Genomic DNA, 183371 nt, shown 5'->3' with positions numbered 1-183371 from the left:
TCAAGGAACGGACGCTTCCTTTGTACTCACCCTCTCGGGCTTTCCTCCGGGCGCTTCCCTTCGGTGTTTCATTTTGTCTTGCTGTTCTTGCTGTCTTGCGTTTCCGACTCTATCAGACTCTTTCGTGTCCGATTTCCTCGGTGCCTTTCCGGTTCCCGCTCCGGCCTTTCGGCTTTCGCGTTTCCCTTTCCGGCGGGTCCGACTTTATCAGAGATTCTAAGTCGGAATACCCCCGCCCTCTTCGGGTTGCTCCAGACACGTGAGCGCCGGGTGCTTCCCTCTCAGGCGGAGACGTAAACGTACTGGAGCGGGGCGCCCCGATGCAAATCGAGGCGCCCCGCTCCTAGTTCACGCAGTGCCGGGGTCAGACCTCGACGACGACGGGAAGGATCATCGGGCGTCGGCGGTAGTTGTCCGAGACCCACTTGCCCAGCGTGCGGCGGATGAGTTGCTGCAGCTGGTGGGGCTCGACGACGCCGTCCTGGGCCGACTTCTCGAGGACCTCCTGGACCCTCGGCATCACGGCGGAGAAGGCCGAGTCGTCGATGCCGGAGCCGCGGGCCTGGATGTGCGGGCCCCCGGTGATCTTGCCGGTACTGGAGTCCACCACCACGAAGACCGAGATGATGCCCTCGTCCCCGAGGATCCTGCGGTCCTTCAGCGCGGGCTCGCCGACGTCACCTACGGAGAGGCCGTCCACGTAGACGTATCCCGCCTGGACCTTGCCGACGATCTTGGCCTTGCCCTCGACGAGGTCGACGACGACGCCGTCCTCGGCGATCACGATGCGGTCGTGCGGGACGCCGGTGAGGGCGCCGAGCTCGGCGTTGGCGCGCAGATGGCGCCATTCGCCGTGGACCGGCATCAGGTTCTTGGGCTTGCAGATGTTGTAGAAGTACAGGAGCTCGCCGGCCGACGCGTGGCCGGAGACGTGCACCTTCGCGTTGCCCTTGTGGACGACGTTCGCTCCCCAGCGGGTCAGGCCGTTGATCACGCGGTAGACCGCGTTCTCGTTGCCGGGGATGAGCGACGAAGCCAGGATCACCGTGTCGCCCTGGACGATGCGGATCTGGTGGTCGCGGTTGGCCATCCGGGAAAGGGCGGCCATCGGTTCACCCTGCGAGCCCGTGCAGACGAGCACGACCTCGTGGTCCGGCAGGTCGTCGAGCGTCTTGACGTCGACCACCAGGCCCGGCGGGACCTTGAGGTAGCCGAGGTCGCGGGCGATGCCCATGTTGCGGACCATGGAGCGGCCGACGAAGGCGACCCTGCGGCCGTACTCGTGGGCTGCGTCCAGGATCTGCTGGATGCGGTGCACGTGGCTGGCGAAGCTCGCCACGATGATCCGCTTCTGGGCGCCGGCGAAGACGCCCCGGATCACGTTCGAGATGTCGCGCTCCGGCGGCACGAAGCCCGGGACCTCGGCGTTCGTCGAGTCGGAGAGGAGGAGGTCGATGCCTTCCTCGCTCAGCCGTGCGAACGCGTGCAGGTCCGTGAGGCGGCCGTCCATCGGCAGCTGGTCCATCTTGAAGTCGCCGGTGGCGACCACCATGCCCGCGGGCGTGCGGACGGCGACGGCCAGGGCGTCCGGGATGGAGTGGTTGACCGCGACGAACTCGCAGTCGAACGGGCCGAGGCGCTCGCGGTCGCCCTCGACGACCTCCAGCGTGTACGGACGGATCCGGTGCTCCTGGAGCTTCGCCTCGATGAGCGCGAGGGTCAGCTTGGAGCCGATCAGCGGGATGTCCGGCTTCTCGCGGAGGAGATAGGGGACACCGCCGATGTGGTCCTCGTGGCCGTGCGTGAGCACGATGCCGTCGATGTCGTCGAGGCGGTCCCTGATGGACGTGAAGTCCGGCAGGATCAGGTCGATTCCGGGCTGCTCCTCCTCGGGGAAGAGCACTCCGCAGTCGACGATCAGCAGGCGGCCGCCGTACTCGAAGACGGTCATGTTGCGGCCGATTTCGCCGAGGCCGCCGAGCGGGGTGACCCGCAGGCCGCCCTTCGGGAGCTTCGGCGGGGCGCCGAGTTCAGGATGCGGATGACTCAAAAGACTCTCCTCACCACACGCGCCACGTACCTCCGGGGCACGTGGCGCGCATGACGTTCGTGCAGTAGCAGTTGTTTGGGGTGGGTGCGGGACGGTGTCCCGCGGTGTTTCGCGTATTCAGTTGTGAAGTCTGTGGTTAGAGCTGTACCCCGCCGGCGGCGAGATCGATCTTGAGTTGCGCGGTCTCGTCGGGCGACAGTTCGACCAGGGGCAGCCGCAGCGGTCCCGCGGGGCGGCCCTGGAGGGTGAGCGCCGCCTTCGTGGTGATCACACCCTGCGTACGGAACATGCCGGTGAAGACCGGGAGCAGCTTCTGGTGGATCTCGGTGGCCTTCTGTACGTCACCCGTGGAGTACGCGTCGATCATCGCGCGCAGCTCCGGGGTGACCACGTGGCTGACGACGGAGACGAAGCCGCAGGCGCCGACGGAGAGCAGCGGGAGGTTCAGCATGTCGTCGCCGGAGTACCAGGCGAGGCCGGAGCGGGCGATGGCCCAGCTGGCGCGGCCGAGGTCGCCCTTGGCGTCCTTGTTGGCGACGATCCGGGGGTGGTGGGCGAGACGGACGATCGTCTCGGTGTTGATCGGTACGCCGCTGCGGCCGGGGATGTCGTAGAGCATGACGGGCAGCTCGGTGCTGTCGGCGATCGCGGTGAAGTGCCGGAGGAGGCCCTCCTGCGGGGGCTTGTTGTAGTACGGCGTGACCGTCAGGAGGCCGGTGGCGCCGACACGCTCGGCGTCGCGGGCGAGCTCGATGCTGTGGCGGGTGTCGTTCGTGCCGACGCCGGCGACGACGTGGGCTCGGTCTCCGACTGCTTCTACTACGGCTCGTACGAGCTCGGCTTTCTCCGCATTGCTGGTGGTCGGGGACTCGCCCGTGGTGCCGTTGATGACGAGGCCGTCGTTGCCTGCGTCCACCAGATGGGCGGCGAGCCGCTGCGCGCCGTCGAGGTCGAGTGCGCCGTCCGCCGTAAAGGGCGTGACCATAGCGGTGAGGACCCTGCCGAAGGGGGTCTGCGGAGTGGAGGTCGGAGCCATGGGTAACACGCTACTCGCTGCTCAGCGCGTGGTCCCCCCTCGGGGGATGTGTGCGGACCTGACAAGTGCGGAGCCCGGCACTGCCTGCTCGGGGGTTCAAGCAGTGCCGGGTCCGTTTGATCAGGCTAGATGAACTTCTCGAAATGCCGCAATACGGACACCTCGCTCAGCCCACCCGTACATCAGTGCCTTACGGAGCCACGCGCCCGTTGGCGTTGAAGGCCGCGTGCGTGAGGGGCATGAGCTTGGCCCAGTGCTCCTCCATCTTCTCGCCGACCATCTCGATCTCCCGCTGCGGGAAGGACGGGACCTTGGCGAGCTCGTGCTGCGTGCGCAGGCCGAGGAAGTGCATCAGCGAACGGGCGTTGCACGTCGCGTACATCGACGAGAAGAGGCCGACCGGCAGGACCGCGCGGGCGACTTCACGCGCGACGCCGGCGGCGAGCATCTCCTGATACGCCTCGTACGCCTGGCGGTAGGAGTCCTCCATGACGCGGCCCGTGAGTTCCTGCTGGGCCTGGGTGCCCTCCACGAAGACGTACTTCCCGGGGCGGCCTTCCTGGACCAGCTTGCGGGACTCGTCGGGGACGTAGAACGTGGGCTGGAGCTCCCTGTAGCGGCCCGATTCCTCGTTGTACGACCAGCCGACGCGGTGCCGCATGAACTCGCGGAAGACGAAGATGGGGGCGCTGATGAAGAACGTCATGGAGTTGTGCTCGAAGGGGCTGCCGTGGCGGTCCCGCATCAGATAATTGATCAAGCCCTTGGAGCGCTCGGGGTCCTTCTGGAGCTCCTCCAGGGACTGCTCGCCGGCAGTGGAGACACGGGCGGCCCACAGGACGTCGGAGTCGGTCGCGGCATGCTTCACCAACTCGACGGTGACCTCGCTGCGGAAGCTGGGCTTGAGGTCTTCGGTGGGGGTCTCGCTCACTGGCGGGGTCCTTCCATGTGCATCACTCGGGCGGCGCCCACTCTATGGCCCGGCACTGACAATCGGCCGTTCGGTGGCCCGTCACGACAATCTTCGGCGAATTTGGCGAAACCGGGCACCAATTGGGTCTTTCGAGCGTCTGACTGGACAACAGAGTTAAGTTCGAGTCGCCTGAGGAGAAACGCACCCCATGTTCCGTCGGCGCGAGCCCGTACCGTTCGCCTTCATCGCCGAAGCCGACAAGTTTCGCAGCAACGTCACTCCCCCGCCCCGAGAGCGCCCCTCGGCCTCTCAGATCGTGGGCCGCACCCTGATCGGCCTGGTCGTGGCCGCCGGACTCGCAGGTTCCCTGCTGGTCGGCATGCCTGCCCTCTCCCCTGATCAGGCCCCCGGGCACACCCAGCAGTCCGAGGCCTCGGACGGTCGATGACGACCGTCGCGGTCCATGCGTACTCCGCCACCGCCCGAATGGCGTGGAGGTACCCCCTTGGACCCCCAAGGGTGGTCGGCGTGAGCAGGGCTCGGTAGCCTCACCGGGCACAGCCCGTGCGTGGATCGAGTGAGGATTCAGTCGTGCCCCTGCCCTTCCTGACGGCGGACCGCGCCTTTGACGAGACGGCCGACGACGCCGCGCTGCCGTTCGACGACCGCGACCACTGGCGCCGGCCCTACCGGCCGGGGCCGTGGCGGGTGGGGGCGGCGGCGCTGCTCCTGCTGCTCGCCTCGTTCGTGCTCGTCGCCGCCGTGATCATCGCGTTCGCGGACTCAGTGGCGGGTGCGGCGGTCTGTGCGGGGCTCGCGGTGGCGATCATCGCGGGCGCGCTGCGGCTGCTGCGGATGGGTACCTGGGTGAGCGCGCACGGGCTGCGCCGGGTGGCGTTCCTGACGACGCAGACCGTGCCGTGGGCGCAGGTCGCGACCGTGCGCACGACGCAGCAGCCCGTGCGGTGGATGGGTCTGCCCCGCACCGTGCAGGGCCAGGCACTCATCCTCGTACGGCGGGACGAGCAGGCCGGCGGGCAGCAGCCGCTGCTCACCGACCGCAACGCCGACTTCATGGCCCGGCACGAGGCCTTCAACCGGGCGGCCGACTCCATCGAGGTATGGGCCGACGAGTACCGGCGCACTGCCTGAGCCGGACGTGCAGGCTTGAGCCGCATGTGCAGAGCTTGGGCCGGACGTGCAGTGCAGGCCTGAGCCGGACGTGCAGGGCCTGACACCCGGCGTACAGGCCTGAGCCGGGCGGGCAGGCTTGAGCCAGACGTGCAGTGCTGCAGCCGGCGTACAGGCCGGAAGGGCGGACGTGCAGGGGCCTCACACTCGGCGTACGGGCCTGAGCCGGGCGGGCAGGCTTGAGCCGCATGTGCAGAGCTTGGGCCGGACGTGCAGGGCTTGAGACCCGGCGTACGAGCCTGAGCCGGACGCGCGGAGCCTGAACCCGGCGTACAGGCCGGAAGACCGGACCTGCAGGTCCCAGGGGCCCGGTGTGCAGAGCCCGAGCCCGGCGTGCGCGGTCCGAGCCCGGCGTGTGCAGTCTGAACCCGGCGGGCGTGGTCCGAGCCCAGCGTGCCCGGTCTGAGCCCGGCTTGCGCTGGGTGAGTTAGATGTTCGCCGGTCTGCCCGAGTGCAGCGCGATCGCGCGCTGCATCGCCTTTCGCGCGCGCGGAGTGTCCCTGGCGTCGTGATAGGCGACGGCCAAGCGGAACCAGCAGCGCCAGTCGTCCGGCGCGTCCTCGGTCTCGGCCTTGCGCCTGGCGAACACCTCGTCGGCCGAGTCGCGGTCGATGCGGCCGCCGGGCGTGCGCTTCAACTCGTCCACCGGCAGGCCGCCTTCGGCCTCGAGCTCGGCGGCGAGCCGGTTGGCACGCCGGACGAACTGGGTGTTCTTCCAGAGGAACCAGACGCCGATGAACGGCAGGATCAGTACCGCGACACCGAAGGTGACGGTGAGCGCGGTGCCGTGCTGGAGCAGGAGCACGCCGCGGCTGCCGACCAGGACGAAGTAGACGACCAGGACGGCAGCCGTGACGGCGTAAGTGATCTTTGCTCGCATGAGGGTCAGCCGGCCCGCGTCAGTTCAGATCCAGGAAGTGTTCCAGGCCGAACGTCAGGCCCGGCGTGCTCACCACACGGCGTACGCCGAGCAGAATGCCCGGCATGAAGCTGCTGTGGTGCAGCGAGTCGTGCCGGACGGTGAGGGTCTCGCCCTCGCCGCCGAGCAGCACCTCCTGGTGGGCCAGGAGGCCGCGCAGGCGCACGGAGTGCACCGGCACGCCGTCGACGTCCGCGCCGCGGGCGCCGTCGAGCGCGGTCGCCGTGGCGTCCGGCTGCGGGGCGCTGCCCGCCTCCCTGCGCGCCTCGGCGATGAGCTGGGCGGTGCGCGTGGCGGTACCGCTGGGGGCGTCGGCCTTGTTCGGGTGGTGCAGCTCGACGACCTCGACGGACTCGAAGTACGGCGCCGCGATCTGCGCGAACTTCATGGTGAGGACCGCGCCGATGGAGAAGTTCGGGGCGATCAGAACGCCCGTCTCCGGGGATGCGGCCAGCGCGGTCTCCAGCTGCGCGACGCGGTCGTCCGTCCAGCCCGTCGTACCGACCACGGCGTGGATCCCGTGCCGTACGCAGAAGTCCAGGTTGCCCATCACCGAGTCGGGGTTGGTCAGTTCGACCACGACCCGGGCGCCGGTCTCCACCAGCGTGTCCAGCGAGTCGCCCCGGCCGAGGGCGGCGACCAGTTCCAGGTCGTCGGCGGCTTCGACGGCCCGGACGGCCTCGGAGCCGATCCGGCCCTTGGCTCCGATGACCGCCACGCGCAGCTTGCTCATGTGCCTGATTCCTTAAGGGAGTTAGAAGACCGCTAAGGGCTTAGGAGACCGCTTCGTGCAGGCGGGCGGCCTGCTTGTCCTTGAGCGGACCGATGGCCGACAGCGAAGGACGGTGGCCGAGCACATCGCGGGCGACCTCGCGGACGTCGTCCGGGGTGACCGCCGCGATCTTGGCCAGCATGTCGTCGACGGACATCTGCTCGCCCCAGCACAGCTCGCTCTTGCCGATACGGTTCATCAGCGCGCCGGTGTCCTCCAGACCGAGGACGGTGGAGCCCGCGAGCTGGCCGATCGCGCGGCTGATCTCGTCGTCGCTCAGGCCGTTCTCCGCGACCTGGTCGAGTTCGTCGCGGCAGATCTTCAGCACGTCGTGCACCTGGCTCGGGCGGCAGCCCGCGTACACGCCGAAGAGGCCGGTGTCGGCGAAGCCCGACGTGTACGAGTACACGCTGTAGGCCAGGCCGCGCTTCTCCCGGACTTCCTGGAAGAGGCGGGAGGACATGCCGCCGCCGAGCGCGGTGTTCAGGACGCCCATGGCCCAGCGGCGCTCGTCGGTGCGGGCGAGGCCCGGCATGCCGAGGATGACGTGGGCCTGCTCGGTCTTGCGGTTGATGACCTCGACGCGGCCCGCCGTGCGCAGGGCGCGGGAGCCCTGGCGCGGGACGACCGGCGTCGCGTCGGTGCGATGGAGGGCGCCCGCCTTCTCGAAGGCGGCGCGGACCTGGCGTACGACCTTGTTGTGGTCGACGTTGCCCGCGGCGGCGACCACCAGGTGGGTCGGGTCGTAGTGCTTCTTGTAGAAGCGGCGGATCCGGTCCGCGGTGAGGGCGTTGACCGTCTCCTCGGTGCCCAGGACGGGGCGGCCGAGGGGGGTGTCGCCGAGCATCGTGTGCGCGAACAGGTCGTGCACGCAGTCGCCCGGGTCGTCCTCGGTCATCGCGATCTCTTCGAGGATGACGCCGCGCTCGGCGTCGACGTCCTCCTGGAGGATCAGGGAGCCCGTCAGCATGTCGCAGACGACGTCGATGGCGAGCGGCAGGTCGGTGTCGAGCACGCGCGCGTAGTAGCACGTGTACTCCTTGGCCGTGAACGCGTTCATCTCGCCGCCGACCGCGTCGAGCGCGGCCGAGATGTCGAGGGCGCTGCGCTTCTTGGTGCCCTTGAAGAGCAGGTGCTCCAAGTAGTGCGTGGCGCCGTTCAGGGACGGCGTCTCGTCACGGGAACCGACGTTCGCCCAGATCCCGAAGGTCGCGGAACGTACGGAGGGCAGGGTTTCGGTGACGACGCGGAGGCCGCCCGGCAGCGTCGTACGGCGGACCGTGCCGATGCCGTCCTTGCCCTTGAGGAGGGTTTGGGTACGGGCGACGGCCCGCCCCTCCGAAGAGGGGCGGGCCGTCGTCGTGGTGCTACGCGACGTCACTTGTCGGTGTCGTCCTTCTGGTCGGCGGCGTTCTCGTCGGCCTCTTCGCCCTCGACCACGGGGATGAGGGAGAGCTTGCCGCGGGAGTCGATCTCGGCGATCTCGACCTGGACCTTCTGGCCCACACCGAGGACGTCCTCGACGTTCTCCACGCGCTTGCCGCCGGCGAGCTTGCGGATCTGCGAGATGTGCAGCAGACCGTCCTTGCCCGGGAGCAGGGAGACGAACGCACCGAAGGTCGTCGTCTTCACGACGGTGCCCAGGTAGCGCTCGCCGACCTCCGGCATGGTCGGGTTGGCGATGCCGTTGATCGTGGCGCGGGCGGCCTCGGCGGCCGGGCCGTCGGCGGCACCGATGTAGATGGTGCCGTCGTCCTCGATCGTGATGTCGGCGCCGGTGTCCTCCTGGATCTGGTTGATCATCTTGCCCTTCGGGCCGATGACCTCACCGATCTTGTCCACCGGGATCTTGACGGTGATGATGCGCGGCGCGTTCGGGGACATCTCGTCCGGAACGTCGATCGCCTCGTTCATCACGTCGAGGATGTGCAGACGCGCGTCGCGGGCCTGCTTCAGCGCGGCGGCCAGGACCGAGGCGGGGATGCCGTCGAGCTTGGTGTCGAGCTGGAGCGCGGTCACGAACTGCTTCGTACCGGCGACCTTGAAGTCCATGTCACCGAACGCGTCCTCCGCACCGAGGATGTCGGTGAGGGCGACGTAGTGCGTCTGGCCGTCGATCTCCTGGGAGATCAGACCCATGGCGATACCGGCGACGGCGGCCTTCAGCGGCACACCGGCGTTCAGCAGCGACATCGTCGAGGCGCAGACCGAGCCCATGGACGTCGAGCCGTTCGAACCGAGGGCCTCGGAGACCTGACGGATCGCGTACGGGAACTCCTCGCGCGTGGGGAGCACCGGCACGATCGCGCGCTCGGCGAGCGCGCCGTGGCCGATCTCGCGGCGCTTGGGCGAACCGACGCGGCCGGTCTCGCCGACCGAGTACGGCGGGAAGTTGTAGTTGTGCATGTAGCGCTTGCGCGTCACCGGGGAGAGGGTGTCGAGCTGCTGCTCCATGCGGAGCATGTTGAGGGTGGTGACGCCCAGGATCTGGGTCTCGCCACGCTCGAACAGCGCCGAGCCGTGCACGCGCGGGATGGCCTCGACCTCGGCGGCGAGCGTACGGATGTCCGTGACGCCGCGGCCGTCGATGCGGACCTTGTCCTTGATGACGCGCTCGCGGACGAGCTTCTTGGTCAGCGCGCGGTAGGCACCGGAGATCTCCTTCTCGCGGCCCTCGAACTGCGGGAGCAGCTTCTCGGAGGCGATCTCCTTGACGCGGTCCAGCTCGGCCTCGCGGTCCTGCTTGCCGGCGATGGTGAGCGCCTGGGCGAGCTCGGTCTTGACCGCGGCGGTCAGGGCCTCGAGGACGTCGTCCTCGTAGTCCAGGAAGACCGGGAACTCGCCGGTGGGCTTGGCGGCCTTGGCGGCGAGGTCCGACTGGGCCTTGCAGAGGGCCTTGATGAAGGGCTTCGCGGCTTCCAGACCGGCGGCGACGACCTCTTCGGTCGGGGCCTCGGCGCCGTCCTTCACCAGCTGGACGGTCTTCTCGGTGGCCTCGGCCTCGACCATCATGATCGCGACGTCGCCGTCCTCGAGGACGCGACCGGCGACCACCATGTCGAAGACGGCGTCCTCGAGCTCGGTGTGCGTCGGGAAGGCGACCCACTGGCCCTTGATGAGCGCCACGCGCGTGCCGCCGATCGGGCCCGAGAAGGGCAGGCCGGCCAGCTGCGTGGAGCAGGAGGCGGCGTTGATCGCGACCACGTCGTACAGGTGGTCGGGGTTGAGCGCCATGATCGTCTCGACGATCTGGATCTCGTTGCGCAGGCCCTTCTTGAAGGAAGGACGCAGCGGGCGGTCGATCAGGCGGCAGGTCAGGATCGCGTCCTCGGAGGGACGGCCCTCACGCCGGAAGAACGAACCGGGGATCTTGCCGGCGGCGTACTGCCGCTCCTCGACGTCCACCGTGAGGGGGAAGAAGTCGAGCTGGTCCTTGGGCCGCTTGGAAGCGGTGGTGGCCGACAGCACCATGGTGTCGTCGTCCAGGTACGCGACGGCGGAGCCTGCGGCCTGCTTGGCCAGGCGGCCCGTCTCGAAGCGGATGGTGCGGGTGCCGAAAGTGCCGTTGTCGATAACAGCCTCGGCGTAGTGGGTCTCGTTCTCCACTAGCGTTTTCTCCGTTACTTGTCGTCTTTCGTCCCCTGGCCCGTGTGGCACGGGGACTGTGGTGGAGAAGCGCTCCTACTGGTGCGGGCCGGTCTTCGATCGAAGCTCCCGGGTCGTACGCGATCGCTCGATGCTCGGGCTTTCGCTGTACCCCGGGGGCCACTACCGAGGACCGGCGGCGGCTTTCCCTGAGGTGCGCTTCTCCTCGTTCGGTGCGACGTCGTCTCGTCGCCATGTGCGACGCCGTTACGTCTGTGAGCCGTGCAGTCCGATTCTGCCCGGCCCGGTATGAGCGCGCGTATCACCTTGTGTGCGGCGCGCTGTGTATGTCGTTGTGTATGTCGTTGTGCGACCAGCCTACAAAGCGCCGGTGACACTTCGCACGTAGAGCATGCGCACCGCGGTGCGGATTGCGCATACAGCAAAGGGAGCGGTCCCCTCTTGCGTGGGAACCGCCCCCTTCACGATGACTTACTTGGCGCCCGCCGCACCGCGACGGATGCCCAGCCGGTCCACCAGCGCACGGAAGCGCTTGATGTCCTTCTTGGCCAGGTACTGCAGCAGACGGCGACGCTGGCCGACCAGGATCAGCAGACCACGACGGGAGTGGTGGTCGTGCTTGTGCGTCTTGAGGTGCTCGGTCAGGTCCGAGATACGGCGCGAGAGCATGGCGACCTGGACCTCGGGGGAGCCGGTGTCGCCCTCCTTCTGGCCGAACTCGGTCATGATCTGCTTCTTCGTAGCGGCGTCGAGCGACACGCTTACTCCTCGTAGTCTTTACGTGGCCACCGAGTGCCCCTGGTCTAAGTCTCAGGGGAGCTTCCGTTACTCGGGAGGCGAGGTCCGCTGGGCGCTGTCTCCAGGTCCTCGTCAGAGGGGGTCCGGGGACGCGTACACATACGGCCGCTACACAGGGTACCAGTCGGCGCAGGCCGACCCCTCCGCCTCAGGCGCCTTCGATTCCCAGGGCGCCGAAGGCCATCCCCTTCCAGGGGCCGCCGCTCTCCTCGGTCAGCTCCCTCGGGGCGAAGAACACCCGGCCGTGCTCCACGATGAGCTCGGTCTTCTGCGGGTCTTCCATGATGCCGCGGTCCGGCATGCCGAAGAGCAGGTACGGGGTCTCCTTGCCGGTACGCGGATCAAGGCTCACCACGGCGGCAGGTGAGATGCCGTCGTCGCTCGGCCGGAACGCGAGCAGCTTGTCGCCGCTCATGCGCACGGGGTACATCGGGCGGCCGGGCTTCGAGTCGAACTTCTTGACGGTCTTTCCCGTGCGGAGGTCGTACGAGACGATCCAGTCGTCGTCCTCAAGGCCGGCCCCGGCCGTCGCGAGGAACAGTTGATCGCGTCCGACCACGATCGAGTCACACGTCTCCACGGCGCCGAAGAGCGGCTTGTAGCAGTTGTCGACGAAACGGTCTTCGGGCATGTCGATGGTGGTCTGGTAATCGCCCTTGTCATCGAGGGTGATCAGATCCGTCACGGCGATGTCACCGGCCGCGACGGCGAGCACAGCGGGCTCGGACGAGACCAGGTAGACGCGCTGCACCCCGCGAGCCACCTTGTACGTCCACTCCGACTTGCCGGTCCGGGGCTTCACCTTCTGGACCTTGAACTGGGGATCCGCTTCGTCCCCGCACCGGACCAGGGCGAGCAGGTCGCGTCCGCCCGCGAAGCCGAGGTCCTCGCACTTACCGGCGCCCGGACTCGACCACAGCTGCTGCCCGCGCTTCATGTCGTACGCGACCGATCCGTAGCTCCACGCCACCGCGACCGTGCCGCGCGTCATGGTCACGTTGGTGTTCGGCGCGTAGGCCTTCTTGGCGTCGGGCAGCTTGACCTGCCACAGCTTCTTGCCGGTGTTGAGGTCGATGAAGGCGAGCTGGCTGCAGGAGGACTCGTCGACGGCCTCGGCGTCTTTGTCCTTGGGCTTCTTGTCCTCCTTGGACTTCTTGTCCCTCTTGGACTTCTTACCCTTGTCCTTCTTGTCTTTCTTGTCCTTCTTCGACTTGGACTTCTTGTCCTTGTCTTTGTCCTTGCTCTTGCCCTTGTCGGCGTCGCCCTCGGTGTCCTTGCCCGGGCGCTCCTGAAGGAGGACAGCCGTACGTCCGTCGACGGTGACGTGACGCGTGGTGTCGCATATCGGGCCGGACAACTCGGTGGACCAGTCCTCCTCGAACGTGCCGAACTTGAAGCCCTTGAGCGTGTTGCCGACTCCCCTGACGAAGTTCTTGTCCGTCGCCCACGCGCCGGGCGCGTAGACGGTCGACTTGAACCTCTTCTTGAACTCCTTCTCGTTGTACTCGACGGCAAGGCGGCTCTCGGGAGTACGGGGCGTCTTCTCGACGGTGTCCCGGATGTCGTCCGGTGCCTGCCGGGCGGCCGTGGGCTTGTCCGGCTGCTCCGGATCGTCGTCGGCGACCGCCCAGAAGACACCGCCGACCAGGCAGAGGACGACCGCCAACACGACGGCCAGCACCCTCATACGACGCTTCTTGTTCGCCCTGTCCGCGGAGAGCGCGGACTGGGTGAAGGGCGATGGGGACGGGCCATAGCTCATGCTGGGTGCCTTTCTTGCACAGGGCCGCACAGGCTCAACAGGGGTCAACAGGGGTCAACTGATCGCTGAGCGCGCCTCATTGAACATCACCGGTACGACACATCGTGGTTCAGGATGCGCGAGCAGCCGGAACTCCTGGTGACAGCGTCATTGCGCTGCGTACGACCCGGCCGCCAAGTAGTCTGGTCAAACGGTTGGTTCGCTCATGTGGAAGGGGCCGCTGCACCATGGCCGAGGCACTGGACGAGGACGTCAAGGCTCGCAAGGAACGCGAGAAGAACGAGCTTTACGCTCTCAATATCTCCGGCGTGGAGTGGCACAGCGCCCCCGGCACCGAAGCGCACGAGGAGCGGGTCGAGATCGCGTACCTGCCGGACGGCGCCGTGGCCATGCGCTCGTCGATCGAGCCCGAGACGGTGCTGCGGTACACGGAGGCGGAGTGGCGGGCCTTCGTGCTCGGCGCCAGGGACGGGGAGTTCGACCTGGAGCCTGCGCCGGGGGCGGGCGAGGGCGAGGGCGGCGGCCGGGACGGGGGCTGACCGAGCCCCGGGGGTGCGTTCGCGCTAGAGCGCGAGCGGAGCTGCCACCGCCTCTACCGCTTCGCGCCCTCGATGCCGATGACCAGCCACGACCACTCCTTCTTCTTCTCGGCACTGGGCCCGGTCGCACGCCTGCTGCCGAAGAAGAGCCGCCCGTTCTGGACCACCACGTCGCTCAGTTCGAGACCGGCGAGTGTCCACCCCTCCACGGGCAGCCCGAAGAAGAAGTACGGGGTCTCCTTGCCGGTCCGCGGATTCAGGCTCACCACCCCCATGGGCGTGATGTGGTCGCTGCTTTCCCGGTACGCGAGGAGCTGGTCACCGCTCATCCTGAGGGGGTAGAGCAGCTGGCCGCTCCCCGATTCGAACTTCTTGACGGTCTTTCCCGTCGCTAGGTCGAACGACACGATGCGGTTCGCGTTGTCGATCATGTCGCCGTGCGGATCCTCGCGGCTCGTGACGAAGACCTGGTCGTTGCCGACCACCGTCGAGGGGCAGTCGTCGACCGCGTTGAAGCCGGTCGCGGTCGAGCAGTTGACGACATAGCGGCCGCCTTCGAGCCGGATGGTCGCGCGTCGCTTTCCGCGGTCGTCGAGCGAGACCAGGTGCGTCACGTCGTTGTCGCCTGCGGAGAGGCCGATGACCGCGGGCTCGGCGGACAGCAGATTGACTCCCTTCACGCCATCGGCGACGTGGTACGTCCACTTCGCGTAGCCGGTACGCGGATTCAGCTGCTGCACCTGGTACGTCACGCTCTTGCGGTGGACGCAGTTCAGCACCATGAGCAGACCTCGCCCGCCCGCCAGACCATGGTGCTCGCAGCCCGAGACCCGGGTCTTCTTCCACAGGCGGTCCCCTGTGTCCATGTCGTACGCCGCCGAGCCGTTGCCCCAGGTCACGGCGACGGTGCCACGCGTCATCGACACGCTCGTCGGGTCCTGCCCGAAAATGGTCTTCGACGTCGGGAACTTCTTGTCCCAGACCTTCTCGCCCGTGTCGATGTCGACGAAGGCCACCTGCTCGCAGGGTGCCTCGGGGTCATTCTTGGATCTGTGGAGTACCGCGATGCGGGCTTCCACGGTCACGTGACGAGTGAGCCCGCAGATGGGTCCGGCGAGGGGCGTACGCCAGGTCTCGTCTCCCGTGGAGGCATCCTTGCCGATCTTGAATCCGACGAGCGTTCTGTTGATGCCTTTGGCGAGGATCTTGTCCGTCGCCCACGTGCCCGGCGTCTCGTACTCTTCGCCGGGACTCATGTCGTCGACGGAGAACCGGAAGGCCATTTGGCCCCTGGTGGTCGCGGGCGCCCTTTCGACCGTCTCCCTGACGTCGAGCCGGCTCTGGGGTGCGGCTTCCGGCTTGCCGTCATCGGGTGTCGCACCACCTGACCCGAGCCAGAGGTAACCGCCGCCGGCGCACAGCGCCACGACGACAACGGCCGCCACGAAGCCGACCAGCCGCTTCCGACGCTTCTTGCGGGCTCCGTCCGCCGCCAGCGCGGACTGGGTGAAGGAGGAGGGCGGCGGGCCGAAGCTCACGTCGTGAGGTCCTTGTCTTGTCTGTGTTTGTGGGGGCCGCAGGGGGTTGCGGGGGGGTGCAGGGGTACGGCGCGGTGCGGACGCCGGAGAGGGGCGCGAAGCAGATGATCGTACGTCGGCTTGCGGACCGTTGATCCACCGCGAGGGCGCGACCGCCGTCAACACGCGTCTATGTGGCGGGTGTTCTGCTTTGCTCTGGTCCGCTCGGGCCCGCTCTGGCCCGCTCTGCTCGCCAGGCTTTCCGTCCGCTGCTTTCCATCCCGGGAGCGCGCGTACGAGCCGGGGGCGTGGATCACTTGTCGCCTGTTGAGCTATTTGTCCGTCACGGTTTGGGATGCGGGGATCACTCCTGTGGGGAGCGTGATGGAAAGGACAGTATTCGTGGGGTGGGCTGCCCTGCCGTGCTGGTGCTTTTGGTGATTAGGCTGGTACTGGACGCGACGTCAGAACCCGGGAGTGGGTCGTGCGCGTCCACCACGGGGAGAGCCATGGCGGATCGGACGACAGAAACGGTCGCCCTCCCACCACGGCACGAGGGTGCTCGACCACATCAGGAGGCATTGTGAACAGCGATCGGGACGAGATCCGCGGGGGCTGGGACACACCCGTCGATGATCAGTCCGACGCGGAGTCCGCTGCCGAGACGACGGGCGAGTTCACCATCGACTACGCCCCTCCTGCCTGGTATACGCAGAATGCGTCCGGCAGTGCGGGGGAGACTCCTTCGGCTTCGCCTGCCGCGCCCGCGTCGCCGCCGGTCTCTTCGCCGCCGGTCTTTACTCCGCCGGTTTCTTCGCCGCCGGTCTCTGCGCCTGCCTCACCGCCTGCGGATTCTGCTGAACCTGCCGCGCCGCCCGTTGCTCCTGAGCCGCCGGCTCCGCCGGTCGGGCTGCCTACCGCTGTGCCGAAGCTTCCTGTGGGGAGCGGGTTCCAACCTCAGACGGGTTGGGCATCGCCGGTTGCTCCCTCGTCGGAGTCGGCTCCCTCGCCGGATTCCTCGTCGGAGTCTGCTTCCTCGTCGGCTCCGGCGGCTTCCGAGGGTTCGGCGCCTTCCGGGGGTGCTGCTGACTGGGGTAGTGCCGTTGCCGGTGTTGCTTCCTCCGTCCATGTGACCGGTGTTGTTCCTAAGCCTGAGGTTGCGCCGGAGAAGGCTGAAGTCGCGCCCGATCCGGAACCCGAGCCCGAGCATCGCGCTGCGGTCGAGCCCCTTGCCGACAGCAGTGGTGATCTGGAGAGCGGCGCCACCATGCGGTTCTCCGCCGTCGCCCTGAAGCGGGAGATCGAGGAGCGGGCCGCCGCGGAGGCTTCGCGGGACGACGCCGGGGAGGACGAGGCGGAGGGGGCCTCGGATGCCGGTGCGTCCGGTGAGGCCGGTGCGTCCGATGCGTCCGATGCGTCCAGTGAGGAAGGGCATGTTGCGGCGTCTGACGCGGGTGCGTTTGGGCTTGGTGATGAGCCGCTTGCGGCTCGTCCCGAGGGCGATGCCGATTCCGATTCCGGTGCTGACGCCGACGCCGAAGCGTCTTTCGACGAACAGGGCTCGGGTGAAGATGCTTCGGCCGACTCTGCCGGGGATGTGAGCTTCCGCGCCGGCGATCACGACTCGGACCTCGACGACTCCGACTCGGCCGATGCTGCGGACGACGACATTCGTGATGCCGTTCCGCACGACGCTGCTCCTGAAGACGCCGGCCCCGAAGACGCGCCGCAGGATGCAGTGCCTGCTGCGCCCGTCGACGAAGTGCAGGACTCCGTTCCGCCGTCCTGGACTCCGCCGCCCGCGCCGCACGGTGGGCTTCCGCCGCTGCCGCCCGCCTTCCAGCCAGCCGCGCCTACGTCCGCGCCGCAGTGGCCCGACCCTGTGCAGGCCTCCACGCCGCCTGCCGCGGAGCCGACGCCTGCCGCCGAGCCCGTACAACCGCCCGTTCAGCCGCCGGTGCCGCAGCAGGCCGAGCCCGCTCCTGCGCCTGCCCCTGCGCCCGCACCCGCCCCGGCCCCCGCGCCCGTTCAGCCGCAGGCTCCTCAGATGACGCCTCCGGCGTGGCCATCGCCCACTGGGCCGGTGGCTCCCTCGTCGGCCGCGCCTGCGCCCGCTGCCGATGCTCCGGTACCGCCCGGTGCGTACGGATTCCCGCAGGCCGGTGCGCCTGCTCCGGCCCCGGAACCGGCTCCTGCTCCTGCTCCTACTCCTGCTCCCGTGGCGCCGGCTCCGGCTCCCGGTCCCGTTGCCCCGCCGCAGCAGGGCAGTTACGGGTTTCCCCAGCAGGGTGGCGCGCCCGTTCCGCCGGGCGGCGGTTACGGGTTCCCGCAGCAAGGCGCTCCCGCTCCGGGCAACCCCAACTCCACTGCTCCTCAGGGAAGTTATGGGTTCCCCCAGCCGCCCGCGCCGCAGGCCCAGCAGCCGCTTCCGCCCGCCGTTGCGCAGCAGCCGGCACCGCAAGCCGCTGCCCAGCCCCCTGCTCCCGTACAGCAACAGCAACAGCAACAGCAACAGCAACAGCAACAACAGCCTCATCAGCCGCTTCCGGCTCAGCAGCAGCCCCCGCAGGCCCAGCAGCCTCAGGCGCCCGTCGACCCCCGTACCGGTGCCGCCTGGCCGCAGGCCGTGCAGCACGATCAGCGGGAGCGGACCAACCCCGGAGCGCCCCTCGGTTACACCGCCGCAGTCGAGCTCTCCTCCGACCGCCTGCTGCGCAACACGAAGCCGAAGGCCAAGAGCAGCCGGCCCGCTTCCGGCGGGTCGCGCTTCAAGCTCGGCGGGAAGAAGGAAGAGGCCGAGCGGCAGCGGAAGTTGGAGCTGATCCGGACTCCGGTTCTGTCGTGCTACCGGATTGCCGTCATCAGCCTCAAGGGCGGGGTGGGAAAGACCACCACCACTACCGCGCTCGGCTCGACGCTTGCCACCGAGCGGCAGGACAAGATCCTCGCCATCGACGCCAACCCCGACGCCGGTACGCTCGGGCGCCGCGTGCGGCGCGAGACCGGGGCCACCATTCGTGACCTCGTCCAGGCGATCCCGTACCTCAACTCGTACATGGACATCCGGCGCTTCACCTCGCAGGCCGCGTCCGGGCTCGAGATCATCGCCAACGACGTCGACCCGGCCGTCTCGACCACGTTCAACGACGAGGACTACCGGCGCGCCATCGATGTGCTGGGGAAGCAGTACCCGATCATCCTGACCGACTCCGGTACGGGGCTGCTCTACAGCGCCATGCGGGGGGTCCTCGACCTCGCCGATCAGCTGATCATCATTTCTACGCCGTCCGTGGACGGCGCCAGCAGCGCGTCCACGACCTTGGACTGGTTGTCGGCCCATGGGTACGCCGATCTTGTCTCGCGGTCGATCACCGTCATCTCCGGGGTGCGTGAGACCGGGAAGATGATCAAGGTGGACGACATCGTGTCGCACTTCGAGACGCGGTGCCGTGGGGTTGTCGTCATCCCCTTCGACGAGCACCTTGCCGCCGGTGCCGAGGTCGACCTCGACATGATGCGGCCGAAGGTGCGGGAGGCGTACTTCAATCTCTCCGCGATGGTCGCGGAGGACTTTGTACGGGCCCAGCAGCAGCAAGGGCTCTGGACTTCGGACGGCAACCCGCCTCCGGTCGTGGCTCCGCCTCTGCCCGGCCAGGGGGCCTATCCCGGTCAGGGGGGCTACCCCGGTCAGCAGGCCTATCCCGGCCAGCAGGCCTATCCCGGCCAGCAGGCGCCTGCACCCGGGCAGCAGCCTTACCCCGGCCAGGCACATGGGCAAGCACCGTATCCGGGACAGGGACAGGGACAGGGACAGGGACCGGTGCCCGGGCAGGCGCCGCAGCAGCCGTACGTTCCCCAGCAGCAGCAGCCGCAGCAACAACCTCCGCAGCAGCAGCCTCAGCCGGGTGCGCAGCCGTATCCGCAGCAGCCGGGGGCCCCGCAGGGTTGGCAGAACGCGGCTCCTCCGCAGGGTCCTGCCCCCGCCGCTCCCGCTGCTCCCGCCACCCCCGCCCCCGCCCCCGGACAGCCCTTCCAGGCCCCTCAGGGGCAGCCTCAGGGCGAGCAGGCGCCGCCGCCCGTTCAGCCCGGCCAGCCATTCCAGCCCGGGGCGCCGTATCAGCCGCCGCAGCCGCAGCCTCAGCCTCCGGCGCCGGAAGCGCCGCAGCAGTAGCCTCCGACTGTTCCACCTCCGCCTGTACCAACTGGGCCCGCACCGATCCTGGTGCGGGCCCAGTCCCGTTCCCCGGCGCCCCGCGGTCTCCACCGACGAACAGGCTTTCCCACGCACCCACGCACCCACGCCCCCACCAACCCGGTTACCCGCAGTCATCCCGGCCCCACGAGAGCCCCCGCTCCCACCTGCCCCTCCCCCCACCATCACCCCCCGACCAGCCACGCGTCACAGGTCTTGACCAATGCGGATGAAATACGGGTCAACTCGTTATTTCCGCAGGCCACATGGGGTTCACCTGCCGTTGACTGACCCAGACTGGCGCTGGTAAACACACACATCAACCAGCTGGCGTTACTTGATCAACTAGCCATCTCTGCGCGAGCGATGACGCGAGGTCACCGACCCATGGATACACAAGATCAGCACGGCAGAACACGGTCACACCGGTCTCACCCCACCTCTCAGTCCACCTCTCAGCCCACCCACGAGGTACCTCCGAAGTCACCACCCCGCCGCCGGCTCCTCCTGGCCGCCGGCGCCGCAGCCGGAGCCCTCGCCCTCACCGCGGGTCTCGCCTCCCCCCTCAACCCGGCGCCCCAACAGGCCGAGGCCAAGGCGGACGGCAAGAAAACCCTCACCGTCGCGGTGGCCCAGAGCGTCGACTCGCTCAGCCCCTTCCTCGCCCAGCGGCTGCTCAGCACCAGCATCATCCGCCTCACGAACGAGTACCTGACGAACTACGACGCCAAGGACAACCACGCCATCCCCGGCTTCGCCACCAAGTGGGAGCCCTCCGCGGACAAGCTGACCTGGACGTACACCATCCGGGACAACTCGAAGTGGTCGGACGGCAAGAAGGCGACCGCCGAGGACGCGGCCTGGACGTTCAACAAGCTGATGTCCAAGGAAGGCACCGCCACCGCCAACTCCGGCTTCGTCGCCAACTTCAAGAAGGTGACCGCGCCCAGCCCCACCAAGCTGGTCGTCGAGCTGAAGAAACCGCAGGCCACCATGGCCGCCCTCGACGTGCCGATCGTCCCCAAGCACGTGTGGGAGAAGGTCGGCGACATCAGTAAGTACAACAACGACGAGTCCTTCCCCATCGTCGGCAACGGCCCCTTCGTCCTCACCGACTACAAGACCGACCAGTACGTGAAGCTGAAGGCCAACAAGGACTTCTGGCGCGGCGCGCCCAAGTTCGACGAGCTGGTCTTCAAGACGTACAAGGACCAGGACGCGGCCGTCGCGGCGCTCAAGAAGGGCGAGGTCTCCTTCGTGGCCGGCCAGCCCGCCCTCACTCCGGCGCAGGCTTCCGAGCTCAAGGGCACGGAGAACGTCAAGGTGAACGAGGGGCCGGGCCGGCGCTTCTTCGCGCTCGCCACCAACCCGGGCGCCCAGACCCGCGACCGCGAGAAGTTCGGTGACGGCCACAAGGCCCTCCTGGACAAGAAGGTCCGCCAGGCGCTCTTCCTCTCCGTGGACCGTGAGGCGCTGGTCGACAAGGTCTTCCAGGGGCAGGCCGTCGAGGGCGAGGGGTACATCCCGCCGCGCTTCTCCGAGTACGCGTGGAAGCCCTCCGCCGACCAGAAGCTGTCGTACGACCCCAAGAAGGCGGCCCAACTCCTCGACGAGGCGGGCTACAAGAAGAACGGCGACGGCAAGCGCGTCGGCAAGGACGGCAAGCCGCTCGACTTCCGCATCCTGTGTCACGCCACCGACCCGAACGACAAGGCCGTGGGGAAGTATCTGAAGGAGTGGTGGGGTGATCTTGGCATCGGGCTCAAGGTCAACTGCCTCGACGATGTGTCGGTGCCCTGGTACGCGGGTGAGTACGATCTCGCGTTCGACGGCTGGTCGGTCAACCCCGACCCGGACTTCGTCCTCGGCATCCACTCCTGCGCCGCGCTCCCGGTGAAGGCCAAGGAGAGCGCCGCGACCGACAACTTCATCTGCGACAAGAAATACGACGAGCTGTACAACAAGCAGCTCGCCGAGTACGACCCGGCCAAGCGCGCCGAGACCGTCAAGGAAATGCAGTCCTGGCTCTACGACTCCGGGTACATGAACATCCTGGCGTACCCGAACGCCGTAGAGGCCTACCGCACCGACCAGATCAAGTCCATCACCACCATGCCGACGGCCGCCGGCAACATCTACGGTCAGGACGGTTACTGGTCCTGGTGGTCAGCGGTGCCCGCAGATGGGAAGAGTTCCTCCAAGGACGGAAGCTCGACCGGTGTCATCATCGGTATCGCCGCCGCCGCGGTGGTGCTCGTCGGCGGAGGAGTCCTGTTCGCCCTGCGCCGCCGTTCGACCGCAGAGGACCGCGAGTAACGCATGACCGCTGACAGCAATCCCGCACTGCTCGACACCGAGGGCGCCGCGGCGACCGACGATCCGGCCTTCGCCGGGCCGTCGGCCCGCGGCCCCCGGGCCCGCGACACCCGCGCCTATCTCCTGTACGTGGCGGGCAAGCTGGGCGGCGCCGCCGTCTCGCTGTTCGCCGTCCTCGTCACCAGCTTCTTCCTCTTCCGCCTCATCCCGGGTGACCCGGTGAAGCAGATGACCGGCGGAAAGCGCGTATCGGCCGAACAGCTGGACGCGATGCGCAAGGAGTTCGGCCTCGACCAGCCGGTCATGACGCAGTTCTTCGACTACTGCGGCAAGGCTCTGACCGGCGACTTCGGCACCTCGTACCAGTTCCACACACCCGTGATGGACAAGATCACCGACGCGCTGCCCGCGACGCTCCTGCTCACCGGCACCGCGTTCGTCCTCTACACCCTCATCGGCATCTGGCTCGGCACCCGCACGGCCTGGCGCAACGGGCAGCTCGGGGACCGCGTCCACACCGGCCTCGCCCTCACCCTCTACTCCGTGCCGTCCTTCTGGCTCGGGCTTCTCCTCATCATCACCTTCTCGGTCGGCGTGGGTCCCATTCCGGGGCTGTTCCCGACCGGCGGGCTCGAATCCGGTGGCGAGACGGGTGTCGCGTACGTCATCGACGTCGCGCACCACATGGTGCTGCCCGTCATCACCCTGGTGGCGGTCGGGTACGCGCAGACGCTCCTCGTGATGCGGTCGTCCCTGCTCGACGAGATGGGGAGCGACTATCTGACGACGGCGCGGGCCAAGGGGCTGCGGGACGATCTCGTACGGCGGCGCCATGCCGTCCCCAACGCGATGCTGCCCACGGTCACGCTGATGTTCGTGAACCTCGGCACGGTGGTGGCGGGCGCGATCCTCGTCGAGACCGTCTTCTCCTGGCCGGGCCTCGGCGGGCTCTTCTACGCCGCGCTCAGCGTGCCCGACCTGCCCCTCGTGCAGGGCCTGTTCTTCGTCTTCTCCGCCGCGGTGATCCTGATGAACACGCTGGCCGACGTGATCTATCCGTTGCTCGATCCCCGGGTGGGCCGATGACGACCGAATCCGCACCGACCACCCCCGAGAGCGCTCCCCAGGCCGCTCCGCAGAAGAGCGCGCGGGCCCTCGCCCGCGCCCGCAGGCGGCATTCGGCCGCCCGCTTCTGGCGCGAGTTCCGCACCCACAGGGCCGGTCTCTTCGGCCTGGCCGCACTCGTCGTCATCGCGCTCGTCGCCGTCTTCGCGCCGCTCCTCGTCGGCTCGGACGCGCAGAGCGTGACCGACGCGCCGGGCAAGCCCATGGAGTCCCCGAGCGGCGAATTCCCGCTCGGCACCGACCAGTTCGGGCGTGATCTGCTCGGCCTCCTGGTGTACGGGGCGCGCATGTCGCTGACCGTCGGGCTGCTCGCCGCCGTCCTCTCGGTGACCATCGGCACTCTGGTGGGGATCACCGCGGGGCACTTCAAGGGCTGGTACTCCACCGTCATCATGCGCGTCACCGACTGGTTCCTCGTGATGCCGACGCTGGTGCTCGCCATCGCGCTCGCCGCGGTGCTGTCCGGTTCCATCTGGACGATCATCCTGGCGATCGGCGTGACGACCTGGCCGACGACCGCGCGGCTCGTCCGCGCCCAGACCCTGGCGGTGGAGTCGCGCCCGTACATCGAGCGCGCACAGGCCCTCGGCGGCGGCCACGGTCACATCATGTCCCGGCACGTCCTGCCCAACGTGATGCCGCTGGTCCTCGCCCAGACGACCCTCGTCATCTCCAGCGCCATCCTCACCGAGGCGACGCTCGCGTTCCTGGGCCTGGGCGATCCCACCGGCGTCTCCTGGGGCGGACTGCTCCAGGACGCGCGCGAGGCGGGCGCGGTCAGCGCGGGCGACTGGTGGTATCTCGCCCCGCCCGGACTCGCCATCGCCGTCGTTGCCCTGGCGTTCACGCTGTGCGGGCGCGCCGTGGAGTCCGTGCTCAACCCCAGGCTGGGGGTCTCCCGTTGAGCAGTACGACCGAAGTGACGGAGACCGAAGTGAGCGAACAGCGCCTGCTCGACGTAAGAAACCTCGAAGTGACGTACGCGTCCGGGGCTGCCGCCGTGCGCGGCGTGAATCTGTCGGTGGACGCGGGCCAGAAGCTCGGCGTCGCCGGCGAGTCCGGCTGCGGGAAGTCGACGCTCGCGCTCGCGCTGCTGCGGCTGCTGCCCGCGGGCACGAAGGTGACGGGCGAGGTCCTGCTCGACGGCGAGGACGTCCTCGCCATGAAGTGGGGCCAGGTCCGCGCGGTCCGCTGGGCGGGCGCGTCGATCGTGTTCCAGGGCGCGATGCACTCGCTCAACGCCGTGCACCGCATCGGGGACCAGATCACCGAGCCGATCCTGCTGCACAAGAAGGCGACACCGGCGGGCGCGAGGAAGAAGGCCGGTGAACTGCTCGAACAGGTGGGTCTGCCTGCTGCCCGCGCGCAGGCGTACCCGCATGAGCTGTCGGGCGGTCAGCGCCAGCGCGTGATGATCGCGATGGCGCTCGCCTGCGACCCGCGCCTGATCATCGCCGACGAGCCGACGACGGCCCTGGACGTGATGATCCAGGCGCAGATCCTGCGCCTGATCGAGCAGCTGGTGGCCGAGCAGGACCTGGGCCTGATCATGATCAGCCATGACCTCGCGGTGCTCTCCGACACCTGCGACCGGCTCGCGGTGATGTACGCGGGCCGCGTCGTCGAGGAGGGCCCGGCCTCCGAGGTCTACGAGAACGCACGGCACCCGTACGGAAAGGCCCTCTCGGCAGCCTTTCCCCGTATCGGCGACGCGACGTCCCGTTTCGCGCCGCGCGGCCTGCCCGGCGACCCGCCCGACCCGTCCGCCCTCCCCACCGGCTGCACGTTCCACCCGCGCTGCCCGGTCGCCCTGGACTCCTGCACGACGGAGGACCAGGCGCTGCGCGACGCGGGCCCCCGGCACCGCGCGGCCTGCGTGCACGCCGGCGCGCAGCTTCCCGCGCAGCCGACCTCGGCACCGGCGACGGCGGAGCGGACGCCGTGAACCCCCGTCGAGACCCCGACGGGCCCCGACGAGCGCCGTGGAGCCCCGCCGATCCCGCCGATCCCGCCGAGCCCCGTCAGATCACGCACAGAGGAGCAGCGACGCATGACCACCGGTGAGCCCCTCCTTTCGGCTGATCCCCTGCTGTCGGCGGGCGACCTGCACATCACGTTCCCCGGCCGCCGCGGCGCGCCGCCCGCGCGGGCCGTGGACGGTGTCGACCTCGACATCAAGCCGGGCGAGATCGTGGCCCTGGTCGGCGAGTCGGGCTGCGGCAAGACGACCCTGGCCCGTTCCCTGCTCGGCCTGGTGTCCCCCACGTCCGGCAAGGTGACCTTCGGCGGCAAGCCGCTCGATTACGCGGGCCGCGCCCTGAAGGCGTACCGCAAGCGCGTGCAGCTGGTCCTCCAGGACCCCAGCGGCTCCCTGAATCCGCGCCACACGGTGTACGAGGCCGTGGCGGAGGGGCTGCGCATCCACGGCTACGGGGGTGACGAGCGGGCCGCGGTCGCCGATGCCCTGTCACGGGCCGGTCTGCGGCCTCCCGAGCGGTTTTTCCTGCGTTATCCGCACGAGCTGTCGGGCGGCCAGCGCCAGCGCGTCGTCATCGCGGGCGCGCTCGTCCTGGAGCCCGAACTGATCGTCGCGGACGAGCCGGTGGCCTCGCTCGACGCGTCCGTACGCGGCGAGATCCTGGCCCTGCTGCTCAAGCTCCGCGAGGAACTCGGCCTTTCCGCGCTCGTGGTGACGCACGACCTCGGCCTTGCGTGGAACATCGCCGATCGCGTCGCGGTGATGTACCTGGGCCGGATCGTGGAGACGGGGACGGTGGAAGAGGTCCTGACGTCGCCTCAGCATCCGTACACCCAGGCGCTTTTGTCGGTGCTTCCGGAGGCGCCGGGCGATCCGGTGGTCCTTACGGGCGAGCCGCCGGACCCGTCCCGCATCCCCGGCGGCTGCCGTTTCCACGCCCGCTGCCAGGTGCTCGCGTCGGGCGAGGCGGAGCGGGCGGGGGTGGCGGAACGCTGCCGGACGGAGGACTTGCCGGTGCTGTCCGGCGGGGGTGCGACGCAGGTGGCTTGCCACTGGGCGGCGGCACGCCTGAGTCCGTCCGGCGTCTGATCGAGGTCGCACGTTTCCCGGACGAACGCCGGGGACGAACGCAGACGAAGACGAAAAAAGTGGCGAATCGTTACCTCTTGCACGTACGGGTGACCAGGCGCCTATCGGGCGTGAGCGGTGGGGAGTTACAGATCGGTTCGGTTCGACCACGGACCGTGAGCAACTCACCGAAATGAAGGAGATTTCCATGCGCCGTTCCGCCGCCGTCATCCTCGGGGCCGTCGCACTGCTGGGGGCCCTCGCCGCGCCGGCGAGCGCCATCCCGGACCCCGTGGGGACCGTCGACTGCCTGACGCACTCGGCCGGTGACGTCACCTCGCTCGTCGATCCGGCGAGCCCCGGCCTCCCCTCCGAGGTGCCGGGCGCGGCGTGCCTCGCCCCGTGATCCGGCCGGTCTGACACACCCGCCTCGTCACGTACTTGCGCGGTCGCTCGGGCCGCGCAAGTACGGCACGGGCACGAGCGGCCCGCCGTGGATCAGCCCCACCTGTACCCGTCACCGAAGTTGAGGGTGTGCTCGAGCACGTCCTCCATCGGGTCGTCGATCTGGCCGGTGCTGATCAGCGAAACGCTGGGCCCGTTGTGCGAATGGTGGTTCGTCTCGTCGGCGTGCGCCGTGCCGGAGCACAGGACGGACGGCACTGCCGCCACCGCCGCGATCAGCGCCCAGCGGGAAGTGGTCTGGACCCAACTGCCGTTCACTGCGGCCTCCTTGGACCATGCGAGTGCGGGCCGCCGATCGCGTCCCGCTCGCCGTGCGTAACCGCGGCGCGGGCCGAGAAGTCACCGACGATCATACGAAAGGGTCGTCGGACGTCATGGCCCACGCGTCGCCCGTGTGGGCTAGCGGCCAAGCCGGCCTCCTCGGCCTCTGGCCCACCCGCCGGAAGAACCCGGCAAGGAACCGGACACCGGAAGAAAGCAGAGATCGCATGCGTCATCGCCGCGCCCTGGCCTTCACCCTGCTCGCAGCCCTCGCCCTGTCCGTCACCGCGGTCACCGCATCGGCATCGGCATCGGCGGCGCAGCACAGGGGGCCCCGCGCCACCCCGCTGCCGCCGGTCGAGTCGCTGATCACCGAGGGAGTCACGGTCGAAGGCCCGCTGGTCAACAGCATCAACCTGCCGCAGCTCCGCTAGGCGGGGCAGGCGGGACAGGCGGGACAGGCGGGAGGCGCTACTTCGGAGCGGCCTCGATCAGCTCGCGGGAGCGCTTCACGTCGTCCGCGATGGCGACCAGCAACTCGTCGATGGACTCGAACTTCGCCTGGCCGCGCACGAAGGCCAGGAAGTCGACGGCGACGTGCAGCCCGTACAGGTCGAGGCCGACGCGGTCGATCGCGTACGCCTCGACCGTCCGCTCCGTCCCGTCGAACTGCGGGTTCGTCCCGACGGAGATCGCCGCGGGCATCGCCTCGCCCTGGGCGTGCAGCCACCCCGCGTAGACGCCGTCGGCGGGGATCGCGGTGTGCGGCAGCGTCTCCACGTTGGCGGTGGGGAAGCCCAGTTCGCGCCCGCGCTGCGCACCTCGTACGACAACGCCCTCGACGCGGTGCGGACGGCCGAGGATCTCCGCCGCGCCCTTCACGTCGCCCTCGGCGACCAGGCGCCGGGTGAGGGTCGAGGAGAAGGGCTCGCCGCCTCCTGCCTCACCGCTCACGAACAGGTCGATGACGTCGACCTCGTAGTCGTACGTCGCGCCGAGCTCGGTCAGGAAGGCGACGTTGCCCGCGGCCTTGTGGCCGAAGCGGAAGTTGGGGCCCTCGACGACCAGGCGGGCGTGCAACTTGTCGACCAGGACCTTCACGACGAAGTCGGCGGGCGACAGCTTCGAGAACTCCGTGGTGAACGGCAGGATGAGAAGCGCGTCCACGCCGAGGTCGGCCATGAGTTCGGCGCGCCGGTGGTGCGGGGCGAGCAGCGGCGGGTGGCTGCCCGGGCGCACGACCTCGGACGGGTGCGGGTCGAAGGTGACGACCACGGCGGGCACGCCGAGCTCACGGGCGCGTGCCACCGCACGGCCGATGATCAGCTGGTGTCCGCGGTGTACGCCGTCGTAGGAACCGATGGTGACGACGCTGCGCCCCCAGTCCTGGGGGATGTCCTCCAAGCCACGCCAGCGCTGCACTGTCTTTGCTCCTCGCCGAACCTGTGTACGTCTGGGTACGTCCCATTGCCGATTGCGCAGGTCTAAGACTGCCATGCCCGCGCGATCGGGATCGCATCGGAGGGGGTGGCGGGGGTCACGCCGGGACGCGCGTTCCGGCGAGGTTCTCGATCATGCGGCGGGAGCTCGGGCCGACGAGCGCGGACCAGTCCTGCGGCGCCGCGCACATCCATCGGGCGACCAGGGCGGAGAAGCCCGGCACCGAGCGGGCCAGCTCGACCAGGCGCCGGTCGAAGCAGGTCGCGCCCTCCGGGGTACGGACGAGCAGCAGACCGGTGCGGTGCACGAGGTCGCGGACCCGTGCGTTGTCGTCGCCGTCGCCGTCGTCGCCGCCCACCACGGCGCAGAGCACGGCGTCGAGGACTTCGGGCTCCCGCTCCCGGTCGAGCAGCACGTCCAGGAGCTCGGCCCGCAGGGCGCGTGAGGTGTCGGTGCCGGGGGCGGCGACGGCCGCTGCGAGCGCGGCCCGTACGGGAGGCGGGCGGTGCCGCAGCAGGTCGGTGACCAGCGGCAGGAGAACCGCGCGTACGCCGGGCCCCTGCTCGAACCGCACGTCGAGGTAGCCGGCCACGTGCCCCGCCAGATCGGGGCGCAGCTCGAGGACGTCCCGTACGAGATCGGCCACCCGCCGTGCGAGCACGGGCGCCATCACGTCGGCCAAGGCCCGCAGCACCTCTCCCGGTGCGGGGCCAGGGCCGTACAGCCGGGTCCGGAAAGCTGCCAGTACCTGCTCCGGGTGGGTGTCCAGGGCGACGACGAGCGCGCTCGCGGGCAGCCGCGGGTCGCCGGCGGTGAAGCGCTTCAGGGCGGGCGGCAGGTGGCGTGCGCGGGTCTGCGGGTCCTGTACGAGGAGGGCGAGGGCTGCGCCGTGCAGGGTGTCGTCACAGGTGCGGGCGAGCAGGGCGGAGGCGGTGTACCTCAGGAGCCTGCGGTCGGCGTCCGTGGCGGCGTGCGGGGCGGCCCGCAGGCCGTAGGCGACGGCGGCGACGTGGCGTGCGGGGCGCTCGTCGTGGACCCAGCGGTCGACGGCCCGGCAGACGGCCGATGGCTCCTCCTCCGCGAGTGCGGCGAGCAGTTCGTCGGCGCGGGGGTGCGCGCAGTCGACGAGGATCTCGATGAGGTCGTCGATGGCGCGGTGTCGGTGGGTGTGGAGCAGGGCCTGTGCCGCCGACGCGACGGTGGCGTCGGGGGTGGCTTCGAGGGGGCGTTCGTCGCTGAACCACCGGGTCAGTTGTGGTTGCACCCTGGCGGGGTTCTCCGCCAGGAGCTCGGCGACCGCGTCCAGGCAGCGCCGCCCCTGCGGAGGGCCGGGCGGCGGGTCGTGGATCACTGCCGTGCGGAGCAGGTCGAAGCGGTCTGCGTCGGTGAGGGGCAGGCCGAGCCAGAACTCGGCGGGGTAGCTGCGCTGTTGGGCCAGTTCTTCGAGCAGCCCGAGGTAGGGGCGGGCGTCGCCCACCCGCGAGAGGGTCTCCCTGACGAGGTGATCGGCCCACCACCGAGCGTCGCCCTGCGCCGCCTCTGCCACCGGCGGCGCGGGATGGACGCCCGTATCATCCGGCCTGTCGGCGCCGGGCCCTTGGGGTTGTGCCCGCTCTTCCCCGCGCTCTCGGCTCTGCTCGGGGAGGAGAGGCCCCGAACGCCCTGCGGCACGCCTGGCCACGGCGTGGGTGCCCGGCCTCTCGCCGGAGGTGCCCGCCGCTGTGCCCGCGCCGCCGGGTGCCGATGGGGCGGGCGCCGGGCATGGCGCGGTGAACCTCGCCAAGTCCCTCAGCCGAGCCTCCAGTTCCCCGGGCCCCCGCTGTCGCCCCAGGAACAGCAGGGCCTGGATCACGGGCCCGATCCGATGCCGGGGCACCGGCAGGGCCGCCTCCGGCACCGCCTCACGGTGCCGGTGCACCAGCGACCACAGTGCCCCGTCCACGTCCAGATGCGTTCCCTGTATCCAGTCCGCGAGCTCCTCGTGCGCGAAGCGGTACCCGTCGCCGGCGGGGACGAGCAGCCCCTCCGTGAGGACCGCGGAGGCCCATCCCGTCCCCCACGGGAACACGTCCTCGAAAGCCGCCCGGTCGAGCTCCCCCTGCCCGGGCCCCAGCGACCGCCGGGCAGCCTCGTGCACCTGCCCGGACACTTGCGCCGCAAGGCGCCGTACGGCCGCGCCCCGGAGTCCGTTCGCCGCAGCGAGTCGCACCGCGACGCGCAGGCACAGCACGTCGACGTAGGCCGCGAAGATCTCCTCGCGGTCCGGGCACCCCGGCGGCGGCTCGTCCGGCAGTGCCGCCCGCACCTCGGCGAGCAGCCGCAGGGCGAGGGGATGCCGTGCGTCGGCCGCGGCGAGGGCTCCGTCCGGGATGCCGTACCGCGCGCGGGCGATCCGGGCCTGGCGCTCCGGGAGATCCCCCAGCCGCAAGCGCTCCGCGAGCAGCGAAGCCGGAAAGTGCGCCCCGGCCTGTTCCCAGTACTCCGCCCGGCAGCCCACCACGAGGCGCGCGCCCGTCTCCCGCAGCCACTCGGCCGTGCCGCTGCTCCACTCCGCGAGGCGGTGCGCGAGGACCGGCGGCATCTCCTCGGGACCGTCGAGCAGCAGCAACAGCGCCCGGCCCTCGTCCCGCACGAGCCGCGCGACCCGCCCGGCCGAGATGTCACCGAGCCCGTCATCCGCTTCGGGGAGCGAGCCGTCCGAGGCCTCCAGGATCCGGCCCGCCCGCGCAAGGGCCCGCTCCACCGCGTCGCCCACGCCCGTGTCCGTGCCCTGGAGGTCGGCGCCGCGCAGCCATAGCGTGGGGGCGGGTTCGGTGCCTCGCGCGCGGCTCGCGGCCAGGGCGGCGAGTTCCGTCGTCCGGCCGGTGCCGGGGTTGCCGACGAGGGCGAGCACCTGGGCGGGCCCGTCCGCGAAATCGGTCAACTCCCGTGTGATGTCCGGGCGTTCGACCGGTTCGAGCAAGGCGGGACGCGGCCCGTCGGAGCCCACCGAGGTCGCCGCCAGATGCAGCGCCCCCGCGAGGTTCAGATCGCAGCCGTACGCGGGGACGGTCGCCGCGTTACGTGCCAGGAGCTCGGCGAGCGGCCCTCCCGGATCGGCGGCGGCGGCCTTCAGCAGCGGCACGGCGAACCCCGCCGCACTGTGCTCGCCGTGCAGCGCGGTCCCGAGGACGGCGAGCACGGCGCCGGACGCGATGTCGACGACCGGGCCGCCCGCGGCCCCGCCGCCGAGCCGCAGCGCATCCGCGCCGTCCGTGCCGATCGCCAGCTCCATGGCGTCGTCGAGCAGATGGAAGCGGTCCGTCGCGGTGTACGTCACCGGCGCCGGGCCGAGGACCCGTGCCTCGCGCCTGCCGCGCGCGACGAGGTGTACGTAGGTGCCGACGGGAACGGCGTCGCGGACCGTGACGGGCAGCGGCCGCAGGCCGAGCCCCTCCGTGCGTACGAGGGCCAGATCCGTTTCGGGCAGGGCCACCACGGCGTCGGCGCTCGCCACGCAGACGCGCTCCCCCGCCGCGTGCAGCACGAGCCGCGCGAGACCGTCGACGGCTTCATGGCTGGTGATCACCGTGCCGTGGTCGTCGGCGGCGAATCCCATCCCCCGCGGGCGCCCGGCCAGATCGCAGATCCGCACCAGGGCACGGTCGAGCGCCGTCGGGTCACTTTGTCCCGCCATGCCCGAACCTCCCGCGAACGCCCCGTTCTACTGACCGTAGGTCGGCGGTGATCAGCAGGACAGAACGCGTCGCGAACGCGCCCCCTTCCGCTCCCTCGGTTCACTCCGAGCGCCCACCTGATGGGGTGAATCGGCAGGGCCCGATGGATACAACTTGAGATGGGGGGAGTTGCCGTGGAGCGGCGCACCGCCACACGCACAGCTGTCCGCCGCTCCACGGCGAAGACGATGATGCGCGAACGGGCCGGTCCGTTCGAGACGACGGACCGGCCCTGACGAACGGCGAAACGGCTCAGGCGAAGACGGCCAGGCTCTTGGCCTTGCCCTTCAGCTCCTCGGCCAGGACCAGGAACCGCCCCCGCGGATCGAAGACGGCGACGGCACCGACCCCGGCGTACTCCTCCGGCATCTCTATCCGTACGCCGTTGAGCAGCAGCTTCGCCCGCCGGTCGTCCACGTCCCAGCGCGGGAACGCGGCAGCGGCGGCGTCGGCCACCGGCATCACCGTCAGCTCCTCCTGGAGCTGGTCGATGGTCTTGGCGGCGTCCAGCTTGTACGGCCCGACGCGCGTGCGCCGCAGCGCCGTCAGATGGCCGCCGACCCCGAGGTCCGCACCCAGGTCGCGGGCCAGAGCGCGGATGTACGTCCCCGACGAGCAGACCACCGACACGACCAGGTCGAGTACGGGGGTGCCGTCCTCGGCCACGGCGTCCCTGACGTCGTACACCGTGAAGGCGGAGATCTTCACCGGCCGGGCGGGGATCTCGAAGTCCTCGCCCTCGCGCGCCCTGGTGTACGACCGCTTGCCGTCGATCTTGATGGCGCTGACCTTCGACGGCACCTGCATGATGTCGCCGGAGAGCTTGGCGATACCCGCGTCGATGGCGTCCCGCTTGACGGCGGAGGCATCGGCCGACGAGGTCAGCTCTCCCTCGGCGTCGTCCGTGACCGTGTTCTGGCCGAGCCGGATCGTGCCGAGATACTCCTTCTCCGTCAGCGCGAGGTGGCCGAGGAGCTTGGTCGCCCGCTCGACCCCGAGGACGAGAACGCCCGTCGCCATGGGGTCGAGGGTGCCCGCGTGGCCGACGCGGCGGGTCTTGGCGATCCCGCGCATCTTGGCCACCACGTCGTGCGAAGTGAAGCCGGACGGCTTGTCGACGATGACAAGTCCGTCCGGCGTCTTGTTGCCGGTGTTGCTCATGCGCGGGCGTCGCCGTCCGTTTCGTCGTCGGACTCGTCCTCGGGCTTGCGGTACGGGTCGGCCCCGCCGGCGAACTCGGCGCCCGCGGACACCTCGCGCACCTTCTCGTCCGAGAGCCGGGCCTTGTCGAGGAGGTCCTCGATGGCCCTGGCGTTGTCCGGCAGCGCGTCCGCCACGAAGGTGAGGCTCGGGGTGAACTTCACACCCGCTGCCGCGCCGACCGCCGAACGGAGGACGCCCTTGGCGCTCTCCAGACCGGCCGCGGCCGAAGCGCGGTCCTCGTCGTCCCCGTAGACCGTGTAGAAGACGGTCGCCTCCCGCAGGTCACCCGTGACCCGGGTGTCCGTGATGGTCACATGCGTACCGAGCCGCGGGTCCTTGATCCCGCGCTGCAGCTTCTGGGCAACCACCTCTCGGATGAGGTCCGCCAGCCTTTTCGCCCGCGCGTTGTCGGCCACTGCTCCGTCTCCTTCTTCGCCTTGCTGTGCAATCAGTCTTCGTCGCCGTGGAGCCTGCGTCGAACGGAGAGCAGCTCCACCTCGGGACGGGCGGCGACCATCCGCTCGCACCGGTCCAGTACGTCGGTGAGGTGCCCCGTCTCCCCGGAGACCAGCGCCAGGCCGATCTCGGCCCTGCGATGGAGGTCCTGGTTCCCCGTCTCCGCCGCGCTCACCGCGTACTTGCGGATGAGTTCGGCGACGATGGGGCGGACGACGGAGCGTTTCTCCTTCAGCGAGCGAACGTCGCCGAGGAGCAGATCGAAGGACAGAGTCCCCACATACATGTGTGTCCGGATGTCCCGCCGGTTCGGGATCGCGCCCCGCCAACCACTTGGCAGGGACACAAGAACCGTACACGGAACGGCCGGGGCCGATCGACGGGATTTACCTCCCCTCGACCGGCCCCGGTTCGAGCTGTCGTGATCAGCCTCGCGGCTTCTCGCGCATCTCGTACGTCGCGATGACGTCGTCGATCTTGATGTCGTTGAAGTTGCCGAGGTTGATACCGCCCTCGAACCCTTCGCGGATCTCGGTGACGTCGTCCTTGAAGCGGCGCAGACCGGAGATGTTGAGACCCTCCGCGATGACCTTGCCGTCGCGGATGAGGCGCGCCTTGGTGTTGCGCTTGACCTCGCCCGACCGGACCAGAACACCGGCGATGTTGCCCAGCTTGGACGAGCGGAAGATCTCGCGGATCTCCGCCGTACCGAGCTCGACCTCTTCGTACTCCGGCTTGAGCATGCCCTTGAGGGCCGCTTCGATCTCTTCGATCGCCTGGTAGATGACCGAGTAGTACCGAACGTCCACACCTTCGCGGTCGGCCATCTGCGCGGCACGACCGGCCGCACGGACGTTGAAGCCGATCACGATCGCGTCGGAGCCGGTCGCCAGGTCGATGTCCGACTCGGTGACCGCACCCACGCCGCGGTGCAGGACGCGGATGTCGACCTCTTCGCCGACGTCGAGCTGGAGCAGCGAGGACTCGAGAGCCTCCACCGAACCGGACGCGTCGCCCTTGATGATGAGGTTGAGTTCCTGCACCAGACCGGCCTTGAGGGCCTCGTCCAGGTTCTCCAGGGAGAACCGCACACCCTTGCGGGCGAAGCGGACGTTGCGCTCACGGGCGGCGCGCTTCTCGGCGATCTGACGGGCCGTACGGTCCTCGTCGACGACCAGGAAGTTGTCGCCGGCGCCCGGCACGTTGGTGAGACCGAGGACGAGGACCGGGGTCGAGGGACCCGCCTCGCTCACGTTCTCGCCCTTGTCGTCGAGCATCGCGCGGACTCGGCCGTACGCGTCGCCGACCACCATCGTGTCACCGACGCGGAGGGTACCGCGCTGGACCAAGACGGTCGCGACGGCGCCGCGGCCCTTGTCCAGGTGGGACTCGATCGCAATACCCTGCGCGTCCTGCTCCGGGTTGGCCCGCAGGTCGAGCGAGGCGTCCGCGGTCAGGACCACGGCCTCCAGGAGGGACTCGATGTTCAGTCCCTGCTTGGCGGAGATGTCGACGAACATCGTGTCGCCGCCGTACTCCTCGGCCACCAGACCGAACTCGGTGAGCTGACCGCGCACCTTGGTCGGGTCGGCACCCTCGACGTCGATCTTGTTGACCGCGACCACGATCGGCACGTCGGCCGCCTTGGCGTGGTTCAGCGCCTCGATCGTCTGCGGCATCACACCGTCGTTGGCCGCGACCACGAGGATCGCGATGTCGGTGGACTTCGCACCACGGGCACGCATGGCGGTGAACGCCTCGTGACCGGGGGTGTCGATGAAGGTGATCTTGCGGTCTTCGCCGTTGACCTCGGAAGAGACCTGGTAGGCACCGATGTGCTGCGTGATGCCGCCGGCCTCGCCCGCGATGACGTTCGTCTTGCGGATGGCGTCGAGCAGTCGGGTCTTTCCGTGGTCGACGTGACCCATGACGGTGACGACCGGCGGACGCGCCATGAGCGCTTCCTCGCCGCCCTCGTCCTCGCCGAACTCGATGTCGAAGGACTCGAGCAGCTCGCGGTCCTCCTCCTCGGGGCTGACGATCTCGAGGACGAAGTTCATCTCGTCCGCGAGGAGCTTCAGCGTCTCGTCCGGCACGGACTGCGTGGCCGTGACCATCTCGCCGAGGTTCATCATCACGCCGACGAGCGACGCCGGGTTGGCGTTGATCTTCTCGGCGAAGTCGGTCAGCGAGGCGCCACGGGACAGGCGGACCGCCTGGCCGTTGCCGCGCGGCAGCATGACGCCGCCGACCGACGGGGCCTGCATCGACTCGTACTCCTGGCGCCTCTGCCGCTTCGACTTGCGACCACGACGGGCGGGCCCGCCGGGACGGCCGAAGGCACCCTGCGTGCCACCACGGGCACCGGGACCGCCGGGACGACCACCGAAGCCGGGACGACCGCCGCCGCCACCGGGACGACCGGCGAAACCGCCGCCACCGCCACCGGGACCGCCGGGACGGCCTGCGAAGCCGCCGCCACCGCCACCGGGACGACCGGCGAAGCCGCCGCCGCCACCGGGACGACCGCCGCCGCCACCGCCGGGACGACCGCCACCGCCGGGACCACGGCCACCGCCGGGGCCACCACCGGGACGCGGGCCCGCGGCGGGACGCTGCGGCATCATGCCCGGGTTCGGACGGTTACCGCCGCCACCGGGGGCGCCGCCGGGACGCGGGGCACCACCCTGCGGGCGAGGCATGCCGCCGGGCGTGGGGCGAGCGCCGCCCTGGCCCTGCGGACGGGGAGCACCCTGGCCGCCGCCCTGGCCCTGCGGACGCGGGGCGCCGCCGGGACCACCGGGGCCGCCCTGGCCGCCGGGGCGCGGGGCGCCGCCCGGACGGGGCGCCTGCGGGCGCGCCATGCCGGTGGAGCCACCAGAGGTGAAGGGGTTGTTGCCGGGACGCGGTCCGGCCGGACGGCCACCGGGGCGCGGGGCGCCACCCTGGCCGCCGGGACGCGGGGCGCCCTGACGGTTGTCGCCGCGGTCACCACGACCGCCCTGGCCCTGCCCCTGGCCGGGGGCCGGACGGCCACCGGGCTTGGGGGCACCCGGGCGAGCGCCCGGACGCGGGCCTGCCGGCGCCGAGGAGGCAGCCGGGGCGGCCGGCGGAGCGGTGAACTCCGGGGCGGCCGGAGCCGGGGTGACCGGCGCGGCGGGCGCGGCGGGGGCAGCCGGAGCCGCCGGGGCCGGCTTGGGCGTCGGCGGCTTGGGGCCCGGACGCGGCCCGGGCGTCGCCGGGGACGCGGGCTTGTCGGCCGCGGCGGGCTTGGCCGGGGCCGGCTTGGGCGCGGCCGGACCCGGACGGGCGGCCTGCGCGGGAGAGGGAGACGCCGGGCCCGAGGGGGCCGGCGGCTTGGGGGCGGCCTGCTTGCGCGGCGCCCCGGGCTTGGCGGCGGACTTGCCGTTGCCACCGCCCGTGTTCAATGCGTCAGTCAGTTTGCGTACAACGGGCGCCTCGATCGTCGAGGACGCCGAACGTACGAATTCACCGAGTTCTTGGAGCTTGGCCATGACGACCTTGCTCTCTACGCCGAACTCCTTGGCGAGCTCGTATACCCGGACCTTAGCCACTTCGCTCCTTTTAGGTCCGGGTTACGCCGGACCGTCGCTACTTCATGGGCGTACTCATCGCGTGCTCATCGAGTGCTCATCGCAATCTCGACCTACTTCCAACTCGCGGAATACCAGGGTCGCGCGGGGTTCCGCGCGACCTTCCTTACGGTGTTGCCTGCTGGGCAACTGTCTCGACGGCTCGGCGCAAGTCCGCCGTGTCGAGCGGGCCCGGGGCCCGGAAGGCCCTCGGGAACGCTCTGCGTCGGACCGCCAGGTCGAGACAGACCGGAACGGGGTGGATATACGCACCCCGGCCGGGCAGCGTACCGCTTGGATCGGGGGCGCAAGCGCCCTCTTTCGCCACGATGCGCAGCAGATCGCTCTTGGCCGCTCGCTCCCGGCACCCCACACAGGTGCGTTCAGGGCATGCGCGGGCTTGCGTCCGGCCAGACACGATTAAGTCTACCTCCCCGCACCGACCTCACCCCTTTGGGGCAAAAATCGAACGGCTGTTGTCTTGATCAGTACGCGATCAGTGCGCGATCAGCACCCCGATCAGGCCTCCGGGGAGTCCTGCGGCTGCTCGGTGTCCGGGCGGATGTCGATGCGCCAGCCCGTGAGCCGTGCGGCGAGACGGGCGTTCTGGCCCTCCTTGCCGATGGCGAGGGACAGCTGGTAGTCCGGCACCGTCACCCGTGCGGAACGGGCCTGGAGGTCGACGACCTCCACCTTGCTGACCCGAGCCGGGGACAGCGCGTGGGCGACCATCTCGGCCGGGTCGTCGGACCAGTCCACAATGTCGATCTTCTCGCCGTTGAGCTCGGCCATGACGTTGCGCACACGCTGGCCCATCGGACCGATGCAGGCGCCCTTGGCGTTGAGGCCCGAGCGGGTCGAGCGCACCGCGATCTTGGTGCGGTGCCCGGCCTCGCGGGCGATGGCCGAGATCTCGACCGACCCGTCGGCGATCTCCGGCACCTCGAGCGCGAAGAGCTTCTTGACGAGGTTGGGGTGCGTACGGGAAAGCGTGACCGAGGGGCCGCGGACGCCCTTCGCCACCCGGACGACGTACGAACGAAGGCGCAGGCCGTGGCCGTACTCCTCGCCGGGGACCTGCTCCTGCACGGGCAGGATGGCCTCGAGCTTGCCGATGTCGACGAGCACGTTCTTCGGGTCGCGGCCCTGCTGGACGACGCCGGTGACGATGTCGCCCTCACGGCCCGCGTACTCGCCGAGGGTGGCGTCGTCCTGGGCGTCGCGCAGGCGCTGCAGGATGACCTGCTTGGCGGTCGTCGCGGCGATGCGGCCGAAGTCGGAGGGGGTGTCGTCGAACTCCTTGGCCTCCTGGCCCTCTTCGAGGTCCGCCGGGTCCTCCGTCGCCCACACCGTCACATGGCCGCTGTCGCGGTCCAGCTTCACGCGGGCGCGACGGAAGCTGCCGTCGGTGCGGTGGTAGGCGATGAGGAGGGCCGACTCGATCGCCTCGACCAGCAGGTCGAAGGAAATCTCCTTCTCCCGGACCAGACCCCGCAGGGCACTCATGTCGATGTCCACGGCTACGCCTCCTCTTCCTTCTTGTCCTTGCGGTTGAACTCGACCTCGACGCGCGCCTTGGCGATCTCGTCGAAGGCGAGCCTGCGGGCGGTGGGCTTGCGCCCCTTCACGCCCGGTACTTCAAGATCCACGCCTTCGTCGTCCACCTCGAGGATGCGGGCGATCAGCTCGCCGCCCTCCGTCAGCTGGAACTTCACCAGGCGGCCGACGGCACGCAGGTAGTGGCGGTGCTCCGACAGCGGGCGCTCGGCGCCGGGGGAGCCGACTTCGAGGGTGTACTCCCCGTCGCCCATCGCGTCGCTCTCGTCGAGCTTCTCGGAGAGTTCGCGGCTGATCTCGGCGATCTGGTCCAGGTCCACGCCGTCGTCAGAATCGATCACGACTCGCAGCACCCGCTTGCGTCCGACCGAGGCCACTTCGATCTCTTCGAGATCCAGTTCCTTCGAGCTGACGAGCGGTTCCAGCAGTTCTCGCAGCCTCTCGCTCTGGGTGGTGCTCATCCGGGTGACTCCTCGGCCGCGTGTGCTGTTGTGGGATCGTCGTGTGTCAGGTCAAAGGGTATCCGGTCCCGAGGGGTGTTGCCGCCCGCTGTCCGCCCGCCGACCGCCTGTCGCCCGCCCGCCGTCCGCCCGCTGCCGGGATGCCGGTCACCCGGCTTCGAGCCGCTCACGAGTACGAGGCCCGGCCGAAGGTACGGTGATCACCGGGCTCCCGCCCGGCTTCGCCCGCCCACCTTCTGACTGCCTGCCTTTCTGGCCTTCCTGCCGAGGACGTCTGCTGTGCCGTCGTATCCCACCCCCTCGCACGCCCGCCCGGGCCCGCGCCGGAGGAGTCTGCTGACCGGGGCCGCCGCCGGAGCGGCCGGGGCCGTGCTGCTCTCGGGCTGCTCCGACTCCGACTCCGCGGACGCCGCCGAACGCTCGTCCGCCGCCGCGCGGCTCCGTGCCCGCGCCGCCGGGGACAGCAAGGACCTGCTCGGACGGTACGACGCCGTCCTCGCCGCGCATCCCGGCCTGGCCGGGCGGCTCGATCCGCTGCGGTCGGAGGTGAAGCGGCACGCCGCGGCCCTCGCCGAGGGGGCCGCTCCCCCGCCTTCGCCGTCCGGTTCGCCCGCCGCCTCCGGCTCTCCCGCGCCGAAGGCGTCCGTCCCGAAGGACGAGAAGGACGCCGTGCGGGACCTCGCCGAGGCCGAGCGCGAGCTCGCGAAGCAGCGCGGGCACGCGCTGCTCGACGCGCCCGCGGAGCTGGCGAGGCTGCTCGCGTCGGTGGCCGCCGCGGGCGCGGCGCACGCGTACCTGCTGACGGAGGGCGACAAGTGAGCGATTCCAAGGACGAGTTGCGGGCGGTACAGGCGGCACTCGGCGCCGAGCACGCCGCCGTGTACGGCTTCGGTGTCGTCGGCGGCCGGATCGGCGAGGCGCGCAGGGCCGAGGCGCGCACGGCGTACGACGCCCATCGCGCCCGGCGCGACGAGCTGCAGCGCGCCGTGCGCGACCTGGGCGGCGAGCCCGAGGCGTCGGCTGCCGCCTACGCGCTGCCGTTCGCGGTGCCGGACTCGGCGGCGGCCGCACGGCTCGCGGCGCAGCTTGAGGAGCGGGTCGCGGGGGTCTACTCGGATCTCGTACGCGCTTCCACGGGTGCCCGGCGCGGGCGGGCGGCCGAGGCGCTGCGGGAGGCGGCGGTCCGTGCGGCGCGGTGGCGCGGGGGGAGCGTAGCCTTCCCTGGTCTCGCCGAGCGTGCCGCCACTCCTGGCTCCTCGGCACCCAAGGCCTAACCCGCTCAGGAAGGGAACACCTCGCGTATGGCTCTCGAACCGCCCCAGCGTCTGGTCACCGCTCTCGGTGAGACGGCGCAGGACGGCGACGACTGGCTGGCGAAGCTGCCCGAGGCGGCTGAACAGGCCGTCTCCCTACGCGAGTTGACCGTCGAGCGGGTCCACGTGCCCGGCGGGCGCAGCAGCCTCGTCATCCTCGTGCGCCTCGCCGACGACACGCCCGCCGTTCTGAAGCTGGTGCCGCCGAGGTCGCGGCCGGAGAGCGAGCGGGCCGCGCTGGCGCACTGGAACGGGTTCGGTGCCGTACGGCTCCTGGACCCCTCCGCTGCGGACGGGGCCCTCCTCCTCGAACGGCTGCACCGCGATGTGTCGGTCCGTTCGCTGCCCGAGGCCAAGGCTCTGCTCGAAGCGGCGGGCACGCTGCGGCGGCTGTGGGTGGAACCGCCCACGGACCACCGTTTCGAGACGGTCACCGAGCGGACGGGACGGCAGGCCGACGCGATGCGGGCCGCTGCCGATGGGGAGGTGGCGCCGCTGGTGGACGCGGCGCTCTCCGCCCGGGAGGAGCTGCTCGCCGGGGATGTGGAGGTGCGGCTGCTGCACGGCACGTTCCGGCAGAGCAAGGTTCTGCAGGGTGACCGGGTGCCGTGGCTGGCCGTGGGCCCCGACCCGGTGGTCGGGGAGCCCGCCTTCGACCTGGCGCGCCTCGTACGCGACCGCGTCGAGGACCTGATCGCCTCGCCCTCGGGGGCGTCGATCACCCGCCGCCGGGTGAAGAAGCTGGCCGAGTCTCTGGACGTGGATCAGGAGCGGCTGCGGGGGTGGACCTTGTTCCGGGCCGTGGAGTCCGGGGTGCGGGCCCGCCGGGTGGGGCGTGAGCAGGATGCGGAGCTGTTGCTGGAGTTCGCGGGGTGGCTGTAGGCGCCTTCTTCTGGCGCGGGGGCCTTTTGCGTACCCCGATCACCGGCTTCGCCGAGTTCGTCCTCAAACGTCGGACGGGCTGAAATCATTCAGCCCGTCCGACGTTTCAGCAGTGCATGCGTCAGGCAGTCAGGCGCGCGATCGCCTCTGCCACCGTCAGCTCCTCGCGCTCCCCGGTCCGCCGGTCCTTCAGCTCCACCACACCCTCGGCAGAGCGACGACCCGCCACCAGGATGGTGGGGACACCGATCAGCTCCGCGTCCGTGAACTTCACGCCGGGCGAGACGCCTGCGCGGTCGTCGACCAGGACCCGTACACCCGCCGCGTTCAGCTGCTCGGAGACGTCGAGGGCCAGCTCCGTCTGGAGCGCCTTGCCCGCGGCCACCACGTGGACGTCGGCGGGGGCGATCTCCTTGGGCCAGCACAGACCCTTCTCGTCCGCCGTCTGCTCGGCGAGCGCCGCCACCGCGCGCGAGACGCCGATGCCGTACGAGCCCATGGTCACGCGGACCGGCTTGCCCTGCTGGCCGAGGACGTCCAGCTGGAAGGCGTCGGCGAACTTGCGGCCCAGCTGGAAGATGTGGCCGATCTCGATGGCGCGGTCCAGCTTCAGTCCCGTGCCGCACTTGGGGCAGGGGTCGCCCTCCTCGACGACCACGACGTCGAGGTATTCGTCGACCTCGAAGTCACGGCCCGCGACGACGTTCTTCGCGTGCGTGTTGACCTTGTTCGCGCCGGTGATCCAGGCCGTGCCGGCCGCCACTCGCGGGTCGGCGATGTAGCGGACCTTCTCCAGGCCCTGCGGGCCGACGTAGCCGCGTACGAGATCGTCGCGGCCCTCGAAGTCCTCGGCCGTCACCAGTTCCACGACGGCGGGCGACAGGTGCTCGCCGAGCTTGCCGAGGTCGACCTCGCGGTCGCCGGGGACGCCCACGGCGACGATCTCGCCGTCGACCTTGACCAGGAGGTTCTTCAGGGTCGCGGACGCGGGCACGCCCAGGTGCGCCGCGAGCGTCTCGATGGTCGGGGTGTCGGGGGTGTCCAGGTCCTCGACGGGGCCGTGCGCGGAGCCGTCAACCGGCGCGGCGACGAAGGACACGGCCTCGGTGTTGGCCGCGTAGTCGCACGCGGGGCAGTCCACGAACGTGTCCTCACCGGCCGGCGCGGGCGCCAGGAACTCCTCGGATGCCGAGCCGCCCATCGCGCCGGAGACGGCGGAGACGATGCGGTGGTCGAGGCCGAGACGCTCGAAGATCTTGATGTACGCGGCGCGGTGCAGGTCGTACGAGGCGGCGAGGCCCTCATCCGTCGTGTCGAAGGAGTACGAGTCCTTCATCTGGAACTCGCGGCCACGGAGCACACCGGCGCGGGGGCGGGCCTCGTCGCGGTACTTCGTCTGGATCTGGTAGAGGATCACCGGCAGGTCCTTGTAGGACGAGCACTGGTCCTTGACGATCTGGGTGAAGATCTCCTCGTGCGTGGGACCGAGGAGGTAGTCCGCGCCCTTGCGGTCCTTGAGGCGGAAGAGCAGGTCGCCGTACTCGTCGTAGCGGCCCGTCGCGTCGTACGACTCCTTGGGCAGGAGCGCGGGCAGGAGGACTTCCTGGGCGCCGATGGCGTCCATCTCCTCGCGCACGACGTGGGTGATGTTCTCCAGGACCTTCTTGCCGAGCGGCAGCCAGGACCAGATGCCTGCGGCGGTGCGGCGGACGTATCCGGCCCGGACGAGGAGCTTGTGGTTGAGCGTCTCTGCGTCCGCCGGGTCGTCGCGCAGTGTCTTGATCATCAATCGGGACATGCGCTGGACCTGGGCCATGGTGAACTCCTGCGTGGAAAGGTTGATGAGCAGGAGGTTACGCGTGGCCCGGGCGCGGGCGGAAATCGGTTAGGTTCCCGGCCGCCTCAGCGGCAGGGGCGCACCCATCACCGCGTACGGCCTGGAGGCGCTGGGGAACTGGACGTTGCGGGCCAGATCCGTGTACCCGAGGGAGCGGTAGAGGCCGCGTGCGGGGCTCTCCGTGTCGATGGCGGAGAGGATCGAGCGGGGCTGGTGGACGGCGTCCGTGATGGTGGTGATCAGTGTGCGGCCGACTCCGCGATTCTGGTGGCCGGGCTGCACGTGGAGCTCGGTGATCACGAAGGAGTCGTCGAGCCATTCGTCCAGGCCACCGGCCCGCAGATACGGCTCGACGACCGTGGACCACCAGTGGCCGCGGTCGTTGGGCATGCCGTAGACGAACCCGACGAGCCGTCCCTCGGGGGTGGTGGCGCCCAGCGCGCGGGCGCCGGGGTAGGTGATGTGCCGCAGCACGATCTGCCGCCGTACGGACACCTCGTCGTCGCTGAGCCCGAAGGCATGGGCCTGCACCCGCAGCGCTTCGTCCACGTGCGTGGCGAGGTCCAGGGGCCCGATCACGACGTCGTCAGTCATGCGCCGAACTTTAACTCGCGGACGTGGGTACGTGAGGGGCGCGGTGCGGGTCGCCGGAGTCGCGGCGGGGCTTGAAGAGGGGAGCTAGAACAGGACACTCATGAACGCCCCGACCTCCTGGAACCCGACCCGGCGGTACGCCGCCCTGGCCGCGGTGTTGAAGTCGTTGACGTAGAGGCTGACGACCGGGGAGACGTCCGCGAGGGCGTAGCGCAGGACGGCTGCCATGCCGGGCGCCGCGTAGCCCTGGCCGCGGTACTCGGGGGCCACCCAGACGCCCTGCACCTGGCAGGCCTGCGCCGTGGCCGCGCCGATCTCGGCCTTGAAGATGACCTTGCCGTCGCGGTCGAGGCGCGCGAAGGAGCGGCCGGCGCCCACCAGTTCGGCGACGCGGGCCTGGTAGAGCAGGCCGCCGTCGCCGGCGAGGGGCGAGATGCCGACCTCCTCGGTGAACATCGCCACGCACGCGGGCATGATCGTCTCCATCTCGTCCTTGCGGACGCGACGGACGTACGGATCGGGTTCGATGTCCGCCGGGAGCCGGTCTGTGACCATCAGGGGCTGCTGGGCGCGGACTTCGCGGGCGGGGCCCCAGGAGGGTTCGAGGAGGCGCCAGAGCTGGGCGGTGGGCTCGGCGGGGCCGACTATGGACGAGCAGCGGCGGCCTGCCCTGCGGGCGCGGTCCGCGAAGGCGCGGATCGCTCGCGGGGTCGCGCAGATCGGGACGAGGTTCGCGCCCGCATAGCAGAGCGACTCCAGCATTCCGTCCTGGTACCAGCCCCACATCTCGCCGCCGAGCCGCCAGGGGTCGAGGCCCGCGACCCGGACCCGGGAGGTCACGAAGGCGTTGGCCACCGGCTCGCGGTCGAGCACGGCGAGCGCGGCGTCCAGGTCACTCGGTTCAAGGACCCTGGTGGTGGTCTGAGTCAACACGTGCGGGGGCCTCACCATGACAGTCTGCTGATCTCCTCCGCACTGTACCTGGCGGGGGCGCCTTGTGCGGTCTGCCTTTCGCCCCCTGGGACCTCGCCTTGCCCGAGGGGGCGCCTTGCCTGGCCGGGGGGTGCCGCCTTGCTTGGCCGGGGGGGGTGCCGCCTTGCCTGGCGGGGGGCCGTCGCCCTGCCTGGCGGGGGGCCGTCGCCCTGCCTGGCGGGGGGCCGTCGCCCTGCCTGGTGAGGGCCGTCGCCTTGCCTGGCGGGGGGCCGTCGCCCTGCCTGGTGAGGGCCGTCGCCTTGCCTGGCTGGGGCTCTCCATGGCTGGGCGGGGGGGGCCTTGCCGCGGGCGGGGGGTGCCTTGCCACGGAGTGGTCGTTCGGGAGCGTGGTGGGCGTAGAGGTTGGGGTGGGAGGGGACAGGGGCTCTCGGGGGCGGCAACGCGCGGGCCCCGCCACCGGATAGTGGCGGGGCCCGGAGATCGCGGTTCGAGCCGAGCGCAGCGGACTAGCCGGCGACGGCCACAGTCGGCTCCCCGGAGGGAATCCCGTCCTTCTCCATCTGCTCGGCGATCTTCATCGCCTCTTCGATGAGGGTCTCCACGATCTTCGACTCGGGGACGGTCTTGATGACCTCGCCCTTGACGAAGATCTGCCCCTTGCCGTTGCCGGACGCGACGCCGAGATCCGCCTCGCGGGCCTCGCCGGGGCCGTTCACGACGCAGCCCATGACGGCCACGCGGAGGGGCACCTCCATGCCGTCCAGGCCCGCGGTGACCTCCTCGGCCAGCTTGTACACGTCGACCTGGGCGCGACCGCAGGACGGGCAGGAGACGATCTCCAGGCGGCGCGGCTTGAGGTTGAGGGACTCCAGGATCTGGATGCCGACCTTGATCTCCTCCACCGGCGGGGCCGAGAGCGAGACGCGGATCGTGTCGCCGATGCCCTCGGAGAGCAGCGCGCCGAAGGCGACCGCCGACTTGATCGTGCCCTGGAAGGCGGGGCCCGCCTCGGTCACGCCGAGGTGCAGGGGGTAGTCGCAGGCGGCGGCGAGCTGGCGGTAGGCGTTGACCATGACCACCGGGTCGTTGTGCTTGACCGAGATCTTGATGTCCCGGAAGCCGTGCTCCTCGAAGAGGGACGCCTCCCAGAGGGCGGACTCGACGAGCGCCTCCGGGGTGGCCTTGCCGTACTTCTTGAGGAGGCGCGCGTCCAGGGAGCCCGCGTTGACGCCGATCCGGATCGGGGTACCCGCGTCGTTCGCGGCCCGCGCGATCTCCTTGACCTTGTCGTCGAACTGCTTGATGTTGCCCGGGTTCACACGGACAGCGGCGCAGCCCGCGTCGATCGCCGCGAAGACGTACTTCGGCTGGAAGTGGATGTCGGCGATCACCGGGATCTGCGACTTCCGCGCGATGGTCGCGAGGGCGTCCGCGTCGTCCTGCGTCGGACACGCGACCCGCACGATCTGGCAGCCGGACGCGGTCAGCTCCGCGATCTGCTGCAGCGTCGCCCCGATGTCGGACGTACGCGTCGTCGTCATCGACTGCACCGACACCGGTGCGTCCCCGCCGACGGCGACCGTACCGACCTGGATCTTGCGGCTGACCCTGCGGTCGGCGAGCTTGGTCGGTACGGACGGGATTCCGAGAGAAACGGCAGTCATCTGGCGTGCATCCCCAAGGTGTGGATCAAGGTCCCGAGATCGGCGGGCTCCAGGCTTCGAGATTACGGCACCCCGCGGGGCCCGAGCACATCCCGTCCCCAAGTCCACCCAATGGTGGGCGACCGGACACATAGAGTGCCCGGCCGCCTCAAATTTCGCGTTACTAGGAAATTCTCACCGGGTTAACTACGTCCGCGATCAGCACGAGGATCGTGAAGCAGATGAAGATCCCGGCCACCACATAAGCGACCGGCATCAGTTTCGCGACGTCGAAGGGGCCCGGGTCGGGCCGCTTCAGGAGCTTGGCCGCCTTGCGGCGGACCGACTCCCACAGGGCCCCGGCGATGTGCCCGCCGTCGAGCGGCAGAAGCGGCAGCATGTTGAACAGGAACAGGGAGAGGTTGAAGCCCGCGACCAGGAACAGCATCATCGCGACCTGGTTCTCCGGCGGGATGTCCAGGGTGAAGACCTCGCCGCCCACCCGGGCCGCACCGACGACGCCCATCGGGGAGTCCTGCTTGCGGTCGCCGTCCCCGAAGGCCGCGTCCCACAGGTCGGGCACCTTGGACGGCAGGGCGATGAGCGACTCGACGCCGTTCTCCATCATGTCGCCCATACGGTTCACGGAGTCGCCGAAGCCCTGTTTGACGATGCCGGTGGCGGGGGTGAAGCCGAGGAAGCCCGCGTAGACGTACTTCCCCTCGACGTAGCCGCCGTCGCCGTCCGTCTTGCTGACCTGGTTCTTGATGAGGTTCGCGTGCAGGTCGACCTGCTTGCCGTCGCGCTCGACCGTGATGGTGGCCGGGCCGATGGTCTCGCGGATCTGCCCCTGGAGCGTGGACCAGTCGTCGACGGGCTTCCCCTGGAAGCCCACGATCTTGTCGCCGAGCTTGAGCCCCGCGGCCTTGGCGGGCGCGGCCGTGTCGCCCTTCTCGCACTTGGTGCGGTTCTCGCTCTGCTGGATGACGCAGTCGGACACCTTGCCGACCGTCGTCGTCTGGGTGCTGATGCCGAACGTCATCATCACGCCGAGGAAGATCGCCACGGCGAGGATGAGGTTCATGAACGGGCCCGCGAACATCACGATCACGCGCTTCCACGGCTTGCGCGTGTAGAAGAGGCGGGTCTCGTCGCCGGGCTTGAGCTCCTCGAAGGCGGCCGACCGGGCGTCCTCGATCATGCCGCGCCAGGGCGAGGTGGACCGCGCCTCCAGGCGGCCGTCCGGTCCCGGCGGGAACATGCCGATCATGCGGATGTAGCCGCCGAGGGGAATGGCCTTGATGCCGTACTCGGTGTCGCCCTTCTTGCGCGAGAAGATCGTCGGGCCGAAGCCGACCATGTACTGCGGCACGCGGATGCCGAACAGCTTGGCGGTCGACAGGTGGCCCAGCTCGTGCCAGGCGATCGAGAACAGCAGCCCGACCGCGAAGACGACTATGCCGAGGATCATCATCAAGGTCGTCATGCGCGGGCCTCCGCGGTCGCCTTCGCCGTCAGTTCACGTGCCCGGGCGCGCGCCCGGGTCTCCGCTTCGAGGACGTCCGCGACGGTCAGGGAAGTTCCCGGAGCCGCGCTGCCGGGGTCGCCGTGTTCGGCGACGACCTTCGTCACGGTCTCCATGATCCCGTTGAACGGCAGGGCGCCGTTCAAGAACGCGTCCACGCACTCCTCGTTGGCGGCATTGAACACCGCCGGGGCCGTGCCCGCGAGCTTCCCCACGTGCCGGGCGAGCCCGACCGACGGAAAAGCGTCGGTGTCGAGGGGGAAGAACTCCCAGCTCGACGCCTTCGTCCAGTCGAAGGCGGGAGCGGCGTCCGGCACGCGCTCGGGCCAGCCGAGACCGATGGCGATCGGGCCGCGCATGTCGGGCGGCGTGGCCTGGGCCAGCGTCGATCCGTCGGTGAACTCGACCATGGAGTGCACGTAGGACTGCGGGTGGACGACGACCTCGATGTGCTCGAAGGGGATGTCGTAGAGGAGGTGGGCCTCGATGACTTCCAGGCCCTTGTTGACGAGCGTCGCGGAGTTGACGGTGATGACCGGGCCCATGGCCCAGGTGGGGTGCGCGAGCGCGTCCTCGCGTGTGACGTTCGCGAGGTCGGCCTTCGTACGTCCCCGGAACGGGCCGCCGGAGGCCGTGACGACCAGCTTGCGCACGTCGGCGCGGGTGCCGGCGGCGAGCGCCTGGAAGAGGGCGGCGTGCTCGGAGTCGACGGGGATGATCTGCCCCGGCTTGGCGAGCGCCTTCACCAGCGGGCCGCCGACGATCAGCGACTCCTTGTTGGCGAGGGCGAGCGTGCGGCCCGCTTCGAGCGCGGCGAGGGTGGGCGCGAGACCGATGGAGCCGGTGATTCCGTTCAGAACGGTGTGGCAATCCGAACCCGCGAGCTGCGTGGCCGCGTCGGGCCCGGCGAGGATCTCGGGCAGCGGCTCGCTGCCGTACTGCCCCTTCAGCGCCTCGCGCAGCGCCGGTACGACGTCCTCGCGGGCCACCGCGACGGTCCGCACCCGCAGCTGCCTGGCCTGCTCGGCGAGCAGCGCGACGCGCCCGCCCGCCGCGGAGAGCGCCGTGACGCGGAAGCGGCGGGGGTTGCGCAGGACGAGGTCGATGGCCTGGGTGCCGATCGACCCGGTCGAGCCGAGGATGACGATGTCCCGCGGACCGTCCGTCACGACGGGGTCGAAGACGAGATGCGGGTCGGCGAGGGGGGCTGGGCTGTCGCTCATCCCCCCATTCTTGCCTGGGCGGCGGCGTGCGGGGACACTGCGCCCCGATCCGGTGGGCCCGGGGCGTGTTCCGGGGCGTTCCCCGCGGCGGGGAACGCCCCGGAAAACCGTCAGCGGATCGGCCGGTGGACGTTCTCCTTCGTACTCGCACCCGGTGTCGCGTCGGCGATCCAGGGGCCTTCGCCGCTGGGGTCGACGACGCCGGCTTCCAGCCAGGTGTACGTGCCGGACAGCACGCCCTTGACCACCTTGCGGTCGATGTCGTCCGTGTTGACCCACAGCCGGTCGAAGAGCTCGTCGACGCGGATGCGGGACTGGCGGCAGAACGTGTCGGCCAGCTGATAGGCCTCGCGGCCGTGGTCCTCCGTCGTCCGCAGGAGTTCGGCGCGTACACACGCCGCGCTCATCGCGAAGAGTTCGGCGCCGATGTCGACGACGCGCCCCAGGAAGCCCTGCTTGGTCTCCATCTTTCCCTGCCAGCGCGACATGGCGTAGAACGTCGAGCGGGCCAGTTTGCGGGCGTTGCGCTCCACGTAGCGCAGGTGCGGGGAGAGGTCCGCGTGGCCGCCGGGGTGGAACTCCGCGTACGAGCGCGGGAGCTGGCCGGGGCCCGTGACCAGCTTCGGCAGCCAGCGGGCGTAGAAGCCGCCTGCCCTCGCGCCCGCCTTCGCCTTGTCGGAGAGGGATTTGTCCGGGTCGATCAGGTCGCCGGCCACCTTCAGGTGCGCGTCCACGGCCTCGCGGGCGATCAGCAGGTGCATGATCTCCGTCGAGCCCTCGAAGATGCGGTTGATGCGCAGGTCGCGCAGGACCTGTTCCGCCGGGACCGCGCGTTCGCCGCGGGCCGCGAGGGACTCGGCGGTCTCGAAGCCGCGGCCGCCGCGGATCTGCACCAGCTCGTCCGCGATCAGACAGCCCATCTCGGAGCCGTACAGCTTGGCGAGCGCCGCCTCGATGCGGATGTCGTTGCGGTCCTCGTCGGCCATCTGCGAGGAGAGGTCCAGTACGGCTTCGAGGGCGAAGGTCGTCGCCGCGATGAAGGAGATCTTCGCGCCGACCGCCTCGTGCAGCGCGACCGGCTTGCCCCACTGCTCGCGCGCGCCCGACCACTCGCGGGCGATCTTCAGGCACCACTTGCCCGCGCCGACGCACATCGCGGGCAGCGAGAGTCGTCCGGTGTTCAGGGTCGTCAGGGCGATCTTCAGGCCCGCGCCCTCCGGGCCGATGCGGTGCGCGGCGGGGACGCGGACCTGGTGGAAGCGGGTCACGCCGTTCTCCAGGCCGCGCAGGCCCATGAAGGCGTTGCGGTTCTCGACGGTGACGCCCTCGGCCGCGGCCTCCACCACGAAGGCCGTGATGCCGCCCTTGTGGCCGTCGGACTTCGGTACGCGCGCCATGACGACCAGGAGGTCGGCGACGACGCCGTTCGTGGTCCACAGCTTCACGCCGTCCAGGACGTAGTCGTCGCCGTCGGGCACCGCCATGGTCGCCAGGCGCGCCGGGTCGGAGCCGACGTCCGGCTCGGTCAGCAGGAACGCGCTGATGTCCGTGCGGGCGCAGCGCGGCAGGAACTCGTCCTTCTGCTCCTGAGTGCCGAACTGCTTGAGCGGCTGGGGTACACCGATCGACTGGTGGGCGGAGAGCAGCGCGCCGATGGAGGGGCTGGCCGAGCCGACGAGGGCCAGGGCCTTGTTGTAGTACACCTGCGTGAGGCCGAGGCCGCCGTACTTCTTGTCGATCTTCATGCCGAGCGCGCCGAGTTCCTTGAGGCCGTTGATCACCTCGTCGGGGATCTTCGCCTCGCGCTCGATGCGCGCCGAGTCGATCTTCGTCTCGCAGAAGTCGCGGAGTTCGGCCAGGAACTCCTCGCTGCGTCGGGCGTCCTCGTCGGCGGGCATCGGATGCGGGTGGATCAGGTCGAGACGGAAGCGGCCGAGGAAGAGTTCCTTGGCGAAGCTGGGCTTGCGCCAGTCCTGTTCGCGGGCGGCCTCGGCGACCTGCCGGGCCTCGCGTTCGCTGACGGACGCCCCGGGAAGGGGTGTGGGTTGTGCGGGCATTGAGGAGCTCACCTCGCCGCGGAGTGGGGCCGATCGGCTCCGATTGACCCGATCTTGACCCGGTCGGTTACTGACTGGTGCTACTCGATCGTATGGATCGTATGTACCCGATTCGTCCGGAGCCCACCAGTCCTCGCGCAGCGTTCGGCGCACGCCGTCCCCCGTACGCGAGAACGGCCGGAGCCCCCGCACAGTGGGCTCCGGCCGTCCGGTTCGAGGCTGACCCGCTTACAGGTCCAGGCCCGTCATGACCATGACCCGCTCGTAGGTGTAGTCGTCCATCGCGAAGCGGACGCCCTCGCGGCCCACGCCGGACTGCTTGACGCCGCCGTACGGCATCTGGTCGGCGCGGTAGGAGGGCGCGTCGCCGATGACCACGCCGCCCACCTCCAGGGCGCGGTGCGCGCGGAAGGCGGTCTGCAGGTCGTGCGTGAAGACGCCCGCCTGGAGGCCGTACTTGGAGTCGTTGACGGCGGCGAACGCCTCCGCCTCGCCGTCCACCTTCTTGATGGTGAGGACCGGGCCGAAGACCTCCTCGACGGCGATCGTCACGTCGGCCGGTACGTCGGCGAGGACGGTCGGCGCGTACGAGGCGCCGTCCCGCTTGCCGCCCGCGAGCAGCTTGGCGCCCGCCTGGACGGCCTCGTCGACCCAGGACTCGACGCGCTTGGCGGCATCCTCGTTGACGAGCGGGCCGACGTCGGTCTGCGGGTCGGACGGGTCGCCGGTGTTCTGCGCCTCGATGGCCGCGAGCACGCGCGGCACGAGCCGGTCGTACACGGAGGCGTCGGCGATGACGCGCTGCACCGAGATGCAGGACTGGCCGCCCTGGTAGTTGGAGAAGGTCGCGATGCGCGAGGCGGCCCAGTCGAGGTCCTCGTCGGAGGAGAAGTCGGCGAGGACGACGGCCGCGCCGTTTCCGCCGAGCTCCAGGGTGCAGTGCTTGCGCGGCACCGAGTCCAGGATCGCGTAGCCGACCTTCTCCGAGCCGGTGAAGGAGATGACGGGAAGGCGCTCGTCCTGGACGAGGGCCGGCATCTTCTCGTTGGCGACCGGCAGGATCGACCAGGAGCCCGCGGGCAGCTCGGTCTCGGCGAGCAGCTCGCCGATGAGCAGGCCGGAGAGCGGGGTCGCGGGCGCCGGCTTGAGGATGATCGGCGTGCCGGACGCGATGGCCGGGGCGATCTTGTGGGCGCAGAGGTTCAGCGGGAAGTTGAACGGCGCGATGCCGAGGACGACACCCTTCGGGAAGCGGCGGGTGAAGGCGAGACGCCCCTGGCCACCGGCGTCGGTGTCCAGGCGCTGGGCCTCGCCGCCGTTGAACCGGCGGGCCTCCTCCGAGGCGAACCGGAAGACGGAGACGGCACGGCCGACCTCGCCGCGGGCCCACTTGATCGGCTTGCCGTTCTCGGCGGAGATGAGCTGGGCGATCTCCTCCGTGCGCTCCACGAGCCTGCGGCTCACGTGGTCGAGGGCGGCGGCCCGCACGTGCGCCGGGGTCGCGGCGAACTCGTCGCGCACGGCGTAGGCGGCGGCGACGGCTTCCTCCACCTGGGCATCGGTCGGCACGGCAGCCTTGCCGACGGTCCGCCCGTCCCAGGGCGAAGTGACGTCGAGGGTGGTCTCACCGGTGGTCTGGCGACCGGCGAGCCAGAAGGCGTGGATGGAAGTCATGTCGATTCCCGGCCCTTCCGCGAAGGTGTGTCTTGGGGGGTACGTTCCCCACCGTAGAGGCGGCACGGGCACGGGACGTTTGTCCGACTCGGAGTACTGCCTTCCGGGGCCACGCCTCTTTGGCAGGGGCGCATTTCGTACGTGTCTCCTGCGAACCCCGCGATTACTCCGTGCCGCTCGACGTCGCCTTCAGGGAGAGCCACAGCTCCATGCGGACGTCCGGGTCGTCCAGGGAGCGGCCGAGGATCTCCTCGACCCTGCGCATGCGGTAGCGCAGGGTGTGGCGGTGGACGCCCAGATCGGCCGCCGCCGCGTCCCACTGGCCGTGCCGGGAGAGCCAGGCGCGCAGGGAGGCGATCAGGTCGCCGCGGCCGGTGGCGTCGTGTTCGAACAGGGCGCGCAGCAGACCGTCGGCGAAGGCGCGCACCGCGTCGTCGGCGAGCAGCGGCAGGACGGAACCTGCCGCCAGGTCCTCGTGCTCGACCAGGGCGCGGCCCCGGCGCCGGGCGATGGAGAGCGCCTGGTCGGCCTGCTTGTAGGCGGTGGCCGCCGCGATCGGTCCGGCGGGCGCGGAGAGGCCGAGGAGGAGATCCGCCGCCCCCTCGCCCGCGCCGCCCTCGGCGGGCACCTCGGAGCGCCCGGCCTCCAGCGTCTGCGCGTAGGCGACGCACGCGGCCGCGCCCGCGCCGCCGTCCACGACGAGCAGCACGAGCCGTTCGCCGTAGGGGACGACGAGGAGGGCCTCGCCCGCGCGCGCGGCGGCTGACTCGACGGCGTCGGTGAGCCCGGCGAACGGGTCGCTCTCCTCCGGCGCGGAGGCGGGCACTTCCGCGACCACCAGGCGGAACGGCGCGTCGAGCAGGCTGCCGTACAACTCCCCCGCCACCGTGCGGGCGTGCTCCGGCTCCCCGGCGAGCAGCATCCGGAGCACGGCGGAGCCGACCCTGGCCTCGGCGGCCTGGAGCGAGCGGTTGCGCTCCGTGGTGAGGGTGAGGAGCGCTATGGCGGAGTGCAGCGCGTACCGCTCGGCGGTGCCGAGGGTGGACGCCGTGCCGACGGCGAGCGCGGCGCGGGGGCGGCGGCCCGTGCCGATCGAGTGCAGTTCGACCCGGTCCTCGGCGCCCGCGACGACCGCGCTCGCGGGGGCGGCCCGGTCACGCAGCCGTTCGACGTCGGAGACGAGCCGGGCCGCGCGGCGCGCCGCCCACTCGGGCGCCGTGGCGACGACGGCGCCGGACGCGTCGTACAGCGCGGCCCAGCCGTCCACCTGCGCGGCGAGCGCGCCGAGCAGTCCCTCGGGGCCGTCGCTCAGCGCCTGCTTGGTCAGCTCGCGCTGGGCCGCGAAGCCCGCGGTCACCGCGCGGTACTGGTCGGCGGCGATGGCGGCGGACACGGCCTTGCTGATGGCGAGGAACGGTGTGCGCCGGGGCACCTCGAGGAGCGGGAACCCTTCGTCCGCGGCGGCGGCGACCAGGGCTTCCGGGATGTCCTTGTAGTGCACGCCGACCGCGAATCCGAGCCCGACGACGCCCGCCGCCGCGAGCCGCTTCACGTAGCGGCGCATGGCCTCCGGGTCCTCCGCGTCCAGCTTGAGCGCGGTGATCATGAGGAGCTCGCCGCCCTCCATGTAGGGCACGGGGTCGGTGAGCTCACTTGCGTGCGCCCAGCGCACGGGCGCGTCCAGATGTTCCTCACCCGCGCGCACGGTGAGCTTCAGCGCGGAGTGATGGACGAGGGAGGCGAGCGAGGGCGGCATGGGACCTTCAGGTCGGGTCAGCAGGTCAGGGGCGGCAGGTCTGGCCGCGGCGGTGAGGCACGCGTCCCGGTCGGCCAATGCATCCCGGACGAGATGTGGATCTTTTGGCCGGTACGTATGAACGACCTGTGCCGATTCTGCCTCACCGTACGGTACGTACGGGACCGAATACCCCGTACCCAGATCTTGCCGCGGCCCCTGCGGCTACCCCCGGAGATCCACGAGCAGCGGCGGCGCGTGCTCCCCCCGCACATCGGTCAACGAAAGCACCGCATGCCCCGCGGGCACCCCGTGCGCCAGTTCGGAGGCTGACCATCGCTCGCGCTCGACCTGGCGGACGGTGACGGCGTCCCTCGTCACGGCCTTGCCCGTGACGAGTTTGCGCAGGGCGTGCAGGGCGCGTGTCATCGGCTGATCGGCGAAGACCGCGTGCTGGGCGACCTCGCGGGTCTCGATCCACGAGGTGCCCCACGCCTCCGCGAAGCGTCTGCCGTCCCAGGTGGTGACGCCGGAGAAGGCCATACGGCAGCCGACGGTCGCGTACAGCGGCCCTTGCAGTGGCTCGGGTACGTCACTGACGGTACGCAGGGCCAGCACGACTCCCGCGTTCACGGACCGCAGGCGCTGGATGCCCTGGACCGTCTCGTCGGTCACCGCCCGGGTGGCGTCGTCGAGGACCAGGCAGACGAAGTGCTCGCGGTCGGCGCGGGTGTGCGCCACGGAGTTGAACTGGGCCAGGAGGAGACGGGTGAGCAGTCGCGAAGCCTCTGCGTGCCCGCGCTCGGGCAGGTCGATACGTACGCGCATGGGGTGGTGCGTCAGCGCGCGCAGGGAGAACGGGCTGTCGCTGCCCGCGTCGAAGAAATCGGCGAAGGCCGGACGGTCGAGCAGGGCGAGCCGGTCGGCGAGCGCCGGAGCCGGGTCGGCCGCGCTGCCCTGCTGCCGGGCCCGTGCGTCGAGTTCGCGCCGCATCGCGGCATGGTCGTCCGACGCGAGGGCCTCGCGCAGTTCCGCCAGGGCGGAGGGCACGCCTTCGAGCAGTTCGCGCAGGGCGGGCACCGAGGGGAAACGGCCGTACGCCGCCCAATAGGGGCCGAGCAGCCGGGCCAGCGTCGTCGACGCGCGGCGGCTGTCGACGGCGGCGAGGTCTCCGACGAGCCCCTCGGCCAGGAAGGACGCGGCCTCGTCCGGGTCCGACGTGCCGGCGTAGAGGTCGAGGTCGTGCACGGACGCCGGGTCGCCGATCTTGACGACGACGTCATAGGCGTCGTCACCGCCGAGCGGTGTGCCGGCCGCGCAGACCGCGACGACCGCGCACTGGCCGGTGAGCGCTTGCAGCGAGAGGGATTCCACGACCGGCCGGACGAGCCGGTCGGTCTTGCCCGAACCGGACGGGCCGACCGCCAGGAGCGAGGTGCCGAGGGCGGCGGGCTCCAGGGCGATGCCGGCGCCGCGGCTGTCGGCGGGGTTGCGCTCCTCGGGCACGCACCGTCCGATGCGGACCTGCCCGACGAGCAGGTCGTGGGTCCCCGTGCGGGAGGGCAGGTCCCGCGCGCCGGAGGGGTGCGTCCAGGCGGCGCCGGCCTGCCGCAGCACGGTCTCGTCGAACACGTCGCGCAGCGCGGGGTCCCCGCTCGCCGTGCTCCACATCCGGCGCACCCGCACACAGTCGACGTCGTTCATCTGCCCGCTCAGGACCGCGGCGGACAGCACGTCCGCCGCCTTGTCCCGGCCCGCTCCCCTGAGCTCGGGCCACTGGGCCCGCGATGCCACGGGCGCGGGCTGCCGGGGAGGCGAGGGAACCAGACCGTTCCCGGCCGGCCGGGGGCGGGCGAGCCAGGTGCGCAGAAGTCCCACCCAGTCCCCCAGTTTCGCGAACGGCCAGAGCACCGCCCCGGTGATCAGCACGTACAGCCCGTACGTGACGATCTCGTTCGCGAAGATCTCGTAGCCGCCCGAGAACAGCGCGATCAGCGCCATCGCGCCGGTGAAGATCGGCAGGGGGTCCCAGGAGACCCCGGGGAAGGCCTCGGGCCAGACGAACATCAGCACGATGAGCGCACCCGCCGCGGCACGCAGCGCACGGCTGGGCTGCTCCCTGCGGCTGATGAGGTGCCGGAACGCCTCGGCCCAGTTCCCGAGGCGGCCGACTCCGTAGACCAGCAGCACGAAGACCACGCTGCTGATGGCCGTCAGGGCTTCGTTGCCCTGCCACTTCCACTCGATCGGGTCGATGGTCCCCGAGTGGAACCAGCCTTCCGGCGTGAGCAGCCAGATCAGCGGCCTCTGGTAGGGGATGTCCTGCTGCCGCCACAGCGACCAGACGAACAGCCCGATCGCCAGAGAGATCAGCAACCCCGCCAGGAGGCCGCGGTCCATCCGCCGGTCTTCCTCATCGTCCGGCGGCGGAACATGCCGGAACCTCCAGATGCCGAGCCCCGCCTCGGGCCGCGGCGCCGACAGCCAGTCGGCGACGGCCGACAGGGCACCGGGCGGCCGGCGCGGCACCGGCGGCAGCCCGGCGGGCACCGGCGGCGGAGCGTGCGCCGGACGCGGCACGGGGGTGGCATGAGTGCCGTACGCGTCCTGCGTGCCGTCGGAATCCATGATCCTTGCCCCCTGGACTGCCGTTCTCCTGGTTCGCGGCTCAATCTAGTGCCCCCACAGGGGGAGTTCATCGGATACGCGCCCGGGACCTGCGGGAACACCTCGCTCCCCGGAGACCCCCGCACGGGACGAAAGCCGCACCCCGCCCGACCGCCGCTATATCCACCGCGGACAACCGCCACGCCGAACAACTCCCCCGTGGAACATGCCCGCCCCCTTGCTCCGCCCCTAACCTGCGAAGAAAGCAAGCATTCGAGCGTCCGCCTCGCCCCACCCCCAGGAGCACCCCATGACCGCACTTCCGCAGGAGCGCCGCGTCGTCACCGCCATCCCCGGGCCGAAGTCCCGGGAGCTTCAGGCCCGCCGTACCGCCACGGTCGCCGGTGGTGTGGGTTCCGTGCTGCCCGTCTTCGCTGCGCGCGCGGGGGGCGGCATCATCGAGGACGTCGACGGCAACCGCTTCATCGACTTCGGTTCCGGCATCGCCGTGACGTCCGTCGGTGCCAGCGCCGAGGCCGTCGTACGCCGTGCGACCGCGCAGCTCGCCGACTTCACGCACACCTGTTTCATGGTCACGCCCTACGAGGGGTACGTCGCCGTCGCCGAGCAGCTCGCCGAGCTGACGCCGGGTGACCACGAGAAGAAGTCCGCGCTCTTCAACTCCGGCGCCGAGGCCGTCGAGAACGCCGTCAAGATCGCCCGCGCGCACACCAAGCGCCAGGCCGTCGTCGTCTTCGACCACGGCTACCACGGCCGTACGAACCTCACGATGGCGCTGACCGCCAAGAACATGCCGTACAAGAACGGCTTCGGTCCGTTCGCGCCCGAGGTCTATCGCGTCCCGGTGGCGTACGGCTACCGCTGGCCCACGGGCGAGGAGAACGCCGGGCCCGAGGCCGCCAAGCAGGCCATCGACATGATCAGCAAGCAGGTCGGCGCGGAGAACGTCGCCGCGATCATCATCGAGCCGGTGCTCGGCGAGGGCGGCTTCATCGAGCCCGCGAAGGGCTTCCTGCCCGAGATCGTGAAGTTCGCCAACGACAACGGCATCGTCTTCGTCGCGGACGAGATCCAGTCCGGCTTCTGCCGTACGGGCCAGTGGTTCGCGTGCGAGGACGAGGGCATCGTCCCGGACCTCATCACGACCGCCAAGGGCATCGCGGGCGGTCTGCCGCTCGCCGCCGTCACGGGCCGCGCCGAGATCATGGACGCCGCGCACTCCGGCGGCCTCGGCGGCACCTACGGCGGCAACCCGGTGGCCTGCGCCGGTGCGCTCGGGGCCATCGAGACGATGAAGGAGCTCGACCTCAACGGCAAGGCGAAGGCCATCGAGGCGACGATGAAGGCCCGCCTGAACGCCATCGCGGAGAAGTACGAGATCGTCGGCGACGTCCGCGGCCGTGGCGCGATGATCGCCATCGAGCTGGTCAAGGACCGCGCCACCAAGGAGCCCAACCCCGAGGCGACGGCCGCGCTCGCCAAGGCCTGCCACGCCGAGGGCCTGCTCGTCCTGACCTGCGGCACGTACGGCAACGTCCTGCGCTTCCTGCCGCCGCTCGTCATCGGCGAGGACCTCCTGACCGAGGGTCTCGACATCATCGAGGCCGCGTTCGCGCGCATCTGACCGCACTTTCGGTGCCGCCTGCCGGAGCCGGGATCGCCCCGAAAAATCGGGATGATCCCGGCTCCGCATGTGTCGGCACATGCCCCTGACGCGTGCGTACCGCAGCTGGTGCAGGACCGGTGACCTGGGGTTACCGTCAGGGCGTGTGAAGAACGTGTGCGGGCCCCATGACGGGTTGCCGTTCCGCCTGTCGGACGGGTCGCCACCTGACGTACGGTTTCTGCAGATGAGAGAAACACCCCGCCCACAGGGGACTGTGGGCGACACCGGGACGGAGCCTCCCCAGCCCCGTCTTGGTCGTGCCCTCGCGCACACACCCGGAGCTTCTGGCTCCGGAACTCCTCACCGATCGGATGCCCGCCCGCCCCATACCCCCCGGGGCGTGCGGAACACCGGTCAGGACGGCCGCCTCGGAACTACCCCCCCTGTTCCGGGGCGGCCGACCACTTTCTTCCTCGGCCTTCTCGGCCTCTGCGCGCTTCTCTTCGCGCTCGTCACCTGGCAGGTCGCCGCCGACGGTCCCCTGCGCGACGCGGACGAGCGACTCGGCCCCTGGATCACCGGCAGCCGCCTCCCGGACGGCGCGGCCGAATTCCTCGCCGATCTGGGCGGCGTCTCCCTGGCGGTGCCGGTCCTCGCCGTGGCCATCGCCTACGCGGCTTGGCGCGGCCACCGAGCGGGCACGTACCGCTGGTGGCTCGCCCCGCTGGTCGCCGCCGTGGCCATGGCGGCCGTCCCGGCGCTCGTGATCCCGCTGAAGGAGCTCTTCGACCGCACCGGCCCGCCCGGCATGGACGGCAGCGGCTACTACCCCTCGGGCCACACCGCCACCGCCATGGTCGCCTACGGCGGGGCAGCGCTGCTCCTGCTGCCGTACCTGCGCGGCACGTACGCCCGGCGTGAACTGGTCATCGCGTGCGCGCTGTTGAACTTCGGGGTCGGGCTCGGCCTGGTGCGCCGCGGGTACCACTGGCCGCTGGACGTCGTGGCCAGCTGGTGTCTGTTCGGGATCGTGCTCCAGGTGATGGTGCTGGTGGTGGCGCGGTACGGGCACCGCGCCACCGAAGAGGACACGCGGTACGGACACCGCGCCACCTAAGCGAACAGCTGATCCAGACCGAACGGGTCGGCAGGTTGTCAGGTTGTCAGGGTCTCATCAACAATTACTCCTCGTCCCGCGGCGCCAGCTGCGCCGCCGCCTCGTGCATCGCGAGTTCGAGCAGCGCCGGATCCGTCAGCGTGCCCGACCCGTCGGGCGGCACGAGCCAGCGGACGCCGCCCGTGGAGCGCCCCGGGTAAGGGACCACGATCCAGGTGCCGCGGCCCGCGCCGCGCACGCCCGTGCCGACCCAGCGGGCGACGGTGCCCGCCGGGACGAAGAAGCCCATGCGGGAGTCGCCGAAGTCCGCGAGCACCGGGCCGGGGCGGTCGATGCAGCGGGTCAGCACGTCGAGCGTCGGATAGCCGAGTTCGCCCGGCAGGATCAGTACGTCCCAGAGCCTGCCGGCGGGAAGGAGTGCCACGCCGAGGGGATTTCGCTCCCACTCCCAGCGGCAGGCATCCGGATCCGGCGCCACCGACACGAGCCACTCGACGGCCGACTTCGCCCCGGGGTCAGTCATGGGGGAACCTCCCTCTCTTGTGCAACAGCTGTGCCTGACACGGGAGAGAGGGGGTTCGGTCGGAAGCGTTACGCGGGTTCGGAGAACTTGTTGACGAAGAGTCGACAGAGGCAGCCGTCCGGGCCCCGCGGCACGTCCGTCAGCTGTCGAAACCCAGGCCAAGCTTGTCCATCGTCTTCAGCCACAGGTTGCGCCTGCCGCCGTTCTCGTCCGCACGGGCCAGGGACCACTTCGTCAGGGCGACGCCCGTCCAGGCGAACGGCTCGGGCGGGAACGGCAGCGGTTTCGTGCGCACCATCTCCAGGGACGTACGTTCCGTGCGCTCGCCGGAGAGCAGGTCCAGCATGACGTCGGCGCCGAACCGGGTGGCCCCGACACCGAGCCCGGTGTAGCCCGCCGCGTACGCGACGCGCCCCCCGTGCGCCGTGCCGAAGAACGCCGAGAAGCGCGAGCACGTGTCGATCGCGCCGCCCCACGCGTGCGTGAACCGGACCCCCTCCAACTGCGGGAAGCAGGTGAAGAAGTGGCCCGCCAGCTTCGCGTACGTCTCGGGGCGGTCGTCGTGCTCGGCACGCAGCTTGCCGCCGAACGGATAGATCGCGTCGTAACCGCCCCACAGGATGCGGTTGTCGGCGGAGAGCCGGAAGTAGTGGAACTGGTTGGCGCTGTCCCCGAGTCCCTGGCGGTTCTTCCAGCCGATCGCGGCCAGCTGCTCCTCGGTCAGCGGCTCCGTCATCAGCGCGTAGTCGTAGACCGGGACGGTGTACGCGCGCACGCGCTTGACCAGCGAAGGGAAGATGTTCGTGGCGAGCGCGACCTGGCGTGCGCGGATCCGGCCGTACGGGGTGCGCACGGCCATCCCCGCGCCGGACGAGACGAGTCGGAGCGCCGGCGTGTGCTCGTAGACGCGCACGCCCTTCTCCAGGCAGGCGCGCTTGAGGCCCCAGGCGAGCTTCGCCGGGTTGAGCAGGGCGACGCCCTCGCGGTCCCAGAGGCCGCCGAGGAAGGTCGGCGAGTCGACGTGGGCGCGCACGGCGTCCGCGTCGAGCAGTTCGGAGCCGCCCGCGAGGCCGTGCCGCGCCGTCTCCTCGTACATCTCGCGCAGTTCGGTGAGCTGGTGCGGCTGGGTGGCCACGTCGATCTCGCCGGTGCGCTCGAAGTCGCAGTCGATGGAGTAGCGCTTGACGGCCGCCTCGATCTCGTCGAGGTTGCGGGCGCCGAGTTCCTCCAGCTTCGCGATCTCGCCGGGCCAGCGGGAGAGGCCGTTCGCGAGGCCGTGCGTGAGGGACGCGGCGCAGAAGCCGCCGTTGCGGCCGGAGGCGGCCCAGCCCGCCTCCCGGCCCTCGACAAGGACCACATCGCGGTCCGGGTCGCGTTCCTTGGCGATCAGTGCGGTCCACAGTCCGCTGTAGCCGCCCCCGACGACAAGGAGGTCGCACTGCTCGTCGGCGGTGAGGGCGGGCTCGGCGCGGGGCCTGCCGGGGTCGTCGAGCCAGTACGAGACCGGCTGGGCGTCCGAGAGCGACTTGGTCCAACGGGTCATGGCGCTTGGGGCCATGATTTCCAACTCCTTCAGAGATCAGAAAAGCGTGCGTGGCTTTATGCCGACTGCTTGTTGCGGCGCTTGGAGACGATCATTCCGCCGAGCACCAGGACGACGGCGACGAGGAACATCGCCGTGCCGATCACATTGATCTGAACGGGAGTACCGCGCTGTGCCGATCCCCAGACGAACATGGGGAACGTCACGGTCGAGCCCGCGTTGAAATTCGTGATGATGAAATCGTCGAAGGAGAGCGCGAAGGCGAGCAGCGCGCCCGCCGCGATACCGGGTGCGGCGATCGGCAGCGTGACCCGGACGAAGGTCTGCACGGGCCCCGCGTAAAGGTCCTGTGCGGCCTGTTCGAGGCGCGGGTCCATGGACATCACGCGCGCCTTGACGGCGGTCACCACGAAGCTGAGGCAGAACATGATGTGGGCGATGAGAATCGTCCAGAAGCCGAGCTGCGCGCCCATGTTGAGGAAGAGCGTGAGCAGCGAGGCGGCCATCACGACCTCGGGCATCGCCATCGGCAGGAAGATCAGCGAGCTGACCGCGCCGCGCGCCCGGAAGCGGTAGCGCACGAGCGCGAAGGCGATCATCGTGCCGAGCACGGTCGCGCCGATCGTCGCCCAGGCGGCGATCTGCAGGCTCAGGCTGAGCGAGCCGCACATGTCGGCGACGCCGCACGGGTCCTTCCAGGCGTCGAGCGAGAAGTCCTGCCAGGCGTAATTGAAGCGCCCCTTCGGTTTGTTGAAGGAGAACACCGTCACGACGACGTTCGGCAGCAGCAGATACGCGAGCGTCAGCAGACCCGCGATGACGACGAATTTGCCGCTCAGCCAGCGGAAGAAGGCAGCCATCAGACGAGATCCTCCGTCCCGGACTTACGGATGTAGAAAGTGACCATCACGAGGATCGCCGCCATCAGGATGAAGGAGAGCGCCGCGGCCGTCGGGTAATCCAGAATGCGCAGGAACTGCGTCTGGATGACGTTTCCGACCATGCGGGTGTCGGTGGAGCCGAGCAGATCCGCGTTGACGTAATCGCCCGCCGCCGGAATGAAGGTGAGCAGCGTTCCGGAGACGACGCCCGGCATGGACAGCGGGAAGGTCACCTTGCGGAAGGTCGTGGACGGCCTCGCGTAGAGGTCGCCCGCCGCTTCGTGCAGCCGGCCGTCGATGCGCTCCAGGGAGGTGTAGAGCGGCAGGATCATGAACGGCAGGAAGTTGTACGTGAGTCCGCAGATCACCGCGAGCGGTGTGGCGAGGACCCGGTCGCCTTCCGTGACCCCCAGCCAGCTGGTGACGTCCAGGACGTGCAGCGAGTTCAGGGCGCCCACGACGGGGCCACCGTCCGCGAGGATCGTCTTCCACGCCAGCGTACGGATGAGGAAGCTGGTGAAGAACGGCGCGATGACCAGGACCAGGATGAGGTTGCGCCAGCGGCCCGCGCGGAACGCGATGAGATACGCGAGCGGATAGCCGAGCAGCAGACACAGGATCGTGGCGGAGCCCGCGTACATCACCGAGCGCAGGAACTGCGGCCAGTAGTCGCTCAGCGCGTCCCAGTAGGTCGCGAAGTGCCAGGTGACCTTGAAGCCGTCTTCCAGGGAGCCGGTCTGGACGGACGTCGACGCCTGGTAGACCAGCGGCAGCGCGAAGAAGACGACCAGCCAGAGGATGCCGGGCAGCAGCAGCCAGTAGGGGACGAGGCGGCCTCGCCTGCGGGCCTTGCGGGGCGGCGCGTCCGGCTCTTTCGTCGGCGGCGCGTCGGTGAGGGTGGTCGTCATGCGGAGGCGTCCTCCTCGACCTTCTCGACGCCCGCTTCGATGTCCTGGGCGGCGTCCAGGCCGAAGGTGTGCGCCGGGTTCCAGTGCAGGACGACGTCGACGCCGGGGACCAGGCGGGTGTCGCGCTCGATGTTCTGGGCGTAGACCTCGAACGCGTCGCAGACCGGGCTGTGGACGACGTACTGCGTCGATACGCCGATGAAGCTGCTGTCGGCGATGCGGCCCGTGATCCGGTTGCGCCCCTCGGGGATCTGCCCGGCGTCGTCGGCGTGCGTGAGGGAGATCTTCTCGGGGCGCACGCCGAGGATGACCTTGCCGCCCGTGGTGGTGGGCGCCGTACATCGCTCGGCGGGCAGCGTGAGCTTGCCGTCGCCCGCCTTGAGGGTGAGGTCGTCGCCGCTGCGGCCCGCGATCTCCGCCGCTATGAAGTTCGACGTGCCGAGGAAGTTGGCGACGAAGGTGGTGCGGGGGTTCTCGTAGAGGTCGGCGGGGGCGCCGAGCTGTTCGACCCGGCCCGCGTTCATCACCGCGACCTGGTCGGCCATCGTCATGGCCTCTTCCTGGTCGTGCGTGACGTGGATGAAGGTGATGCCCACCTCGGTCTGGATGCGCTTGAGTTCGAGCTGCATCTGGCGGCGCAGCTTGAGGTCGAGGGCGCCGAGCGGCTCGTCCAGGAGCAGCACCTTGGGGTGGTTGATCAGGGCGCGGGCCACGGCGACGCGCTGCTGCTGGCCGCCGGAGAGCTGGTGCGGCTTCTTGCGGGCCTGCTCGCCGAGCTGGACGAGGTCGAGCATCTCGCCGACCTGGCCCTTCACCGACTTGATGCCGCGCCTGCGCAGGCCGAAGGCGACGTTCTCGAAGATGTCGAGGTGCGGGAAGAGCGCGTACGACTGGAAAACCGTGTTGACCGGCCGCTTGTACGGCGGCAGTGCCGTGACGTCCTGCTCGCCCAAGTGCACGGTGCCCGAGCTGGGCTCCTCCAGGCCCGCGATCATGCGGAGCGTGGTGGTCTTGCCACAGCCGGACGCGCCGAGCAGCGCGAAGAAGGAGCCCTGCGGCACGGTGAGGTCGAGGGGGCGGACGGCGGTGAAGGAGCCGTACGTCTTGCTGATCCCGGTGAGGCGGACGTCGCCGCCGTGTTCTTGAGCAGAGGTCATGGTGGGGTCCAGGGAAGTCGAGGGGAGGAACGGAGGCGCCCCTTCAGGGGCGCGGGGCGGTGACATATGCGGCTCCGCCGCGTGGGCGCGATCAGCCACGCAGGGCCCGCAGATTCAAACGGCCGCGGTCCAGCGCAGCCCTACGCACCGGTCAGCTTGGCGAACTTCTCCTCGTACGCCGTCTCTTCCTTCGGCGTCAGCGAGCGGAACCCGTGGGACTTCGCGGCCATCTCCTTGTCCGGCAGGATCAGCGAGTTCGCGGCGGCTTCCTTGTCGAGCTTCGCCAGCTCGGGGCGCACACCGTCCACGGGACAGACGTAGTTGATGTACGCGGCGAGGCGCGCGGCGGGCTCGGGCTCGTAGTAGTAGTCGATGAGCCGTTCGGCGTTGCGCTTGTGGCGCGCCTTGTTCGGGACGAGCAGGTTGTCCGTGGACGTGATGTAGCCCTGGTCGGGGATGTGGAAGGCGATGTCGGGGTTGTCGGCCTGGAGCTGCACGATGTCGCCCGCCCAGCCGAGGCACGCGGCGATGTCGCCCTTGTCGAGGTCAGAGGTGTAGTCGTTGCCCGTGAAGCGGCGGATCTGCTTCTTGTCGACGGCCTTCTGGAGCCGGGCGATGGCCGCGTCGAAGTCGTTGTCGGTGAACTTCGCCGGGTCCTTGTCCATGTCGATCAGCGTCATGCCGACGGTGTCGCGCATCTCGGAGAGGAATCCGACGCGCCCCTTTAGCTTGGGGTTGTCCAGGAGCTGCGACACCGAGGTGATGTCCTCGCCGTCGGTCGCCTTCTTGTTGTACGCGATGACCGTGGAGATGCCGGTCCAGGGGTACGAGTAGGCCCGCCCGGGGTCCCAGTCCGGGTTGCGGAACTGGGCGGCCAGGTTGGTGTACGCGTGCGGCAGGTTGGCCGGGTCGAGCTTCTGGACCCAGCCGAAGCGGATGAGCCGGGCCGCGAGCCAGTCCGTGACGCAGATGAGGTCGCGCCCGGTTTCCTGGCCCGCCGCGAGCTGCGGCTTGATCTTCCCGAAGAACTCGACGTTGTCGTTGATGTCCTCGGTGTACTTGACCTTGATCCCGGTGCGCTTGGTGAACGCGTCCAGGGTGGGGCGGCGCTGGTCGTCGTCGACGTCCATGTACTCGGTCCAGTTGGAGAAGTTGATCTGCTTCTCGTCGGCCGAGTGGTCGTCGGACGAGACCTCTCCCTGGCTCTTGCTCGCCGCCGGGATGCCGCAGGCACCGAGAGTGCCGAGGCCGCCGACCGCGAACGCGCCGCCGGCGGAGGCGCGCAGCAGGGAGCGGCGGGTGAGGGAGGCCCTGCCGTTCCTGAAGCTGCGGCGCATGGCGGCCAGTCGGGCCGGGGAGAGGGGATCCCCCGCCGCCCGAACGGAGTCGAGAGCTTGAGGGAGGTCGGGCTCGTACTGCTCCATACGCTTGATCGCCCTTTCGGGAGGAGGCCGCTGGTCGGGCGGCTGCTGGCTATCGGTCCCCGAAGACAGTGCGGTGCCAGTCCTTGCGGACCACCGCGGTGTTGTCGAACATGACGTGCTTGACCTGCGTGTACTCCTCGAAGGAGTAGGCGGACATGTCCTTTCCGTAGCCCGACGCCTTGTATCCGCCGTGCGGCATCTCGCTGAGGATGGGGATGTGGTCGTTGACCCACACGCAGCCCGCCTTGATCTCTCGGGTCGCCCGGTTGGCACGGAACACGTCGCGGCTCCAGGCCGAGGCGGCGAGACCGTACGGAGTGTCGTTCGCGAGCCGGATGCCTTCGTCGTCGGAGTCGAACGGCAGCACCACGAGCACGGGCCCGAAGACCTCGGACTGCACGATCTCGCTGTCCTGCGCGGCGTCCGCGATGAGGGTGGGCTTGTAGAAGGCGCCGGGGTGGTCGAGCGCCTCGCCGCCGGTGACCACGCGCGCGTAGGAGCGTGCCCGGTCGACGAAACCGGCGACGCGGTCGCGGTGGACGTGCGAGATGAGCGGGCCGAGGTCGGTGTCATCGGCGAAGGGGTCACCGAGCCGCACGCTCTCCATGAGCGCGGCGACGCCGTCCACGAAGGCGTCGTACAGGGGACGTTGCACGTACGCGCGCGTGGCGGCCGTGCAGTCCTGCCCGGTGTTGATGAGCGCTCCGGCGACCGCGCCGTGCACGGCGGCCTCCAGGTCGGCGTCGTCGAAGACGACGAAGGGCGCCTTGCCGCCGAGCTCCAGGTGCAGCCGCTTGACGGTGGAGGTGGCGATCTCGGCGACGCGCTTGCCGACGCCGGTGGACCCGGTGAAGGAGGTCATGGCGACGTCGGGGTGCCCGACGAGCCGCTCTCCGGCGTCCCGCCCCGCCCCGCTGACGATGTTGACGACACCGTCCGGGATGCCTGCCTCGGTCGCGGCCCGCGCGAAGAGCAGCGAGGTGAAGGGGGTGAGTTCGGCGGGCTTGAGGACGATCGTGTTGCCCGCGGCGATGGCGGGAAGCACCTTCCAGGCGGCCATCTGGAGGGGGTAGTTCCAGGGCGCGATGGAGCCGACGACACCGATGGGCTCTCGCCGTACGTACGAGGTGTGGTCGCCGGAGTACTCACCGGCCGACTGGCCTTGGAGGTGCCGGGCGGCGCCCGCGAAGAAGGCGGCGTTGTCGACGGTGCCGGGGACGTCGAACTCCCGGCTGAGCTTGATGGGCTTGCCGCACTGGAGCGACTCGGCCTGCGCGAACTCCTCCGCGCGTGCCGCCAGTACGGCGGCGAATCGGTGCATGGCGTCGGAGCGCTCGCCGGGGGTCGCGCCCGCCCATGCGGGGAAGGCGCGCGCGGCGGCGGCGACAGCGGCGTCGACGTCCTTCTCGCCCGCGAGTTCGTATCGGTGGATCTCGTTGCCGGTGGCCGGGTCGACGACGGCGTGGGTGCGGCCCGATGTGCCCTCGGTCAGCCGTCCGGCGATGTACTGCGCGCCGTCCGCGAAATGGTCCTGCGCCTGGAAGTTGTGCATGACGCTCTCCTCCGCCGTCGCCCCTCCGTCCCGGGAGGTCGGCGTAGCTCCAGATCGATTTGAGTGCCGATCCTGACAGAGCAGTGGGGCTCCAACAAGTGATTCCGTTGTTGCCTTTTGGTTACGCGACGGAATCTGTCGACCAGGTGTCGAGTTGTCCTGGAAAACCCAGGACGGAATGTCAGTGGTGCGTGCCAGACTCGCGTGCATGACGAAGATCGACTCGGTGAACACGCTGGTCGCGGCGGTGCAGTCGGGCGAGCGGGTGAAGTATCTGCACTTCTGGGGCCACCGGCCGCGGCAGGACGGGACGCTGGGTTCGAGCTGCCTGAGCCAGTGGTGGCCGTCGCCGTTCACCGTGGACGGAGTGGAGTACGGGACGGCCGAGCACTGGATGATGGCCGCCAAGGCCCGCCTTTTCTCGGACGCGGAGGCGCAGGCGGCGGTCCTCGCCGCACGGACACCCGCCGAGGCGAAGAAGGCGGGACGTCTGGTGCGGGGCTTCGACGAGGCGACGTGGGAGCGGGAGCGCTTCGGCATCGTGGTCGAGGGCAGCGTCCACAAGTTCGCGTCGAGTGACGCCCTCCGCTCGTTCCTGGCGGGCACGGGGTCGCGGGTCCTGGTGGAGGCGAGCCCGGTGGACCGCGTCTGGGGGATAGGCCTGGCGGCCGACGACGAGCGCGCCGGGGTGCCCGAGAAGTGGCGGGGCCCGAACCTTCTCGGCTTCGCTTTGATGGAGGCGCGGGAGCGGTTGCGTCAGGCCTGAGCGGCCGGGGCCTTTCTTGACCGGCCCGGGGCTATCACGCCCGCCGCCCGGTCAGGGCTCGACGACGAACGACGCCGAGTAGCTGCCGCCGTCCCGCGAAGCCCCGTCCTCCTCGAACGCGTCGTCCGGCACGAGGACGAGCACCACCATCAGGGCCACGCCCAGGACGATGCCCGCTGCGCCGCAGATGATCCCGGCCAGCGCCTGGCCGGGGTTCGTCGCCTCGCCGCGCTTCGCCCTGCCGCGCCCGATCGCCCCGAAGATGATCGCGAGGATGCCCAGCACGATCGCCAGGGGCCACAGGCAGAAGCCGGCGGCCGCGATGATCCCGAGTACGAGCGCGGTCACGCCCATCCCGTTGGCGGGCGCCATCGGCATCGCGGCCCAGCCGTAACCGGGCGGCCCCTGCCCCTGGTAGCCCGGATTACCGGGGTATCCGGGATAACCGGGATAGCCCTGCGGGCCCGGCGCGCCCGCACCGCCCTGATAACCGCCGGGGTAACCGGGATAGCCGTAGGGCACCTGCCCCGGCCCCTCGGGCCCGATCGGAGGCGGCGGCACCGGCTCGCCCTGTCCCCCGGCATCGGCCGGAGGCGCGAACGGCCCCGGGCCCGGACCCGGTCCCGGCCCCGGTTGCGGCCCCACCCCCGAAGCCGGCGTCGACCGCTGATGCACGGACGGCGGAGCCCACGGGTCCCGCCCCTCGGACGTGCCCGGTTCGCCCGAATCCTGGGACATGCCGCGTCACCTCTTTCGTACGTTCCGTCATGCTACGGCCACCGCCCGCGCCGAAGGCCCGCGGCCTAGGATGATCCCGAGTTACCCGATCAGCCGATCAATTCCGTTCCTGGGGAGGAAACCGTGACCGACCTGCACAGCGCCCGTGAGCCACGCGACCCGCATGCCTTCATCGCCGGACTGCCCAAGGCGGAACTGCATGTGCACCACGTCGGTTCGGCATCTCCCCGCATCGTCTCGGCCCTCTCCGCCCGGCACCCCGACTCCGCGGTGCCCACGGACGTGGAGGCCCTCGCCGACTTCTTCACGTTCACGGACTTCGCCCACTTCATCCAGGTGTACCTCTCGGTCGTGGAGCTGATCCGCACCCCGGACGACGTACGCCTGCTCACGTACGAGATCGCCCGCGACATGGCCCGGCAGAACATCCGTTATGCCGAGCTGACCGTCACCCCGTACAGCTCCGTGCGCCGCGGCATCGACGACCGCGCCTTCATGGACGCCATCGAGGACGCCCGCAAGTCCGCCGAGGCGGACCTCGGTGTCGTCCTGCGCTGGTGCTTCGACATCCCCGGCGAGGCGGGCCTCGAATCCGCCGAGGAGACGCTGCGGCTCGCGATCACCGACAAGCTGCGCCCCGAGGGCCTGGTCTCCTTCGGGCTCGGCGGGCCCGAGATCGGCGTGCCGCGCCCGCAGTTCAAGCCGTACTTCGACCGCGCGATCGCGGCGGGCCTGCACTCCGTACCGCACGCGGGCGAGACCACCGGGCCCGGCACCATCTGGGACGCCCTGACCGACCTGCGCGCCGAGCGCATCGGCCACGGCACAAGCGCCGCACAGGACCCGAAGCTGCTCGCCCACCTCGCCGAGCACCGCATCCCGCTGGAGGTCTGCCCGACGTCGAACATCGCGACCCGCGCCGTCGCGAACCTCGACGAGCACCCCATCAAGCAGTTCGTCGCCGCCGGAATCCCGGTCACCGTCAACTCCGACGACCCGCCCATGTTCGGCACGGACCTCAACAACGAGTACGCGGTCGCCGCCCGCCTCCTCGACCTCGACGAGCGGGGCATCGCGGACCTGGCGAAGAACGCGGTGGAGGCCTCGTTCCTCGACCCCGCGGGCAAGTCGCGGCTCGTCGCCGAGATCGACACGTACACGCGGACCTGGCTCGCTCCCTGAGGACGGCACCACAATGGGGCCATGCGCACCGTGACAGCCGTGGCCCACCGAGGCGATCCCTACCGCTTCCGCGAGAACACCCTCCCGTCCCTGCGCTCCGCGTTCGGCAGGGGCGCGGACGCGGTGGAGATCGACGTCCGCCTCAGCCGTGACGGCGTCCCCGTCCTGTTGCACGACGCGACCCTCAAACGCCTGTGGGAGATCGACCGCCCCCTCGACACGCTCTCCGCGGACGAGGTGCGCGGCCTCACCGAAGGCGGCGTACCCACTCTGGAAGAGGCCATCGCGGCGACCGAGGGCCAACGCCTGATGCTGGACCTGCCCGGTGCGACTCCCCGGTCCGTACGCGCGATCGTCGGTGCCGTCGCCGACTGCGGGGCGGCGGATCGGACGTACTACAGCGCGGGCGCCCGGACGCTGCTCGCGGTGCGCGCGGCCGACCCCGCCGCCGAACTCGCGCTGACCTGGACGACGCTCGCCCCGCCGCGCCCCGCCGTCCTCGACGCGATCAAGCCCCGCTGGCTCAACTACCGCTTCTCGCTCCTGAACCGCGCCCTGGTGGACCGGGTACGGCGCCAAGGTCTGCTCGTCTCGGCCTGGACCCCGGACACGCCGCGCTCGATGCGCCGTCTCCTCGACATCGGCGTCGACTCGATCACGACCAACCGCGTCGACACGCTGCACGTCCTGCGCACGCGGTGACGGCGGGACGCCCCGCGCACGCGGTAACGGCGGGGCGCCCTCTCGTGGCCGGGCGCCCCCCTCAACTAGCTTGTGGTGCATGGGGAACAGCGACGACGACAGGCGGGAGGAACCGCTCTTCGTGTACGAGCGCGACGAGCGGGGTTATCGCGGCCACCGCCTGAATCCACGCCATCCGGTAGGCCTCATGCTGACCATCGCCCTCTTGGTCGGCATCGTTCTCGTCATCCTGCTCATGGCGAGGTGACCGCCTCTGCACGCGGCATCCCGGCGGCATACGCCAGCGGCGGCGCGATCGCCTGCGCGTCCGCCCCCTCCCCCACCCAGAGGCCGATGAGCAGCGCCGCCGTCGCCTCGACGAGACCGGCACGCTCCAGGCCGCCCGCGGCGAACGGCTCGCAGCCGGCGTCCTTCACCAGCTCCCGTACGACGTCCAGCGCGCTCTCGTCGTCCCCGCACACCGGCACCGCGAGCGGACGGCCGTCGAAGACCGGCGGGTCCATCCGCCATACGTCCTCGTGGCAGAGGTTGAACGCCTTGACGACCCGGGCCGCGGGCGCCGCGTCCGCGAGCCGCCGCGCTGCCGATGGACCGCCCTCGGTGAGCAGGACGAAGCCGGGGCCCACCGGGTTGGAGCAGTCGATCAGCACCCGTCCGTGCAGGGCGTCCCCGAGTTGCCCGGCCACGGCCGCCCCCGCCTCGTACGGCACGGCGAGCAGCACCGCGTCCCCGAACCCGGCCGCCGCACGTGCGGTCCCGTGCCCCGCCGCTCCCATCCGCGCGGCGAGCGCCGCCGCACGCCCCTCGTCCCGCCCGCCGATCAGCACCTCGTGCCCCGCGCGCACCCAGTGCGTGCCGAGCGCGTCCGCCATGCTGCCCGTGCCGATGATGCCTATCCGCATGCGCGTCTCCCTCACGTCCCACTCGTCCTGCTCGTCCCACTCGTACGGCTCGCCCGGTACCTCGGTCACCGGGGAACAGGGACGACAGTAGGAAAGCGCTCGGGCACCATTCGGTACGTGACGACGAACGACGATCTGCTCGCGGACTGCCGCGCCCGACTCGCCTTCGACCTGCTGGCCAACACCTGGAACGCCGTGGTGCTCTGGGCCCTGCGGCACGGGCCGTGCCGCCCCGGTGAACTGCGCGCCCGGATCGGCGGCATCAGCCCCAAGATCCTCACCGAGACGCTGCGCCGCCTGGAGTACAACGGCCTCGTCTCGCGGCAGCCGTACGCCGAGTCACCGCCCCGCGTCGAGTACGAACTCACCGCCTTGGGGCGTACGTTGCTCGACCCGATCGAGGCCTTCGGCGCGTGGGCCTTCGACCACGGCGACGAGGTGATGGCGGCCCGGGAGCAGGCGGACGGCCCACCCGACGACCCCCGCCCTACCCAGTGAACCAGGGAGCGCCTAGGCGACACCCGTCATGCTCGCGAACACCGTGACGTTGTTGGCGTAGTAGTGCCGGTCCGCGTCGAACTCGCCGCCGCAGGTGATCAGTCGCAGTCCCGCGTGGTCGATGTTCTTGTACACCTCCAGGGTGGGGAACTTCTTCTTCGGGTACTCCTCGACGCGGTCCGCGGTGAAGGTGGCCGTCTTCCCGTCCTCGCGGGCAACCTCGATGGTGTCCCCCGCCTTCATCGTCTTCAGGCCCTTGAAGACCGCGTCCGCGCCGTTCCAGGTCACGTGCCCCGCAATCACCGCCGGGCCGCGGGAGCCGGGGGCGGGGCCCGGTTCGTACCAGCCCGCCAGGTCGGGGTTCTCCGGCGTCGTCATCGCCCCGTCCTTGTTCTGCCCCAGCGTCTCCAGCTCGCTCGACACTCCCAGGGAGGGGATGGAGACCCGCTGGGGCGCGGACCGGGCCAGGTCCATGGCTTTCGCGTCCTGGCCCGCCCCCGATCCCGCCTCCGGCTCCGAACCCGCCCCCGCATCCGCCTCCGGCTCGGCGTTCGGGGCGCTCCGGGCCGGCGGCGGGTCCTGCGACGCTGCGGTGCCGCCGCCGTCCTCGCCCGCGCACGCGGTGAGCAGCAGAGCCGCCGCGACGGCGGCGATCACGGGGGCATGCCGCGTCCCCGCCCGAAGGGCCGGGCGGCGGCTCACGCGGCATCCCCGGTCTTCACGACCGCGGGAACGGGCGTCGGCCGCATCCGCCGCCGCGCGACGACCAGCACACCGGCGGCCGTCAGCGCCGCCGCCCCGGCGGTACCGATCACGGCCCCGGACGACGGACCGTCCGGGGCTGCGCCGCCCCCTGTCTCGACCCCGCCGACCGGCACGGATCCGACGGCCGCGCCCTTGACCACACCGCAGTTGGTCGGAGCGGTGGCCTCCTGGGGGAGCTTCGGGTCGAGCTCGCTCTTGCCCGCGCCCTCGAAGTCGTACTTGCCGTTGTCGTTGGGGTCGATGCCGTGCTGCACGATGTGCAGGTCCTTGATGTGATCGACCACGTCCTGCCCGACGGTGATGGTCCGCTTGTACGAGACCTTCCCCTGCGCGTCGGCCACGGGCATCCGGTCGACGGCGAGGCCGCTGCCCTCGTCGGTGCCCCCGGATTCGGTCAGCGAGATGTTGATGTCCCCGTAGTGGACGGTGGCCTCGGTGTTGTCGAGGATGCCGTCTTTGTTGGTGTCGTCGCCATTGTCGGGGCACTGGAAGTCGTGCCCGTCGGTGGAACCGTGCAGGTGCTGCGCCGACGGCTGTCCCGGCACCATCCCCTCGGACTTGATCCATACGGTCAGCGCGTTGCCGCGCAGGCTGAGGAGGGCCGTTCCCGTGGCCCCGGAGTCGTTCAGCGGAGCGAGGTCGATCTGGTAGGCCGGGGTGTCCGCCGCGAACACCGGGGACGAGACGGCCACGGTGAGAAGGACGGCGGGCAGAGCGGCGAGCGCCGCGAGCAGGCCGGTTCGCTTGGGCATCACGTTCGTTCCTTTTCATCGCGAGCCATGCAGTTACCCATGAAACGCAAGGCGGCTCGTGGGTGTTCAAATGAAGCCCGGTGATCAAGGAGGCCTGGCCGTGGCGGCCGAGTGGGACTGGACGAGCGGCGAGGGCCTGTTGGGCATGGACGACCCCGCCGAGTGGGACGCGGCGTACGAACGCGGGGAGAGCGGGCTCGGCACGGCCGCGATCGGGCTGGCCTTCCACTGCTCGCTGGAGGAGGCATCGCCCCGCATCCTCAGGGCGATGCGCCTTGCGGACCGCGGCCAGCGCGGGTTCGCGTACACCGCGGCGGGCACGGCGGCGCGGCTCAACGGCGAGCTGACGCCGGAGCTGTACGCCGCGCTGCGCGCGGAAGGCCACGGCGGTTTCGCGCAGTCGGCCGTCGACGACACCCTCGACTACGTGCCGTTCCGGAAGCTGCCCCTGTGGTTCAAATGGCGGGCGCTCGCGTCAAAGGCGGAGGACAAGCTGAAGACATGGCGGCTGCACGTCACGTACGCGGCCGAGGACACCCGCAAGGCCCTGCGCCGACGCCGCTCCTGAACGGCGGCGCCCGACGACAGCCTGTCCAAAGCCCCGCGATCCGTCCAAAGGCCCGGGACCCGTCCAAAGGTCCCGGACCCGTCTAAAGGCCCGCGATCGCGTTCCACCGCTTCGCGAACTCCGTCCGCTCCTTCGACGTGATGTCCCGCGCGATCGCCAGCCGCTTCCGCATCGCGTCGTCCGGGAAGATCAGCGGGTCGTCGGCGAGCGCGGCGAGCTCCTTGTCCTCGGACGAGGCGAGGACGTCGCGCGCGGCCGGTACGGGGCAGACGTAGTTGACCCAGGCCGCGAGCTCGGCGGCCACCTCGGGGTCGTAGTAGTGGTCGATGAGCCGTTCCGCGCTCTGCTTGTGCCGGGCCAGGTTGGGGATCATCAGGGACTCGGCCCACAGCTCGGCCCCCTCCTGCGGCACCACGAACTCGATGTCCGGGTCGTCCGCCTGGAGCTGGATGACGTCACCGCTGTAGGCCTGGCAGGCAAGGACGTCGCCGCTGGAGAGGTCCTTGATGTAGTCGTTGCCGGTGAAGCGGCGGATGTGCTGGGCGGCGACCAGCTTCTCCACCCGGTCGCACATCCGGTGGAAGTCGTCGGCCTTCCACTTGGTGATGTCGACGCCGTCGCCCTGCATGAGCAGCGCGAACGACTCGTCGAGCCCGGAGAGCAGCGTGACCCGGCCCTTGAGATCGTCGTCCCACAGGTCGGATACGTGCTTGATCTCCCGGCCCAGCCTGCGCTTGTTGTACGCGATGCCGGTGATGCCGGACTGCCAGGGCACCGTGTTCTTGCGGCCGGGGTCGAAACCGGGCGAACGCAGCAGCGGATCGAGGTACTTGGTGACGTTCGGCTGCCGGGCGCGGTCCATCTCCTGCACCCAGCCCAGCCGCACGAAGCGCGCGCACATCCAGTCGCTGATGACGATGAGGTCGCGGCCGGTCTCCTGGTGGTTCATCAGGGACGGGCTGATCTTGCCGAAGAACTCGTCGTTGTCGTTGATCTCCTCCGTGTAGCGGACGTCGATGCCGGTCCGCTTCTCGAAGGCGTCGAGCGTGGGCCGCTTCGTCGAGTCATCGTCGTCGGTGTCGATGTAGAGCGGCCAGTTGGCGAAGGCCAGCGTCCTGTCCTGCCGCGAGCGGTCCCTCGCTCCGCGCTCTCCGGGCCCGATGTAAGCGGCGGGCACCCCGCACGCCGTGAGCGCACCGGCGGCCGCCCCGCCGCCGACGGCTCGCAGCAGGGACCGTCGGGAGACCGGCCGGCGGGAGAACGTCCGGCGGGAGACTGAAGAGGCTGCTCTGGGGTTCGCTCGCACCCCGGCAGCATGCGCCCGCGTGTCACGTACGGGCAATGGACGCTGCGTCGAGCCGAACGTACGGGAAGCGACACCCTGTCGATCACCCGGCGGGCGGGACCGGGGAGTTGAGACGCGACCGCCCCCGCGTACACGAGGTACGCGGGGGCGGAACGGGAACGGGAACGGAAACCGCGGACCTCAGCCCTCGATCGACGTCATCACGTGCTTGATGCGCGTGTAGTCGTCGAAGCCGTACGCCGAGAGGTCCTTGCCGTAGCCGGACTTCTTGAAGCCGCCGTGCGGCATCTCCGCGACCAGCGGGATGTGCGTGTTGATCCAGACGCAGCCGAAGTCCAGGACCTTGGACATGCGCATGGCGCGCGCGTGGTTCTGCGTCCAGACCGAGGAGGCCAGGGCGTAGTCCACGCCGTTCGCGTACGACACGGCCTGCGCCTCGTCCGTGAAGGACTGGACGGTGATGACCGGGCCGAAGACCTCGTTCTGGATGATCTCGTCGTCCTGCTTGAGGCCGGAGACGACGGTCGGGGCGTAGAAGAAGCCCTTCTCGCCGACGCGCTGACCGCCCGCCTCGACCTTGGCGTGCGCCGGAAGGCGGTCGATGAAGCCGGAGACCTGCTTCAGCTGGTTGGCGTTGTTGAGCGGGCCGTAGAGCACGTCCTCGTCGTCCGGCTGACCGGTCTTCGTGTCGGCGGCGGCCTTGGCGAGCGCCGTCACGAACTCGTCGTGGATGGACTCGTGGACGAGCACGCGCGTGGCGGCCGTACAGTCCTGGCCCGCGTTGAAGAAGCCCGCCATCGAGATGTCCTCGACGGCCTTGGCGATGTCGGCGTCCTCGAAGACGACGACCGGCGCCTTGCCGCCCAGCTCCAGGTGGACCCGCTTGAGGTCCTTGGAGGCGGACTCGGCGACCTGCATGCCGGCGCGCACGGAGCCGGTGATGGAGGCCATCGCCGGGGTGTGGTGCTCGACCATCGCGCGGCCGGTGTCACGGTCGCCGCAGACGACGTTGAAGACGCCCTTGGGGACGATCGAGCCGATGATCTCGGCCATCAGGACGGTCGACGCGGGGGTCGTGTCCGAGGGCTTGAGGACGACGGTGTTGCCCGCGGCGAGCGCCGGGGCGAACTTCCATACGCCCATCATCATCGGGTAGTTCCACGGCGCGACCTGCGCGCAGACACCGATCGGCTCGCGGCGGATGATGGAGGTCAGACCCTCCATGTACTCGCCGGCCGCGCGGCCTTCGAGCATCCGGGCCGCGCCCGCGAAGAAGCGGATCTGGTCGACCATGGGCGGGATTTCCTCGGACCGCGTGAGGCCGGTCGGCTTGCCCGTGTTCTCGACCTCGGCGGCGATGAGCTCCTCGGCCCGCTCCTCGAACGCGTCGGCGATCTTCAGCAGGGCCTTCTGGCGCTCGGCGGGCGTCAGGTCACGCCAGGCGGGGAACGCGCGGGCAGCCGCCTCCATGGCGGCGTCGACGTCGGCCTGCCCGGACAGGGGCGCGGTTGCGTAGGACTCGCCGTTGGCGGGGTTGACCACTTCGGTGGTCCGGCCGTCGGCGGCGTCCCGGAATTCTCCGTCGATGTAGTTACGCAGGCGGCGCAGCTCGGTGGTCACTTCCGGCCCTCCAGTCAGATGTCCAGTGGATGAGACACCCACCCTAGTCGGTGTACCGACGCTTTCAACATACCCGGAGGCCCTTAGCTGCGAAATCCGTGACTATTGAAGCTTCAGACAACGAATTTCATCGATCTGACCTTGCGGAACTGTCGAGTCCTGTGCACCATGGGGTCGTGGCCAGTCGCAGCGCAGATTCCAGTAGTTCCCGGCACGGGAACAGCTCTTCTCCCATCGACGCCGTCTCCCTGGCGATCATCGAACAGCTTCAGGAGGACGGACGCCGTCCGTACGCCGCCATCGGCAAGGCCGTGGGCCTGTCCGAAGCGGCCGTGCGCCAGCGCGTCCAGAAGCTGCTCGACCAGGGCGTGATGCAGATCGTCGCCGTCACGGACCCGCTCACCGTGGGCTTCCGGCGCCAGGCGATGGTCGGCATAAACGTCGAGGGTGATCTGGATCCGGTCGCGGAGGCGCTGACGGCCATGGCCGAGTGTGAGTACGTGGTGATGACCGCGGGCTCCTTCGACCTGATGGTGGAGGTCGTCTGCGAGGACGACGACCACCTTCTCGAAGTGATCAACAAGCGCATCCGCGCCCTCCCCGGCGTGCGCTCCACCGAGAGCTTCGTCTATCTGAAGCTCAAGAAGCAGACCTATATGTGGGGAACCCGATAGCCGTGAGCAAGGACCTCAGCCAGACCGCGTACGACCACTTGTGGATGCACTTCACCCGCATGTCGGACTACGAGAACGCACCCGTGCCCACCATCGTGCGTGGCGAAGGCACCTACATCTACGACGACAAGGGCAAGAAGTACCTCGACGGCCTCTCCGGCCTGTTCGTGGTCAACGCCGGTCACGGTCGTCACGAGCTCGCCGAGACGGCCTACAAGCAGGCGCAGGAGCTGGCCTTCTTCCCGGTGTGGAGCTACGCCCACCCGAAGGCCGTCGAGCTGGCGGAACGTTTGGCCGACTACGCGCCCGGCGACCTCAACAAGGTCTTCTTCACCACCGGTGGCGGCGAGGCCGTCGAGACCGCGTGGAAGCTGGCGAAGCAGTACCACAAGCTCACCGGCAACCACACGAAGTACAAGGTCATCTCGCGCGCGGTCGCCTACCACGGCACCCCGCAGGGCGCCCTGTCCATCACCGGCCTGCCCGCGCTCAAGGCCCCCTTCGAGCCGCTGGTCCCCGGCGCGCACAAGGTGCCGAACACGAACATCTACCGCGCCCCGATCCACGGCGACGATCCGGAGGCCTTCGGCCGCTGGGCCGCCGACCAGATCGAGCAGGAGATCCTCTTCGAGGGCCCCGAGACGGTCGCCGCCGTGTTCCTGGAGCCGGTGCAGAACGCCGGTGGCTGCTTCCCGCCGCCGCCCGGCTACTTCCAGCGCGTGCGCGAGATCTGCGACAAGTACGACGTGCTGCTCGTCTCGGACGAGGTCATCTGCGCCTTCGGCCGCCTCGGCACGATGTTCGCCTGCGACAAGTTCGGCTACGTCCCGGACATGATCACCTGCGCCAAGGGCATGACGTCGGGCTACTCCCCGATCGGCGCCTGCATCATCTCGGACAAGCTCGCCGAGCCGTTCTACAAGGGCGGCAACACCTTCCTGCACGGCTACACCTTCGGCGGCCACCCGGTCTCGGCCGCGGTCGGCCTCGCCAACCTCGACATCTTCGAGAAGGAGCAGCTCAACCAGCACGTCCTCGACAACGAGGACGCGTTCTACCAGACGCTGCGCAAGCTGCACGACCTGCCGATCGTCGGCGACGTCCGCGGCAACGGCTTCTTCTACGGCATCGAGCTCGTGAAGGACAAGGCCACCAAGGAGACGTTCAACGACGAGGAGACCGAGCGCGTCCTGTACGGCTTCCTCTCCAAGGCGCTGTACGAGAACGGCCTGTACTGCCGCGCCGACGACCGCGGTGACCCGGTCGTCCAGCTCGCCCCGCCGCTGATCTCCACGCAGGAGACCTTCGACGAGATCGAGGGCATCCTGCGCCAGGTCCTCACGGAGGCGTGGACGAAGCTCTGAGCCACGCCGGAAGCTCCGAGCGACATCATGTGATCGCGTGATCGAGTGATCAACAGTGGCCCGGGGGCGCCCGTTCGAGTGAGACGGGCGCCCCCGGGCCGCGTCGTTTCCAGGCAGCGCGGCCCGGATCCCTAGCGTGCCCAGTGACCGATCGGCCCCGCCTTCGTTCCCCCGTACGGGGGAGGCAAACTGATCTGAACCGAGGTGTACGTGATGGTGGCCCCGCCGGACAACGACGTGTTGTGGGCACGCGCCCTGCACGTCACACACAACGGCTCGCCCGCGCTCACCGGCGTGTCGCTGGGCGTGCGCGAGGGCGAGATCCTCGCCGTCACCGGCCCGCGCGGCAGCGGCAAAACGACTCTGCTGCGCTGCCTCTGCGGCCAGCTCCTGCCCGAGCAGGGCGAGGTCTGGTTCAACAGCACGCCGGTGCACACGATGACCCCGGTGGTCCGCGAGCGCCTGCGCCGTGACCGCTTCGGGTGGATCGACCCGGAGCCGCACCTCGTGCCCGAGCTCACGGCCGGGGAGAACGTCGCGCTGCCGCTCATGCTGCGCGGCGCCTCGCACCGCGAGTCCAAGGCGAGTGCCCGGGAGTGGCTCGACCGCCTCGACATCGGCGACTGCGCCCGCAAGCGGCCGCACGCGCTCCTCCAGGCCCAGCGCCAGCGCGTCGCCATCGCCCGGGCCCTGGTCACGATGCCTTCCGTGATCTTCGCCGACGAGCCGACCGCGCCGCTGCACCGCGCCGACCGCGCCCACGTCCTTCGTACGCTGACGACCGCGGCCCGCTCGCACGGCATCACGGTCGTGCTCGCCTCGCACGACGCGGAGGTCGCCGCCCTCGCCGACCGCACGCTCACGCTGCTCGACGGACGACGCGTGAACACGGTGCATCTGCCGGGCGTGAAAGAGACAGAAAAGACAGCAGAGAGAGCAGAGACAACCGAGACAGCCGAGACGGACGAGCCCGGTGCGGACGGGCCCGGGGCCGACGAGCCCGGTGCGGCGGCCGGCCCCGCCCGGAGCGCCGGTTCCGGGGGCGACTCCGACGACGCGGAAGGCCGGGCCGCGTGCTCGCTCTCCGTCTAGCCCGCGGCGCCCGCCCCCTGGTCCAGCTGCGCAGGCTGCTCGTCGCCGCGGCGTCGGCCGGCACGGGCTTCCTGCTGCTGTGCACGCTGGGGTACGCGATGGGACACCCGGACGCCTCCGGCGGGGCCCTGCTGCGGCTCGCCTGGTGCGTGGCGCCGATCGCCGCCACCGTCTACTTCGCCGTCACCGTCGCGCGCACCGACCCGGCGACCAAACCGCGCTCCGGGCTCTCTGCGGTGGGTCTCGGCCCGGCCAAGCTCTCGGTGCTCGCCGCGATCTCCACGGCCGTGGCGTGCACGCTCGGCTCGATGGTGGCGCTCCTGGTCTTCCTGCACCTGCGCGGCGATCTGACGGGCCTGCCCTTCGACGGCGCCGCGTCCGAACTGCTCGCCGCCGACCAGCCGTTGCCCGTCGCCGCGGCACTCACCCTGCTCGCCGTGGTCCCGCTCACTGCGACCGCCGCCAGCGCGGCCGTACTGCGACCCCGGACCGCGAAGCCCGCCAAACCCGACAGGGAGCAGGACGAACCGGCGCGGTGGTACACGCGGGCGGCGCCCGGCTCGCCGCCGAGCGGGCTTCCCTGGGGGATCGCCCTCCTGGCGGCGGGCCTCGCCGTCGAGGGGTACGCGAGCCGTTCCGCCGGCACGTCGGACCTCACGCTGCCGGGCGGCCTGGCCGGCAGCCCCGCGGGCGTGCTCGCCGGGTGGGCGCTCACGGCGGTCGGCCTCGCGCTCGCCGGGCCCGGCCTCACGTATCTGTGCGGGCGCGTCCTTCAGGCGGCACGGCCCGGCGCGATGCGGCTGCTTGCCGGGCGCGGGCTGCAGGAGGAGGCGCGGCGGATCGGGCGGCCGCTCGGGGTGCTCTGCGCGGTGGGCTCCGGGGCCTACGCGGCGCTCACCCTCTACGCCGGTGACCGCCCCGCCATCGGCCCGCTGACGACGCTCGGCGCGCTGCTCGTCGCGGGGTGCGCGGTGCTGACGCTGGTCACGGTCACGATCGAGGCCAAGCACGCGCGCGCGGACACGACCTCCGCGCTGCTCCAGCTCGGGGCGCCGGCAGCCATGCTGCGCGGCACCGCGGCGCTGCGGGCAGGCACGCTCGCCGTCGTGATCGGGCCGCTGACCTGGGTCGTGGCGGAGTTGGCCGCGCTGCCGCTCGCGAAGTAAGCACCTTTCTCCGCAAGCGGTCAGGGCCTCGCCCCGAACACGCGGGAACACACGGGAACACACGGGAACACGCGGAAAAAATATCCGCGACCGGCGATGAGTTCTGCGTCGAACGTACGTCTACCCCTCCGTAAGGCACGGAACGCACGCGCCACGCAGAACTCACCGCATCGGGAGACGACTCATGTACCAGCAGATGATCTTCGTGAACCTCGCCGTGAACGACGTCGACAGCTCGAAGAAGTTCTTCACGGAGCTCGGCTACACCCTCAACCCGCAGTTCTCGTCGGACGACTGCGCCTGCGTGGTGATCAGCGAGACGATCGTCGCGATGATGCTGAGCAAGAAGCACTACCAGCAGTTCACCGAGAAGCAGATCGCCGACTCGAAGACGACGAGCGAGACGCTGCTCTGTCTGAGCGCCGAGAGCCGCGAGAAGGTCGACGAGCTGGTCGACAAGGCCGTGGCGGCCGGTGGCACCGCGGGCAAGACGCAGGACTACGGCATGATGTACGGCCGCGCCTTCGACGACCTGGACGGCCACACCTGGGAAATCATGTGGATGGACCCGTCCGAGGTGCAGGGCTGAGGACTGTCGGCGTGGGCTGCGGCCCGGCGCCCGGCGCGACCTGCTTAGCATGGGCGGATGCAGCCGACTCCCGAACCCGCATCCGCCGCCACGCCGTCGCCCCGCCTTCCGGGCGGTGAGCGTGAGATCGAGTCGCTCGCGGAGTTCGACGAGCTCGCCGCGCACGGCTCGCTCGCCGGATGCCGGTTCCAGGCGATAGACCTGACGGGCCGTACGGCCGCGCTGCGGGACCGCGACGCCACGGGCGCGGTGTTCCTCGGCTGCGCGATGGAGCAGGACGCGGTGGACGCGGTGCGGGGGGCCGGGGCGCTGGTGTTCCCGCCCGTACCGGGCCTGCCGTTCAACCCCTACCGCGGCCTCCTCTACACCCCCGACGAACTGTTCGCTGGCCTCGCCGAGAGCGGGTACGAGGCGACTCCCGACGCCCGCGCGTACGCCTGGTTCCAGGAGACCAAGGCCGACGGCGACGTCTTCTCCTCGATGCTCCGCGCGATCCACGACGACTCGGTCTCGGACGCCCTCGACGAACTGCTGGTCAGCGCGCGGGTGGTGGGCGTGATGGGCGGCCATGCGATGGCGCGCGGCACGGAGGAGTACGAGGGTGCGGCGCGGCTCGGCCGCACGCTCGCCCGCGCCGGGTTCACGGTCGCCACCGGCGGCGGCCCCGGCGCGATGGAGGCGGCGAACCTGGGGGCGTACGCGTCCGTCTTCCGCGACGAGATGCTGGACGAGGCGCTCGAACTCCTCGCCAAGGCCCCCTCCTTCACCCCCTCGGTCACCGAGTGGGCGCGGGCCGCCTTCGACGTACGTGAGCGCTGGCCGTCCGGCGGCGCGTCGGTGGGCATCCCCACGTGGTTCTACGGCCACGAGCCGCCGAACGCCTTCGCCACCCACCTGGCCAAGTACTTCGCCAACGCCACCCGCGAGGACGGCCTGCTCGCACGCTCGAACGCGGGCATAGTGTTCCTCCCTGGCGCGGCGGGCACGCTCCAGGAAATCTTCGACGCGGCAACCCCGAACTACTACGAGTCCCGCGGCGAACCCACCCCGATGATCCTGGTGAACCACACCCACTGGACGACCCACCTCCCGGCCTGGCCCTTGCTCCAGGCACTGGCCTGGGGCCGCTCGATGGAATCAAGGATCGCCCTGGTGGAAAACGTGGAGGACGCCCCGGCAGCACTGGCATCATGCTCATCCGCGACCTGACGGGCATCAGCCCGTCCGGCGCTTGAGGACGAACTCGGCGAAGCCGGTGATGACGGTACGCACAAGGCCCCTGCCCCAAGCCGGCCCACCCCCAGCCCGTCCGGCGCTTGAGGACGAACTCGGCGAAGCCGGTGACGACGGTACCCACAAGGCCCCTGCCCCAAGCCGGCCCACCCCCAGCCCGTCCGGCGCTTGAGGACGAACTCGGCGAAGCCGGTGACGACGGTACCCACAAGGCCCCTGCCCCAAGCCGGCCCACCCCCAGCCCGTCCGGCGCTTGAGGACGAACTCGGCGAAGCCGGTGATGACGGTACCTACAAGGCCCCTGCGCCGAGCGGGTTTTCGGGAAGGGGCGGGGTTGGGGAGAACTCACCCGAACGACGCCCGCTCCAACCAAAACTCCAGCACCCCCCGCTCCCCCAAAACCTCGACGCCCCCACCGTCCAACCCCCGCCGCCGATAAAACGCAAGCAGCACCTCAGTCAACGGCCCCCGAAGCGCAACAGTCGCCTTCTCATGCCCCCGCCGCCACACAAACCCATCCTCACGGAACTCAATCACCCACTCGGCATTCAGCCCCGCAGGCGCATCAGTCGCATGCAGATGAATACTCCGCCCCGCCCCCCGCAACTCGGCAGCCCCGTCCCCCGGCTCAGTACGCTGCACGAACTGCACGATCTCCAGCCACTCGTCAATCGCATCGGCGGCAACCTCCGGCGCGACCTCGTACGCAACCCCCGCGGCGATAGCCGCGTCCGCCCGGTGAATCGCCAACTCATGCGTCATACGCCGCGCCCAGAACCCGGCATTCCGCGGTTCGGCCCAGGTCCACACCGGAGTCCCGGCACTCACGCCGGCCAGCGTCTCCCGCGCAAGCCCGGCGGTCTCGGCCAGCCAGGCGTCGAGCGCGGCGGGATCGTCCCCCTCGGGCCCGCGGATGCCGGGAACATCCTCCTCCGGGATGTCCTCCGTGGCCCGGGCGGCGACCAGCCGCTCCACCCAGCGCACAGCACCGCCGGTATGGCGGGCGAGGTACCCGAGAGTCCACTCCGGGCAGGTCGGCACAGTGACCGAAAGATCGGCCCCGGCCAGGGCCGCCCGCAACTGCCCCATCTGCTCACCGATTTCGGCGCAGTAGCGGTCGTACGACAAGGAACCCGCACCCGCACCCGCACCCGCACCCGCACCCGCACCCGAAGACATCATGGGCCGCACCTTAGATCGACCACGCCCCAAGGGCACCCGAGTTTCGCCCCGCCCAACTCCCGGCGACGGCGACGGCGACCGGCAACCGGCAACCGGCAACCTCAGCCCAGAAGCACGACATCCCCCGCGTCAAACGCGACCCCCACGGTCTCCCCCACCCCCGGCGCGTCCCGCAACGCACAGGCCGCCTCAAGCCGCGGCCCCACCCGGGGCTCCAGATGAACGGCGACGTGAGTCCCCCGGAAGGTCCGCGCGGTCACCGCGCACGGCACCCCCTCAGCAACGGGAACGAGCCGCACCCCGGCCGGCCGCACAAGAAGCCGGCAAGGCCCGTCCTCCGCCCCGTCCGGCACCGGAACCTTGCCCCAGACAGTGTCCGCCACCTCACCGGCGACCGTCGCGTCGACGACATTGTCGAAGCCCAGGAACCGCGCCACGAACTCGTCGGCCGGATGCCGCCAGACCTCCAGCGGCGTACCGGACTGGGCGATCCGCCCGTCCCGCATCACCACGACCCGGTCCGCGAGCGCGAACGCCTCGCCCTGGTCGTGCGTGACCGCCAGCACCGTCGTACCCAACTCGTCGAAGAGCTGCCGGAGTTCGACGACAAGGCGTTCGCGCAGCGAGCGGTCGAGCTGCCCCAGCGGCTCGTCGAGCATGAGCAGGCGCGGCCTCGGCGCGAGCGCTCGCGCGAGAGCGACCCGCTGCTGCTCCCCGCCCGAGAGCGAGGCGACGGCCCGCCGCTGCGCTCCCGGCAGGCCCACGAGGTCGAGCAACTCGGCCACCCGGTCGGCCTGTTCGCCCCGCGACACCCCGTGCATACGCAGCCCGAACGCGACATTGCCCGCCACGTCGCGCTGCGGAAACAGCTGATGGTCCTGGAACATCAGGCCGACCCCGCGCTTGTGGGCCGGTACGCCCCGCTGATCGCGGCCGTCGAGCAGCACCTGCCCGGCATCGAGTTCCTGGAGCCCGGCGACCGCACGCAGCAGCGTGGACTTACCGCTGCCGCTCGGCCCGAGCACGCACACGATCTCGTGCCGCGCGACGTCAAGGCCGACCCCGTCGAGAACGGCCCGCGCCCCGAACCGCACGGTCGCATCGGCCAACGTCAACAGCCCCGGCACAGCGCCGGCACCCGCACCCGCAGCCGCACCTACTCCCACGCCCACGCCCATCAGAACTCCCCAGTCGTGCGATCGGTACGGAGCCGTTCGAGCAGCAGCAGCGACACCGCGCACACCACCATCAAGATCGTCGAAAGTGCCATCGCCTGCCCGTAGTTGAGCTCGCCCGCCCGCCCGAGGAGCCGTGCCACGGCGACCGGAAGCGTCGGGTTGTCCGGCCGCGCGATGAAGACGGTCGCGCCGAACTCCCCCAGGGACACGGCGAAGGCGAACCCGGCGGCGATGAGCAGCGCCCGCCGCACCATCGGCAGGTCGACCTCCCGCCACGCCCGCAGCGGCGACGCCCCGAGCACGGCAGCCGCCTCGCGCAGGCGTCCGTCCACCGCGCGCAGGACGGGAAGCATGGTGCGTACGACGAAGGGCACGCCCACCAGGGCCTGCGCGAGCGGCACCAGGATCCACGTGGACCGCAGGTCGAGCGGCGGCTTGTCCAGCGTGATCAGGAACCCGAAGCCGACCGTCACCGCGGAAACGCCTAGCGGCAGCATCAGGAGCGCGTCGAAACCGCGCACCAGGCGGCCGGCCTTCCGCGTGAGCGCCGCCGCCGCGAGCCCGCCGATCACCAGGGCGATGGCGGTGGCTGCGAGCGCGTACTGGAGCGAGTTCCAGACCGCCTCGATCGGCGGGACGAGGAAGGCACCGCCGTCCGCCGACGTCAGCTCGCGGTAGTAGGTGAATCCGTAACCGCCCGGACCGCTCAGCGACCGCTCGATCAGCACCCCGAGCGGCAGCAGTATCAGTACGGCGATCGTCAGCATGACCCCGGCGAGCAACGACCGCTGCCCGGCGCCGCGCGGCCGCCGGGCCACGGCGGCGGCGTCCACCAACCGCAACGCGCTCTCCCGCCGGCGCACGGTCCACGCGTGCACGGCGAGGATCAGGCCGACCGCGGCGAACTGCACGAGCGTCAGGACGGCGGCCGTCGGCAGGTCGAGGAGCTGGGCGGTCTGCCGGTAGATCTCGACTTCGAGCGTCGAGTACGCGGGTCCGCCGAGGATCTGCACGACGCCGAAGGAGGTGAACGTGAAGAGAAAGACCATGAGGGACGCCGCGGCGACCGCGGGCCCGAGCGCGGGCAGCGTCACCGTCCGCCAGGCGGTCCACCGCGAGGCGCCGAGCATCCGCGCGGCCTCTTCCTGGCGCGGGTCGAGCTGCGACCAGAGCCCGCCGACCGTCCGTACGACGACGGCGTAGTTGAAGAAGACATGCGCGAGCAGAATCGCCCACACGGTCGTGTCGAGCCGCACGCCCCACATCTCGTCGAGCAGACCGCCCCGTCCGAGCAGTGCGAGAAAGGCGGTACCGACGACCACGGTCGGCAGCACGAACGGCACCGTGACGACCGCCCGCAGCACTTGCTTGCCCCTGAACTCGAAGCGCGCGAAGACGTACGCGCCGGGCAGCGCGATCAGCAGCGTGAGCGCGGTCGAGGCGAGCGCCTGCCAGGTGGTGAACCACAGCACGTGCCGGACGTCGGACTGCGCGACGACGTCCGCGATCCGCCCGAACTGCCACTGCCCGCCCACCTTCAGGCCGCGCGCGACGATGGCGGCGACCGGGTAGGCGAAGAAGAGCGCGAAGAACGCGACGGGCACGGCCATCAGACCGAGCCGCGCCGCGTTCCCGCGCGACAGCCCCTTACGGGGCTTGCCTACTTCAGTACGAGCGAGGTCCACGACTTGACCCACTGCTCGCGATTGTCGGCGATCTTCTTCGGCTCCATGGTCTCGGGCTCGTCGATCGTCACGCCGTGCTCGACGAAGAGCCGGGGCAGCTCGACGTTCTCGCGCACCGGGTTCACGAACATGTTCAGCGGCATGTCCTCCTGGAAGTCACCGCTGATCAGGAAGTCGAGCAGCGCCTTGCCGCCCTTCTCGTTCTTGGCGTTGCTCAGCAGCCCCGCGTACTCGACCTGCCGGAAGCAGGTGCCGGTCGCGACTCCGGTGGGCGCCTCCTTGGGCTGCGGCTTGGCGTAGAGGACCTCGACGGGCGGGGAGGAGGCGTACGAGACGACGAGCGGCCGGTCTCCCTTGGCCTTCTTCCCTCCGGCGGAACCGGAGAACTCCTCGTTGTAGGCCTGCTCCCAGCCGTCGACGACCTTGACGCCGTTGGCCTTGAGCTTCTTCCAGTAGCTTTCCCAGCCCCCGTCGCCGTACTGGGCGGCGCTGCCGAGCAGGAAGCCGAGGCCGGGCGACGAGGTCGCGGCGTTCTCGGTGACCAGCAGATTCTTGTAGGCGGGCTTGGCCAAGTCGTCGAAGGACTTCGGCGGGTCGAGCTTCTTGTCGGCGAAGTACTTCTTGTCGTAGTTGACGCAGATGTCGCCGCTGTCGACGGGCGTGACGCGATGCTTGCCCTGGTCGGCGCGGAACTGCGAGGCAACCTGATCCGAGCCCTTGGCCTCGTACGACTGGAAGAGTCCGTTGTCGAGCGCGCGCGAGAGGAGGGTGTTGTCGACGCCGAAGAAGACGTCTCCCTGCGGGTTGTCCTTCGACAGGATCGCCTTGTTCACGGCGGCCCCGGCGTCCCCGTCCTTGAGAACGTTGACCTTGTACCCGGAGCTCTTCTCGAACGCCTTCAGTACGTCCTTGGAGACGTTGAAGGAGTCATGGCTGACCAGCGTGACGCTCTTGGAATCGGTCTCGCCGCCACTGCCCGACGAGTCGCCGCAGGCGGAGAGCGTGACGGCTCCGAGGCCGACCGCGACCGCGATGACGGTGATCTTCTTGATGTTGCTCACTGAGTTCAACTGAGTTCATTCCTCCTGGAGTGACCAGGAAGAGACGCGGCCCTGCCCGCGGACCAGACCGGACCAGAACGGATCGGGCCGGTTCGCGGGCAGGGCGCAACAGCTTGAGTGATGTCCGAACTTCCTACCCGGAATGACCCGGGCAAGGTTCAGAGGGTCTGCGGCCAACCTGTCCTTGGTGCCGCACTCTCAGCGCTGTGGCGCTCCCCTGTCGGAATATGAAGATGTGTTTTCGGGCGATGAAGGTGCATACAAGCCAGATTCAGACGAGCCCTCCAGCCCTCCAGCCCTCCAGCCCTGACCAGACTAACGCTCAGCCGCCGCGAGCTGCCCGCATGCCCCGTCGATCTCCTGCCCACGGGTGTCACGAACCGTGACAGGCACCCCATGAGCGGCGATGGCATCCACGAAGGCCTTCTCGTCCTCGGGCCGCGACGCCGTCCACTTCGAGCCCGGGGTGGGGTTCAGCGGGATCAGGTTCACGTGCACGGGCTTGTTCCTGAGCAGCCGCCCGAGCCGGTCACCACGCCAGGCGTGGTCGTTGATGTCCCGGATCAGCGCGTACTCGATGGAGAGGCGGCGGCCCGACTTGGCGGCGTACTCCCATCCCGCGTCGAGGACCTCGCGTACGTTCCACCGCGTATTGACGGGTACGAGGGTGTCGCGGAGTTCGTCGTCGGGGGCGTGCAGCGAGATGGCGAGCCGGCACTTGAAGCCCTCGTCGGCGAACCGGTGGATGGCGGGCACGAGACCGACGGTCGATACGGTGATGCCGCGCTGGGAGAGCCCCACACCGTCCGGCTCGGGATCGGTCAGCCTGCGAATGGCCCCGGTGACCCGGTTGTAGTTGGCGAGCGGCTCACCCATCCCCATGAAAACGATGTTGGAGAGCCGGGCGGGCCCGCCGGGAATCTCGCCGTCCCTGAGCGCACGCATCCCGTCGACGATCTGATGCACGATCTCGGCGGTCGACAGATTCCGGTCGAGACCGGCCTGCCCCGTCGCACAGAACGGGCAGTTCATGCCGCATCCGGCCTGCGACGAGATACACATGGTCACGCGGTCGGGATAACGCATGAGCACGGACTCGACGAGCGTCCCGTCGAAGAGCCGCCACAGCGTCTTGCGCGTCGTGTCGTCGTCACAGCTGATGTGCCGCACCACGGACATCAGCTCGGGAAGCAGCGCCTCCTGCAGTTTCCCGCGCGCACCGGCAGGGATGTCGGTCCACTGCTCCGGTTCGTGCGCATACCGCGCGAAGTAGTGCTGCGACAGCTGCTTGGCACGAAACGGCTTCTCGCCGAGAGCGGCAACGGCTTCCTTGCGCTCGGCGGGCGTGAGGTCGGCGATATGCCGCGGCGGCTTCTTGGCTCCGCGGGGCGCGACAAAGGTGAGTTCTCCGGGTACAGGCATGGTCCATCCAGTGTCGCAGACGCTTGGACCCCGGCCAGGTCACCGCGTATGGGTGGGGGCCGTTGCCGGTCGTCATTGGTCGCTGTGGGCCCCCCTTGGACGGCCCACAGACGGCCCGGCGATCCCTCGGCTGACCTGCGAAAACGACCCGACATCCTGCCCGATCCACCGACCGGATACCGATCTCGGTGTGCTGGAGTAGTGCCGATTCCGCTCCTCTGCCGCAGCAACGCTGGCAGTCTCAGTCGATGACTCGGACGAAAGAGGGCTGAGGTATGGATGCGGACTGGTGGGCACGAGGTATCGCCATCGGCGCTGCGGGTGCAGCAACCACCAACGTGATCTTTACGGGGCTGACATATCGGCGTGTCCGCCCCAAGGTGAAAGTCCGGCTCTTTCGCACCGGTCTGAGGACAGGTACGGACAGGGGCCCAGACGCTAGCGAGTACCAGTTCGTCCTGAGGTTCACTAACGACGGCACGACTCCGGTATCGGTGGAGCGTATCGAGTTGGTGTCGTACCCCAGGTGGTTCCGCACCAAGTCCTTTACACACGTCAAGAGCAAGAGGTTCGAGGCTTCCGATCCTGAGCGGCCCTTGGTTCCCGCCGTCGATGGCACTACGGCTCGGTTCTATCTACCCATGGGACGCTTGACGAGCGAGGAGCTCAAGTACCTCAGATTTCAGGTGCTGCTGTCCAACGGTGACATAACCATCAGCCCCAAGGTAAAGACGATTGCCTGACGCGTAGATGCAGCCGACAGCCACCCCCAAGAGCCCCAGTTCGCTAGCTGAGACGGATGATTCGGCCGCTCTCTTCGCGTGGCTCCGTTGCATGCTGTCCCTTTTCGAGCTCGACACCACTCTGATTGGCCAGGGCTGTGCGCCTTGGCCAGATGCGAGCCAATCACGTTCACCTCACTGCCTAGGTGCGTTGCTCGTCCCGGCTGGTTGCTGCGGAGGCTCCGTCGACGGGGATATTCCCTGCCTCATTGCGTCAAGAGTCTCTCTAGGGTTACTCAACTTCTTACTACCCCACATTGCGGCAGGACCCAGCAGGAAGATTAGCGCAGCCGGTATTACAGCACTAGCCGGAGCACCCAAAGATATGGCGATGCCGGTGAAAAGAGCAGCGACAGTTGCGCCCCCAAAGACGATCGTCGCATCCGTTCTCCGAGCCTCGGACTCAAGCTCCTCGGAGGATGGAGGCGCATAAGCGGGTAGGTCATGTTCATCCAGTAGGGCAAGCCAGCGGTCATCAGCCATTCGTTCGAGGATGATGAAAAGCTGTTTGACTAGGTCAGGTATGGCTTGCGTTCCCTCTCTCAAGATTCTTTCGTTATAGACATCCAAGGCGGCACCAACTCTGGCAGTATGCTCAAAAAGTTGCTTCTTTCGGTGGCTACTGAAGCCCACGGCGTCAGTTTCACCGAAGCGAGTAAGCGCTCGATTAAGCCTCTGATTCCGCCTATCTAGGGTGAGTAGCGAAACTCTGCCCTCGTACGCCCTTAGACATCTATCTATCGCAAAACAGCATTCATGGAATGCTATTCTGTAACTCTCCTCCCTGATTGCACCCCTCGCCCTCTTGAGCTCACTTAGGCACCACTGGATCGAAAAGGCAAAGAGCGCTACTGCGACATAAAAGCCGGAGCGATCCCCTATCTTTTCGAATTCCCTTTCGTAGGCCTCTCGAATAAATGGAGACGCCTCCCTTATGGCCAATGCACATAGAGCTATGGGCACATAGAAGGCACTAGTCACAAACAGCATTGCAAGTCCATTGCGCGCCGCAGCGCCATCGCGTTCCATCCTTTTCAGTTTCTTCCCAGAGATGGAGAAGCGAATTCCGAAGGTTCGACTACTGATTCGGACCATGGAGGGAAGATCCAGGCCCCAGAATAGAGGCATGAAAGGGATCGCGAAAAGTTTCCCTTTTGGGATGGCGCTAGAGCGGGACATTATGCCGACTGTCCTGCTCAGTGATCTCGCCGCGATCAGAGCTCCGATCGCGAGGACTGCACAGCTTGACGTGAATTGCAACCAGTTCCAGAAGCCCATCATCCCACCCGTTGTGTCCGTGACCTGCGCATGATCCCAGAACCGATTGCCTCGCCGGACCAGATTCGAGGAAGTGCCTGACGACTAAGGCGGATCGCCCAGTCGTAACGACCGAGCCGTCGGGATCGGGACTGGGGCGTCATAGCGCCCCTTGGTAGACCACAAGTCCGATTGCTCCGTGCGACCCGGACAGACTGTCCGGGTCTTTCCCGCTCAGGCCCATCAAGCTCGTACTCGGGTTGCGAGGCGGCGAGAACGTCTACCCGCCGCGTGACCAGTTCTGTAACGTGAAACACGCCCCTACTGACAGCAGGAGGCAGCACCCCAATGCGTGGTCTTGGAGATCACCTCAGCATCGGTGAACGAATCGCGTTTTACCGGAAGCGTCGCGGCTACACGCAAGAGGTGCTGGCCGGACTGGTGGGCCGTAGCACTGACTGGCTCGCGAAGGCAGAGACCGGCCGCAGGAAGCCGCCGCGCATCGACATGCTCGCGGAACTGGCGCGCATCCTGCGCGTGCCGCTCAGTGACCTGCTCGGACAGACCCTCCTGGCGGAGGACGAGAAGCACCAGGACGACGTACCGGCCGTGCGGGATGCCCTCATGAGCCCCCGGCGACTCTCGCGCCTGCTTTTCGGGCCAGAGGTGGACGTTCAGCTCCCCACCCCCGCCCCCGTGGCCGTGCGTGTGGAGCAAGCGTGGAACGACTACCAGGGCGGGCGACTCGGCAGCGTGATCGCGGCGCTTCCGGCGCTTCTTCAGACGGCGCAGGAGCTAGAGGACCGTGCGGGCCGCCGGGGCGAGGACCGCCGCGACTGCTGGGCGGTCTCTGCCCGTACGCATCACCTAGCGGCCACGACGCTCGCGAAGGTCGGCGAGTCCGACGTTTCTTGGTTGGCCGCCGAGCGCGCAATGCGAGCGGCGGACGAGTCCGACGACCCCCTGGTCCTCGCCTCAGCCGCACGGTCCGGCACACACGCGCTGCTCGCCAACGGCCGTTACGAGGCCGCGATGGAACTGGGCCACACTACGGCGACGTGGTTGGCCTCGCAGGTGGCGGAGAGCGACCCCTCTGCACTGAGCTTGCTCGGGATGATCCACCTGCGGGCGGCCGTCGCGGCGGCTCGGCACCAGGACCGGCCGACGGCAACCCGCCTGTTGGACCGCGCCGAGGACCTCGCCGACGACCTCGGTTCGGACGAGAACTACTGGCAAACCGGCTTCGGGCCACGAACGTGATCCTGCACCGCCTGTCCATCGAGCTTGGCCTGGACAACGTGTCGTACGTCGTGGAGAACGGTCGGATCGATGTGGACCACATGCCGCAAGAGCGCAGCGTCTCGCATCGCATCGACTACAGCCGCGCTCTCTCGCTCGCCGGACGCGCTGCGTACAGCCGAACGCACGGCGCCGCAGCTCGTGCGGAACAATCCCAGAGTGCGCGAAGAGTGGCTGACCAACATCGAAGCTGACATGTCCCGCGGCAACTACACGGACCCCGCCGCCGCCCGAATCACCTTCAAGCAGTACGCCGAACGCTGGATTGCCGCTCAGTCCACGGACGTGTCGTCGCGGACCACCACGGAGACACGTATTCGGCTCCACGCCATCCCGTACCTCGGTTCACGGCCGCTGTCATCGTTCCGGCCGAGTCACATTCGTACATGGGTACGTCAGTTGGAAGACTCTGGGCTTGCATCGTCTTATCGACGCGGCATCTTCGCGAACGTATCCGCGGTCCTGACCGCTGCCGTCGACGATGGGCTCATGCCCCGGAACCCCTGCCGGGCCAGTTCGGTGACAGCCCCGAAGCCGGGCGGAGAACGAGTCACCCCCTGGTCCGCGGAGCAGGTGTTCGCCGTCCGCGAGGCTCTGCCGACGCGCTTCCAAACCATGGTGGATCTCGGCGCGGGGTGCGGTCTGCGCCAGGGCGAAATCTTCGGCCTGCCCGTCGACGCCGTGGGGTTCCTTACGGGGTGGCTGCACGTCGGCCTGCAAATCAAGGTCGTGAAGGGACGGGCGTTCTTCGGGAAGCCCAAGAACAACAAGCTGCGTGACGTGCCGCTCCCCAATTCAGTCGGTCAGGCGCTCACCCAGCACATGCAGAGCCATCCGCCCGTGAACGTCACGCTCCCGTGGATGAGGCCCGACGGCCCGCCCGTCACCAAGCGGCTGATCTTCACGGGACCTCAGGGCAACCACGTCTACCGGAGCAACTTCAACATCAGTCCGTGGAAGCCCGCGCTCCTCGCGGCCGGACTCATCGCCAAGCCAGACGACGGTGGCCCGCTGCCGTCCGCACGCGAGCACGGGATGCACGCACTACGGCACTTCTATGCGTCAGTGCTTCTGGACGCGGGCGACAACATCAAGGCACTGAGCAAGTACCTCGGACACGAGGACCCGGGGTTCACGCTGAGGGTCTACACGCACCTGATGCCGAGCAGCGAGTCCCGGACGCGAAAGGCAATCGACACCCTCTACAAGAGCGCCAGCGAAGGCGATGAGGCCCAGGCAGCGTAGAGGTGCAGGGGTGGGAAGAGTGCGGTGGCACGTGCCTCCTCTGCACTCTCCCCGCGAAGTTCTCCGGGCTTCGCTATGCAGTGAGCAGCCCCACGAGAACAATGCACCCATGGGCGTTTGGGGGACGTTGCTCGCGACCGCCGTCGGTGCTGCCATCGCGCTACTGGGGCAACGCCTCATGAAGCGTGCCGAGGACAGAGTGCGTCTGTCGGAGGTCCTCATGGAGCAATGCGCCTTGATCGCTGCCTCTGTAACAGACTTCGAGGATCGCATTTGGGAGGAGCGGGTCCTTGGCATGGATGATCGCGTCAGCGGCTACGACCTCCCCGCCCACGTGCTGGCGTCTGTTCGGCTACGGATCCTCACTCGGGACGCTGCCTTGCTTGCGGCGCTCGCCGAGTTGGACACGGCCGGCAAGGAGCTGGGGAGCTACTGGAGGCAGGGGCATGTGGCCGATGAGACGTACGCCCGGCTGTGGGAACGGCACCACAAGGCCATACCAGCGTTCATCAATGCGAGCGGCGAGGCGGTCCGCCGCCGCCTCGCATCAGGCTAGCTTCGCGCCCGCTCACGGCCCAGGCACGGCCCAGCGAGCAGCAATAGGCCCCCTACCGGAACCAAACGCGCAGGTAGGGGGCATATCTGCGATCCTCGCAACCCAGTTCTCCGGGTACAGGCATGGTCCATCCAGTGTCGCAGACGCTTGGACCCCGGCCGCCTCACTGCCTACGCACCAATCACCCCCACCCCCGACGAGCCTCCCCGCGCGAGGCTCCCCCGCACGCCCCCCGCAGGCCAGCCGCATAGACTCGAACATGTGAGCGACCTCCCGCCTGACCTGCCGCGCCTCCGCACGTTGCGGACCTGGCATGCCATGTGGGTACAGCGGCTCGATCAGGCGATCAAGGATGCCGAGCGGCGTGAGGCCGAGCGGGCGCGTGGTGAGCGGGCGCGGCCGCCGGTTCCGGACTGGCTCGTCGAGCAGGGGCTTGACGGGCGCGCCCCGGTGTACGTGCACGTCGGCGGCTGCCACATGGCGGGCAAGCGATCACGCGGCGTCAGCCGGGACCAGGCCCGCCAAGCCCTCTACGAGCGGATCGACGCCTGCCCGCACTGCCGCCCCGACACCGAGCTCGGCGTACTGGAGTGAGTTACGCCGGCTCCAGGTCGGCGTGCAGCAGATTGTGGTCCGAGTACTCGGTGAGACTCACTTCGTGCCCGCGCGGGACGAAACCGCGCAGGAAGACGTAGTCGAACTTGCTGTACCAGTCGGTGGTCACGTCGCAGCTGCCGGTGGCCGCGGGGCCGCACTCGGGGTCCACGTCCGCGGCCAGGTCCCACATCCCGGACAGCTCCGGGGCGCCGGGCATCGCGTTGAAGTCGCCGAGCACGATCGTGCGGTCGTGCCGGGCCACCTCCTTGGCGAGGACATCGACCTGCGCCGCCCGGAACTCCGCCTGCTGCCGCTGGGCGAGGTGCGTGTTGAAGACCCGGACGGGGCGGCCGTCCACCTCGGTGGTGACGGCCATGTACCCGCGGTCCTCGGACCCGCCGTCGGGATACTCCACGTTCACCCGGTCCTTCATCGGCGCCGCCGAGAGGATCGCCTGGCCGAATCCCCCGGGGTTCCACGGCACCCCTCCGCAGCGGCTCCAACTCTGCAGCACCGATCCGTACTCGACGTGATAGTCGAGCCCGTACAGGTACTGGAGATAGTCCCGGATCCGCTCCACGTCACGCACGCACGCCTCCTGCAATCCGACCACCTGGGGCGCGTACGAGGCGATGTCCGCGGCCCGGCCGGCGTTGCTGCCGGATTCGTTGCAGGGATTGCAGATGTTCCACGTCATGACCCGGTTCGGCACGAAGTCCTCGGGGGCGTCGGCCGGCAGTGTCTTGGCCACGTAGGAGCCGCCCGGCGTACTGGGGCCGAGGATCGCCATGCAGGCCAAGATCATGCCGCCCGCGAGAAACCGCGCGCCTGTTCCGGACACCGTCGCCTCCTCAAGGCCCTCAGGATGGGGACACGGCAGCACTCACGGTCTCCCCGCACGGTACGAGGCTATGGGACGGGCCGTAAGCGGCACATGAGGTGCCTGCATCTCGTCGCACTGCATGGCATCGCACCGGGATCTCGTCGCATACGAAGAGGGGCCCGCCGCCCCTGTGGACGACGAGCCCCTCACGTACGGATCAGGTGCGGCTGTGCCGAACCGCGTACTCCTGCGCGCCCGCGCCTCAGCCCGACCCCACGAAGACGACAAGCAGCAGCCACACCACCGGCGCGGTCGGCAGCAGCGAGTCGAGGCGGTCCATGATGCCGCCGTGCCCTGGCAGCAGCGTGCCCATGTCCTTGATGCCGAGGTCACGCTTGATCATGGATTCCCCGAGATCGCCGAGGGTCGCGCTCACGGCGACCGCGAGGCCGATGAGCAGCCCCTGCCACCACGTGCCGCCGTCTATCAGGAACTCCATGCACAGCGCACCCGCCGCCATCGCGAACGTCACCGCGCCGACCAGGCCCTCGCGGGTCTTGCCGGGGCTGATGCGCGGAGCCAGCTTGTGCTTGCCGAAGCGCCAGCCGATCGCGTACGCCCCGGTGTCGCTGACCACGGTCAGGAGCAGGAACGTGAGCACCCGCCGCGGACCGTCGTCCGCGGTGAGCATCATCGCCACGAACGTGGCGAGGAACGGGACGTAGAACGCCGCGAAGACGCCCGCCGTGACGTCCTTGAGGTAGCCCTCGGGCGGCTCGGTCATCCGCCAGACGAGCACCGCGAGCGCGGTGAGCGCCACGGCGACCCAGGCGCCCTCGGGCCCGCGGACATATCCGGCGACGACCATCGCGGCGCCGCCCACCGCGAGCGGGACCAGCGGCGCCTTGATGCCCTTGCGCTCCTGAAGCCGCGAAGTGAGCTCCCAGAGACCGACCACCACGGCGACCGCTATGACGCCGACGAACACGGCCTTCACGATGAAGAGCGACGCGATGATCACCACGCCGAGCCCCACGCCGACTCCTATGGCCGCGCCGAGGTCACGGCCCGCGCTCTTCTTCTGCGGCGCTTGAGGCGCACGCGGCGCCTCAGGGGCGGGCTGTGATGCTGCGCTGGGCATGGGCTCCTGGGGTACGTCAGGCACGTCAGGCATGTCGGGCACGATGGGCATGGGCCGCGTCTCTGCTGGATACAGGGCGTCATGCGCATCGTACGCGGGACCTGCCGGAGCAGCCCCCTGAGCAGCTTGAGCCGGTCCCTCGTCGGGCGGCCCCCAGTACCCGGCTCTGGGAGGCGCCCCCCGGGAAGAGTCGTTCACGGATCGGATTCCTCAGTCCTCAGACTTCGAGCCCTCAGACCTCGAGCAGCTCGGCTTCCTTGTGCTTGAGCAGCTCGTCCACCTGGGCGACGTACTTCGCGGTGGTGTCGTCGAGCTCCTTCTCCGCGCGCCGGCCCTCGTCCTCGCCGATGTCGCCGTCCTTGATCGCCTTGTCGATCGCTTCCTTGGCCTTGCGGCGGACGGAGCGGATCGAGATCTTGGAGTCCTCGGCCTTGGTCTTGGCGACCTTGATGTACTCCTTGCGGCGGTCCTGCGTCAGCTCGGGGAACGTCACCCGGATGATGTTGCCGTCATTGCTGGGGTTGACGCCGAGGTCGGAGTCGCGGATCGCCTGCTCGATGTTGCGCAGCGCGCTCTTGTCGAACGGGGTCACCACGGCCATCCGCGGCTCGGGCACCGAGAACGAGGCCAGCTGATTGATCGGCGTAAGGGCGCCGTAGTAGTCGGCCACGATCTTGTTGAACATCGCCGGGTGCGCACGGCCTGTGCGAATCGCGGCGAAGTCCTCCTTGGCGACCACGACGGCCTTCTCCATCTTCTCCTCGGCCTCGAGGAGGGTCTCTTCGATCACCACTTGCTCCTGCGTGTTGTGAGTGGGCTGGGGGCGCCCCCACACGGTGAAGTAGGGGGAGTCCATGGGGTGTCGGCTGCGTCGCGTCTCTTTCCCTGCACCGTGTCCGACCGGCAGGGCTTTGTCCATCCCTCAGGGGCCCCGGGGGGCGTCCCCGGGGTCAGGCGCGGGTGCCCTCGTCGCCCACGAGTGTGCCGATCTTCTCACCCTTGACGGCACGGGCGATATTGCCTGCGGAGAGCAACTCGAAGACCAGGATGGGCAGCTTGTTGTCGCGGCACAGCGTGATCGCGGTCATGTCGGCGACCTTCAGGTCGCGGGTGATGACCTCGCCGTAGCCGAGCGCGTCGTACTTCACCGCGTCCGGATTGGTCTTGGGATCGGAGTCGTAGACCCCGTCGACGCCGTTCTTGCCCATGAGCAGGGCCTCGGCGTCGATCTCCAGGGCGCGCTGCGCGGCCGTCGTGTCGGTGGAGAAGTACGGCATGCCCATACCGGCTCCGAAGATGACCACGCGGCCCTTCTCCAGGTGCCGCACGGCGCGCAGCGGGATGTACGGCTCCGCGACCTGGCCCATCGTGATGGCGGTCTGCACGCGGCACTCGATGCCTTCCTTCTCCAGGAAGTCCTGGAGGGCAAGGCAGTTCATGACGGTGCCGAGCATGCCCATGTAGTCGGAGCGGGCGCGGTCCATGCCGCGCTGCTGCAGCTCCGCGCCGCGGAAGAAGTTGCCGCCGCCGATGACGGCCGCGATCTGGGCGCCGTCGCGGACGACCGCGGCGATCTCCTTGGCGATCGCGTGCACCACGTCGGGGTCGACGCCAAGGCCGCCCCCACCGGCGAATGCCTCACCGGAGAGCTTCAGCAGGAAACGACCGGGGACTTTATCGTCGCCGCTGTTTGTGTCGGCCTTGGTGGTCATGGAGTTCTCGCTTCTTTTTGCTCGGCGCACATACGAAGAAGGCCATTGCCGGCGGGGTGTCGTTCGCATCCCATGCTCGGCAATGGCCTCCTCGTCAGATCCTGCGGTCGTACGTCGCGTACCGGGTGTGTACGCGGGCGACCGCTGTCGACCCTAGCGGGGTCTACCGTCGATCGCGGTACGGACTCAGATGCCGACCTTGATGCGCGAGAAGCGCTTCAGGGTGACACCGGCCTCGTCCAGGACCTTCTGGACGGACTTCTTGTTGTCGAGAGCGTACGGCTGGCCGAGGAGGGTGGCCTCCTTGAAGAAGCCGTTGACGCGACCCTCGACGATCTTGGGCAGCGCGGCCTCGGGCTTGCCCTCGGCGCGGGTGGTCTCCTCGGCGACGCGGCGCTCGGACTCGACGACCTCGGCCGGAACGTCCTCACGGGAGAGGTACTTCGGCGCGAAGGCGGCGATGTGCTGCGCGATGCCCTTGGCGAGGTCGGCGTCGGCCTTGTCCAGCTCGACCAGAACACCGATCTGCGGGGGCAGGTCGGGCATGGTGCGGTGCATGTACGCGGTCACGAAGGTGCCCGAGAACTGCGCGAAGCGGTCCAGGACGATCTTCTCGCCGAGGTTGGCGTTGGCCTCGTCGACGTACGCCTGGACGGTCTTGCCGGCCTCGATCTCGGAGGCGAGCAGCGCGGCGATGTCGGCGGGCGACGTCTTGGCGATGTGCTCGGCCAGCGAGTTCGCGACGGCCTGGAACTTCTCGCCCTTGGCGACGAAGTCCGTCTCGCACTTCAGCTCGACGATCACGCCGGAGGTGTTGTCGTCGGCGATGAGGGAAACCACGGCGCCGTTCTCGGCGGAGCGGCCCTCGCGCTTGGCGACGCCCTTCTGGCCCTTGATGCGCAGGGCCTCGACGGCCTTGTCGACGCTGCCGTCGGCCTCGTCGAGCGCCTTCTTGCAGTCCATCATGCCGGCGCCCGTGAGCTCGCGGAGCTTCTTGACGTCAGCGGCGGTGTAGTTCGCCATGATCCTGAAATTCTCTTTCGGAGGTCTGAAAGATCTACGGGTGAACGGCGGGGGCCTGTTGGGCCCCCGCCGTCAACTACCGAACCTGTGAAGGTCAGGCCTGCTCGGTCTCCGCGGCGGGGGCCTCGGCCTCAGCAGCGGCCGGGGCGTCGGCCTGCTCGGCGTCGGCGGCCTTCTCCGTCTCGGCGGACTTCTGAACCTCGGCCTCGGCCTCGGCGGCCTTCGGCTCGTCAGCCTTCTTCTCGCCCTCGAGCAGGTCGCGCTCCCACTCGGCGAGGGGCTCACCGGCGGCCTTCTCGCCCGGCTTCTGGTCGCCCGTGGCGACGCCGGAACGGGCGATGAGGCCCTCGGCGACGGCGTCGGCGATCACGCGGGTGAGCAGGGTGACGGAGCGGATCGCGTCGTCGTTGCCCGGGATCTTGTAGTCGACCTCGTCGGGGTCACAGTTGGTGTCGAGGATGGCGACGACCGGGATGTTGAGCTTCCGGGCCTCGCCGACCGCGATGTGCTCCTTCTTGGTGTCCACGATCCAGACGGCGCTGGGCACCTTGGACATCTCGCGGATACCGCCGAGGGTCTTCTCCAGCTTGGCCTTCTCGCGGGAGAGGACGAGCAGCTCCTTCTTGGTGAGGCCGGACGCGGCCACATCCTCGAAGTCGATCTGCTCGAGCTCCTTCAGGCGCTGCAGGCGCTTGTAGACGGTCGAGAAGTTGGTGAGCATGCCGCCCAGCCAGCGCTGGTTCACGTAGGGCATGCCGACGCGGGTCGCCTGCTCGGCGATGGCCTCCTGCGCCTGCTTCTTCGTGCCGACGAACATGACCGTTCCGCCGTGGGCGACGGTCTCCTTGACGAACTCGTAGGCGCGGTCGATGTACGACAGCGACTGGAGCAGGTCGATGATGTAGATGCCGTTGCGCTCCGTGAAGATGAAGCGCTTCATCTTCGGGTTCCAACGACGGGTCTGGTGACCGAAGTGGACGCCGCTTTCCAGCAGCTCCCGCATCGTGACGACGGCCATGGCCGTACTCCTTGGTGTTCTCGGTTGTGCCGCGTCCGCCGGATGGCGGTCGCGCCTGACGCCCGCGATGCGCCGTGCCGCAGAGGACCGAGAGGCGCTGGCACCTGGCTTTTGATGGCCTGGTGTCGGGGCGTGCGAAGTCGACCCGGTGACCCGGATCGCCACAAGAAGTGTACGGGACCCGCGAGGCAGCGGGTGACGCCGCTGTCCACAAGCGGCTGGTCATCCACAGATCCGGGCCATGATCCCTGCGGAGGGGCCCGGCGCGGGACGGTTCTGGCATGTCTCACATGCGAAGAAGCCAGGTCCTCGTGCTGCTGACCGTGGCACTGATCATCACGGCGGTCCTGCCCGCGGGTACCGCCGGTGCCGCCGGGGAGCCGGTGCCGAAGGTGGGCGGCGGGTGGCCCGTGGGGGTGCGGCCCGCCGTCGTACGGGGCTGGGAGCCTCCGGCGACGGAGTACGGCCGGGGGCACCGGGGTGTGGACCTCGCGGCGCCGCCGGGCGCCGTGGTCCGGGCGGTGGCTCCGGGCAGGGTCTCCTTCGCGGGCCGGGTGGCGGGCCGCGGTGTGATCGCGGTCGAACTGACGGGCACGGGAGATCCGCCTTTGCGCACTACGTACGGGCCGGTGCGGGCCACGGTCGAGAAGGGCGCCGAGGTGGTGACGGGCGAGGCCCTCGGGGTACTGGAACTCCCCCCGGTACCGGCCCACTGTCCGAGCAGCTGCCTGCACTGGGGCCTGCTCCGGTCCGACACGTACCTGGACCCGCTTTCGCTGCTGCCGCCGTGGCTGCTGAACCGCGGGGCACCGCGCCTGCTCCCGGTGATCGACGTGCCACTGCTGCGACTGCTCCCCTGGTGGCCGGCCACCCGACCGAACGCCACATCGAGGCCAGGCCCCGACACCCGAGGCCCGGCCCCGGAGCGCCATATTGACCGCAGCCCCGGTGAAGGCGGGCTCAGCCCCGTACGCCCCGCAGCGCCATGGTGACCGCAGCCTCGGTGATGGCGGTCGGGTCCTCCGCGGCGCCCAGTTCGATGCGCCGCACGGCCGCGTCCACGACGCCCTGCAGCAGCATCGCCGCGAGCCGCGGCTCCGCGTGGCCGAGCTCGGTCAGGGCCTCGCCGATCATGGCGACGAGCCCGCCGTGCGCGGCGCGGATCTTCTCCCGCGCCCCCGCGTCCAGCTCGGCCGCGGAGATCGCGACGACGGCCCGGTGGCGCCGGTCGCCGACCAGAGCCAGCTGCCGGCGCACATACGCCTCGACCTTGCCCTCGGCGGACTCGGCCCGCTCCATCGCCGCCGAGACCTCCGCCGCCCAGACGGGGAAGTCGACCTCGCACAGCTCCTCGACGACCGCGGCACGCGACCGGAAGTACTCGTACACGGATGACCGCGCGAGCCCCGTGCGCTCGGCGAGGGCGGGGAAGGTCAACGCCTCCGTACCGCCCTCGGACAGCAGGGACCGCGCTGCGTCCAGCAGGGCGCCGCGCTGCATCGACCGGTGCTCGGCCACAGAGGCCGCTCGAATCCTTGGCACGCACTCCACTCTACGGATGTGACCACCAGGACGGGAGTCGACGGGGAGCCGAACCACCTCGCGGAACTCCGGACGCCCGCCCGCGGCGCCGGCCCGCGGCAGGGACGATTCAGCGCGCTCAGCGGCCGAAACTCGCCAGCTTCGCCCGCAGCTGAAGCACCGATTTCGTGTGGATCTGGCTCACCCGGCTCTCCGTCACGCCGAGCACGTTGCCGATCTCGGCGAGCGTGAGACCTTCGTAGTAGTAGAGGGTGACGACGGTCTTCTCGCGCTCGGGAAGCGTATTGATGGCGCGCGCGAGCAGCCGCCGGAGCTCGCGGTCCTCGGCGACCTCCACGGGGTCGTCGGCCGCGGTGTCCTCGAGCGTGTCCATCAGGCTCAGCCGGTTACCGCCCTCGCCGCCGACGTGCAGCAGCTCCTCCAGGGCCACCACGTTCGCCAGCGACAACTGGCTGAAAACAGCGTGCAGTTCCTCCAGCGCGACCCCCATCTCCCGGGCGACCTCGCTCTCCGACGGCGTACGCCTCAACTGCGCCTCGAGCGTGGCGTAGGCCCGCTCGACGTTGCGCGCCTTCTGCCGCACGGACCGGGGAATCCAGTCGAGCGCCCGCAGTTCGTCGATCATCGCGCCGCGAATGCGGGTGATCGCGTATGTCTCGAACTTGATGGACCGCTCGATGTCGAACTTCTCGATCGCGTCGATCAGGCCGAACACCCCGGACGAGACGAAGTCGGCCTGCTCGACATTGGGCGGAAGCCCCACGCTGACCCGGCCCGCGACGTACTTCACCAGTGGCGAGTAGTGCAGGATCAACTGCTCGCGCAGCCGCCCGTCGCCCGTCTCTTTGTACGACCGCCACAGCTCGTCCAGCGACGAGGGCGCGGGGGGCCGCTCCCGCTCGCCGCTACGGGCGGCGGGGGGAGCTGCCGCCCGGTCGGACCCTGAGGTGTGCTGGGGCATTCGTCGCCTTGAGCCGTTCTGCCGTGAACTGGTGGAGTCGTGCGAGCCGATGGATTCGCCCGCACCCGCGTGGTGGTGAGCTTGCGTGAAGTGAATGAGGTTGTCCGTCTGCTTGCCTGTGGTTGCGTGTGGCTGCCTGTCCGCGTCGGAATCCTTGTGAGCGTAGCGTGACTGGAGTGTCGCAGTGTGCGAACAGTAGGGGATGCCGCGCACGCAGATACGTTCCGCTGGGCCTCCCACCGAGCTCTTCCCGTTGCCCTCCGTGATGGCCGCGAGGCCTCAACTCCACGTTCTTGCAAGGCCATCAGGAGTTCATCCAGACGGCCGAACACGCTCGGTCACGGTCCTCCCCCTTCCGGGAAGACCGACACGTTCGCCTGGCGTGTCAACTGCCAGCCGTCGCCGTGTCGTTCGACGAACCCGAGAGAGCGCAACTCGTACAACCGACCGACTGCTTCGTCGACCACCGTGCCCGCGCCGAGGGCGATCTCCCGGACCGACGCACTCCCGCGGGCAGGCAGCGCCGCCAGGACACGCGCGGCGTCCGCGGAGAGCAGGTCGCGCGGCACGAGAGGTCCGCGCCGCTCCGGGGCCAGCTCGCCCATGTCACCCACGAGCTCGACGATCTCCGCCGCGTCGGTCACCAGCACGCCGTCGCCCCGCAGCAGTTCATGCACTCCCGCCGAGAGCCCGCTGGTCGCGGGGCCGGGCACTCCCATGGTGAACCGGCCGAGATCCCGCGCACTGCGCGCCGTGGCGAGCGCCCCACTGCGATACGCGGCCTCGACGACCACGCAGCCCCTGGTCAGAGCGGCGATCACCCGGTTCCGGAGGATGAATCTGCTCGGCGTCGGATGATCACCCGGCGGTAACTCCCCGACCAGCAGACCCTGTTCCGCGATCCTCCTGATCAACTCGGCGTGTCCCCGCGGATAGGCCCGGTCGACCCCGCACGCGAGCACCGCGACCGTGGCCCCACCGGCCCCCAGGGCACCCCGGTGCGCGGCCCCGTCCACTCCATAGGCGCCGCCCGACACGACCACCCACCCCCGCTCGGCAAGCCCCGCCCCGAGCCCGGCCGCCATATGCGCCCCGTACTCCGTGCAGGCCCGCGCGCCGACCACGGCCACCGACCGGAGCGCCCATATCCGCAGGCTGGGCCGCCCCCGCACCCAAAGCCCCACCGGCCGCGCGTCCCCCAGGTCGTCCAGCTGAACGGGCCACTCAGCCTCCCCCGGACACACGAACCGCACCCCCGCGTCCCGCGCCACCGCCAGATCCTGTCCGGGCCGCACCTTCCCGGCCCGCGCCCGCAGCCCTTCCCACCGCACCGGCGTCACCCCCTCCAGGCGCTCCTCCCCGGCGCTCAGCCGCCGCATCACTTCGGCGGCCCCCACCTCCCGCAGCCACCGCCCTGCCACCTCGTCCCCCGGTTCGAGGATCCGGGTCAGAGCGACCCGCGCGAAACGCTCCTCCTCCGTCGGAGTCATGTCAGCGCCCCGATCGCCGTAGGCACACCCCGCGCCACCCCCGTACGCAATTGCAGTGCAAGGGCGACATCCTGCGCGGCGGGCCGGTCACGTCCTGCGAGGTCCGCGACGGTCCAGGCGACCCGCAGAACCCGGTCGAGCCCGCGGGCGGTCAGGAAGCCGCGCTCCAGGTCGAGTTCGGCGGCGTCCAGGGCGCCCCGTTCGGCGGGCCATCGCGTGCGCAGCGAGTGTCCGGGCACTTCGCTGTTCGTCCGCCACCCGGTGCCCGTCAGCCTGGCCGCCGCTCTCTCCCGCGCGACGCGCACCCGGTCGGCGACCGTCTGCGTGGAGTCTCCCCGCGTGCCGAACCCGGCCAGTTCCGACCGCGTGACCGGCTCCACCTGCACCTTCAGGTCGATCCTGTCGAGCAGCGGGCCCGAGAGCCGCGCTTGGTAGCGGCGGACGGCGGAGGCCGGGCATTCGCAGCCGTCGCCCAGGAGCGTGTGCCGACCGCAGGGGCAGGGGTTGGCCGCGAGCACCATCAGGAATTTCGCGGGCAGTCGCACCACGCCGGCGCTTCGGGCGATCACCACATGGCCCGCTTCCAAGGGCTGGCGCAGGGAATCCAGGGTCTGGCTGCTGAACTCCGGCGCCTCGTCGAGAAACAGCACGCCGCGATGGGCCAGCGAGACCGCCCCCGGCCGCGCGATCCCCTTGCCGCCGCCCACGAGCGACTGCATCGTCGCCGAGTGGTGCGGCGCGCAGTACGGCGCGGTGTCGACCAGGGGTCTGCCCGGTGGCAGCATGCCCGCCACGGAGTGGACGGCCGTCACTTCCAGGGACTCCTCCCTGGTCAGCCGGGGCAGGATCGCAGGCAGCCGCTCCGCGAGCATGGTCTTGCCCGCTCCCGGCGGGCCCTGCAAGAACAGATGGTGCCCGCCCGCCGCCGCGATCTCCACGGCGGTCCTGGCCGCTGCCTGTCCGACGACGTCGGCAAGGTCCAGGGCTCGGGCGTCCTCCGAACAGCCGCTGAGCCCCGTGCCCACGCCGGTCCCCGGCACGCAGAGTCCCGCGAGCAGCGGGTCGGGCCGGCCCGGCTCTGCCGGCTCTTCCTCCGGCACCGGTTCATCGGTCAGCACGGCGATCAGCTGCCGCAGGCTGCGCACCCCGAGCACCGAGACGCCCGGCACCAGTGCGGCCTCGGCCGCCGTGCACTCCGGGACGACGACCTGCTCGTAGCCCGCGTCCGCCGCCGCGAGGACCGCGGGAAGCACTCCCCGGACCGGTCGCACCCGCCCGTCGAGTCCCAGCTCGCCGATCATCACGATGTCGGTGAGGGTCCGCGGATCGATGCGCTCCGCCGCGCCGAGCACGGCACAGGCCACCGCGAGATCGAAGCCGCTGCCTCCCTTGGGCACCGACGCCGGGCTGAGGCCGACGGTGAGCTTCTTCTGGGGCCATTCACCGCCCGAGTTCACCACCGCGGCCCTGACCCGGTCCCTGCTCTCCGTCAGGCTCTTGTCCGGGAGCCCGACCAGCGTGAACGCGGCGACACCGGGCTCCAGATCCGCCTGGACCTCGACGACCACACCCTCGACGCCCACCAGCGCCACGGAGCACGTACGCGCGAACCCCATCAGGCCACCCCCCGCGCGTGCTCCACGACAGGGGCGCCACGGCGCGGGACCAGCACGCCGACGAGGTCGATCCGCACCCCGCCCGGCGGCGGTCCGCCGCGTTCCTCGATCCAGCGTTCGGCCAGGCGCCGCAGCCGCTCCGCCTTGGTCCTGCTCACGGCCGCCATCGGATGCTGGAAGACCGCGGAGCCCACGAAGCCCGCCCTGCGCGTCTTGACCTCACAGACGACCAGCGCTTCGCCGTCCATGGCCACGATGTCGATCTCGCCGGTTCTGCCGCCGCGCCAGTTGCGCTCCAGAACCGTCATTCCGGCTTCGCTCAGCCGCCGCGCGGCCAGATCTTCGCCGTACCGCCCGAGTGCCCCTTGTGCGTTCATGCCGGCACCACCTCCGACACCCACCCTGGGGCTCACCCCCGAGCGGTGTGGATCTTGGTGGACGGCTCATCCGTTGTGGACAACTCGCTCACCCGTGACGGTGAACGCGGCGGTGAACGCGGCGATGAACCCAGTGGCGCCCAGGCGGTGGACTCAGCCTCCCGGCAGTTCGAGATCGTTCTTGTTGAGCTCCTCGATATTCACGTCCTTGAACGTCAGGACGCGCACCTGCTTCACGAACCGTGCGGGCCTGTACATGTCCCACACCCAGGCGTCCGCCATGGACACCTCGAAGAAAACCTCACCCTGGACCGAGTGCACCTGCATCTCGTAGTCATTGGTGAGATAGAAGCGCCGTTCGGTCTCGATCACATATTTGAACAGACCGACGACATCGCGGTACTCCCGGTAGAGCTTCAGCTCCATCTCGGTCTCGTACTTCTCGAGGTCCTCGGCGCTCATGGCATGTTCCCCTTCAGCCGTGCGTCCCCCTATTGTGCGTCAGCCCCTGGAGCCTCTACGCGATTTCCGCGTCGAGGATCTCGGGCCGGCTCGGGGGACCCTCGTCGAGCAGCCGGCGAAGCAACTCGGCGAGCCTGGTCGGATACACCGTCTCATGTGCCTCGGTCAGTTCCCGGCACGTCCACCAACGCGCTCCCGCGACAGTCCGCTGTTCCAGCTCCGTCAGCCCCGTCGCCCGCGTGGACGTCTGTGACGTACGCGCGAGGAAGTACCGCTCGTCCTGGTCCCAGCGCCGTCCGGCGAAGGGGAACGAGCAGAACCGCTGCCACAGGGCGGGACCGAGTTCGACCTCGGTGATGCCCGTCTCTTCCATGAGTTCACGCAGCGCGGCCTGTTCATGCGTCTCGTCGCCCTCCAGACCTCCGCCCGGCGTGAACCACCAGTCGTTCGCCGGGTCCTCCGGCTCATGGCCGTGCAGCAGCAGGATCCGGTCCCGCGGGTCGAGCAGCACCACCCGCGCGACCTTGCGCGGCGCCGTCGGCCGGGGCTCAGCCGGCATGAGCGGTCGCTCCGGAGTCCTCGCGGCCGGACGGACGCTCGCGCCCGCGCCCGAACCGCTTGGCCACCGGGCCGTACGCCGCGCCGCCCAGGACGAGGACGGCCCCGGCGACCACCGCCCACACCATGAGCCGCACGGGCCCGGGGTCGGAGATGCCGCCCTGCATGTCCGCGAAGCCCTCGGGGCGCTCCAGCGTCCCGAACCTGTCCATCGGCCAGGCCACCGCGTCGACCCGGCCCTCCACCGCGCCGCGCGGCACGGAGCCGTGGTTGGAGTCACCCAGGTGCACGCTGGAGTCCAGGGAGCCGCTGCGCTCGTCGCCGAGCAGGAAGAGGTTGCCCTCGGGAACCGTGGTGGCCGGGATGCCGGTGGCCGCGGCGCCCTCGCCCTTGAGCAGATACGGTTCTGCGACGGGCTTGCCGTTGACCATCAGCTTGCCGTCCGTGCAGCAGGAGATCCGGTCACCGCCGACGCCGACCACGCGCTTGACCATCGGCAGGTCGCCCCAGCTCGCCTGGCGGAAGACGACGACGTCGCCCCGGCGCACGTCGCTGCCGTCCATCCGCTCCGCAAGCACCCGGTCGCCCGCGCCGATCGTCGGCGTCATCGACCCGGTGGGAACGGTGTACGGCTGGTACACGACGGCGCCCCAGACGAAGCCTCCCAGGAAGAGCACACAGCCGAGGGCCACGGCGATGCCCGACAGCACGCTGCCGAGCCGTCCGTGGCCCTCGTCCGTACGTTGTGTCCTGCTCATCCCAGTGCTCCCCCATATCGGAGACGACCCCGCGCCCCCGACGAGCGGGAGCGCGGAAGATCAGCGATCTGGGACGGCACCCTACCCGGCGGTACCTCCGCCAGAAACCCTCGCGGCCCGGGCAGCGGCCACCGTGAGACGGCGCCTGCGCCAGAGCACGACAGGAACCGCACCCGCGAGCCCGAGGGCGGCGGGCGCCGCGCTCATCGCGGCGTTGATGCCCTGCTGGTCGAAGGTGTCCGGCTTGGGCAGCGTCGCCCAGCGGGTGGGCGGCCAGGCGATCACGATGGCGCGGCCCACGACGTTGTCCGCGGGGACGGCGCCGCCGCCGGGCTGGTTCTGGTGGTAACGGGAGTCCAGCGAGTTCTGCCGGTGGTCGCCCATGACCCAGATTTTGCCTGCCGGAACGGTGATCTTGAACTGTCCGCCCTGGTCGTCGACCGTGCAGGGGGTGTTGCCCTCGAAGACGTACGGCTCGTTCAGCGCCTTGCCGTTGACCTTCACCGGGCCTGTGCCCTTGCACTCGACCGTGTCGCCACCGACCGCGATGACCCGCTTGATCAGGTCCTTCTCGTCGGCGGACGGCATCAGGCCGACCCAGCCGAGTACTCGCTGAATGGCGTTCGGGTCGGGCGTCGGCTCACCGTCCAGCCAGTGGCCGGGGTCCCTGAAGACGACGACCTCGCCGCGCTCGGGCTCCGAGCCGAACCACGGGGTCAGCTTGTCGACCAGTACGCGGTCGCCCTTCTGGAGCGTGTTCTGCATCGAGTCCGAGGGAATCGAGAACGCCTGCACCAGGAAGGTCTTGATCACAAGCGCCAGGATCAGGGCGATGCCGATGAGGAGCGGCAGTTCCTTCCAGAAGGAGCGGGGCTTCTTCGCCCCCTTGGCCCGCTTTCCGTCCTGCTCGTCGGGTGCGGGCGTGGCGCCCGCGGGGTCACTCCCGGGGCTCACGCCGTCCGCTGCGGCCTCTGCCTCGGGCTCGTCCGAACGCCCTGGCTGCTCCTCGGGCCCACCGTGTCCGGACCGTGCGCCGACCGCCACATCCCCCACATCCACTCCTCAGTCCGTGCCGCTGCCCGCTCCTGATGCGATGCAGGCCCACCACTCCCATAACGAGCGGGAGTTCCGCAGGGGTCGGGAGTCCGGTCAATCCGTATCGATCGCCGGTAGCCACCCTATGCGACAGCCCGATGGCGTCGACCGACCCCGCACGCGCGTCGGGCACGGACGCGTACGTATCGGGCTCCTCCAGCTTGCGCCAGTGGTCGAAAGGCCAGGCGATGACGAGCGCGCGCCCCACCACGCTGTCCTCCGACACGGTGCCGCTGAACTTCTCGGTCCGGTGGAAACGGGAGTCGGCCGAGTCCGAGCGGTGGTCGCCCATGACGAAGAAGCGCCCTTCGGGGACCTTCACCTCGAACTCGAATGACGACGGCTCGTCACCCGGATTGAGGTAGGGCTCGGTGAGCGGGACGCCGTTGACCGTGAGTTTCTTGTTCTTGTCACAGCACTTCACGGTGTCGCCGCCGACGCCGACCACGCGCTTGATCAGATCCCGTTCGTCGTCGGAGGGCAGCAGTCCGATGAAGGACAGGCCTTCCTTGATCTGCTTGACGCCTACGGGGTCGTCCTTCTTCTTGGTGCGTTCGTCCTTGAGCCAGTTGCCGGGGTCCTCGAAGACGATGACATCGCCGCGCTCGGGCTTGGCACCGAACCACGGGGTGAGCTTGTCGACGAGGACGCGGTCACCGACCTTGATCGTCTGTTCCATCGAACCCGAGGGGATCACGAAGGCCTGCACCAAGAAGGTCTTCAGGACCAGGGCTATGAGCAGCGCGACGCCTATGAGGAGAGGTATCTCCTTGATCGCCGAGCGCCTCCTGCGCCGCTTGACCTTCTTCGCGAGCTTGCGCCGCTCGGCCCTTCCGGGCAGTACGGGGCCGCTGGTGGGCCGGGATCCGGTGGGCAGCCTGGTGTCGGCCCGGTGACTGGCCTCGCGCGTACGTCCGCGGTTACCCATGGGCGCCGCCTGGTGCCGGCACGCGCGCGTAGCCGTCCGGACGCTCCAGAGAGGTCCAGTGGCCGACGGGCCAGGCGATCCAGTCGGCTCTGCCGATCACCGAGTCGACGGGGATCATGCCGCCGCCGGGCTGGCCGAGGCGGTCGCGGGAGTCACTGGAGTGGCTTCGGTGGTCGCCGAGGAGGAACAGGCTGTCTTCGGGGACGACCGCGACGAAAGGCACTTTCGAGGGGGCGTCCCCCGGGTACAGGTACGGCTCGTCGACGGGCTCGCCGTTCACCTTGATCCTCCCCCGCTTGTCGCAGCAGACCACCCGGTCTCCCCCCACCCCCGCGACCCGCTTGATGTAGTCGGCATCTCCGAAGTAACCGCTGCCGTCGAAGACGACCGCGTCACCTCGCTGCGGCTCGGAACCGAAACGGTACGCCAACTTGTTGACGAGTACCCGGTCTCCGACCCGGAATGCGGGCTCCATGGAGCCGCTGGGGATCTGGAAAGGCTGCATCACGAAGGTGCTGACGACCAGCAGGGACACCATGCAGAGCAGCAATGTCAGAGTGATTCTGCCGCCGGGCAGCCGGGAGACCAACGACATAAAAGCGGAGCGCGACCGGTCCTCCGTCCCCGCGGACTCCCCGTCGCTCTCGGCGCTCGGGGAATCGGTGGGTGGGGAGGAGCGGTCGCGCTCCGTGTGCTGTGCTTCGGTGTCCATCGGGGCCAGATGCTATCCGGCCCCGCTGTGGACCCGCGCGCTAGCTCAGTTGTCGCGCTTCTCCTTGATCTTCGCGGCCTTGCCGCGCAGCTCACGGAGGTAGTACAGCTTCGCGCGACGCACGGCGCCGCGGCTGACGAGCTCGATCTTCTCGACGATCGGGGTGTGCACCGGGAAGGTGCGCTCCACGCCGACGGAGAACGAGACCTTGCGGACCGTGAAGGTCTCGCGCACGCCGGCACCCTGGCGGCGGATGACTACGCCCTTGAACTGCTGCACACGGGAGCGGTTGCCCTCGATGACGCGCACGTGGACGTTGACGGTGTCACCGGGACGGAAGGCCGGGATGTCGGTGCGCAGCGAAGCGCTGTCGACGGAGTCGAGCAGGTTAGCCATGATCGTCTGCTTTCTTCACTGATGCCACAGGTCATCAGCGGGAAGGTCGTGATGAGGATTCGATAGCTGATCGCGTCGGGCGGGCGTCGTTCCCCCTGTGGCAGGGGCGCACGCTGGACGTACAGCAGCGACCTATTGTTCCACGGCGTCGGGGTCTCGCCCAAATCGGCCGTCGGGCCCCGGCCGCCACCCCAGGATCGAGAGCATCTCGCGGTCCTTCTTGTCGAAGGCCGCGGGGTCGCAGCGCTCGATCAGGTCGGGCCTGTTGCGGACCGTGCGCCGCAGCGCCTCGTCCCTGCGCCAGCGCGCGATCTTGCCGTGATGGCCGCTGATCAGGACGTCCGGGATGCCGTGCCCGCGCCACTCGGGGGGCTTGGTGTAGACGGGCCCTTCGAGGAGGTTCGCCATGGCTCCGGGGGCGAAGGAGTCGTCGCGGTGGGACTCGGCGTTGCCGAGGACTCCGGGCAGGAGCCGGGCCACGGCCTCGGTGACGACCAGGACGGCCGCCTCGCCGCCGGCGAGGACGTAGTCGCCGATCGAGACTTCGTAGACGGGCATCCGGGTCGCGTACTCGTCCACGACGCGGCGGTCGATGCCTTCGTAGCGCGCGGGCGTGAAGACCAGCCAGGGCCGCTCGGAGAGCTCCACGGCCAGTTCCTGGGTGAAGGGCCGGCCACTGGGCGTGGGGACGACCAGGACGGGCCCGTGGGCCCCTGCCTCGTACCCCTCGGCGAGCACGTCGTCGAGGGCCGCACCCCAGGGGTCGGTCTTCATGACCATGCCGGGGCCGCCGCCGTAGGGGGTGTCGTCGACCGTGTTGTGCCGGTCGTACGTCCACTGCCTGAGGTCGTGCACGTTCACGTCGAGCTGTCCACGCGCGCGTGCCTTGCCGACGAGGGAGACGTTCAGGGGGTCCAGGTACTCGGGGAAGATCGTGACGACGTCGAGCCGCATCAGGCCTCGTCCCCCGAGGGAGCCTCGTCGTCCCTGGCGGAAACGATCTCCGCGCGGTCGTCGATCAGGCCGGGCGGCGGGTCGATGACCGCCCGCTGCTCCTCCAGGTCGATCTCGGTGACGATCTCCTCCACGAAGGGGATCATCACCTCGCTGCCGTCGGGCCGCTCGACGATGAACAGGTCCTGCGAGGGCAGGTGCGAGATCTCCGTGATGCGGCCGACCTCGAGCCCGTCCTTGGTGACGACGTCGAGGTCCATGAGCTGGTGGTCGTAGTACTCGTCCTCGTCCTCCGGAAGCTCTTCCGGATCGACCTCCGCGATCAGCAGCGTGTTGCGCAGCGCCTCGGCGCCCGTGCGGTCACGTACGCCCTCGAAGCGCAGCAGCAGGCGGCCGCTGTGCACCCGGCCGGTCTCGATGGTCAGCGGCCCCGTGGAGGCGGGGTCGGTGGCGAGGACGGCGCCGGGGCCGAGGCGCAGTTCCGGCTCGTCCGTACGGACCTCGACGGTGACCTCACCCTTGATGCCGTGGGCGCGGCCGATCCGCGCGACTACCAGCTGCACTGCTCTCTCCTGTGTCTGCGGACGACTACGGGCCGGGGTGGGCGCAGAAGCCCTCCCCGGCCCGTGCCGGTGCTACCTGTGGTTCAGTGAACCTGGTCCACGTCGACGAGGTCGACGCGGACACCGCGGCCGCCGATGGCGCCCACGACGGTCCGCAGAGCGCGCGCGGTGCGGCCGTTGCGGCCGATCACCTTGCCGAGGTCTTCCGGGTGGACCCGGACCTCGAGCACGCGCCCGCGGCGCAGGTTGCGCGAGGCGACCTGCACGTCGTCGGGGTTGTCGACGATGCCCTTCACGAGGTGCTCGAGAGCCTCCTCGAGCATGCTCAGGCCTCGGTCGACTCGGCAGACTCGGCCTTGGCCTCGTCCGCCTTCTTGTCGGCCTTCTTCGCCTTCTGGGTGATGGCCTCACCCTTGGCGTCGTCGCCCTCGAGGCCCTTGGTGAAGGCCTCGAACGCGGCGCGCTTGTCCTTGGGCTCCGCGACGAGCAGCGGCGCCGGGGCCGGCAGGCCCTTGTGCTTCTGCCAGTCACCGGTGAGCTTCAGGATCGCCATGACCGGCTCGGTCGGCTGGGCGCCGACGGAGAGCCAGTACTGCGCGCGCTCCGAGTCGACCTCGATGCGCGAGGGGTTCTGCACCGGGTGGTACAGGCCGATCTCCTCGATGGCCCGGCCGTCACGGCGGGTACGGGAGTCGGCGACGACGATGCGGTAGTGAGGCGAACGGATCTTGCCCAGACGCTTCAGCTTGATCTTGACTGCCACTGGAGTGGTGTCTCCTGGTCTTGACGTGGTTGGGCACAACGAGATGCCACGTGGGGTTGCGGTACTCGGGGTGCCCGATGGACGCGTCAGCCGGAGGCGAGAGGGTTCCTATGCGGCTGTCGAGTACAGCTAGCCATTGTGCCATACGTCGCCGGGGCGTCCGCACCCAGTCCGGGCGCCCCGACCGGCACACTTCCAGCTCAGCCTGTCAGCGGGCGGCGACGCCGACCACTTCCGGGATGCGGAAGGGTTTCCCGCAGCCGCCGCAGACGATGGGCGCCTGGGCGAGCACCGAGGGGACCACGCGGACGTTGCGCCCGCAGTCGCAGACCGCCTTGACGCGGACGCCGCCCCCGGACGAGCCGTGCCGGGCGGCCGGGCCCCGGAAGCTGCGTGCCGTGTCGGCGGCGGTCGCCGCGGTGTGCGCCTTGAGGGCGCGCTGGAGCCGCTCGATCGTCGGGCGGTAGCGCTTCCTGGCCTCGGGGTTGAGCGTGACCAGCGAGAAGCCGCTGCTGGGATGCGGCTCGTCGGGATGGTCGAGACCCAGCTCCTCGGCGATCGCGAGGAATCTGCGGTTGTGGTAACGGCCCGCGCGTGAGGTGTCGCGTACGCCGCGTGACGCGGCGATGCCATGGACTGCCTCATGGAGCAGTCGCTCGAAGGAGAGCTCGGCGCCGCAGGCGGACGACGACTCTCCGATCAGGGATTCGGGCGCGGCAAGATCGGGCAGCTCGGGGTGGTGCCGCTGAATATCGGCCCACGCCTGTGCCAGCTCTGCGGCGAGAACAGGTGGTGTCGTGCTCACGTCGTGAACAACGAGCAGGGATGCCCGGGGGTTCCATTCCGGGGCATCCCAAATAATTTGCACGTACCCGTCAGTTGCCATTGATGTGCCATTGATGCGTCCGGACGAGGGCGGGTGCGCTGATCTGCGCAGAAGCCTCGCAGCTCGTGGCAAGCCGGTACGTAGTAGCGCGTACGCCCGCCCGTCTCCCGCCACCACCCTCAACCGAGGCCCTGCGGGCCACCCTTCCGTCTCGGCGCGTAGCGGAACTCCTCGCGCCGGAGCTCGTGTCGCACGGGCAGGCGTACGAGCCGAGAACAAGCGCCCCGGTACCGGAGGCGCGTTCGTCAGTAGGCGCGGGCCACCACAGCGACGTTACCGGGGGTCTCGTCGGCGTCGGGCACCGCCCCGTCCTCCGTGACCAGACACCGTACGGACACGGAGTGCTCGGCGAGCTTCGCCTCGCCCTCCGGGCCGAGCGCGGCCCACGGGACGCGGGCCCAGCCGCCGGCGGCCGTGGCCTCCACGGCCTGCTCGACGGTGCTGACGTCCGAGGTGCGCGACTCCCGGCGCTCGCGGGCCTGGTCGAGGAGCAGCCGCTGGTCCTCTTCGAGGACGGCGGGCAGCAGCTCCGCCAGGGAGCCGATCGCCACCGGCTCCTTGCCGCCCCTGATGCGGCGGGCCAGCATCGCGGTGCCCTCGGCCAGGTCGCGCGGGCCGACCTCGACGCGGACGGGCACTCCCTTGAGTTCCCAGTCGACCGCGCGGCGCCCGAAGGGGACGTCCGTGCGGTCGTCGACCCGGACGCGCACGCCCGCGGCCTCCAGGCGGGCGCCGATCTCGCGGACCTCGGCGAGCACCGCCTCGTCGTCCTTGACGGCCAGGACGACGGCCTGGACCGGGGCGAGGCGCGGCGGAACCCGCAGGCCGCTGTCGTCGCCGTGCATCATCACCAGGGCGCCGATCATTCGTGTCGTACTGCCCCAGGAGGTCTGCCAGACGAGCTCCTGCTTGCCCTCCCTGGACAGGTACCGGGTGTCGAAGGCCTTGGCGAAGTTCTGGCCCAGCTCGTGGCTGGTGCCGAGCTGGAGTGCCTTGCCGTCGCCCATCATGCCTTCGAGCGTGAGGGTGTTGATCGCGCCCGCGAAGCGCTCCGCTGCGGTCTTGCGGCCCAGTACGAAGTCCATCGCGAGTACGTCCCGCATGAAGGCTCCGTAGACGTCCCGGTGGATGCGGGCCGCGAAGTCGCGTGCGTCCTCGTACGTCGCGTGCGCCGTGTGCCCCTCCTGCCAGAGGAACTCCGACGTCCGCAGGAAGAGCCGGGGCCGCAGTTCCCAGCGGACCACGTTCGCCCACTGGTTGATCAGGAGCGGCAGGTCGCGGTAGCTCTGCACCCACTTGGAGAAGTACTCGTTGACGATCGTCTCGGAGGTGGGGCGCACGACGACCGGCTCTTCGAGCTCCTTGCCTCCGCCGTGCGTGACGACGGCCAGTTCGGGGGCGAAACCTTCGACGTGCTCGGCCTCCCTGGTCAGGTACGACTGAGGGATGAGCAGCGGGAAGTACGCGTTCTGGGTACCCGTCTCCTTGATGCGCGCGTCCATGTCCTGCTGCATGCGTTCCCACAGGCCGTAGCCGTACGGCCGGATCACCATGGTGCCGCGCACCGGGCCGTTGTCGGCCAGCTCGGCCTTGTTGATCAGATCCTGGTACCAGCGCGGGAAGTCTTCCGCCCGGGGCGTGAGAACAGGTGCCTTGGCCATGGCGCGCATGGTACGGCGGGCCTCCGGAGCGAGTGAATTGAATTACTCCGGGGGGCGCACGACGGTGGCACGCAAGCATTGCCCGACAACCTCTGGACGTCACGACGGATGCGCAGTTCTCTGGCATACGGGGGGAGTGCGAGCGCACTGCACGGGGGCGGACGAACCGTTTGAATACGACACTCCAGCAACTCTCGGCGATTGGGGCGCTTTCCATGACACCTACACTCGCGCAGTCGCACCTTCCCCGCGCGGGCACGACCCCCTGCGGCGTGGACCGGTGCGCACGCGCGCGTGACTGGGCGGAAATTCAGGAACGGATGCTGGTTCCGCTCTACGAAGCGGTGTACGAACGACTCGACGTGGGCGGTGGAACACGCCTTCTCGGCCTCGGCTGCGGCTCCGGGCTCGCCTTGTTGATGGCGGCGACACGAGGCGCGTCGGTCACCGGTGTCGACCCCTCGGCGCCCGAACGGCTCGCCCTGGCCCGCGAACGCCTGTTGCCCGACACGGGCCCTGACCCACGACCGCACGGCGACGCCCGGCTCGTGGACGGCGGCCCCGCCGATCTGACGGGGCAGGACGCGCCCTCGTACAACATGGTGACCGCGTTCCAGCCGATCGGCTGCACGGCGGGTGACGCCGAAGGGCTCTCCGGGCTTCTGGAGTCAGCCGTTCCGCTGACCGGGCGCGGCAGCCCCGTGGTCCTCGTCGGCTGGGGTCCTCCGGAGCGCTGCACGACCTCTTCCGTACTGAGGGTGGCGACCAAACTCGCCGAACCGCTGCGCAGCACGGGCAGTTGGCGCCCGGCGCTCCGTGACGACCTGGAGGAGGTCGCCCAGCGGGCGGGCCTCAAACCGGACGGCTCGGGACGCGTCGCGTGCCCCTTCGGGTACGCGGACACCGACAGCGCGGTCCGCGGTCTGCTCTCGACGGGGCTGTTCGACGCGGCGGTCGGCGCGACGGATCAGGTACAGGTCGACAAGGAGCTGACGGAGGCCCTGCACCCGCACATGCGGCGGGACGGGACGGTGTGGATGCCGAACGTGTTCCGGTATTTGATCGCGCGCACGCGGTAGCCCGGCTAGCTTCGCGCCAGGGCTGTTCGCAGCCGGTCGAGGAGCGCCCTGGCCGCCGGGCTCGCGGGACCGTCCGTGCGCCAGGCCAGGGCGATCCTGCCGCGGGGCCGTGGATCCGTGATCTCCAGGGTCCGCAGCCCGTACGCGGCCGCCGTGCGAGGCTCGATCGCCGGCAGGACGGCCACCCCCAGGCCCCGGACGACGAGTTGTACCAGGACCTGCGGGGCGGCGGCCTCGAAGGCGATGCGGGGCCGGATGCCGGCCTGCGCGCAGGCGCGGTCGAGCACGCCGCGCAGCCCGGTGCCGCGCGGCAGGCTGATCAGCGGACGGTCGCGCAGCTCGGCCAGCGGCACGGTCGTACGGCCCTCGGGAGCGAGGAGGGCGTCGCCCGGCAGGACGACGGCCACCAGGGGTTCGTCGATCACGAGTTGCAGGGAGATGCCGGGCGGGGGTTCCTCGTCCGTCAAGCCGAGCAGGGCCATGTCGAGTTCGCCGTCGCGCACCGCGGCCAGCATCCGGTCGGAGCTGTCTTCGGAGAGGGCCATCTCGACCCCGGGGTGGTCGTCGTGGAAGTCGGCGAGTACGGAGACCACGTCGAACTCATGGGTGGCGGCACCGGAGACCAGGCCAAGGGCGATCTGGCCACGGAGCAGTCCGGTGAACTCGTCCACGGTGTGCCGCACGCCCTCGACGGCGGCGAGCGCGGCCCGCGCGTACGGCAGGACCGCCTCGCCCACCTCCGTCGGCGTCACCGACCGCCCCGAGCGGTCAAGGAGCGGCTGACCGAGCTCCCGTTCCAGTTGCCGCATCTGCGCGCTCACTCCCGGCTGGGCCAGGTGCAGGCGCTCGGCGGCGCGGGTGAAGTTGGCCTCCTCCACCACGGCGACGAAGTACTGGAGCTGCCGGAGTTCCATAACCGCGCATGCTAGTTGCAAGAAGATCCAGCTCTTGGACTTATGGCGGGGTCGTAGACACCCTGGAGAGGTGGACATCAGAAAGGCCGTCGCCGCCGAACGCCGTGACCTCGCCGCCCTGCTCGACGGTCTGACGCCCGCGCAGTGGGAGGCACCGACCCTCTGCGCGGGGTGGCGGGTCCGGGAGGTGGCGGCCCATATGTCGCTGGGCTTCCGCTACTCGCTCCCGAAGACGCTGACCGAACTCGTCAAGGCCCGCGGCAGCCTTCACCGGATGACCGACCGCTGCGCCCGCAGGGACGCCGCCGCCCACTCGACCGGCCGCCTCGCCGCGTTCCTCAGGGACAACGCGGAGCACCCCTGGCAGCCGCCCATGGCCGGGATCGAGGGAGCGCTGGGTCACGACGTGGTCCACGGTCTCGACATCTCGGTGGCGCTGGGCCTGGAGCGCAGGGTTCCGCTGGACCGTATCGACGTCCTTCTCAAGAAGGTCACGCCCAGGGGCACGAAGTTCTTCGGGGCGGACGTCAGCGGCGTCGAGCTGCGCGCCGACGATCTCGACTGGAGTTACGGCAGCGGCACTCCCCTGACCGGCGCCGCGCAGGACCTGCTCCTCGTCCTGTACGGCAGGAAGCTCCCCGCGGGCCATCTCCGGGGGGAGCTCCAGAGCCGCTTCGCCCGGCAGGCGGCCTAGTCGGTGAACGCGGCCTAGCCGGTGAACGCGGTCTAGTCGGTGAACGCGGCTTAGTCGGTGTACTTGGTGAGCCGTGTGATGCCGGCGATCCGGTAGGCCGCCTCCTCGTCCAGGGTCTCGTTCTCCAGGAGCGCGGCCGCCAGGGCGTCCAGTTGGTCGCGGTGGTCCCTGAGCTGGCGGCACGCGCTCTCGTAGCACGCGTCGACGATCCGCCGCATCTCGTGGTCGATCGTGTCCAGGGTGACCGGGGCGGCCGAGAGGCCGTAGGCCTGCTGGGCGTCGCTCGGCAGCGCGGAGAGACGGCCCACGCGCTCGCTCATGCCCCAGCGGCCGACCATGCCGCGGGCGATGCTGGTGACCTGTTCGAGGTCGTTCTCGGCGCCCGTGGTGATGGTGTCGAAGACGACGTATTCGGCCGCCATGCCACCCAGGGCCCCGACGATCCGGCCGCGCAGATACTCCTCCGTGTACGCGTACTTGTCGGAGTCCGGGGTCGAGAGCGTGACGCCCAGGGCGCGCCCCCGCGGCACGATGGTGATCTTCCGGACCGGGTCGGCGCCGGGCTGCAACATGCCGAGCAGGGCGTGCCCGCTCTCGTGGTACGCCGTGCGCCGCCGCTCCTCGTCGGGCATGACCAGCGGCCGCTCGGCACCGAGCTGGACCTTTTCGAGCGCTTCGGAGAGGTCGGACTGCGTCACTTCCTTCTGCCCCCGCTTGACCGCGAGCAGGGCGGCTTCGTTGGCGAGGTTGGCGAGTTCCGCGCCGGTCATCCCCGGTGTCGTACGGGCGACTTGGGCGAGGTCGATGTCCCCCGCCATCGGGATCTCCCGGGTGTGGATCTTGAGGATGGCCTCGCGTCCGCCGCGGTCGGGCGGGCTGACGGTGACGACCCGGTCGAACCGGCCGGGGCGGGTCAGGGCGGGGTCGAGGATGTCGGCGCGGTTGGTGGCCGCGAGGACGATGACGCCCTCGGAACCGGAGAAGCCGTCCATCTCGGTGAGGATCTGGTTCAGCGTCTGCTCGCGCTCGTCGTGCCCGCCCATCCCGCTGCCGCCGCCCCGCGCCCGGCCGATGGTGTCGATCTCGTCGATGAAGATGATGGACGGCGCGACCTTCCTGGCCTCGGCGAAGAGTTCCCGTACGCGCGAGGCGCCGACGCCGACGATCATCTCGATGAACTCCGAGGCGGACGCCGAGAAGAAGGGCACGCCCGCCTCACCGGCGACGGCCCGCGCGAGCAGCGTCTTGCCGGTGCCCGGCAGTCCCGCGAGCAGCACGCCCCGCGGCATCCTGGCGCCCATCTCGCGATAGGCGCCGGGGTTCTTCAGGAAGTCGACGACATCGCTGAGCTCGCCCTCGACCTCGTCGATGCCCGCCACGTCCTCGAAGGTGGTGCGCTTGTCGCCGGGTTCGAGCTCCACCGGCTTCGGCGGGGCCTTGCGGCCCAGCATGCCGCCCGCGCCGCCGCCCATGCCCGAGCTCATGCGCCGGGCGATGAAGATCCACAGAACGACCAGGAGCAGCATCGGGGCCAGTGAGATGAGCAGGTTCGAGAGGAAGCTGCGCTCCTGCACCACCGGTTCGGCGGTGACCGTGACGTCGTGCTTGGTGAGGTCGTCCCAGAGCTTGTCGTCGGCGAAGGCCGGACGCTGGGTGGTGAACTTGGTGTACTTCCCCTTCGCGTCGCCCGGCCGCTCCTGCTCCTTCTTGAGCTGGCCCTGGATCGCGTCGCCCTTGGAGTAGATCTTCGTGACGTTCCCGGAGTCGACCTGCTTGCTGAACTCCGTGTACGAGATCGTCGCCTCGTCGCCCTCGTTGAAGAAGGAGAGCACGAGGTTGGCGATGAGATAGACGATGAGCGCGGTGAGGATGAGCCCGCCCCATCCGCCCGGCATCTTCTTCTTCGGCGGGGGTGTGGGCGCGGGCGGCGGCGCGCCCTCGGAGCGCCATGGCTTGTCGGTCGCCCGGCGCGGCGGCACAGGGTTGCTCATATCCGGACGTTACGACACAAACATGGGCTGGGCACCTGCGCGTATCCGCACCGGAAACGACCGTGAACATCCGTGAACGTCCGTAAACACCTGAGGCGCCCCTCCGGGCAGAGGGGCGCCTCGTCGGCGTACGAGATGCGGGGCCGTCAGCCCATGAACTTCTTGAACTCGTCCGGCAGCTCGAAGTTCTGCCCCTGCTGACCCGCGGGGAGGCCGAAGGCGCCGCCTTCCTGGCCGGCCTGCTCGCGGCGGGCCGCGGCCTCCTGCTCCTCCTGCTTGCGCTTCATCGGGTTGCCCGACTTCCGCTTGCCCTTGGCCTGCTTCTGCTTCTTCTTCTGCTTGCCGGGGCCACCGCCCATGCCCGGCATCCCCGGCATGCCCGGCATTCCGCCGCCCTGGGCCATCCGCGACATCATCTTGCGGGCCTCGAAGAAGCGCTCGACGAGGTTCTTGACGGCGCTGACCTCGACGCCGGAGCCCTTGGCGATACGGGCGCGGCGCGAGCCGTTGATGATCGCCGCGCCCGCGCGTTCGGCGGGCGTCATCGACTTGATGATGGCGGCGGTGCGATCGACGTCCCGCTCGTCCAGGTTGTTGATCTGGTCCTTGATCTGCCCCATGCCGGGCATCATCCCGAGCAGCTTGCTGATGCTGCCCATCTTCCTGACCTGCTCCATCTGGGCCAGGAAGTCGTCGAGGGTGAAGTCCTTGCCGCCCTTGCTTCCCTGCAGCTTGGCGGCCATCTTCTCGGCCTCTTGCTGGGAGAAGGTCTGCTCGGCCTTCTCGATCAGCGTGAGCATGTCGCCCATGCCGAGGATGCGGGACGCCATGCGGTCCGGGTGGAACGCGTCGAAGTCGTCCAGCTTCTCGCCGTTCGAGGCGAACATGATCTGGCGCCCGGTGACCTGGGCGATCGACAGGGCGGCGCCACCGCGGGCGTCACCGTCGAGCTTCGACAGGACGACGCCGTCGAAGCCGACGCCGTCGCGGAAGGACTCCGCCGTGTTGACGGCGTCCTGGCCGATCATGGCGTCGACGACGAAGAGGACCTCGTCCGGGCTGACGGCGTCGCGGATGTCCGCGGCCTGCCGCATCAGCTCCTGGTCGATGCCGAGGCGGCCCGCGGTGTCGACGATGACGACGTCGTACTGCTTGGTCTTGGCGAACTCGATCGAGTCCTTGGCGACGGCGACCGGGTCGCCCACGCCGTTGCCCGGCTGCGGGGCGTAGACGCCGACGCCCGCGCGCTCGGCGACGACGGAGAGCTGGTTCACGGCGTTGGGGCGCTGCAGGTCGCACGCCACCAGGAGCGGGGAGTGGCCCTGCCCCTTGAGCCAGAGGCCGAGCTTTCCGGCGAGGGTGGTCTTACCGGCACCCTGCAGACCCGCGAGCATGATGACGGTCGGCGGGTTCTTGGCGAACCGCAGGCGCCGCGTCTCGCCGCCGAGGATGCTGACGAGTTCCTCGTTGACGATCTTGATGACCTGCTGGGCGGGGTTCAGGGCCTGCGAGACCTCGGCCCCCGCGGCGCGCTCCTTGACCTGCTTGATGAAGGCCCGGACGACGGGAAGGGCGACGTCCGCCTCGAGCAGGGCGATGCGGATCTCGCGCGCCGTGGCGTCGATGTCCGCCTCGGACAGGCGGCCCTTGCCCCGGAGGTTCTTGAATGTCGCTGCGAGGCGGTCGGAGAGAGTGTCGAACACGGCGGTCGCGAATCCTCGGGTCGAAGGGGGCGCCCCCCGCTCGCGCGGAGCTGAGCGTGGGGGAGGGCGGATAGGTCGCCCTCCAGGGTATCTGGCCCCATGGGCGTGTGGGTCCCCAGCATCGGGACGGGTCCGGGCCGCCCCCGGAGCCGTCCCCGGAGCCGGCGCATCCCGGAGCAGGAGTAGAACCCCTACCCCCGCAACCCCTCCTCCACCGCCCGGGCCACCCCCGCCGCCCGCTCCCCCGAGAGCGGTCCCGCGCCTGCCTCCGCCTCCGTCACATAGAACGCGTCCACCGCGTTCGCGCCCAACGTGGAGACATGGGCGCTGCGCACCACCACCCCCGTCGACTCCAGCGCCCGGCCGATGCGGTGGAGCAGGCCCGGGGCGTCCTGGGCGCGCACCTCGATCACCGTCGCGACGCGGGAGCCGGCCGGGGCCACCGTCACGCGGGGCGGCGGGGCCACCGTGCCCCGCCGGCGGGGGTAGGCCGCGTCCCGTTCCGCGAGGCGCGCCGCGATGTCCAGCGAACCGTCGAGGGCCCGTACCAGGTCCGCCCGCAGCCGGGCGGCCTGCGGCAGGGAGCCGTACTCCGCGGCGACCCGCCAGTTCAGGAGCAGCACCGACTCTTCGAGTCCGGAAGGCAGTCCGACCCCCCGCAGCTCCGCAGTACGTACTGCGAGCCGGTGCATGGCGAGCACCCCCGCGACGGCGGGCAGCACACCGGGCTGGTCCGGCACCGCGATGACCAGCTCCACGCCCAGCGGCTCGGGGTCCCCGGCGCCCTCCTCCTCCCCGGCACGCCCCTCCGTCTGCGCCCGCAGGGAAAGCACCGGCCCGCCCGTACGGAACGCCTCCACGGCGAGCCGCTCCTGCTCGGCGGTGGGAGCGACGTCCTGCTCGCCCTCCGGCTCGTCCCCCGAGAGCACCGCCCCCACCCGCTTCACCAGGTCCGCGACGAGCGAGCCCCGCCAGGCGGACCAGGCCGCGGGGCCGGTGGCCAGCGCGTCCGCCTCCGTCAGCGCGTGCAGCAGTTCGAGGGTCCCCGGCGACTTCACCGCGTCCGCGACGGACCGCACCGTGGCCGGGTCGTCGAGATCGCGCCGCGTGGCCGTCTCGATCAGGAGCAGGTGATGCCGTACGAGGGTCGCGAGGACCGCCACATCGCCCCGGTCGAAGCCGATCCGGGCGGCGACGTCACGGGCGATGATCTCCCCGGCCTCGGAGTGGTCCCCCGGCCAGCCCTTCCCGATGTCGTGCAGCAGCCCGGCCACGAGCAGCAGGTCGGGACGCCCCACGCGCCGGGTCAGCTCCGAGGCCTGCACCGCCGTCTCCACCAGATGCCGGTCGACCGTCCACGTGTGCACGGCGTTGCGCTGCGGCCTGCACCGCACCCGCTCCCAGTCGGGAAGCAGCCGGGTGATGAGCCCCTCGGCCTCCAGGGCCTCCCACACCTCCACCGTCGGCCGCCCCGCGCCGAGCAGCGTCACGAGCTGCTCCCTGGCCTCCGCGGGCCACGGCGTGGGCAGCGGTCGCACCGCGGCCGCCATCCTGCGCACCGCGTGCAGCGAGAGCGGAAGACCGGCCTGGGCCGCGGCGGCGGCGGCCCGCAGCGGCAGCACGGGATCACGCTCGGGTTTGGCCGCCCGGGCGAGGACCACCTCCCCGTCCTGCTCCACCACGCCCTCGGCCAGCGGCGACCGCTCGGCAGCCGCGCTCTTGCCGCCGCCCAGCATGGCCTTCAGCCGGGGCCGCACGGACCGGGACCGCAGTACCCGGCTCACCTCGCGCCACGTCACGTCGCTCGCGTAGGAGACGGTGCGGGCGGCCTCGTACACCTCCCGCAGCAAGGTGTCCGCGTCGAGCAGCCCCAGCTCGGCTGCGACCTGGTCCTGCTCCTGGAGGGCGAGCCGGTCGGTGGCCCGGCCCGTGGTCAGATGCAGCGCGTCCCGCACGTCGAGGAGCCGCCGCCGGGCATCGCTGAGCCCTTCGCGGGGCGCGTCCGCGAGCCACGAGGCGGCGACGGCCCGCAGCGCGGTCGCGTCCCGGAGCCCGCCGCGGGCCTCCTTCAGGTCCGGTTCGAGGAGGTAGCTCAGCTCCCCCTGCCGTTCGGCGCGTTCCTCGCACAGCTCGCGCAGCTCCGGCAGCCGCTTCGGCGCGAGGTTCCGCCAGTCCGCGAGCACCGCCGTACGCAGCCCCGCGGTCAGCCCGAGGTCGCCCACGACGTGCCGCGCGTCCAGGAGCCCCAGCTGCACCTTCAGGTCCTCGCCCGCGGTCTTGCGCGCCTGTGCCGGTGTCCGCACGGAGTGGTCGAGCGCGAGCCCCAGGTCCCAGACGGGGTACCAGATGCGGTCCGCGAGAGCCGCCACCTCCCCCGCGTCCGCGCTGCCGTCGTGCAGCAGCACCAGGTCGAGGTCGCTGCGCGGCGAGAGCTCCCCCCGGCCGTAGCCGCCCACGGCGACCAACGAGGTCCCGCGCGGGGCGCCCGCGGCCGTGAAGAGTCCGGTCAGCCACTCGTCCGTCAGGTCGGCGAGGGCCGAACGGCGCGGCGGCCCGGACTGCGCCTCCCCTTGAAGGAGGCGCAGCCGGGCCGCCGCGTAGCCGCTGGGGCCGGAGTCTTCCGATCCCGATTCCGTACGTACGTCGTCCACACTCGTCACCCAGCAGCTCCTGTCAGTCCCGCTAAGTCCCGCTCAGTTCCGCCTGCCCGGCCCGCACAGTCTGTTCAGCCGAGCGCGGGCCGGCTCACAGCGCGTCGGGCCCGCGTTCGCCGGTCCGTACCCGGACCGCCGTGTCGACCGGGACGCTCCAGACCTTGCCGTCCCCGATCTTGCCCGTCCGGGCCGCCTTCACCACGACATCCACCAGCTGTTCGGCGTCGTCGTCCTCCACGAGGACCTCGATCCGGATCTTCGGCACGAGGTCGACGGTGTACTCGGCGCCGCGGTAGACCTCGGTGTGGCCGCGCTGGCGGCCGTAGCCGCTGGCCTCCGTGACGGTCAGGCCCTGGATACCGAAGGCCTGGAGGGCCTCCTTGATCTCGTCGAGGCGGTGCGGCTTGACGACCGCGGTGATGAGCTTCATGCGTCCACCCTCTTGTTCTTCTCGTTCGCAGCCTTGCCGGCTTCCGGGGCCGGCGGGCCGGGCACAGCGGCGGTACGGGGCGCCGTGCCGCCGCCCGCTCCGCTGAAGTCGTACGCGGTCTCGGCGTGCTGCACCTGGTCGATGCCCGCGACCTCCTCGTCCTCGCTGACCCGCATCCCGATGGTCTTGTCGATCAGGAGGGCGAGGATCGCGGAGGCGATGACGGAGTAGGCGAGTACGGCGCCGACACCGGCGGCCTGCTTGCCCAGCTGTTCGAGGCCGCCTCCGTAGAAGAGGCCCTTGGCGTCGGACTGGACGCCGCCCGTGGCGAAGAAGCCGACGAGCAGCGAGCCCACGACACCGCCGACGAGGTGGACACCGACGACGTCGAGGGAGTCGTCGTAGCCGAACTTGAACTTGAGGCCGACCGCCATGGCGCACAGCAGACCGGCGATGGCTCCGACGGCGATCGCGCCGAGCGGCGAGACGGAGCCGCCGGCCGGGGTGATCGCGACGAGACCGGCGACGGCGCCCGAAGCGGCACCGAGGGTGGTGATCGCGCCGTGCCGGATCTTCTCGTAGGCGAGCCAGGCCAGCATGGCCGCGGCGGTGGCGACCTGCGTGTTCAGGAACATCATCGCGCCGACGCCGTCGTCGTTGCCCAGCCACGACCCGGCGTTGAAGCCGAACCAGCCGAACCACAGGAGCGCCGCGCCGAGCATGACGAGCGGCAGGCTGTGCGGCCGCATCGGATCCTTCTTGAAGCCGACGCGCTTGCCGATGACCAGGATCACGCCGAGCGCGGCGGCACCGGCGTTGATGTGCACGGCCGTACCGCCGGCGAAGTCGATGACACCGAGCTCGAAGGCCCAGCCGCCGGTCCCCCACACCCAGTGCGCGACCGGGAAGTAGACGACGGTGGCCCAGAGCGCGACGAACAGCGCCCAGGCGGTGAACTTCACGCGGTCGGCGAGCGCACCGCTGATCAGCGCGGGTGTGATGATCGCGAACATCAGCTGGAAGACCGCGAAGACATAGACCGGGATGGTGTAGCCGTCCCACAGCTCGGTGAGCCCTATGCCGCTCAGGCCGACGTAGTCGGACGACCAGCCGAAGAGGCTGCCGTGGTCGGTGCCGAACGCGATGGAGAAGCCGTACAGCACCCAGAGGATGGTGACGATCCCCAGACTGATGAAGCTCATCATCAGCATGTTCAGTGTGCTCTTGACGCGGACCATGCCTCCGTAGAAGAAGGCGAGTCCCGGCGTCATGAGCATCACCAGGGCGGAACAGATGAGCATGAACCCTGTGTTGGCGGCAGACAGCTGCGGGGCGTCTGCGGCGATCGTGATGCCTGGGGGCATCGGCGTCTCCTCGTCGTCGTATGCGGCCCGTGCGGGCGGGGCTGGTGGGGTCTCCCCTGGTCGAGCGGAGCCGAGAGCTTGGGGAAGGGTGGGCCGTTATGCGCCACGAGATTGGCGCAGCGCCGTTTCGGGAGGCGCCCCTCGATGTTTCGCCGCAGTGACGAAGAGGTCGTACGTGTTACGCGTCCATGAACTGCCGGGTCGGGCGGGGTGCGTTTTCATACCCTGCGCACACGACAAGAACCGGCCGCGGCGGCCATCCGATTGACCTGGCATGGGGGAGCCGAGTCGGGCAGTTCGGGATGGGCCGGCCGCGGCCGGGGCTCTGGTGGGACGCCGTCAGACCGCCTCCGCGGTTTCCGGCATGTCGATGGCCAGCTGGTCCGTGAGCTGCACGACCTCGGCGAGGTCGCCGAAGTCCCGCACGGCGGTGTCCACGGTCTTGCGAAGGCGGGTGTTGACGCGCTCGGAGCGGACCTTCTTGGCGATGGTGAGCGCCTCGTGCGCGAAGACCGTGCTCTGCTCGGGCTCACGCTGGAGCAGGTGGACCGTGGCCATCCCGATGAGATTCAGTGCGTACGAACGCTGGTGCTCGCTGTCCTTGCCGAAGAGTTCGACGGCACGCTCCATGACGGGCTCGGCGAGGGAGGCGTACGTGGGGCTGCGTCCCGCGACATAGGCCAGGTCACGGAACGAGTGGGCGTTCTCGCCGTTCAGCTCGGCCTCGGAGAAGAAGCGGATCCAGTCGGGCTCGGGCTCGTCGAAGTCCAGCGCGTCGGCGAAGGTGTCCTCGGCCATGCGCACGGCCCGCTTGCACTTGCCGGGCTGGCCCATGCTGGCGTAGGCGCGGGCCTCCATCGCATACAGCATGGCCTGGGTGCGCGGGCTGGCGCAGTCCCGGCTTCCGTACTGCGCGAGGTGGATGAGTTCGAGCGCGTCGTCGGGCCGCCCGAGGTGGATCATCTGGCGGCTCATGCTGGAGAGGATGTACGAACCGAGGGGCTTCTCGCCCGCTTCCTTCGCGGCGTGCAGGGCGAGCACGAAGTACTTCTGGGCGGTCGGCTGGAGGCCGACGTCATAGCTCATCCATCCGGCCAGTTCGGCCAGCTCGCCCGCGACCTTGAAGAGCCGTTTGGACGTGGCCTCGGGCTGGGGCTCCTGCAACAGGTCCGTCACCTCGTGCAGTTGGCCGACGACCGCCTTGCGCCGCAGGCCGCCGCCGCACTGGGCGTCCCACTGCCGGAACATCACGGTCGTGGACTCAAGGAGGTCGAGCTCCGGCTTGGACAGCCGGCCGGGCCTGCGCGACGGCGTGGGCGGCTCGGGGTCGCCGACGGGGCTCGTCGGTCCCGGCACCAGCCAGCGCTGCATGGGCTCGATGAGGGCGGTGCCCGCGGAGAGCGCGAGCGAGCTGCCGAGGAAGCCGCGCCGGGCCAGCATGAGGTCGCTGCGCGAGAACTCGCTGATGAGCGCGACGGTCTGGGGGCCGGTCCAGGGCAGGTCGACACCGGAGACGGAGGGTGACTGGTGCGCGGCGCGCAGTCCGAGATCTTCGACGGCGACGACGCAGCCGAACCGCTCGGAGAACAGCTCGGAGAGGATGCGCGGGATGGGCTCGCGCGGATTCTCGCCGTCCAGCCAGCGGCGCACCCGGGAGGTGTCGGTGGAGATGTGGTGGGCGCCCAACTGCCGTGCCCTGCGGTTCACTTGCCGCGCCAGCTCGCCCTTCGACCAGCCGCTGCGCACGAACCAGGAATTGAGCAGTTCGTTGGGGCGCTTCTCAGCGTTCGCACCACTTCCGCCATTGCCGCCCACTGGAACGCCCCCATCCCTCAAGACACTTATGTGCGGTCCCACGCCAGGCCGTAGCCAAGCCCTACCAGAATGCCGCGCGTTGCGGCGCCGCGCCCGGAGAACGTCACCCATCGAACAGGAAACCGAGTTGCCTCCGGCATACCCACGAGAGCACGAGACTCAGGGTCTGTGCACTGAAAGTAATCCTACGATCACCCGTCCGGCGAGGGCGATCGCGGAAACGCCACCATTCGCCACCCCTTCGAATGAACTCCCGCCCCGCGACAAGCGATTCACTTGACAGTGGACGTCCGAGGGAGGGCGGAGGGGAGCACTTGAGGGCGCGCACGACCGGGCGCACCCCCTTTGCGGACGCCGAGCGCCCACACAAAAGCACAGGGTCACGTTCCGATTCCGTCACGTAACCACACCGCGCTCGACCCGTTGGAGGGGGCATGGGCTTCACGATCGGCGGCATCCGGGGAACCGACAAGCCCCGCACCGGTTCCCGACGGCGCGGCCGCGCCTCGGACTGCACCGCGGTGGCCGAGTACACCGGACTGTGGGGATGGGCCGCGGTCCCCGGCGCACGCGCCCTGGACGGCCGCTGCTCCTGCGGCGCGGCCGACTGCGCAGCTCCCGGCGCCCACCCGCTGGCCTTCGCCCCCGAGGTCCCCGCCGGGGCGACGCTCGACGAAGTGACCGAAGCCTGGGCGCGGTTCCCCGGCGCCGCCGTGCTGCTGCCGGTGGGACGCGCCTTCGACGTGCTCGAGGTGGCGGAGGCGGCGGGACGCAGGGCGCTGCTCCGCCTGGAGCGCATGGGCCTGCCGCTCGGCCCGGTGGCGGCGACGCCGGACGGCCGGGCGCACTTCTTCGTCGCCCCCGGCGCCGCCGTCGAACTCCCCCAGCTGCTCTACCGCATGGGCTGGGACGACGCGGGGCTCGACCTGCACGGCCGCGGTCCCGGCAGCCATCTGACGGCTCCGCCGTCCGACCACGCGGGCCTCGGCCCGGTCCGCTGGCTGCGCGCCCCGGACCTCGACTCGGCGACGCATCCGCCGCAAGCGCGGCTGATTCTGGGAACTCTGGCGTACGTGGCGCACCGCTCCCCGGCGTAACGCCCGCACAGCGAAATGCCCGCCCCGGCTGCACCCCGGAGCGGGCATTTCTTTTCGGGCCCCGAAAGGGGCGCGGACAACTGCGCGACAGGCCACGACACACCCGCGGGGCGCGATGCCACGCCATACCAGGGGGCGACCGACGGGCCGGTCGGAGCCGCTACTCGCCGATCAGCGCATCCACGAAAGCCCCGGGCTCGAACGGCGCCAGATCGTCCGCGCCCTCGCCGAGCCCGATCAGCTTCACCGGCACGCCGAGCTCGCGCTGGACCGCCACGACGATGCCGCCCTTGGCCGTGCCGTCCAGCTTCGTCAGGACGATGCCGGTGATGTCGACGACCTCGGCGAAGACCCGCGCCTGCACCAGGCCGTTCTGCCCGGTCGTCGCGTCCAGGACGAGCAGCACCTCGTCGAGCGGGGCGTGCTTCTCCACGACGCGCTTGACCTTGCCGAGCTCGTCCATCAGGCCGGTCTTGGTGTGCAGCCGGCCCGCGGTGTCGATGAGGACGACATCGGCGCCCTCCGCGATGCCCTCCTTGACCGCGTCGAAGGCGATCGACGCCGGGTCGCCGCCCTCGGGGCCGCGGACCGTACGCGCGCCGACGCGCTCGCCCCAGGTCTGCAGCTGGTCGGCGGCGGCGGCGCGGAACGTGTCCGCGGCGCCGAGGACCACCGAGCGGCCGTCGGCGACCAGGACGCGGGCGAGCTTGCCGGTGGTGGTGGTCTTGCCGGTGCCGTTCACGCCGACGACCATCACGATGCCGGGCGTCTCCAGGCCCGACTCGGTCTTGACCGTACGGTCGAGCTCGGGACCGACCAGCGTGAGCAGCTCCTCGCGCAGGAGGGTGCGCAGCTCGTCCGGGGTTCGGGTGCCGAGCACACGGACGCGCTCGCGCAGGCGCTCGACCAGCTCCTGGGTGGGGGCGACGCCGACGTCGGCGGTGAGGAGCGTGTCCTCGATCTCCTCCCACGTGTCCTCGTCCAGGTGCTCGCGGGAGAGGAGCGTGAGCAGCCCCTTGCCGAGTGCGTTCTGCGAGCGGGAGAGCCGGCTGCGCAGGCGGACCAGGCGACCTGCCGTGGGCTCCGGGGTCTCGATCTCCGGCGCGGCCGGCTCTTCGATGACGACCGGGGCCGACGCCGTCGGCTCGGCGAGCGGGAGTTCCACCTCCTCGATCGTGCGGCGCGGTTCGTCGCGCGGCGTCTCGGCCTCGTCGCCGACATGCGGCTCGGCCGGAGGAGCGGTGATGGTGGGCGTCGAGGACGGGGCCTTCGGAGGCAGCTGCTTCTTCTTGCGGCTGCCGATCACGAGCCCGCCGAGCGCGCCGATCACGACCACGGCGATGACTACAGCAAGGATGACGATTTCCATAACTCACCCAGTATCAGCCATGGGGGCAACACGGGCCCAGCTTGGAGCTTCCTCCAAAGAACATAAGCTCATAGAGGGCACTACTCGGACTAAAGTACGATGGAGCTCTCCGCATCAACGCGCGTAGAGTCCAACGCGATCACCCCCACGGACGGATCGCGGCGTTGCGATCCGAGCGAGAGGCACGGACCCCACCCCATGAGCACCACCGCCGAAACCGAAGGCGCCCTGGAGACACGCGGCCTCGAGCCCGTCCCCGACTCCGAGCGCACGGGCCGGACCCGCGAGCTGTTCCCCACCTGGGTGGCGGCCAACATCAGCGTCCTGCTGCTCACCATGGGCGCGGGCATCGCGACGAACGGCCTCAACTTCTGGCAGGCCCTGGTCGTCGCGCTCGTCTCGCCGATCCTCAGCTACGGCCTGGTCGGTCTGATCTCCATCGCGGGCAAGCGCGGCGGCTCCCCCGGCATGACGCTCTCGCGCGCCGTGTTCGGCCAGCGCGGCAACCTCTTCCCCGGCTCGCTGATCTGGGTCGCGCGCTGGGGCTGGGAGACGATCAACGCGGTGACGGGCGCGTACGCGATCATCACCGTCCTGGACATCTGCTTCGGCGTGAAGTCCAGCACGTGGCTGACGGTCGTCACGCTGGTCGCCTTCGTCGCCTGTACGTTCCTGATCAGCGGCCTGGGCCGCAAGGTCCTGCACGTCTGCAACACCTGGGCGACGTACCTCTTCGGCGCGTTCAGCGTGCTCGTCCTGGTCTACCTGGTGGCCAACACCCCCTGGTCCGACGTCTTCTCGCGGTCCGCGGGCTCCACCGCGGCGATGATCGCGGGCATCGGCACGATCGCCGCGGGCGGCATCAGCTGGGTCCCGACCGGCCCGGACTTCACGCGGTACCTCCCGCGCAACGCCTCCAACAAGGCCCTGGTGGGCAACGCCATCGGCGGCGCCGGCATCGTCGTCGTACCGATGGTCCTGATGGGCGCGGTCATGGCGGTCAGCACGCCGAGCCTGTCCAAGGCGTCCGACCCGGTCTCCTTCCTCGGCGAGCTGCTCCCGACGTGGATCGCGGTGCCGTACCTCCTGATGGCCCTGATCGGCATGCTCCTGATCAACTCGATGTCGATGTACTCCGCGGGCTTCACCGCGATGACGCTCGGCATCAAGGTCCCGCGCACCTGGGCCGTGTCCATCAACGCCCTCATCAGCCTGATCTTCGGCTACCTCCTGATGAACGTGGCCACCAGCTTCATCGGCTCGTTCATCTCCTTCCTCACGCTGCTCGCGGTCGCGTTCTCCGCCTGGATCGGCGTCTTCGGCATCGACATGCTGCGCAGGAAGACGTACGACGGCGAGGCGCTGATGGACACCAAGCGCACGAGCGCCTACTGGTACAAGGCGGGCTTCGCCTGGCAGGCCATGACCGCGTGGGCGATCGCCCTGGTGGTGGGCCTGCTCTTCACGAAGGTCGACTGGTTCAGCGGTCCGCTCGCCACGTCCTGGGTCGGTCGCAACGGCCTGGGCTGGCTGGCCACGATCCTCATCGCCGCCGCGCTGTACGCGGTCCTGCCGAGGGACCCCGCCGCCGAGACGCCCGAGGCCCCCGAGGGCAAGGGCGACGGCGACACGGAGCTGGTCTCGGCCTGATCCGGAGCAACTGCTCCCGGACACTGGTCATCTGACACCGCGTCATCTAACGTCCCTCTTCGCCCGTCCACGGTGAAGGGGGACGTTTCCATGCCCGTCACAGTCGTACGTTTCAACCTCGTCGAGCCGGACGCCACGCCCACCACGCTCAGCGACCGCTACAAGGCCGCCCTGGAGATGTCCGCGTACGCGGACGACCGGGGCATCTCCACCGTGCAGACCGAGGAGCACCACGGCGTCGGGAACAACTGGCTGCCCTCCCCCTTCACGTTCGCCGGCGCCGTGTTCGGCGCGACCCGGCGCATCGCGGTCACGGTCTCCGCGATCATCGGCCCGCTGCACGATCCGCTGCGGCTCGCCGAGGACATCGCCGTACTCGATCTGCTCAGCGGCGGCCGGCTGGTGACGGTGGCGGGGATCGGCTACCGGCCCGCGGAGTATGAGGCGTTCGGCGTCGAGTGGAAGCGTCGCGGCAAGCTCCAGGACGAACTGCTCGAAACGCTCCTGAAGGCATGGACCGGCGAGCCCTTCGAGTTCCGCGGCCGCACCGTACGCGTCACCCCTCGTCCGTTCACCCGGCCCCACCCGCTGCTCCTGGTCGGCGGCTCCTCGCAGGCGGCGGCCCGCCGCGCGGCCCGGCTCGGCCTGCCGTTCTTTCCCAGCGCCCATCTGCCGGACCTGGATGCGTACTACAAGGAACGCCTCGCCGAGTACGGCACCGAGGGCTGGACCATGATGCCCGCGGCCGAGACCCCGCTCCTGCACATCGCGGACGACCCGGACCGCACCTGGGCCGAGCACGGCGAACACTTCCTGCACGAGGCCCGTACGTACGCCTCCTGGCAGTCCAAGGACATCCGCTCGGCTGTGAAGTCCGCCGCCACCACGGTCGAGGAGCTGCGCGCCGAGGGCGTCTACCGCGTCCTGACGCCCGACCAGTGCGTGGCGTACGTGCGGGGCGGCGCCGCCAATCTCGTGCTGCACCCGCTGTCGGGCGGGATGCCGGTGGACGAGGGCTGGCGCAGCCTGCACCACTTCTGCGAAAACGTACTGCCCCGGCTCAAGGAATAGGTCCTTGAACCGGGGCAGCTTCCTCAGAGGAGGGGCAGCGGGGATTAGCCCATCTCCTCCAGGGTCTTGCCCTTCGTCTCCTTGACGAACTTCATGACGAAGGGGATCGAGATCAGGGCGAAGCCGCCGTAGATGATGTACGAGCCGGTCAGGCTCCACTCGGACATGCTCGGGAACGTCTTGGTGATCGCGAAGTTGGCGAGCCACTGCGCCGACGCGGCGACACCGAGAGCGGCGGCACGGATCCGGTTCGGGAAGATCTCGCCGAGAAGGACCCAGACCACCACGCCCCAGGAGAGGGCGAAGAAAAGCACGAAGAAGTTGGCAGCGATGATCGCCGTAAGGCCCTGCGCGTCGGGCAGCGAGACGTTGTCGCCGGTGCCGGTGCGGTACGAGAACGCCCAGGCGCAGGTGAAGAGCGCGAGCGCCATGCCCGCCGAGCCGATGATGGCGAGCGGCTTGCGGCCGATGCGGTCGACGAAGACCATCGCGATGACCGTACCGACGATGTTCACGATCGACGTCTCGAACGAGTACAGGAACGAGCTGCTCGGGTCCTTGCCGATCGACTGCCACAGCTGGTTCGAGTAGTAGAAGATCACGTTGATGCCGACGAGCTGCTGGAACACCGAGAGCCCGATGCCGATCCAGACGATCGGCAGGAAGCCGACCTTGCCGAGCAGGTCCTTGAAGGACGACTTGTGCTCGCGGCGCATGCCCTCCTCGATCTCGGCGACGCGCCCGTCCAGGTCGATCTCGGTGCCCTCGACCTCGCCGAGCACCTTCTTCGCCTCGGCGTTGCGGCCGACCGAGATCAGGAAGCGCGGCGACTCGGGGATGGCGAAGGAGAGCAGGCCGTAGAGGACGGCGGGGATGACCATGACGCCGAGCATCAGCTGCCAGGCCTCCAGGCCCATCAGCTTGCCGCGCTGGTCGCCGTCGGCCATGTTCAGGATGCCCCAGTTGACCAGCTGGGAGACGGCGATGCCGATGACGATCGCGGCCTGCTGGAAGGAGGCGAGACGGCCTCGGTACGCGGGCGGGGCCACCTCGGCGATGTAGGCCGGGCCGATGACCGAGGCCATGCCGATGCCGATACCGCCGATGAAACGCCACATCGTCAGGTCCCACGCGGCGAACGGCAGGGCGGAGCCCACGGCACTCGCGGCGAAGAGGACGGCGGCGATCTGCATGCAGCGGATGCGGCCGATGCGGTCGGCGATACGCCCGGCGATCGCGGCACCGACGGCACAGCCGAGCAGTGCGGTGGCGATGATCCAGCCGAGCATGTTCGCGTCTACGTCGAAGCGGTGCTGGATGGCGACGGTGGCGCCATTGATCACCGAACTGTCGTAGCCGAAGAGGAAGCCACCCATCGCGGCGGCTGCCGTGATGAAGATGACATGGCCGAGATGATCCGGATGGGCCTCTCTGCCTCCGGGCTGCGGCGCCTTCGTTGTGCTGGTCACATGGACTCCTCGGGCCACCGGCAACATCGCCGGGGGTGGGGGTGAGCACTTCAAGTGGCGCACAACTTCGCGCCGCCCACCACCTGAAGGTAAAAGCAACGTTGCAGAGACTATGCCTTCAAGTTTCGAAGTCAAGACCTGGGTTCCTGTGAATTTCAGGCACTCCTGAGGCGGACTTCGTTCAAGTGTTGAAGTTGTGAAGGAGGGTCGATGAAGGACTGAGGTCAGTCGGTGACGGGCTAACGGAGCCGCTGGCTGATCACCTTCGAGACGCCGTCTCCCTGCATGGAGACGCCGTACAGCGCGTCCGCGACCTCCATCGTCCGCTTCTGGTGCGTGATCACGATGAGCTGCGAGGCCTCCTGCAGCTCCTCCATGATGCGGATGAGCCGCTGCAGGTTGGTGTCGTCGAGCGCGGCCTCGACCTCGTCCATCACATAGAAGGGACTGGGCCGCGCCTTGAAGATCGAAACGAGCAGCGCGACGGCCGTGAGCGAGCGCTCGCCGCCGGAGAGCAGCGAGAGCCGCTTGACCTTCTTGCCGGGCGGCCGGGCCTCGACGTCGACGCCCGTGGCGAGCATGTTGTCGGGGTCGGTCAGGATGAGCCGCCCCTCGCCGCCGGGGAAGAGCCGCGAGAAGACGCCCTCGAACTCCCTGGCCGTGTCCCGGTAGGCCTCGGTGAAGACCTGCTCGACGCGCTCGTCGACCTCCTTCACCACTTGCAGGAGGTCCGCCCGCGTCTTCTTCAGGTCCTCCAACTGCTCGCTGAGGAACTTGTGACGCTCCTCCAGCGCGGCGAACTCCTCCAGGGCCAGCGGATTCACTTTTCCGAGCTGCTGATACGCCCGTTCGGCTGACCTCAGCCGCTTCTCCTGCTCACCGCGGACGTAGGGCACCGGCTTGTTGCGCGGGTGCTCCGGGTCCTCGGGCAGCTCCTCGCCCTCGGCGGCGGGCGAGGGCGGCACGAGCTGGTCGGGGCCGTAGTCGGCGACGAGGCCTGCCGGTTCCACACCGAGTTCCTCCAGTGCCCTGGACTCCAGCTGCTCGATCCGCAGCCGCTTCTCGGCACCGAGTACCTCGCCGCGGTGGACTGAATCCGTCAATTTGTCGAGCTCCGCCTTGAGGTCGCGCCCGCGGCCCCGCTCGGCGGTCAGCTCCCGCTCCCGCACCTCCTTGGCCCGCTCGGCGGCGGCCCGCTCCTCCTGCGCCCGTACGAGCGAGACCTCCACGTGCGCGAGGAGTTGCCGGGCGCCATGGGCGACGGCGTCGGCGACCGCGGCCTCGTGCCGCATCCGGGCCTTGCGCTGCTCGGCACGCGCGCGTGCCTCGCGTTCGGCGCGGGCCGCCCGGTCGAGCGAGTCGGCACGTCCCGCGAGACCCTTGACCCGCTCCTCGTGCGTACGCACCTGGAGCCTGGCCTCCATCTCGGTCTGCCGGGCGTTGGCCCCGTCGGCGGCGAGCCGGTCCCGTACGGCAGTGTCGGGCTCCTCCTCGGCCGGGGCCTCCTCCGCCACGGCAAGTCGCTCGGCCAGCTCTTCGGCGTCCTGCACCGCCTTGTCGAGCGCCTCCTGCGCCTTGGCGGCGGCGGCCGCGCTGCGCTCGGCCTCACCGGCGGCGCCGCGCGCCTGCCCGGCGAGCGCGCCAAGCTGCTGCGCCACGGACGACTTCTCCCGGTCGGCGGCGCGCCTGCGCTCTCCCAGCTCCTCGACGAGCGCCGCGGCCTCCTTGCGCCGCTCACCGGCGTCCTGCTGCGTGCGGGCCAACTCCTCGCACTGTTCCGCGAGTTGTTCAAGCTCGGCCGCCGCCTCGTCGACGGAGGCCTGCACCTCGATCAGGCTCGGCGCCCCGGCGGACCCGCCGTGCGCGAAGTGTGCCCCGAGCAGGTCGCCTTCGGTGGTGACGGCGGTGAGTTCCGGGTGGGCGTAGACGAAGTCCTCGGCGTCCTCAAGGGTCCCGACGGCCACGATCCCTCGCAGCAACCGCCGCACCGCGGGCATCAACTCGCCCGGACCGCGCACCAGTTCGGCGACCAAGGGCGGCCCTTCCGAACCTGCCGGCCGTACGTCACCGGGGTCGGCGCCCGCTGTCTCCGGCGCGCCCGTCAGCAGCAGCGCGGCCCGCCCGGCGTCCTGCTTGCGCAGCAGCCGGATGGCCTCCGCCGCCGACGCGGGTGTGGTCACCGCGATCGCGTCCGCCGCGGCGCCGAACGCCGCCGCGACCGCCACCTCGTACCCCGGAGTGACCGAGAGCAGCTCCGCCGCCGGACCGAGCAGCCCCGCGAGGCGGTCCTTGGCGGCGAGCAGCGCCCCCGTGCCGTCCTTGCGCCGCAGGCCGAGCGCGAGCGCCTCGTGCCGGGCGGCGACCGCCGCCCGCTTGCGCTCGGCGGAGGTGGCCGCCTCCCGCGCCGCGGTCAGCGCGGCCTCGGCCTCCGTGAGGGAACGCTTCGCCTCCTCGTGCCGCTCGCCGAGCTCCGCGTCACCGGCGTCGAGCCCGTCGACCTCGGCCTTCAGCTGCTCGTACTCCTCCTGTGCGGCGACCGCGCGCTCCCCCGCCTCGTCCCGCGCCAGGGAGAGCCGGTCGATCTCGGCCTGCGCGGACCCGGCCCGCGAACGCGCCGCGTTGACCTGGCCGTGCAGTCGCGCGAGCCCCTCACGCCGGTCGGCGATGGCCCGCGCCGCGTCCTTGAGGCGGCGCTCCTCCACCGCCAACTCCCGCTCCAGATCAGCACGGTGGCCGACGGTGTCCGCAAGCGCGTGCTCGGCCGCTTCGAGGGCTGCCTCCAGCTCCGCCTCCTGCTCACGGATCCGGGCGGCCTCGCGCTCCATGTCCTCCGGGTCACGGCCGCGCCGCTCCTCCGGGGGCGCGGCGGTCGCGCTCTTGACCCGGGCCTCGGCGAGCGACACCGTGCCGCGCACCCGCTCGGCCAGCTGCGAGAGCTCGTACCACGTCTGCTGCGCCCGCTGGAGCCGCGGTGTGAGGCGCCGCACCTCGTCCTCGAGGTCTCCCTCCCGCTGGAGGGCCTTCTTCAACTCGGCCTCGGCGCTCTCCTTGCGCCGCTTGAGCTCCGCCTCGTCGGCGACCTCGGTGCGCAGCGCGTCCCGCAGGCGTACGAGATCGTCGGCGAGCAGCCGCAGGCGGGTGTCACGCAGGTCGGCCTGGATCACGGCCGCTCTGCGCGCGACGGCGGCCTGCCGGCCGAGGGGCTTGAGCTGGCGCCTGAGCTCGTCGGTCAGGTCCTGTACGCGGGCGAGATTGGCCTGCATCGCGTCGAGCTTGCGCAGCGCCTTCTCTTTGCGCTTGCGGTGCTTGAGTACGCCCGCGGCCTCCTCGATGAAGGCGCGGCGCCCCATGGGGTCGGCGTGCAGGACGCCGTCGAGCTGGCCCTGTCCGACGATGACGTGCATCTCGCGTCCGATGCCGGAGTCGGAGAGCAGTTCCTGGATGTCGAGGAGGCGGCAGGTGTCGCCGTTGATCTGGTACTCGCTGCCGCCGTTGCGGAACATGATCCGCGTGATGGTGACCTCGGCGTACTCGATGGGCAGCGCGCCGTCGGAGTTGTCGATGGTGAGGGACACCTCGGCGCGGCCGAGCGGGGGGCGCCCGGTGGTGCCGGCGAAGATGACGTCTTCCATCTTGCCGCCGCGCAGCGACTTGGCCCCCTGCTCGCCCATGACCCAGGACAGCGCGTCCACGACATTGGACTTGCCGGAGCCGTTAGGTCCGACGACGCAGGTGATGCCCGGCTCGAACTTCAGCGTCGTCGCCGACGCGAAGGATTTGAAACCGCGCAGTGTCAGGGCCTTGAGGTGCACGCCGCCGGACTCTACCTCTCAGTGACCGTTTCACCCAGGAACATGCAGGGCACATCAGGTGTAACGGAAACAGGCACGCAGCGACAAGAAAGATGCTGGCAGCGCCAAGAAAGAAGGGACGCCGAAGCGTCCCTTGCAGATCTGGACAAGCGGCTGACATGGGCAGCCCGACCACGTGCGTCAACAGGCTGCCCGCAGAGCCAGAGGTGAGTCAGCGCGTTGAAGCGTCACGCAGCCTGCGAGGTTTGCGCCTTACTTGAGAGGGTGGTCAGGTGAGCGCAGGCTCCGCCTGGGGTACGTCGAGGCTCTCGAGGAGCGATTCGTGAGAAGCGGCAGCCGCGAGCGCGTCGTTCTCGGCCTGGATCTTGGTGAGCTCGGATTCCAGGTCCTGGACACGCTGCTGGAGCCGTCGCATCTCGGCGAGAAGTCGCGGGTCGGAACCGCCGACGTAACCGAGAAGCGCCTTTGCCATGATGGATGGTCCTCCACAATGAGTGACCGACCGAAGCGGTGTGGGTCGTGAGGGAATCGCACCCGCGGTGCTTGGCACTCGTTGTTCTTGTGCTGGGTCTTGCTGGCCGTTCTCACATGCCAAACAGTTAAGGTGCGCGGGGATTCCAGAGTCTCACCAAAAAGTTTGACGGTCAACACGATCACGCCCCGTATTGGCGGGCAACCCGGGGGCCTGCGGCCGTCAAAACGGCGGCGCGGCCTCTGCTGCGGGGCCCTGGGGGCGTGTCGATCATCCTGCACGGGGGAGCCTGCCACGACACGCGGTTCTTGGCAACCACCAGGCGTTTTCTGCCCCGGGCGGTTGCCCTGACCACTCCGGGGCGGGCCCGCCCGACACCGCTCCGTCAGCGAATCGCGAACGTCTCGTAGATGCCGCGGGGAGTGTCCCAGATCTCAGTCACACCGTCGACGCGGCCGGGTGTGTCGCCCTCGCGCAGCCAGTCGAGCAGCCCCTGGGCGCCCGCGCGCTGCCCCTCGGCGACCACTTGCACACGGCCGTCCTCCAAATTGAGAGCAAAACCACTCAGGCCCCCGATCTCCAGGGCCTTGGCCCGCGTGAACCAGCGGAAACCCACGCCTTGCACCTGGCCACGGACCCAGGCCGTGAGTCTGACTTCTTCGTTCATGGGTGCACGCTAACCGGCCAATTGCTCTCGGAGCACTTCGTCCCCATGCGCCATCGCGTACAGTCCCGACTCGATGAGCCTCACTCGTATGGGTGAGCCACTTTGACCGCCAGTACGAGGAAGGCCAGGAGATGGGACGCCACCGACGCTCCGGCGCAGGGGCAGCCGCCACCGGCCGCGCCACAGAGGCCCCCGACGCCTACGCGGGCGGGTACCCCGGCACCCCGGAGCACCGCCCCGCCACCGCCTCGCACCGTCGCAGGGCCCGCCGCTCCGCACCGGTGCGCACCGGCCTGCTCGGTGTGTCCGCGGCCGTCGCGATGGGCGCCGTGGCCGTCGCCTCCGGCCTCGTCCCCGGCGCCGAGAACTACACCCTGGGCGGTGGCGGCGACTCGAACAAGGTGCGTGCCGCCACGACTCCCAGCGAGGTGTCCCCCCAGGGCGGCGACAGCGGCACCGCCGAGCGCGAGTCGACCCCGCCGAGCCGTGGCTCCGAGCGCCCCGCCGCCCCGGACCCGACCCCCTCGCAGTCCACCGGGAAGCCCTCGGCCGAGCCTTCGAAGAAGCCGTCGGCCAAGGCGCCCGCGCCCGACGCCGCCGAGAAGAAGAAGACGCCCGCGCCGAGCGGCCCCTCGCGCGAGACTCCCGCCCGGAAGCCCAAGGCTCCGCCGGCCGCGTCGAAGTCGCCGTCCGCCGAGAGCGCGGCCGAGGCGGCGGTGCTCACGCTGGTGAACGAGGAGCGGGCCAAGGCCGGCTGCTCCCCCGTGCGCGCCGACGCCGCCCTTGCCTCGCTCGCCGGGAACTTCAGCGCGGACATGGCCGAGCGCGACTTCTTCGACCACACCGACCCGGACGGCGCGACCCCCTGGGACCGCGCCGAGAAGGCCGGCATATCGGACCTGGGCGGCGAGAACATAGCCCGCGGCCAGGCGAACGCGCAGTCCGTGATGGACGCCTGGATGAACAGTCCCGGCCACCGGGCCAACATCCTCAACTGCGACTACAAGACCCTGGGCGTCGGCGCGCACTTCGCGCCGGGCGGGCCCTGGTGGACGCAGGACTTCGGCTTCTAGGGGCGGATCTCACTAACTCTCGGTTAGCGCAACCCCTGGGGTAGCGCTGTGCGGGAGTATCCTTGCGGCATGGATTCCACCGCTCGGGCCGAGGACATGGCGTACGACGTGTTCTCCAGGCAGTGCCCCTCGCGCGGCACCCTGGAGCACGTCACCGGACGCTGGGGCGCGCTCACCCTGGGCGCTCTGCACGACGGCACGTTCCGTTTCAACGAACTGCGCCGCCGGGTCGACGGCGTGAGCGAGAAAATGCTGTCCCAGACCCTGCACGCCCTCGAGCGCGACGGCCTGGTGCACCGCGAGGCACAGCCCACGAACCCGCCGCGGGTGGACTACGAACTCACCCCGCTGGGGCGGGAGATCACCGACCGTCTGATGGACCTCATCCGCTTCGTGGAAGGCAGGATGGACGGCGTCCTCGAAGCGCGCGAGCGCTACGACAACCTGGCGGCCGGCGGCCGCTGACAGCGCGGGCAGAAGTAGCTGGAGCGGTTCATCCAGGGACGACGGCGCATCGGCGTACCGCACCGGCGGCACGGCTCGTCCTCGCGTCCATAGGCGTCGAGCGACCGCTCGAAGTATCCGGACTCGCCGTTCACGTTCACGTAGAGGCTGTCGAAACTCGTGCCCCCGACGGCGAGAGCCGCGTTCATCACGTCCCGTACGTGGCCCAGGAGTTCAGCCGTGCGCGGGCGCGTGAACGTGGCGGTGGGCCGCTCGTAGTGCAGCTTCGACCGCCAAAGGGCCTCGTCCGCGTAGATGTTGCCCACTCCGCTGATCAACGACTGGTCGAGCAGGGCGCGTTTGATCGTCGTACGGCGGCGGCGCAGCGCGGTGTGGAAGGCCGCGTCGTCGAAGAGCTCGTCCAGCGGATCGCGTGCGATGTGCGCGATGACGTCCGGCAGTCCGTCCGGGGTGTTCGCGTGCAGCGAGAGCCCGCCGAAGGTGCGCTGGTCGACGAAGCGCAGCTCGGTGCCGAGCTCGTCGGCGAACCGCATCCGGATCCTCAGGTGCTTCTCGTCGGGCGCCTCTTGCGGCTGGACGAGCAGTTGTCCGCTCATGCCGAGGTGGGCGAGGATCGAGGTGCCGCTGTCCTCCAGGGGCAGCCACAGATATTTGCCGCGCCGCATCGCCGTACCGACCCGGTGGCCCTTGAGGCGGAGCCCGAAGTCGTCGCCGCCCGCGACGTGCCGCCGTACGGAGCGCGGATGCAGCACCTCGACCTCGGCGACGGTGCGATGAGCCACCCACCGCTCAAGACCGCGCCGGACGACTTCGACCTCGGGCAGCTCGGGCATGTGGGTCTTGACTCCGGGTGACGGGCGGACGGGTGGGAAACCCGCCGCGAAGCGGCGAAAATGGCTGGTGCCGGCCACCAGAAGGCGACCGGCACCAACAGTAAAGCGCCTGTCAGGCAGACGGAGCTTCGGAGCCCCCGTCAACCTTCGCGGCAACGGCGGATGCAGCCCCGGCGGCGGCTTCGGCCGCCGCAATCCGCTCATCCGCGGCGGAGCGAATCTCGCGCCACGCGGACTCCGCGGCCTGCTGCTCCGCTTCCTTTTTGCTGCGGCCGGTGCCGGTGCCGTACGAGACGCCTCCGACGCGGGCGGCAGCAGTAAAGGTCTTCTCGTGGTCCGGGCCGCTCTCCGTGACGAGGTACTCGGGAACACCGAGGCTCTCGGTCGCGGTGAGCTCCTGGAGGCTGGTCTTCCAGTCCAGACCCGCGCCCAGGTTCGAGGACTTCTCGATCAGCGGGTCGAAGAGCCGGTGCACCAGCTCGCCCGCCGCGTCCAGACCCTGGTCCAGATAGACCGCGCCGATCACCGCTTCAAGGGTGTCGGCGAGGATGGATGCCTTGTCCCGGCCACCCGTGCCCTCTTCGCCCCGGCCGAGCCGGATGAAGGAGCCGAGTTCGAGGCCGCGACTGACCTCCGCAAGCGCACGCGAATTGACCACCGCGGCCCGCAATTTGGCCAGCTGGCCTTCGGGCAGGTCGGGGTGGGTGCGATAGAGCGTGTCCGTGACGACGAGACCGAGCACCGAGTCCCCGAGGAACTCGAGCCGCTCATTCGTCGGCAGACCGCCGTTCTCGTACGCGTACGAACGGTGGGTCAGTGCACGCACCAGAAGGGCGGACTCGAGTTTGTACCCGAGCCGCCCTTCCAAAAGCGTGTGGGACGAGGCCGTGTTTTCCGCCTGCTTCTTGGCGTTCGCAGCCTTTTCAGCGTTGGCGTCTTCCGCCATCTTGTGGCTAGACACGGTGCCTCTCACCAGCCGCTCAGACCTCGAGGACCTGGCGCTTGTTGTACGTGCCGCAGCTCGGGCACGCGATGTGCTGCTGCTTCGGCTCGTGGCAGCGCTCGCACGCAACCAGGGTGGGGACCGCAGCCTTCCACTGCGACCGGCGGTGGCGCGTGTTGCTGCGCGACATCTTCCGCTTCGGAACAGCCACGGCTACTTCTCCTGCTTCTCGTCGACGCCGGCTTCGGCGCCGCTCACGTCGTCCTTCTCGCCGTCCTGGATGGTCCCGGCGAGTCCCTGCAAAGCCGCCCAACGGATGTCGGCGACGTCATGATGGTGCTCCGGGTCGTCCGCGAGCCGCGCTCCGCACTGGGAACACAGGCCCGGACAGTCGTCCCGGCACACCGGCTGCATCGGCAGTGCGAGCACCACCGCATCACGCAGCACGGGCTCGAGGTCGAACAAGCCGTCCTCGAGATAGAGCCTGTCCTCGTCGTCCTCGGCGTCGTCGGCCGGTTCCGCGGTGCGGCCCCGGTCGTCGGCGTCAGGGTACGAGAACATCTCCTGGAAGTCCGCGTCCACATCAAGCTTCAGCGGCTCCAGACACCTTACGCACTCCCCCTCGGCCGTCGCACGGGCGGTGCCTGTGACAAGCACACCTTCCATGACCGACTCGAGGCGGATCTCCAGCTCGACCGGAGCGCCTGCCGGCACTCCGATGACCCCGTCGATGCCGAAGACGCCCGGAGCACCGGGGGCCTCGACGGACCGGGTCAGCCGCTGCAGCGCACCAGGACGCCGACCCAGCTCGTGTGTGTCGAACACGAGAGGGTTTCGGTGGTCAAGGTGAGCACTCAGGGCTTTTCCTGCTTTCGAATCCTGGAAGTTCAAGGAGAGCGGCCCCGTCATGAGCTTCACTCACTGATCGGGCAGCCCGGATCGCGGACGTACGCGCGACCGAAGAGCCAGGATACTGGACCTTTCGCTCTCGGCCCAATCCGGTCCCGGAGGCACCGCCGGGCGGGGGCTAGCGGCCCTGTTCGTACTGGCGCAGCTGCTCGGCAGTGATCATGCCGGTGTCGAAAAGACTGGTCTCGTCGAGCACGCCGGGGGCGGGGTGCTGCTGCTGCGGCTCCGCGTACCCCTGCTGCTGGGTCTGGTCGTACCCCTGCTGCGGGTAGCCGTACGGATCTTGCTGCTGGTAGCCGTACGGGTCCTGCTGGGCGTACTGCTGCTGGTAGGCGTACTGATCCTGCTGCTGGTAGCCGTACGGGTCCGGCTCCTGCTGGGGCGGGGCGTACGGCTGCTGCGCGGGGATCTGCGGGGCCGTCTGCGGTGGCGGCGGGGCCTCGTGGACGGGGGCGGGGGCTGCCTGGGCCCGGGACGCGGCCGGGTCGGTGAGACCCGCGAGGTACTCGGCGTCCGTGGTGTGCGCCTGCGGCCCCGCGAGGCCCTCCGCGAGGGCCGCGAGGTCGTCGGCGGGCGCACGGCCGTGCAGGGTCTGCCGACCGCGGCCGACCGCCTCCAGGGTCTTGGCGAGGACCGCCTCGAAGGCGCCGAGCTTGGCGTCGACGTACGCGTCCGCGTCCCGGCGCAGGGTCTCGGGGTCGTGGCTGCGCTGCGGGGCGTCCTCGTCCTCGTGACCCTGCTCGTCGAGGCCGGGTCCGGTGCCGAGCAGCTTCTCGCGGCCGCGGCCGACCGAGCCGAGCGTCTTGGTGAGGACGACCTCGAAATTGGCCAGCTTGCTGTCCACGTAGTCGTCGGCCTCGACGCGGACGTCCTCGGCGGCCTGGCGGGCCTCCGCGAGGATGCGCTCGGCCTCGCCCCGGGAGTTGCGGGCGACCTCCGTGTCGGAGATCAGCGAACCGCGCTCGGCGTGCGCGCTCTCGATGATCCGCTCCGCCTCCTGGCGGGCCTGCTCGACCAGCTGCTCACGGCCGCCGATGAGCTCCTGGGCCTGGGCCAGGGAGCCGGGCAGCGCCTGGCGCACCTCTTCGAGCATCGACAGCAGATCGGCGCGGTTGACCACGCAGGAGGCCGACATGGGCATGGACCGGGCGCTGCCGACCGCCTCGACGATCTCGTCGATCTTCTTCTGCACGTCCACCGTGTGCTCGCCACTCTCTACAGCTGGTTGGAGACGGACGGCACGACTGTAAGGCCAGTCGGCGGCCGTCCGACACCGGGTGACGGGCTGTCAGTTCGCGTCACTTCTTGCCGATGCGCTCCGCCAGAGCCTCGTGGACCACCGGCGGCAGCAGGTGGGCCACGTCGCCGCCCCAGGCGGCGACCTCCTTGACCAGCGAGGAGGAGAGGAAGCTGTAGGTGGGATTGGTGGGCACGAAGAGGGTCTCGACGCCCGAGAGGCCGTTGTTCATCTGGGCCATCTGCAGCTCGTAGTCGAAGTCGCTGACCGCTCGCAGACCCTTGACGATGGCCGGAATGTCGCGCTGCTTGCAGAAGTCGACGAGAAGGCCGTGGAAGGACTCGACCTCGACGTTCCCGAAATCGGCGGTGACCTCGCGGATCAGCTCGATCCGCTCCTCCACGGAGAAGAGGCCCTTCTTCGACTGGTTGATCATCACCGCGACATGCACCACGTCGTAAAGGCGGGAGGCGCGGGCGATGATGTCGAGGTGTCCATTGGTGATGGGGTCGAATGACCCCGGACAGACGGCGCGGCGCAACTGAAGTCCCTCGCTCTCCGGTCCGGTCATGGCGCGATCACTGAGTCGTCGCACGTAGAGGCGGCGCGACCGTACCAAAACGTGGCTTCGCCGTAGCGACGGGACCTCAGAGCGTCGAAGCCGTCGGGCCAGCTGAATTCTCCGCCTCTGGTACTGCGTTCAACGGTGACGAGCGCATCGTCCGTGAGCCAGCCCCCGGCAAGGAGTGTGAGCAGGATCTCCCGAAGATCGACGTCCGTGACCACGTACGGAGGGTCGAGAAAGACCAGGTCGTACGGGGTCGTGGGGGCGCCGCCCTGGATGATCTGGGCGGCTTTGCCCGCCCTGACCTCCGCGCCGGGCAGGCCGATGGCCTTCACGTTCTCCCGGATGGTGCGCACCGCGCGGGCGTCGGTCTCGACGAGCAGGGCGTGGCTCGCGCCGCGCGAGAGTGCTTCGAGGCCGATGGCCCCGGACCCGGCGTACAGGTCGAGGACGCGCGCGTCGTCCAGCGTGCCCTGCAGGGCCTGCCAGGTGGAGAACAGGCCTTCGCGCGCGCGGTCGGACGTGGGCCGGGTACCGCTTCCCGGCGGGACGGCGAGCAGACGTCCGCCGGCCACACCGGCGATCACGCGGGTCATCTGAGTCCTTGTCGGTGTACGTACGGGAAGATCCGGCCTCAGTCTCTCAGTCCCTGTGCCCCTGCCGCCTGTCAGCCCTTGTCGAGGTACTGCTCGCGCTCGTCGTCCAGGAGGGCGTCCAGGGCCGTGCGCAGCTCGGGCAGGCGCTCCAGATCCGGGTCGGCGGAGACCACCGCGACGGCCTCCTCGCGGGCCTCGGCGATGATCTCCTCGTCCTCGATGACCGCGAGCATGCGCAGACTGGAGCGGACGCCCGACTGCGCCTGGCCCAGTACGTCGCCTTCGCGGCGCTGCTCCAGGTCGATCCGGGAGAGCTCGAAGCCGTCGAGCGTCGCGGCCACCGCCCCCAGGCGGGCGCGGGCCGGGCTCGCCTCGGGCATCTCGGTGACCAGGAGGCAGAGACCGGGTGCCGAGCCACGACCGACGCGGCCGCGCAGCTGGTGCAGCTGCGATACGCCGAAGCGGTCGGCGTCCATGATCACCATGGCGGTGGCGTTCGGGACGTTCACGCCGACCTCGATGACCGTCGTCGCGACGAGGACCTGCGTCTCGCCGGCGGCGAAGCGGCGCATGACCGCGTCCTTGTCGTCGGGTTGCATGCGGCCGTGCAGGACCTCGACCTTCAGGCCGCTGAGCGGGCCGCGGGCGAGCTGCTCGGCGACCTCGATGACGGCGAGCGGGGGCCGCTTGTCGGCGGTGGCTTCCTCCTCCGCCTTCTTCTTGGCCTTCTTCGGGTCGGCGGCTTCGTCGACGTCGTCACCGATCCGGGGGCAGACCACGTACGCCTGGTGGCCGTTCTCCACCTCCTCGCGCACGCGCTCCCACGCGCGCGCCAGGAAGTGGGGCTTGTCCTCGGCGGGGACGACATGGCTGGCGATCGGGGAGCGGCCCGCGGGGAGCTGGTCGAGGACCGAGGTCTCCAGGTCGCCGAAGACCGTCATCGCGACCGTGCGCGGGATGGGCGTGGCCGTCATGACGAGGAGGTGCGGGGGCTGCTTGCCCTTGCCGCGCAGGGCGTCGCGCTGCTCGACCCCGAAGCGGTGCTGTTCGTCGACGACGACCAGGCCCAGGTCGTGGAACTGGACCTTGTCCTCGATCAGCGCGTGCGTGCCGATGACGATCCCGGCCTCGCCGGTGACCAGGTCGAGCAGGGCCTGACGGCGGGCCGCGGCGCCCATGGAGCCGGTGAGCAGCGTGACCTTGGTGCCCTGGTCCGAGCCGCCGAGCATGCCGCCTTCGGCGAGCTCGCCCATCATCTCGGTGATCGAGCGGTGGTGCTGCTGGGCGAGGACTTCGGTGGGCGCGAGCATGGCGGCCTGCCCGCCCGCGTCCACGACGGCGAGCATGGCGCGCAGGGCGACCATCGTCTTTCCTGAACCGACCTCTCCCTGGAGGAGGCGGTGCATCGGGTGCTCGGTGGCGAGATCGTCGAAGATCTCCTTGGAGACTTTCTGCTGGCCCTCGGTGAGCGTGAAGGGCAGCTTGGCGTCGAAGGCGTCGAGCAGGCCGCCCTCGCGGGGGCGGCGGGCGATCGCGGGGAGCTGCGCGTCCGCGTAACGCCGCCTGGCCAGGGCCACCTGGAGGACGAAGGCCTCGTCCCACTTCAGGCGGTCGCGGGCGGATTCGATGTCGGCCTTGGTCTGCGGGCGGTGGATCTTCAGGAGCGCTTCGGGGAGCGGGATCAGCTCCCGGCCTTCGCGCAGGCTCGGCGGCAGCGGGTCGACGGCCTCGCGGGCGCTGGGCAGGACCGCGTCCACGGACTTGGCGATCTTCCAGGACTCCAGCTTGGCGGTGGCCGGGTAGATGGGGATGAGGGCGCCGGCCCAGGAGTCCACCGCCTCGTCGGCGTTGTCGGGGTTGTCGGGGTCGCCCTTGAGGAGTTCGTACGCGGGGTGGGCGAGCTGCATCTTGCGGTTGAAGACGGACACCTTGCCCGCGAACATCGCGCGCGTGCCGGGCAGCAGGTCCTTGTGCGGCTTGTGGATGCCCCGCCCGAAGAAGACGAGCTGGAGCTGCCCGCTGCCGTCGGTGATCGTCACTTCGAGGCGCTGGCCCCTGCCGCCGTTGAACGTCAGGATGCGGGCCGTCGCGACCCGGGCGACCACGGTGACGTGTTCGTCGAGAGGCAGGTCGGCGAGGCGGGTGAGCTCGCCCCGCTCGGCGTACTTCCGCGGGTAGTGGTGCAGCAGGTCGCCGACCGTGTGCAGGTCGAGGTGCTCGGCCATCACCTTCGCGGTGGCGGGACCGACCACTTTCTTCAGGGGTTCTTCGAGCGCGGGCACGAGATCCATTGCACACCACGCCACTGACAATTCGGCGTACGTCTCTGAAATCCGCTGGTCAGAAGGCTGAAGGCAGGGGTTACTCGACGCCGATCAGAAGCAGCGCCGACTGGCGCCCGCCGCGGTAGACCACCGTGTCGACCGCCAGATGCGCCTCGCGCACATGCTTCTCCAGCTCGTCGCCGAGGCTGTCCGGCACGTCCTCGCCGAGCACCAGCGTGACCATCTCGCCGCCCGCGGCCAGCATCCGGTCGAGGACGGACCGCGCGGTGCGTGTGGTGTCGTCGCCGATCACCGCGACGTCCCCGTCGATCAGGCCGAGGACGTCACCGGCCTGGCAGATGCCCGCCATGGTCCACGACTGGCGCTCGGCGACGGCCAGTTCGGCGTACCGGGTCGCGCCGGCGGCCGAGGTCATCGCGACGACGTCCTCGTCGAAGCGGCGGTCCGGCTCGTGCACGGCGAGCGCCGCGATGCCCTGGACCGCGGACCGGGTCGGGATCAGCGCGACGCGCACTCCTTCCGTGCGGGCCTGCTCGGCAGCGGCGGCGGCCGTGTGGCGCAGCTCGGCGTCGTTGGGCAGGAGCACCACCTCGCGCGCGTGGGCGCGCCGGACGGCCTCGACGAGCTCCCCGCTGGCGGGCGGCTCCCCCGGCCGTGCCGGCACGGTGGTCGCGCCGGCTTCGGCGTAGAGACCCGCGAGGCCCTCCCCCGGTACGACGGCGACGATCGCGCGCTGCGCGCGCTCCCGCTGCGGCTGCGCGGCGCCCGCGGTGTGCGCGTCCCCCACACCGAAGTGGGTGATGCGGATCCGGTGCGGTCGCCCCGCCTCGACGCCCGCCTCGACGGCGGCTCCGGCGTCGTCCACATGGACGTGGACGTTCCACAGCCCGTCGCCGCCGACCACGACGAGTGAGTCGCCCAGACCGTCGAGCCGCGTCCGCAGCCGCGCGACGGCCGTGTCGTCGGCCTCCAGGAGGTAGATCACCTCGAAGGCGGGGGCCGTCGCGTCGGGTGGCGTCTCCTGGCACTCGACGGGCATCACGCGGGGCTCCACGCGCGCGTGGCCGCTCTGGGGCGTCGTCCTCAGGGTCCTCAGGCGCACGGTCTCGCCCGACAGGGCCTCCACCAGCGCCCCTAGCACCGCCACGAGTCCGCGCCCCCCGGCGTCCACCACTCCCGCGCGGCCGAGCACCGCGAGCTGCCCCGGCGTCGCGTCGAGCGCCAGGCACGCGCGGTCGTAGGCGGCCCGCGCCACCGTCCCGCAGTCGCCTTCGGCGTCGAGGGCCGCGTCGGCGGCGGCGGTGGCCACCGTCAGGACCGTGCCCTCCACGGGGCGCTCCACCGCCTGGTACGCCGACTCGGCGGCCCGCCGGAGCGCGAGGGCCAGGACCGGCCCCCCGGCGTGATCGGTGTCACGGTCGGCACCGAGGACCTGCGCCATCCCCCGCAGGAGCTGCGACAGGATCGTGCCCGAGTTCCCGCGGGCGCCTATCAAAGCGCCGTGCGCCATCGCTCTTACGGCCTCGGCGAGGGAGGGCCGGGAGGGTTCGAGTCCCGTGAACGCCGCGTCGACGGCCTGTGAGGCCGCTTCCATGGTCAGGTAGAGGTTGGTTCCGGTGTCTCCGTCCGCGACCGGATAGACGTTGATCGCGTCGATCTCCTCGCGGGCCCCTCCCAGGGCGTCCAGAGCGAGGCCGCACCAGGCGCGCACCGCGACGGCGTCGAGGTTCTGCGGCACCTGCTCGCCTCCTAAAGGCATCCGGAATGGACGCAGCGTAGACCGGGAAGGGCGAAAGGCCCGGGGCGGGGCCGGGGCGAGACATGGTAGTTTCGTTCTATCGAAGCAGTCGTTGTATGCTGCTCCGGTTGCCCGATACCCGTCGGGCCATTCCTCCTGGCAACGCCACCCACGATCATTGCACTGATCCCGGCATGCCGGGATTAACCGTAAGTGCATCTGAAGTCTTGGAGTGACCCGTGGCTGCCAACTGCGACGTCTGCGGCAAGGGGCCGAGCTTCGGCAACAACATCTCGCACTCTCACCGCCGTACGTCCCGTCGCTGGAACCCGAACATCCAGCGCGTTCGTGCCGTGGTCAGCGGGACGCCGAAGCGGCTCAACGCCTGCACCTCGTGCATCAAGGCCGGCAAGGTCTCGCGCTGACGCTAGTAAGCGCGGCCACCTAGCTGGTTGCTGAAAGAGCCGGTCCCCCTCGGGGGTCCGGCTCTTTCGTGTGCCTCGAATGCGACGCACCGCACAGACGGATGCGCGCCAGTACTTACTGCGCCCTGAAGTACTTACCGCCGCGCCCTGAACCGCCACCCGTGATCCACGGGCCCGATCCCGCCGCCGAGTGCGAACCCGGCCCCGATCGCCCCGGTCACGTACTCCTTCGCCGCCGCGACGGCCTCCGGCACCGGCAGGCCCTTGGCCAGGTGCGAGGCGATGGCGCTCGCGAGGGTGCAGCCCGTGCCGTGGGTGTGGCGGTTGTCCAGGCGGGGCGCCCGCAGCCAGTGCTCCTCGGAGCCGTCGGTGAGCAGGTCCACCGCGTCGCCCCGCAGGTGGCCGCCTTTGATGAGCGCCCACCGCGGGCCGTAGGCGAGGAGAGCCGCCGCCGCGCGCCGCATCCCGTCCTCGTCCTCGACCCGGACGCCCGTGAGCTGTGCGACCTCGTCGAGATTCGGGGTCGCGACCGTGGCGACGGGGAGCAGTTTCGTACGGACGGAGTCGAGTGCCGACGCGGCAAGGAGCGAGTCGCCGTGCTTGGAGACGCCCACCGGGTCGACGACCGAGGGGGCGTCCGTGCCCGCGATCAACTCGGCCACCGTCTCGACCAGTTCGGCCGATGCCAGCATGCCGGTCTTGACGGCCTGGACGCCGATGTCGTCGACGACGCTGCGGTACTGCGCGCGTACCGCCTCCACGGGCAGCTCCCAGGCGCCCTGCACGCCGAGGGAGTTCTGCGCGGTGACGGCCGCGACGACGCTCATGCCGTGCGTGCCGAGGGCCAGCATCGTCTTCAGGTCGGCCTGGATGCCCGCGCCGCCACCGGAGTCGGAACCGGCGACGGTCAGGACGCGGGGCGGGGCCTGGGCCGCTCCGGGGGCCATGCTCACTCCATGTCTCCGTTGTCGCCGAAGTGGTCCCAGCCCTTGCTGGTCCAAGGCGCACCGTCCACGGTGACCTGCGGAAGGGCCGAGGGGTTGAGGACCTCGCCGATGACCTTCCAGCGGGCGGGCAGCTTCACGTCGGCCGGGAACGTCGCCACTATCGCGTGGTCCTCGCCGCCGTTGAGCACCCACTGCAGCGGGTCGACGCCGACGGCCTGGCCGATGTCGTTCATCTGGGAGGGCACGTCGACGGCTCCGGAGCGGATGTCGATGCGCACCTTGCTGGAGTCGGCGATGTGGCCGAGGTCGGCGATGAGACCGTCGCTCACGTCCGTCATCGAGGTCGCGCCGAGGCCGGCCGCCGCGGGACCCGCGTGGTACGGCGGTTCGGGCCTGCGGTGGGCCTCCACGAAGGCGCGGGGCGAGCGGAAGCCGCGCGAGAGCACCGCGTGCCCGGCGGCGGACCAGCCCAACCAGCCGGTGACGGCGACGACATCGCCCGGCTGCGCCCCGGCGCGGGTGACCGGCTCGTGGTTGCGCAGATCGCCGAGCGCGGTGATCGCGACGGTGATCGTGTCGCCCCGTACGACATCGCCGCCCACGACCGCCGCTCCCGCGACCTGGCATTCGTCCCGCAGGCCGTCCATGAGCTCGGTGGGCCAGCTCGCGGGGAGTTCGGCGGGGACGACCAGGCCGAGCAGCAGAGCGGTCGGTACGGCGCCCATGGCGGCGATGTCCGCGAGGTTCTGCGCGGCTGCCTTGCGGCCCACGTCGTACGCGGTGGACCAGTCGCGGCGGAAGTGCCGGCCCTCCAGGAGGATGTCGGTGCTGGCCACCACCCTGCGGTCCGGCGCCGACACGACGGCGGCGTCGTCACCGGGCCCGAGCCGGACGGCCGGGGTGGAGGTGAGCCGCGAGGTGAGTTCCCTGATGAGCCCGAACTCCCCCAACTCGCCGACGGTTCCCTTCACCGGGACTCACCATGCCCTTTCACGCTGCTCGGCTTGCGGTCGCGAGCCTTCACTGTCATAGGTACGGTCGAGATGACCGTCAACTTCTGTTGCCCGTCCACCGCGATGAGCGCGCCACAGCGATCCCGGGTCTCCCCGCGAGAAGCAGCGACGCGGTACCGTGGCGTCCCTTCTCCCCACATGATCCTCGTGGCCGCCCTGGAGGTTCCGTGGTACAGGCGTACATCCTGATCCAGACCGAGGTCGGCAAAGCGTCGACCGTCGCCGAGCTGATCGGCAAGATTCCGGGAGTCATCCAGGCCGAGGACGTGACCGGTCCCTACGATGTCATCGTGCGCGCCCAGGCGGACACGGTGGACGAACTCGGCCGCATGGTGGTCGCCAAGGTCCAGCAAGTGGACGGCATCACCCGGACCCTGACCTGCCCAGTCGTGCACTTGTAGCCCCCGTCTACCCTTGGCCGGTGAAGATTTCCCGTCGCCGGCGCCGCTGCCTGGTCTCAGCCCCCGCACTCGCACTCCTGATCGCGTCCGCGGGCTGCTCCTCAGCAGACGAGGAGGTGACGGCCACGGTTCCCACCCCGGACAGCAAGGTCACCGAACTGTGCCGGAACCTGGACAAGCAGCTGCCGGAGAAGGTGGACGGTCTCGCCCGGGTTGATCCCGCGCCGAAGTCGGAGCTGACCGCCGGGTGGGGAGACCCGGCGATCATACTGCGCTGCGGTGTCGCCAAACCGCCGAAGATGAACGACCCCGAGGCGGACGGCGTGACGGCGGACGGCGTCAACTGGCTGCTCGAGGAGCGGGACGACGGTTCGTTCCGCTTCACCTCCACGCTGCGCGAGGCGTACGTGGAGGTCACCGTGCCCGAGGAGCGCGCGGGGAGCGGCGTGAGCCCCCTGACGGACTTCGCCGCCCCCGTCAAGAAGACCATCCCCGAGGGGATCGCCCCGTAGCGACCGGGCGCCTCCCGGAGGCGTCGCTAGCGCAGCCCCGTGGAACGGTTGAGGGCTGCCTGGACGAGGCGGTCCACCAGCTCGGGGTAGCTGACGCCGCTCGCTTCCCACATCTGCGGGTACATCGAGATGGGCGTGAAGCCCGGCATCGTGTTGATCTCGTTGATCACGAACCCGTCCTCGGTGAGGAAGAAGTCCGCGCGCACCAGGCCCTCGCAGGACGTGGCCTCGAAGGCGTCGACCGCGAGCCGCTGGATCTCGGCGGTCTGCTCGGGCGTGAGCGGGGCGGGCACGATGCCGGGCGTCGAGTCGATGTACTTCGCCTCGAAGTCGTAGTAGTCGTGCGACTGCACCGGGGGGATCTCGGCGGGCACGCTCGCGCGCGGACCGTCCTCGAACTCCAGGACCCCGCACTCGATCTCGCGGCCCCGCAGGAGCGACTCGACGAGGATCTTGGGGTCGTGGCGCCGGGCCTCCTCGATCGCGTCGTCGAGGCCCTCGAAGGAGTCGACCTTCGTGATGCCCATCGACGAGCCCCCGCGCGCGGGCTTGACGAACAGCGGCCAGCCGTGGTCCCCGGCGAACTCCGCGATCTTCTTGCGGGCGCCCTCCTGGTCGCGGTCCCACTCGCGCGGGCGGATCACCAGATACGGGCCGACGGGCAGCCCGAAGGAGGTGAACACGCGCTTCATGTACTCCTTGTCCTGGCCGACGGCCGAGGCGAGCACTCCGGCGCCCACGTAGGGCACTCCGGAGAGTTCGAGGAGCCCCTGGAGGGTGCCGTCCTCTCCGTACGGGCCGTGCAGCATCGGGAAGACGACGTCGACCTCGCCGAGCGCCTTGGGCACGGTGCCGGGCTCGCTGTAGACGACCTCGCGGTTGCCCGGATCCAGGGGCAGCACCACGCCCCCGTCCGCCGACTCGGCGAGCGCGTCGACGCTGGGCACCTGCCGGTCGGTGATCGCCATGCGCTCGGGATCGTCGGCGGTCAGCGCCCAGCGGCCGTCCGTCGTGATGCCGATGGGCAGGACGTCGTACTTGGTGCGGTCGATGGCACGCAGTACGGCGCCCGCCGTGACGACCGAGATGCCGTGCTCCGAACTGCGGCCGCCGAACACGACGGCCACACGCGGCTTGCGGAGCGGCAGCTCAGAGCTCTGCTCGGGGTGCGTCTTGGGGCTCTGGGGGAGGTTCTCGCTGCTCATATCGGCTTGAGGGTACCCGCTGGTCCCCCGCGGAGTCAGCGGCGCTCGGGCTTGGCGCTGCGCGACATCAGCTCCTTGAGGGCGACCACCGGGGGCGTGCCCTCGTGCACGATGCCCACGACCGTCTCCGTGATGGGCATGTCGACGCCGTGCCTGCGGGCCAGTTCGAGGACGGACTCGCAGGACTTGACGCCCTCGGCGGTCTGCTTGGTGACCGCGATGGTCTCCTCCAGCGTCATGCCCTTGCCGAGGTTCGTGCCGAAGGTGTGGTTGCGCGAGAGCGGCGACGAGCAGGTGGCCACCAGGTCGCCGAGGCCCGCGAGTCCGGAGAACGTCAGCGGGTCCGCGCCCATGGCCAGGCCCAGACGGGTGGTCTCGGCGAGGCCGCGGGTGATGAGCGAGCCCTTGGTGTTGTCGCCGAGTCCCATGCCGTCCGCGATGCCGACGGCGAGACCGATGACGTTCTTGACGGCGCCGCCGAGTTCACAGCCGACGACGTCCGTGTTCGTGTACGGGCGGAAGTACGGCGTGTGGCAGGCGGTCTGGAGCCGCTGCGCGATCGATTCGTCCCGGCAGGCGACCACGGCGGCGGCGGGCTGCCTTGCGGCGATCTCACGGGCGAGATTGGGGCCCGTGACGACGGCGACGCGGTCGGCCGCGACCTTGGTGACGTCCTCGATGACCTCGCTCATCCGCATCGCGGAGCCAAGCTCGACGCCCTTCATGAGGGAGACGAGGACGGTGTCGGGCGCGAGCAGCGGGGCCCACACGGCGAGGTTCGCGCGCAGCGTCTGCGAGGGGACGGCGAGCACGGTGAAGTCGGCGCCGGCCGCGGCCTTCGCCGGGTCGGTGGTCGCCCCGAGGTTCTCCGGGAGTTCGACGCCGGGGAGGTAGTCGGGGTTCACGCGCGAGGAGTTGACGGCGTCCGCGAGTTCGGCCCTGCGGCCCCACAGGGTGACGTCGCACCCCGCGTCGGCGAGCACCATGCCGAAGGCGGTACCCCAAGAGCCCGTTCCGAAGACGGCGACCTTCACCGGGTTCGTCACTTGCTGTCCTCCGTGGTGTTCTCGGTGCTGTTCCCCAAGGCGCTGCGACCGTTCCGGTTCGCCGCCTTGCGTCGCTGCGCGAGCCGCGCCTTGCGCGGGTCGTAGGGGATCTCGGGGGCCTTCTCCTGCCGGATCTCCTCCAGGAGTTCGGTGACCGCGGCCATGATCTCCTCGGTCACCTCCCGCAGGATCTCGGGGGTGGGCTCCTTGTCGTAGAAGCGCGAGAGGTCGACCGGCTCGCCCGCGAGGACCTGGAGCTTCTTGCGGGGGAAGAGGCTGAGCTTCTTGCTGTACGGGGGCAGCGCGAGGTTGGCGCCCCACTGGGCGACGGGGATCACCGGGCACTGGGTGCGCAGGGCGACCCGCGCGGCACCGGACTTGGCCGTCATCGGCCACATCTCGGGGTCCCTGGTGAGGGTGCCCTCGGGGTAGAACGCCACGCACTCGCCGCGCTCGATCGCGTCGACCGCGGCACGGAAGGCGTCGAGCGCGTTCGTGGTCTCGCGGTAGACCGGGATCTGGCCCGTGCCCTTCATGACCTTGCCGACGAAGCCGTCCTTGAAAAGGCCGTCCTTCGCCAGGAAACGGGGCACTCGTCCGGTGTTGTACTGATAATGCGCGTACGACAGCGGGTCGATATACGAGTTGTGATTCACCGCGGTGATGAATCCACCGTCGGCAGGAATGTGTTCCATTCCGCGCCAGTCCCGCTTGAACAGAACCACCAGCGGCGGTTTAGCGATGACCGCCGCCAGGCGGTACCAGAAGCCGATTCTGCGGCGGGACACTCGGACACCTTCCTCCATGAACCAGGACGGCCGCACGAGTGTCGCCCCGGGCTGCCTGTCTGTCGAGAACACCGTACGCCCGCCCTCCCGGCCCGGGCCTCCCAGCAGGCCACAATGGGCGCTGACGCGAAGGACGGAGCCGCCCCCTGTGCAGTGGACCCTGGTCATACCCCTGAAAACGCTGGAGCGTGCCAAGAGCAGGCTCAGCGCCGCCACCGGCGACACTCTGCGGCCGGGCCTCGCTCTCGCCTTCGCCCAGGACACCGTGGCCGCGGCGCTGGCCTGCCCCGCGGTACGGGGTGTGGCGGTCGTCACGGACGACGATCTGGCCGGGCGCGAGCTGGCGGCGCTGGGAGCCCGGATCGTGCGGGACGAACCGCCGGGCGGCCTCAACGCCGCTCTGGCGCACGGGACGGCGGCCGTACGCGCCGCGCGGCCCCGAACGGCCGTCGCCGCGCTGAATGCCGATCTCCCCGCACTGCGCCCCGCGGAATTGGCCCGGGTGCTCGACGGCGCGGCGCAATCCCCCCGTTCATTCCTCTCGGATGCCGCGGGAATCGGGACGACACTGCTCTGCGCGGCCCCCGGCACGGAATTGCGGCCCGCTTTCGGCGCGGAGTCGCGTTCCCGGCACGCGGCGTCGGGCGCCGTGGAGCTCCGGCTCGACGACGTCGATTCCGTACGCCAGGACGTGGACACCGGCGACGATCTGCGGGCCGCGCTCGCCCTGGGCGTGGGACCGCGCACGGCGACGGCCGCGGCGCGGCTGCTGATCGCCGACTGAGTACGCTTCCCCCATGCAGGCCACCGCGTACACGTACGACTCCGAGACCCGCAGCGGCAGCGTGCTGCTCGACGACGGCACCCCGGTGCCCTTCGATCCCCCGGCGTTCGACGCGGGCGGCCTGCGGTTGCTCAGGCCGGGCCAGCGGGTGCGGATCGAGGTCGAGGGAGAGGGCGAGCAGCGGCGCATCACGCTGGTGACGCTGCAGACCTTCTGAGCTCCCGGCCTCCGTCCGGGTCCCGCACACGCCGCGGGCCGGGCTCCCAGTGGGAAGCCCGGCCCGGCGCGTGAGTGCCCTCGTGCCCTTACTTCTTGCGGGCGGTCGCCTTCTTGGCGGTGGTCTTGCGCGCCGTCGACTTCTTGGCGGGTGCGGTCTTCTTGGCCGTGGCCTTCTTGGTGGCCGGCGCCGTCTTCTTGGCGGTGGCCTTCTTGGCCGCGGGGGTGGCCTTCTTCGCCGTCGTCTTCTTGGCGGCGGGCGTGGCCTTCTTGGCGGCACCCGTCGTCTTCTTGGCGGTGGCCTTCTTGGCGGTGGCCGCCTTCTTCGCCGTCGCCGTGGTCTTCTTGGCGGTGGTCTTCTTGGCGGTCGCGGTCGCCGCCTTCTTCGCCGTGGCCTTCTTGGCGGTGGTGGCCTTCTTGGCCGCGGCCTTCTTGACGGTCGCCGAGGCGCCGCCGCCCGAAAGGCTGCCCTTGGGCGCCTTCTTGACCGCGACATCGTTCTTCGGGAGCTTCTTCGAGCCGCTCACCAGGTCCTTGAAGCCCTGGCCGGCGCGGAAACGCGGAACCGAGGTCTTCTTGACCCGAACGCGCTCCCCGGTCTGCGGGTTGCGGGCGTAACGGGCCGGACGGTCAACCTTCTCGAACGAGCCGAAACCGGTGACCGAAACACGGTCTCCGCTGACCACGGCACGGACGACTGCGTCCAGAACCGCGTCCACGGCGTCGGCGGCCTGCTGACGGCCACCCACCTTGTCGGCAATCGCTTCTACGAGCTGCGCCTTGTTCACGTCTTCCCCTTCGGAGACCTCGCCTCAGCGTATTCGCCAGGCTTTTTCGCACGTTAGGCAGATATATACCGCAAATCAAACACGAAACGGGCTAATCACCCTTGTGCCGCAACGAACTCGGCTGTCCATGAGTTCCTCGAAGGTTCCTCGAAGGGCCGTTTGAGCCTTGTGACTCAGGTGTCTTCGGGGAATCGGCCCTCGTCAACCCGATCGAGGTCCGCCATGAATCGCTCCAGACGCCTTGCCGCTCCGGCGAGATCGTGTTTGGCCGCGGCCGTAATGACCAGCAGCTTCCGGGTCAGCGCCATCCGTACGCTCTCCGGGACTTGCAGTGCACGCACCCTTGAGTGCGCTTCCTTCAGTTGGTCCGCAACAAGCCCGTAGAGCTCGAGTTGGCTGTTACGTTCCATGCACCGATTGTGCCATCTGGGGCGAGTTGTCGCCTCCGCAGGGGGTAACTACCCACATCCGGCGCCCTTCTGAGGGTACCCGCTCGGAGCGAGTACAAGGGGATTTCAAGCCTCTTCTGCCGTCCGGATCAAGGGAGTTGACACCACCCGTTCAGGGCATCGGATACCCGCAAGAGGCCGGACACAGATGTACCCCCAACCGTCCACGATTGGGGGTACACCAGGGTGTTGCGGGGGTGTCAGACCTGCACCGTCCGGGGCTTGTACGAGCGGCGCTTCGACTCGTACTCCGCGATGGCCGGCTCGTTCTGGAGCGTGATGCTGATGTCGTCCAGACCGTTCAGAAGACGCCAGCGGGCGTTCTCGTCGAGCTCGAAGTCGGCGGTGATACCCTCGGCCCGCACTTGGCGATCCTGCAGGTCAACGGTGATTTCGGCCTGCGGGTCCCGCTCCGTGAGCTCCCACAGCGCGTCCACGACCTGCTGGTCGAGCACGACGGTGAGCAGGCCGTTCTTCAGCGAGTTGCCGCGGAAGATGTCGGCGAAGCGCGAGGAGATGACGGCCTTGAAGCCGTAGTTCTGCAGCGCCCACACGGCGTGCTCGCGCGAGGAGCCCGTACCGAAGTCGGGTCCGGCGACCAGAACCGTGGCGCCCCGGCGTTCGGGTTTGTTCAGGACGAACTCGCCGTCCTTGCGCCAGGCCTCGAAGAGCCCGTCCTCGAATCCGTCCCTGGTGACCTTCTTCAGCCAGTGGGCGGGGATGATCTGGTCGGTGTCGACGTTGCTGCGGCGCAGCGGGACGGCCCGGCCGGTGTGCGTGGTGAATGCTTCCATGGCTCTCAGACTCCGGCGGTGACAGGGGCGTCAGGGGCATCGGTCAGGTCGGCGGGCGACGACAGGTGGCCCGTCACCGCGGTGGCGGCGGCGACCTGGGGCGACACCAGGTGGGTACGGCCGCCCTTGCCCTGCCTGCCCTCGAAGTTGCGGTTGGAGGTCGACGCGGAGCGCTCGCCGGGCGCCAGTTGGTCGGGGTTCATGCCCAGGCACATCGAGCAGCCCGCGTGCCGCCATTCGGCGCCCGCGGCGACGAAGACCTTGTCCAGGCCCTCCTCGATGGCCTGCAGGGCGACCCGGACCGAACCGGGCACGATCAGCATCCGCACGCCGTCGGCGACTTTGCGGCCCTCGACGATGGAGGCCGCCGCACGCAGGTCCTCGATACGGCCGTTGGTGCAGGAACCTACGAAGACGGTGTCGACCTTGATGTCGCGCAGCGCCTGCCCGGCGGTCAACCCCATGTATTCCAGGGCCTTTTCGGCGGCGAACCGCTCCGAGGCGTCTTCGTACGAAGCAGGATCGGGGACGTGTGCCGAGAGCGGCGCGCCCTGGCCCGGGTTGGTGCCCCAGGTGACGAACGGCGCGAGCTCGGAGGCGTCGATGTAGACCTCGGCGTCGAAGACCGCGTCCTCGTCCGTCTTCAGGGTCTTCCAGTACGCGACCGCCGCGTCCCACTCCTCGCCCTTCGGGGCGTGATCGCGGCCCTCGATGTAGTCGAAGGTGGTGGCGTCGGGGGCGATCATGCCCGCGCGGGCACCGGCCTCGATCGACATGTTGCAGATGGTCATGCGGGCTTCCATCGAGAGTTTCTCGATGGCGGGGCCGCGGTACTCCAGGACGTAGCCCTGGCCGCCGCCGGTGCCGATCTTGGCGATGATGGCGAGGATCAGGTCCTTGGCCGTGACGCCGTCGGGCAGTTCGCCGTCGACCGTGATGGCCATGGTCTTCGGGGGCGCCATCGGCAGCGTCTGCGTGGCCAGGACGTGCTCGACCTGGGAGGTGCCGATGCCGAACGCCAGCGCGCCGAAGGCGCCGTGCGTGGAGGTGTGCGAGTCGCCGCAGACCACGGTGGTGCCGGGCTGGGTCAGTCCCAGCTGGGGGCCCACCACGTGGACGACACCCTGCTCGACGTCGCCCAGCGAGTGCAGCCGTACGCCGAACTCGGCGCAGTTCTTGCGCAGCGTCTCCAACTGCGCCCGCGAGACGGGGTCCGCGATCGGCTTGTCGATGTCGAGGGTCGGGGTGTTGTGATCCTCGGTGGCGATGGTGAGGTCGAGCCGCCGCACCGGGCGACCTGCCTGGCGGAGGCCGTCGAAGGCCTGCGGGCTCGTCACCTCGTGCAGCAGGTGCAGATCGATGAAGAGGAGGTCGGGCTCGCCTTCGGCGCGCCGGACGACGTGGTCGTCCCAGACCTTCTCCGCGAGTGTCCTACCCATCGCTTTCCCTCCGACCGGCCGTCTTGTGCCGGCCCAACTAGAGAATTGTTCGTCCACGCCCGTTCCCCTCGTGCCGCGCGTGGACCGCTTTCCGTTGGTCCGCGGATCGCACGTACAGGGTGACGTGTTCCATGAGAAATTGAACTTGCGTTTCACAGAGTGAGACGCGAGTATCGACGCATGGACAACTCTAGCGGCGTCGGCGTTCTCGACAAGGCGGCTCTCGTCTTGAGCGCCCTGGAGTCCGGTCCGGCCACCCTCGCGGGGCTGGTCGCGGCCACCGGACTCGCACGACCCACGGCACATCGCCTCGCCGTGGCACTGGAACACCACCGGATGGTGGCGCGCGACATGCAGGGCCGTTTCATTCTCGGCCCGCGGCTCGCGGAACTCGCGGCGGCGGCCGGCGAGGACCGCCTGCTCGCCACGGCGGGCCCGGTCCTCACACACCTGCGCGATGTCACGGGCGAGAGCGCGCAGCTCTACCGCCGGCAGGGCGACATGCGCATCTGCGTCGCCGCGGCCGAGCGCCTCTCGGGCCTGCGGGACACGGTCCCCGTCGGTTCGACGCTCACGATGAAAGCGGGCTCGTCCGCACAGATCCTGATGGCCTGGGAGGAGCCGGAGCGCCTGCACCGCGGCCTCCAGGGCGCCCGCTTCACGGCCACGGCCCTCTCGGGCGTACGCCGCCGGGGCTGGGCCCAGTCGATCGGCGAGCGGGAGCCGGGCGTCGCGTCCGTCTCCGCCCCCGTGCGCGGCCCGTCGAACCGCGTGGTCGCCGCCGTCTCGGTCTCCGGGCCGATCGAGCGCCTGACCCGCCATCCCGGCCGGATGCACGCCCAGGCCATCATCGACGCCGCCGGGCGCCTGTCCGAGGCCCTGCGCCGCACGGGCGGCTGAACCCGCACGACGCACCCACAGCACACAGAACGCCCGAGGGGCCGCCTCAACGCCGCGGCGGCCCCTCGGGCGTTTTCCTGTGTCCCCTTACCGTCCCCCTACTGCCCCCTACGGGTTTCCGTGCGCGCTCAGACCGCCTTCAGCCGATCCGCGGCCCGGTCACCCCGGCGGCCGACCGGCACCACGCCGATGGCCTTGCCCAGGCCGAACTCCGGCATATTGATGTACACCGCCTCGTGCGCGCCGACCGGCACGTCGTAGGTCTCGTGCCAGAAGCCGACCTTCCCCTTGCCTTCCCGCATCCGCCGGTTGAAGGCCGCCCAGGCGGGCCGGTGCTCCTTGCCCTGGTCGGACGCGTAGGCGAACAGCTCCTCGGTCGACTTCCAGTACTGCACGACGTACAGCAGCCGCGGGCCGCCCAGCAGCAGCTGGTATCCCAGCATGCCGCTCCCCCGGTCCTGCGACAGCTCCTTGAGCATCCGTGGCATCGCGCGGAAGACGGGCCACCAGCTGCGCACGGCGCGGAAGTTGTTGATGCGCATTCCGATGGTGAAGACCGTGACTCCGCCCTGTGCGTCGGCCGTCATGCGCCCTTCGATCGGCTTGGTGCTCATGATGCTTCCCCCTTCATGGAGCGTTGGATAGTGTCGCTATCCATGATTGGATAGTGGCACTCCCTAAGTGGATGCGCAAGAGGGCAGAACAGCACGAGGAGAAACGAGCCGATGAGACTGGCGGAGCTCAGCACGCGCAGCGGGGTCTCGACGGCCACGATCAAGTACTACCTGCGCGAGGGCCTGCTCCCGCCCGGCCACCGAGTGACGGCGACGCAGGCCGAGTACGACGAGACGCACCTGCGACGGCTGCGCCTGGTGCGGGCGCTCATCCAGGTGGGCCGGGTGCCGATCGCGTCGGCGCGGGAGGTCCTCACCGCCCTGGAGGACGACACCCTGGACCACAACTCCCGCCTGGGCACGGCAGTTTGGGCACTCCCCCACGGTCCCGAGTCCGCCGAGGAGGACGCGGACACGCAGACCGCGCGGCACACCGTCGACACGCTTCTCGACCAGCCCGACTGGGAGCACGCCCGGGAGTACGGGGACGACTCGCCTGCGTACCGGATGCTGGTGACCGCGGTCGGCACGCTGTCCCGGCTCGGATATCCGTGCGCCGTCGAGGACTTGGCGCCCTACGCGCGCGCCGGGCGCCAACTGGCGGTCGCCGACCTGGACTTGATCGAGCGATACGAATCACCGGACGAACAGTTGCAGGCGGCCGTGGCGCTGACCGTGCTCTACGAGCCGGTGCTGCTCGCACTGCGCCGCATCGCACAGGCGGAGGAGTCCAACCGCCGCTTCGGACGGGGCGACTCCGGACAGGACGACTCCGGGCGGGGCACCGAAGAGGAGTGAACGACGAAGGGGCCCTCCCTTGCGGGAAGGCCCCTTCTCTCTCTGTACCCCCGACCGGATTCGAACCGGCGCTACCGCCTTGAGAGGGCGGCGTGCTAGGCCGCTACACAACGGGGGCTAGCTTGTCCTGCTGTACTGCTTTGTCCTGCTGTACTGCTTTGTCCTGCTGCACTGCTTTGTCCTGCTGCACTACGCTGGGCTACCAGGACTCGAACCTAGAACAACGGAACCAGAAACCGTCGTGTTGCCAATTACACCATAGCCCACTGTGGTCTAGACCAGCTAGACCCTGCGTACCCCCGACCGGATTCGAACCGGCGCTACCGCCTTGAGAGGGCGGCGTGCTAGGCCGCTACACAACGGGGGCCCTAGCGATCCTGCATCGGTAGCAGTGGGTGCGACCCTGACTGCTTCCATGGGAAGGATCTGTACCCCCGACCGGATTCGAACCGGCGCTACCGCCTTGAGAGGGCGGCGTGCTAGGCCGCTACACAACGGGGGCGTTGCAGATAAGCTCTGCGAGCTGGCCTACCAGGACTCGAACCTAGACTAACGGAACCAGAAACCGTCGTGCTGCCAATTACACCATAGGCCATCGATACGCAACCCCTTGAAGAGGTTTTGCTTCGATTTACGTCTCCCTGTCCGGACCTTTCGGCCTTCTCGGGCGGCGCAGAAAGAACATTACCCGAAGGTGGACGGCGCTCCAAAACGGGTATCGCCGCGGAGCAGCGGGGGCAGCTCGGTGAGCCCGGAGATGCGGTGCACTCCCGACGGACCTTCCTGTACCGCGCCGTTGCGGTCGAGCCAGATCCCGAGAAGGCCCGCGTCCCGCGCCCCCCGCGCGTCGATCTCCGGCTGGTCCCCGACGTAGGCGACCTCCCCGGGCGCGAGGCCCATCGCCGTGCACACCGCGAGGAAGGCCTCCGCCGCGGGCTTGGAGACGCCGAGTTCGGCGGCGCACAGTACGGACTCGAAGCGATCACGCACGCCCAGGACACGCAGCTTGCGGTCCTGCACCATCAGGGCGGAGTTGGAGAGGACGGCGTGACGGTAATCACCGGCGAGGGTGTCCAGGACGGGCACGGTGTCGGGGAAGAGCTTCCACGCGGATTCGTAGTGCACGAGGTAGCGCGCGAACCAGGCGTCCGCGTCCTCGTCGGTCAGGACGTCGTCCAGAAACTCGCGTACGCGGTCACGCCGCTGATCCTCGAAATCGATCCCCCCGGCACTGAAGCGCGCCCAGTGGCGCTCGGTGACCTCTTTCCAGAGCACGAGGGCACGCTCGGCGGTCTCGTACCGCTCGATGATCCCCTCGGCGGTGAGATGCGCGTGCATACCGGCGGTGTCGGCGTGGGCGTAATCGAAGATCGTGTCGTCTACGTCCCAGACCACGGCTTTGATCGGCATGGTTCGAACGTACGCGAAGGGCCCGGCAGCCGTGACGGCTTCCGGGCCCTTCGTTCTGCACGTACGTGCTTACGCGGCGAGCTTCGCCAGGGCCGCGTCGATTCGGGTCAGGGACTTTTCCTTGCCCAGGATCTCCAGGGACTCGAAGAGGGGCAGGCCGACCGTGCGGCCGGTTACGGCGACGCGGACCGGGGCCTGGGCCTTGCCGAGCTTCAGGCCGTGCTCCTCGCCGGCGGCCAGGACGGCCTCCTTGAGGGACTCGGGGGACGTCCAGTCGGCGGCGTCGAGCTTGGCGCGGGCCGTCGTCAGGAGCGCGGCCGGGTCGCCCTTGCCCATGGCCTTGGTCCAGGACGCCTCGTCGTCGACGGGCTCATCCAGGAAGAGGAAGTCCACGTTCTCCGTGATCTCGGAGAGGACCTTGATGCGGGTCTGGGCGTGCGGGGCGATGGCCTCCCAAGCCGCCTGGTCGAATGCCTCGGGGGCCCAGTTGGCGTGCGGGGCCTTCAGCCAGGGCTCGCAGGCCGCCGCGAACGCCTTCACGTCCAGCATGCGGATGTGGTCGGCGTTGATCGCCTCGGCCTTCTTCAGGTCGAAGCGGGCCGGGTTGGCGTTCACGTCCGCGAGGTCGAACTTGGCGACCATCTCGGGGATCGTGAAGACGTCCTGGTCCGCGGAGAACGACCAGCCCAGGAGGGACAGGTAGTTCAGGAGGCCCTCGGGGAGGAAGCCGCGCTCGCGGTAGAGGTTGAGCGAGGCCTGGGGGTCGCGCTTGCTCAGCTTCTTGTTGCCCTCGCCCATGACGTACGGGAGGTGGCCGAAGGCCGGGGTCTCCTTGGCGATGCCCAGGTCCGTCAGCGCCTTGTAGAGGGCGATCTGGCGCGGGGTGGAGGAGAGCAGGTCCTCGCCGCGCAGGACGTGGGTGATCTCCATCAGGGCGTCGTCGACCGGGTTCACCAGGGTGTAGAGCGGTGCTCCGTTGGCACGGACGATGCCGTAGTCCGGGAGGTTCTCGGGCTGGACGGTGATCTCGCCGCGGACCAGGTCCGTGAAGGTGATCGCCTCGTCGGGCATGCGGAAACGGACGATGGGCTTGCGGCCCTCCGTCTCGTACGCGGCGCGCTGCTCGGTGGTCAGGTCGCGGCAGTGGCCGTCGTAGCCGGACGGCTTGCCTGCGGCGCGGGCCGCCTCGCGGCGGGCGTCCAGCTCCTCCGTGGAGCAGTAGCAGTAGTACGCGCGGCCCGAGTCCAGGAGCTTGGCGGCGACGTCCTGGTAGATGTCCATCCGCTGCGACTGGCGGTACGGCGCGTGCGGGCCGCCGACCTCGGGGCCCTCGTCCCAGTCGAAGCCCAGCCAGCGCATCGCCTCGAGCAGCTGCTCGTACGACTCCTCCGAGTCGCGGGCCGCGTCGGTGTCCTCGATGCGGAAGACCAGGGTGCCCTCGTTGTGCCGGGCGTAGGCCCAGTTGAAGAGAGCAGTGCGGACCAGGCCCACGTGGGGGTTGCCGGTCGGCGAGGGACAGAACCGTACGCGTACGGGAGTCGCGTTAGCCACGCTTGATCACCTTGTTGGTGAGAGTGCCGATGCCTTCGATGGTGACGGCGACCTCGTCGCCGACGTTGAGGGGGCCGACCCCTGCCGGGGTGCCCGTGAGGATGACGTCGCCGGGGAGCAGCGTCATCGCCTCGGAGATGTGCACGATCAGGTCCTCGATGGAGCGGACCATGTCGGTCGTACGACCCAGCTGGCGCTGTTCGCCGTTGACCGTGCACTGGATGGTGAGGTCGGAGGGGTCGAGGTCGGTCTCCACCCAGGGACCGAGCGGGCAGGAACTGTCGAAGCCCTTGGCCCTGGCCCACTGCTTCTCGCGCTGCTGCACGTCACGCGCGGTGACGTCGTTCGCGCAGGTGTAGCCGAGGATGACGTCACGTGCGCGCTCGCGCGGGACCTCGCGGCACATGCGGCCGATGACCACGGCGAGCTCGGCCTCGTAGTGCACCTCCTGCGAGAAGGAGGGGTACGCGATCGAGTCGCCGGGGCCGATCACCGAGGTGGAGGGCTTGAAGAAGGCCACCGGGACGTCGGGGACCTCGTTGCCGAGCTCCTTCGCGTGGTCCGCGTAGTTGCGGCCGATGCCCACGACCTTGTTGGGGAGCACCGGGGGCAGCAGCCTGACCTTGCTCAGCGGGACCTTCGTGCCGGAGAGCTCGAAGTCCGCGAACGGGATGCCCTTGATGATGTCGAGGACGAGCCCGTCGGTCGTTCCGGGGGGACTTTCGCCCTCGACCGCGCCGAAGGCGACGTTGCCGTCGATGGAGAACCTGGCGATGCGCACGTGAGCCTTGGCCCCTTGCTGGTTTCGGGTGGAGTCTGACGCCCCAGGCTAACGCGGGGGCCTGCGGCCCGCGTGCGAGCGGATCTCACGTGACCCCGCGCCGTTGCCCTGCCCGTCGCCGCCGCGCGAGCTCGTCCTCGAACGCCGGACGGGCTGAATCACACCCCGGACGGGCTGGACTGCACCGGCACGTCCATCAGAACCGTGCGCTTCGGGTTGGCCGTCACCGTCGGCAGTTCCACCGCGTGGGCCGGCTGCTCGGCGGCCGGGGCGACCTCCTGCGCGTCCGTGAGGTGGGCGAGGGTGGTGCGGCGCGGGTTGGCTATGTTGCGGAACATCGCCGACTTCACAGTCTTCATCTGCTGTTCGGATCCTGTCGGTTGAGGCGTCCTGTGGCGGGCGCGGGTTGTCGGATTCGCCATCCCTGTAAAGCGTCAGGCTAAACATCCAATTCCCGGCCAAAGCTTTGGGGAGGCCTTGATCTTGATGTGAGTTTGCTCACGAGCGACCGGGCAAAAGGGTCAATTCAGGCCCGTGAAGGCCTTGTTCGAATCGGACATTGCGCCACTGAAGCCATCATTCCGCTCCCGATCATGAACACTGGGACACCCACAGGCCGTAGCTTTCTTGGGCATAAAAGACCGATTTGCCCCAGATAACTTTCTACGTCTCGTGACTCGTCCCTCACGCCGTGTCACGGACGTCGCGGCGCGACACACGGGCCTTGTTGGAGATCCTGCACTGTGCTGGAATTCCCGGGACCGCCGCGGGATCGAACCGGCGCGCAGGGGCGCAACGCAGCGCCGAGTGGCGGCGGGAAAGGGGAGCAGCGCCGGTCACTCACGACCACCATGGGGCGTTTGCGCCCCACGACGCCGACACCGTCCCGCCGTTTGTGCGGAGGGACGCCTGGTCCAGAGGTTGCGACGCTAGTGCAGGGACGTTTCAAGAGGGATGGCAGCAGCGCTGCGGCGGAGCCGGAGCGCGGCGGGACCGACCGCGGCTCCTCGGCCCAGCACGCCCAGAACCCCGGGCAGGCACCCGGCGACGGCGGTCCGAGCGCCGTGCGCGGTACGGGCGGCACGAGCCTGCCCACGGCCGCCGCGCCGACGGGCACCACGAAATCGCCCACCGGGCCCGGCTCCCGAATAGCCCTGCGCAACTGGCGCATCTCCACCCGACTTGTCTCGCTGCTCGCGCTCCCCGTGATCACCGCGACCTCGCTCGGCGCTCTTCGTATCAATGAGTCGATGGACGAGATCCAGCAGCTCAACAACATGAAGCTGCTGACCGACATGACCAAGCGGGCCACCGAGCTGGCCTCCGCGCTCCAGGAGGAGCGCGACCGCTCGGCAGGCCCCCTCGCGCACGGCGCGAAGTCGTCGGACTACGTGGTCAAGGGCTCGCGCGAGAAGACCGACCGCGCGTACAACCGTTTCCTCCAGGAGACCCAGGAACTCGACAACACCGACGACGACAAGGGCCTCCTCGGCGTCCGCGCGAACACGGTCGACATCACCCAGCAGCTCCAGAAGATCAGCGACGTACGCCAGAACGCGTACAGCGACACGAAGTCGACGTCGCAGACGGTCGACGCCTACAGCCAGCTCATCGAGCAGCTGCTCACCCTGTCCTCGGACATGGCGCAGGCGACCAGTAACCCGGACATGATCCAGCGCACCCGCGCCCTGACGGCCTTCTCCTCCGCCAAGGAGTACGCCTCGGTGCAGCGGGCCGTGATCGCCGCATCGCTTCCCGCGGGCGACAGCACGTTCGGCTCGATCTCCGAGACCGACCGGCGCTACGGCTTCTCCGCGCTCGACAAGGAGAACTCCGAGCTGGATGCCTTCAAGGGCATCTACGCGGGCAACCCCGACGAGCTGACCAAGCCCATCGACGGCGGCAATTCGTCCATCAAGGGCGCCGACTCCTACGCCAAGCGTGTGCTGAGCCAGGAAGGCGGCATCAAGCTCCAGGACAAGCGCTCGTACAAGGACTGGGTGGACGCGGACACCACCAAGATCGACGCGATGTCCAAGATCGAGCTCACGCTGCTCAACGAGATGGAGCAGAAGGCCCGCGAGCTGCGCAACGAGTCCGAGCAGGCCGCCATCCTCAACGGTGCGCTGATCCTGCTCGTCCTCGGCGTCTCGCTCGTCGGCGCCTTCGTCGTGGCCCGGTCCATGATCCGCTCGCTGCGGCGCCTCCAGGACACCGCGACCAAGGTCGCCCAGGACCGCCTGCCCGAGCTGGTCAAGCAGCTCTCCGAGGCCGACCCGCAGGACGTCGACACCTCCGTCGAGTCCGTCGGTGTGCACTCCAGGGACGAGATCGGCCAGGTGGCCGCGGCCTTCGACGACGTGCACCGCGAGGCCGTCCGCCTCGCCGCCGAGCAGGCGTTGCTGCGAGGCAACGTCAACGCGATGTTCACCAACCTGTCGAGGCGTTCGCAGGGTCTTATCCAGCGCCAGCTCTCGCTCATCTCCGAGCTGGAGTCGCGCGAGGCCGACCCCGACCAGCTCTCCTCGCTGTTCAAGCTCGACCACCTCGCGACCCGCATGCGCCGTAACGGCGAGAACCTCCTCGTCCTCGCCGGTGAAGAGCCCGGCCGTCGCTGGACCCGGCCCGTGCCGCTCGTCGACGTGCTGCGTGCCGCCGCGTCCGAGGTGGAGCAGTACGAGCGCATCGAACTCTCCGCGGTCCCGACGACCGAGGTCGCCGGACGCGTGGTCAACGACCTCGTGCACCTGCTCGCCGAGCTGCTCGAGAACGCGACGTCGTTCTCCTCGCCGCAGACCAAGGTCAAGGTCACCGGTCACGCGCTGCCCGACGGGCGTGTGCTCATCGAGATCCACGACACCGGCATCGGCCTGTCGCCCGAGGACCTCGCCGCGATCAACGAGCGGCTCGCCTCGCCGCCCACCGTGGACGTCTCGGTCTCGCGCCGCATGGGTCTGTTCGTGGTCGGCCGTCTCTCGCAGCGTCACGGCATCCGCATCCAGCTCCGTCCCTCGGACTCCGGCGGCACGACCGCGCTGGTCATGCTGCCCGTCGATGTCGCCCAGGGCGGCAAGAAGGCGCCGAACAAGCCCGGTACGCCCGGTCCCGGCCAGAGCGGCGGCCCTGTCGCCGCGCAGGCCTCCGCGGGCGCGGCCGCCGCGCGCCGCGGTGTCGGTGCCGGCAGCGGCGCGCCCGGTTCGGGTCCCGCCGGTTCCGCGGGCCGGCTCGGTGCGGGTCCGCCCCGTGGCCAGGTCACGGGATCGGGGCCGCGCGCCGCGCTGCCGTCGCGTGACGCCGGGCCGCGGGCCGGTTCGCCCTCGGCGCCGGTCGGTCCTTCCGGTCTTGCGGGTGGTCCGGGCGCTTCCGGTGGTCCGGGTATGCCCGGTGGCCCAGGTGCTCAGGGTCCTTCGGGTCAGCAGCCTCCCCGGCAGGGGCCGCCCGGGCAGGGCGGCGCTCCGGGTGGTTCCGGCGGCAGCCTCTTCGGGGGTGCGCCGGGCGCCGGTCGCGGACAGGGTTCCGCGCCGCAGCCTCCCGTACCTCAGCAGCGTACGAACCCGGTGAACCCGGCCGCGGGGCCCCAGAACCCCGCCGCGAACCCCTCCGCGGGCAACACCGGGGATCAGGGTCGCCGCCCGCAGCTGCCGCCGCGCGGTGGTCCGCGTGCCGAGCTTCCCGGCGGCAACCCGCAGCCGCGCGTGCCCAGTTGGAGCGACGAGAACGCGCAGCCGCAGGTCTCGCGCGAGCCGTTCGACACCCCGCGCGGCCACGAGGAGCCGGAGTCCACCGGGCAGTTCCCGCAGCACCCCGCGGCCGACGCCGGTATCCAGGGCCCGGGTTCGACCGCCGAGTTCGCGCGGCCGGACTTCAACGGTCCGCCGCCCGGCACGGCTTCGCCGCAGCACACCGGTCAGCAGCAGAGCACGGGTCAGCAGCACGCCGGTCAGCAGGGCACAGGACAGTTCGTGCGCCCGGACGTCTTCGGTGGCCAGGGCGGTCAGGGCGGTCAGGGCGGTCAGCCTGGCCAGGACGCCTCCTCCGGCACGGGCCAGTTCCAGCGTCCCGGCACCAGCGCCCCCGGCTACAACAGCGAGGCGCCCCGGCGTGGTCAGGGCCCCGGCCAGGACCAGGACCAAGGCGGCCGGCTCGGCATCCCGCCGGTGCCGCCGCAGGCCTCGCAGCAGCCCCAGCAGCAGCCCTCGCAGCCGGAGGGCCTGCCGCCCGCCGGTCCCGGTGACGGCCGCACTCCGCTGTTCGACACGCTGGAGACCAACTGGTTCCAGCAGCAACAGCAGCAGGGATACCAGGCCCCGCAGGGCGGCGACCTCTCGCCCGAGCAGCAGCAGCCGCAGCGCCCCCAGCGCTCGCAGCCGTCGTCCCCCCTCCCGTCGCGGTCCCGGGCCCAGCAGCCGCAGAACCCGGCCGCGCCCCAGCGGTCCGGCCAGTCGCCGGCTCCCGCGTCCAACGGAACCGGCGGCGGGAACAACATCAACGGCGTCACCAACGGCAGCGCCGCCACCTGGCGCACCTCGCCCAACGACGAGCTCGGCCGCCAGGCCGAGCGCGTCCGGCAGCCGTCCGCCGGCGGTGTCACCACGTCCGGCCTGCCGCGCCGTGTCCCGCGAGCCAACCTCGTCGCGGGCACCGCACAGCAGCAGCAGGACAGCACAGGTCCGCAGGTCTCGCGTGCGCCTGACGACGTGCGCGGCCGGCTGACGAATCTCCGTCGGGGCATCCAGCAGGGCCGGCAGGCCGGTACCGGCCAGACCGGCAGCTTCCCCACTCACCAGCAGGAGCGTTAGTTGAGTCCGAGTCAGGCGGCACAGAATCTGAACTGGCTGATCACGAACTTCGTGGACAACACCCCCGGGGTGTCCCACACGGTCGTGGTCTCCGCCGACGGCCTCCTTCTGGCGATGTCCGAGGGCTTCCCGCGCGACCGTGCCGACCAGTTGGCCGCGGTGGCGTCGGGTCTGACCTCCCTCACCGCCGGAGCCTCGCGCATCTTCGAGGGCGGCGCCGTCACCCAGACCGTGGTGGAGATGGAGCGGGGGTTCCTCTTCCTCATGTCGGTCTCCGACGGTTCGTCCCTGGCCGTGCTCGCACACCCCGAGTGCGACATCGGCCTCGTCGGATACGAGATGGCGCTCCTCGTCGACCGCGCGGGCGCCGTTCTTACCCCGGACCTCCGCGCCGAACTGCAGGGCAGCCTGTTGCACTGATTTTTCTCAATCGGCCGCCCCACCGACCGAACGTACTGACCACCGTCCGGCCACCCTGGTGCCCCCCACCGGCTCTATCAGACGGCACGCAGACCACCTGCTGTCCCGCCCGGAGGATCCATGACCCCGCCCAACGCCTCTCACGACCCGTACGGCTCTCACGCGTCGTACGGCATTGAAGGCGACCAGCCGCTGGTGCGTCCTTACGCGATGACCGGCGGCCGGACCAGGCCCCGCTACCAGCTCGCGATAGAGGCGCTGGTGAGCACGACGGCCGACCCGGCGCAGCTGATGGGGCTGCTCCCCGAGCACCAGCGCATCTGCCACCTGTGCCGCGAGGTCAAGTCGGTGGCCGAGGTGTCGGCGCTGCTCTCCATGCCGCTCGGCGTGGCCCGGATCCTCGTGGCCGACCTGGCGGAGGCCGGGCTCGTCGCCATTCACCAGCCCGGCGGCGACGAGAACGCCGGCGGTCAGCCTGACGTGACACTGCTCGAAAGGGTGCTCAGTGGACTTCGCAAGCTCTAGCAGCGGAGCGCCGGCTCGCTCCACCACCTCCGCGAAGATCGTGGTGGCGGGCGGCTTCGGCGTGGGCAAGACCACGTTCGTGGGCGCGGTTTCCGAGATCAACCCGCTGCGCACCGAGGCCGTCATGACGTCCGCGTCCGCGGGCATCGACGACCTCACCCACACCGGGGACAAGACGACGACGACCGTCGCCATGGACTTCGGCCGCATCACCCTGGACCAGGACCTGATCCTGTACCTCTTCGGTACGCCGGGACAGGACCGCTTCTGGTTCATGTGGGACGACCTCGTACGCGGCGCGATCGGCGCCGTCGTACTCGTGGACACCCGCCGTCTCGCCGACTGCTTTCCGGCCGTCGACTACTTCGAGAACAGCGGCCTGCCCTTCGTCATCGCGCTCAACGGATTCGACGGCCACCAGCCGTACACCCCCGATGAAGTGCGCGAAGCTCTCCAGATCGGTCCCAACACGCCGATCATCACCACCGACGCGCGACACCGTGCGGACGCAAAGAGCGGCCTGATCACGCTGGTCGAACACGCACTTATGGCACGACTCAAGTAGACGAGGGAGTACGGCAGTTGCCGTAGATTCAACAGAGCGGCCTGTGTCTTTTGACACGGATGACCGCTCTGTTCATAACGTTTCGACAGAGAATTCACCGGGCGCCGCCACGCGTCGCGGTCATCTGGTGTCGCTGCGCGCACAAGAGCCCCGCCTTTTGGCGGGGCTCGCTCTTTTTGACCGTTTTATCTGAGGCTTACACCACTCGGAACCAACGCTTCTCACTGTTTGGTAGAGGACCCCCTGACGTGCTGGAATGCGCTGAACTGCCCAGTAGCACGGGCCTTGGAGACGACAGCGGGACCGGTGTAGGTCCCGCCGCCGAGAGGTTGTTGGTCGAGTGAGGCGAAGCAAGACGAGCCCCGCACCGCCGCAGACGCGGGATACGCGGGGCAACTTCACCCCGCCGCCGCGCACAGCGGCGTCCCCCGCCGATGTGCAGGGCATGGAACCGCCGGCTCCCTCCGGGGGCAGAATGTCCCCGCGCAACTGGCGCGTGCCGACCCGACTGAACGCGATCCTCCTCATACCCGTGCTCGTCGGTCTGGTCATGGGCGGCTTCCAGGTGAAGGGGTCGATCGACACCTGGAACGAGGCCCAGGACGCCGAGAACACGGCTCGCCTCGTGCAGGCCTCGCTGAACTACGGCAACCGCCTCATCGAGGAGCGCGACCTCTCCGCCGCCCCGCTGCTTCGCGGCAAGAAGAACGACCCGGTCGTCGTGAAGGCCCGCAAGGCCACCGACCAGGCCAAGAGCGAGTTCGACGCCGCCGCCGAGAACATGCCGCAGAAGGAAGGGCTCAAGCGCCGCCTCGACGGCTTCCACAAGGTGGAGCCCGGTCTGCAGACCCTGCGTGCGGCCGCCTACACCTCCAAGCTCTCCGGCGCGCAGACCGAAGAGGGCTACGTAGCCATCCAGCACCCCCTGATGGAGTTCGCCAACGAACTCGGTCTCGGCACCGGAAACATCACCAGCTACGGCCGCACCGTCTACGCGATCTCGCTGACCAAGGCCGCGCTCTCGCTGGAGCGCTCCCTCGGTACGCACCTGCTCGTCAAGCCCGGCCCGACCGCCTCCAGCCTCGCCAAGCAGCGTGTGGCCCTCTCCTCGTACGCCTACCTCGAGGGCATCGCCATCGAGGAGTACACCGGCGGCGGCACCCCCGAGGACGTCGCCAAGCTGGAGGCCGCGAAGAAGAAGTTGAAGGCCGACGGCGAGAAGCAGGCCAAGCAGGCCGCCGCCGCCGCGAAGGCCAAGGGCGAGACGTTCGTGGCGCCGCCGTCGCCGGAGGCGATGGTCGCCGCCATGGCGCAGCTGCAGAGCACGCAGCCCAGCGCCCGGGTCGCCCTCGCGGGCAAGGGCATCACGCCCGAGACCTGGTGGGCCACCACCACCGCGAAGTTCGACGCGTACCGCACGATCGAGTCCGACCTCGCCGACAAGGCGGTGACCGAGGCCTCGGACATCGCCGCCGACGCCCAGCGCAACGCGTACATCACCGGCGCCATCGTCGTGATCGCGCTGCTCGCCGCCTTCATCCTGGCCGGGATGATGGCCCGCCAGATGTCCAAGGCGATGCGCCAGCTGCGTACGGCCGCCTTCGGCATCGCCGAGCAGCGCCTGCCGATGCTGGTCGACCAGCTCTCGCGCACCGACCCCGGCCGCGTCGACACCCGCGTACAGCCCATTCCCATCTCCTCCACGGACGAGATCGGCGAGGTCGCCCGCGCCTTCGACCAGGTACACCGCGAGGCCGTCCGGCTCGCCGCCGAGCAGGCCCTGCTCCGCGGCAACATCAACGCGATCTTCACCAACCTCTCGCGCCGCAACCAGTCCCTGATCGAGGGCCAGCTGACCCTCATCACCGACCTGGAGAACAACGAGGCCGACCCGGACCAGCTGGAGAGCCTCTTCCGCCTGGACCACCTGGCGACCCGTATGCGACGCAACGGCGAGAACCTCCTGGTCCTCTCCGGCGAGGAGCCCGGCCGCCGCTGGGACCAGCCGGTCCCGCTGGTCGACGTCCTGCGCGCCGCCTCCTCCGAGGTGGAGCAGTACGAGCGCATCGAGCTGTCCGGCGTCCCGGAGGCCGAGATCCACGGCCTCGCCGTGACCGACCTCGTGCACCTGCTCGCCGAGCTCCTGGAGAACGCCACCACGTTCTCCTCGCCGCAGACCAAGGTCCGCGTCACCGCAACCCGTCTTCCCGACGGCCGCATCATGGTCGAGATCCACGACAAGGGCATCGGCCTGACCGCCGAGGACTTCGCGGACATCAACCACAAGCTGGCCAACCCGCCGACGGTGGACGCGGCGATCTCGCAGCGCATGGGCCTGTTCGTGGTCGGCCGCCTCTCCGACCGGCACGGCATCCGCGTCCAGCTGCGCCCCTCGGGCGAGCAGGCGGGCACGACCTCGCTCGTCATGCTTCCCGACGGCATCACGCACGGTGGCGGCGGCGAGAACCAGCTGCCGGAGTCCGAGTTCACGGTCTCCTCGATCATGCCGGAGCAGCAGGCCCCGGAGCAGCCGGCCTTCCACCACGAGCCGATCCGTACGGCGGCGGAGCTCGGCTTCGACGACAGCCGCTACAACGGCGACGCGATCGACTCCCCGGATCTCGACCCGGTGGGCCGCTCGCTGATGCGCGAGGAGCGGCGTGCCGCTCTGGAAGCGCAGGCGCAGTCCGCCGACGACCGCCCGCTCTTCCGCGACGAGATGGACGGGCAGCCCGGCTTCGACCAGCAGGGCGGCTACGACCCCTCGTACAACGAGCAGGCCCCGGCGTACGACGAGTACAACCAGGGCCAGGCCATGCAGCCGGCGTACGACGAGCCGTACTACCCGGCGCAGGACGGCTACCAGGACGCCCCCTATGCGGAAGCCGGTCACGACGACCAGGTCGCTCACACGGGCGGAGCCGCCGAGCCGTTCACGGCCTACCCGGACCGCTCCCACCAGGACGACTGGCCGTCGCGCGGCGGATTCGACGACAACTCGAACGCGTATCAGGCCGAGTACGCTCCGGAACCGGAATCTGGTCCCGCGGCTCCCGCGAACGGTGCCGAGCGCGTAGGCTTCGACCGTCCCGGGCCGGCCCCCTCCACGGTCCACGACACCACCGCCGCGGGTCTTCCGCGCCGCGGCGGCGCCGGTGCGGCCACCAACGGCAACGCCCCGGCGGCCCCGGCACAGGACGCGTTCGGAAACAACGACAGCAGCTGGCGTACGTCCAACGACGACCGCTGGCAGCGCGCCGAGTCGCTGAAGGAGCCCAAGGCGGGTGGGGTCACCCCGTCCGGTCTCCCGAAGCGGGTGCCCAAGGCCAACCTGGTCGAGGGCACGGCGGAGCAGACCCCACAGGGCGGCCCTCAGGTCTCCCGCGACCCCGAGGACGTGCGGGGTCGGCTGAGCAACCTGCGCCGCGGCGTCCAGCGGGGACGCAACGCAGGCAGTGACAGCACGAATGGCCAGGACACCGGTAATCACCGCGGTGGACCTGACAGCACCTACAACCAGGAGCGTTAGTGTGAGCCCGATGAGCCAGGCGGCGCAGAATCTGAACTGGTTGATCACTAACTTCGTGGACAACACCCCAGGGGTGTCCCACACGGTGGTGGTCTCCGCCGATGGACTCCTTCTGGCGATGTCCGAAGGCTTCCCCCGCGACCGGGCCGACCAGCTCGCGGCCGTCGCGTCCGGTCTGACCTCCCTCACCGCCGGGGCCTCCCGGATCTTCGAGGGCGGTTCCGTGACCCAGACCGTTGTGGAGATGGAGCGAGGATTCCTCTTCCTTATGTCCATCTCTGACGGCTCCTCGCTGGCCGTCCTCGCCCACCCGGATGCGGACATCGGTCTCATTGGGTACGAAATGGCGCTTCTTGTCGACCGCGCCGGCACCGTACTCACGCCCGACCTGCGTGCGGAGCTGCAGGGGAGCCTTCTCAACTAGTAGACGTACGGTGCGTTTTCGCGTCCCGTGGCCGTAAGGTTTCGGGACGCGGCTCCAGAATGATGGTGCCCGGCACAGTCGGAGGAGGAGTACGTGGCAGGTTCAGGAACACCCCCGGACGGTTCGTCGTCGGCCAACTGGTCGCCTGGTCACGGCCAGGGTCAGGGGCCGCACGAAGGGGCGCCGAACCGGTACAACTTCCCCTCCGCGCCCAGCCAGCACCGCAGGCCATATCAGCAGCCGCAGCAGCCGGGCCCCCGCCAGAGCCCGTACGAGCAGCCTCACACCCCCAGGATCCAGCCAGTGCAACCACAGCGACGCGCCCCGGAAGCGGCGCCCGCGGGTGCTGCGAGCAACCCCCTGGTGCGCCCGTACGCCATGACGGGCGGCCGTACCAGGCCCCGCTACCAGCTCGCCATCGAGGCGCTGGTGCACACCACCGCCCAACCGCACCAGCTCCAGGGCCAATTGCCGGAGCATCAGCGGATCTGCAATCTGTGCCGCGAGATCAAGTCTGTCGCTGAGATCTCGGCACTTCTCACCATTCCTCTCGGCGTCGCCCGAATCCTCGTAGCCGACCTGGCGGAGGCCGGACTTGTCGCCATCCATCAGCCTGGCGGCGACGAGTCCGCCGGCGGCCAGCCAGACGTGACACTGCTCGAAAGGGTGCTCAGTGGACTTCGCAAGCTCTAGCGGCGGAGCAACAGCCCGCTCCACCACCTCCGCGAAGATCGTGGTGGCGGGCGGCTTCGGCGTGGGCAAGACCACGTTCGTGGGCGCGGTTTCCGAGATCAACCCGCTGCGCACCGAGGCCGTCATGACGTCCGCGTCCGCGGGCATCGACGACCTCACCCACACCGGGGACAAGACGACGACGACCGTCGCCATGGACTTCGGCCGCATCACCCTGGACCAGGACCTGATCCTGTACCTCTTCGGTACGCCGGGACAGGACCGCTTCTGGTTCATGTGGGACGACCTCGTACGCGGCGCGATCGGCGCGGTGGTCCTGGTCGACACGAGGAGGCTCGCCGACTGCTTCCCCGCCGTCGACTACTTCGAGAACTCCGGGCTGCCCTTCGTCATCGCCCTCAACGGCTTCGACGGCCACCAGCCCTACACGCCGGACGAGGTCCGCGAGGCGCTGCAGATCGGTCCGGACACCCCGATCATCACCACCGACGCGCGGCACCGGGCCGACGCGAAGAGCGGTTTGATCACGCTCGTGGAGCACGCGCTGATGGCGCGGCTCCGGTAGCAGCCCCGTACGCGTTGCACAGTTCGCCCCCGTCGGCAGAAGCCGGCGGGGGCGAAGTGCTGTGCAGCCAGTGCAGCCAGCGCAGCCAGTGCGGGCGCTTCCAGGCCTTCGTCGCCTTGCGTTGCACCTTTGGCCAAAACACATGCCTGCCGCTGTGATGATTTCGGTGAGACCCTCGCTGGGTGGAAGGGCAGGTTCACGATGACTCCCGCCTTCTTTCACAGTTAAACCACAAAGGAGAGGAGGGTCATGCCGGTCTGCAGACGAAGACGCCGGCCGACGTCTCACCCCCCACCACCGGCCTCGTCAGCCGAACTCCGGCACCTTGACCTCCGCCCAGACCATCTTGCCGCCGACGGTGGGCTCGACCCCGACGTCGGCCGACAGAGCCGCGACGAGAAACAGTCCACGCCCGCTGACCCGGAACGGGTCCGGGGGCTCGGTGGGCACCACCGGAAGCTCGGTGGAGGTGTCCGTCACCTCCAGGCGCACACTCCCGGCGCCCGTGCGACGGACGGCGAACTCGAACGACGAGCGCTTGCAGTGCCGCACATTGCTGCACAGCTCGGTGGCCACGAAGGCGCAGTCGTCGACCAGCGCCTCCAGGCCCCAGCTGCGCAGGCAGGCGCCGACGATCCGGCGTATCTGCTCCAGGCAGCGCGGGTCGTACTCCATGCGGACCTCGCAGGATCTGCTGATCACCACGAGCTCCTCCGCGGACGTATTCGGCATTGCCCCTCCGGCACCGCTGTAGGTGTCAACTCAACCGAGAACAAAGGACGTTGGACTCGCATCATGTCGAGGCATCTATCACTTAGGCAAGTATTACTCCGCGTTCACATCTCTCAAGGGAGGTGCGCCAGATGACAGTTGTCTGGCCGGAAGACGCGGGACATCATGAGCGCATGCCGCAAAGTGAGATGCCCACCATGCGCAGCCGCCGTCTAGGCGCCGAACTGCGACGACTTCGCTCTGATGCCGGCCTCAAAGTCCAGGACGCGGCCGATGCACTGGAGTGTGGGCAGCCGAAGATAAGCCAGATCGAGACAGGAAAGCGGGGCATCAGGCAACTCGACCTGACCACCCTGCTCAATCTGTACGGCGTGAAGGACGAGCAGCAGCGGTCCAATCTGAAGCGGCTCGCCAGGGACATCCACAAGGTCGACTGGTGGTCCGGTCAAGGCCCCTTGCTCAGCGGCGACTTACGCGACTACCTCACCCTGGAGGCCGATTCCTCGCTCATCCGCTCCTACGAGCCGATGGTGCTGCCGGGCCTGCTCCAGACAGAAGCCTATATGCGGCAGATATTCACCGCGGGGGCCGAGGCGGACCGCGTCGAAACCCTTGTTCAGACGCGGATGAGACGCAAAGATCTGCTCCACGGGACCAGTGAATTCCGGCTGCGCGTCATCATCGACGCCCCGGCACTGCACCGCATATCCGGTCCCGCTGAATTGATCCGTCAACAGTTCCAACACTTGATCGAAGTGGGAAATCAGGCCAATGTCACCGTTCAGATACTCCCCCTGAACATCACATTGCCGCCCGCGCAGTACGCTCCGTACACGGTCTTCACCCTGCACGGAGAACCCCCCATAGAGGTGACCTGGTTGGAGCACATGACCGGGGGAACATTGCTGGAGCAGCGACCAGACGTCCAGGTTTACACCAAGGCCTGGGACGACCTGACGGCCGCCGCGCTCTCTCCCACGGAGTCTCGCCAGTACATCCTTGACCACATGAAGGGAGAAAGCGGGTCGTGATGTCTCGTACATCTGCGGCCAGTCGCGCGTTCACAGAGGCAGAAGTCGAATCAGTGAAAGCGAACTGGCACAAGAGTACCTACAGTGGCGCCTCGAACGGCTGCATCGAGCATACGAAGCTTTCCGCCGATCAACGGGCAATTCGCGACACAAAGAATCGGGAGTTCGGATCACTCGTCTTCGACTCCGCCGCGTGGCGCGCCTTCATCACTGGAATCAACTCCGGGGTTCTGCAGATATGAGCACGAACACTGCGAACGGCACAAGCGTCACACAGCGGGACAAGGCGCCGCTCTACGCGCTCGACATCTCCCGCGCCCAGTGGACAAGCACCCCGGGAAGCCCCGCCGAGGGCCCTGTGGAAATCGCCGCGCTGGAGAACGGCGCGGTGGCCCTGCGCAATCCCTCGGACCCACGCGGCCTCGTCCTGCGTTTCACGGCCGAGGAATGGTACGCGTTCAAACTCGGGGTCCTTGCCGGAGAGTTCGACTGACCTCGCGGGCAACTGACCTTGCGGGCAATGGGCCTTGCGGACAACTGACGGCGCTGGCAACTGCCGAAGGACCCCGCGCCAGGGCGGGGTCCTCGGGGTGCCTGTCGGCCTTGCCGGCTGCTTCAGGGCGCCGGTCAGCCCTGCCAGCTGTGCGGGGCGCGGAAGCCCGGGGTGCGCTCCAGTCGGCGCCAGCCGGCCTTGTCGCGGCCTCGGCGGGGCGCAGGAGCCTGTGCGGTGGCGGCGGCGCGGGCCAGCAGGATCGCGGTGATGGCGGCGACCTCTTCGGGCTCGGCGTGGCCCTTCTCTACGCGGATGTCAGGGGTAGTCATGTGCAGCGTTCTCCTTGTGGGCTACTGCAGGATTACTGCGGGGGGTTGCCGTGCTTGCGGGACGGCAGGTCTGCGTGCTTGTTGGCGAGCATCGCCAGGCTGGAGACGAGGACCTCGCGGGTGGCGGCGGGGTCGATCACGTCGTCCACCAGGCCGCGCTCGGCGGCGTAGTAGGGGTGCATCAGCTCGGCCTTGTACTCC

General features: G+C 69.8%; 169 protein-coding genes, 5 tRNA genes and 1 pseudogene. 59 read left to right on the top strand and 116 right to left on the bottom strand.

From position 1 onward, the window contains the following. Window positions 1-364 precede the first annotated feature (364 nt). From IE226_RS31660 to thyX, 3 genes are all read right to left on the bottom strand, one after another. The gene (locus tag IE226_RS31660) at window positions 365-2050 is read right to left on the bottom strand and encodes a ribonuclease J (RefSeq protein WP_190084845.1); all 1686 of its coding nucleotides are present in this window, start codon (window positions 2048-2050) and stop codon (window positions 365-367) included. A gap of 136 nt (window positions 2051-2186) precedes the next feature. Continuing rightward, on the bottom strand, window positions 2187-3086 hold the full coding sequence (gene dapA / locus IE226_RS31655) for a 4-hydroxy-tetrahydrodipicolinate synthase (protein ID WP_190084844.1): 900 nt from the start codon (window positions 3084-3086) through the stop codon (window positions 2187-2189). Between the two features lie 190 nt (window positions 3087-3276). Then, window positions 3277-4017, bottom strand: coding sequence for an FAD-dependent thymidylate synthase (gene thyX / locus IE226_RS31650; RefSeq protein ID WP_190084843.1), 741 nt, complete (start codon window positions 4015-4017; stop codon window positions 3277-3279). 190 nt (window positions 4018-4207) lie between these two features. Between thyX and IE226_RS31645 the strand changes: the two genes are divergently transcribed. Next, window positions 4208-4447, top strand: a complete 240-nt coding sequence (locus IE226_RS31645) for a hypothetical protein (RefSeq protein WP_190084842.1) — start codon at window positions 4208-4210, stop codon at window positions 4445-4447. 143 nt (window positions 4448-4590) lie between these two features. Continuing rightward, on the top strand, window positions 4591-5151 hold the full coding sequence (locus tag IE226_RS31640; RefSeq protein WP_190084841.1) for an SCO5741 family PH domain-containing membrane protein: 561 nt from the start codon (window positions 4591-4593) through the stop codon (window positions 5149-5151). 466 nt (window positions 5152-5617) lie between these two features. Here the strand turns inward: IE226_RS31640 and IE226_RS31635 are convergent, their stop codons facing one another. The 6 genes from IE226_RS31635 to IE226_RS31610 form a co-directional block, all read right to left on the bottom strand. Then, on the bottom strand, window positions 5618-6070 hold the full coding sequence (locus IE226_RS31635) for a hypothetical protein (RefSeq protein ID WP_190084840.1): 453 nt from the start codon (window positions 6068-6070) through the stop codon (window positions 5618-5620). A gap of 19 nt (window positions 6071-6089) precedes the next feature. After that, on the bottom strand, window positions 6090-6842 hold the full coding sequence (gene dapB / locus IE226_RS31630) for a 4-hydroxy-tetrahydrodipicolinate reductase (RefSeq protein WP_190084839.1): 753 nt from the start codon (window positions 6840-6842) through the stop codon (window positions 6090-6092). Between the two features lie 40 nt (window positions 6843-6882). Further along, the gene (locus IE226_RS31625) at window positions 6883-8262 is read right to left on the bottom strand and encodes a M16 family metallopeptidase (RefSeq protein WP_190084838.1); all 1380 of its coding nucleotides are present in this window, start codon (window positions 8260-8262) and stop codon (window positions 6883-6885) included. Then, entirely contained in the window at window positions 8259-10487 is a 2229-nt protein-coding gene (locus IE226_RS31620; RefSeq protein ID WP_190084837.1) for a polyribonucleotide nucleotidyltransferase, read from the bottom strand. Before IE226_RS31620 ends, IE226_RS31625 begins: the two co-directional genes overlap by 4 nt. A 471-nt stretch (window positions 10488-10958) precedes the next feature. Continuing rightward, the gene (gene rpsO, locus IE226_RS31615) at window positions 10959-11246 is read right to left on the bottom strand and encodes a 30S ribosomal protein S15 (protein WP_160507553.1); all 288 of its coding nucleotides are present in this window, start codon (window positions 11244-11246) and stop codon (window positions 10959-10961) included. 187 nt (window positions 11247-11433) lie between these two features. After that, entirely contained in the window at window positions 11434-13047 is a 1614-nt protein-coding gene (locus IE226_RS31610) for an outer membrane protein assembly factor BamB family protein (RefSeq protein WP_190084836.1), read from the bottom strand. A 227-nt stretch (window positions 13048-13274) separates the two neighbouring features. On the opposite strand from IE226_RS31610, the gene IE226_RS31605 reads away from it, so the two are divergent. After that, entirely contained in the window at window positions 13275-13586 is a 312-nt protein-coding gene (locus tag IE226_RS31605; protein WP_190084835.1) for a DUF397 domain-containing protein, read from the top strand. A 53-nt stretch (window positions 13587-13639) separates the two neighbouring features. Here IE226_RS31605 and IE226_RS31600 read toward each other — a convergent pair whose 3' ends face one another. Then, a complete protein-coding gene (locus IE226_RS31600) occupies window positions 13640-15124 on the bottom strand; it encodes an outer membrane protein assembly factor BamB family protein (RefSeq protein WP_190084834.1) in 1485 nt (494 codons plus the stop codon). 562 nt (window positions 15125-15686) lie between these two features. On the opposite strand from IE226_RS31600, the gene IE226_RS31595 reads away from it, so the two are divergent. The 7 genes from IE226_RS31595 to IE226_RS31565 all read left to right on the top strand — a co-directional run bounded on the left by IE226_RS31595 (window position 15687) and on the right by IE226_RS31565 (window position 26188). Continuing rightward, window positions 15687-19274, top strand: a complete 3588-nt coding sequence (locus IE226_RS31595) for an SCO5717 family growth-regulating ATPase (RefSeq protein ID WP_229871651.1) — start codon at window positions 15687-15689, stop codon at window positions 19272-19274. Between the two features lie 408 nt (window positions 19275-19682). After that, on the top strand, window positions 19683-21611 hold the full coding sequence (locus IE226_RS31590) for an ABC transporter substrate-binding protein (RefSeq protein WP_190084833.1): 1929 nt from the start codon (window positions 19683-19685) through the stop codon (window positions 21609-21611). 3 nt (window positions 21612-21614) lie between these two features. Continuing rightward, a complete protein-coding gene (locus IE226_RS31585; RefSeq protein WP_190084832.1) occupies window positions 21615-22697 on the top strand; it encodes an ABC transporter permease in 1083 nt (360 codons plus the stop codon). Next, window positions 22694-23641, top strand: coding sequence for an ABC transporter permease (locus IE226_RS31580; RefSeq protein ID WP_190084831.1), 948 nt, complete (start codon window positions 22694-22696; stop codon window positions 23639-23641). The genes IE226_RS31585 and IE226_RS31580 overlap by 4 nt, the downstream gene beginning before the upstream one ends. 29 nt (window positions 23642-23670) lie before the next feature. Continuing rightward, window positions 23671-24681, top strand: a complete 1011-nt coding sequence (locus tag IE226_RS31575) for an ABC transporter ATP-binding protein (protein WP_373307067.1) — start codon at window positions 23671-23673, stop codon at window positions 24679-24681. Between the two features lie 105 nt (window positions 24682-24786). Further along, window positions 24787-25803, top strand: a complete 1017-nt coding sequence (locus tag IE226_RS31570) for an oligopeptide/dipeptide ABC transporter ATP-binding protein (RefSeq protein WP_190084830.1) — start codon at window positions 24787-24789, stop codon at window positions 25801-25803. A gap of 187 nt (window positions 25804-25990) precedes the next feature. Continuing rightward, window positions 25991-26188, top strand: coding sequence for a hypothetical protein (locus tag IE226_RS31565; RefSeq protein WP_190084829.1), 198 nt, complete (start codon window positions 25991-25993; stop codon window positions 26186-26188). Between the two features lie 92 nt (window positions 26189-26280). Here the strand turns inward: IE226_RS31565 and IE226_RS31560 are convergent, their stop codons facing one another. Then, the gene (locus IE226_RS31560) at window positions 26281-26466 is read right to left on the bottom strand and encodes a hypothetical protein (RefSeq protein WP_190084860.1); all 186 of its coding nucleotides are present in this window, start codon (window positions 26464-26466) and stop codon (window positions 26281-26283) included. A 269-nt stretch (window positions 26467-26735) separates the two neighbouring features. On the opposite strand from IE226_RS31560, the gene IE226_RS31555 reads away from it, so the two are divergent. After that, window positions 26736-26942: a hypothetical protein gene (locus tag IE226_RS31555; protein ID WP_190084828.1), complete on the top strand. Its 207-nt coding sequence runs from the start codon at window positions 26736-26738 to the stop codon at window positions 26940-26942. A 37-nt stretch (window positions 26943-26979) separates the two neighbouring features. Here IE226_RS31555 and IE226_RS31550 read toward each other — a convergent pair whose 3' ends face one another. The 9 genes from IE226_RS31550 to rimP form a co-directional block, all read right to left on the bottom strand. Then, window positions 26980-27930, bottom strand: a complete 951-nt coding sequence (locus IE226_RS31550) for a bifunctional riboflavin kinase/FAD synthetase (RefSeq protein ID WP_190084827.1) — start codon at window positions 27928-27930, stop codon at window positions 26980-26982. 115 nt (window positions 27931-28045) lie between these two features. Next, complete coding sequence (locus IE226_RS31545; RefSeq protein WP_190084826.1) at window positions 28046-31624, bottom strand: trypsin-like peptidase domain-containing protein; 3579 nt, start codon at window positions 31622-31624, stop codon at window positions 28046-28048. 292 nt (window positions 31625-31916) lie between these two features. Further along, on the bottom strand, window positions 31917-32825 hold the full coding sequence (gene truB / locus IE226_RS31540) for a tRNA pseudouridine(55) synthase TruB (protein ID WP_190084825.1): 909 nt from the start codon (window positions 32823-32825) through the stop codon (window positions 31917-31919). After that, on the bottom strand, window positions 32822-33283 hold the full coding sequence (rbfA, locus tag IE226_RS31535) for a 30S ribosome-binding factor RbfA (protein WP_190084824.1): 462 nt from the start codon (window positions 33281-33283) through the stop codon (window positions 32822-32824). The genes truB and rbfA overlap by 4 nt, the downstream gene beginning before the upstream one ends. Before the next feature lie 32 nt (window positions 33284-33315). Beyond that, window positions 33316-33609, bottom strand: coding sequence for a DUF503 domain-containing protein (locus IE226_RS31530; RefSeq protein ID WP_190084823.1), 294 nt, complete (start codon window positions 33607-33609; stop codon window positions 33316-33318). Between the two features lie 139 nt (window positions 33610-33748). Next, window positions 33749-36898: a translation initiation factor IF-2 gene (gene infB, locus IE226_RS31525; protein WP_190084822.1), complete on the bottom strand. Its 3150-nt coding sequence runs from the start codon at window positions 36896-36898 to the stop codon at window positions 33749-33751. A 145-nt stretch (window positions 36899-37043) separates the two neighbouring features. Continuing rightward, window positions 37044-37334, bottom strand: coding sequence for a YlxR family protein (locus IE226_RS31520; RefSeq protein WP_160507520.1), 291 nt, complete (start codon window positions 37332-37334; stop codon window positions 37044-37046). 101 nt (window positions 37335-37435) lie between these two features. Next, on the bottom strand, window positions 37436-38434 hold the full coding sequence (gene nusA / locus IE226_RS31515) for a transcription termination factor NusA (protein WP_190084821.1): 999 nt from the start codon (window positions 38432-38434) through the stop codon (window positions 37436-37438). A gap of 2 nt (window positions 38435-38436) precedes the next feature. Continuing rightward, entirely contained in the window at window positions 38437-38934 is a 498-nt protein-coding gene (rimP, locus tag IE226_RS31510; protein ID WP_190084820.1) for a ribosome maturation factor RimP, read from the bottom strand. 279 nt (window positions 38935-39213) lie between these two features. Here rimP and IE226_RS31505 point away from each other — a divergent pair, with 279 nt between their 5' ends. The 3 genes from IE226_RS31505 to IE226_RS31495 are packed head-to-tail and all read left to right on the top strand — an operon-like array spanning window position 39214 to window position 41129. After that, window positions 39214-39753, top strand: a complete 540-nt coding sequence (locus IE226_RS31505; RefSeq protein ID WP_190084819.1) for a hypothetical protein — start codon at window positions 39214-39216, stop codon at window positions 39751-39753. Beyond that, window positions 39750-40208, top strand: coding sequence for a ferritin-like domain-containing protein (locus IE226_RS31500; protein ID WP_190084818.1), 459 nt, complete (start codon window positions 39750-39752; stop codon window positions 40206-40208). The genes IE226_RS31505 and IE226_RS31500 overlap by 4 nt, the downstream gene beginning before the upstream one ends. Window positions 40209-40235: 27 nt before the next feature. Continuing rightward, on the top strand, window positions 40236-41129 hold the full coding sequence (locus IE226_RS31495; RefSeq protein ID WP_190084817.1) for an aminoglycoside phosphotransferase family protein: 894 nt from the start codon (window positions 40236-40238) through the stop codon (window positions 41127-41129). A gap of 121 nt (window positions 41130-41250) precedes the next feature. Here the strand turns inward: IE226_RS31495 and IE226_RS31490 are convergent, their stop codons facing one another. The 10 genes from IE226_RS31490 to IE226_RS31445 all read right to left on the bottom strand — a co-directional run bounded on the left by IE226_RS31490 (window position 41251) and on the right by IE226_RS31445 (window position 56978). Beyond that, window positions 41251-42945 (bottom strand): proline--tRNA ligase, encoded by a 1695-nt coding sequence (locus tag IE226_RS31490; RefSeq protein WP_190084816.1) that lies wholly within the window; start codon window positions 42943-42945, stop codon window positions 41251-41253. 69 nt (window positions 42946-43014) lie between these two features. Further along, window positions 43015-43560: a GNAT family N-acetyltransferase gene (locus IE226_RS31485; protein WP_190084815.1), complete on the bottom strand. Its 546-nt coding sequence runs from the start codon at window positions 43558-43560 to the stop codon at window positions 43015-43017. A gap of 84 nt (window positions 43561-43644) precedes the next feature. Next, a complete protein-coding gene (locus tag IE226_RS31480) occupies window positions 43645-44493 on the bottom strand; it encodes a GNAT family N-acetyltransferase (protein ID WP_190084814.1) in 849 nt (282 codons plus the stop codon). A 506-nt stretch (window positions 44494-44999) separates the two neighbouring features. After that, window positions 45000-46157: a flavodoxin-dependent (E)-4-hydroxy-3-methylbut-2-enyl-diphosphate synthase gene (gene ispG, locus IE226_RS31475; RefSeq protein WP_190084813.1), complete on the bottom strand. Its 1158-nt coding sequence runs from the start codon at window positions 46155-46157 to the stop codon at window positions 45000-45002. Between the two features lie 163 nt (window positions 46158-46320). Beyond that, window positions 46321-47622 (bottom strand): M50 family metallopeptidase, encoded by a 1302-nt coding sequence (locus tag IE226_RS31470; protein WP_190084812.1) that lies wholly within the window; start codon window positions 47620-47622, stop codon window positions 46321-46323. Then, window positions 47619-48884: a 1-deoxy-D-xylulose-5-phosphate reductoisomerase gene (gene dxr, locus IE226_RS31465; protein WP_190084811.1), complete on the bottom strand. Its 1266-nt coding sequence runs from the start codon at window positions 48882-48884 to the stop codon at window positions 47619-47621. Before dxr ends, IE226_RS31470 begins: the two co-directional genes overlap by 4 nt. A gap of 110 nt (window positions 48885-48994) precedes the next feature. After that, entirely contained in the window at window positions 48995-50941 is a 1947-nt protein-coding gene (locus IE226_RS31460; protein WP_190084810.1) for an acyl-CoA dehydrogenase family protein, read from the bottom strand. 228 nt (window positions 50942-51169) lie between these two features. Continuing rightward, window positions 51170-52615 carry an aldehyde dehydrogenase family protein gene (locus tag IE226_RS31455; RefSeq protein ID WP_190084809.1) on the bottom strand — a complete coding sequence of 482 codons (1446 nt, stop codon included), beginning with the start codon at window positions 52613-52615 and terminating at the stop codon, window positions 51170-51172. A 163-nt stretch (window positions 52616-52778) separates the two neighbouring features. After that, window positions 52779-54371, bottom strand: a complete 1593-nt coding sequence (locus tag IE226_RS31450) for a PucR family transcriptional regulator (protein WP_190084808.1) — start codon at window positions 54369-54371, stop codon at window positions 52779-52781. 204 nt (window positions 54372-54575) lie between these two features. Further along, window positions 54576-56978, bottom strand: a complete 2403-nt coding sequence (locus tag IE226_RS31445) for a PDDEXK family nuclease (protein ID WP_190084807.1) — start codon at window positions 56976-56978, stop codon at window positions 54576-54578. 289 nt (window positions 56979-57267) lie between these two features. On the opposite strand from IE226_RS31445, the gene gabT reads away from it, so the two are divergent. Beyond that, window positions 57268-58602: a 4-aminobutyrate--2-oxoglutarate transaminase gene (gene gabT / locus IE226_RS31440; protein WP_190084806.1), complete on the top strand. Its 1335-nt coding sequence runs from the start codon at window positions 57268-57270 to the stop codon at window positions 58600-58602. A gap of 382 nt (window positions 58603-58984) precedes the next feature. Beyond that, window positions 58985-59701, top strand: coding sequence for a phosphatase PAP2 family protein (locus IE226_RS31435; protein ID WP_308429571.1), 717 nt, complete (start codon window positions 58985-58987; stop codon window positions 59699-59701). Window positions 59702-59765: 64 nt separating this feature from the next. On the opposite strand, the gene IE226_RS31430 is transcribed toward IE226_RS31435, so the two are convergent. The 7 genes from IE226_RS31430 to IE226_RS31400 all read right to left on the bottom strand — a co-directional run bounded on the left by IE226_RS31430 (window position 59766) and on the right by IE226_RS31400 (window position 67689). Further along, window positions 59766-60224 (bottom strand): hypothetical protein, encoded by a 459-nt coding sequence (locus tag IE226_RS31430; protein WP_190084804.1) that lies wholly within the window; start codon window positions 60222-60224, stop codon window positions 59766-59768. A gap of 139 nt (window positions 60225-60363) precedes the next feature. Beyond that, on the bottom strand, window positions 60364-61782 hold the full coding sequence (locus IE226_RS31425) for an NAD(P)/FAD-dependent oxidoreductase (protein WP_190084803.1): 1419 nt from the start codon (window positions 61780-61782) through the stop codon (window positions 60364-60366). A 41-nt stretch (window positions 61783-61823) separates the two neighbouring features. Then, window positions 61824-62627, bottom strand: coding sequence for an ABC transporter permease (locus IE226_RS31420; RefSeq protein WP_190084802.1), 804 nt, complete (start codon window positions 62625-62627; stop codon window positions 61824-61826). Beyond that, a complete protein-coding gene (locus tag IE226_RS31415; RefSeq protein WP_190084801.1) occupies window positions 62627-63556 on the bottom strand; it encodes an ABC transporter permease in 930 nt (309 codons plus the stop codon). The genes IE226_RS31420 and IE226_RS31415 overlap by 1 nt, the downstream gene beginning before the upstream one ends. Then, window positions 63553-64713: an ABC transporter ATP-binding protein gene (locus IE226_RS31410; RefSeq protein ID WP_190084800.1), complete on the bottom strand. Its 1161-nt coding sequence runs from the start codon at window positions 64711-64713 to the stop codon at window positions 63553-63555. Before IE226_RS31410 ends, IE226_RS31415 begins: the two co-directional genes overlap by 4 nt. A gap of 140 nt (window positions 64714-64853) precedes the next feature. Beyond that, window positions 64854-66137 carry an ABC transporter substrate-binding protein gene (locus tag IE226_RS31405; protein ID WP_373307066.1) on the bottom strand — a complete coding sequence of 428 codons (1284 nt, stop codon included), beginning with the start codon at window positions 66135-66137 and terminating at the stop codon, window positions 64854-64856. Window positions 66138-66186: 49 nt separating this feature from the next. Next, window positions 66187-67689, bottom strand: coding sequence for a gamma-aminobutyraldehyde dehydrogenase (locus tag IE226_RS31400; protein ID WP_190084799.1), 1503 nt, complete (start codon window positions 67687-67689; stop codon window positions 66187-66189). A 178-nt stretch (window positions 67690-67867) separates the two neighbouring features. Between IE226_RS31400 and ybiA the strand changes: the two genes are divergently transcribed. Next, window positions 67868-68455, top strand: coding sequence for a riboflavin biosynthesis intermediates N-glycosidase (gene ybiA / locus IE226_RS31395; RefSeq protein WP_190084798.1), 588 nt, complete (start codon window positions 67868-67870; stop codon window positions 68453-68455). A 51-nt stretch (window positions 68456-68506) separates the two neighbouring features. Here ybiA and IE226_RS31390 read toward each other — a convergent pair whose 3' ends face one another. Beyond that, window positions 68507-69016: a DUF4190 domain-containing protein gene (locus tag IE226_RS31390; protein WP_308429570.1), complete on the bottom strand. Its 510-nt coding sequence runs from the start codon at window positions 69014-69016 to the stop codon at window positions 68507-68509. Window positions 69017-69316: 300 nt separating this feature from the next. On the opposite strand from IE226_RS31390, the gene IE226_RS31385 reads away from it, so the two are divergent. The 3 genes from IE226_RS31385 (at window position 69317) to IE226_RS31375 (ending at window position 71324) form a co-directional block, all read left to right on the top strand. Beyond that, window positions 69317-70375 (top strand): adenosine deaminase, encoded by a 1059-nt coding sequence (locus IE226_RS31385; RefSeq protein ID WP_190084796.1) that lies wholly within the window; start codon window positions 69317-69319, stop codon window positions 70373-70375. Window positions 70376-70396: 21 nt separating this feature from the next. Beyond that, window positions 70397-71077, top strand: a complete 681-nt coding sequence (locus tag IE226_RS31380) for a glycerophosphodiester phosphodiesterase (protein WP_190084795.1) — start codon at window positions 70397-70399, stop codon at window positions 71075-71077. Between the two features lie 79 nt (window positions 71078-71156). Continuing rightward, a complete protein-coding gene (locus IE226_RS31375; protein WP_190084794.1) occupies window positions 71157-71324 on the top strand; it encodes a hypothetical protein in 168 nt (55 codons plus the stop codon). Here IE226_RS31375 and IE226_RS31370 read toward each other — a convergent pair. Continuing rightward, complete coding sequence (locus IE226_RS31370) at window positions 71311-71979, bottom strand: NADPH-dependent F420 reductase (RefSeq protein ID WP_190084793.1); 669 nt, start codon at window positions 71977-71979, stop codon at window positions 71311-71313. The two genes, IE226_RS31375 and IE226_RS31370, sit on opposite strands and share 14 nt — an antisense overlap. Window positions 71980-72096: 117 nt before the next feature. Here IE226_RS31370 and IE226_RS31365 point away from each other — a divergent pair, with 117 nt between their 5' ends. Next, window positions 72097-72477 (top strand): winged helix-turn-helix transcriptional regulator, encoded by a 381-nt coding sequence (locus IE226_RS31365; protein WP_229871650.1) that lies wholly within the window; start codon window positions 72097-72099, stop codon window positions 72475-72477. Window positions 72478-72489: 12 nt separating this feature from the next. On the opposite strand, the gene IE226_RS31360 is transcribed toward IE226_RS31365, so the two are convergent. Both IE226_RS31360 and IE226_RS31355 read right to left on the bottom strand, forming a co-directional pair. Further along, on the bottom strand, window positions 72490-73179 hold the full coding sequence (locus IE226_RS31360) for a class F sortase (protein WP_190084792.1): 690 nt from the start codon (window positions 73177-73179) through the stop codon (window positions 72490-72492). Continuing rightward, window positions 73176-73997, bottom strand: coding sequence for a GVDTG sorting domain-containing protein (locus IE226_RS31355; protein ID WP_190084791.1), 822 nt, complete (start codon window positions 73995-73997; stop codon window positions 73176-73178). The genes IE226_RS31360 and IE226_RS31355 overlap by 4 nt, the downstream gene beginning before the upstream one ends. Before the next feature lie 97 nt (window positions 73998-74094). Here IE226_RS31355 and IE226_RS31350 point away from each other — a divergent pair, with 97 nt between their 5' ends. Beyond that, the gene (locus tag IE226_RS31350) at window positions 74095-74562 is read left to right on the top strand and encodes a hypothetical protein (RefSeq protein ID WP_190084790.1); all 468 of its coding nucleotides are present in this window, start codon (window positions 74095-74097) and stop codon (window positions 74560-74562) included. An 82-nt stretch (window positions 74563-74644) separates the two neighbouring features. On the opposite strand, the gene IE226_RS31345 is transcribed toward IE226_RS31350, so the two are convergent. Both IE226_RS31345 and IE226_RS31340 read right to left on the bottom strand, forming a co-directional pair. Next, complete coding sequence (locus IE226_RS31345; protein WP_190084789.1) at window positions 74645-75868, bottom strand: polyamine ABC transporter substrate-binding protein; 1224 nt, start codon at window positions 75866-75868, stop codon at window positions 74645-74647. A 180-nt stretch (window positions 75869-76048) separates the two neighbouring features. Then, on the bottom strand, window positions 76049-77488 hold the full coding sequence (locus tag IE226_RS31340; protein ID WP_190084788.1) for a gamma-aminobutyraldehyde dehydrogenase: 1440 nt from the start codon (window positions 77486-77488) through the stop codon (window positions 76049-76051). Window positions 77489-77649: 161 nt separating this feature from the next. Here IE226_RS31340 and IE226_RS31335 point away from each other — a divergent pair, with 161 nt between their 5' ends. The 6 genes from IE226_RS31335 (at window position 77650) to IE226_RS31310 (ending at window position 83582) form a co-directional block, all read left to right on the top strand. Continuing rightward, window positions 77650-78162 carry an Lrp/AsnC family transcriptional regulator gene (locus IE226_RS31335; RefSeq protein WP_190084787.1) on the top strand — a complete coding sequence of 171 codons (513 nt, stop codon included), beginning with the start codon at window positions 77650-77652 and terminating at the stop codon, window positions 78160-78162. Next, complete coding sequence (locus IE226_RS31330; RefSeq protein WP_190084786.1) at window positions 78147-79526, top strand: aspartate aminotransferase family protein; 1380 nt, start codon at window positions 78147-78149, stop codon at window positions 79524-79526. The genes IE226_RS31335 and IE226_RS31330 overlap by 16 nt, the downstream gene beginning before the upstream one ends. A gap of 213 nt (window positions 79527-79739) precedes the next feature. Continuing rightward, entirely contained in the window at window positions 79740-80618 is an 879-nt protein-coding gene (locus IE226_RS31325) for an ABC transporter ATP-binding protein (RefSeq protein WP_190084785.1), read from the top strand. Further along, a complete protein-coding gene (locus tag IE226_RS31320) occupies window positions 80600-81784 on the top strand; it encodes a hypothetical protein (protein WP_190084784.1) in 1185 nt (394 codons plus the stop codon). Before IE226_RS31325 ends, IE226_RS31320 begins: the two co-directional genes overlap by 19 nt. 184 nt (window positions 81785-81968) lie before the next feature. Next, entirely contained in the window at window positions 81969-82373 is a 405-nt protein-coding gene (locus IE226_RS31315; RefSeq protein WP_190084783.1) for a VOC family protein, read from the top strand. Between the two features lie 57 nt (window positions 82374-82430). Next, window positions 82431-83582 carry an LOG family protein gene (locus IE226_RS31310; RefSeq protein ID WP_190084782.1) on the top strand — a complete coding sequence of 384 codons (1152 nt, stop codon included), beginning with the start codon at window positions 82431-82433 and terminating at the stop codon, window positions 83580-83582. Between the two features lie 369 nt (window positions 83583-83951). On the opposite strand, the gene IE226_RS31305 is transcribed toward IE226_RS31310, so the two are convergent. The 5 genes from IE226_RS31305 to rlmN form a co-directional block, all read right to left on the bottom strand. After that, window positions 83952-84785, bottom strand: coding sequence for a maleylpyruvate isomerase family mycothiol-dependent enzyme (locus tag IE226_RS31305; protein WP_190084857.1), 834 nt, complete (start codon window positions 84783-84785; stop codon window positions 83952-83954). 104 nt (window positions 84786-84889) lie between these two features. Next, on the bottom strand, window positions 84890-85966 hold the full coding sequence (locus IE226_RS31300; RefSeq protein WP_190084781.1) for an ABC transporter ATP-binding protein: 1077 nt from the start codon (window positions 85964-85966) through the stop codon (window positions 84890-84892). Beyond that, window positions 85966-87651: an ABC transporter permease gene (locus IE226_RS31295; protein WP_190084856.1), complete on the bottom strand. Its 1686-nt coding sequence runs from the start codon at window positions 87649-87651 to the stop codon at window positions 85966-85968. The genes IE226_RS31300 and IE226_RS31295 overlap by 1 nt, the downstream gene beginning before the upstream one ends. After that, complete coding sequence (locus IE226_RS31290; protein WP_190084855.1) at window positions 87627-88712, bottom strand: thiamine ABC transporter substrate-binding protein; 1086 nt, start codon at window positions 88710-88712, stop codon at window positions 87627-87629. Before IE226_RS31290 ends, IE226_RS31295 begins: the two co-directional genes overlap by 25 nt. A gap of 315 nt (window positions 88713-89027) precedes the next feature. Further along, window positions 89028-90134 carry a dual-specificity RNA methyltransferase RlmN gene (gene rlmN / locus IE226_RS31285; protein ID WP_190084780.1) on the bottom strand — a complete coding sequence of 369 codons (1107 nt, stop codon included), beginning with the start codon at window positions 90132-90134 and terminating at the stop codon, window positions 89028-89030. A gap of 275 nt (window positions 90135-90409) precedes the next feature. Between rlmN and IE226_RS31280 the strand changes: the two genes are divergently transcribed. Further along, window positions 90410-90877 carry a hypothetical protein gene (locus IE226_RS31280; RefSeq protein ID WP_190084779.1) on the top strand — a complete coding sequence of 156 codons (468 nt, stop codon included), beginning with the start codon at window positions 90410-90412 and terminating at the stop codon, window positions 90875-90877. A 174-nt stretch (window positions 90878-91051) separates the two neighbouring features. Here IE226_RS31280 and IE226_RS31275 read toward each other — a convergent pair whose 3' ends face one another. Continuing rightward, window positions 91052-92011 (bottom strand): hypothetical protein, encoded by a 960-nt coding sequence (locus IE226_RS31275; protein ID WP_190084778.1) that lies wholly within the window; start codon window positions 92009-92011, stop codon window positions 91052-91054. A 510-nt stretch (window positions 92012-92521) separates the two neighbouring features. Between IE226_RS31275 and IE226_RS31270 the strand changes: the two genes are divergently transcribed. The 4 genes from IE226_RS31270 (at window position 92522) to IE226_RS31255 (ending at window position 95867) form a co-directional block, all read left to right on the top strand. After that, window positions 92522-93433, top strand: a complete 912-nt coding sequence (locus IE226_RS31270; RefSeq protein ID WP_229871648.1) for a helix-turn-helix domain-containing protein — start codon at window positions 92522-92524, stop codon at window positions 93431-93433. 69 nt (window positions 93434-93502) lie between these two features. Continuing rightward, window positions 93503-94717 carry a tyrosine-type recombinase/integrase gene (locus IE226_RS31265; RefSeq protein WP_229871647.1) on the top strand — a complete coding sequence of 405 codons (1215 nt, stop codon included), beginning with the start codon at window positions 93503-93505 and terminating at the stop codon, window positions 94715-94717. A 109-nt stretch (window positions 94718-94826) separates the two neighbouring features. Then, entirely contained in the window at window positions 94827-95273 is a 447-nt protein-coding gene (locus IE226_RS31260) for a hypothetical protein (protein ID WP_190084777.1), read from the top strand. A gap of 261 nt (window positions 95274-95534) precedes the next feature. Beyond that, window positions 95535-95867 (top strand): DUF6233 domain-containing protein, encoded by a 333-nt coding sequence (locus tag IE226_RS31255; protein WP_190084776.1) that lies wholly within the window; start codon window positions 95535-95537, stop codon window positions 95865-95867. A 1-nt stretch (window position 95868) separates the two neighbouring features. Here the strand turns inward: IE226_RS31255 and IE226_RS31250 are convergent, their stop codons facing one another. From IE226_RS31250 to rpsB, 6 genes are all read right to left on the bottom strand, one after another. Further along, window positions 95869-96711, bottom strand: coding sequence for an endonuclease/exonuclease/phosphatase family protein (locus IE226_RS31250; protein ID WP_373307065.1), 843 nt, complete (start codon window positions 96709-96711; stop codon window positions 95869-95871). A 244-nt stretch (window positions 96712-96955) separates the two neighbouring features. Next, window positions 96956-98032 carry a phosphatidate cytidylyltransferase gene (locus IE226_RS31245; RefSeq protein ID WP_190084775.1) on the bottom strand — a complete coding sequence of 359 codons (1077 nt, stop codon included), beginning with the start codon at window positions 98030-98032 and terminating at the stop codon, window positions 96956-96958. A gap of 34 nt (window positions 98033-98066) precedes the next feature. Next, a complete protein-coding gene (frr, locus tag IE226_RS31240) occupies window positions 98067-98624 on the bottom strand; it encodes a ribosome recycling factor (RefSeq protein WP_190084774.1) in 558 nt (185 codons plus the stop codon). A gap of 160 nt (window positions 98625-98784) precedes the next feature. Then, the gene (pyrH, locus tag IE226_RS31235) at window positions 98785-99546 is read right to left on the bottom strand and encodes a UMP kinase (RefSeq protein ID WP_190084773.1); all 762 of its coding nucleotides are present in this window, start codon (window positions 99544-99546) and stop codon (window positions 98785-98787) included. Window positions 99547-99732: 186 nt separating this feature from the next. Continuing rightward, entirely contained in the window at window positions 99733-100569 is an 837-nt protein-coding gene (gene tsf / locus IE226_RS31230) for a translation elongation factor Ts (RefSeq protein ID WP_190084772.1), read from the bottom strand. A gap of 94 nt (window positions 100570-100663) precedes the next feature. Next, entirely contained in the window at window positions 100664-101587 is a 924-nt protein-coding gene (gene rpsB, locus IE226_RS31225) for a 30S ribosomal protein S2 (RefSeq protein WP_190084771.1), read from the bottom strand. 290 nt (window positions 101588-101877) lie between these two features. Between rpsB and IE226_RS31220 the strand changes: the two are divergent. Then, window positions 101878-102429, top strand: a pseudogene (locus IE226_RS31220) (peptidoglycan DD-metalloendopeptidase family protein); the annotation flags it as partial. 118 nt (window positions 102430-102547) lie between these two features. Here IE226_RS31220 and IE226_RS31215 read toward each other — a convergent pair. From IE226_RS31215 to proS, 18 genes are all read right to left on the bottom strand, one after another. Next, window positions 102548-103105, bottom strand: a complete 558-nt coding sequence (locus IE226_RS31215) for a TetR/AcrR family transcriptional regulator (RefSeq protein WP_190084852.1) — start codon at window positions 103103-103105, stop codon at window positions 102548-102550. Window positions 103106-103247: 142 nt separating this feature from the next. After that, window positions 103248-104090: an RNA polymerase sigma factor WhiG gene (gene whiG / locus IE226_RS31210; RefSeq protein ID WP_190084769.1), complete on the bottom strand. Its 843-nt coding sequence runs from the start codon at window positions 104088-104090 to the stop codon at window positions 103248-103250. A 338-nt stretch (window positions 104091-104428) separates the two neighbouring features. Continuing rightward, window positions 104429-105580: a DNA-processing protein DprA gene (gene dprA / locus IE226_RS31205; protein WP_190084768.1), complete on the bottom strand. Its 1152-nt coding sequence runs from the start codon at window positions 105578-105580 to the stop codon at window positions 104429-104431. Then, on the bottom strand, window positions 105577-107196 hold the full coding sequence (locus tag IE226_RS31200; protein ID WP_190084767.1) for a YifB family Mg chelatase-like AAA ATPase: 1620 nt from the start codon (window positions 107194-107196) through the stop codon (window positions 105577-105579). Before IE226_RS31200 ends, dprA begins: the two co-directional genes overlap by 4 nt. Next, entirely contained in the window at window positions 107196-107573 is a 378-nt protein-coding gene (locus IE226_RS31195) for a YraN family protein (RefSeq protein ID WP_190084766.1), read from the bottom strand. The genes IE226_RS31200 and IE226_RS31195 overlap by 1 nt, the downstream gene beginning before the upstream one ends. A 153-nt stretch (window positions 107574-107726) precedes the next feature. Beyond that, complete coding sequence (locus tag IE226_RS31190) at window positions 107727-108035, bottom strand: DUF2469 domain-containing protein (RefSeq protein WP_069765426.1); 309 nt, start codon at window positions 108033-108035, stop codon at window positions 107727-107729. A gap of 55 nt (window positions 108036-108090) precedes the next feature. Further along, complete coding sequence (locus IE226_RS31185; protein WP_190084765.1) at window positions 108091-108594, bottom strand: NUDIX hydrolase; 504 nt, start codon at window positions 108592-108594, stop codon at window positions 108091-108093. Further along, window positions 108584-109351 carry a signal peptidase I gene (lepB, locus tag IE226_RS31180; protein ID WP_190084764.1) on the bottom strand — a complete coding sequence of 256 codons (768 nt, stop codon included), beginning with the start codon at window positions 109349-109351 and terminating at the stop codon, window positions 108584-108586. Before lepB (IE226_RS31180) ends, IE226_RS31185 begins: the two co-directional genes overlap by 11 nt. 81 nt (window positions 109352-109432) lie before the next feature. Then, window positions 109433-110404 (bottom strand): signal peptidase I, encoded by a 972-nt coding sequence (gene lepB, locus IE226_RS31175; RefSeq protein ID WP_190084763.1) that lies wholly within the window; start codon window positions 110402-110404, stop codon window positions 109433-109435. Further along, window positions 110289-111374, bottom strand: a complete 1086-nt coding sequence (gene lepB / locus IE226_RS31170; protein ID WP_190084762.1) for a signal peptidase I — start codon at window positions 111372-111374, stop codon at window positions 110289-110291. Before lepB (IE226_RS31170) ends, lepB (IE226_RS31175) begins: the two co-directional genes overlap by 116 nt. After that, window positions 111367-112086 (bottom strand): signal peptidase I, encoded by a 720-nt coding sequence (lepB, locus tag IE226_RS31165; protein ID WP_190084761.1) that lies wholly within the window; start codon window positions 112084-112086, stop codon window positions 111367-111369. The genes lepB (IE226_RS31170) and lepB (IE226_RS31165) overlap by 8 nt, the downstream gene beginning before the upstream one ends. 45 nt (window positions 112087-112131) lie before the next feature. Then, the gene (gene rplS / locus IE226_RS31160; RefSeq protein WP_160507458.1) at window positions 112132-112482 is read right to left on the bottom strand and encodes a 50S ribosomal protein L19; all 351 of its coding nucleotides are present in this window, start codon (window positions 112480-112482) and stop codon (window positions 112132-112134) included. A gap of 132 nt (window positions 112483-112614) precedes the next feature. Continuing rightward, complete coding sequence (trmD, locus tag IE226_RS31155; protein WP_190084760.1) at window positions 112615-113436, bottom strand: tRNA (guanosine(37)-N1)-methyltransferase TrmD; 822 nt, start codon at window positions 113434-113436, stop codon at window positions 112615-112617. Beyond that, window positions 113436-113999 carry a ribosome maturation factor RimM gene (rimM, locus tag IE226_RS31150; RefSeq protein WP_190084759.1) on the bottom strand — a complete coding sequence of 188 codons (564 nt, stop codon included), beginning with the start codon at window positions 113997-113999 and terminating at the stop codon, window positions 113436-113438. The genes trmD and rimM overlap by 1 nt, the downstream gene beginning before the upstream one ends. Before the next feature lie 83 nt (window positions 114000-114082). Then, the gene (locus IE226_RS31145; RefSeq protein ID WP_119295199.1) at window positions 114083-114322 is read right to left on the bottom strand and encodes an RNA-binding protein; all 240 of its coding nucleotides are present in this window, start codon (window positions 114320-114322) and stop codon (window positions 114083-114085) included. A gap of 2 nt (window positions 114323-114324) precedes the next feature. After that, on the bottom strand, window positions 114325-114762 hold the full coding sequence (gene rpsP / locus IE226_RS31140; RefSeq protein ID WP_135334708.1) for a 30S ribosomal protein S16: 438 nt from the start codon (window positions 114760-114762) through the stop codon (window positions 114325-114327). A 208-nt stretch (window positions 114763-114970) separates the two neighbouring features. After that, window positions 114971-115567: a hypothetical protein gene (locus IE226_RS31135; RefSeq protein WP_190084758.1), complete on the bottom strand. Its 597-nt coding sequence runs from the start codon at window positions 115565-115567 to the stop codon at window positions 114971-114973. Window positions 115568-115893: 326 nt separating this feature from the next. Then, entirely contained in the window at window positions 115894-117309 is a 1416-nt protein-coding gene (gene proS / locus IE226_RS31130; protein ID WP_190084757.1) for a proline--tRNA ligase, read from the bottom strand. A 215-nt stretch (window positions 117310-117524) separates the two neighbouring features. Between proS and IE226_RS31125 the strand changes: the two genes are divergently transcribed. Then, complete coding sequence (locus IE226_RS31125) at window positions 117525-118388, top strand: class I SAM-dependent methyltransferase (protein ID WP_190084756.1); 864 nt, start codon at window positions 117525-117527, stop codon at window positions 118386-118388. Between the two features lie 5 nt (window positions 118389-118393). On the opposite strand, the gene IE226_RS31120 is transcribed toward IE226_RS31125, so the two are convergent. Further along, on the bottom strand, window positions 118394-119302 hold the full coding sequence (locus tag IE226_RS31120; RefSeq protein ID WP_190084755.1) for a LysR family transcriptional regulator: 909 nt from the start codon (window positions 119300-119302) through the stop codon (window positions 118394-118396). A gap of 70 nt (window positions 119303-119372) precedes the next feature. On the opposite strand from IE226_RS31120, the gene IE226_RS31115 reads away from it, so the two are divergent. Continuing rightward, window positions 119373-119996: a maleylpyruvate isomerase family mycothiol-dependent enzyme gene (locus IE226_RS31115; RefSeq protein ID WP_190084754.1), complete on the top strand. Its 624-nt coding sequence runs from the start codon at window positions 119373-119375 to the stop codon at window positions 119994-119996. 50 nt (window positions 119997-120046) lie between these two features. On the opposite strand, the gene ftsH is transcribed toward IE226_RS31115, so the two are convergent. From ftsH to nsdA, 6 genes are all read right to left on the bottom strand, one after another. Then, entirely contained in the window at window positions 120047-121987 is a 1941-nt protein-coding gene (ftsH, locus tag IE226_RS31110; RefSeq protein ID WP_190084753.1) for an ATP-dependent zinc metalloprotease FtsH, read from the bottom strand. A 146-nt stretch (window positions 121988-122133) separates the two neighbouring features. Next, window positions 122134-123690, bottom strand: coding sequence for a signal recognition particle protein (ffh, locus tag IE226_RS31105; protein WP_190084752.1), 1557 nt, complete (start codon window positions 123688-123690; stop codon window positions 122134-122136). A 191-nt stretch (window positions 123691-123881) separates the two neighbouring features. Then, window positions 123882-126341 carry a [protein-PII] uridylyltransferase gene (locus IE226_RS31100; RefSeq protein WP_373307068.1) on the bottom strand — a complete coding sequence of 820 codons (2460 nt, stop codon included), beginning with the start codon at window positions 126339-126341 and terminating at the stop codon, window positions 123882-123884. A gap of 94 nt (window positions 126342-126435) precedes the next feature. Continuing rightward, window positions 126436-126774, bottom strand: a complete 339-nt coding sequence (locus IE226_RS31095; RefSeq protein ID WP_190084750.1) for a P-II family nitrogen regulator — start codon at window positions 126772-126774, stop codon at window positions 126436-126438. Further along, on the bottom strand, window positions 126771-128138 hold the full coding sequence (locus IE226_RS31090) for an ammonium transporter (protein ID WP_190084749.1): 1368 nt from the start codon (window positions 128136-128138) through the stop codon (window positions 126771-126773). The genes IE226_RS31095 and IE226_RS31090 overlap by 4 nt, the downstream gene beginning before the upstream one ends. A gap of 339 nt (window positions 128139-128477) precedes the next feature. Continuing rightward, window positions 128478-129953, bottom strand: coding sequence for a transcriptional repressor NsdA (gene nsdA, locus IE226_RS31085; RefSeq protein ID WP_190084748.1), 1476 nt, complete (start codon window positions 129951-129953; stop codon window positions 128478-128480). A gap of 434 nt (window positions 129954-130387) precedes the next feature. Here nsdA and IE226_RS31080 point away from each other — a divergent pair, with 434 nt between their 5' ends. After that, window positions 130388-131050: a bifunctional DNA primase/polymerase gene (locus IE226_RS31080; RefSeq protein WP_190084747.1), complete on the top strand. Its 663-nt coding sequence runs from the start codon at window positions 130388-130390 to the stop codon at window positions 131048-131050. A 160-nt stretch (window positions 131051-131210) separates the two neighbouring features. Here IE226_RS31080 and ftsY read toward each other — a convergent pair whose 3' ends face one another. Further along, entirely contained in the window at window positions 131211-132419 is a 1209-nt protein-coding gene (gene ftsY, locus IE226_RS31075; protein ID WP_190084746.1) for a signal recognition particle-docking protein FtsY, read from the bottom strand. A gap of 198 nt (window positions 132420-132617) precedes the next feature. On the opposite strand from ftsY, the gene IE226_RS31070 reads away from it, so the two are divergent. After that, window positions 132618-134069 (top strand): purine-cytosine permease family protein, encoded by a 1452-nt coding sequence (locus IE226_RS31070; protein WP_190084745.1) that lies wholly within the window; start codon window positions 132618-132620, stop codon window positions 134067-134069. A gap of 90 nt (window positions 134070-134159) precedes the next feature. Beyond that, complete coding sequence (locus tag IE226_RS31065) at window positions 134160-135140, top strand: LLM class flavin-dependent oxidoreductase (protein WP_190084744.1); 981 nt, start codon at window positions 134160-134162, stop codon at window positions 135138-135140. A gap of 44 nt (window positions 135141-135184) precedes the next feature. Here the strand turns inward: IE226_RS31065 and IE226_RS31060 are convergent, their stop codons facing one another. The 4 genes from IE226_RS31060 to IE226_RS31045 all read right to left on the bottom strand — a co-directional run bounded on the left by IE226_RS31060 (window position 135185) and on the right by IE226_RS31045 (window position 141560). Further along, window positions 135185-136636, bottom strand: a complete 1452-nt coding sequence (locus IE226_RS31060) for a sugar porter family MFS transporter (RefSeq protein WP_373307064.1) — start codon at window positions 136634-136636, stop codon at window positions 135185-135187. 212 nt (window positions 136637-136848) lie between these two features. Further along, window positions 136849-140421, bottom strand: coding sequence for a chromosome segregation protein SMC (smc, locus tag IE226_RS31055; RefSeq protein WP_190084742.1), 3573 nt, complete (start codon window positions 140419-140421; stop codon window positions 136849-136851). A gap of 268 nt (window positions 140422-140689) precedes the next feature. Next, window positions 140690-140893, bottom strand: coding sequence for a hypothetical protein (locus IE226_RS31050; protein ID WP_190084741.1), 204 nt, complete (start codon window positions 140891-140893; stop codon window positions 140690-140692). Window positions 140894-141278: 385 nt separating this feature from the next. Next, complete coding sequence (locus IE226_RS31045; protein ID WP_190084740.1) at window positions 141279-141560, bottom strand: acylphosphatase; 282 nt, start codon at window positions 141558-141560, stop codon at window positions 141279-141281. 131 nt (window positions 141561-141691) lie between these two features. Between IE226_RS31045 and IE226_RS31040 the strand changes: the two genes are divergently transcribed. Beyond that, window positions 141692-142633 carry a CAP domain-containing protein gene (locus tag IE226_RS31040; protein WP_190084851.1) on the top strand — a complete coding sequence of 314 codons (942 nt, stop codon included), beginning with the start codon at window positions 141692-141694 and terminating at the stop codon, window positions 142631-142633. Window positions 142634-142702: 69 nt separating this feature from the next. Next, entirely contained in the window at window positions 142703-143098 is a 396-nt protein-coding gene (locus tag IE226_RS31035; protein ID WP_190084739.1) for a winged helix-turn-helix transcriptional regulator, read from the top strand. Here the strand turns inward: IE226_RS31035 and mutM are convergent. The 9 genes from mutM to fakA all read right to left on the bottom strand — a co-directional run bounded on the left by mutM (window position 143068) and on the right by fakA (window position 152225). Further along, window positions 143068-143931 (bottom strand): bifunctional DNA-formamidopyrimidine glycosylase/DNA-(apurinic or apyrimidinic site) lyase, encoded by an 864-nt coding sequence (gene mutM / locus IE226_RS31030; protein ID WP_190084738.1) that lies wholly within the window; start codon window positions 143929-143931, stop codon window positions 143068-143070. The two genes, IE226_RS31035 and mutM, sit on opposite strands and share 31 nt — an antisense overlap. A 112-nt stretch (window positions 143932-144043) precedes the next feature. Further along, on the bottom strand, window positions 144044-144904 hold the full coding sequence (rnc, locus tag IE226_RS31025) for a ribonuclease III (protein ID WP_190084737.1): 861 nt from the start codon (window positions 144902-144904) through the stop codon (window positions 144044-144046). 7 nt (window positions 144905-144911) lie between these two features. Continuing rightward, window positions 144912-145085 (bottom strand): 50S ribosomal protein L32, encoded by a 174-nt coding sequence (rpmF, locus tag IE226_RS31020; RefSeq protein ID WP_003951102.1) that lies wholly within the window; start codon window positions 145083-145085, stop codon window positions 144912-144914. 2 nt (window positions 145086-145087) lie between these two features. After that, window positions 145088-145783, bottom strand: coding sequence for a YceD family protein (locus IE226_RS31015; protein WP_190084736.1), 696 nt, complete (start codon window positions 145781-145783; stop codon window positions 145088-145090). Between the two features lie 118 nt (window positions 145784-145901). Continuing rightward, the gene (locus tag IE226_RS31010; protein ID WP_190084735.1) at window positions 145902-146981 is read right to left on the bottom strand and encodes a cell division initiation protein; all 1080 of its coding nucleotides are present in this window, start codon (window positions 146979-146981) and stop codon (window positions 145902-145904) included. A 100-nt stretch (window positions 146982-147081) separates the two neighbouring features. Next, window positions 147082-147561: a pantetheine-phosphate adenylyltransferase gene (coaD, locus tag IE226_RS31005; protein ID WP_190084850.1), complete on the bottom strand. Its 480-nt coding sequence runs from the start codon at window positions 147559-147561 to the stop codon at window positions 147082-147084. 26 nt (window positions 147562-147587) lie between these two features. Further along, entirely contained in the window at window positions 147588-148181 is a 594-nt protein-coding gene (rsmD, locus tag IE226_RS31000; RefSeq protein ID WP_190084734.1) for a 16S rRNA (guanine(966)-N(2))-methyltransferase RsmD, read from the bottom strand. A 71-nt stretch (window positions 148182-148252) separates the two neighbouring features. Beyond that, window positions 148253-150472: an ATP-dependent DNA helicase RecG gene (gene recG, locus IE226_RS30995; RefSeq protein WP_190084733.1), complete on the bottom strand. Its 2220-nt coding sequence runs from the start codon at window positions 150470-150472 to the stop codon at window positions 148253-148255. 70 nt (window positions 150473-150542) lie between these two features. Continuing rightward, window positions 150543-152225 (bottom strand): DAK2 domain-containing protein, encoded by a 1683-nt coding sequence (gene fakA / locus IE226_RS30990; RefSeq protein WP_190084732.1) that lies wholly within the window; start codon window positions 152223-152225, stop codon window positions 150543-150545. Between the two features lie 218 nt (window positions 152226-152443). Here fakA and rpmB point away from each other — a divergent pair, with 218 nt between their 5' ends. After that, a complete protein-coding gene (gene rpmB / locus IE226_RS30985) occupies window positions 152444-152629 on the top strand; it encodes a 50S ribosomal protein L28 (protein ID WP_160507429.1) in 186 nt (61 codons plus the stop codon). 134 nt (window positions 152630-152763) lie between these two features. Here the strand turns inward: rpmB and thiD are convergent, their stop codons facing one another. Together thiD and IE226_RS30975 are read right to left on the bottom strand one after the other, a co-directional pair. After that, entirely contained in the window at window positions 152764-153576 is an 813-nt protein-coding gene (gene thiD / locus IE226_RS30980; protein WP_190084731.1) for a bifunctional hydroxymethylpyrimidine kinase/phosphomethylpyrimidine kinase, read from the bottom strand. A 2-nt stretch (window positions 153577-153578) separates the two neighbouring features. Continuing rightward, window positions 153579-154547 (bottom strand): thiamine-phosphate kinase, encoded by a 969-nt coding sequence (locus IE226_RS30975; RefSeq protein WP_190084730.1) that lies wholly within the window; start codon window positions 154545-154547, stop codon window positions 153579-153581. A 209-nt stretch (window positions 154548-154756) separates the two neighbouring features. Between IE226_RS30975 and IE226_RS30970 the strand changes: the two genes are divergently transcribed. Beyond that, window positions 154757-154990: an Lrp/AsnC family transcriptional regulator gene (locus IE226_RS30970; RefSeq protein WP_016642988.1), complete on the top strand. Its 234-nt coding sequence runs from the start codon at window positions 154757-154759 to the stop codon at window positions 154988-154990. A gap of 26 nt (window positions 154991-155016) precedes the next feature. Next, the gene (locus tag IE226_RS30965) at window positions 155017-155502 is read left to right on the top strand and encodes a DUF3515 domain-containing protein (protein WP_190084849.1); all 486 of its coding nucleotides are present in this window, start codon (window positions 155017-155019) and stop codon (window positions 155500-155502) included. 26 nt (window positions 155503-155528) lie between these two features. Here IE226_RS30965 and IE226_RS30960 read toward each other — a convergent pair whose 3' ends face one another. The 3 genes from IE226_RS30960 to IE226_RS30950 are packed head-to-tail and all read right to left on the bottom strand — an operon-like array spanning window position 155529 to window position 158541. Beyond that, on the bottom strand, window positions 155529-156707 hold the full coding sequence (locus IE226_RS30960; protein WP_190084729.1) for a D-alanine--D-alanine ligase family protein: 1179 nt from the start codon (window positions 156705-156707) through the stop codon (window positions 155529-155531). A gap of 35 nt (window positions 156708-156742) precedes the next feature. Further along, the gene (locus IE226_RS30955) at window positions 156743-157753 is read right to left on the bottom strand and encodes an NAD(P)H-dependent glycerol-3-phosphate dehydrogenase (RefSeq protein ID WP_190084728.1); all 1011 of its coding nucleotides are present in this window, start codon (window positions 157751-157753) and stop codon (window positions 156743-156745) included. Further along, window positions 157750-158541, bottom strand: coding sequence for a lysophospholipid acyltransferase family protein (locus IE226_RS30950; RefSeq protein ID WP_190084727.1), 792 nt, complete (start codon window positions 158539-158541; stop codon window positions 157750-157752). Before IE226_RS30950 ends, IE226_RS30955 begins: the two co-directional genes overlap by 4 nt. A gap of 148 nt (window positions 158542-158689) precedes the next feature. Here IE226_RS30950 and cofC point away from each other — a divergent pair, with 148 nt between their 5' ends. Beyond that, window positions 158690-159325 carry a 2-phospho-L-lactate guanylyltransferase gene (gene cofC / locus IE226_RS30945; protein WP_190084726.1) on the top strand — a complete coding sequence of 212 codons (636 nt, stop codon included), beginning with the start codon at window positions 158690-158692 and terminating at the stop codon, window positions 159323-159325. Between the two features lie 13 nt (window positions 159326-159338). Next, window positions 159339-159542 (top strand): hypothetical protein, encoded by a 204-nt coding sequence (locus IE226_RS30940; protein WP_190084725.1) that lies wholly within the window; start codon window positions 159339-159341, stop codon window positions 159540-159542. Window positions 159543-159630: 88 nt separating this feature from the next. Here IE226_RS30940 and IE226_RS30935 read toward each other — a convergent pair whose 3' ends face one another. From IE226_RS30935 to leuC, 4 genes are all read right to left on the bottom strand, one after another. Then, complete coding sequence (locus tag IE226_RS30935) at window positions 159631-160329, bottom strand: HU family DNA-binding protein (RefSeq protein ID WP_190084724.1); 699 nt, start codon at window positions 160327-160329, stop codon at window positions 159631-159633. 173 nt (window positions 160330-160502) lie between these two features. Next, the gene (locus IE226_RS30930) at window positions 160503-160739 is read right to left on the bottom strand and encodes an SCO5555 family protein (RefSeq protein ID WP_190084723.1); all 237 of its coding nucleotides are present in this window, start codon (window positions 160737-160739) and stop codon (window positions 160503-160505) included. A gap of 239 nt (window positions 160740-160978) precedes the next feature. Further along, complete coding sequence (gene leuD / locus IE226_RS30925; RefSeq protein WP_190084722.1) at window positions 160979-161572, bottom strand: 3-isopropylmalate dehydratase small subunit; 594 nt, start codon at window positions 161570-161572, stop codon at window positions 160979-160981. Between the two features lie 5 nt (window positions 161573-161577). Next, on the bottom strand, window positions 161578-163011 hold the full coding sequence (gene leuC, locus IE226_RS30920; protein WP_190084721.1) for a 3-isopropylmalate dehydratase large subunit: 1434 nt from the start codon (window positions 163009-163011) through the stop codon (window positions 161578-161580). 180 nt (window positions 163012-163191) lie between these two features. Between leuC and ndgR the strand changes: the two genes are divergently transcribed. Continuing rightward, window positions 163192-163911, top strand: a complete 720-nt coding sequence (gene ndgR / locus IE226_RS30915; RefSeq protein WP_190084720.1) for an IclR family transcriptional regulator NdgR — start codon at window positions 163192-163194, stop codon at window positions 163909-163911. A gap of 128 nt (window positions 163912-164039) precedes the next feature. Here the strand turns inward: ndgR and IE226_RS30910 are convergent, their stop codons facing one another. Continuing rightward, entirely contained in the window at window positions 164040-164525 is a 486-nt protein-coding gene (locus IE226_RS30910) for a DUF4188 domain-containing protein (RefSeq protein WP_190084719.1), read from the bottom strand. A 111-nt stretch (window positions 164526-164636) separates the two neighbouring features. Between IE226_RS30910 and IE226_RS30905 the strand changes: the two genes are divergently transcribed. Then, window positions 164637-165323: a MerR family transcriptional regulator gene (locus tag IE226_RS30905; protein ID WP_190084718.1), complete on the top strand. Its 687-nt coding sequence runs from the start codon at window positions 164637-164639 to the stop codon at window positions 165321-165323. Between the two features lie 45 nt (window positions 165324-165368). On the opposite strand, the gene IE226_RS30900 is transcribed toward IE226_RS30905, so the two are convergent. The 9 genes from IE226_RS30900 to IE226_RS30860 all read right to left on the bottom strand — a co-directional run bounded on the left by IE226_RS30900 (window position 165369) and on the right by IE226_RS30860 (window position 169424). After that, window positions 165369-165441: transfer RNA gene (locus IE226_RS30900), tRNA-Glu, on the bottom strand. A 76-nt stretch (window positions 165442-165517) separates the two neighbouring features. Beyond that, window positions 165518-165589, bottom strand: a tRNA-Gln gene (locus tag IE226_RS30895). Between the two features lie 28 nt (window positions 165590-165617). Further along, window positions 165618-165690, bottom strand: a tRNA-Glu gene (locus tag IE226_RS30890). 62 nt (window positions 165691-165752) lie between these two features. Continuing rightward, window positions 165753-165825, bottom strand: a tRNA-Glu gene (locus IE226_RS30885). A 21-nt stretch (window positions 165826-165846) separates the two neighbouring features. After that, window positions 165847-165918, bottom strand: a tRNA-Gln gene (locus IE226_RS30880). Between the two features lie 89 nt (window positions 165919-166007). Further along, entirely contained in the window at window positions 166008-166733 is a 726-nt protein-coding gene (locus IE226_RS30875) for an HAD family hydrolase (protein WP_190084717.1), read from the bottom strand. Between the two features lie 69 nt (window positions 166734-166802). Next, window positions 166803-168284: a glutamate--tRNA ligase gene (gene gltX / locus IE226_RS30870; protein WP_190084716.1), complete on the bottom strand. Its 1482-nt coding sequence runs from the start codon at window positions 168282-168284 to the stop codon at window positions 166803-166805. Beyond that, window positions 168277-169065 carry a fumarylacetoacetate hydrolase family protein gene (locus IE226_RS30865; protein WP_190084715.1) on the bottom strand — a complete coding sequence of 263 codons (789 nt, stop codon included), beginning with the start codon at window positions 169063-169065 and terminating at the stop codon, window positions 168277-168279. The genes gltX and IE226_RS30865 overlap by 8 nt, the downstream gene beginning before the upstream one ends. Window positions 169066-169223: 158 nt before the next feature. Beyond that, window positions 169224-169424 carry a hypothetical protein gene (locus tag IE226_RS30860; protein WP_190084714.1) on the bottom strand — a complete coding sequence of 67 codons (201 nt, stop codon included), beginning with the start codon at window positions 169422-169424 and terminating at the stop codon, window positions 169224-169226. Window positions 169425-169997: 573 nt separating this feature from the next. Here IE226_RS30860 and IE226_RS30855 point away from each other — a divergent pair. From IE226_RS30855 to IE226_RS30820, 8 genes are all read left to right on the top strand, one after another. Further along, complete coding sequence (locus tag IE226_RS30855) at window positions 169998-173864, top strand: sensor histidine kinase (protein ID WP_190084713.1); 3867 nt, start codon at window positions 169998-170000, stop codon at window positions 173862-173864. Continuing rightward, a complete protein-coding gene (locus tag IE226_RS30850; RefSeq protein WP_098244998.1) occupies window positions 173865-174284 on the top strand; it encodes a roadblock/LC7 domain-containing protein in 420 nt (139 codons plus the stop codon). 120 nt (window positions 174285-174404) lie between these two features. After that, the gene (locus tag IE226_RS30845) at window positions 174405-174809 is read left to right on the top strand and encodes a DUF742 domain-containing protein (RefSeq protein WP_190084712.1); all 405 of its coding nucleotides are present in this window, start codon (window positions 174405-174407) and stop codon (window positions 174807-174809) included. Next, complete coding sequence (locus IE226_RS30840) at window positions 174790-175374, top strand: GTP-binding protein (RefSeq protein WP_190084711.1); 585 nt, start codon at window positions 174790-174792, stop codon at window positions 175372-175374. The genes IE226_RS30845 and IE226_RS30840 overlap by 20 nt, the downstream gene beginning before the upstream one ends. Before the next feature lie 340 nt (window positions 175375-175714). Beyond that, window positions 175715-178903 (top strand): sensor histidine kinase, encoded by a 3189-nt coding sequence (locus IE226_RS30835; protein WP_190084710.1) that lies wholly within the window; start codon window positions 175715-175717, stop codon window positions 178901-178903. A 10-nt stretch (window positions 178904-178913) separates the two neighbouring features. Beyond that, the gene (locus IE226_RS30830) at window positions 178914-179327 is read left to right on the top strand and encodes a roadblock/LC7 domain-containing protein (protein ID WP_135330751.1); all 414 of its coding nucleotides are present in this window, start codon (window positions 178914-178916) and stop codon (window positions 179325-179327) included. Window positions 179328-179420: 93 nt separating this feature from the next. Further along, window positions 179421-180020 (top strand): DUF742 domain-containing protein, encoded by a 600-nt coding sequence (locus IE226_RS30825; protein ID WP_190084709.1) that lies wholly within the window; start codon window positions 179421-179423, stop codon window positions 180018-180020. Next, complete coding sequence (locus IE226_RS30820) at window positions 180001-180585, top strand: GTP-binding protein (RefSeq protein WP_190084708.1); 585 nt, start codon at window positions 180001-180003, stop codon at window positions 180583-180585. Before IE226_RS30825 ends, IE226_RS30820 begins: the two co-directional genes overlap by 20 nt. A 306-nt stretch (window positions 180586-180891) precedes the next feature. Here the strand turns inward: IE226_RS30820 and IE226_RS30815 are convergent, their stop codons facing one another. Beyond that, window positions 180892-181317: an ATP-binding protein gene (locus IE226_RS30815; RefSeq protein WP_229871645.1), complete on the bottom strand. Its 426-nt coding sequence runs from the start codon at window positions 181315-181317 to the stop codon at window positions 180892-180894. Between the two features lie 173 nt (window positions 181318-181490). Between IE226_RS30815 and IE226_RS30810 the strand changes: the two genes are divergently transcribed. The 3 genes from IE226_RS30810 to IE226_RS30800 are packed head-to-tail and all read left to right on the top strand — an operon-like array spanning window position 181491 to window position 182841. Continuing rightward, window positions 181491-182348 (top strand): helix-turn-helix domain-containing protein, encoded by an 858-nt coding sequence (locus IE226_RS30810; protein WP_190084847.1) that lies wholly within the window; start codon window positions 181491-181493, stop codon window positions 182346-182348. Then, complete coding sequence (locus tag IE226_RS30805) at window positions 182348-182590, top strand: DUF397 domain-containing protein (protein WP_190084846.1); 243 nt, start codon at window positions 182348-182350, stop codon at window positions 182588-182590. Before IE226_RS30810 ends, IE226_RS30805 begins: the two co-directional genes overlap by 1 nt. Then, window positions 182587-182841 (top strand): DUF397 domain-containing protein, encoded by a 255-nt coding sequence (locus tag IE226_RS30800; RefSeq protein WP_190084707.1) that lies wholly within the window; start codon window positions 182587-182589, stop codon window positions 182839-182841. The genes IE226_RS30805 and IE226_RS30800 overlap by 4 nt, the downstream gene beginning before the upstream one ends. A 134-nt stretch (window positions 182842-182975) precedes the next feature. On the opposite strand, the gene IE226_RS30795 is transcribed toward IE226_RS30800, so the two are convergent. Together IE226_RS30795 and IE226_RS30790 are read right to left on the bottom strand one after the other, a co-directional pair. Then, the gene (locus IE226_RS30795; RefSeq protein WP_190084706.1) at window positions 182976-183170 is read right to left on the bottom strand and encodes an acyl-CoA carboxylase subunit epsilon; all 195 of its coding nucleotides are present in this window, start codon (window positions 183168-183170) and stop codon (window positions 182976-182978) included. Window positions 183171-183202: 32 nt separating this feature from the next. After that, window positions 183203-183371: carboxyl transferase domain-containing protein (locus tag IE226_RS30790; protein WP_308429573.1), on the bottom strand; the 169-nt coding region annotated here is incomplete at its 5' end.

This window comes from Streptomyces longisporoflavus (assembly GCF_014649775.1).
In the GTDB taxonomy this organism is placed as follows: Bacteria; Actinomycetota; Actinomycetes; order Streptomycetales; family Streptomycetaceae; genus Streptomyces; species Streptomyces longisporoflavus.
This window is presented reverse-complemented; position numbering and strand designations above follow the sequence as displayed.

Excerpts from the sequence above, each read along its gene's own strand:
- dapA (WP_190084844.1), bottom strand. The coding sequence starts at position 3,086 with ATGGCTCCGACCTCCACTCCGCAGACCCCCTTCGGCAGGGTCCTCACC.
- IE226_RS31645 (WP_190084842.1), top strand. The coding sequence starts at position 4,208 with ATGTTCCGTCGGCGCGAGCCCGTACCGTTCGCCTTCATCGCCGAAGCC.
- IE226_RS31635 (WP_190084840.1), bottom strand. The coding sequence starts at position 6,070 with ATGCGAGCAAAGATCACTTACGCCGTCACGGCTGCCGTCCTGGTCGTC.
- dapB (WP_190084839.1), bottom strand. The coding sequence starts at position 6,842 with ATGAGCAAGCTGCGCGTGGCGGTCATCGGAGCCAAGGGCCGGATCGGC.
- IE226_RS31610 (WP_190084836.1), bottom strand. The coding sequence starts at position 13,047 with ATGAGCTATGGCCCGTCCCCATCGCCCTTCACCCAGTCCGCGCTCTCC.
- IE226_RS31605 (WP_190084835.1), top strand. The coding sequence starts at position 13,275 with ATGGCCGAGGCACTGGACGAGGACGTCAAGGCTCGCAAGGAACGCGAG.
- IE226_RS31590 (WP_190084833.1), top strand. The coding sequence starts at position 19,683 with ATGGATACACAAGATCAGCACGGCAGAACACGGTCACACCGGTCTCAC.
- IE226_RS31585 (WP_190084832.1), top strand. The coding sequence starts at position 21,615 with ATGACCGCTGACAGCAATCCCGCACTGCTCGACACCGAGGGCGCCGCG.
- IE226_RS31580 (WP_190084831.1), top strand. The coding sequence starts at position 22,694 with ATGACGACCGAATCCGCACCGACCACCCCCGAGAGCGCTCCCCAGGCC.
- IE226_RS31570 (WP_190084830.1), top strand. The coding sequence starts at position 24,787 with ATGACCACCGGTGAGCCCCTCCTTTCGGCTGATCCCCTGCTGTCGGCG.
- IE226_RS31565 (WP_190084829.1), top strand. The coding sequence starts at position 25,991 with ATGCGCCGTTCCGCCGCCGTCATCCTCGGGGCCGTCGCACTGCTGGGG.
- IE226_RS31555 (WP_190084828.1), top strand. The coding sequence starts at position 26,736 with ATGCGTCATCGCCGCGCCCTGGCCTTCACCCTGCTCGCAGCCCTCGCC.
- IE226_RS31545 (WP_190084826.1), bottom strand. The coding sequence starts at position 31,624 with ATGGCGGGACAAAGTGACCCGACGGCGCTCGACCGTGCCCTGGTGCGG.
- truB (WP_190084825.1), bottom strand. The coding sequence starts at position 32,825 with ATGAGCAACACCGGCAACAAGACGCCGGACGGACTTGTCATCGTCGAC.
- IE226_RS31530 (WP_190084823.1), bottom strand. The coding sequence starts at position 33,609 with ATGTATGTGGGGACTCTGTCCTTCGATCTGCTCCTCGGCGACGTTCGC.
- rimP (WP_190084820.1), bottom strand. The coding sequence starts at position 38,934 with ATGAGCACCACCCAGAGCGAGAGGCTGCGAGAACTGCTGGAACCGCTC.
- IE226_RS31495 (WP_190084817.1), top strand. The coding sequence starts at position 40,236 with ATGGCTCTCGAACCGCCCCAGCGTCTGGTCACCGCTCTCGGTGAGACG.
- IE226_RS31490 (WP_190084816.1), bottom strand. The coding sequence starts at position 42,945 with ATGGCCCAGGTCCAGCGCATGTCCCGATTGATGATCAAGACACTGCGC.
- IE226_RS31485 (WP_190084815.1), bottom strand. The coding sequence starts at position 43,560 with ATGACTGACGACGTCGTGATCGGGCCCCTGGACCTCGCCACGCACGTG.
- ispG (WP_190084813.1), bottom strand. The coding sequence starts at position 46,157 with ATGACTGCCGTTTCTCTCGGAATCCCGTCCGTACCGACCAAGCTCGCC.
- IE226_RS31470 (WP_190084812.1), bottom strand. The coding sequence starts at position 47,622 with ATGACGACCTTGATGATGATCCTCGGCATAGTCGTCTTCGCGGTCGGG.
- dxr (WP_190084811.1), bottom strand. The coding sequence starts at position 48,884 with ATGAGCGACAGCCCAGCCCCCCTCGCCGACCCGCATCTCGTCTTCGAC.
- IE226_RS31460 (WP_190084810.1), bottom strand. The coding sequence starts at position 50,941 with ATGCCCGCACAACCCACACCCCTTCCCGGGGCGTCCGTCAGCGAACGC.
- IE226_RS31455 (WP_190084809.1), bottom strand. The coding sequence starts at position 52,615 with ATGACTTCCATCCACGCCTTCTGGCTCGCCGGTCGCCAGACCACCGGT.
- IE226_RS31450 (WP_190084808.1), bottom strand. The coding sequence starts at position 54,371 with ATGCCGCCCTCGCTCGCCTCCCTCGTCCATCACTCCGCGCTGAAGCTC.
- IE226_RS31445 (WP_190084807.1), bottom strand. The coding sequence starts at position 56,978 with ATGGATTCCGACGGCACGCAGGACGCGTACGGCACTCATGCCACCCCC.
- gabT (WP_190084806.1), top strand. The coding sequence starts at position 57,268 with ATGACCGCACTTCCGCAGGAGCGCCGCGTCGTCACCGCCATCCCCGGG.
- IE226_RS31430 (WP_190084804.1), bottom strand. The coding sequence starts at position 60,224 with ATGACTGACCCCGGGGCGAAGTCGGCCGTCGAGTGGCTCGTGTCGGTG.
- IE226_RS31425 (WP_190084803.1), bottom strand. The coding sequence starts at position 61,782 with ATGGCCCCAAGCGCCATGACCCGTTGGACCAAGTCGCTCTCGGACGCC.
- IE226_RS31420 (WP_190084802.1), bottom strand. The coding sequence starts at position 62,627 with ATGGCTGCCTTCTTCCGCTGGCTGAGCGGCAAATTCGTCGTCATCGCG.
- IE226_RS31415 (WP_190084801.1), bottom strand. The coding sequence starts at position 63,556 with ATGACGACCACCCTCACCGACGCGCCGCCGACGAAAGAGCCGGACGCG.
- IE226_RS31410 (WP_190084800.1), bottom strand. The coding sequence starts at position 64,713 with ATGACCTCTGCTCAAGAACACGGCGGCGACGTCCGCCTCACCGGGATC.
- IE226_RS31405 (WP_373307066.1), bottom strand. The coding sequence starts at position 66,137 with ATGGAGCAGTACGAGCCCGACCTCCCTCAAGCTCTCGACTCCGTTCGG.
- IE226_RS31400 (WP_190084799.1), bottom strand. The coding sequence starts at position 67,689 with ATGCACAACTTCCAGGCGCAGGACCATTTCGCGGACGGCGCGCAGTAC.
- ybiA (WP_190084798.1), top strand. The coding sequence starts at position 67,868 with ATGTCAGTGGTGCGTGCCAGACTCGCGTGCATGACGAAGATCGACTCG.
- IE226_RS31380 (WP_190084795.1), top strand. The coding sequence starts at position 70,397 with ATGCGCACCGTGACAGCCGTGGCCCACCGAGGCGATCCCTACCGCTTC.
- IE226_RS31375 (WP_190084794.1), top strand. The coding sequence starts at position 71,157 with ATGGGGAACAGCGACGACGACAGGCGGGAGGAACCGCTCTTCGTGTAC.
- IE226_RS31370 (WP_190084793.1), bottom strand. The coding sequence starts at position 71,979 with ATGCGGATAGGCATCATCGGCACGGGCAGCATGGCGGACGCGCTCGGC.
- IE226_RS31325 (WP_190084785.1), top strand. The coding sequence starts at position 79,740 with ATGGTGGCCCCGCCGGACAACGACGTGTTGTGGGCACGCGCCCTGCAC.
- IE226_RS31315 (WP_190084783.1), top strand. The coding sequence starts at position 81,969 with ATGTACCAGCAGATGATCTTCGTGAACCTCGCCGTGAACGACGTCGAC.
- IE226_RS31310 (WP_190084782.1), top strand. The coding sequence starts at position 82,431 with ATGCAGCCGACTCCCGAACCCGCATCCGCCGCCACGCCGTCGCCCCGC.
- IE226_RS31305 (WP_190084857.1), bottom strand. The coding sequence starts at position 84,785 with ATGTCTTCGGGTGCGGGTGCGGGTGCGGGTGCGGGTGCGGGTGCGGGT.
- IE226_RS31300 (WP_190084781.1), bottom strand. The coding sequence starts at position 85,966 with ATGGGCGTGGGCGTGGGAGTAGGTGCGGCTGCGGGTGCGGGTGCCGGC.
- rlmN (WP_190084780.1), bottom strand. The coding sequence starts at position 90,134 with ATGCCTGTACCCGGAGAACTCACCTTTGTCGCGCCCCGCGGAGCCAAG.
- IE226_RS31280 (WP_190084779.1), top strand. The coding sequence starts at position 90,410 with ATGGATGCGGACTGGTGGGCACGAGGTATCGCCATCGGCGCTGCGGGT.
- IE226_RS31275 (WP_190084778.1), bottom strand. The coding sequence starts at position 92,011 with ATGGTCCGAATCAGTAGTCGAACCTTCGGAATTCGCTTCTCCATCTCT.
- IE226_RS31270 (WP_229871648.1), top strand. The coding sequence starts at position 92,522 with ATGCGTGGTCTTGGAGATCACCTCAGCATCGGTGAACGAATCGCGTTT.
- IE226_RS31265 (WP_229871647.1), top strand. The coding sequence starts at position 93,503 with ATGTGGACCACATGCCGCAAGAGCGCAGCGTCTCGCATCGCATCGACT.
- IE226_RS31260 (WP_190084777.1), top strand. The coding sequence starts at position 94,827 with ATGGGCGTTTGGGGGACGTTGCTCGCGACCGCCGTCGGTGCTGCCATC.
- pyrH (WP_190084773.1), bottom strand. The coding sequence starts at position 99,546 with ATGACCACCAAGGCCGACACAAACAGCGGCGACGATAAAGTCCCCGGT.
- tsf (WP_190084772.1), bottom strand. The coding sequence starts at position 100,569 with ATGGCGAACTACACCGCCGCTGACGTCAAGAAGCTCCGCGAGCTCACG.
- rpsB (WP_190084771.1), bottom strand. The coding sequence starts at position 101,587 with ATGGCCGTCGTCACGATGCGGGAGCTGCTGGAAAGCGGCGTCCACTTC.
- whiG (WP_190084769.1), bottom strand. The coding sequence starts at position 104,090 with ATGCCCCAGCACACCTCAGGGTCCGACCGGGCGGCAGCTCCCCCCGCC.
- dprA (WP_190084768.1), bottom strand. The coding sequence starts at position 105,580 with ATGACTCCGACGGAGGAGGAGCGTTTCGCGCGGGTCGCTCTGACCCGG.
- IE226_RS31200 (WP_190084767.1), bottom strand. The coding sequence starts at position 107,196 with ATGGGGTTCGCGCGTACGTGCTCCGTGGCGCTGGTGGGCGTCGAGGGT.
- IE226_RS31195 (WP_190084766.1), bottom strand. The coding sequence starts at position 107,573 with ATGAACGCACAAGGGGCACTCGGGCGGTACGGCGAAGATCTGGCCGCG.
- IE226_RS31190 (WP_069765426.1), bottom strand. The coding sequence starts at position 108,035 with ATGAGCGCCGAGGACCTCGAGAAGTACGAGACCGAGATGGAGCTGAAG.
- IE226_RS31185 (WP_190084765.1), bottom strand. The coding sequence starts at position 108,594 with ATGCCGGCTGAGCCCCGGCCGACGGCGCCGCGCAAGGTCGCGCGGGTG.
- lepB (WP_190084764.1), bottom strand. The coding sequence starts at position 109,351 with ATGAGCAGGACACAACGTACGGACGAGGGCCACGGACGGCTCGGCAGC.
- lepB (WP_190084762.1), bottom strand. The coding sequence starts at position 111,374 with ATGGGTAACCGCGGACGTACGCGCGAGGCCAGTCACCGGGCCGACACC.
- lepB (WP_190084761.1), bottom strand. The coding sequence starts at position 112,086 with ATGGACACCGAAGCACAGCACACGGAGCGCGACCGCTCCTCCCCACCC.
- rplS (WP_160507458.1), bottom strand. The coding sequence starts at position 112,482 with ATGGCTAACCTGCTCGACTCCGTCGACAGCGCTTCGCTGCGCACCGAC.
- trmD (WP_190084760.1), bottom strand. The coding sequence starts at position 113,436 with ATGCGGCTCGACGTCGTCACGATCTTCCCCGAGTACCTGGACCCCCTG.
- IE226_RS31145 (WP_119295199.1), bottom strand. The coding sequence starts at position 114,322 with ATGCTCGAGGAGGCTCTCGAGCACCTCGTGAAGGGCATCGTCGACAAC.
- proS (WP_190084757.1), bottom strand. The coding sequence starts at position 117,309 with ATGGCCAAGGCACCTGTTCTCACGCCCCGGGCGGAAGACTTCCCGCGC.
- IE226_RS31125 (WP_190084756.1), top strand. The coding sequence starts at position 117,525 with ATGACACCTACACTCGCGCAGTCGCACCTTCCCCGCGCGGGCACGACC.
- IE226_RS31120 (WP_190084755.1), bottom strand. The coding sequence starts at position 119,302 with ATGGAACTCCGGCAGCTCCAGTACTTCGTCGCCGTGGTGGAGGAGGCC.
- ftsH (WP_190084753.1), bottom strand. The coding sequence starts at position 121,987 with ATGAGCAACCCTGTGCCGCCGCGCCGGGCGACCGACAAGCCATGGCGC.
- IE226_RS31095 (WP_190084750.1), bottom strand. The coding sequence starts at position 126,774 with ATGAAGCTCATCACCGCGGTCGTCAAGCCGCACCGCCTCGACGAGATC.
- IE226_RS31090 (WP_190084749.1), bottom strand. The coding sequence starts at position 128,138 with ATGCCCCCAGGCATCACGATCGCCGCAGACGCCCCGCAGCTGTCTGCC.
- IE226_RS31080 (WP_190084747.1), top strand. The coding sequence starts at position 130,388 with ATGGGCTTCACGATCGGCGGCATCCGGGGAACCGACAAGCCCCGCACC.
- ftsY (WP_190084746.1), bottom strand. The coding sequence starts at position 132,419 with ATGGAAATCGTCATCCTTGCTGTAGTCATCGCCGTGGTCGTGATCGGC.
- IE226_RS31070 (WP_190084745.1), top strand. The coding sequence starts at position 132,618 with ATGAGCACCACCGCCGAAACCGAAGGCGCCCTGGAGACACGCGGCCTC.
- IE226_RS31065 (WP_190084744.1), top strand. The coding sequence starts at position 134,160 with ATGCCCGTCACAGTCGTACGTTTCAACCTCGTCGAGCCGGACGCCACG.
- IE226_RS31060 (WP_373307064.1), bottom strand. The coding sequence starts at position 136,636 with ATGTTGCCGGTGGCCCGAGGAGTCCATGTGACCAGCACAACGAAGGCG.
- IE226_RS31050 (WP_190084741.1), bottom strand. The coding sequence starts at position 140,893 with ATGGCAAAGGCGCTTCTCGGTTACGTCGGCGGTTCCGACCCGCGACTT.
- IE226_RS31045 (WP_190084740.1), bottom strand. The coding sequence starts at position 141,560 with ATGAACGAAGAAGTCAGACTCACGGCCTGGGTCCGTGGCCAGGTGCAA.
- IE226_RS31040 (WP_190084851.1), top strand. The coding sequence starts at position 141,692 with ATGGGACGCCACCGACGCTCCGGCGCAGGGGCAGCCGCCACCGGCCGC.
- IE226_RS31035 (WP_190084739.1), top strand. The coding sequence starts at position 142,703 with ATGGATTCCACCGCTCGGGCCGAGGACATGGCGTACGACGTGTTCTCC.
- mutM (WP_190084738.1), bottom strand. The coding sequence starts at position 143,931 with ATGCCCGAGCTGCCCGAGGTCGAAGTCGTCCGGCGCGGTCTTGAGCGG.
- IE226_RS31015 (WP_190084736.1), bottom strand. The coding sequence starts at position 145,783 with ATGACGGGGCCGCTCTCCTTGAACTTCCAGGATTCGAAAGCAGGAAAA.
- rsmD (WP_190084734.1), bottom strand. The coding sequence starts at position 148,181 with ATGACCCGCGTGATCGCCGGTGTGGCCGGCGGACGTCTGCTCGCCGTC.
- recG (WP_190084733.1), bottom strand. The coding sequence starts at position 150,472 with ATGGATCTCGTGCCCGCGCTCGAAGAACCCCTGAAGAAAGTGGTCGGT.
- fakA (WP_190084732.1), bottom strand. The coding sequence starts at position 152,225 with ATGCCTTTAGGAGGCGAGCAGGTGCCGCAGAACCTCGACGCCGTCGCG.
- thiD (WP_190084731.1), bottom strand. The coding sequence starts at position 153,576 with ATGGCCCCCGGAGCGGCCCAGGCCCCGCCCCGCGTCCTGACCGTCGCC.
- IE226_RS30960 (WP_190084729.1), bottom strand. The coding sequence starts at position 156,707 with ATGAGCAGCGAGAACCTCCCCCAGAGCCCCAAGACGCACCCCGAGCAG.
- IE226_RS30940 (WP_190084725.1), top strand. The coding sequence starts at position 159,339 with ATGCAGGCCACCGCGTACACGTACGACTCCGAGACCCGCAGCGGCAGC.
- IE226_RS30930 (WP_190084723.1), bottom strand. The coding sequence starts at position 160,739 with ATGGAACGTAACAGCCAACTCGAGCTCTACGGGCTTGTTGCGGACCAA.
- leuD (WP_190084722.1), bottom strand. The coding sequence starts at position 161,572 with ATGGAAGCATTCACCACGCACACCGGCCGGGCCGTCCCGCTGCGCCGC.
- leuC (WP_190084721.1), bottom strand. The coding sequence starts at position 163,011 with ATGGGTAGGACACTCGCGGAGAAGGTCTGGGACGACCACGTCGTCCGG.
- ndgR (WP_190084720.1), top strand. The coding sequence starts at position 163,192 with ATGGACAACTCTAGCGGCGTCGGCGTTCTCGACAAGGCGGCTCTCGTC.
- IE226_RS30910 (WP_190084719.1), bottom strand. The coding sequence starts at position 164,525 with ATGAGCACCAAGCCGATCGAAGGGCGCATGACGGCCGACGCACAGGGC.
- IE226_RS30905 (WP_190084718.1), top strand. The coding sequence starts at position 164,637 with ATGAGACTGGCGGAGCTCAGCACGCGCAGCGGGGTCTCGACGGCCACG.
- IE226_RS30875 (WP_190084717.1), bottom strand. The coding sequence starts at position 166,733 with ATGCCGATCAAAGCCGTGGTCTGGGACGTAGACGACACGATCTTCGAT.
- IE226_RS30860 (WP_190084714.1), bottom strand. The coding sequence starts at position 169,424 with ATGAAGACTGTGAAGTCGGCGATGTTCCGCAACATAGCCAACCCGCGC.
- IE226_RS30845 (WP_190084712.1), top strand. The coding sequence starts at position 174,405 with ATGACCCCGCCCAACGCCTCTCACGACCCGTACGGCTCTCACGCGTCG.
- IE226_RS30830 (WP_135330751.1), top strand. The coding sequence starts at position 178,914 with ATGAGCCAGGCGGCGCAGAATCTGAACTGGTTGATCACTAACTTCGTG.
- IE226_RS30815 (WP_229871645.1), bottom strand. The coding sequence starts at position 181,317 with ATGCCGAATACGTCCGCGGAGGAGCTCGTGGTGATCAGCAGATCCTGC.
- IE226_RS30810 (WP_190084847.1), top strand. The coding sequence starts at position 181,491 with ATGCCGCAAAGTGAGATGCCCACCATGCGCAGCCGCCGTCTAGGCGCC.
- IE226_RS30805 (WP_190084846.1), top strand. The coding sequence starts at position 182,348 with ATGTCTCGTACATCTGCGGCCAGTCGCGCGTTCACAGAGGCAGAAGTC.
- IE226_RS30800 (WP_190084707.1), top strand. The coding sequence starts at position 182,587 with ATGAGCACGAACACTGCGAACGGCACAAGCGTCACACAGCGGGACAAG.
- IE226_RS30795 (WP_190084706.1), bottom strand. The coding sequence starts at position 183,170 with ATGACTACCCCTGACATCCGCGTAGAGAAGGGCCACGCCGAGCCCGAA.